Annotated in this window: 166 protein-coding genes, 3 pseudogenes, 3 riboswitches and 1 other annotated feature; of the genes and pseudogenes, 43 read left to right on the forward strand and 126 right to left on the reverse strand. The window is 41.8% G+C overall.

The genetic code is table 11. From position 1 onward, the window contains the following. Positions 1–144: 144 nt before the first annotated feature. The 9 genes from ACNAZ4_RS13955 to ACNAZ4_RS13995 all read right to left on the reverse strand — a co-directional run bounded on the left by ACNAZ4_RS13955 (position 145) and on the right by ACNAZ4_RS13995 (position 10,832). Positions 145–2,604, reverse strand: a complete 2,460-nt coding sequence (locus tag ACNAZ4_RS13955; RefSeq protein ID WP_415815158.1) for a S8 family serine peptidase — start codon at positions 2,602–2,604, stop codon at positions 145–147. Between the two features lie 505 nt (positions 2,605–3,109). Beyond that, positions 3,110–4,537 carry a S8 family serine peptidase gene (locus tag ACNAZ4_RS13960; protein WP_415815160.1) on the reverse strand — a complete coding sequence of 476 codons (1,428 nt, stop codon included), beginning with the start codon at positions 4,535–4,537 and terminating at the stop codon, positions 3,110–3,112. 159 nt (positions 4,538–4,696) lie between these two features. Beyond that, positions 4,697–5,353: a response regulator gene (locus tag ACNAZ4_RS13965; RefSeq protein ID WP_415815162.1), complete on the reverse strand. Its 657-nt coding sequence runs from the start codon at positions 5,351–5,353 to the stop codon at positions 4,697–4,699. Next, positions 5,328–7,175 (reverse strand): sensor histidine kinase, encoded by a 1,848-nt coding sequence (locus tag ACNAZ4_RS13970; RefSeq protein ID WP_415815164.1) that lies wholly within the window; start codon positions 7,173–7,175, stop codon positions 5,328–5,330. The genes ACNAZ4_RS13965 and ACNAZ4_RS13970 overlap by 26 nt, the downstream gene beginning before the upstream one ends. 213 nt (positions 7,176–7,388) lie before the next feature. Beyond that, the gene (locus ACNAZ4_RS13975; protein WP_415815166.1) at positions 7,389–8,318 is read right to left on the reverse strand and encodes a peptide ABC transporter permease; all 930 of its coding nucleotides are present in this window, start codon (positions 8,316–8,318) and stop codon (positions 7,389–7,391) included. After that, positions 8,315–9,163 carry an ABC transporter permease subunit gene (locus tag ACNAZ4_RS13980; RefSeq protein ID WP_415815168.1) on the reverse strand — a complete coding sequence of 283 codons (849 nt, stop codon included), beginning with the start codon at positions 9,161–9,163 and terminating at the stop codon, positions 8,315–8,317. Before ACNAZ4_RS13980 ends, ACNAZ4_RS13975 begins: the two co-directional genes overlap by 4 nt. 71 nt (positions 9,164–9,234) lie before the next feature. Further along, positions 9,235–9,726, reverse strand: a complete 492-nt coding sequence (locus ACNAZ4_RS13985) for a hypothetical protein (RefSeq protein WP_415815170.1) — start codon at positions 9,724–9,726, stop codon at positions 9,235–9,237. Next, on the reverse strand, positions 9,713–10,195 hold the full coding sequence (locus ACNAZ4_RS13990; RefSeq protein ID WP_415815172.1) for a hypothetical protein: 483 nt from the start codon (positions 10,193–10,195) through the stop codon (positions 9,713–9,715). Before ACNAZ4_RS13990 ends, ACNAZ4_RS13985 begins: the two co-directional genes overlap by 14 nt. Before the next feature lie 115 nt (positions 10,196–10,310). After that, positions 10,311–10,832, reverse strand: coding sequence for a hypothetical protein (locus ACNAZ4_RS13995; RefSeq protein ID WP_415815174.1), 522 nt, complete (start codon positions 10,830–10,832; stop codon positions 10,311–10,313). 167 nt (positions 10,833–10,999) lie between these two features. On the opposite strand from ACNAZ4_RS13995, the gene ACNAZ4_RS14000 reads away from it, so the two are divergent. Then, the gene (locus ACNAZ4_RS14000) at positions 11,000–11,308 is read left to right on the forward strand and encodes a PadR family transcriptional regulator (protein ID WP_415815176.1); all 309 of its coding nucleotides are present in this window, start codon (positions 11,000–11,002) and stop codon (positions 11,306–11,308) included. 45 nt (positions 11,309–11,353) lie between these two features. Next, positions 11,354–12,547, forward strand: a complete 1,194-nt coding sequence (gene chrA, locus ACNAZ4_RS14005) for a chromate efflux transporter (protein ID WP_415815178.1) — start codon at positions 11,354–11,356, stop codon at positions 12,545–12,547. 250 nt (positions 12,548–12,797) lie between these two features. Here the strand turns inward: chrA and iadA are convergent, their stop codons facing one another. Both iadA and yfcC read right to left on the reverse strand, forming a co-directional pair. Next, positions 12,798–13,967, reverse strand: coding sequence for a beta-aspartyl-peptidase (gene iadA / locus ACNAZ4_RS14010; protein ID WP_415815180.1), 1,170 nt, complete (start codon positions 13,965–13,967; stop codon positions 12,798–12,800). A 32-nt stretch (positions 13,968–13,999) separates the two neighbouring features. Beyond that, on the reverse strand, positions 14,000–15,499 hold the full coding sequence (gene yfcC, locus ACNAZ4_RS14015) for a putative basic amino acid antiporter YfcC (protein ID WP_415815182.1): 1,500 nt from the start codon (positions 15,497–15,499) through the stop codon (positions 14,000–14,002). A gap of 178 nt (positions 15,500–15,677) precedes the next feature. Between yfcC and ACNAZ4_RS14020 the strand changes: the two genes are divergently transcribed. The 5 genes from ACNAZ4_RS14020 (at position 15,678) to ACNAZ4_RS14040 (ending at position 23,375) form a co-directional block, all read left to right on the forward strand. Further along, a complete protein-coding gene (locus tag ACNAZ4_RS14020; RefSeq protein WP_415815184.1) occupies positions 15,678–17,699 on the forward strand; it encodes a sigma-54 interaction domain-containing protein in 2,022 nt (673 codons plus the stop codon). Positions 17,700–17,826: 127 nt separating this feature from the next. After that, positions 17,827–18,052: a binding site (T-box leader), on the forward strand. An 85-nt stretch (positions 18,053–18,137) separates the two neighbouring features. Then, complete coding sequence (locus tag ACNAZ4_RS14025; protein WP_415815186.1) at positions 18,138–19,475, forward strand: sodium-dependent transporter; 1,338 nt, start codon at positions 18,138–18,140, stop codon at positions 19,473–19,475. Between the two features lie 139 nt (positions 19,476–19,614). After that, positions 19,615–21,120 (forward strand): spore germination protein, encoded by a 1,506-nt coding sequence (locus ACNAZ4_RS14030; protein ID WP_415815188.1) that lies wholly within the window; start codon positions 19,615–19,617, stop codon positions 21,118–21,120. Positions 21,121–21,136: 16 nt separating this feature from the next. Continuing rightward, positions 21,137–22,267, forward strand: a complete 1,131-nt coding sequence (locus ACNAZ4_RS14035) for a GerAB/ArcD/ProY family transporter (RefSeq protein WP_415815190.1) — start codon at positions 21,137–21,139, stop codon at positions 22,265–22,267. Beyond that, positions 22,245–23,375, forward strand: a complete 1,131-nt coding sequence (locus ACNAZ4_RS14040; RefSeq protein WP_415815192.1) for a Ger(x)C family spore germination protein — start codon at positions 22,245–22,247, stop codon at positions 23,373–23,375. Before ACNAZ4_RS14035 ends, ACNAZ4_RS14040 begins: the two co-directional genes overlap by 23 nt. A gap of 152 nt (positions 23,376–23,527) precedes the next feature. Here the strand turns inward: ACNAZ4_RS14040 and ACNAZ4_RS14045 are convergent, their stop codons facing one another. The 9 genes from ACNAZ4_RS14045 to ACNAZ4_RS14085 form a co-directional block, all read right to left on the reverse strand. After that, positions 23,528–24,031: a hypothetical protein gene (locus tag ACNAZ4_RS14045; RefSeq protein ID WP_415815194.1), complete on the reverse strand. Its 504-nt coding sequence runs from the start codon at positions 24,029–24,031 to the stop codon at positions 23,528–23,530. A 796-nt stretch (positions 24,032–24,827) separates the two neighbouring features. Further along, positions 24,828–25,838 carry a DUF3231 family protein gene (locus ACNAZ4_RS14050; protein ID WP_415815196.1) on the reverse strand — a complete coding sequence of 337 codons (1,011 nt, stop codon included), beginning with the start codon at positions 25,836–25,838 and terminating at the stop codon, positions 24,828–24,830. A gap of 289 nt (positions 25,839–26,127) precedes the next feature. Then, positions 26,128–27,321, reverse strand: coding sequence for a PDZ domain-containing protein (locus ACNAZ4_RS14055; RefSeq protein ID WP_415815198.1), 1,194 nt, complete (start codon positions 27,319–27,321; stop codon positions 26,128–26,130). 353 nt (positions 27,322–27,674) lie between these two features. Next, entirely contained in the window at positions 27,675–29,126 is a 1,452-nt protein-coding gene (locus tag ACNAZ4_RS14060; protein ID WP_415815200.1) for a S41 family peptidase, read from the reverse strand. Positions 29,127–29,327: 201 nt separating this feature from the next. After that, entirely contained in the window at positions 29,328–30,656 is a 1,329-nt protein-coding gene (locus ACNAZ4_RS14065) for a murein hydrolase activator EnvC family protein (protein WP_415815202.1), read from the reverse strand. 100 nt (positions 30,657–30,756) lie between these two features. Continuing rightward, on the reverse strand, positions 30,757–31,650 hold the full coding sequence (gene ftsX, locus ACNAZ4_RS14070) for a permease-like cell division protein FtsX (RefSeq protein ID WP_415815204.1): 894 nt from the start codon (positions 31,648–31,650) through the stop codon (positions 30,757–30,759). Then, the gene (ftsE, locus tag ACNAZ4_RS14075) at positions 31,640–32,326 is read right to left on the reverse strand and encodes a cell division ATP-binding protein FtsE (protein ID WP_415815206.1); all 687 of its coding nucleotides are present in this window, start codon (positions 32,324–32,326) and stop codon (positions 31,640–31,642) included. Before ftsE ends, ftsX begins: the two co-directional genes overlap by 11 nt. A 448-nt stretch (positions 32,327–32,774) precedes the next feature. Further along, positions 32,775–33,089, reverse strand: a complete 315-nt coding sequence (gene cccB, locus ACNAZ4_RS14080; protein WP_415815208.1) for a cytochrome c551 — start codon at positions 33,087–33,089, stop codon at positions 32,775–32,777. 51 nt (positions 33,090–33,140) lie between these two features. After that, positions 33,141–34,025 carry a YitT family protein gene (locus tag ACNAZ4_RS14085; RefSeq protein WP_415815210.1) on the reverse strand — a complete coding sequence of 295 codons (885 nt, stop codon included), beginning with the start codon at positions 34,023–34,025 and terminating at the stop codon, positions 33,141–33,143. A 397-nt stretch (positions 34,026–34,422) separates the two neighbouring features. Here ACNAZ4_RS14085 and ACNAZ4_RS14090 point away from each other — a divergent pair, with 397 nt between their 5' ends. Beyond that, the gene (locus ACNAZ4_RS14090) at positions 34,423–36,990 is read left to right on the forward strand and encodes a CoA-disulfide reductase (protein WP_415815212.1); all 2,568 of its coding nucleotides are present in this window, start codon (positions 34,423–34,425) and stop codon (positions 36,988–36,990) included. A gap of 311 nt (positions 36,991–37,301) precedes the next feature. Beyond that, complete coding sequence (locus ACNAZ4_RS14095) at positions 37,302–38,258, forward strand: NERD domain-containing protein (RefSeq protein ID WP_415815214.1); 957 nt, start codon at positions 37,302–37,304, stop codon at positions 38,256–38,258. Positions 38,259–38,313: 55 nt separating this feature from the next. On the opposite strand, the gene prfB is transcribed toward ACNAZ4_RS14095, so the two are convergent. From prfB to ACNAZ4_RS14140, 9 genes are all read right to left on the reverse strand, one after another. Continuing rightward, a protein-coding gene (gene prfB, locus ACNAZ4_RS14100; RefSeq protein ID WP_415815216.1) for a peptide chain release factor 2 occupies positions 38,314–39,424 on the reverse strand; the annotation gives its coding sequence in 2 pieces (ribosomal slippage) (positions 38,314–39,351 and positions 39,353–39,424; 1,110 coding nt in all). A 101-nt stretch (positions 39,425–39,525) separates the two neighbouring features. Beyond that, entirely contained in the window at positions 39,526–42,039 is a 2,514-nt protein-coding gene (gene secA, locus ACNAZ4_RS14105; protein ID WP_415815218.1) for a preprotein translocase subunit SecA, read from the reverse strand. Between the two features lie 207 nt (positions 42,040–42,246). Continuing rightward, on the reverse strand, positions 42,247–43,089 hold the full coding sequence (locus ACNAZ4_RS14110; protein ID WP_415815220.1) for a DUF1028 domain-containing protein: 843 nt from the start codon (positions 43,087–43,089) through the stop codon (positions 42,247–42,249). Between the two features lie 108 nt (positions 43,090–43,197). Next, positions 43,198–43,743, reverse strand: a complete 546-nt coding sequence (hpf, locus tag ACNAZ4_RS14115) for a ribosome hibernation-promoting factor, HPF/YfiA family (protein WP_041963944.1) — start codon at positions 43,741–43,743, stop codon at positions 43,198–43,200. Positions 43,744–44,308: 565 nt separating this feature from the next. Continuing rightward, the gene (locus tag ACNAZ4_RS14120; RefSeq protein WP_415815222.1) at positions 44,309–44,653 is read right to left on the reverse strand and encodes a flagellar protein FliT; all 345 of its coding nucleotides are present in this window, start codon (positions 44,651–44,653) and stop codon (positions 44,309–44,311) included. Continuing rightward, the gene (gene fliS / locus ACNAZ4_RS14125) at positions 44,653–45,054 is read right to left on the reverse strand and encodes a flagellar export chaperone FliS (RefSeq protein ID WP_415815224.1); all 402 of its coding nucleotides are present in this window, start codon (positions 45,052–45,054) and stop codon (positions 44,653–44,655) included. The genes ACNAZ4_RS14120 and fliS overlap by 1 nt, the downstream gene beginning before the upstream one ends. Before the next feature lie 33 nt (positions 45,055–45,087). Next, the gene (locus ACNAZ4_RS14130; RefSeq protein WP_415815226.1) at positions 45,088–46,581 is read right to left on the reverse strand and encodes a flagellar hook-associated protein 2; all 1,494 of its coding nucleotides are present in this window, start codon (positions 46,579–46,581) and stop codon (positions 45,088–45,090) included. A gap of 11 nt (positions 46,582–46,592) precedes the next feature. Then, the gene (gene flaG, locus ACNAZ4_RS14135) at positions 46,593–46,958 is read right to left on the reverse strand and encodes a flagellar protein FlaG (RefSeq protein ID WP_415815469.1); all 366 of its coding nucleotides are present in this window, start codon (positions 46,956–46,958) and stop codon (positions 46,593–46,595) included. 126 nt (positions 46,959–47,084) lie between these two features. Further along, positions 47,085–51,923 carry an OmpL47-type beta-barrel domain-containing protein gene (locus ACNAZ4_RS14140; protein WP_415815228.1) on the reverse strand — a complete coding sequence of 1,613 codons (4,839 nt, stop codon included), beginning with the start codon at positions 51,921–51,923 and terminating at the stop codon, positions 47,085–47,087. Positions 51,924–51,998: 75 nt separating this feature from the next. Then, positions 51,999–52,095: riboswitch (cyclic di-GMP riboswitch) on the reverse strand. 202 nt (positions 52,096–52,297) lie between these two features. Here ACNAZ4_RS14140 and ACNAZ4_RS14145 point away from each other — a divergent pair. Together ACNAZ4_RS14145 and ACNAZ4_RS14150 are read left to right on the forward strand one after the other, a co-directional pair. Next, positions 52,298–52,690, forward strand: a complete 393-nt coding sequence (locus ACNAZ4_RS14145; RefSeq protein ID WP_415815230.1) for a hypothetical protein — start codon at positions 52,298–52,300, stop codon at positions 52,688–52,690. Beyond that, positions 52,690–53,166 carry a hypothetical protein gene (locus ACNAZ4_RS14150; RefSeq protein WP_415815231.1) on the forward strand — a complete coding sequence of 159 codons (477 nt, stop codon included), beginning with the start codon at positions 52,690–52,692 and terminating at the stop codon, positions 53,164–53,166. Before ACNAZ4_RS14145 ends, ACNAZ4_RS14150 begins: the two co-directional genes overlap by 1 nt. Before the next feature lie 8 nt (positions 53,167–53,174). Here ACNAZ4_RS14150 and ACNAZ4_RS14155 read toward each other — a convergent pair whose 3' ends face one another. The 16 genes from ACNAZ4_RS14155 to ACNAZ4_RS14230 form a co-directional block, all read right to left on the reverse strand. Continuing rightward, positions 53,175–53,411: a flagellin gene (locus ACNAZ4_RS14155; RefSeq protein WP_415815233.1), complete on the reverse strand. Its 237-nt coding sequence runs from the start codon at positions 53,409–53,411 to the stop codon at positions 53,175–53,177. Between the two features lie 224 nt (positions 53,412–53,635). Further along, positions 53,636–54,355, reverse strand: coding sequence for a flagellin N-terminal helical domain-containing protein (locus ACNAZ4_RS14160; RefSeq protein ID WP_415815235.1), 720 nt, complete (start codon positions 54,353–54,355; stop codon positions 53,636–53,638). A 137-nt stretch (positions 54,356–54,492) separates the two neighbouring features. Then, entirely contained in the window at positions 54,493–54,723 is a 231-nt protein-coding gene (gene csrA, locus ACNAZ4_RS14165) for a carbon storage regulator CsrA (protein WP_415815237.1), read from the reverse strand. 6 nt (positions 54,724–54,729) lie between these two features. Beyond that, positions 54,730–55,170, reverse strand: a complete 441-nt coding sequence (fliW, locus tag ACNAZ4_RS14170; protein WP_415815239.1) for a flagellar assembly protein FliW — start codon at positions 55,168–55,170, stop codon at positions 54,730–54,732. A gap of 28 nt (positions 55,171–55,198) precedes the next feature. Continuing rightward, positions 55,199–55,753, reverse strand: coding sequence for a DUF6470 family protein (locus tag ACNAZ4_RS14175; protein WP_415815241.1), 555 nt, complete (start codon positions 55,751–55,753; stop codon positions 55,199–55,201). A 49-nt stretch (positions 55,754–55,802) separates the two neighbouring features. Beyond that, positions 55,803–56,693, reverse strand: a complete 891-nt coding sequence (gene flgL / locus ACNAZ4_RS14180) for a flagellar hook-associated protein FlgL (protein WP_415815243.1) — start codon at positions 56,691–56,693, stop codon at positions 55,803–55,805. Between the two features lie 10 nt (positions 56,694–56,703). Then, positions 56,704–58,251, reverse strand: a complete 1,548-nt coding sequence (gene flgK / locus ACNAZ4_RS14185; protein ID WP_415815245.1) for a flagellar hook-associated protein FlgK — start codon at positions 58,249–58,251, stop codon at positions 56,704–56,706. A gap of 18 nt (positions 58,252–58,269) precedes the next feature. Then, positions 58,270–58,740, reverse strand: a complete 471-nt coding sequence (locus ACNAZ4_RS14190) for a flagellar protein FlgN (RefSeq protein WP_415815247.1) — start codon at positions 58,738–58,740, stop codon at positions 58,270–58,272. 57 nt (positions 58,741–58,797) lie between these two features. Beyond that, positions 58,798–59,067, reverse strand: coding sequence for a flagellar biosynthesis anti-sigma factor FlgM (gene flgM / locus ACNAZ4_RS14195; RefSeq protein ID WP_415815249.1), 270 nt, complete (start codon positions 59,065–59,067; stop codon positions 58,798–58,800). A gap of 78 nt (positions 59,068–59,145) precedes the next feature. Further along, on the reverse strand, positions 59,146–59,547 hold the full coding sequence (locus ACNAZ4_RS14200; RefSeq protein WP_415815251.1) for a TIGR03826 family flagellar region protein: 402 nt from the start codon (positions 59,545–59,547) through the stop codon (positions 59,146–59,148). A 28-nt stretch (positions 59,548–59,575) separates the two neighbouring features. Then, positions 59,576–60,277: a ComF family protein gene (locus ACNAZ4_RS14205; RefSeq protein ID WP_415815253.1), complete on the reverse strand. Its 702-nt coding sequence runs from the start codon at positions 60,275–60,277 to the stop codon at positions 59,576–59,578. Continuing rightward, the gene (locus ACNAZ4_RS14210) at positions 60,274–61,620 is read right to left on the reverse strand and encodes a DEAD/DEAH box helicase (RefSeq protein WP_415815471.1); all 1,347 of its coding nucleotides are present in this window, start codon (positions 61,618–61,620) and stop codon (positions 60,274–60,276) included. Before ACNAZ4_RS14210 ends, ACNAZ4_RS14205 begins: the two co-directional genes overlap by 4 nt. Before the next feature lie 392 nt (positions 61,621–62,012). Beyond that, the gene (locus ACNAZ4_RS14215) at positions 62,013–62,852 is read right to left on the reverse strand and encodes a DegV family protein (protein WP_415815255.1); all 840 of its coding nucleotides are present in this window, start codon (positions 62,850–62,852) and stop codon (positions 62,013–62,015) included. Between the two features lie 162 nt (positions 62,853–63,014). Continuing rightward, positions 63,015–63,290, reverse strand: coding sequence for a sporulation histidine kinase inhibitor Sda (gene sda / locus ACNAZ4_RS14220; RefSeq protein WP_415815257.1), 276 nt, complete (start codon positions 63,288–63,290; stop codon positions 63,015–63,017). A 26-nt stretch (positions 63,291–63,316) separates the two neighbouring features. Further along, positions 63,317–64,000 (reverse strand): response regulator, encoded by a 684-nt coding sequence (locus ACNAZ4_RS14225; protein WP_415815259.1) that lies wholly within the window; start codon positions 63,998–64,000, stop codon positions 63,317–63,319. Between the two features lie 70 nt (positions 64,001–64,070). Further along, complete coding sequence (locus ACNAZ4_RS14230; RefSeq protein ID WP_415815261.1) at positions 64,071–65,213, reverse strand: sensor histidine kinase; 1,143 nt, start codon at positions 65,211–65,213, stop codon at positions 64,071–64,073. A gap of 396 nt (positions 65,214–65,609) precedes the next feature. Here ACNAZ4_RS14230 and ACNAZ4_RS14235 point away from each other — a divergent pair, with 396 nt between their 5' ends. Further along, complete coding sequence (locus ACNAZ4_RS14235) at positions 65,610–66,242, forward strand: YigZ family protein (protein ID WP_415815263.1); 633 nt, start codon at positions 65,610–65,612, stop codon at positions 66,240–66,242. Between the two features lie 101 nt (positions 66,243–66,343). Beyond that, positions 66,344–67,405, forward strand: coding sequence for an LCP family protein (locus ACNAZ4_RS14240; protein WP_415815265.1), 1,062 nt, complete (start codon positions 66,344–66,346; stop codon positions 67,403–67,405). 70 nt (positions 67,406–67,475) lie between these two features. Here the strand turns inward: ACNAZ4_RS14240 and ACNAZ4_RS14245 are convergent, their stop codons facing one another. The 14 genes and pseudogenes from ACNAZ4_RS14245 to ACNAZ4_RS14310 all read right to left on the reverse strand — a co-directional run. Further along, positions 67,476–68,531 carry a glycosyltransferase family 4 protein gene (locus ACNAZ4_RS14245; protein ID WP_415815267.1) on the reverse strand — a complete coding sequence of 352 codons (1,056 nt, stop codon included), beginning with the start codon at positions 68,529–68,531 and terminating at the stop codon, positions 67,476–67,478. Between the two features lie 235 nt (positions 68,532–68,766). Next, positions 68,767–69,504: a WecB/TagA/CpsF family glycosyltransferase gene (locus tag ACNAZ4_RS14250; protein WP_415815269.1), complete on the reverse strand. Its 738-nt coding sequence runs from the start codon at positions 69,502–69,504 to the stop codon at positions 68,767–68,769. 86 nt (positions 69,505–69,590) lie between these two features. Beyond that, entirely contained in the window at positions 69,591–70,391 is an 801-nt protein-coding gene (tagH, locus tag ACNAZ4_RS14255) for a teichoic acids export ABC transporter ATP-binding subunit TagH (RefSeq protein ID WP_415815271.1), read from the reverse strand. 15 nt (positions 70,392–70,406) lie between these two features. Then, complete coding sequence (locus ACNAZ4_RS14260; RefSeq protein ID WP_415815273.1) at positions 70,407–71,237, reverse strand: ABC transporter permease; 831 nt, start codon at positions 71,235–71,237, stop codon at positions 70,407–70,409. Positions 71,238–71,349: 112 nt separating this feature from the next. Continuing rightward, a complete protein-coding gene (locus ACNAZ4_RS14265; RefSeq protein WP_415815275.1) occupies positions 71,350–72,486 on the reverse strand; it encodes a CDP-glycerol glycerophosphotransferase family protein in 1,137 nt (378 codons plus the stop codon). Positions 72,487–72,532: 46 nt separating this feature from the next. Beyond that, positions 72,533–72,934 (reverse strand): glycerol-3-phosphate cytidylyltransferase, encoded by a 402-nt coding sequence (gene tagD, locus ACNAZ4_RS14270; RefSeq protein WP_415815277.1) that lies wholly within the window; start codon positions 72,932–72,934, stop codon positions 72,533–72,535. Positions 72,935–73,189: 255 nt separating this feature from the next. Beyond that, a complete protein-coding gene (locus tag ACNAZ4_RS14275) occupies positions 73,190–75,124 on the reverse strand; it encodes an SH3 domain-containing protein (RefSeq protein ID WP_415815473.1) in 1,935 nt (644 codons plus the stop codon). 27 nt (positions 75,125–75,151) lie between these two features. After that, a pseudogene (locus tag ACNAZ4_RS14280) lies at positions 75,152–75,460 on the reverse strand (SH3 domain-containing protein); the annotation flags it as partial. A 155-nt stretch (positions 75,461–75,615) separates the two neighbouring features. Further along, positions 75,616–79,356 (reverse strand): SH3 domain-containing protein, encoded by a 3,741-nt coding sequence (locus ACNAZ4_RS14285; RefSeq protein ID WP_415815279.1) that lies wholly within the window; start codon positions 79,354–79,356, stop codon positions 75,616–75,618. Positions 79,357–79,607: 251 nt separating this feature from the next. After that, positions 79,608–81,500 carry a CDP-glycerol glycerophosphotransferase family protein gene (locus tag ACNAZ4_RS14290; protein WP_415815281.1) on the reverse strand — a complete coding sequence of 631 codons (1,893 nt, stop codon included), beginning with the start codon at positions 81,498–81,500 and terminating at the stop codon, positions 79,608–79,610. A 47-nt stretch (positions 81,501–81,547) separates the two neighbouring features. Then, the gene (locus ACNAZ4_RS14295; protein WP_415815283.1) at positions 81,548–82,708 is read right to left on the reverse strand and encodes a CDP-glycerol glycerophosphotransferase family protein; all 1,161 of its coding nucleotides are present in this window, start codon (positions 82,706–82,708) and stop codon (positions 81,548–81,550) included. Positions 82,709–82,731: 23 nt separating this feature from the next. After that, complete coding sequence (locus ACNAZ4_RS14300; RefSeq protein ID WP_415815285.1) at positions 82,732–83,763, reverse strand: ribitol-5-phosphate dehydrogenase; 1,032 nt, start codon at positions 83,761–83,763, stop codon at positions 82,732–82,734. Further along, complete coding sequence (locus ACNAZ4_RS14305) at positions 83,760–84,473, reverse strand: IspD/TarI family cytidylyltransferase (protein WP_415815287.1); 714 nt, start codon at positions 84,471–84,473, stop codon at positions 83,760–83,762. Before ACNAZ4_RS14305 ends, ACNAZ4_RS14300 begins: the two co-directional genes overlap by 4 nt. A 213-nt stretch (positions 84,474–84,686) precedes the next feature. Beyond that, a pseudogene (locus ACNAZ4_RS14310) lies at positions 84,687–85,874 on the reverse strand (CDP-glycerol glycerophosphotransferase family protein); the annotation flags it as partial. A 210-nt stretch (positions 85,875–86,084) separates the two neighbouring features. Here ACNAZ4_RS14310 and ACNAZ4_RS14315 point away from each other — a divergent pair. Then, the gene (locus ACNAZ4_RS14315) at positions 86,085–87,419 is read left to right on the forward strand and encodes a glycosyltransferase family 2 protein (RefSeq protein ID WP_415815289.1); all 1,335 of its coding nucleotides are present in this window, start codon (positions 86,085–86,087) and stop codon (positions 87,417–87,419) included. A gap of 65 nt (positions 87,420–87,484) precedes the next feature. On the opposite strand, the gene ACNAZ4_RS14320 is transcribed toward ACNAZ4_RS14315, so the two are convergent. From ACNAZ4_RS14320 to ACNAZ4_RS14360, 9 genes are all read right to left on the reverse strand, one after another. Continuing rightward, positions 87,485–87,913, reverse strand: a complete 429-nt coding sequence (locus ACNAZ4_RS14320) for an HIT family protein (RefSeq protein WP_415815291.1) — start codon at positions 87,911–87,913, stop codon at positions 87,485–87,487. A 267-nt stretch (positions 87,914–88,180) separates the two neighbouring features. Then, positions 88,181–88,696 carry a KdsC family phosphatase gene (locus tag ACNAZ4_RS14325; RefSeq protein WP_415815293.1) on the reverse strand — a complete coding sequence of 172 codons (516 nt, stop codon included), beginning with the start codon at positions 88,694–88,696 and terminating at the stop codon, positions 88,181–88,183. Positions 88,697–88,711: 15 nt separating this feature from the next. Continuing rightward, positions 88,712–89,695 (reverse strand): KpsF/GutQ family sugar-phosphate isomerase, encoded by a 984-nt coding sequence (locus ACNAZ4_RS14330; RefSeq protein WP_415815295.1) that lies wholly within the window; start codon positions 89,693–89,695, stop codon positions 88,712–88,714. A gap of 13 nt (positions 89,696–89,708) precedes the next feature. Next, positions 89,709–90,536 (reverse strand): 3-deoxy-8-phosphooctulonate synthase, encoded by an 828-nt coding sequence (gene kdsA, locus ACNAZ4_RS14335; protein ID WP_415815297.1) that lies wholly within the window; start codon positions 90,534–90,536, stop codon positions 89,709–89,711. Continuing rightward, positions 90,529–91,260 carry a 3-deoxy-manno-octulosonate cytidylyltransferase gene (gene kdsB / locus ACNAZ4_RS14340; protein ID WP_415815299.1) on the reverse strand — a complete coding sequence of 244 codons (732 nt, stop codon included), beginning with the start codon at positions 91,258–91,260 and terminating at the stop codon, positions 90,529–90,531. Before kdsB ends, kdsA begins: the two co-directional genes overlap by 8 nt. Before the next feature lie 132 nt (positions 91,261–91,392). Then, positions 91,393–92,724, reverse strand: a complete 1,332-nt coding sequence (locus ACNAZ4_RS14345; protein WP_415815301.1) for a capsular polysaccharide export protein, LipB/KpsS family — start codon at positions 92,722–92,724, stop codon at positions 91,393–91,395. Between the two features lie 99 nt (positions 92,725–92,823). Continuing rightward, entirely contained in the window at positions 92,824–94,158 is a 1,335-nt protein-coding gene (locus ACNAZ4_RS14350; RefSeq protein WP_415815303.1) for a capsular polysaccharide export protein, LipB/KpsS family, read from the reverse strand. Beyond that, entirely contained in the window at positions 94,155–96,125 is a 1,971-nt protein-coding gene (locus ACNAZ4_RS14355) for a glycosyltransferase family 2 protein (RefSeq protein ID WP_415815305.1), read from the reverse strand. The genes ACNAZ4_RS14350 and ACNAZ4_RS14355 overlap by 4 nt, the downstream gene beginning before the upstream one ends. A 314-nt stretch (positions 96,126–96,439) precedes the next feature. After that, positions 96,440–98,572, reverse strand: coding sequence for a bifunctional glycosyltransferase/CDP-glycerol:glycerophosphate glycerophosphotransferase (locus ACNAZ4_RS14360; RefSeq protein ID WP_415815307.1), 2,133 nt, complete (start codon positions 98,570–98,572; stop codon positions 96,440–96,442). A 155-nt stretch (positions 98,573–98,727) separates the two neighbouring features. Here ACNAZ4_RS14360 and ACNAZ4_RS14365 point away from each other — a divergent pair, with 155 nt between their 5' ends. Further along, entirely contained in the window at positions 98,728–100,416 is a 1,689-nt protein-coding gene (locus tag ACNAZ4_RS14365; protein WP_415815309.1) for a tetratricopeptide repeat protein, read from the forward strand. Positions 100,417–100,554: 138 nt separating this feature from the next. Here the strand turns inward: ACNAZ4_RS14365 and ACNAZ4_RS14370 are convergent, their stop codons facing one another. Then, positions 100,555–101,757, reverse strand: coding sequence for a right-handed parallel beta-helix repeat-containing protein (locus ACNAZ4_RS14370; protein ID WP_415815311.1), 1,203 nt, complete (start codon positions 101,755–101,757; stop codon positions 100,555–100,557). A 186-nt stretch (positions 101,758–101,943) separates the two neighbouring features. Between ACNAZ4_RS14370 and ACNAZ4_RS14375 the strand changes: the two genes are divergently transcribed. Continuing rightward, positions 101,944–102,855, forward strand: coding sequence for an LCP family glycopolymer transferase (locus tag ACNAZ4_RS14375; RefSeq protein WP_415815313.1), 912 nt, complete (start codon positions 101,944–101,946; stop codon positions 102,853–102,855). Between the two features lie 50 nt (positions 102,856–102,905). Here the strand turns inward: ACNAZ4_RS14375 and ACNAZ4_RS14380 are convergent, their stop codons facing one another. Next, entirely contained in the window at positions 102,906–104,558 is a 1,653-nt protein-coding gene (locus ACNAZ4_RS14380; protein WP_415815315.1) for a C39 family peptidase, read from the reverse strand. Between the two features lie 145 nt (positions 104,559–104,703). Here ACNAZ4_RS14380 and ACNAZ4_RS14385 point away from each other — a divergent pair, with 145 nt between their 5' ends. Together ACNAZ4_RS14385 and ACNAZ4_RS14390 are read left to right on the forward strand one after the other, a co-directional pair. Next, entirely contained in the window at positions 104,704–106,635 is a 1,932-nt protein-coding gene (locus ACNAZ4_RS14385) for a triple tyrosine motif-containing protein (RefSeq protein WP_415815316.1), read from the forward strand. A gap of 233 nt (positions 106,636–106,868) precedes the next feature. Next, the gene (locus ACNAZ4_RS14390; protein WP_415815318.1) at positions 106,869–108,626 is read left to right on the forward strand and encodes a M14 family zinc carboxypeptidase; all 1,758 of its coding nucleotides are present in this window, start codon (positions 106,869–106,871) and stop codon (positions 108,624–108,626) included. Between the two features lie 56 nt (positions 108,627–108,682). On the opposite strand, the gene ACNAZ4_RS14395 is transcribed toward ACNAZ4_RS14390, so the two are convergent. Next, a complete protein-coding gene (locus tag ACNAZ4_RS14395; RefSeq protein WP_415815320.1) occupies positions 108,683–109,423 on the reverse strand; it encodes a polysaccharide deacetylase family protein in 741 nt (246 codons plus the stop codon). Between the two features lie 89 nt (positions 109,424–109,512). Here ACNAZ4_RS14395 and ACNAZ4_RS14400 point away from each other — a divergent pair, with 89 nt between their 5' ends. Together ACNAZ4_RS14400 and ACNAZ4_RS14405 are read left to right on the forward strand one after the other, a co-directional pair. Continuing rightward, entirely contained in the window at positions 109,513–109,620 is a 108-nt protein-coding gene (locus ACNAZ4_RS14400) for an SH3 domain-containing protein (protein WP_415815475.1), read from the forward strand. A 172-nt stretch (positions 109,621–109,792) separates the two neighbouring features. After that, on the forward strand, positions 109,793–113,704 hold the full coding sequence (locus tag ACNAZ4_RS14405; RefSeq protein ID WP_415815322.1) for a S8 family serine peptidase: 3,912 nt from the start codon (positions 109,793–109,795) through the stop codon (positions 113,702–113,704). 47 nt (positions 113,705–113,751) lie between these two features. Here ACNAZ4_RS14405 and ACNAZ4_RS14410 read toward each other — a convergent pair whose 3' ends face one another. Continuing rightward, positions 113,752–115,068 carry a glycosyltransferase family 2 protein gene (locus ACNAZ4_RS14410; RefSeq protein ID WP_415815324.1) on the reverse strand — a complete coding sequence of 439 codons (1,317 nt, stop codon included), beginning with the start codon at positions 115,066–115,068 and terminating at the stop codon, positions 113,752–113,754. 278 nt (positions 115,069–115,346) lie between these two features. Continuing rightward, positions 115,347–116,360: a UDP-glucose 4-epimerase GalE gene (gene galE / locus ACNAZ4_RS14415; protein ID WP_415815326.1), complete on the reverse strand. Its 1,014-nt coding sequence runs from the start codon at positions 116,358–116,360 to the stop codon at positions 115,347–115,349. Between the two features lie 173 nt (positions 116,361–116,533). Here galE and ACNAZ4_RS14420 point away from each other — a divergent pair, with 173 nt between their 5' ends. After that, entirely contained in the window at positions 116,534–116,995 is a 462-nt protein-coding gene (locus ACNAZ4_RS14420) for a hypothetical protein (RefSeq protein ID WP_415815328.1), read from the forward strand. A 272-nt stretch (positions 116,996–117,267) separates the two neighbouring features. On the opposite strand, the gene ACNAZ4_RS14425 is transcribed toward ACNAZ4_RS14420, so the two are convergent. From ACNAZ4_RS14425 to ACNAZ4_RS14455, 7 genes and pseudogenes are all read right to left on the reverse strand, one after another. Beyond that, positions 117,268–117,432, reverse strand: a complete 165-nt coding sequence (locus ACNAZ4_RS14425; protein ID WP_415815330.1) for a hypothetical protein — start codon at positions 117,430–117,432, stop codon at positions 117,268–117,270. Positions 117,433–117,481: 49 nt separating this feature from the next. Further along, positions 117,482–117,571, reverse strand: a riboswitch (cyclic di-GMP riboswitch). 248 nt (positions 117,572–117,819) lie between these two features. After that, complete coding sequence (locus ACNAZ4_RS14430) at positions 117,820–120,285, reverse strand: S8 family serine peptidase (protein WP_415815332.1); 2,466 nt, start codon at positions 120,283–120,285, stop codon at positions 117,820–117,822. 158 nt (positions 120,286–120,443) lie between these two features. Continuing rightward, complete coding sequence (locus ACNAZ4_RS14435) at positions 120,444–122,126, reverse strand: serine hydrolase (protein ID WP_415815334.1); 1,683 nt, start codon at positions 122,124–122,126, stop codon at positions 120,444–120,446. Between the two features lie 147 nt (positions 122,127–122,273). Next, positions 122,274–123,452 carry a toxic anion resistance protein gene (locus ACNAZ4_RS14440; protein ID WP_415815336.1) on the reverse strand — a complete coding sequence of 393 codons (1,179 nt, stop codon included), beginning with the start codon at positions 123,450–123,452 and terminating at the stop codon, positions 122,274–122,276. Next, the gene (locus ACNAZ4_RS14445; protein ID WP_415815338.1) at positions 123,452–124,102 is read right to left on the reverse strand and encodes a 5-bromo-4-chloroindolyl phosphate hydrolysis family protein; all 651 of its coding nucleotides are present in this window, start codon (positions 124,100–124,102) and stop codon (positions 123,452–123,454) included. Before ACNAZ4_RS14445 ends, ACNAZ4_RS14440 begins: the two co-directional genes overlap by 1 nt. Before the next feature lie 719 nt (positions 124,103–124,821). Continuing rightward, a complete protein-coding gene (locus ACNAZ4_RS14450; protein ID WP_415815477.1) occupies positions 124,822–125,502 on the reverse strand; it encodes an LPXTG cell wall anchor domain-containing protein in 681 nt (226 codons plus the stop codon). 139 nt (positions 125,503–125,641) lie between these two features. Then, positions 125,642–130,929: pseudogene (locus ACNAZ4_RS14455) on the reverse strand (CehA/McbA family metallohydrolase); the annotation flags it as partial. A 207-nt stretch (positions 130,930–131,136) separates the two neighbouring features. Between ACNAZ4_RS14455 and ACNAZ4_RS14460 the strand changes: the two are divergent. The 5 genes from ACNAZ4_RS14460 to ACNAZ4_RS14480 all read left to right on the forward strand — a co-directional run bounded on the left by ACNAZ4_RS14460 (position 131,137) and on the right by ACNAZ4_RS14480 (position 136,470). Then, positions 131,137–132,315 carry a HupE/UreJ family protein gene (locus ACNAZ4_RS14460; RefSeq protein ID WP_415815340.1) on the forward strand — a complete coding sequence of 393 codons (1,179 nt, stop codon included), beginning with the start codon at positions 131,137–131,139 and terminating at the stop codon, positions 132,313–132,315. Positions 132,316–132,459: 144 nt separating this feature from the next. Then, positions 132,460–133,260 (forward strand): hypothetical protein, encoded by an 801-nt coding sequence (locus ACNAZ4_RS14465; RefSeq protein ID WP_415815342.1) that lies wholly within the window; start codon positions 132,460–132,462, stop codon positions 133,258–133,260. A 35-nt stretch (positions 133,261–133,295) separates the two neighbouring features. Continuing rightward, positions 133,296–135,089, forward strand: a complete 1,794-nt coding sequence (locus ACNAZ4_RS14470; protein ID WP_415815344.1) for an LTA synthase family protein — start codon at positions 133,296–133,298, stop codon at positions 135,087–135,089. A gap of 225 nt (positions 135,090–135,314) precedes the next feature. After that, entirely contained in the window at positions 135,315–135,998 is a 684-nt protein-coding gene (locus ACNAZ4_RS14475) for a C40 family peptidase (RefSeq protein WP_415815346.1), read from the forward strand. 228 nt (positions 135,999–136,226) lie between these two features. Continuing rightward, positions 136,227–136,311: riboswitch (cyclic di-GMP riboswitch) on the forward strand. A gap of 21 nt (positions 136,312–136,332) precedes the next feature. Further along, positions 136,333–136,470 (forward strand): hypothetical protein, encoded by a 138-nt coding sequence (locus ACNAZ4_RS14480; RefSeq protein WP_415815348.1) that lies wholly within the window; start codon positions 136,333–136,335, stop codon positions 136,468–136,470. A 211-nt stretch (positions 136,471–136,681) separates the two neighbouring features. Here ACNAZ4_RS14480 and glpK read toward each other — a convergent pair whose 3' ends face one another. The 3 genes from glpK to ACNAZ4_RS14495 all read right to left on the reverse strand — a co-directional run bounded on the left by glpK (position 136,682) and on the right by ACNAZ4_RS14495 (position 139,971). Continuing rightward, positions 136,682–138,172 carry a glycerol kinase GlpK gene (gene glpK / locus ACNAZ4_RS14485; protein WP_415815350.1) on the reverse strand — a complete coding sequence of 497 codons (1,491 nt, stop codon included), beginning with the start codon at positions 138,170–138,172 and terminating at the stop codon, positions 136,682–136,684. A gap of 240 nt (positions 138,173–138,412) precedes the next feature. Next, on the reverse strand, positions 138,413–139,099 hold the full coding sequence (locus ACNAZ4_RS14490; protein ID WP_415815352.1) for a L,D-transpeptidase family protein: 687 nt from the start codon (positions 139,097–139,099) through the stop codon (positions 138,413–138,415). 323 nt (positions 139,100–139,422) lie between these two features. Then, positions 139,423–139,971 carry a competence protein ComK gene (locus ACNAZ4_RS14495; protein WP_415815354.1) on the reverse strand — a complete coding sequence of 183 codons (549 nt, stop codon included), beginning with the start codon at positions 139,969–139,971 and terminating at the stop codon, positions 139,423–139,425. Between the two features lie 631 nt (positions 139,972–140,602). Here ACNAZ4_RS14495 and ACNAZ4_RS14500 point away from each other — a divergent pair. Further along, positions 140,603–141,094: a sigma-70 family RNA polymerase sigma factor gene (locus ACNAZ4_RS14500; protein WP_415815356.1), complete on the forward strand. Its 492-nt coding sequence runs from the start codon at positions 140,603–140,605 to the stop codon at positions 141,092–141,094. A gap of 349 nt (positions 141,095–141,443) precedes the next feature. On the opposite strand, the gene ACNAZ4_RS14505 is transcribed toward ACNAZ4_RS14500, so the two are convergent. The 3 genes from ACNAZ4_RS14505 to ACNAZ4_RS14515 all read right to left on the reverse strand — a co-directional run bounded on the left by ACNAZ4_RS14505 (position 141,444) and on the right by ACNAZ4_RS14515 (position 143,983). Then, positions 141,444–141,713, reverse strand: coding sequence for an IDEAL domain-containing protein (locus ACNAZ4_RS14505; RefSeq protein ID WP_415815358.1), 270 nt, complete (start codon positions 141,711–141,713; stop codon positions 141,444–141,446). A gap of 145 nt (positions 141,714–141,858) precedes the next feature. Beyond that, positions 141,859–143,082, reverse strand: coding sequence for an N-acetylmuramoyl-L-alanine amidase (locus ACNAZ4_RS14510; RefSeq protein WP_415815360.1), 1,224 nt, complete (start codon positions 143,080–143,082; stop codon positions 141,859–141,861). A 199-nt stretch (positions 143,083–143,281) separates the two neighbouring features. Beyond that, the gene (locus ACNAZ4_RS14515) at positions 143,282–143,983 is read right to left on the reverse strand and encodes an N-acetylmuramoyl-L-alanine amidase (RefSeq protein ID WP_415815362.1); all 702 of its coding nucleotides are present in this window, start codon (positions 143,981–143,983) and stop codon (positions 143,282–143,284) included. Between the two features lie 344 nt (positions 143,984–144,327). Between ACNAZ4_RS14515 and ACNAZ4_RS14520 the strand changes: the two genes are divergently transcribed. From ACNAZ4_RS14520 to ACNAZ4_RS14555, 8 genes are all read left to right on the forward strand, one after another. Then, the gene (locus tag ACNAZ4_RS14520) at positions 144,328–145,962 is read left to right on the forward strand and encodes a bifunctional metallophosphatase/5'-nucleotidase (RefSeq protein ID WP_415815364.1); all 1,635 of its coding nucleotides are present in this window, start codon (positions 144,328–144,330) and stop codon (positions 145,960–145,962) included. Positions 145,963–146,180: 218 nt separating this feature from the next. Further along, positions 146,181–147,419: a poly-beta-1,6-N-acetyl-D-glucosamine synthase gene (gene pgaC, locus ACNAZ4_RS14525; RefSeq protein ID WP_415815366.1), complete on the forward strand. Its 1,239-nt coding sequence runs from the start codon at positions 146,181–146,183 to the stop codon at positions 147,417–147,419. Positions 147,420–147,428: 9 nt separating this feature from the next. Then, positions 147,429–147,818 (forward strand): poly-beta-1,6-N-acetyl-D-glucosamine biosynthesis protein PgaD, encoded by a 390-nt coding sequence (gene pgaD / locus ACNAZ4_RS14530; protein ID WP_415815368.1) that lies wholly within the window; start codon positions 147,429–147,431, stop codon positions 147,816–147,818. A 141-nt stretch (positions 147,819–147,959) separates the two neighbouring features. Beyond that, on the forward strand, positions 147,960–148,688 hold the full coding sequence (locus ACNAZ4_RS14535; RefSeq protein WP_415815370.1) for an SGNH/GDSL hydrolase family protein: 729 nt from the start codon (positions 147,960–147,962) through the stop codon (positions 148,686–148,688). Between the two features lie 193 nt (positions 148,689–148,881). Then, on the forward strand, positions 148,882–150,072 hold the full coding sequence (locus tag ACNAZ4_RS14540) for a processed acidic surface protein (protein ID WP_415815372.1): 1,191 nt from the start codon (positions 148,882–148,884) through the stop codon (positions 150,070–150,072). 37 nt (positions 150,073–150,109) lie between these two features. Then, the gene (locus ACNAZ4_RS14545) at positions 150,110–150,706 is read left to right on the forward strand and encodes a class D sortase (RefSeq protein WP_415815374.1); all 597 of its coding nucleotides are present in this window, start codon (positions 150,110–150,112) and stop codon (positions 150,704–150,706) included. A 360-nt stretch (positions 150,707–151,066) separates the two neighbouring features. Further along, a complete protein-coding gene (locus ACNAZ4_RS14550) occupies positions 151,067–151,660 on the forward strand; it encodes a DUF5317 domain-containing protein (protein WP_415815376.1) in 594 nt (197 codons plus the stop codon). A gap of 654 nt (positions 151,661–152,314) precedes the next feature. Continuing rightward, positions 152,315–153,658 (forward strand): bifunctional diguanylate cyclase/phosphohydrolase, encoded by a 1,344-nt coding sequence (locus tag ACNAZ4_RS14555; protein WP_415815378.1) that lies wholly within the window; start codon positions 152,315–152,317, stop codon positions 153,656–153,658. Positions 153,659–153,723: 65 nt separating this feature from the next. Here the strand turns inward: ACNAZ4_RS14555 and ACNAZ4_RS14560 are convergent, their stop codons facing one another. The 6 genes from ACNAZ4_RS14560 to ACNAZ4_RS14585 form a co-directional block, all read right to left on the reverse strand. After that, positions 153,724–154,179, reverse strand: coding sequence for a VanZ family protein (locus ACNAZ4_RS14560; RefSeq protein WP_415815380.1), 456 nt, complete (start codon positions 154,177–154,179; stop codon positions 153,724–153,726). Between the two features lie 101 nt (positions 154,180–154,280). After that, positions 154,281–155,771, reverse strand: a complete 1,491-nt coding sequence (argH, locus tag ACNAZ4_RS14565; protein ID WP_415815382.1) for an argininosuccinate lyase — start codon at positions 155,769–155,771, stop codon at positions 154,281–154,283. Between the two features lie 41 nt (positions 155,772–155,812). Then, positions 155,813–157,504, reverse strand: a complete 1,692-nt coding sequence (locus ACNAZ4_RS14570; protein WP_415815384.1) for an ABC transporter permease — start codon at positions 157,502–157,504, stop codon at positions 155,813–155,815. Continuing rightward, positions 157,501–158,595 (reverse strand): ABC transporter ATP-binding protein, encoded by a 1,095-nt coding sequence (locus ACNAZ4_RS14575; RefSeq protein WP_415815386.1) that lies wholly within the window; start codon positions 158,593–158,595, stop codon positions 157,501–157,503. Before ACNAZ4_RS14575 ends, ACNAZ4_RS14570 begins: the two co-directional genes overlap by 4 nt. Positions 158,596–158,607: 12 nt before the next feature. Then, positions 158,608–159,696, reverse strand: a complete 1,089-nt coding sequence (locus ACNAZ4_RS14580) for an extracellular solute-binding protein (protein ID WP_415815388.1) — start codon at positions 159,694–159,696, stop codon at positions 158,608–158,610. A gap of 16 nt (positions 159,697–159,712) precedes the next feature. Continuing rightward, positions 159,713–160,924: an ROK family transcriptional regulator gene (locus ACNAZ4_RS14585; RefSeq protein WP_415815390.1), complete on the reverse strand. Its 1,212-nt coding sequence runs from the start codon at positions 160,922–160,924 to the stop codon at positions 159,713–159,715. Positions 160,925–161,324: 400 nt separating this feature from the next. On the opposite strand from ACNAZ4_RS14585, the gene ACNAZ4_RS14590 reads away from it, so the two are divergent. Further along, entirely contained in the window at positions 161,325–163,835 is a 2,511-nt protein-coding gene (locus ACNAZ4_RS14590) for an NEW3 domain-containing protein (protein WP_415815392.1), read from the forward strand. 114 nt (positions 163,836–163,949) lie between these two features. Here ACNAZ4_RS14590 and hxlA read toward each other — a convergent pair whose 3' ends face one another. The 12 genes from hxlA to ACNAZ4_RS14650 form a co-directional block, all read right to left on the reverse strand. Beyond that, positions 163,950–164,567 (reverse strand): 3-hexulose-6-phosphate synthase, encoded by a 618-nt coding sequence (gene hxlA, locus ACNAZ4_RS14595; RefSeq protein WP_415815394.1) that lies wholly within the window; start codon positions 164,565–164,567, stop codon positions 163,950–163,952. 60 nt (positions 164,568–164,627) lie between these two features. Continuing rightward, a complete protein-coding gene (locus tag ACNAZ4_RS14600; RefSeq protein WP_415815396.1) occupies positions 164,628–165,464 on the reverse strand; it encodes an SDR family oxidoreductase in 837 nt (278 codons plus the stop codon). 10 nt (positions 165,465–165,474) lie between these two features. After that, positions 165,475–166,536: a mannonate dehydratase gene (uxuA, locus tag ACNAZ4_RS14605; RefSeq protein ID WP_415815398.1), complete on the reverse strand. Its 1,062-nt coding sequence runs from the start codon at positions 166,534–166,536 to the stop codon at positions 165,475–165,477. Next, on the reverse strand, positions 166,536–167,168 hold the full coding sequence (locus tag ACNAZ4_RS14610) for a bifunctional 2-keto-4-hydroxyglutarate aldolase/2-keto-3-deoxy-6-phosphogluconate aldolase (protein WP_415815400.1): 633 nt from the start codon (positions 167,166–167,168) through the stop codon (positions 166,536–166,538). The genes uxuA and ACNAZ4_RS14610 overlap by 1 nt, the downstream gene beginning before the upstream one ends. Before the next feature lie 11 nt (positions 167,169–167,179). After that, entirely contained in the window at positions 167,180–168,199 is a 1,020-nt protein-coding gene (locus ACNAZ4_RS14615) for a zinc-binding alcohol dehydrogenase family protein (RefSeq protein ID WP_415815402.1), read from the reverse strand. A gap of 12 nt (positions 168,200–168,211) precedes the next feature. Then, a complete protein-coding gene (locus ACNAZ4_RS14620) occupies positions 168,212–169,486 on the reverse strand; it encodes a TRAP transporter large permease (protein ID WP_415815479.1) in 1,275 nt (424 codons plus the stop codon). Then, the gene (locus ACNAZ4_RS14625) at positions 169,483–169,974 is read right to left on the reverse strand and encodes a TRAP transporter small permease (protein WP_415815404.1); all 492 of its coding nucleotides are present in this window, start codon (positions 169,972–169,974) and stop codon (positions 169,483–169,485) included. Before ACNAZ4_RS14625 ends, ACNAZ4_RS14620 begins: the two co-directional genes overlap by 4 nt. Positions 169,975–170,041: 67 nt before the next feature. Beyond that, entirely contained in the window at positions 170,042–171,046 is a 1,005-nt protein-coding gene (locus tag ACNAZ4_RS14630) for a TRAP transporter substrate-binding protein (RefSeq protein WP_415815406.1), read from the reverse strand. 31 nt (positions 171,047–171,077) lie between these two features. After that, positions 171,078–172,088, reverse strand: a complete 1,011-nt coding sequence (gene allD / locus ACNAZ4_RS14635) for an ureidoglycolate dehydrogenase (RefSeq protein WP_415815408.1) — start codon at positions 172,086–172,088, stop codon at positions 171,078–171,080. 12 nt (positions 172,089–172,100) lie between these two features. After that, positions 172,101–172,646, reverse strand: a complete 546-nt coding sequence (hxlB, locus tag ACNAZ4_RS14640; protein WP_415815410.1) for a 6-phospho-3-hexuloisomerase — start codon at positions 172,644–172,646, stop codon at positions 172,101–172,103. 18 nt (positions 172,647–172,664) lie between these two features. Next, on the reverse strand, positions 172,665–173,621 hold the full coding sequence (locus ACNAZ4_RS14645; RefSeq protein ID WP_415815412.1) for a sugar kinase: 957 nt from the start codon (positions 173,619–173,621) through the stop codon (positions 172,665–172,667). Then, the gene (locus tag ACNAZ4_RS14650; RefSeq protein WP_415815414.1) at positions 173,605–174,645 is read right to left on the reverse strand and encodes a LacI family DNA-binding transcriptional regulator; all 1,041 of its coding nucleotides are present in this window, start codon (positions 174,643–174,645) and stop codon (positions 173,605–173,607) included. The genes ACNAZ4_RS14645 and ACNAZ4_RS14650 overlap by 17 nt, the downstream gene beginning before the upstream one ends. 520 nt (positions 174,646–175,165) lie before the next feature. On the opposite strand from ACNAZ4_RS14650, the gene ACNAZ4_RS14655 reads away from it, so the two are divergent. Continuing rightward, positions 175,166–176,377 (forward strand): M14 family zinc carboxypeptidase, encoded by a 1,212-nt coding sequence (locus ACNAZ4_RS14655; RefSeq protein ID WP_415815416.1) that lies wholly within the window; start codon positions 175,166–175,168, stop codon positions 176,375–176,377. 251 nt (positions 176,378–176,628) lie between these two features. Here ACNAZ4_RS14655 and ACNAZ4_RS14660 read toward each other — a convergent pair whose 3' ends face one another. The 6 genes from ACNAZ4_RS14660 to ACNAZ4_RS14685 all read right to left on the reverse strand — a co-directional run bounded on the left by ACNAZ4_RS14660 (position 176,629) and on the right by ACNAZ4_RS14685 (position 181,959). Continuing rightward, on the reverse strand, positions 176,629–177,069 hold the full coding sequence (locus ACNAZ4_RS14660) for a DUF5085 family protein (RefSeq protein WP_415815418.1): 441 nt from the start codon (positions 177,067–177,069) through the stop codon (positions 176,629–176,631). Continuing rightward, positions 177,062–177,523: a DUF5085 family protein gene (locus ACNAZ4_RS14665; RefSeq protein ID WP_415815419.1), complete on the reverse strand. Its 462-nt coding sequence runs from the start codon at positions 177,521–177,523 to the stop codon at positions 177,062–177,064. Before ACNAZ4_RS14665 ends, ACNAZ4_RS14660 begins: the two co-directional genes overlap by 8 nt. 14 nt (positions 177,524–177,537) lie before the next feature. Then, on the reverse strand, positions 177,538–178,275 hold the full coding sequence (locus tag ACNAZ4_RS14670; RefSeq protein WP_415815421.1) for a hypothetical protein: 738 nt from the start codon (positions 178,273–178,275) through the stop codon (positions 177,538–177,540). Between the two features lie 9 nt (positions 178,276–178,284). Beyond that, positions 178,285–179,481, reverse strand: a complete 1,197-nt coding sequence (locus ACNAZ4_RS14675; protein ID WP_415815423.1) for a hypothetical protein — start codon at positions 179,479–179,481, stop codon at positions 178,285–178,287. A 454-nt stretch (positions 179,482–179,935) separates the two neighbouring features. Then, a complete protein-coding gene (locus tag ACNAZ4_RS14680) occupies positions 179,936–180,697 on the reverse strand; it encodes a polysaccharide deacetylase family protein (RefSeq protein WP_415815425.1) in 762 nt (253 codons plus the stop codon). 107 nt (positions 180,698–180,804) lie between these two features. Continuing rightward, positions 180,805–181,959 carry an endo-1,4-beta-xylanase gene (locus tag ACNAZ4_RS14685; protein ID WP_415815427.1) on the reverse strand — a complete coding sequence of 385 codons (1,155 nt, stop codon included), beginning with the start codon at positions 181,957–181,959 and terminating at the stop codon, positions 180,805–180,807. 369 nt (positions 181,960–182,328) lie between these two features. Between ACNAZ4_RS14685 and ACNAZ4_RS14690 the strand changes: the two genes are divergently transcribed. The 5 genes from ACNAZ4_RS14690 to ACNAZ4_RS14710 all read left to right on the forward strand — a co-directional run bounded on the left by ACNAZ4_RS14690 (position 182,329) and on the right by ACNAZ4_RS14710 (position 188,127). Next, the gene (locus ACNAZ4_RS14690; RefSeq protein WP_415815429.1) at positions 182,329–184,077 is read left to right on the forward strand and encodes a sensor histidine kinase; all 1,749 of its coding nucleotides are present in this window, start codon (positions 182,329–182,331) and stop codon (positions 184,075–184,077) included. Next, positions 184,067–184,852: a response regulator transcription factor gene (locus tag ACNAZ4_RS14695; protein ID WP_415815431.1), complete on the forward strand. Its 786-nt coding sequence runs from the start codon at positions 184,067–184,069 to the stop codon at positions 184,850–184,852. Before ACNAZ4_RS14690 ends, ACNAZ4_RS14695 begins: the two co-directional genes overlap by 11 nt. 108 nt (positions 184,853–184,960) lie before the next feature. Further along, entirely contained in the window at positions 184,961–186,268 is a 1,308-nt protein-coding gene (locus ACNAZ4_RS14700; RefSeq protein WP_415815481.1) for an extracellular solute-binding protein, read from the forward strand. Between the two features lie 72 nt (positions 186,269–186,340). Continuing rightward, positions 186,341–187,219 (forward strand): carbohydrate ABC transporter permease, encoded by an 879-nt coding sequence (locus ACNAZ4_RS14705; RefSeq protein ID WP_415815433.1) that lies wholly within the window; start codon positions 186,341–186,343, stop codon positions 187,217–187,219. Positions 187,220–187,233: 14 nt separating this feature from the next. After that, complete coding sequence (locus ACNAZ4_RS14710; RefSeq protein ID WP_415815435.1) at positions 187,234–188,127, forward strand: carbohydrate ABC transporter permease; 894 nt, start codon at positions 187,234–187,236, stop codon at positions 188,125–188,127. 102 nt (positions 188,128–188,229) lie between these two features. Here ACNAZ4_RS14710 and ACNAZ4_RS14715 read toward each other — a convergent pair whose 3' ends face one another. The 5 genes from ACNAZ4_RS14715 to xylA all read right to left on the reverse strand — a co-directional run bounded on the left by ACNAZ4_RS14715 (position 188,230) and on the right by xylA (position 194,822). After that, entirely contained in the window at positions 188,230–188,853 is a 624-nt protein-coding gene (locus ACNAZ4_RS14715) for a YesL family protein (RefSeq protein ID WP_415815437.1), read from the reverse strand. A 759-nt stretch (positions 188,854–189,612) separates the two neighbouring features. Beyond that, positions 189,613–190,596: an aldo/keto reductase gene (locus ACNAZ4_RS14720; protein WP_415815439.1), complete on the reverse strand. Its 984-nt coding sequence runs from the start codon at positions 190,594–190,596 to the stop codon at positions 189,613–189,615. Between the two features lie 12 nt (positions 190,597–190,608). Beyond that, entirely contained in the window at positions 190,609–191,643 is a 1,035-nt protein-coding gene (locus tag ACNAZ4_RS14725; protein WP_415815441.1) for an aldose epimerase family protein, read from the reverse strand. Positions 191,644–191,885: 242 nt separating this feature from the next. Beyond that, a complete protein-coding gene (gene xylB, locus ACNAZ4_RS14730; RefSeq protein ID WP_415815443.1) occupies positions 191,886–193,385 on the reverse strand; it encodes a xylulokinase in 1,500 nt (499 codons plus the stop codon). A 105-nt stretch (positions 193,386–193,490) separates the two neighbouring features. Beyond that, positions 193,491–194,822, reverse strand: a complete 1,332-nt coding sequence (gene xylA, locus ACNAZ4_RS14735) for a xylose isomerase (RefSeq protein ID WP_415815445.1) — start codon at positions 194,820–194,822, stop codon at positions 193,491–193,493. A gap of 300 nt (positions 194,823–195,122) precedes the next feature. Here xylA and ACNAZ4_RS14740 point away from each other — a divergent pair, with 300 nt between their 5' ends. After that, positions 195,123–196,277, forward strand: a complete 1,155-nt coding sequence (locus ACNAZ4_RS14740; RefSeq protein WP_415815447.1) for an ROK family protein — start codon at positions 195,123–195,125, stop codon at positions 196,275–196,277. 53 nt (positions 196,278–196,330) lie between these two features. Here ACNAZ4_RS14740 and ACNAZ4_RS14745 read toward each other — a convergent pair whose 3' ends face one another. The 11 genes from ACNAZ4_RS14745 to ACNAZ4_RS14795 form a co-directional block, all read right to left on the reverse strand. Further along, positions 196,331–197,314, reverse strand: coding sequence for a glycoside hydrolase family 43 protein (locus tag ACNAZ4_RS14745; protein ID WP_415815449.1), 984 nt, complete (start codon positions 197,312–197,314; stop codon positions 196,331–196,333). 60 nt (positions 197,315–197,374) lie between these two features. Next, positions 197,375–198,364 (reverse strand): Gfo/Idh/MocA family protein, encoded by a 990-nt coding sequence (locus ACNAZ4_RS14750; protein ID WP_415815451.1) that lies wholly within the window; start codon positions 198,362–198,364, stop codon positions 197,375–197,377. Positions 198,365–198,406: 42 nt separating this feature from the next. Further along, positions 198,407–199,570 carry a sugar ABC transporter permease gene (locus ACNAZ4_RS14755; RefSeq protein WP_462937935.1) on the reverse strand — a complete coding sequence of 388 codons (1,164 nt, stop codon included), beginning with the start codon at positions 199,568–199,570 and terminating at the stop codon, positions 198,407–198,409. Then, entirely contained in the window at positions 199,548–201,086 is a 1,539-nt protein-coding gene (locus ACNAZ4_RS14760) for a xylose ABC transporter ATP-binding protein (RefSeq protein ID WP_415815453.1), read from the reverse strand. Before ACNAZ4_RS14760 ends, ACNAZ4_RS14755 begins: the two co-directional genes overlap by 23 nt. A gap of 139 nt (positions 201,087–201,225) precedes the next feature. Then, the gene (gene xylF / locus ACNAZ4_RS14765) at positions 201,226–202,311 is read right to left on the reverse strand and encodes a D-xylose ABC transporter substrate-binding protein (protein WP_415815455.1); all 1,086 of its coding nucleotides are present in this window, start codon (positions 202,309–202,311) and stop codon (positions 201,226–201,228) included. Between the two features lie 282 nt (positions 202,312–202,593). After that, complete coding sequence (locus ACNAZ4_RS14770; RefSeq protein WP_415815457.1) at positions 202,594–204,225, reverse strand: alpha,alpha-phosphotrehalase; 1,632 nt, start codon at positions 204,223–204,225, stop codon at positions 202,594–202,596. A gap of 47 nt (positions 204,226–204,272) precedes the next feature. Next, entirely contained in the window at positions 204,273–205,958 is a 1,686-nt protein-coding gene (locus tag ACNAZ4_RS14775) for a glycoside hydrolase family 13 protein (RefSeq protein WP_415815459.1), read from the reverse strand. 45 nt (positions 205,959–206,003) lie between these two features. Further along, entirely contained in the window at positions 206,004–206,825 is an 822-nt protein-coding gene (locus ACNAZ4_RS14780) for a carbohydrate ABC transporter permease (protein WP_415815461.1), read from the reverse strand. Continuing rightward, positions 206,825–207,688, reverse strand: a complete 864-nt coding sequence (locus tag ACNAZ4_RS14785) for a carbohydrate ABC transporter permease (protein WP_415815463.1) — start codon at positions 207,686–207,688, stop codon at positions 206,825–206,827. Before ACNAZ4_RS14785 ends, ACNAZ4_RS14780 begins: the two co-directional genes overlap by 1 nt. A 59-nt stretch (positions 207,689–207,747) precedes the next feature. Continuing rightward, positions 207,748–208,980: an ABC transporter substrate-binding protein gene (locus ACNAZ4_RS14790; protein ID WP_415815465.1), complete on the reverse strand. Its 1,233-nt coding sequence runs from the start codon at positions 208,978–208,980 to the stop codon at positions 207,748–207,750. A gap of 71 nt (positions 208,981–209,051) precedes the next feature. After that, positions 209,052–210,059 (reverse strand): LacI family DNA-binding transcriptional regulator, encoded by a 1,008-nt coding sequence (locus ACNAZ4_RS14795; protein WP_415815467.1) that lies wholly within the window; start codon positions 210,057–210,059, stop codon positions 209,052–209,054. Positions 210,060–210,389 lie beyond the last annotated feature (330 nt).

Below are 210,389 nucleotides of genomic sequence, written 5' to 3' on the forward strand. Positions count from 1 at the left end.
CAATGCCTTTATAATCTTAATTTTATCTTGGAGTGGAAAGGCCCTTTTTGACATAATAAAAACTCCCCATTAAGTAAACAGATTTTATTTTTAATCTGTCTACCTAAAGGGGAGCATATCAGATTGGCCTGCCCTTATTCTACCTTACTTTAAAAATGCATTATAGTAGCGTGTCATTGCAACGGCAAAATCACCGCGAGTGTTTTTTACATTTGGATTGAAGCTTGCTGTCACCTTTGGTTTCAGGTCATACGGTCCTTGTGTTACAGCGAATTTTGCATTGAGGATATTCATGTCTAGCGCCACCTGGACATAGCCTCTCAGATGTTCTGGTACTTCTGCTGCATCTGAAATCGAGATCCTTTCGTCGTTGTACTGGACTGTCAGCTTGCCGCTGAATTCTTCAGCTTCTTTTTGAAGTCCTATTGCCTGGACGAGTGAGTAAGCCAATTCTGCGCGAGTCACGCCATCCTTAGGGGCGAATTTGCCGTTTGCCTTTGGAAGGATGACTCCATTCTGTATATGCTGCTGATCGCGGAAGGAGGCTCCCTTAGCTGCGACTGCTTCTACAAATGATAGGTCTGAGCTCGAAACATCCGAGAAACTAGGCGCTGCAGGGAGTGATTGCTTGATTTCAGCACCCATTACCAGATATTTTGCCAGCTCAGCTCTGGTTAAAAGTGCATCAGGTTTGAAAGCCCCATTTGAAAATCCATCGAATAAACGCTCGCTAACTCCCATTTTGATCGCTTCAGCTGCTGGGTGTCCGGTGATATCGTTCAGCCCGGAGAAGCCGCTGACTTTCGTGAACGCCATTTCTCCTTTTACCGTTTCAGGCAAAGCAATGCCGAGCGGATTACCATCCGCGCCGCGAAGTCCGCGGATTTCAGCTTTCCAGGTGCCCGGTGCCGGTGAAGTTACCGATACTGTGCGATCATAGTAGAGCGGGAACAGCAGGCTGACGCCCGAACTGTATTCTTTGCCATCAGGTGCAATCAGCACAAGGTTGACCGGATTGCCCGTTTCTTCTATAAGACCCGCTCCATCCACTTTCGCCACAAGGCTGGACATTCCTTCCTTGACAGTGAATTCGTATTGATTCTTAGAAATAAAGGTTATTGGGTTATAATCTACCGAAAACTCCTTCCGTTCTGTAGATGATTCAACATTGCTGTAGAATGTCTGGGATGAATTTAGTGTAGCACCATAAGCTGTACCATTGAATGCCTGATCGATTGCTGCATAGGCATTCACATATCCTGCGCCCACTTCCCATGTTTCATAGCCTGGCATATTCGTAGCTGTCTGTTCAAGGATCGCTTTGATTTCATCTGGCGACAACTGCGGATTCGCTTCGAGCATTAAAGCGACAATCCCGGCAACATGTGGCGTCGCCATAGAGGTCCCGCTCATTGTCGTATAATATGGCAGGTAAGCAGTCTCGATAGTTTGCGCATCCTTGTCGATTCCCAGGGATGATACTGGCGCGAGAACACGGGTCGAGACGATATCTACCCCCGGAGCAGTCAAGGTCGGTTCATCCTTCCATGTCCATTCCTTGCCATCCATTGTAAAAGTACCGCCGACACCCTTCGTTCCCCTTGAAGAAAAATCAGCCAGCGTACCATCCTTTACTCCGGCTGCTACAGAAATGACCCATGGTGCTTTAGCGTATGGGTTATGAGTATTTTCCCCTGGTCCTTCATTCCCCGCCGCAAAAAGAACCGTGATGCCGCGGTCATGCGCTTTTTTGCTGGCAATATTGATTGGATCATTTGGATCGAAGTCCCCTGAAGAACCCCATGAATTCGTGATGACACGGATATTGTATTGAGATTGATGGGTGATCGCGTAGTCAAAACCGCCAATGCCATCAAGGACAAATAATGCTGCTCCTGAGCCATAGCCGATCAGGTCAGCACCCGGTGCGGCTCCTTCATATTTGCCGCCGGACATTGCACCGGTTCCGCCAACCGTTCCAGCAACATGTGTACCATGTCCGGAGCTCGTGTCCGTGTTAGGGACGTTTTCCTGGTAGCTGATTGGCAGCAGACCAGGCGCCAGTGCATTCAGATTCGTCTGGGCCATTACGTTCTGGACCAGATTTTTGCCGAACTGGTGATCTTTATGTGTGCCGTCCACACCGCTGTCATTCACGACAACGCCGACGCCCTTGCCTGTAACCGGCAGTCCGCCATTCGCCTTGCGAAAGCCGTCGTCGGTCCTCGCTTTATCGACGCCGGTGATCGCTGTGGCATCTGCGTTGAAGTAAGAGAGTTTTTTGTTCATGTAAATTGATTGGACTTCAGGATTCGCAGCCAGTTTTTCGATTTGTGCTTTTGTCGCAATGACTCCTGCAATCGGCAGGGACTTCATGCTTACTCCCGTTTCAATTCCGAGCGTTTTTAACAGCGATAACTGAGAGCTTGTCGGAGCGCTGTCTCCCTTGAAAGTGACGATGACTTGCAGAGAGTTAGCCGTGTCAAGCGCCTTGGTGACAAGCGGGTCAATCATCGCGAGACTGCTCGCCTTCCCCTGGGGTACGGCAAAAACCGGAATAAAAAGCAAGAATGCCAACAACAGATACATAAAGCGTTTCATCATATTCTCCTCTCATTCTATAAAATTTCGAATATTCCTAACTCGATTATCATGAAATCCCAGCTGAATAACTATTCTTCAAAGGTTATAAACTTCATTTCCAGAATGTCTATTTTTGCATCGTACAAAAGTTATAGATGGAGTAGTGCCGAAGCAGTTCCGGTTTACCAAAAATTAGGATAACGGTGCAATTATCCGGTTTATCCGCGCAATTATCGTCAAAGATGGTGCAATTAATGTCTTTGATCGCGCAATTCTGCTGATTTTTCGTGCAATTAGCATCTCTGAGTAAGAGAATAATTTTTCCAGTCAGTAAAGGAACTGGATAATCTCTTAAAATAGACATTTTACAGCGTCAGTTTCTGTTCTAAAGAGCACATTTTCCTAAGCTCGATTCGTTATTCCAGCAACTAAAGGGTTTTCAGATTAACTCAACGCGTAACTTGCTAGTTTTTCACTTCAGTGTTGCAAAAATCTCCCTTGCCGGGCAAGGGAGATCAACAAATCATCACTTTTTCATTTTAAAAGCTGCATCCACCGCTCTATAAGCGTTCACATAGCCTGCGCCAACTTCCCATACTTCGTAATCTGGCATGGCTGTGGCGGTTTTTTCAAGGATTGATTTTACCTCTAAAGGCGACAGCAGCGGATTTGCCTCCAGCATCAAGGCAATGATGCCGGCGACATGCGGTGCTGCCATCGATGTTCCGCTCATTGTTGTATAGTAAGGAAGATAGGCTGGCTCGATAAACTCCGCATCAGATGTGGCACCGAGCAACACAAGCGGGCTGATGACCCGTGTTGAAATAATGTCGACGCCTGGTGAAGTAACCGTAGGCTGGTCTGCCCATGTCCATGATTGGCCGTCGACAGTGACACTTCCTCCGCGGCCTGCTTCTCCTCGTGAAGAAAAGTCAGCAAGTTTTCCGGATTTATCCCCGGCAGCAACGGTCACTACCCATGGTGCCTTCTTATAATTGCCGGAAATGGTCTTAGCGTCCGGCCCGGAATTCCCTGCGGAGAATACGGTCACGATTCCGCGGTCGTACAGTTTCTTGGTTGCTATATTAATAGGATTGAATGGATCAAAGTCAGTGCCGGCGTCACCTGTGTCTCCCCATGAATTGGTGATGAGGCGAATATTGTATTGCTGCTGATGGGTCAGGGCATAATCAAAGCCGCCGATTGTATCAAGCATCGCCACCGCAGCTCCTGATCCGTAGCCAATCAGGTTCGCGCCCGGAGCAACACCTTCATATTTGCCCCCGGACATTTCGCCAGTTCCGCCGACAATCCCGGCAACATGTGTACCGTGTCCAGAGCTGGAATCGGTATTCGGTACATTCTCCACATAGGAGACGGGCAGGAGGGCGCTAAGCGCATTCAGATTAGTCGAACCCAGTACATTCTGTACGAGATGGCTGCCAAATTTAAGATCCCTATGGGTACCGTCCACACCGCTGTCATTTATCACGACACCAATTCCTTTGCCTGTTACCGGCAATCCGCCGTTCAGCTTTCTCATGCTGTCATCTGTCCGAACTTGGTCCACACCAGTTAGGTCGGTCGCTTCAGCATTCTCGTACGCAAGCTTCTTGTTCAGATAAATCGAAACAACCTGATCGCTCGCGGCCAGTCTGTCTATTTGCGTCTTTGTCGCCAAAACGCCTGCGATTGGCAGACTTTTCAATGTCAAACCCTTCGTGATGCCGATTTCTTCAAGAAGCTTTATTTGTCCTGGCAGCACCCCTTCGTCACTTTTAAACGTTACAATCGCTTCCACCGGACCCGCCGCTGATAAAAGTGACTTCGTCAACTTGGCATCTACCACTGCTTTTACAGGCTCAAGCGCCTTTGTTGCGGTTCCAGGGACAATCGTTGCGAAAAAGGTCGCGGCCATGAGAATACATGAAAAAAATGCAGCTTTCCATTTCATTCAGTTTTTCAGCTCCTTCGTTATTTTTCTTAATATTCCCACAATATTTACACGAAAACCATTCTGCATTGTGTTTAAAAAATAATAACCTCCGTACTAATCTTCAATACTACCAAAGTAGTATCCGAAAGAAAGAGAGCCCTCCTTATGAGGACTCTCTTATGCTCCGCTCGATGTCGGCGGGATTGGCACGAGCTGGTGCTGGACGGCATGGATGACGACTTGCGAGCGGCTTTTGACATTCAGCTTCTTGAAGATTTTGCTGACGTGGATTTTGACCGTTTTGTCGCTGATGAACAGGCGGTCGGCGATTTCCTTGTTGCTTAGCCCTTCCACGAGACAGAGCAACACCTCTTTTTCCCTTTCTGTCAGCGTATTGTCCTCCTGTTCGGTCTGTTTTTGCTGGTGGAAGGCGAGCAGCTTCCTGGTCATGGAAGGATGGATGACCGACTCCCCGCGGGCCACGGTCCGGATCGCTTCTACGACCTGGTCGGATGGTGCATCCTTCAATAAGTAGCCGTCTGCTCCTTCACGGATTGCGGACATGAAGTATTCCTCGTGGCTGTGCATCGTCAGCACAAGAATTTTGATTTGCGGGTATTTCTTTTTCAGGATCCCTGTCACTTCAACTCCATTTTTTGCCGGCATGTTGATATCCATCAGGATCATGTCCGGCTTGCATTTTTCCACCTGTAAAAGGGCTTCGTCTCCGGATACGGCTTCACCGACGACTTCGATATCTTCTTCAACGGACAGGATATTGCGCAGCCCGTCGCGCAGTACAGCATGGTCATCCACTAGCATGAGCCTGATCATGTTTGCTTTCCCCCTCGATTCCCATTCTAGGAACGGTGATGCTAACTTCCGTTCCTGAGCCTTCCTTGCTGTCAATCTGCAAGGAAGCGTTGATCTTTTCAGCAGCATCGTTCATTTGCAGGATGCCGAAGTGCGGCTGGTTCCTGGCCTTCAGCATGGCCTGGAACAACGAGAATCCTTTTCCATCATCCTTGATTTTTAGAAGGATATGCTCGGATTGATAGCTTAAGAGAACTTCTACCTTCGTTGCCTGTGAATGCTTGATGGCATTGTGCAGGCTTTCCTGGAAGGTATCGAATAGGACCTTTTCGACCATCGGGCTGAGCTCCTGCTCCTTCCCCCTGATTTCAAACTGAATTGTCTGCCCGTATTCCTTCTGAACCGCTTCGATTTTCCGCAGAATCGCTTCTGCCAGCGTCGCTTTCTGCGTCGGATATGGCCGCAATGCATAAATCGATTCGCGGACCTCCTTCAGGCTTTCCCTGAGGCCAAGTACACTCTCGTCAACCAGTTTCCTCGTTTCTTCCGGATTTTTACTGAACTTCTTCCCGGCGGTTTCCAGCTTCATCACTGCCCCGGCAAGCGTCTGGGCGACACCGTCATGAATATCACGGGCAATTCGGTTTCGTTCCTCGAGGACAATCCGCTTTTCCTTTTCAGTAAAAAGCATCCTTGTCTTTATAATGACCGCAAGCTGGTTGGAGAGCGTCGCAATCGATTGGACGTCATGGTCCTCAAAGCTTTTTGTCCGGCTGCGGGCAACAATGAACATTCCAATCGTTTCGTTCTCGATTACAAGCGGCGAGTAAACGAATGCCTTCACATCTTCTTCAAAGCAAGAAGCAGCAGCACCGCCATCCTTTCTTCGATCATTGTAAATCACCGGGCGGCGCATCCCCTCAAATTCAGCAAATGCGTCAGTCAGCAGGCCGCACTCTGATTGTGTCCTGCCATCCTTAAAGCTAAGCTCCCAATCCCCTTCCTTTTTGATCCATAATATACTCGCCTCTGCGCCAATCAGTTCATTGAAGCTTCCCTTCAAGGCTGAAAGCCAGTCCTGGGAAGGGAGCATCTGATTCAGTTCTGATGTGATCGAAAACAGCAGTTTCAGCCGGTTCTTCTCTCTTTTCAGCCTGGCAATCGTCGCACTTAACAGTGAGATCCCGACAAGCGGTGAAAAGAAAAAGAAATAGGCAAAGACATCAATCTCACCGCGGTTCTGGCTGCCGACAACATACAGGGTAATTCCGTAAACCAGGGAGATCGCGGCACTATTCAGTTCCGTAAGCGATTTTTGCTTCCAAAACTGAAAGGAGTAAGGCTGTGGCCTGATAAGCAATACAAGGTCGACAATCAGGTTATTGATGATGACATACATAGCAAGCAGGAAAAAGTAGCTAAGGATGCCCTGGAAAATCGGTTCCAGCGCCAGTTTTTCCAGAATGGATTCCACAAAAGGAAGCATGGCTGAAGCCCCATAAAAACTGAGCACAAGCTGGGCCGGATTGAACAATACCGTGCGCAGCGGCCTTCTATGCAGGAAGTTGACAATCAGGACGGCCCCTGCATAGGCGAGTGCTGTGTAGGAAAAGCCATACAGTAAAAACAGCACATAAACGACCGGGAAAGTGATGGCCGTATGCCCTCGCCACACCGGCATTGGGTAGTACTCGCTAACCAGCAAAAAAATAAATAAAAGTGCCAAAACAACAGGTTCGCCGGGATGCTCCAATTTTACAAAGGAAAAAAGGATGAGCATCCAGCCAATCAGCGTAACTGAATTCATGAACAGCTTTGCATACCTCTCCCTTTTTTGTTTCACGCTTTTCACTCCTCTCTATTTTAGAATTTTCAGTTAATTAATTTTATAACGGCAGATTCTATAATACAAATAAAACCCACTCACTGGCCGAATGGGGGTGCCACTAGCCAATGAATGGGCCAAACTCATGAAGAGTTTCGTTGAACACTATTATGTCAAAAGCTTTGGTTAATGACTATTCATCAAACGGGGTATTTTTATAGTACAAAAGTGTTATACCCCCTTGTTCTTCCTCACCATATCCTTATGGCTGAAAAAGTCGCTCAAGGCTTTGTTGATCATCGCAACACTGAGGGCGGTCAGGGCGAAAAACAGGATCGGCACATAGACGATCCATTCATAAGCAAGCATGAAGCGCTTGTTCAGGCCGATCAAACCTGACCACTCATGGGTGACCGATGAAGGCGGACCTTCGCCCATGATTGTCCCGCCGAAGAGGACAAGCATGACGCCAAGATGGACGAGCAGCGTAAGCACCTGCAGGAATTGCTGGCCAAACATCAGAATCCATTCTTCATAAAGCTGCGGAAGGATATGCTTGAAGTAAATATGGCGTTTGCTTCCGCCAAGCGTGATCGCCGATTCAATGAACTCTTCCTTCCAGACGAGGCGTTTTTGCTCGATCAGCTGGACGGTTAATGCCGGCAGCGCGATCAATACCAAAATGATGAACTCATAGACCACCCTTACCCATAAAGGGTGATGGAAGCCGTGGATGGTATACATGACGACAGTGGCCAGCAGAAAGTAGGCAATCAGCGTCTGAGGGAAAAACGACAAAGGTTCGGAAACTGCTTTTAACAGCTTGAAGATCCGCTCCGGCACCCGGAAGAGAAAATAACTGAGCACAATCGATATGAGCATCCTTAAAAAAGCGACAATAAGAACGATGCCGATTGAATACTTCGCTCCCTCAATGACCGTATGCAGCATGTCGTAACCATACATGTCCGAGCCAAAAAGAAACACATCGAACGGCGGATACGGCGGTGCCTTATCGAGACTCCCATCTTCATTGTAGACGAACTGCACCTGCCGAATTTTTCCGTCGTTCACAACGGTGTTCAAAATGCTCAGTACCAAAATGACCGTCAGAAAGGAGGCTCCGAATATGAATTTCTTCGTTTTCAGCAATTTGCTCATAGTGGTAACCTTCTTAGTTCTATTAGTCTGTAAATCAGGAAAAACGGCGTGAAAAATAGGATGCAGCTAAATACGAACAGTTCGACGGATATATGCTTGATATTGAACAGCATCAAGCCGTCCAGGTTGAAGATGTATTCGACCATGACAAGCGTCGAGAGCATCATCCAGACAATTGTCTTGAAGTGTCCCTGCAGGTCCTGGCTGATATTGCGGATCACGTGGACATTCAGCATATAAAAATAAGAGAGGCCTTTTGCTTTTGCCAGCAGTATGTACTGCTGATCCAGTTCTTCAAAGATTTTAAGGATGATAACCTGTGTCAAAAACAAAAAAATCGGCAGGCTCAAGCTGATCAGCGGCAGCAGGACAGCCTGGTGATCGCTTCCAAGCGAAGTCGTCTGGACAAATTTAACCCCGAAAGTTTTAAAAACCCAGATTACCCCTGCCTGCAGCAGAAACATCCATAGCACATCAGGAATGGACCTGATGATTTCTATGAAGCTTAAAATATAGTCTTTTTGCTTTTCAAAAAAGAGAACGAGCAAATAGGACAGCATAAACGCCGCAGCAGCAGCCGCGACAAGAGCCATGCCCAAAGTCGTCATCGAATAGAAAAAGCGGTCCATCACCGCCGGCAGCATCTCATGCTGGCCATCGTAAGTCAGGCCAGTCAATGTCAAAACCTTTAGGGTAAGGTCCTTTATGCCTTTAAAATAACCTCCCGTATCATAGCTCAAATCCCTCAGGAGGATTGGCAGACTGCCGATGAGGATAAAAATAAGCACACCTGATATGTATTGCACCAAGATTTGAAGAAGGCGCAACATCCCTTCTCTAACCATGTTCTCTACCCCCTCATTCCCAAACTTACCCATTAAATTATAATGGACCTCCCTACTGATTTCCAGTTTTTTCATGACCCCCTCTGTTTTACGCTCAAATTGTAAAAGATAATCATCAAGCTTTGTGAAAACAGATAAATCGGGAATGACCAGTGCATGTTATAGCCTTTATCAAAATGGAACAGGCCAACCTTCAGGCCAATCCATTCCATCAACAATGAAAGTGCTGACCAGACCAGGATATAAGGAATGATTTTCATGCGCCTGATATTCCACTTCTGATAAAAGTAAATAAAAAAGTAACTATATGGCCCATACATGATGTAACTGAGGAAGTCGATGAACTGATACGAAGACGTGTCATTCACATCATAGTAATCCCATGGTTTAATACTGATGGTATGGTCATAGAACAGGCCGATGTATATGCCGAAAATATAGTAACCAATCGCCTCCAGTTTACTGAAGGCTTTCGGGGCGAACCAAATTGCAGCATTCATGACAATGATGCTGATGACGACAAACCACTCATTTTCATTAAACGCCGTATCATAAACTTTCATTTTCGACATTCTCCGATACTTTAAAAACTGAAATAATCTTTAAAACGGCGATACCAGTAAGCAGGAAACCGGCATTCAACAAGATGGTATAGAAGAAATTCCACTTCAAATAGGTAATAAGGCCAAAATGGACCGCCAGCTTATGGAGGCCCAGCAAAACCATCAGTGAGATGAAAAAAGAGGCCGTTTTGGAAGTCCAACCATCAGCCCGGACATAATAATTGATGAAAATAACCGCCATCAACGGCGTCAATAAATCCCGGCATAATAATAAACAAATGAAAAGCCAGTAATCCTCTGTCATTCTGTACAGACTCCATTCCAGGGCCATCAGCGTCAGACATTGGCGCGTAATGATCGCAACCACCATGAAAATGATTCCATTCTCAAGGAATCCCAGCGGCTTTTTCAAATGGTAGGCATAATGCAAAATCAGAATGGAAATCGTCAAATAAATCGATAGAGCCATAATGACATCCTCTTTGAATTGAATTTACTTCTTAGCAGTGCCCAGGCTGTTTGGATTTTATGCTAATAGCAAAACGGGTTCAAAAAAAGACTCCGGACATTGCGCCGGAGTCTTATTACCCAAACAAAAGATGGATTCCTAATGCAAACCCAAAAACAATCGCGATTGCCTGATGAATTTTTTTAAATGTTAGATACTTCTTTCCCTTGGCCCGCTTGTCCAGGAACAAGCCAAAGGCTACGAGGATGCCAAAACCGATCAATGTCGCCAATCCGCTGTAGATGCTTTCCCATTCTTCAGTTGTCTGCAGAAAGAAATAGGATCCATGGGCGAGCGCAGCGGAAAAAGCAGCCCAGCCAATCAGTGTATGATGCTCCCTTAACAGCTTGAAAGCCAGCTGCACCCATTTCAAGAATCCAAATTTCCGTTTTTTCAATTGCATGAATAGCAATCTGACGATCCATAATGCGAATGCAGTGATTGCCCCTATTTCAGCGATCGTTCCACCGTTCTTGAATAGCTCGCTCATCAATTCTGTTTCCCCGGTCATAAAGCCGAGGACAAACATTCCTGCAAAGACTGCAATAACGATGTAACCACCCAGTCTGATCCATTTCGACAAAGCATTTTTGGACACTCCGCCCCACTCCTCTTCATCTCTTATAACCTCATTTTTACACCCTTTCTTAAAAATATGCTAGCTTTTGCCACCAGTTGGTCATGCTTGGATTTTCACTTTCTTTCAGGTAAAATGATATCGAGTTTCGTTATTGGATTTCGATATCAATGAAAGAAGGAATTATTATGGAGGATAAAGTCCTCAGGAAACTATTTCTCGGATTCATTCAAATCCATATTTTGTACCATGCAAAGGAACAGCCGATTTTCGGGATGTGGATGCTTGAGGAGCTTAAGGAACACGGCTACAGCATGAGCGCCGGGACTCTATATCCCATTCTCCACAGTATGGAGTCTGACGGCCTGCTTTTAAAAGAAGAACGAAATGTCGAAGGGAAAATTCGTAAATACTATGTGACAACAGAAAAAGGGAACAATGTTCTTGAGGAAGCCCGGAATAAGGCTTTTGAATTGTTCAAGGAAATCAAGGAATGAAGTTTTAGATGATCACTTACAATTCGTTATGGAGGAGAAAAAGAAATGACAGAGAGAAAACGCGTTACATTCCAGTCACTGCTGGAAATCCTGATGGTGTCCACCAGGCTCGGATTGACATCCTTCGGCGGGCCTGTTGCCCATCTAGGCTATTTCCATGAAGAATATGTCCGCCGCAGGAAGTGGATGGACGAAAAAAGCTATGCCGATCTGGTGGCGTTATGCCAATTCCTGCCCGGCCCTGCTAGCAGCCAGGTCGGAATCGGCGTTGGGCTGATGCGCGGAGGATTGCTTGGAGGATTGTTCGCATTCCTCGGGTTTACCCTGCCTTCAGTTTTCGCGCTCATTATTTTTGCGATCATTTTGCAGGGATTCTATATTGCGGATGCAGGCTGGATTCACGGGCTTAAGGTCGTCGCTGTCGCGGTTGTGGCCCATGCCATCCTCGGCATGGCGCAAAAACTGACGCCAGATCTGCCGCGGAAGACGATTGCTTTATTTGCGCTCGCTGCCACACTGCTTTGGCAGACTGCGTTCACTCAAATTGGCGTCATCATCATTGCTGGTATTTTAGGATACTTGCTGTTTAAATCACACAATGCCGCAGATGATGACAGGATGACCTTTTCCATTTCCAAAACCGTGGGCTATGTCAGTCTCGCTTTGTTTTTCGGCTTGCTGATTGTCCTGCCAATTTTACGGGAAGCGACTTCACTGAACTGGATTGCTATGTTCGATAGCTTTTATCGTTCAGGTTCACTCGTGTTCGGCGGCGGCCATGTCGTCCTGCCATTGCTTGAACGGGAATTCGTGCCGACCGGCTGGCTGAGTGAGGAAGCCTTCCTCGCTGGATACGGCGCTGCCCAGGCAGTTCCTGGTCCATTATTCACCTTCGCAGCTTACATCGGGGCGATCATCAGCGGCTGGAAGGGCGGCCTGCTCGCAACAGCGGCGATCTTTTTGCCGGCATTCCTGCTGATTTTAGGGACATTGCCATTCTGGGATGCGTTGAGACGGAACAGCAAGATCAGCAGGGCGCTTATGGGCGTGAATGCCGCTGTTGTCGGCATCCTGATTGCGGCGTTCTATCATCCGATCTGGACGAGTTCGATTCTCGCGCCTATTGATTTCGTGTTTGCCGCTGTTTTGTTCAGCATGCTTGTGTATTGGAAGCTCGCACCGTGGATTATCGTTGTTACCGGTGCAGTTGGCGGAATGATTTTGTCTTTGATATTTTAAAAGTGCGGGCTTTTGCCCGTTTTTTTTGCTGTTTGTCAGAGATTTCATTGATTTCGCACCCATATTCCCGCTCCGATTACAGGTAAAGGGGGGTTATTGGCGAAAATCTGATTTTATCGACCACATTTTTGATTATTTCGGCGGATTTTCAAATATATCGACCACTTTTTCGAATATATCGACCACATTTACAGATATATCGACCAAGTCAAAAAAACCTTGACCACTTACGGTCAAGGTTCTTCTATCTTCATTCAAATGTCCCTTTTACCAGCGGAACTCTATTTTCCACCATCACTTTTCCCATGGCGATGACCGTATCAATCTCCAAATCTTCATCCAGCAGCACTAGGTCTGCATCACGCCCAGTTTGGATCCGTCCTTTTTGCGAAAGCTTCAAAACGGCGGCGGGATTTGCGGTAATCACACGGATGGCCACCTCGAGCGGAATCCCCTCTGATAAAACGGCTTCCTTTACAGCTTCATATAAAGAGGAAACCTGGCCGATCTGCAGGCCGATCAGCTCGCCGTTTTCATCAAAATCAGGCAGACTCGCCTGGCCATCGGATGTGAAGGTAATCTGTCTGATATCCACGCCCGCTTCGAGCATCCGCTTCAGGCCGGCACTGCATTTGACCTCCCCTTCATCTAAAAACTTAGGGATGGTGCTGGTGGTGAAATCGACCCAGCCGCCTTTTTCCGCATATTCAATTCCCGCTTCAAATAAATGCGGGTTGCGGTTGATATGCGTCGGGTAAAATTGCCGAATCGGAATATCGGTATTCTCGACAACCTCCTCAATCAGCTTAAGATGGTCTAAGCTATCGCCAACATGAACATTGACAATCCCAGCTTTCCCAGCAAGCATCCCGCCGATCCTCGCAGCCGAAGCAATCTTGGCCAGCTCCTCGGCAGTCGGCTGGGATGAACGATGATCAGCAATCGCAATTTCACCCGCTCCAATGACCTTATCAATCAAAATGATGTCGTCCTCGATTTTGCCGGTAAGCGTTTTGACCGGGACCTGGTAGGAGCCGGTCTGCACATAGGTGGTAATCCCCTCTTCTTCCAACGAACGGGCCTTGGCAATCAGACTCGGCATTGTCCGTGTCGTCCCATCCGTGCCAAGAACGCCGACCAGAGTCGTGATTCCGGCAGTTGTCGCCTGGGTCAGTTGGATTTCAGGCGTTCGGGTGCGAAATCCGCCTTCCCCGCCGCCACCGATCAGGTGGACATGGGAATCGATGAAGCCAGGCACGACTTTTTTTCCGCTCGCATCAATGACCTTGACTTCAACGAAATTCTCTGGAACTTCGATTTCATCCTGGATGAAGCCAATTTTCCGTTCGACAATTAAAAGATCCTTTTTCCCAAGGTGATCAGGTGCGTATATATCGCCATTCTTGATTAATGTCAGCAAGTAGATCTCCCACCTTTACTTTTTTCCCTTAATTATAGACCAATCGATACAGCTATGATAATGAAGACAATCGATACCGCGATCATTAGCAGCATGAATTTGCCGATGAATTTCGCCCACACACCCCAATCAACCCTTGCAGCTCCGAGCGTCCCGATCAGGGCTGCCGAAGTCGGGACAATGATATTCGTCAAGCCGTCTCCAAGCTGGAAAGCAAGGACTGCAACCTGGCGGGAAACACCGGCAATATCCGAAAGCGGGGCCATTAAAGGCATGGTCAGGGCTGCCTGGCCTGAACCGGAAACGACGAAGAAATTAAAGACCGATTGAAAAAGGTACATGGAGATGGCAGAAACGGCTGCAGGCAGGTCGCCAATCGCCTGACCCGCTCCGTAAAGCATCGTATTCAGTACTGATGGCGCAACCGGGCTGTCACCGCCAAGAATGATGACAATTCCTTTTGCCATTCCTACGACTAGTGCTGCAGGCAATAAATCCTTCGCTCCATCAATAAACCCGTCGGCAATGTCATTGACTTTCATACCATTCAATTTAAATATAACTCCAATGATACCGGCAACAAGGCCGATGGTGAAAAATTGCGAGGCAATTTCCGGGATATAGTAGGCATGCTCCACCACTCCCCAGACAATCCAGACAATCCCGGCAACGATCGTTAATATAACCAGGCTGTGACCAAGGGTGAATTTCACGTTCAGGTCATGGTTTTTCATATCCTTGCGGAAATAATCATCGCTTCCATATGACAGTGACCTGACAGGATCCTTTTTGATATTAGCAGCGTAACGCCATGTATAGAAAATCCCTATGAGCGTGAAGACAGCCCACATCACCACCCTGAACGGAGCCTCAGACAAGACTGGGACGCCGGATATCCCCTGGGCAATAGCCACTCCGAACGGATTCATCCAGGATGTCGCAAAACCAATCTGTGTGGCCACATAAGTAATCATCACGCCCGTGATCGCATCATAACCGAGTGCAACCATCAGCGGGACAAGAATCATCGCAAAAGCAATTGCTTCTTCTCCCATACCAAAAACGGCCCCTCCGAGCGAGAACAAGAAGAACATGATTGGGATGATGAGGATTTCACGCCCCTTCGTCTTGTCGATGACATTCAGGATTCCCTCTTCAATCGCTCTTGTCCTCATGATGATGCCAAAGGCTCCGCCAATGATCAGGATAAAGGCGACGACCCCGACTGCAGATCCCCATTTATCTCCGGAAACAAGTCCTTCGAAGACGAAATTAAGAAAGCCTGCTCCACCGCCTGATTCAAATAGACCCGTCCCTTTATGGACAGGGTTTCCCTGATCATCTTTTACGATTTGAAAACTTGCCGGATCCAGCACGGTTTTCGTTATTTCTTCTCCACCCTCTTTGTAGGTGACATCCTTCGTATCGAACTGGCCGACAGGCACGAAGTATGTGACCACTGCCGCAAGCAAGACGACGAAGAATACGATGACAAACGTGTGCGGAACCTTCCATACTTTATTTTTCATCATGAAACCTCCTTGATTTTTATAAAAAATTAGTGCTGAATAAGTTTTTGCAATTTTCATGCCAATTAGAATTAATCTCTAATACACCTTTTTTACCGAGACATTCACTATTTAATTGGTTCTAATTGGTTTACAAAGATGTTATTATCGATAATAAATACACCCAAAAGGAACCATTTTCATGAAAAAACAACTTATTCTGCTTGCCGGAACAAAAGAAACAAGGCTCGCTCTCTTGGAGCAGCTTGAAAGCATTCTCGGAAATTATGTATCTGTCAGCAGTTATTCGTCAGACGAAGGCTTGCCGGATAAAATTTCAGGGAAAATTGTCATTTACTCTTCCTACTTGATCGAAGAAGAAGTACGGCATGTGATTGGCGAAAATTGCGAGGTGATTGTTGCTTCCAGGACCATCAACCACCAGTATATCGATAAACTGTTCAGCCTGCCAGCCGGCACACATGTCCTTTATGTAAATGATTTTCCCGAGAGCGTCAAAGACTCGATTCACACCCTGAAGGCTCTGGGAATCGACCATCTGCATTACCATCCCTATTTCCCTGGAGAAGAATATCGTGATTCAATCGAGGTTGCACTCACTCCCGGGGAAATCGAGCTGATTCCTGATCATATCCCTACAAAGATTAATATCGGTGTCAGGCTGATTGACATCCATACAATCATGAAAATCGTGGACCTCCTCAGCCTGCCTGAATCGCTCGGCATCCAGGTCGCGGACAAGTACACGCGCAGGATCATTGAATTAAGCCAGAAATTGTCCTTTTTAAAAGAAGAAGCGGTGAAACTGAACCAGTACCTTAAGCTCGTGGTTGACGGTGTCAATGACGGCATCATGGCTCTCGATGCAGCAGGACGCATAACCGTCTTCAATGATGTGCTCGAGAGAATCACCGGCGTCCCAAAGGAACGGGCGCTGAAAAGGAAGATCAATGAACTCTTCCTCCCCCCTGATCTCCTCGGTTTCCTGCTAAGAGAAACAGAGGATACGGTGCCGATGCCATTCCTTGTGAGGCAGACGAATGTAATGGTCCATCGCATGCCGATTGCCGGAGAAAATACGGTAGTAGCCACGTTTAAAAATATGGATGAAACGATTGAAATGGAAAAAGCGGTCAGGCTTGAGCTCCAGAAGAAAGGATATATCGCAAAACATACATTTGAACATATCCTTGGCATAAGCAAAGCAATCAAAGAAACGAAAAAGATTGCCCGCAAACTGGCAAGAACGCATTTGCCCATCCTCATCCAGGGCGAAAGCGGAACTGGGAAGGAATTATTCGCAAGTGCGATTCATATGGCCTCGAGCCGAAAAGATGCCCCTTATCTGGCAATCAACTGTAACGCCTTGCCGGAGGAGCTCCTTGAAAGCGAATTATTCGGCTACGAAGAAGGCTCCTTCACAGGCGCGAGAAAGGGCGGTAAAAAAGGCGTATTCGAGCAGGCTGATGGCGGAACCCTCTTTCTCGATGAAATTGGCGATATCAGCATGAAATTGCAGGCAAGGCTATTGCGCGTTCTGCAGGAACATGAGATTCGCAGGATTGGCGGCAACAGGAATATCCCCGTGAATGTCAGGATCATTGCCGCAACCAATAAGGACTTGAAGGGGATGATTGATGAAGGAGACTTCCGGGAAGATCTTTACCATCGTTTGAAGGTACTGTCGCTTAGCCTTCCGCCGCTAAGGAACAGGAAGGAAGACATCCCTCAGCTCGTACAGCACTTCATTTATGCTAGCGATCGGCCCCAGGCAAAAATCACCAGTGATACAATGGACAGGCTGACGGTCATGCCGTGGAAAGGCAATATCCGTGAACTGAAGAACACCTTGCTCTACATGCTGGCAGTCTCCGAGGGAGAATGCATTTCCAGCGAAGATTTGCCTGTTGACCAGCAGGAGAAACAGCATCAAACTGAAAAGCCTGCAACAGGATATTTTAAAGCCGAAGAATTAAAAAACCTGCTTCAATGCATCAGAGATTTGAATCTCTCCAGACAAAGCTCAGGCAGGCCCCAACTTTGTTCAAAACTTGCAGGCACCCGCCACCCGCTGACTCAACAGCAAATCCGGCTTCGCCTCAAAGACTTGCAGCAAGACGGACTCGTCGTTATCCGCCGCGGGAGGAGCGGCACAATGATCACCGAAAAAGGGATAGAGTGGCTCGAGCAGCATGATTCCTGACTTTCGCTGCTGCCCTTTCACTTGCTGCATATCGAACCTGGAAGATAAAAAAACATATTGACAGCATCTTAATATCATAATACAATCCAAGAAATACATTTCACGGCTCGTATAAGAGCCTCATAGTTTAAAAGCATTGAAGAGAGTCTATTAAGCCGGTCTCCCTGTTACTAGAGAATCAGTGGTTGGTGGGAACTGATACAAAGGCCTGGTGAATTTCGTTCTTGGAGCTTTTCCTTTGATACAAGCCTGTAAAAAAGGACGGTCTTGGCCGTTATCCAATTAACTTGAGCGGGAGGCGTTTTTTTTGCTTCCAAATAGGGTGGTACCGCGTGTTCAGCCACGTCCCTATCCAGATCGTTGGATAGTGGCGTGGCTTTTTATTTTGCCGTGACGTCCAGCGGATCAGCTGAAATAGAGAGAAAAGGGAGAATCAACATGGAGAAAGAACAGTGGTCATCAAAGATAGGATTTATCCTTGCCGCAGCCGGTTCGGCGATTGGAATCGGGGCTATTTGGAAGCTTCCATATGTGAAAGGGGTCAGCGGGGGCGGAGCGTTTTTCCTCATGTTCATTTTATTTTCGCTGTTCATCGGCCTGCCACTGCTGCTTGCAGAGTTCGTCATCGGCCGCAGCACCGGGAAGGAAGCAATCCGTGCTTATTTAGAAATCGCACCTAAAAGCAAATGGTATTTCATTGGGATACTCGGCGTTGTCACAAGCTTTGTGCTGCTCAGCTTTTACAGTGTGGTCGGCGGCTGGATCAGCCTTTATTTCATAAAGGGGCTTGCTGGCGGAGTGGTCAAGGAGGGCGCTGATTACGGCGAATTGTTCGGTAAGACAATCAGCGATTCCGGGAGCGTTCTTGCTGCGCAGGCAGCGTTCTTGCTCGTCACCATCGTCGTGGTCGCAAAAGGCATCCAGTCTGGGATTGAAAAAGCGAGCAAAATCCTGATGCCGGCGTTGTTCCTGCTTTTCATCATCCTGATCGTCCGTTCACTCACGCTCGACAATGCATTAGCTGGGGTAAAGTTCTTCCTCGCTCCCGATTTTTCAAGCATCACCTCCGAGAGCATTTTGTTCGCAATGGGACAGTCCTTTTTCTCGCTGAGCATCGGGGTATCAGTGATGGTGACTTACAGCTCGTATCTGCCGAAAAAGGGCAGCCTCGTCCAGCCGGCCTTGTCGGTTGTCGGGATGAACCTGTTCATCGCCCTGCTTGCCGGACTGGCAATCTTTCCAGCTGTATTCTCACTCGGATTCGAACCGGCTGAAGGTCCGGGACTGCTGTTCGTCGTCCTGCCAGCCGTTTTTGAAAAAATGGTTTTCGGCGAGCTGTTCCTGCTGCTGTTTTTAGCTTTATTCCTGTTCGCGACACTGACATCAGCCTTCTCGATGCTTGAAATTGTCGTCGCCACTCTTGCAAAAGGTGATCGCAATAAGCGTGCAAAATTCTCATGGATTGCCGGCGGATTGATCTTCCTGCTCGGCATTCCCTCCGCCCTGTCCTTTGGAACCCTGGCAGAGGCAACGATGTTCGGTAAAAACATCTTCGACACAGCCGATTTCCTGGTAAGCAACATCCTGATGCCGCTCGGAGTCCTGCTGATTTCGATATTCGTTCCGCTGAAAATCAGGAAAGAATTGTTAAGGCAGGAGCTGCTGCAACATTCGAAAGCCGGCAGCTGGCTATTCAATCTCTGGTACAATGTCATGAGATTCGTCGTTCCTGTCGTCATCATCATTGTCTTCCTTGATTCACTTGGGCTCATTTAAAGTGGAAGCCGGCTTTTGTCGGCTTCTTTTTTTCGCGAGATCAGGTTGCCTCCGTCTCCCACCCTACAATCAAAACAGTATAATTTTTCCCTTTAATGCAAAACCTCTCAAGTAGAGGAATGCATCGGAGGGATTTTTTATGTTCTTCAAGAAAAAGAAACCTGAAGCTCCTGACAGCGTGAATGAAAAAAATCTCGAAGACAAGGAATTGATTCCTGCCAATAAAGAGGACTTCATCCAAAGAATGAAGGACCTTTTTCACCACAGTGCCGATCTGAACATAAAGGAACTTCCCAATGGCTTTACACTGCTCTACCTTGACACCATGACAGATAACACGTTGATCAACGTGGATATCCTCCGTCAGCTTGAAGGGATCCAGGCTTCACCAGATGAAGCCTATAAAAAGATCACCGTAGGCTCCGTTTCAAAGATGAAGTATATCGAGGACAGCATCAAAAAGGCTCTTAAAGGATCCGTACTCGTCCACTCGCAGGGTTTCCCTGTACTTATCGAGGCTTCAGTCGGAACCCAGGAAAACCGATCCCTGACACGTCCGGAAAACGAATCACAGGTATTGGGGCCGCAAATCGCCTTCAATGAGAGCCTTGCAACGAATATCTCCCTGATACGGAGATATATTGCCAATCCAAATGTTTGCAATGAAAGTTTCACATTGGGTACACAGACAAACGCAGCGGTATCCCTTCTATATATAAAACATATTGCCGATGATGAAATGGTCGACCGCATGAGGGAACGGATCCAGAAAATCGAGATTGACAGTGTGATTGACAGCTCAATACTCGTTCAATTGGTAGAGGATAATTCTTTCGCTATCTTCCCGCAGCTTCTTATGACCGAAAGGCCGGATCGTGCCTGCTCCTGGCTGTTGAACGGGAAGGTGGCAGTCCTGGTGGATGGCAGCGTACAGGTCATTGGAGCACCATTAAGTTTTTTCGAATTTTTCCAGAGCATGGAGGATGAAAGTGTCAGATGGCAAATCGGCACCTTTTTACGTATTTTGAGAGTCTTTTCGATGGTTGTTTCAGTTTTTTTTACAGCCATCTATGTGGCAGCTTTGACCTTCCATTATGAAATCATTCCGCAGACACTCCTGATCCCGCTTGGTGAATCAAGGTCCCTGGTCCCCTTCCCTCCCATCATTGAGGCTTTGCTTTTGGAAGGTATGATCGAGCTGCTTCGGGAGGCAGGAGCCCGTTTGCCGACAAAGGTTGGCCAGACGATGGGTATCGTTGGCGGTATCGTGGTCGGGACTGCTGCGGTTGATGCCGGATTCACGAGCAATATCCTGATCATCATCATTGCCGTCAGCGCACTTGCCTCGTTCACGACACCAAACTATATGATGGGAAATGTCATCCGGATCCTGCGTTTTCCACTGATCATTTTAGCTGGCTTCTGGGGATTCTACGGACTGATGATCGGCTTTTGTTTCCTGCTGATCCACCTAATCAGGCAGACAAGCATGGGCGTCCCGTTCATGACACCATTTTATCCGCCGCGATTTGCGGATTGGCGTGATAGCATCTTCCGTCTGCCGATCGCCTGGACCAATAAAAGGCCTTATCAGACAAGGCCCGTGGATAGCAGGAAATTCCAGACTAAGAAAACCAAAGAGTAAAGTTGTGGTGTTATGAATGAAAGTGCTAATCCAGCCTAAACCCCAGCATATGGTCAACACATTCCTGCTTGTGTTTGTGGTCCATTCCATGCAGCTCGGAGTCGGAATCCAGGGTTTCCAGCGCATCATCTATCTTGATGCAAAACACGATGCCTGGGTCTCCGTGATTCTGAGCGGGGCAGCCATGGCTGTCGTCGGTTTCGTGATGGTGAAAACCCTCGCTGCCTATGAATCAACGGATTTATATGGCATTCAATATGATGTGCTTGGAAAATGGCTTGGAAACTTGCTGAATTTCATCTTCATCCTCTATTGCCTCGCCAGCTTCCATGTCATCGTCAGGAACTATATCGAGGTCATCCAGGCATGGATTTTTCCTGAGGTACCGAACTGGCTGCTCGCGCTCACACTTGTCTACCTTGTATATTACGCCTTGAACGGCGGAATGCGGACAATCGTCGGCGTCAGTTTTTTCAGCGTCGTGCTTTCCTTGTGGCTGGTCATCCTGCTAGCCTATCCCTTCCAGTTCGCTAAGTGGGAATACCTGTTCCCGATGTTTGAAGCGAGCATCCCGGACATGCTGAGAGGAGCGAAGCAGATGACCTTCACAGTCGTCGGTTTTGAGATCATCTATTTCATTTACCCATTTTTAAAAGAGAAGGATCGAGTGCACAGACATATGCAATATGGATTGTTGTTCACAACGGTCCTCTACCTTGCACTCATGATCATCTCCCTTGCCTATTTCAGCGGTGGCCAGCTGGAAAGGACCATCTGGGGCACCCTTTCACTGTTCAAAATTGTCCGCTTCCCGTTCATCGAGAGATTCGAATATGTGGCGATCGCGTTCTGGGTCCTGCTGATCCTGCCGAATCTGATGTTCTATATGTGGTCCGCCGCTCGCGGAATATCACGGATTTTCAATAAAAAAGAGCAGAAAATCAGCTGGTTGCTTTTAGCATTGATGTACTTGACCCTGCTGTATCCAATGAACAGGCTGCAAATCAACATGATGAATAACTATTTTTCCAGAGGGGCTTTTTATTTGATTTTCGGATATCCATTCGTCCTCTATGCTGCTGTCCTGATCAAGAAGAAACTTTTTTCGAAAAAGGGTGAGGGAAATGCTGCGAAAAATGCGGAATAAGCTGATGATCATATGGATCGCCGTCATCCTGACTGCCGGCTGCGCCGATCCCAAGACTCTCGAGCGGATGGGACTCATCACCACGATAGGCTATGACGTCACGGAGGATGGAGAACTCCTGACCACCTTCGTGCTGCTGCAAATCGATCCGAATGCACCACAAAATTCGGTTGTCCTTACGACCAAAGCCCTGACAAGTAAAGGGGCCCGTATAGAGGCCGATTTAAAAAGCCCGAAAAAATTGCAATCAGGCCAGCTTCGGGTTGCCCTTTTCAGCGAAGAAGTCGTCAAACTCGGACTGATCAATCTTGCTGATACCCTTTCCCGGGACCCGTCCATCAGCGATTTGACCTACCTCGCAGTCGTGGAAGGCAGCACAAAAAAACTGCTGGACCAGAAAAATTCAAAATTCGCCGATATCAACCAGATGGTTTATAAACAGCTCGACCAGAATATCAAGGGGGAGACAATCCCTTCTTCGACTCTGCAGGAGACAATGCACGACTATTATGCACCCGGTGTGGACCCAAGCATGCCGCTGATCAAGGATCAAGGAGGCGAAATCGTCATCACCGGGATGGCGCTGATCAGTGATGATAAAATGGTCGGCAAAATCAATCCCGAGGAATCGTTTTTCCTGAAACTGATTAATGACCGCTATACAGCAGGTTCAATCGAAGTGACCGTCCACCCTGAGGGCCTCCAATATACAAAGGATGTCGTGGGACCAGGCGAGCTGGCTGTTGTCCTTGATACCATCAACAGCAAAACGGATATCAGCCTGCTAGATCAAGACACCCCGAAATTCGAATTGAAGATTACCCTTAAGACCAGGCTGCTTGAAATCAACCAGGCGCTCGACCTGAAAAATCCTGATAGTCTCAAGCAGTTGGAAAATAAACTTTGCAATAAAATGAAATCCGATATTGAAGGCCTGATTGCCAAAGCACAGGAAGTCAATGCAGACCCATTCGGGTTCGGTGAAATCTACCGGAAAAGCGTCCGCCACTCCAACCTGACAACAAAGAAATGGCATGCAATGTACCCTGAAAGCAAAGTCGATGTGAAAATTAATTTTGAGATTTTGAGGACAGGAGTTGTGGAATAATTATACCCAAAAAGCGGGAGCCTGGTGTGATGGCTCCCGCTTTGGTTCATTTATTATTTATTGGAATCATCCCTTGAGGTATAAGGACTATATGTATTTCTTATTGATAGTTTAATGAAAAAAACCATTGGTATGATTTTGTATCAACAAGTTTATGTCCATTTGGAAGGATGTTTTTTTTCAGTGAAGTTTGTTAGCCAAATGTTAGCGGCAAATACAACTAAATAAACCAAAAAGGATAAGAACAAATTCCAGCCGGTATATGTAAAAACATGAAATTTAACAGATATCCATTCTATCGTTATGGCGACTCCTGACCAAAAAACAATATAAAAGAGATTCTTTAAACCTTTGGGTTTCTTATATTGATAAAAGTTAACTACAAAGTAAGGCAGTGTTGGGTACGTTACAAAGTGCAATAATACATCAAATAGTTCATGGGTTTTATGGTCGATCGTAAAGTATAATTCATAAGGTTTTACACTAAGAGTAATGTCAGCTAACAAAGCAAGAAAGATGTTAAATGTCCAAATGATAGTGATGGTTACAGCAGACAAGTGCCTAGGTAATTTAAACATCAGGGCAAAAGTAAGCACTGTGGAAGCGATAATAAAGATTTCATTTTCGTCAAAATTCTTAGGAAGAGGTAAAATCATAACGTTTTCACCTCTTTGCCTTTATAAATCAGTTTTTCTAAATAAAAGGAGTAGATTGCCAATAAAAAAATAATAAGACTATATCTCAAATATGAATAAAATACATTCCAATTTACCCATTCCAAATATTTAATATGGACGAAATATATTTCAATTGAAATTAGAGCTGTTAAAAAGATGAATGAATAGATTGATTTACTAAGGATAGTTCTATTAGAGAACAAAATATAAATTAACCATATAAGTAAGGCTGGCTTGAGTGTTAACTCAGGTATTTTTTGTGTCCAAAATATTAATTCACTTGATGGGTCTTGCTTTGTTAGCTTTAAATTTAAATTAATGATTAAACCTGTATTTGTAATAAGAATATTGGATAAAAAATAACAGCCCAGGATATTCGTGACGTTCATTTTCTTTATCAAGAAATACAAAGAAATAATTGATAATATCGCTAAAATCAAGAAAAGCCCAACCGTTTGCATATAGTCACCATCTTTAATTGTTTGTAATTAACTTATGCATAAATGACTTAAATACACGGTATTTAAAGAAAATACTCCTTAGGAAAAATATTTTTCCATTTCTTAAATCAATACAAGTCAAAAAGAAACAGACCTTTTATCCAAACTTGTTCCACTGCATCATTCGTAGAAAAAACTTATGAGTACGTAATCTTAATAAGTTTCAGAACATCCCATATAAAAAAATTCATCAGGAGTTGACGAGATTTTTTATGTTTTTTTACCAATGCATATAAATCATACTAACATCGAAAAACCTCTATTGTGACCCATACTTAAATTCTCTTTTTATTTCGAAGTAACTCTCTATCAATGGATTGGGGTGGCTTTTCAAACCAACCGTGTTCAATTAAAACTTTTGCACCTTCCTCAGCATAGGCACCAACCTTAAGGATATACTCCTCATATTTCACGGATAAATCTTTCCGAAGTGATGCAGCTATGGCAAGACCAAAGTCCCCTATACCGATGGCACTTTGAGCATTCGTGTGGAATAGCATTAATTTATCTGAGAATGGTGCATCAGTGCTATTTGTAATAGTAGAATCCCAAGTTGAAGGATAAGAATTATCGTCTTCTTTTAGTTTGATCATAAAATCCTCAACCATTTTCTTTCCTATATCATATCCAACTTTAAAGTAGTCACTAATTTTTTTGGACTGAGCGACTTGACTGAATCCCAAGAGAAAAGTTGTGGCTACATTTGCTACTTCAATATTAACCCCTAAATGGGCAATTTCTACCCCAAGGAGTGGTCTGCGATGTCCTATTAGCCCACCGAGGAACTTTCGGTCTGTAACAAACTCTACTTTATCCGGATAAGAAATATAAGGTGCCCGGATAAATACCCCTTTTTCTTGCATCAGTTCTGCATTCTGGTCATACAAAGTTTCTGCTTGATTTAAAAAACGCTTAAACAAGCTACGGACATCTTTACGAGCAGATATAGACTTAGCTAGACTAAATGAATTCAATCCCGTTCTCCCCATATGGTGCAAGTAACGCTGGTACGTTACATCAGAAAAAAGTTTCTTCGCTTGTAAATTAACATCTTGTTCTCCAAACCCTTTAGGTAAAGGGATCCCTTCTTTTGAAAATAAATCTGTTATTTGAGCAACATGATCGGTTGAATAGTCCAGTGCAAGCTGAATAATAGGTTTAATATCCTCATCCTCACAAGTATGTAAGAAATGTTTTAGCACACATACAGACATGGTGTCACCTATATAAGTACTCCACAACATCGAAATTTCAGCAGATGTTATTTTCGGTTTATGTTCTACCATACATTTTCATTCCCATCACATCTTTTCTTTAAGTATTACCTTGATTATGGGGAAAAATGTAAATTAAAATCATATATTCGATAAATTATCTATTAATGATTGGCCAGCTTTGCAAATTTCAGAACCTATGGCAGGAGTTTACCCTTTAAACCCCCCTCGTACGCATATGGGCGTGGAAAGTAAATAAAAAGTCCTTCGAGATAATTATCTCAAAGGACTAACCAGCTTTCCAAATAATCTCCAATTATTTTTGACAAAATTCTCATCAATTTCGCAAACCTACTACACATTATCCAACTTCACTGGCCCACTTTTTCTCATCCTGAACGAATAGGATGCCCAGCTCGTGGTGATCTCCTTCATATAAGGCCCGTTGCACAAAACGGATCTGTCCGTTCGTATCAAGAACTTCAAGCTTGCAATGCGCCCTGTTTCGCGACAGGGCCTCGTAAAATGTCTTTTCGTCATGGACATTCGTTCCATTTACCTTTGTGACAAGCTCCCCGACTTGCAGAGCCATTTTATCGGCCGGCGACTCTGGCAAAATACCGAGAATCATTACGCCATGATTCTTTTTTGAAAAATAGAACGGACGGCTCTCTTCGTGCATTCTCTGCAGGAATGTCAGAGCTTCGCGGCCGATGATCGCAATCGATACAGCTGCGATGGCGGCGATTGGGTACCAGTACCCGGCTGCAGCAATCAGCGTGGCAAGAATGCCAAGCCCGATTACCCGGCTGCCCTGTTGCTGAATGGCCTCTCTCGGCAGCAACCCCTGGATTTGCTGATGCATACCGATCGCGAATGGAACGAGAAGCAAGGAATATGTATTGTCGCCAAGTGTGAACACCGGCCACCACTCATACGGCATCGTCAGCATGTTTCCCGGAATGAGCATGAATGCCGGAACCAGCCACAGACGTTTCACCTCGTGGACACCGACCGTCTGGCCACGCTTGCTTTTTAATAATTTTGGAGAAGTTCCCTTTTTGCCATTCTTTAAAATCAACATTCCCTCGCCAATTGTCAGCAAAGCCAGCAAAATCGCGATGGATGGATAAATTTTTTCATCAAGACTGGAAAAAAGGTCGCCAGCCAGCGGAATCTCGATTTTTTTGCCAGACAGAAAAATTAAAGCAAAGAAAGCGGCGCCAACCGTATATGCAGGAGCCAGCAGCCTGACTCTCGTGGTAAAGCTCAATAACAATGTCGCCGCCGCAATCAGAGCAATCGCCGCGAACGGAATTGTAAGCCCCGCGCCTATTGTGATAATCGAAATCGACAGACCGATTAGCAATCCGATTGGAAACAGCTGCCTGAGCTCAAAGTAAGCATCCTCCGACCGGACCGTGAAGTTTTTGCGCTCCCGTTTCACGCGTGAAATCCCAAGAATCGCAGCTATAAATAAAGAATAATAGAACACAGGGTGAAGCAGAAGCCTGCCCGTCCCTTTCAAAAGCTCGATGAACCAATCCTGTGCCACCCCTATGTCACCATCCCCGTAAAATTACTTGATATTAAGCTTATTCTATCAAATCTGGGGGGTAAAACCTATTAATAGTTGCGGAATTGGGATGGGATTTTTTTCTTGTGGGGGTTTATTTCGGCCGAACGCAACTAATCTCTATGGAATCCGGGTTATTCTCTACGGTTTAGTCTGGAATCTCTACGGAATGTTACTTATTCTCTACGGAAGCGGCCATATTCTCTACGAAATGATGCATATTCTCTACATTTTCCATAAACTAACAAAAAGACGCTGCACCCATGTCTAAGGTACAGCGTCAAATTATATATCCAAAGTTATCTTCACCCTTAATATGCAGTTGGAGTTGATTACCTGGCAAGCAGTCTCAACGCAGTCTGCAGCTGCAAATCGTTCTCTTGCTGTTTCATCGCTTCCCTAGCTGCTTCCTCAAGTGCGGTGGCTGTTTTTGCATCGATCACGCCTGTTACGTTCATGCTCTTGTTCCTTTGGAATACCCTGACAGCGATTTCGGTTTGATTGCTGAAGTACCCGTCCGTGCGTCCAGGTTCGAATCCAAGGCCTGCAAGGATTTCCTGGGCATTTTTGATCTGCTCGTTATTCATATCCAGCCTCAGCGGTTTATCAACCTGGATTGGATGAGTATGATACAAAGCAGGCTGATTGACTTCGACTGTTGGCTCGATGCCCTTCTTATGGATCCAGTTGCCGTCCGGCGTCAGCCATTTGAACAGCGTCAGCTTGATGTTGCTTCCATCACCCATTGGCACAGCCTGCTGGACTGTTCCCTTTCCGAATGACTTTTCACCGATGACCGGATAGCCGCCCGCTTCCTTCAGGGCCCCGGCTAATATTTCCGCTGCCGATGCACTGCCATCATTTGTCAACACGCCAATCGGGTAAGCTTTGGCTTTATCCAAGTTGGAAAAATAACGTGTTTTATCACCGCTGCGTTCCTCGATTTGATAAAGCGGTTTATCTTTAGGAATCAGTTCTCGCAAAATCTCCTCGACGCTCGTTAGCAGCCCGCCAGGATTGCCGCGCACATCGATCAGCAGCGCATCCAGCCCCTCTTTTTCCAAAGCCTTCAATTCCTTTTTGAACTCCTTTGATGTATCCTCAGAAAATGAGGTAATCTCAAGGTAACCAACGTTTTCGCCATTCACCTTTTTCATATCACGATAAACGGTAATCTGAGGGATTTCATCACGGATCACTTTCACCTGAAGTGGATCTTTCAAGCCTTTCCGTCCAATCTCTAGCACGACAGGCGTTCCCTTTTTCCCGCGAATTTTCGTTGTCGCTTCAAACAGGTCAAGACCCTCGATACTTTCACCATCAACCTTCAGAATCTGATCATTTGGCTTCAAGCCCGCTTTTTCCGCAGGCGAATTTTTAAAAGGCGAAACAATCACGATCTTTCCATCGACCGTACTGACTTCAGCACCGATCCCTTCGAATGAAGACTCCAGCGTCTGATTGAATTCCCTGGCGGTTTCCTTGTCCATATACACCGAATACGGATCTTCCAAAGTCGACAACATGCCTTTGATCGCGCCTTCAACCAGCTTCTTGTCCTCTACTTTTTCCACATAACTATTAAAAATCAAACTGTAGGCCTGCTCAACTTTTTCAAGACTGTCCTGCTCACCGGATTCGGCCCTCGCATGATCCTTGAAAGGGACAATCTGGCGCTCCAGCACCCCAGCCTTGTTCTCATACCATTGCATGCCAGCGTATGTACTCCCCGCCCCAGTCAGCAGCGAGCCCGCCATCAAAACGGCAATCCACTTACGTTCCATTGCCAAACTCCTCCCTGTTTACCGCAAACTGCTCCTCTGCCGTAAAAATTTCTATGATTCCCATTATATGACGGAGATGGACAGGGTATGAAGGATTTAATTTTGCAGCAAGGGATGTTTTGGATATATTTTACAAGTTTCCAAGTCTAATAAATGGGAAAATAAAAAAGGAAGAGATTTGTGGTCTCTTCCTTTCAAGGATTATCTCAGATATGGAATTGGATTGACATAGTTTCTCTTGTCAGCAGTCCATGGTCCCTTATGCAATTCGAAGTGCAAATGCTGACCAGTAGATTGGCCTGTGCTTCCCATTGTACCAATTCTTTGGCCTTTTGATACTACTGCTCCATTTCCGACTTGTCTCGAACCGGATCTCATATGAGCATAAACAGTCGTATAGATTTGGCCATCAATAGAGTGAGTGATAAAGATAACTTCTCCATAGCTGCTGGATGTATAAGATTGGCTGACAACGCCATCTGCAGCGGCTACGATTGGAACAGTTCCTCCGCTCGCAATATCGATTCCAAAGTGGTAAGCTCCCCATCTTGAACCAGTGTTTGAAGAAACATAACCACGGGCAGGCCACATGAACATGCCATTCGACACTGGAGGCGCAGAAACTTCAGCAACTGTTGCAGTTGAAGTAGAAGCGGATGATCCACTGTTTTTCTGTTTTGCTGCTGCCGCTGCTCTTTCCCTAGCTAATTTAGCTTGTCTTTCACGCTCGGCTGCAATCTCAGCCTGGCGTTTCTTCTCAAGGGCAATCGCTTTTTCGATCGCTGCTGCCTGTGAAGCTAAGATTTTCTGTTGTTCGGCAATATCGTTGATTTCTCCGTGCATTTTGTGCTCTTCATGTTCAAGCTCTTTCATCAACTCTTTTTGTCTAGCAATTTTTCCTTTAAGCTGGACTTTTAAGTCTTCAAGGTCTCTTTTCATCGATTGAAGGTTGGCAAGCTTAGTTTTGACTTCCTCTTGCTTTTTCTCCAAGTCGTCTTTATCCTTTTGATGCTGCTCAAGAATACCTTTGTCAGCTTGTACAATCGTTGTCACCGCATTTACTCGGTCGATGAAATCACTGAAGCTTTGTGCGCCAAGAAGAACATCCATATAGCTGACCGTTCCTCCGCTTTCCTGCATAGAGCGGGCTTTTTCCTTCAATAATTCATTTCTTTTCTCAATACGCTCGATCAGTTCTGCAATTTCAACTTCCAGCTGCTTAATCTCAGCCGTTGTTTGATCGATCTGTGCATTTTTTTCTGCAATTCTATTTTCGGTATCTGTTACTGATTTATCAAGTGCACTGATTTCATTCCTTACTGTATCTTGCTTAGACTGAATCTCAGTTATTTGCGATTTTTTCTCTTCAATTTCACTGTTCAAACCGGAACGTTTATTCAAAGCTTCCTGTTTTTGCTTTTCCAGATTTGAAATTGATTCTGCATTCGCATGATTCGTATATATCGGGCTTGCAATGGCACCCAGGCTTAAAGTACTGACTATTGCTAGTGAGAGTATCTGCTTTTTCACTAGATCTTTTCCCCTCTCTTACTCATGATAGTTTCGTAACTTTGTCTTTATATCTATCGTCTATTATTTATGTAGTGTTAAGGAAGAATTTCAATCTTCCTTACACTTTCAAGAACTTGCGGACGGACATGAGACTTCCCCAGATGCCAATTGCAGCTCCCATCATGATCAGGATGGCTGATAACTGGTATACAAATGGGTTAAATTCAAGCAATCTTATGAAATGATCTTTCAGCTTTTCGTTCAGGAAGTCGTAAGCGTAATAATACGCTGCTGATACTACGGCGATTGGCACCACTGCGCCAAGAATACCCAGCCATAGTCCTTCGAGGAAGAATGGCCACCTGATGAAACCATTCGTGGCACCAACGAGTCTCATAATCTCAATCTCTCGTTTACGTGCCATGATCGTGATTTTAATCGTATTGGAAATCAGGAACATCGCTGTAAAAAGAAGCCCGACAATCAGGACGAGCCCGACATTACGGCTTACTTTTATAAAATTGAACAGTTTTTCAACCTTGCCCTGTCCATATTTTACAGCTGCCACATAATTCAGCTTCTCGATCTGCTTTGCGACTTTCATTGTGTCAGTAGGATTTTTCGTCTTTATGACGAACACATCGTTCAAAGGATTGTCCTGCTCAAACAGCTGGAAGGCTTCACCCTGGTCTCCAAGACTGTTGATCAGGTTCTCAAGTTCTTTTTCCTTAGGGGAAAAAGTGACATTCTTGATGCCGGAAACCTGATTGATTTGCTGTTCCAATACCTCTTTATCTTTGTCATTCGCTGCGGCATCCACATGGACTCGGATTTCTACATCCTCTTCGATTGTGGTTGCGACTTTATTTAAATTCATCATAATGACGAAAAAGACACCGACCAAAAGCAAGGTAACCGTTACGGCACTAACGGATGCGAACGTCATCCAGCCATTTCGGCCTAAGCTTTTGAAGCTTTCACGAATGTGGCGGCGGAATGTTCTAGCTTTCATATCCGTAGTCACCTTTCATTTCGTCACGGGCAATCCGGCCGTCCTCGATCGCGATGACGCGATGCTTGATTGTGTTGACGATTTCTTTGTTGTGGGTCGCCATGACGATTGTGGTTCCCCTCATATTAATCTCTTCGAAAATGTTCATGATTTCCCAGGAAGTGTCTGGGTCAAGGTTTCCTGTTGGTTCATCGGCAATCACCACTTTCGGTGCGTTCACTATTGAACGAGCGATGGCAACACGCTGCTGCTCCCCGCCTGAAAGCTCAGTTGGAAGCGATCTGGCCTTATGCTTCAACCCGACAAGTTCCAAAGTCTCCATTACCCGCTTTTTGATATATTGTGGCGATTCCTCGATCACTTCCATTGCAAACGCGACATTCTCATAGACTGAAAGAGTATTCAGCAATTTGAAGTCCTGGAAGACGACGCCAATATTTCGACGCAGCAATGGCACTTTGCTGTTCTTAAGCTTTGCGAGATTGACACCATTTATAATGATGGATCCCTTGGAAGGCTTAATTTCACGGTACATCATTTTTATAAAAGTAGATTTCCCGGCACCGCTGGGACCTACCACGTATAAAAATTCACCTGCATCTATATGAACATTTATTCCATTCGCGGCCATGATGCCGTTGGAATAAGTCTTGTAAACATCCTGCATATCGATCATTTTTGTATCACCTTAGATAGTTAGTCTTATCACACGGCTATTCTTCGACAATTTGTAACAAACCTATTATAGCATCTCACTCTATCAAAAAAACCCCTTATTATATTACAGTTTCTTTTCAATTCACTAAAAAACTACCACTTTATACCTATTGAGGGTAATTTATCTACTAGTTTACCATGCATAATGATTGCCAAGTTAGTTATTTATCTAGTAGAATCCTCATCTTTACAGTATTTGTATATTTGTCGAATTTTTAGTTTTATTACCGGTGTGTAACAACAGTTTATCAAAACTTGTATGTACAAATTGTGAAGCTTGCTGAATTGCTAAATAATTTGGCGATTTTCCAAAAATGCATAAGGACAGCATTTTAACTTTGATCGAGCTGCAAAAATCAGCACAAAAAAAACGCCCTGACGATGATCAGAACGTTTCCTTTTAAGTATTATTTCTTGTTTGCCAGCCATTCAGCCACTGCTGAAGCGTCGTCACCTTCAAGCAACTTCGGAGGCATTGCTCCTTTACCATTGGCGATTGTGCTTTCGATCTCATCCTGGGATAGACGGGAACCTACATCACTTAATTTCGGTCCTACGCCGCCTTCAAGATTGCCGCCATGGCAGCTTGAGCATTTTTGGTTAAAAAGCTTTTCCGGATCTGCACCCGCTTTGTCGCCGCCAGCTTCATCGCCGCCACCACCGCCGCAGGCTGCCAGTGCCAAGGAGGTTCCCATTAATAGAGCTAATAATTTCTTCTTCAAATATAACTCCCCCTAAGAAAATTTTGCATACACGACTATTTTATACCAATACTAAGCCCTTTTAAAACCCTCGCCCAATACCTCTGAAGCATCCATTACGATCACAAATGCAGCAGGATCAATGGATTGGACCAATTGTTTCAATTTTGTGAACTCCGTCTGGTCCACAACACACATGATGATTGGCCGTTCCTGGTCCGTATAGCCGCCGTATGCTGATAGTTTTGTCACTCCACGGTCAATTTTATTCAAGATTGCTTCGCGAACTTCATCCTGGCGGTTCGTGATGACCATCGCCATCTTCGAGCGCCCGATGCCGACCTGCACAAGGTCGATTGTTTTACTAGTGACATAAAGCCCGATTAAAGCATATAGACCGCGTTCAATATCGAAGACAATCGCTGCAGACAACACAATCAGTCCGTCAATCAGCGCCACGCAGGTACCAAGCGAAAACCCCGTGAACTTATGGATGATTTGCGCCGCCAAATCCGTGCCTCCTGTGGAAGCATTTCCTCTGAATACAATTCCTAGTCCCAAACCGACACCAATACCGCCGAACAATGACCCAAGTAAAGGATCGAGAGTCCAGGGCTTCACATCATTCGTCAGAAACACGACAAATGGAAGGAAGATGGTCCCTGCAAGAGTTTTATACCCATATTGTCTTCCAAGTAAAACAACCCCGGCAATAAACAACGGGATATTAAAGGCCCATTGCACATACGCCGGCTCCCAGCCAAGGGTCGCATCCAAAATCGTACTGATCCCGCTCACACCGCCTGAAGCAACACGGTTCGGAAGCAGGAACACATTAAATGATACAGCCACAATCCCAGAACCTATCAACACATATACATATTCAATCAGCTTTTCCAATGTTGGATTAACTGTATGATTTCGTCGTTTTTTCAATGTCCTATCCCCTTTTTCCATTAATGCCGTCAGTGAGTATAGCATGTGTCGAATTTTCTGTAAACGCTAGTAGTGCGCCGTGTTAAAGGGTGAAAGAAAGGCTTCTATTATATAGGATGAATTCTGTCGTCATGTAAACTGTTTGTTTTAGAGTTCCCAGTAAAATGCACTATATCAAACTGGATAATGCATTTTTTGCAAGTAAAAGTTTTTAGCTGGATGCCTGAGTTTGTGAAATTTTGAACAATTATTGACGTTTCGCCAAATACCCTTACCCCCAGCCGTACTTTGTGATATATTTCACGTATAAGGAGGCGGTCATATTGATTAGTCTTTCCTGTAATAGAAGGAAATTATTTTTTTACCAGAGGTTGCTCAACATTACACATTAAAATTCACGAGAAAGAGGGTAATATATATGGCTAAAAAAGTGGTAATCGTAGGTGGAGTTGCCGGCGGAGCTACAACAGCTGCACGTTTAAGAAGATTGGATGAACAAACAGAAATCGTGATGATCGAACGCGGTGAATATATATCTTTTGCCAACTGCGGGCTTCCTTATTATATCGGTGGCGCCATCCAGGAACGAGACGCGTTGCTTGTACAGACAGTTGAAGGCATGTCTAAAAAATTCAATATGGACATCCGTAACCTGAGCGAAGTGACTCGCATTGACCGCGAGCGCAAAGTGGTGGAAATTAATGATTTAAAAACTGGTAAAACATATGAAGAAAATTATGATGTACTGGTTCTTTCACCTGGAGCGAGCCCTATTAAGCCTCCGATTCCTGGTATTGATGAGGCTGGAGCATTGTTCACGCTTCGCAATATTCCTGACACTGATAAAATCAAGGCGTATGTCGATGAGCGGATGCCTAAAAAAGCGACCGTCATCGGAGGCGGCTTCATCGGTGTTGAAATGGCCGAAAACCTCTGGGAACGCGGAGTCGAAGTAACACTCGTCGAGATGGCTGACCAGATTATGGCGCCAATCGACTTTGAGATGGCTTCTATTTTACACCAACACCTTCGTGAAAAAGGCGTCAACCTTGTTCTTGAAGATGGCGTGAAATCTTTTGAAAACAACGGTAAGTTAATCAATTTGAACAGCGGCACGCAAATCGAGACTGATCTGGTCATCCTTGCAATTGGCGTTGCTCCTGAAAATAAATTGGCGAAGGAAGCTGGGCTGGAGCTGGGACTTCGCGGTGCAATTCGCGTCAATGAAAGATTGCAGACAGCTGATGAAAGTATCTACGCCATCGGTGACGCAATTGAAGTGAAAGACTATATCAACGGCCAGGCGACTCACATTCCGCTTGCATGGCCAGCTAACCGCCAGGGCCGCATTGTCGCGGACCATATCAACGGCATCGACTCCAAGTACCAGGGCACACTTGGCACATCCATTGCGAAGGTGTTCGACATGACCGTTGCGGCAACAGGAAATAACGAAAAAACATTGAAGCGACTTGGCATCTCTTATGATGTCGTGCACGTTCACCCAAGCTCTCACGCCGGATACTATCCTGGCGCATTCCCGATTGCGCTGAAATTAATTTTCGACCGGGAGACCGGAAAAATCTTTGGCGCCCAGGCTGTATCCTACGATGGCGCCGACAAGCGTATCGACGTTCTGGCAACTGCCATCAAAGGCGGCATGACGATTTTTGACCTGCCAGATCTTGAGCTGGCTTACGCACCGCCATATTCTTCTGCAAAGGACCCAGTCAACATGGCAGGATACGCAGCGAAGAATATTGCAGAAGGTCTTGTGGAAACGGTGCAATGGCATGAGATCAATGACATTCTTGCCAATGGCGGCTACCTGATCGACGTCCGCGAGCCGATCGAGCGCGATATGGGCTTGATCGAGGGTTCTGTGAATATTCCTTTAGGAGAGCTTCGCGACCGTCTTGGTGAAATCCCAACCAAAGAAGTTTACGTCTACTGCCAGGTCGGACTTCGCGGATACTTAGCATCTCGTATCCTGAAGCAAGCTGGATTCAAGGTTCGCAACCTGGACGGCGGATACAAAACCTACTCTTGCGTGTTCGAGCCAGATGCGAGCGAGAACTGCGGTACCCCAATCAGCGATAATGGCGTTGCCCAGCGTAATGCTGCGACGGAGGAAATTGCTGCTGCCGCTGCCCAGTCTAGTGTTTGCTTGGCTGTTGAGGCAGCTCCAGTTGCTGTGGCTGCTCCAGTTGCTCCGCCGACTGTGAAGACGACGCTTGACGCCTGCGGCTTATCTTGCCCGGGCCCGATCATGAAGGTGTACAAAGCGATCGGCGACATGCAGGATGGTGAAGTGCTTGAGATTCATGCAACAGACCCAGGCTTTGCGAAAGACATCAAGGCATGGTGCGAAAAGACAGGCAACAAGCTGATCAGCAACAAGTTTGAGGATAAGAAGTTCAAGGCGCAGATCATGAAAGGGAATGACGTCGTGCCTTTGAATACAATGGCAGCACCGGTCGAAATGCCGACTGGAGTGCCAACAGCTGCTCCTGCTAAAAACGGTGCAACGATGGTCGTGTTCAGCGGTGACCTCGACAAAGCCATCGCAACGTTCATCATCGCATCCGGCGCCGCGGCGATGGGTAAAGAGGTAACCTTGTTCTTCACCTTCTGGGGACTGAACATCCTAAAGCGCAACGACGCACCATCAACCGAGAAGGACATGATGGCGAAAATGTTCAGTATGATGATGCCAAAGGGTGCGAACGACCTGCCATTATCCAAGATGAACATGGGCGGCATGGGTGCGAAGATGATCAAGACTGTCATGGCCAACAAAAACGTCGACAGCCTCGAAACTCTGATGAAAAACGCCATGGACGCCGGCGTGAAACTCGTCGCCTGCGGCATGAGCATGGACATCATGGGTATTTCCAAGGAAGAGCTCATCGACGGAGTCGAAATCGGCGGAGTCGCAGCATATCTTGGAGATGCTGAGGATTCTGGATTGAATTTGTTTATCTAATTTGGGAGCGGCCTTCTGCGGAGGGCTGCTTTATTTTGGGAACAGCACGCACTCAGTTGGGTGGGGTTGCTGAAAAAAGGTAATTTGCCTTTGTTTTTCCTAGTTAATTGGTAAACGTAGAGATTATTGCAGTTTTCGTAGAGAATGTGGTTCATTTCGTAGAGATTATTCTTTTTTCGTAGAGAATAGTTGAGATTTCGTAGAGATTACCTTCGATATTAGTGAATATTTTTCATCTCCCCCTCTCCTAGCAGGAATTATAGTGTATTTTGTCGAAGAATTTAGGATCTCACACAAGGAGGGAACCAATTTTGATTGTTAAAAGAAGAAAAGTACCATTAAGACTCAAAATAAATGATGCTGTCTTAAGAAGATTGTCTGATCCACATCCCAAACGGGCAGAAGTCACACAGGACTCTATGAGATTCGGAGCTGGACACAAAGGCGAGGTAACTTTAGACTACTACACTAGCCTGCTCCATGAAGATGCCTTTCACATATTTCAGGGTTTGCGCTTAAAAACAGGTGAAACTCATTTCCAAATGGACTCCCTGCTCCTCTCCCCTTCACTCGCCATTATCATTGAATCCAAGAACATGGCAGGCACCCTCATTTTCAATTCCCAATTCAATCAAATGGACCGAAGCTTTAATGATAAGACAGATACGTTTGATGACCCACTTCTTCAGGTAAAAAGACACCGCATTCTTTTGCTAAAGTGGCTGAACCTCCATCATTACCCTAAGATTCCTATCGAATACCTAGTCTTTAGCAGTAACCCTTCAACCGCCTTGCGAAATCCCACTAATGGTCCAGAGGTATACCATCGCGTATGTCCTCCAGGAAGACTTATTTTTAAAATTGAAGAGTTTCTTTCAAGGTATAAAAAAGACGTGCTTACCTTAAAAGAACATAAGAAGCTAAGTAAGCTTTTACTAAAGAGTGACCAGCCTCCTGAATCCCACCTACCAAAATTTCAAATTAAACCATCCGAATACCTTACTGGAGTCCAATGTCCATCTTGCATTCGTTATGCTATGGAGAGATACAGCGGTACTTGGAATTGTCCCCACTGCGGAGCCACTGCTAAAGATGCCCACTTACAAACATTAGAAGACTATTTCCTCTTAATTAACCCAACCATCAATAACAAGCAGTTTCGGTCGTTCGTGCATTTACCATCAAAAAAACTAGCATCCAAGCTGCTGGCAAATTCAAATCTCATTGCAACTGGTGCAACAAAAAGCAGAAGGTACCAACCGAAATAAAAAAATCCCCCGCTCAACCCGGCGGGGGACTCCCTTAATTCATCCGCAGTTCGGTTTACTCACCCAAACTCAACTTAGATCTCAAATAAGCATCAATAAACATATCAATATCCCCGTCCATGACGGCCTGCACGTTGCCGGATTCAGCGCTGGTGCGGTGATCTTTGACCATGGAGTATGGATGGAAAACATAAGATCGGATCTGGCTGCCCCAGCCGATTTCTTTTTGCTCGCCGCGGATTTCGTCCAGTTCGGCTTGCTGCTGCTCGATTTCTCGCTGATAAAGCTTGGCTTTCAGCATCTTCATAGATGTTTCACGGTTCTTGATCTGCGAACGTTCCGCCTGGGATGATACAACGACACCAGTCGGCAAGTGGGTGATCCGGACGGCGGAGTCAGTGGTGTTGATGTGCTGACCGCCGGCGCCGCTTGCACGATACGTATCGATTTTTAGGTCTTCCGTACGAATCTCAATTTCGATTTCATTGTTGAACTCCGGCATAACTTCGCAGGATACGAATGAAGTATGGCGGCGGCCTGAAGAATCGAATGGAGATATACGAACCAATCGGTGTACGCCTTTTTCCGCCTTTAAATATCCGTATGCATTATGCCCTTTGATCGCTAACGTGACACTCTTGATACCCGCTTCGTCCCCTGGAAGGTAATCCAAAGTCTCAACCTTGAAGCCGCGCTTTTCCGCCCAGCGTGTGTACATACGCAGCAGCATCGAACCCCAGTCCTGGGACTCCGTTCCGCCGGCACCAGGGTGCAACTCAAGGATTGCGTTATTTTTATCATGCTCTTCACTCAACAACAATTGGAGTTCAAACTCACTCATGCGCTCTTTGAATTCAACGAGCTCCTTCTCCAGTTCCTCCCGAAGATCTGCGTCGTCTTCCTCTTTTACAAGCTCATAAGTCAAATCCAGATTTTCATATGCCTCGTTAAGCTCGTTAAAAACATTAACCTGTTCCTTAAGCGCATTTGCTTCGTTGATGACGACCTGGGCCTTCTGCTGGTCATCCCAGAAGTCTGGCGCAAGCATGCCATCTTCTAGTTCAGCAATCCGTGCTTCCTTATTTTCGAGGTCAAAGAGACCCCCTGAAGTCCGCTAATTTCTTAGCTGTTTTCTCAAGCTCATTCCTGATATCTGCTAATTCCATATCATTCACCTCATAGTATATTATAGCTTCTTGCTAAATGAATTTCACATCTGGTCTACAAAAAGAAACCAGCGGGTTGCCCGCCGGCCTCTTGTATCAGTTTATTCAGCTTTGCCGCAGCAGTTCTTGTATTTCTTGCCGCTGCCGCAAATACATGGATCATTACGGCCAACATCCATTGTCTTGACGACTGGCTTCTTTTTCACTTTTCCGCCTTCGTCTTCCTTCGGATTCACAGCCTGGCCTTTCGCTACTTCCTGACGCTCAAGGTTGCTGCGGATTTCGGCCTTCATGATGTATTTCGCAACATCGTCTTCGATGGAAAGGACCATGCTCTCGAACATTGCGAAGCCTTCATGCTGGTATTCGCGCAGCGGATCGATCTGGCCATATGCACGCAAGTGGATACCCTGGCGCAGCTGGTCCATCTGGTCGATGTGGTCCATCCACTTCGAGTCAACCGAGCGAAGCACGATGACTTTTTCAAACTCACGCATTTGTTCATCAGTCAACATTTCTTCTTTTTCATCATAGCGCACTTTCACCTTCGCCATGATGGCTTCGATGATTTCATTCTGCTCTTTGCCGCGAAGGTCTTCAACAGTGATGTCGCCTTCATGAAGCAGGTTGCCGTTCACGTAATCCATGATGCTGTTCAGATCCCATCTTTCCATATCCTCGCCGGCTGGCGTATGGGCGGAAACGTTGCGCTCCAATGAAGATCTGATCATGTTTTCAACGATGCCGCGAAGGTTTTCAGATTCAAGAACCTCGTCACGCTGCTTGTAGATGATCTCACGCTGCTGGCGCAAAACATCATCGTATTGAAGCAATTGCTTACGGGCATCGAAGTTGTTGCCCTCAACACGCTTTTGCGCGGATTCAACAGCTCTAGATACCATTTTACTCTGGATTGGCTGAGTATCATCCATGCCAAGTCGCTCCATCATCGTTTTCATATTGTCAGAACCGAAGCGGCGCATCAGTTCATCTTCCATGGAAAGGTAGAACTGCGTCACACCAGGGTCTCCCTGACGTCCGGAACGTCCGCGGAGCTGGTTATCGATACGGCGGCTCTCGTGGCGCTCAGTACCAATGACAGCAAGGCCGCCAACCTCTTTAACACCCTCGCCAAGCTTGATGTCCGTACCGCGGCCGGCCATGTTTGTTGCGATCGTAACCGATCCCTGCTGACCGGCTTCAGCAATGATTTCCGCTTCACGCTCATGGTTTTTCGCGTTCAGGACATTATGTTTGATGCCTTTTTTCGATAAAAACGCAGAAATGATTTCAGACGTTTCAATCGCAACCGTACCAACAAGAACAGGTTGTCCGGCCTGATGACGCTCAGCGATGTCATCAGCAACTGCTTTGAACTTGCCTTGCATCGATGCGTAAATTAAATCCGGACGGTCGTCACGGGCAATCGGACGGTTCGTCGGGATGACCACAACATTCATGTTATAAATATTGCGGAATTCCTCTTCCTCTGTCTTCGCTGTACCCGTCATACCGGACAGTTTTTCATACATACGGAAGTAGTTCTGGAATGTGATCGTCGCAAGCGTCATACTTTCGTTCTGGATATCAAGGCCTTCCTTCGCCTCGATCGCCTGGTGCAAGCCTTCGCTGTAGCGGCGGCCCTTCATCAGACGGCCAGTGAACTGGTCAACGATGACAATCTCGCCGTCCTGGACGACGTAATCGACATCCTTATGCATGCTCGCCTGGGCTTTCATCGCCTGATTGATATGGTGAAGCAATGTCACATGCTTGATGTCAAAAAGGTTATCGATGCCAAAAGCCTTCTCGGACTTCGTGATCCCTTCCTCCGTCAGCTGGACACCCTTCGTTTTTTCATCATAAGTGTAATCTTCTTCACGCTTCAATGTACGGACGAATGCATTCGCCTGGATGTAAAGCGCAGCCGATTTTTGCGCAGAGCCGGAAATGATCAAAGGCGTACGCGCTTCATCGATCAAGATGGAGTCAACTTCATCGATGACGCAGAAGTGCAGCGGGCGCTGAACCTTCTGGTCTGAGTAAAGCACCATATTGTCGCGCAGATAGTCAAAGCCAAACTCGTTGTTCGTACCATAAGTGATATCGGCACGGTATGCTTCCTGCTTCTCTTCCTTCGTCATACTGTTCAGGTTGAGGCCGACAGTCAGGCCAAGGAACTCATACAGCTGGCCCATCTCGACGGCGTCACGACTCGCAAGGTATTCGTTGACCGTGATGACGTGCACGCCGCGGCCAGTGATTGCGTTCAGGTAAACCGGCATTGTCGCTGTAAGGGTTTTACCTTCACCAGTCTTCATCTCAGAGATATTCCCCTCATGAAGAGCAATACCACCCATCAGCTGGACTTTATAAGGATACAGACCAAGAACACGCTTGGCGCCTTCACGGACAACCGCGAATGCTTCAACAAGAAGGTCATCAGTGGATTCGCCGTTTTGGTAGCGATTCTTGAACTCTTCCGTTTTTTCCCTGAGCTGGTCGTCAGACAGCTTTTCCATATCACCTGCAAGCGCATCGATTTGATCCGCCATTTTTGTCAATTTTTTAATATCGCGTTTATTCTGGTCGAAAATTTTCGTTAAAATCCCCATACAGACGCTCCTTTTATCTATTGAATCTCGATGAATTCGAATCGTAAAAATTAATCCCAAAGAAAAAAGATTCGACCTGAATGCACCGAATCCCTTTTAGAAAAATTCGATTTATTGCTTCTTACTATTTTACCACTTAGGACAAGGGGTGACAACCAATGGGGAAATGTGAAAAGTCCCCCATCGAGCTGACAGGGGACTCAAGGATTATTGTTTTTTCATGAACTCCAAAACTTCGAGATCGATTTTGCCCTTCTCCTGCTCTCGTTCTTCGAAGTTTTCGGTGTGGATATAGGCTGTGAGTGCTTTGTGGAGTTCTTCTCCGTCAGACGGATCAGCCTTCAGGTAATCAAGGCGCTTCAAATGCTTGACGACTGTTTCCCTGACCTCTCCCTCTATTGCCGCTACATTCTCCGGCTTCGCTTTTGCAAAATAAAGCTGCTGCAGGCCGTAGATGCGGATCAGCTCTGTGATTGGTTCAGGATGGTCATCGACACGCAGATCGATATAACGGTCGTTAAAACCGCCATAACCGCCCTGCTCCTTGACAACAAGAAGTGCTGCTGACTGCTGGCCCCTGCTGTCACCACCTGCTTGCTGGCCGGCATTGAGCGCCTGAAGCAAACGGTGTGCAAGGGAACCTTCCGTTGATTCAAAGGTTTCAGCCATGGCTTTAACAGTATTTTCGTCCACCAAAATATTCCCCTGCGCCGCAAAGTGCTTGCCAGTCACTCCGCCTGCCCAGTCATAACAGTATGTACCCGTAAAAGTAGCAGCATTGCCCTCGCTGTCAATCAAGCCGACCTGGCGCATTTCCTTGTCAGGATCGTCCTTTGTGATCAATTCCATGACCTCTTCAGCCGATTTTCCCTGCGCCATCAGTTCAAGCGCTTCTGGCCCATAGGCTGTATTTGCGTAAGACTGAGTAGCGACAGCTCCAACTCCCGCTTTCGCAAACGGAACAACAGCCCCGACGCCAAGAAATTTAGATTGCACGGCAATTCCCCATTCTTTTTCCTTGGGATCATAACCAACGATTGAAAATGTCATATAAATCGCCTCCTATAAAAATCATTTCGGCACTCGGCATAATTTTTCCTTCAAAGAACAAATGAAAACCCACAGCCAATTTCTGACTGTGGGTAGAGTGTTAGATTATTACTGAGCTTCAATCAAACCATAACGGCCGTCGTTACGCTTGTAAACAACGTTTGTTTGGTTTGTTTCAGCATTTGTGAACACGTAGAAGCTGTGGCCCAGCATGTTCATCTGCAGGATCGCCTCTTCGCTGTCCATTGGCTTCAAGTCGAAGCTCTTAGTACGGACAACTTCAAGATCCTCATCTTCTTCAACCTGCTCAACTTCTGTGAAAATCGGAACGAAATCCTTCAGGCTTTCCTTATCACGGAATTTGCGGTTAACCTTTGTCTTATGCTTGCGGATCTGACGCTCTAGCTTATCCGTGATCAGATCGATCGCAGCATACATATCTTCATGAAGCTCCTCTGCACGAAGCACAAGATCCTTCATCGGAATCGTAATTTCAACTTTTGATTTTTTATCCTGGTAGACTTTCAAGTTCACGTTCACATTAGCATTGGGTGACTCCGTAAAATAACGCTCAAGCTTAGCAACCTTCTTCTCAACATACTCTCTGATTGCTGGAGTTACCTCAATGTTTTCTCCACGAATGTTGTAGTTCATAGTGGACTCCTCCTTTGGGATATGACTATGTATTACTAATTCTATTTTACCCCAAAGAACTCCTGCAAAAACAGTCTGAAGATTTGACATTTTTATGTCTGTTTTTACTGTCGGAATAGTGGATAGTTTGTTGAGGGGTGTCCGAATATAGGAAAACCGCCCGGGAGTGGGCGGTTCAGTTAATGTAATAGGGCCTAAATTGTTGAGTGATTTGACCCGACCATACAAGGAAAGCAAGATATATCTTCTCCCTCAAAAATACCTCTATAAATCGATTGTCTGTGAACTGAACCAATTGTGCCTTCTCCAAAACCAAATCAAATTGTGAAAATTGTTGGATAAACCCTGGCTGGTCGGCAAAATGCTCAGCAAGGACCTTGTTTGATTCATCAATTTGCATAAAAGCCATGGTAACGTCTTCCCATAAATGCTCGGCATCCTGATGATTATTCCTTTAGAGACTGATAAGGATATGGCCAAAAGCTTCATCGATGGTATCAAGCAATCCGATATACTGGTTGACTAATAGGAACTTTTCCTCAATTAATGTGTTCAAACCAGCCACCTATTTCCTCTTGTCATAAAACATGCCGTCCGTTGCAAGGCTTTGGTATGGGTTGACATATTTGGTGTTAGATTCTTTTTTGTTTTGAAGATCCTTGATGTCTTTTTGGACAGCCGCTTTTTCCAGTTTTAAAAGCTGAGACAGCCTCCCATTCAACTGATTAAGCTTCTTCCCAATTTCCATTTCTTCAGGACTATAGGGGGGATGAATATCCCCGATTAGCGTTTCTCGCTTGACTAACAATTCTTCAACCCGGGTGATTTTATCATCCCGATCGATACCGCGATCCTCTAATAGCTGGATCAATTCAGTTGTTAGGTGATGAAATTGGATGACCACACTCACTACGCCATGCCGCCCTGGCTATGCTGCTTCTGGCGGTTCAATTGGATGACCTGCTTCCAGGTATCGCGGAAGTCAGTGACAAGCAATTCCACTTCCTCCAAAATTACGGTATCGTTTTTAATATTTGCATCGATCAGACGGCGATTCATATAGTCGTATAAAGACATCATATTTTCAGATACTTCGAGGTCCATATTAAGCGTGACCATCAACTCTTGAACTATCTTCTGCGCCTTTTGGATGTTGGTATTTTTAGCCTGAATATCCCTCGTCTCAATCGCGTGCTTTGCCAGATTAATAAACTTGAGACATCCATTGTATAGCATTAACGTCAACTCGCCTGGTGAGGCGGTATTGACAGAGTTTTGCTGGTAAGACTGGTATGGATTAGTTAGTGCCATGTTTTAATCTCCTTTTTGTAAAAGGGCATTTTATTAGCTAAACTGCTGCATTAAATATGCCGACTGACTATTCGCCTTCTGAATTGCTTTTTCCATTGCCGTGAATTGTCTCCAATAGCGGTCTTCGACTTTAATCAGCCGGTCCTCAAAACGGTTGATTTGGCTGTCAATACTCGTTAGATTCCTGCCCAAAGTAAATGCATTATTGGTACTGCTTGCTTTGCCTGCGCGCTTCTCAATGTTCAGCATTGTAGATTTTATTGTATCCCGTAAGCGGCGGCCGAGTCCCTTCTCCTCTGTAGTAGCTCCATCTTTGGCAAAAATGTCATACACAGCGTTCGGATTTTCGGATAACGCGGCTTTAAGTTTTGTTTGGTCAATGATCAGCTTTCCGCCATCCATATAGTTGCTTGAAGTCTTGATTCCAATTTCAGCGAGCTGATTTTTACCAACGAGGCCGGAAACCACTGAATAGAGGTCCAAACGCATCTTATTCATCGCTCCGGAAAGGACCGAATCACCCCTCAAAGTTCCGCTTCTTGCTTTTTCCTCCCAGCGTTCGATTTCCTTTTCGTCCATTGATTCCTTCTGTTCTTTCGTTAACGGCTGGAAGTCACGGTACCGTTTTTCTTCTAATTCACCTTTCATCTTCTCAATAAGCGAATTGTATTTATCTACGAATTTCACGATTGTCTCTATAATTGCATCCGTATTAGTCGCAGAAGAGAAGGACACTGGTTCAGTTGTCACAGCTTTCAGTGAGAATTCCACACCGTTTATCGTGAATGTATTTGTCGGCCTCTCAATTGGCATTCCGTTATACGTTAGCGAAGCGTTTACTCCGCCTTTACCCACATTATTGGCAATCGCAGCTTCACTGTTGGCATCCATATTCATTGCAGTCCAGAAGTTCCCGTCGCTATCAAGGCTGATTTCAGAGTTGCCGACAATATCACCAGTATTCTTGGAGATAATGGACAGTTTCCCTGTCGCTTTATCAAAATACGCAGATACATCACTCTGATTGTTGATTTTTGATATTACCATATCGATCGTATCGGTGGATTCGATTTTAATTTCCTTAGCCGCACCCAGGTTCCCATCCTTGCCAATAGCCTGGATTTTCAGGGTCTGAACATCTATTCCATTACCCTCCATCGTTTTTGAGGGATCGATTGCTGATTGTCCATTTGAGTACATGCTGGCTGCCGAGGCAAGCCGATTCACCTGAACAGTACCTGAGAAATCGGCTGTTGAATTGATATTCCTGATGGATAGTGCTCCAGGATTAGATAATGAAACAGTTTTTTGGACAAAGGATGCTTTTCTAAGAACCCCATCGAAAATCAGCTGATCCATTTCCAACAGAGATTTATTCATATCCCGATAATCATCACGCTGCCATTCAAGGTATTGCTTTTTTTGTGTCAATTTATCTAAAGGCATTCTTTCAGCCTTCATCAAATCACTGACAATCTGGTCTATATCCATTCCGCTGGCCAGTCCGCCAATTCGTATGCCTGCCATTTAAATCACCCTCAAATCTTTTTATCTACCATCAATCCAAGAAATTCCGTCATTGCCGCGTAAAAATCCAGCATTTTTTTAGGAGGAATTTCTCTGACAACTTCCTTCGTTTTGTCATCCACAATCTTCACATAATACTCATTCAGTTTTTCATGAAATTCGAACTTCAATGATGTAGGGGAAGACTCCATGAATTTATTCATATCAGCGACCATTTCCTGAACCTTTTCCTTAGGAAAGGAAATACTTTCACTCTTATCTTCAAAGGATGTCTCTGGTAAAAGCTCCACGAATTTTTCCTGCATCTCACTTGTTGTATTGCCTGCATCAGCCCTAAGCTGAGAGGTAAATTGATTTGATGATATCCGGTCAATCATCATTAGTTCCCCCTGAATTCAACATTCTTTTATTTTAATATCGGAACCTACTGCCGTTTATTTAGTTTTTGACACCCTAATTATTTTCTCGCAAAAAAAGACTCCTCAAAAAGAGGAGCCAATTGTTTATTTTACATCTACGCTGGCAGTACCTTTTATAAGGTATCCATTATCAAGATAAGCCAGCAGCTGAAGGGTTTCCTTTCCTGGTTTCCAGGCAAAGTTTTCGCGCTCGAATTTAAAATGGCCATTTTCAGCTTGTTTTTTCAAGCCACTGTTAGACAAAACTGGTGCAACGCCATTCAAAGTGACAGTGGAAATCACAAAGGAAAATCCAGAGAATTCTTCAGGTAAAATCGCTTTCACTGTAAAAATCCCTTTGTTTCCTTTGATGACTTTCGGTAACACTTCTAGGCTTATCGGGACATAAACAACGAATTGTTTTTCGACTGTTGTCGTCCAGCCTGCACGATCTGTCACTGTTACTTTAAAGGTGTAGGCACCCGGCTGGTCGAGGACGATAGAATCGCCGTTTTTGTACTTAACTCCATTGATGACTGCTTCTTCAACCGCCACCCCGGAGTGCTCGTCCTTAGCTCTATAAGTAACTGCGAATTCAGAACCAAGCTCATATTCTTCGTTTACTTCTGCATACACTTCTGGAGCTGTTTTATCAACCTTAACCGTGATTGTTTTTTGTGCTTCGCTATTTCCGGCAGCATCAACGCTGTAAAATGACACTTCATTCGTCCCTTCTTCTGAAACGGTGAAGCTTGTCCCCACTGTAAATTCAGAACCGTTGACCGCATACAATGTCTTTGCAATTCCGCTGAGGTTATCTTCTGCTTCCAGAACAACCTCTGCATTTTCCTGGTACCAATCGTCAGTAGTATTAGCAGCAGTCTCTGGCGCCTGGCTGTCGACTTTCACTGTTTGCGACTTGGCCGATTCGATGTTACCGGCCTTATCCACGCTGTAATAAGCTACTGTGTAGATTCCATCCTTCTCAAGCAGCAATTCTGTGCCTTCAAAAAAGCGGATGCCATCCAGGGAATAGAAGGTCGCTGCCACACCGCTAAGATTGTCGTTTGCAGACAACTCGACTTTAAAGGCATCCTGGTGCCATTTGTCTTCGATGTTCGAAGCCATTGCCGGAGCATGGGTATCAATTTTCACGGCCTCGGTTCGAACTTCTTCCGCATTACCGGCATGGTCGATACTGAAATACTTGATTTCATGAATTCCATCGCCAGTAACTGTGAATTCCGTTCCTTCTGCGTAATCATAACCATCTACGGAGTAGAATGTTTTTGCAATGCCGCTCAGATTGTCTTCTGCTGTTAGTTTTACAGCAACATTTTCATTGGACCACTCGCCTGTTAAATCCGATTCAGTTTGAGGCTTTGTCTGATCGATCTTCACTTCGACTGTTTGGACTTCTTCCTTATTGCCGACTTTATCGCTTGAATAGAAGGATATATGATGAACGCCTTCATTCTCGATCGAAAAAGTCGTGCCTTCAATGAAATCTTTGCCGTTCAGAGAATAGTACGTCGCCGCAACACCTGTTTCATTATCAGTCGCAGACAATTTTACCGTTGTTGTTTTATTTGTCCAACCCGTTTTTGCATCAGACGTTGTCACCGGCGCTTCCTCATCGATGATCAATTTGGCCAGCACTGTTTCCGAGGGAGCTGATTCCCCGAAGGAGTTGCTGTATGATGTCACATAATAAAGATGGTTCGCGTAAGTCAGATTTGAGAGTGTATAGGATAAGTTGTTCACCTTTTCCGCTACGAGAACCGGTTTGCCATTAATCAGTTCATAAATGTTATAGCCGTTGGCATATGTGACGAAATCCCACGAAATTCTGGCACTTGTTTCGCTGAGTAGCTTCAGAGTGGCTTTCGGCACTCCCATTTCAGGGTAGACAATTGTTTCAGTATATCTATTAGAAGCTGGCGACTCTCCGAATCGGTCGCTGTAAGCTACAACTTCAAATGAATGTTTTTCCTCTGTCAGGTTGTATACCTTATAAGATAGTGCAATACCCTTATAAAGCAATTCACGGTTATCACCATTAACTTTATAGACCTGGTAGCCATTTGCCCAGGTTACCTTTTGCCAGGAAAGGGTAATATTGTTGGCATTAAATACTGACCCTGTTAATACAGCAGGCTGCATTTTAGGCCATGTCAGCTGCAACTCAAGTTTAGCTGACTCTGGAGACTCACCAAAGCGGTCGCTAAATGAATGAACCTCATAGGTGTAGCCCCCTTCCGGCATGTTGGTGAAAGTCGAAGACGTAGATTTAATCGTCCTCACCAGCTCTTTTTTTCCATCAGTAACCTGATAAATATTATAAGAGTTTGCATAGACAGAGGCATTCCATCTCAGGGAGATGTCATTTCCGTTAGCAATGCTATACGTAAAGTTCGCTGGTAACTGCATGATTGGGAAAACAAGCTTGAACTCTACTAAACTTGACTCAGCTGATTCACCAAAACGATCGCTTACTGAAGTTACTTGCAGGATATAATCCCCTTCCGGCATATTCACTAACGTAGTTGATGTGCTGGTAACAGTCCTTAATAACTCTCTTTCTTCGTCCACGATTTTATAAACATTGTAGGATTTTGCAAAAGATGATGAATTCCACTTTAAAACAATGTCATTTCCATTTGCAATGCTGTATGTCAGGTTTTCCGGCTTTTGCATTTTAGGGAATACAACCGAAACTTCAACCTTCCCGCCTTCGTTTGATTCACCAAAGCGGCTGCTGACGGAACGGACGATGTATCGATGCTCACCTTCTGATGTATTTGCAAACGTCTTTTTTGGAGAAGATGATGACGAAACGGAGCCAATCAGCAGCTCCTTATTATCTATTAACTCATAAACATTATAACTATTAGCATAAGGAACTGAGGTCCATGCAAGTGCTACATCATTTCCATTTAGGATAGATGCTGTTACATTTTCCGGCTTTTCCATTATAGGATGAACAAGTGATAGCTTTATTGTTGAACCCTCAGGTGACTGGCTTGAGAAGTAGGAGTAAGAATGAATGACGAACTCATACTCACCAGCCGGTTGGTTAGTCAGCGCAGCAGATGTTCCTTTTGCAGTCGTCTTTAGAACCTTTTCGCCATCTATAATCTGATAGATCTTATAACTGGCAGCATACTCGACTGAATCCCATTCAAGCTTGATATCATTGCCATTGAGGATTGAGTATTTCAGGTTTCCAGGAGCCTGCATGACATAGCCATCAAGGGTGACTTTCACCCGGCCGCCTGCTGCTGATTCGCCAAACCTTGAAGAATAGGAATACACTTCATAGTCATATTCCCCAGCTTCCATATTGCTGTAGGAAATGCTCATACCGGTTACCGTCCTCTTTAGGACCTTTTTGCCATCAAGTATTTGATAAACATTATAATTCGTTGCGTATTCAGTCTTATCCCAGCTTAAGGAGAAGCTTGTCGGAGAGCTAGTAGAATATTCTACATTGCCCGGTGCCGCCATTTTCGGATGAACAATGTCAACACTGATTTTCAATCCGTCTTTAGATTCCCCAATTCTTGGATTCGACGAAAAGATTTCAAAATCATATGTTCCTTCAGCAAGGTTTGAATAGGTTTTAGTGGTGCCCGTCAAAGTATCCTTCAACACACGCTGGCCATCCACGTTCTGATAAATCTTATATTCGCTTGCATTTGCGACAGTATTCCAGGATATGTTCAAGTCGTTTCCGTTTAAAATCTTATGGCTTCCGTTTTCCGGTGCCGCAAGTTCATAGCTATCTACTGTAACAGTTAGTTTAGACCCGTTTTCAGACTCGCCAAAGCGATCGCTGTAAGAATTGATTTCAAATTGATATTCACCGGCAGGCTGTCTTGAAAAAGTCATTGAAGTTCCTGTAACAATATTTTTCAGAACCTTTTCCCCATTAATAACCTGATAGATCTTGTAGCTGTTCGCATAATCAACGCGCCCCCAGCTAAGGACGATATCATTAAAATTAATAACTCTTGCCGAGGCATCAGGAGTCTGCATGACAACCGTGCTGACCGCCAGCGAGATCCGGCTGCCCTCTTCAGATTCCCCAAAACGGTCACTGAATGAATGGACAATATACTCATAGTCGCCCTCTGGCTGGTTAGTGAATTTAACACTTGTTCCAGTGACGGTTTCTTTCAGAATTTTTTCCCCGTTTACCATTTGATAGATTTTATATTTATTTGCGAGATAAGAAGACTGCCACTTCAATGTGACATCCGTCCCGTTGGTAATCGTAAATATCAAATTTTCCGGCTTCTGCATAACAGGCTGGATCACTTCTGCAGTGATCGGACCTGTTGCTCCAGATTCGCCAAAGAATTTATTCGATGCAGTAACCACATATGTATAGCTGCCTGCTACAGCATTCGTTTTTGCATAACTATTGGAAGTTGTCTTTGTAATTATTTTTTTCTCTCCATCCTTCAGAATTTCATAAATGAAATACTCTTCAGCATACTGCGAAGCTGTCCAATTGAGGATTAAGTCGTTTCCATTTTGAATTTTGTATGTCAGGTTCGCAGGAGCTGCCATAGATGGATAGACAATGTCCACAGAAATGGGTGCAGAAGGACCAGATTCAGCATCACCGTTCAAAGTAGAAACTGTATATCTGTAATTTCCTTCAGGCAGGTCATTCACAGCATAGCTAGCTGTGTTGGAAGTACCAATCAGTGTCATTTGCCCTTCCTTGATCTCGTAAACGTTGTACCCTGTCGCTCCATAAACAGTATCCCAGCTGAGCCTTACATCTTCTGGGGATGGTTTTGAATGGGCCAGATTGCTTGGAGGAAGCATGCTACCAGCATCATTGGCTAGGGCTGTTCCTATAGGAAGGATTAATTGGGCCAACATAACCATTACCACGACTAAAGTTTGGATTTTAAAAAATTTTCCTATCATCTTTTTCTCCTTTTCCGAAAAAAGGGCAAACAAAAAGACCTTACCAAGGTCCATAGTAAATAAGTCTATGTATCCCGTGGTAACCGGCTGCCATCCACCTAAATAACTAGATAGGTAGAACAGGCCCTTGGCTTTGCGTCTCACAGTTTCCTATGATTTGCCTTTTTCACATGTATTTACCTTTTATTTTATTACAAAAGACTCGGTTGATTAATAGGTATATTTTACTATTATTTTTCAGATCAATAGATTACAATAAATCAAAAAGGAACATACGCTCTAAAAAATGAGGTGTGTAATGGATGATTTTAATTTTGTTTTGAAGAGTATACCTATTTATCAGTTGGGGTTGATTAATGGAAAATTACTAGGAGATGGGAATCGAACAAAATAAAAGCCCTCGTCTTCGATTTCAACATCGTTACAAAGATAAAGACTGGTGTCACCATTGTTATAAGAGTCTTAAAGATTTTGTTCCCCTTACGCAGCCAATATATAAAAGAGATAAAGATTCAAGAGTCAGCATGGGATTCTCGGAATCAGTGTATGTTCAATCGAAAACACCAGTTGTTTTTAATTATTTGAAAGAGAAATGGTATAAAGGACGGGTGAAGGTCATTCCGATAGACATACTCCAATTAACGTTGACTCCTGAAGCGTTAGCATGGTGGTATCAGGATGACGGCTATCTTTTGATAAAGGGAGGGATTGTTAAAAAAATCATCCTCTCAACAGATAACTTTTCCCCTTCTGAAAATAATTGTTAATGGAAATGATCAAGGATAAATTCAAATTACAATTCTCGCTTGATGGCCAAAATCGATTAAGCATATACGACAAACGGCAAATCATGTATTTTTTTCACCTTGTAAAGGATTACTTGCATCCTTCAATGATGAGAAAGCAGATACCTTCTTGTTCTGAAACAGGTTTAATTTTCCCACAGAAAAAACGGACATCAGTATATCTTCCCATTAAACTTCAGAAACCCACAAAGGAAATTAAAGAGCTGATCCACTCTATAACACCAGAAAGATTCATCAAAAAATGGTTCGAAGATTATCATCTTATTAGCCCTAATCATTTAGAATGGCAATTCGCACATCAAGTAACTTTAACTAATGAAGAACTATTAAAAGTTTATTCCATTCATAGAGAAACAGGAGTTACAATGAGTGAGATTTTGTCTATTTCAATCATTGAAGCAAGAAAAAAAGGCCTGTCCAGTGGACAAACCTCTTAAGGTAAAAATTAACGAAGAAGTTGAAGAACTCCTTGTGGCTGTTGGTTTGCTTGAGCCAACATAGCTTGTGCTGCTTGAGAAAGAATAGAATTCTTAGTTTGTTCCATCATTTCTTTCGCCATCGTGCGAACATTTGCTTTCACAAATGACCAGACTATATCTTCACCCTCTAATAAACTAGTAGGGGTCGGGCACTTCGGATTCGCAATGCTGATGGTCATTGCTTCACCTATGGATTTCATCATTCATAGCTTCCGCCTTAGATGGTTTATCCTAGTCGTTGAACCTTCTCCACTCTTTCGAGCCAGGAGCTTGGCTGCTGATTGCCCAATCTTTTCTTTTTTCAAGCCCTCACGCCTGCCGTTTCCAGCTGCGTTGTGGCAAGAAAAGCTCTAAGGGGTTCCCAGCAATTCACCCGATCATGATCTCTGGCCGTTACCAGCCAGGACGACTGTGCTTGTCACTGCTCTTAAGCAGCTAAAGCATAATCAACGTCACGCACACGTGATTCTGCAGCAGTTAGGTTTTCAGAAGAAGTGTTCAGATTGTTGATAGTATGTTCTAAACGGTTTTGAGTTGCACCTAATTTTGCACGCTCAGTTGATACTGTTTCGATTGCAGTATCGATTTTGGTAAGTTCAGCCTGAGCGTTAGTCTTAGTTGTTAAATCCACTGCTGCTGCTCCCATTAATGTAGCTGTATCTGCATTTGAGAAAGTATAAGAAATAACTTGACCAACGTTCGCTCCCACTTGGAAGTCAACATCTGTTGTTGTTCCATCCCATAGCTTTTGAGTATTGAACTCAGTTTCATCAGAAATACGATCAATCTCAGTCACTAATGCCTGGTATTCTTCATCGATTGCTGCTCTGTCTTCCGTTACATTTGTATCACTTGATGATTGAACTGCGAGTTCACGCATACGTTGAAGGATAGAGTGTGTTTCATTCAACGCACCTTCAGCTGTTTGTAACATTGAAATACCGTCTTGTGCGTTTCTTGAACCTTGATCTAAACCACGGATTTGTCCACGCATTTTTTCAGAGATTGCAAGACCAGCTGCGTCATCTCCAGCACGGTTAATGCGAAGACCTGAAGATAACTTTTCCATTGATTTTCCTTGTGCGCCGTTTGCAGTGTTCAATTGGCGGTAAGTGTTAAGAGCCGCGATATTGTGATTGATTCTCATTGTTTGTTTTCCTCCTTGAATTTGGTGTTCACATCCGTGTGAACAAGATTATAATTTGTCCGAGTGATAAGGTCGGCCGCCCTTATTATCTCTTACACTAGTTTTATCGTCTGGAGGAAATATTGTTTAATAGTTTTTTATAAATTTTTTTTATTGCTTTTCATAAAGTCGAGTACAGAGGAAATATCCTTTGCCGCTTCTTCATTTTCACTCTGGATTTGATCCAGTACTTCTTTTCGAAATATTTCAATATTCTTTGGTGCATTTATACCAATTTTGACTTGATCATTCTTCGAGGAAATCACTATGATTTCTATGTCATCGCCGATTTTTATTGTCTCTCCGTTTTTTCTTGTCAAGACTAACACTTTCCATCACCTTTCCGTTTTTGTTTCGCCAAAGATTGGGTGCTTTGTAGAATATTGCTCTTCATGCAAGATTACTTGTTTTGCTTTATAATTTTCAACATTAAGAATGATTGGAGCCTGAAGGTTCGCTGTTGTTTTCTCAAAAGGATCGTGGACAGTTAAGATCGAGTACACCTGAACGTCCTGTTCTAATTTTATACCGAGTTCCTCTACAACTGTATCCTCTAATTTAAAATCATAGTCTTTAAAGAAATTAAAAGGATTGGATAAAATAAACGCAAGAGCAGGAGTGGCCGCCGACTGCATCACATAAAAAATATTTTCTTCTGATAAAGGAAGCAGCACGAACTTCTTTTCATCCAAAAAGCCCGGTATTCCTTTATCAAATGCAAGCACTTCATTATTATGAATTTCTACTTCACCATGATACTTTGTTCCAATTTTCATATTTCACCATTCCTTTAGCTAAAATCCGTTACCCTTCAAAGTCAATTTTCAACGATGGATATTGTTTCATTGTAATTTCCGCTTTTCCAGGGGTATAGTTGATGATTGGTTTATTCGTCTGGCTGTTGATAACGGGCTTATTTACCTTCCAGTTAATATCTACTTTCCCGGGATCACAATTAATTTTCACTGAGCCAGCTGATGGAATCCAGCCAATATTAAAGTCAAGCATTGGAGACTCGCTGTTTCGCTTAGCCTGTGTAGCGATTGTATTCCCTCCGTTCTCAATCATCATGAGCTCGTCGCCATCCTGGGAGAAACGGGCAATACCCGCCAATAAATCCTGATACCCCTGTGCCGCAGCATCTTCAATTCTTTTTGATATACTCTTTAAATCCATATCCTCGCGGGCTTTTGATTGGTCGATTGTTAGCATGGAAGGGGTACTGTTGATTGTAAGTTCTGCTTTTGGCTGCTCAATGCTCAATTCCGCCTTTGGCTGCTCCATCTCTAAATTGGACTTAATCGTATTGATTTCAATTTTACCAGGTGTTGACTGGATACGAATTTGCGGTACTTGCATTTTCTCTTCCTCCCTTCTAGTAAAAAAAGCTATTCCCAGTGAGAATAGCTTATCTTAAAAAGTCTAAAAGTGTTGGCTGAAGAATTCGGGCACCAACTCCCAAAGCTGCTCGATGTACACTTTCCTGCGTTTTTAAATCTGTAATGACTCTTTCAATATCGGCATCTTCATTATCAGACAGAACCCTGTTTGCCATGACTTCCTGCTGTCCTAGTCGAGAGTCAATCACTTCCAGTCTGTTATAACGGGCTCCTAATTCTGCACGTTCGGAGGAAAGAGTATCCATTGTTTTATCTAACCGGCCTAACAAGCCTTCCAAATCTTCAGGCTTGTCATTCTCCAATGCAGTTTGAATTTCCTGAACCACATTGAACAATTCTTGATTAAATACATTGGCTGGGCTGATATTTGCTCTTAGGGATACCCCTGGGGAAACCTCGACTTTATAATTATTGAGCGAAGGATCTGATAAATTGACTGCTACTGTTGGTGGGTTTTCTACTGGAACAGGCGGATTATCTGTATCCGTACCATGGAATATATAACGGCCAGAAACCTGTGTATTCGCTACTTGCACTAAATCCGCTTTAATCTGTTCTACTTCCCTTGCAACAGCTTCCCGGTCACTTGGACTTAGTGCGCCGTTCTTCCCCTGAATGACCAACTCACGAACACGCTGCAGCCCATTATTCGCCTGTTCAATCCCCGCCTCAGAATTCTCCATCCACAAATATAGTTCAGAAAGGTTCCGCTTATACTGCTCCACTTCTGTCAATCCAGAACGATAAAACATACCTTTCATCGCCACAACCGGATCGTCGGAAGGCTTCGTGATTTTCTTCCCCGTCGCCAGCTGATCCTGGTACTGCCCCATTCGGCGATAGCTCTCGCTCAGGTTTCTTAATGAATTGGAAGAAAGCATTGATTGTGTTATCCGCATTTTACTTCACCTATCTTCCCACGGTTCCCATGCCGTTGATGATTTTATCGAGCATTTCATCCTGGAGGGTGATCATCCGGGCTGATGCGTTGTAGGCATGTTGGAACTGGATCATGTTTGTCATTTCTTCGTCTAATGATACAGAGCTGACTGACTTCCTGCGGTTTTCCACTGACTCTCTAAGGGAGCCGCTGTTTTGTGTGAGGCGAACTGCCTCTTGTGATTTTACCGCCATGCCGCCAATCACACCTTCGTAGTAATTACGGAAGTTTGCTTTTTGGTTGTTGCCGGCATAATCAAATTTATCATTAATGATATTCGCAAGTTTCAAGATGTTTGCAGAATTGCCAATCGTTGCGTTGGCGATATCTGATCCATCTGCTGTTGCAATGTTATCCAGACTTTGGTTAATCGCATCCGCTAATTGAATACGGCTTGCAAAACCTTTGTGTTGAAGATCCACATTCTCGGAATCTGAAAAGAATGCGTTACCTGCTTTTGTTTTGCTTGCGATATCATTCGGGCTCATCCCGTCTTTGTGAATATTATTGAACTCTGTTGCAAACGTGAATGCTAGGTTATCCAACTCTGCCAACATATTAGGATAGACACCATCGACTTTGCCGCTTTCCTCATATCCATATGAATCTACTAAAGCTTTAAGCTTTCCTGTTGACTTCAACTCTGTAAAATCGAATTTTGAATTCCCAATAGAAACCGATTTAACGGATTCATCAGCTCCATCAAAATTTACAGTCACATTATTATTACGGTCACCGCTGACTAGGATTCCGAGCTCTCTCCCACTGTCGCTGATCATTTTGATGACTGCCTGTCCATCTGCCATTTTAAGCGAACCGCCGCCTGAGTTTGTGTAATCAACTTTGATATTCACAAGTGATGACAACTGGTCAATGAGACGGTCACGTTCATCATATAAGTCGTTTGGCAAATATCCATGCGGCTCGACATCAGCAATCTGACCGTTAATCTTACTAATCTGGTAAGTTAACGAATTGATTTCTTTTTCCGTGACAGAAATCTCGTTCTTTAAATCCCGCTGAATGGAAGATAGGGAGTTGTGCAGATAGTTGAAGGTCTCCGCAACTGCAATTCCGCGCTGGCGAACGACGGAGCGAGCCCCAGGATTCGTCGGATTCACAGCAAGATCCTGAAGCGACTGCCAAAACTGATCCATTGTCTTTGCCAATCCGGAATCTGACGGTTCATTCAGAACTTCCTCAAGCTTATTGTAAGCCTCTGCTCTTGTCTCCCAGTAACCCAGCTTATTATTTTCGCCGCGGTACTGGACATCCAAAAAGCTTTCCCTCACACGCTGGATTGAACCAGCCTTAACACCTGTACCAACCTGCCCAGGAATCTGCGGGCGGTTGAGTGATGCGTTTGGATATGGTTCTGTCTGCTCAAAGTTAATGCGCTGACGTGTAAATCCTGGTGTATTAGCATTCGCTATATTATGTCCTGTTGTATGCAAAGCGCTCTGCTGCGTGAACATTCCGCGGCGCGCTGTTTCTAGTCCCATAAAGGTTGAACGCATGTTTCGTTCCTCCAAATATTATGCTTTTGAGTTGAATATTCCCGGCGATTGGCCGGGCTTTGCTTTTTTGCCGGCTGGTGGTCCGTAATTAATCTCTTTTTCCTGGGGCATCACAAGGCTCTTGGAAAAATTGATGAATTGCAGAGATTGATGAATCAGCTGCTGATTCAGTTCGTTTCGCGCCTTGATTTCTGTTATAACCTTTAATAAATCTTCTTTTATTTTTAAAAGTTGCTCTTTTCCTGCAGGATTTCCATCAGCTATTTCCTGTAAAGATGCACCAGGCAAAATCGCATTTGATACGGCAGCCCTTTCTTGCTCCAGCTTATTGATGGCCGCCATATGGGCCTGCTCATCCTTCAAAATCTGATCGAGGGCAGCAGTATCTCCTTTTTTCACGATTTCGGTCTTTTTTACGGTCAATTCGTAAAGGCTTTTATGCATTTTATGCAATTTATCCATGATGCTAATCAGTGATTCAACAGACATGTACTGCCCTCCTTATTAGGCATAAAGAAACACTCGTCTGTGAGACGAGTATATTCCTTATTTATTACGGTAAAAATTGATGATGCTTTTGGCTGTTTCTTTTGAATCCAGTTTATACGTACCGTTTTCCACCTGGATTTTCAATTCCTCTACCTTTTGCTTGCGTTCCACGGATACCTGGGAAAGCTGTTGCATTTCCTTGGCAGTTGTAGAAATCTCGACTTTATCAGCCTTTTTGTTTTGGGCAGCAGCTGCTGCATCCAGTTTGTTCATTTGGCGTTTATATGGATTGATCCCTGATGGGCCAAAATTATTGTTGATTTTCATCGTCTAAACCTCTCTTTCAGAACGATTTCTACTTTTATTATCGGCAATCGTCCACCGATATTTAATGATTCTTTTCACCTAATCTCGGTGCGTGAAAAAAGTCGCGCGTTTTGCCAGTTCTTTCTTCCGTTGTTCCTCATATTCAACAGTTTTCAAATCCGCCTTTAAACTGCTTGCGCAGCTAACACAGAGCCTGCCCTCACGTATAATACTTCCACATTTATCACAAGGGTAACCGAAATTTGGGAATTGGGTCAGCTGGAATTTGCCGGCTTTAATGAATTTTAAGATTAAATCTTCCGAAACGCCTGTTGCTTCTACAACTTGCAAGATCGTTGCTGCTCTATTTTCACGTTTTCTCATGAACTTGGAAACTAAATCATAAGCTTGTTCTTCTTCTTTCCAGCATTTTTCACATACATCACGAAATTTATTTTTTACATAGAGTGAATCGCATTTTGGGCAATTTTGAAGGTCCAATGTCCTTCCTCCTTCAATCATATCTCATCTAGCGCGCCAAAGTGAATGAATACACCTTCGCCGCCCCGTTGTCTTTTAATATTTTGGCTGCATGTCTCAGTGTTGAGCCTGTAGTATATATATCGTCAACCAGTAAGATTGTTTTACTGTTAAGATTTAGGTCTGTTTCCAATTTAAATACTTGCTCTATATGAATTCTTTCAGTACGTGATTTTTTTGACTGTTTTTCAGTATGTATTCTTGAGAGCAATTGGGTGAATTCAAATCCTGCGACATGGATTAGTGCCTCTGCCTGGTTGAAGGCTCTTTCGTACAGTCGTTCTTCACTAAGCGGGATGGGGACAATATAATCATATTGAAAGGCTTGCAAAGCCTGCTGAAGATCTTCAGCAAAAACACTGCCCAGAATATAGTCCCCACGAAATTTAAATTTAGCGATTACGTCTTTTGCAAAATCAGTATAGCGGTACAGTGACCGGTTCTGATCAAGGCAGCCACTCCAATACTCGTCTTCCTCCCAACGCCTGCAATCCAGGCACATATTCCCAACACGATATTCTGCTTCCATAAAGGCAAATGGCCTGCCGCATATGTGACAGATTTCACCTGTAATTGACGCAAAGTTCCCCTTGCATTCATCACAAATAATAGAGGATTCTTTTTTACCAAAAAGGGATTGCCAAGACAATACTGTTTTCAATTCTCCATGGCATAATAAACAATGATTCATACATCGATCAGCCCCTTCTTCATTCCTTCCTTGTTCATCATCACAATCTGCCTTTGCGCACTGAGCATCGCCTCTGTTTTGCCATAATGAAAAAAGGTCACTTCACCTGTCGGATATTCCGCACTCCTCCCTGCCCGGCCGGCAATCTGGACAAGGGCGCTCTCGGTAAAAACTCTGTCCTCCGAGCCGATTACCGCGACATCGATATTTGGGATGGTAACTCCTCGCTCGAGTATCGTTGTCGTCAGTAAAATGGGGATTTCTTTGTTGCGGAACTTCATGACCTTTTCTTTCCTGTCGGGGTCTTCAGCATGGACGGATTCAATATGAGGATTCAGTGCGCGAAGGTGGATGAGGATTTTGTCCATTACAGCTATTTTCGGGGTGAAGACCATAGCCTGTTTCCCGCTGGCCAGCCTGTATTCTATCCATTTTTCTATTGGAGTGGATAACTTTCCTTTTTTCAGCTTCTTCTCCCAATTTCCAGACCAGACAAACTCTGGTACCGGAAGCGGATGGCGATGAAAGCGGGCAGGAATCGTGACGCAGTCTCTTTTTCCCGATCGGCAGTCTGTTTGCCATTGTTTATTCGGTGTCGCCGTTAAATAAATCAATGCGGATTCAGGGTTCCTTGATTGCCGGACAGCATATTGGAGGGTTTCATCGACCAAATATGGAAAGGCATCGACTTCATCGACAATCATGACATCGAATGCTTTGTAAAAACGAAGCAGCTGGTGCGTGGTAGCGATTGTCAGCTCGGCATATTCATGGCGGTCTTCGCTGCCGCCATAGAGAGCCGCAACCTTAATATCCGGGAACACTTTTTGGAGCCGAGGTGCTAATTCCAGGACCACATCCGTCCTTGGCGTAGCCACGCAAACCCGCTTGCCTGTGGATAAAGCATTTGCTATGCCGGCGAATAATACTTCCGTTTTGCCAGCACCCGCTACTGCCCAGACAAGGAGCTCGGCTGAGTTTTCCACAGCCTCTGCAACTCGTTGTGAAGCAGCTTTCTGACCTTCTGATAGTTGTCCTTCCCAAAGAAGTGGTTTATCCACAATTTCATATTCCCGATTCGGTCCTACCCAGCTGATTAAAGGTGTACAATCACTAACCCTCCCCATCGTCAAGCACTTCCGGCAATACAGTTCCACTTTTCCGCATCGGGAACAAGGGAACTCCGCAAACCAGGATGGATCGTTTGTGCCGCACCTTGTACATGAAAGCGGCTTTCGGGTGATTCCGTTCCTGTAGGTTAGATATCCAAGTTCATGGTGATACTTGATTTCCTCCTTTGTAAAAGGCAGTTCATCAGGCAGTAACTGTTTACCTATGAGCATTTTTTGCAACTGTGGATTGTAATGGTTAGATTGTTCTGTGAATAAAGTAGAAATGTGGGTATCCGGAGGATTGAATGCCCATTCATCAACAGACTTTTTCGTGTTGGGGATTACTTTTTCTTCTTTCAGCAAAGTTAATCACAACCTTTTGTGGATTATTGTGTGGATAATAGTGTTTTTCTGTGGGTAATGTGGGTTATTTTGTTGGTAACTCTAATTCTTAGTGGATGTAAGCGTTTTTCTATGTGGATAAATGTAACTAAGGAGTTAGGAGGTTGTTAGTAAGTGGATCGTTTTGTTGATAACTACCATTATTATGTGGATAATGAATAAAAGCGCCAGCTCCTGATACGGAAATGGCGCTTCGACATTGTTGTAGTGACTTTCCGTGTTTATTTCTTATACCAGCCCATCCCCATCGCACCTTCACCAAGATGGGTTCCGATGACCGGACCGAAATAGCTTAACAGGAATTCGACATTCGGGAACTGAGCCTCGAGCTCGCTTTTCCATTCAACCGCTTCTTCCTCACGATTGGCATGGATGACAACCGCACGGTACTCGCCGCCGCTGTTGGCGTCTTCGGCTAGCATTTCAACAACACGGTTCATTGCCTTTTTACGCGTACGCACCTTTTCGAATGGAACGATCTTTTTATCTTCGAAATGCAGCAGTGGCTTAACCTGCAGCAGGCTCCCTATCAATGCCTGTGCACTGGACAACCGTCCGCCGCGCTGGAGATGGCTTAGGTCATCGACAATGAAGTAGGCACGGATCGACTCTTTCACCTCATTCAATCGCTCAATGATTTTCCCGGGTTCCACACCCTTTTCTGCCAGCTCTGCGGCTTCCAAGGCATAAAATCCCTGCACCATCGCACTGATTTCTGAATCAAAGGGATACACATCAATACCCTCAACCATCTCGCCAGCACTCACCGCGCCCTGATACGTCCCGCTGATCCCGCTGGACAAATGGATGCTGATGACCGAATCGTAGTCTTTGGCCAGTTTCTCAAAAAGCTCGACGAACTCGCCGATCGGCGGCATCGATGTCGTTGGAAGCTCACGCAGCTTGACTTCCTCATAAAACTCTTCTGCCTTGATATCTATTTCTTCTCTATATGTCTCATGATCAAATATCACGCTTAACGGAATCATGTGGATATCCCATTTCTCCCGCAACTCCTTCGGGATGTACGCAGTACTATCCGTAACAACGGCCGTTTTCATTAGTATATTACCATCCTTATGTTTTTCTCTACAGTATGTACAATCCCATTTTATATGAACTTCCAGTAAAATGCATTCTTTCGGGAAAACTATTTTAGAAACCTTCAGCATTAAGCTTAAATAAATAAAAACGCTGGCAATCGGTTGCACAGCGTTACAAAATTAAGAGATATATGATTGAATTGAATATGCTAATCCTCTGCTATCTATTTCTTCTATAAGCATTTCTATAAAACTATCATCCAAACTTAATAGAGTAGCCTTTTCATAAGCTTCTATTAATTTTTCGTCGTTGAGTTCCCATAGTCCAGAAATTGTGACCACCCCTTCTTTGATTGTTCTCTCATTATATCGGATTTTGTTAAGTTTTTGTAAATCCCTGGAGATATTTTTGTCGTATTTTTCCAACAAGAAACGACAAAAAACCACATCTGTCATGTCGACAAATGTGGTTTCACCTGATTCTATCGAACCTCTACCCAGCCATTCTTGATGGCAACTACCACTGCCTGGGTACGGTCATTTACATTCATTTTCTGCAGGATATTGCTTACATGGTTTTTAACAGTCTTCTCACTTATGAAGAGTGATTCACCAATCCCCCTGTTGCTCTTTCCATCTGCCAGCAATTGTAGGACTTCACATTCCCGGCGTGTCAGCAAGTGAAGCGGACGGCGGATTTCAACCTGAGATATGTACTTGTCTGTATCACCTTCATCCGCAGACAGTCGACGGTATTCTTTTACCAGATTGTGAGTAACTCTAGGGTGCAGATAAGAACCACCATCAGCGACGACTTTAACAGCCTCAACCAGGGCATCTGCGTCCATTTCTTTTAAAAGGTACCCCGTAGCACCTGTTTTAAGAGCATGTGTTACATAATTCTCATCATCATGAATCGATAAAATGATGACTTTAGAATCTGGATACTTCTCAATCAATCCAGCTGTTGCCTCAACACCATTCATATTAGGCATATTGATATCCATAATGACAACATCCGGCTGGTATTGCTCTACTAGCGTTGTTGCTTCACTGCCGTCGTCTCCTTCAGCAACGACTTCAAATGATGGTTCAAAGTCCAGGATCCGTTTTACCCCTTCTCTGAAAAGTTGATGGTCATCAATAATGACAATCTTTGTTGTCATAGCATTCGCCTCCCTTATGGCTTCTGTCTCTATTTTTCTCTTTATTGGCAGATCAGCTGCCTCTATCTTTTTATAAGTTCATTGGAACCTGGATTATGACCAGTGTCCCAGTGCCAATTTTTGAATGGATGGATAGCTCACCTTCCAACAGCTCGACTCTTTCCCTGATTCCAAGAAGACCAAATGACTCAGGTTTCTTTTCATTTATGTCAAAGCCTTTGCCTTCATCCTTTATGACTGCCATTACGTGCTCTCTCTTTATCTCCAGTTTCACCTGAATCTGGGTTGCTTGAGCATGCTTTAACGCATTCTGGACGGATTCCTGAATCATCCGGAATAACGCTACTTCATACTTAGATGGGAGCCTTTTATCCTCACCGATATTGGTGAATTGGATTCTGGTTGTCTTATGATACTCTTCGATTGTCTGAAGGTATTTTTTGAGGGTGGGTACGAGACCCAGATCGTCAAGAGCCATCGGCCTCAAGTCATAAATGATTCTTCTGACTTCATACAAAGCTGATCGGACCATTTTTTTCATACTTCGAATCTCACGGATTGCCTCATCCGCGCCACGCTCTTTATAAACCCTCTCAATCAGATCAGAACGCATCATCACATTCGCCATCATTTGAGCAGGACCATCATGAATTTCACGAGAAAGCCTCTTACGCTCATCCTCCTGGGCCTCAATAATCTTCAAGCCGAAATCCTGCTTTTCCTTGGCAGATTCAAGCGCTTGGCCCATTTGGCGAATATCGCTCATCATGTAGTTCATCACAACTGATATTTGGGATACAAGGTGCTCAGCTCGTTCAATCGTCTCATTAAGACCAACAAGCCTTCGTTCCAGATCATCTCGTTTTTCCCTCAGCTGCTTTTCCGATTGCCTGTTCATCGTCAGGTCCATTTGCAGTTTATGAGCCACTTCGTAAGCTTCGCGAACCTGAGATTCGGAATAGTCCTTAAAATGTTTGCTCACTTCCGAAAGTCGCAGCCTCGCCCTCCTTACCTGGGCATCCAACTTATCACCATCATTAATGATCTGCGCTACTTTCCTCTTAATCTCTTTTAATTCGTTGGTGATAGACTCATAATCCGTCCGGCACTGTTCAGCGATCCGGAAGATTTCGTCTTTGCTGTCCCCAACGGTTTCGATCATTTTTTCCAATATCAGATCGAGGGCTTTCGTGTCGAATTTTTTAATCGCCATGTAAATTCCCCCACGGGCGGCACTAATGATATTTTAACTTGAAAACAAACTAGATACTAATTTTCAACAAGAAAATCATGCCAATTCTGCTGAAAATCGATACAAAGACATAGATTTGATTTTTAATTCTAAGTCTTATATCCTATTATTTTAGGAGCGAAACTCCAAAATGAAAATTAAAACATTTTTCCAAAAACAATTGACGGCTTGTCAGACCACTAACTATTATACCATTCGTACCCATTTACAGTATTAAAGTTATATTACAATCATAAGACACCATTGTTCCTCGATTGCCGTCAACTTATAATGAATTGTAGCACTAAGTACCCGTGTCGAACATACAAACGGTGTCGAATATAGTGTTGGGAAATTTTTGAGAGAGGTGAGCCAAATTTGCTTGCTAGTTACTATACCGTAAAAGGTTACGGAGAACACGAAATCGAGATCCAAAGATCCCGATTCATCGCATATATACAAAGAGCCGAGACAGAGGAAGAAGCCCAGGAGTTTATCCAGAAAATCAAAAAACAAAATTGGAACGCGACGCATAATTGTTCTGCTTATATGATTGGTGAAAACGACCAGATACAAAAAGCGAATGATGATGGAGAGCCTAGTGGGACTGCTGGCGTGCCGATACTTGAAGTACTGAAAAAGAAGCATTTAAAAGACACCGTTGTGGTCATTACCCGTTATTTTGGCGGAATCAAGCTCGGTGCTGGCGGTCTGATCCGGGCTTACGGGAAGTCAACGTCCGAGGGACTTGCAGCAACAGGCATTGTGGAAAGAAAGCTTATGAGAATTATGCACACGACCATTGATTACACTTTGCTTGGAAAAGTGGAGAACGAACTTAGGTCCTCTGTTTATCAATTGAAGGAAATCCATTACCTGGATAAGGTGGAAATCGAAGCATATGCAGAAGATTCCCAGACCGAAGCTTTTAAAGAGTGGATGGTTGAGATGACGAATGGGCAAGGTCATATTCGACCTGGGGAAGTAATCTACATGGAACAGGATGTCTGACAAAAAATTCAATTTACGAATCAGCCGAAAAGTTGTAAAATGAAGGTTGGGCAATTTTAATCTTTACAATAAATTAACATTAGAATAAAGGAGATTAATATATGGCTTCATTTAGGAGCAATAATAATTTTCATAAAAAGCGTTTAAGAAGGAAAAGAGTCATTCGTTGGGTCTTACTGCCACTATTGCTTATTTCACTAAGTCTCGTAACATACGGTGCATTCTTATTTAATAAAGCTGAGTCCGTAATGGAAGAATCCTACAACCCAATTGACCGCGAAGGAAAAAGAGCCGTAAATCCGTTCGATGAAAACTTTTCTGTTTTGTTTATCGGGGTCGATGACAGCAACAAACGTCAATTTGAAGGAAACTCACGGACTGATGCTTTGATGCTTGCTACGTTTAATCAGGATGATAAGTCAATTAAACTTTTAAGTATTCCCAGAGATTCATACGTCCATATTCCCGAAAAAAATATTTATACAAAGATTAATCATGCACATGCATATGGCGGCGTAGAACTTACATTGGAAACTGTAGAAGAATTGCTTGACGTTCCAGTAGATTATTATGTGAAAATGAACTTTGATGCATTTATTGATGTAATTGATGCTCTTAATGGAATTGAAGTTAATGTGCCTTATACGTTTACAGAGCAAGATTCTCAAGATCGCAAAGGTGCCATTACATTAAATGAAGGTTTTCAAACTCTTGACGGCGAGGAAGCTCTTGCACTAGCAAGAACTAGAAAGCTCGACAACGATATAGAACGCGGAAAACGCCAACAGGAAATCATTAAAGCAATTATCAAAAAAGCGGTATCTGTAAAATCGATTGGAAATTACACTGATGTAATGGAAGCAGTCGGTAAAAATATGACGACAGACTTAAGGTTCGACCAGATGAAATCATTCATTGAATATGCTACTGCAGGAAGCAATCTAAATACAGAGACATTAAATCTTGCTGGATCAGATTCAAGAATTGATGGAATTTATTATTACCAGCTTGATGAATTAGCATTAGCGGAGACAATCGCAACATTGCAATTGCATCTCAATATTAGTCCTGATGATCCTGCTGCGACTACCACAGATACAAATAGTGACAGCATGACATCAGACCAAACTACAGCTAATGATGGCCAATCGATGACCCCTTAATAGGGGGTCATTTTTTTATGAAATTAAAAACTAAAAACCCTCGCCTTAAATAAGGACGAGGGGAAGTTTGTTATCGATTTTTCGCAAATTTAATCCCTTTCATCATATTTAGGAGAGGCTTATAATCTTTGCTGACCAGTCCCACGCTCTCCACGATTAATTCAATGGAAAGGATGATGATAGTAAGAATCAAGAGTGATCCCCACATAGTTGTAAAGGAAAAGATGAATCCAGTAAGTCCGAACATGGCACTTATTGCATATATCAATAACACTGTTTGACGGTGTGTGAATCCGAGGTTTAGCAAGCAGTGGTGCAAATGCGATTTATCAGGTGCTGCTAATGGTGCCTTCTTAACAAGGCGTCGGATAATCGCGAAAATCGTGTCTGTCATTGGTACTCCGAGCATGATGACGGGAATGATAAAGGAGATAAACGTTACATTTTTAAATCCTAGTAAGGAAAGTACGGCTATCATATATCCCAGGAACAATGCGCCCGTGTCGCCCATAAAAATCTTCGCTGGATGAAAATTAAAAATCAAGAAGCCTAAAGTACTTGCAAGAAGAAGGAAGCCGATCGTCATAACGTATACATCGCCCATCACAATGGCCATTCCTGAAATCGAGATTAGAGCAATGGAGGAAACTCCCGCTGCCAAACCATCCAGACCGTCAATTAGGTTGATTGCATTTGTAACCCCAACAATCCATAGTATGGTGATTGGTACACTAAATGCTCCAAATTCAAGCCTTCCTCCAAAAGGAAGGTTAATGAAATCAACATCAATCCCGCCCCATAACACGACAATCAGTGCGGCGGCAACCTGGTTCAAGAATTTATATCTTGCCTGAAGTTCAAAGATGTCATCCAAAACCCCGGTCAACACAATAATGATACTTCCGGCAACGATCGCCAGGTGATACGGGCTTTGTGGATTCATGATCAATACTCCAGCTGCAAAGCTAATATATATCGCTAGTCCGCCCATACGGGGCATGATTTTCTCATGAACTTTTCTTTGATTTGGCCGATCTGTTGCTCCAACTTTAAACGCCAATTTTTTGATGATTGGTGTAATAAGAATGGAGCATACAAAACATAATATCAAGGTCATATAGAACATATAGACCCTCCTCATGATTATGATGCCCCTAGAACCATTAAATATAAGGATTCTAAAACAGCTTCAAACGTTCCTATTATAGCATATAATAGCAAATGTTAGTGTAACAGATTCGTAGATTTGACTTAAAATAATGGAAATTATATATTTTATACCCTTATTAACTAAGGATGAACCTTTATCTTAAACTTTGCTGCCACATTATTGACGAGACAGAAAAGAAAAAGTTACACAACTAAGAAGATTTTTTCTTACCAGTTCGTAGTACTTCCAAAACAAAGATTGGCAGCACCAGCATCCTGCGCCAACGTGAAGGCTGTTTTAATAAGCGGTATAGCCATTCTAAATTCAATTTCCTCCAAATACCTGGCGCACGTTTGACCGTTCCCGAAAGTACATCAATACTGCCGCCAACCCCCATGAAAACTCCCTTTTGAAAAGAAGATAGATGGGAAGAAATCCACTGTTCCTGACGAGGAAACCCTAACGCAACAAGCACAAGATCTGGTTCCTTATTTTGAATCTCCTTCACGATTCCCTCTTCATTCCCAGAAAAATAACCATGGTGTCTTCCAACCAATTTTAAGCCTTTAAAATTTTTCTTGATGTTGTCAGCCGCAGCAGCATTAATCTCTTCTTTGCCGCCCAGTAAATACACACTCCAGGAATTTTGGGCACACATCTCTAAAAGCCTAATGGTTAAATCGTATCCTGTTACTCGTTCTTTAATCGGTGTCTTTTGTATGCTGGATGCAAGCAAAACACCAAATCCGTCAGGTACAATATCATCTGCACACTTAATTATTTTTTCATACTCCCTGTTTCTTTTAGCAAACATCACAATCTCAGGATTAGCCGTCACAACGAAGGTCTTTTCCTTGTTCAAAATCTTGACTGCAAGCTTGTCTGCCATATCATCAAATGTAATGTTGGTAAAAGGTATTCCTAGTATGCTGATTTTTGTATTTTCCATGACAAAATCCTTTGCAATTTTTAATGTCAATAAAACCAACTTTCACTTAAAAAGACCCCTTTATAAGGAAATGGGGTCTTTAATGGCTATTTCGCAATCATTTTACTTTGCTTACTTATAACTTCTTCACGGAATTTCTTTTGTTCTGCGGCAGTCATCGACTTATATTTCTTCAGAAACTTTTCATATTCAGGAATGACTTCAGATACTGGACCATATTGCTTGATCTCACCGTACTCAAGCCAAATCGCTTTTTCACAGAACTCTTTGATTTGTCCCATTGAATGACTGACAAAAAAGATCGTCTTCCCTTTTTCCTTGAATTCGAACATTTTATTTTTTGATTTCTGGGCAAAAGCCTGGTCACCTACAGATAATGCTTCGTCAATAACGAGTATATCCGGGTTGACTGTAACAGAGATCGCAAACCCAAGCCGAGATTTCATACCGCTGGAATACTTTTTCACCGGCTGGTCTATAAACTTTCCGATATCAGCAAAATCAATAATCTCAGGTTCCATCTCTTTGATTTCTTTCTTGCTGAATCCTAACATTAAGCATTTGAGCTCAATATTCTCACGTCCAGTCAGCTGATTATTCAAGCCAGAAGAAATCGCAATCAATGAAGTTTGGCCTATTGTCTCAATTGTTCCCATAGTAGGCGGAATGACTCCTGCAATAATGTTAGACAAAGTGGATTTCCCTGAACCATTTACTCCTACGAGCCCAATAACATCCCCTCGTTTAGCCGTAAAAGAGATATCCTGCAGCGCATAGAAATCCTCTCCATAGCCTCCGGGTAAAATGACATCAAGCAACTTTTCAGATGGTTTACTATGCATTTTATACTTTTTATAGACATCTTTAACAATAACTGTTTGACTCATTAATAGCCACTCCCATTACATATAATCAATAAAGTGGTTACGGAACTTCAAATGAAGAATAGATCCCAATGCGAACAACACTATAATTAATCCCCAAAAATATAAGGTATATAGAGAGTTCTGCAATGCATACCACTGTGTACCTATTAGAGCAGCTCTATAGCCTTCAACAAGATAGTATAAAGGATTAGCTTTTAATAATAATGTCAAATCCATTCCTTTAAACACAAGTTTATCTGTATGCCAAAGCAATGGAGTAAGATATAGCAGCATTTTTACGATGGATTGGACAATTTGCTGTACATCCCTAACGATCGTAGAAAGAGTAGAGGTAATTAACCCTAATGAAAAAAGAAAAATGATTGATGAAATCATAAAATAAGGAAGTTGCAGGTAATATATTGACATTTTATACTCTGTAAACTGTAGTAGAATCGTTACTATTCCAACAAGCATAATATGCTGATAAAATTTAGACATGATAACATATGAAGGGATAGCACTCATGGGAAAACTCATTTTGGAAATTAATTGGATTCTTGAATAGATAGATCTTGAGGTTTCAGTTATTCCCTGATTGGCAAAGAACCATAAAACCATGCCGGAAAGAAGCCAGATAAAGAAGGGAACCTGGATTCCGTTACCCATATCGATTTGAGCACCTTGACGAATCCCTACCCCAAAGACAAACCAATAAATAGAGAGTTGTATCATTGGATTTAAAATTTCCCAAAGGATACCAAGGTAGTTATTAGCATTAGCACTTTTCATTTCAAAAGCAGATAATCTTAAAATAAGATAAAAAGAGCTTATCTGTTCCTTTATTACAGTTAACATTGACTTCATAAAAATATCCTTTCCGAAAACGATTAATTATCCTGTACATTATAACCTATTTTCCCCGGTGCATGCTAAATAAAAACATAAGCTTCGAAAGACCAATCTTTCGAAGCCCAAATTATAATGCTTGCTGGTGTTTTACTTCTTTGAAATCCTCTTCGAACATATAATTGACCAGATTTCGGCTAGATGCTCCATTTGAATATTTATTCCATTTTTTCGAGAAATCTTCAACTATTTTTAAGTCAAATTGATTCTGAAGGATTAATTCAATAATGGTATCTGTTTCTTTTACAACCGGGCCAGGGAAACTTCCTTCGATGATTCCCCTTTCTCTGCTATACTTTTCCAAGTCATAGGTGAAGAAAAGCATTGGTTTTCCAAGCAAAGAAAATTCGTACGGAATAGATGAATAATCTGTAATTAAATAGTCAGCAATGACAAGCAGGTCATTAATATCGTAGTCACTGCCAGAGTAGTCAAATACAAAACCAGGATATAACTCAGAGTAATCCACGGATTTTTTTATCGCGGGATGAAGTCGAAGAATTAGAACATAATCTTCCCCTAGCTCCTGCTTCATTTTCCCTATATCAAGCTTAAGGCGAAACTCATCAAGTTCGTTGTCCCGATAAGTCGGAGCATAAAGGATAATTTTGTTATCGGCGAACTGCTTATTCTCTAGCTTCAATTTACTAATTACTTTTTTCCTTGCATCCTCATTAAAAAAGAAATCAGTTCTCGGTATACCGGTTTTCAATATATTTTCATTCTTCACATTAAACGCCTTCATAAAGATGTTTGCCATCACATCTGAACCAACGACCACTTTGTCAAACTTTTTATATACAGCTTTAAAACGCTTTAGTGCTCTATGACTTCTTCCTGTAATTGATCGATCCTCAAGACCGAATTTTTTAACAGCCCCTGTTGCATGCCATAACTGGATACATTCGACTTCTTCCCGGAAATTAGTTACAGCCAAGAAGCCGAAGTAATTATCAACAAAGATTTTCTTTGATGTTGCAAGATGGTATACAGACTTTAACCAGTTAACGACATTGAATGATTCAAATGGAACTGGGACAATATATTCATGATCCTTGAAATAAGACAAACCTTTTCCTTTACATAAAAAAACAACATCATCCTGGATATTTTGACGTCGCATTTCCTCGAAGACATATTTACTGTTATCGCCAAAGGTGACAACAAAGGTTGTCTTGTCCTTAAGCGGCATTAAGTTAAAAAACATAAACACCAGCCTAAAGACAAGAAGATAAAGAGAAATGGCCAGTTCCCTAGCCATTTTTCACCTTGCTATTTAAATCGTTTTTTATCTTTGATGTCGAAATGCCGATCGTACGCGGCAAGTAAATGACTTCACAGTAGTCTTTGAGGAAATCGAATTTGCCTTCCCAATCATCACCCATGACAAAAATATCAATGTTATTATCAATGACATCCTGAATCTTTTGGTCCCAAGTATTTTCAGGAATTACTTGGTCAACGTATCGAATGGATTCAAGAATCATTTTTCTGTTTTCGAAACTATGGTATGATTTTTTATTTTTCCCTGCATTGAACACATCTGTTGAAAGGCCAACCGTTAAGTGATCACCTAGTTCAGCAGCGCGTCGAAGCAAGTTAATGTGTCCAAAATGCAATAAATCAAAAGTACCGTAAGTTAAAACCTTTTTCATTATTTAGTTCCTCCTCGGATTATTCTGCTCTATGGTCAATTGTCGCAATATTTACAATAAACGAGTATTTTTTACAAAAAATTAATCTACGTCTCATTATAAAACTAGGAAACTGTAATTTCAATGCCATATTTTAACTTACGTTGTTAATATGAACGTAAAATATTTGTAATTCAAATACCCGTTAATTAGAATACTAATCATAAAAAGAAGGACAGGTAAAGAAAAAATGCCTTACCAGTCCTTACATTCCCATTAATAAAGTTCTTTAATGATGTAGGCTGCACTAACCCACCCTTTAGTACCGTCCGCCAGCACTACTTTATACCAGCCTTTTGAGCTATCTGTTACAATCTTGCCCTCTTGATCCAAAGCCAGATGGACATATTGATTTAGTTTAAGCACGGCAATGCGTTCCTGTTTAGTCGATGCACTTGGCCGAACGTTCAATGATACAGCCGTAACTCTCCCCAAGTTCTTGACTGATATATAATTCTTATAATCTACCAGTCTAATATCTTCTGTCCATAAAATTTCATCTTCTACCTTGACCTTCATCCAGTAATCATTGGTTTTTTCAAGCAACTGGAATTCCATTCCCTTTTTTAATGTTTTAACTATTTCATTGTTGCCTTTTTTACTGCTCAATCCAAGGCCTTTCTTAGCAACTGCCTTTATTCCTTCAGGGAACTTGTCGCTGCCAGCTGGTTTTGTAGGAAAAGCTGGAACGGTTAAATCAGGCTTAACTGAGTTGTAGTACTTCTTGTCATAAGGAAGCATTCTTTCCATATGGGCAGCAATCGCCTTGCCCCAATATGGGTCACTTGCATAATAAAAATTCATTCCTTCACTGCTCTCTTCTACCCTTGCATTCGACAACGTCTTTGTACTGAATCCCAGATATGCACCTTTATACTTCCAATTCCCCGGATTCAGATAAGTCGCTTTCATTTCTTGTGCAATATACTCAATGTTCTGTTCAACTGTTCCAAAGCGATAAGCAGCAACATATGGTGCAGCATCAAAAGCTCCGAAACCAAATAAATTTCGCTTTCCCAGTGAGATATTGGACAATCCATAGGCGCTTTCATGGATTGCATGCGCTGCCAGATACAATGCATTAACTCCATATTTGTCTCCTGCATCGATAAAAGCCTGTCCCTTTCCTTTAAGGACGCTGGTTTTTCCCGCTATAGACTTGTCAATATACTGATCAATTTGGGCTGCCTTTACTGGGGACTTGGTTCTCAAATCAATGAACTGGTAACCGCTGCGAGTGGTAAGAGGATCCCCCGTTCTCACCTTTTCGATATACTTACCAGAAACATACCCTGTTTTTCCACTATAGGTGACCTTGTACCAGCCATTAGAAACTTTATGTGTGGGAATAATAATTTCCCCTTTAGGAATGGTGGCAAGGATGGCTCCTTCCTCACCAGCTGTACTTCTTAAGTTAAGGGAAGCTGTTGTCGCATAAGTCTCCCTCACCAAAGCCTCTTCTTCTAACGAAACAGCTTCCTGCTTAATGGTGAAGTCATCGCCATAAAAATATCCTGTCTTTCCTCCGTATGAAGCTTTATACCAGTTTCCGACACGGTAGGAGGTGGTCAAGATCGTTCCTTTAGGTATGGCATTCACTTTAGCGTGCGAAACACCATAGTAGGAGTACAAAATTGAATCCTTTTGGGCAACGAAAGTCGATTTAGATATTTTTGCCTTCGTTTGTTTTTTTACATCTTTGCTATGTATATAAAACTTCTTGCCTTTATAACTTACTCGATACCATTTTTGGCCCTTACTGTTAATGATTTCTTGAGTAGAGAAAAAACCTGTATTTTTTTGTATAGCATAGACAGCATTTTTCTTGGTGTCAGGCTTGGAATATAGAGCGGATTTCTGGTCCGCTAAATAATAGGTTCCGCTTGTTTTTGTATATTTATAGTATTCTTTTAAGTATTTCCCACTTACCCAGCCTGTTTTTGTTACTTTCTTACCTTTACTTGAATAGGAGTAAGAAACCTTTTTCCATGTACCTTTACTCTCAGTTGATACCACCACCTTACTTTTAGGTACGGTGATGACTTTTTTGTAATTGGTGCCTGCCCCTGACCGAAGATTCAAGCTGGCAGTTGTTTTATAGTTCGTTTTTGCGTATTTAGCTTGACTAGTTGGAACAGACTTTTTTGTCATTACAGTGCTTTTCTTCTTTAAATAAGCTCCACTTACCCATCCAGTCTTTTCCACAGTCTTATCTTTACTTTTGAAAGAAAACGAAACTTTATACCAGTCACCCTTCCTTTGAAAAGACTTGACTGTTTCTCCTTTGGGTATTGTCAGAATTTTTTTACTCCTTGTTCCTGGCGCTTTACGTAAATTTAAATTAGAGATAGTTTGATACTCCACAATCTTTGTTTTAATTTGAGGTGCAGCTTTTGCACTTACATAAAAAGGAAGATAACTCGGAACCATTCCCCATAATAGTATCAAAACTAACGCAGCTATAATTATTCTTCTAATTTGCTTCATAACCCACCCTTTCCCTTCATATACTTTCAAAGTTCTCTATGTTCTTCTAGTACATTATAACTATCGGAAATAATATGGAATTTATAAGTTTTATTACCAAAAAAAAAACTGATAAGCCCACCAGATTATGGTTACTTATCAGTTCTTTTATCGTTTTATTTTAATTCTCTTATAATATACGCTGCACTAACCCAGCCTTTAGAACCATTTGGCAGTTTAACTTCATACCAGGACTTATCACTGTTCATAGAGAGAGTTCCATCGGACTTTAATACCAAGTGTACATACTCGCCAAAAGAAAATGTGCCAATAGTTAAATAAGATGTGGATGGTCCTGATCGGACATTTAAAGCATCAGCTGTGACTCTTCCCAAATTTTTGACGGAGAGATACTTCGTATATTCATGCAACTTAATCTCATTAGTCCAGAATGCACTATCGCTTCCTTTTACTCTTATCTGATAATCATTTCTCTTTTCAAGAAGTGTAAAATCTGATCCGGCTTTGATAGTACCAATATCCTGCTTCGCTGTTGCAATGATACCTACCGGGAAAACATCACTAAGAACAGGCGCACTAGGTCTACTTGGGATACTAGTATTTATAGCAGCACTGCTGTAATAAGCTTTATCATACGGTAGTATTTTTTCCATATGAGCCGCGATTGTTCTTCCCCAGTATGGATCGCTTGCATAATAGAAATTCATCCCTTCACTATTAGCATCAATTCTAGTATTACTCATATTCTTGGTACTAAATCCAAGGTATGCTCCCCTATACTTCCAGTTATTTGGATTTAAATAGGTTGATTTCATCTCTTGTGCAATAAAGTCAATATTTTGATCAACTGACGAGAAGATGTAAGACGAAAGGTATGGTGCTGCATCATATGAGCCAAACCCAAAAAGATTCATTTTCCCTAGTGCAATTGGGGATGTACCATAAGCACTTTCATGGATAGCATGAGCAACCAAGTACAAAGCATTCACTCCATATTTGGCTCCAGAATTTATGAAAGCCTGTCCTTTTCCTGTTAAAATACTGACCTTCTTATTTATATTTACATATTTCTCTATATAGCTATTGATTTGGGCAGCCGTTACAGGGCTTTGGGTACGCAAATCAATAAACTGGTAACTATCATAATTGGTTATTGGATCTCCTGTTAAAACTTCTTGTACATAAGAACCCGAAATATACCCTGTTTTATTTCCGTATGAGACTTTATACCAACCGTTTGAAGTTTTATGAGTTGGAGCTAAAATTTCTCCAGAAGGTATTTGGTCCATGACTTGAGTAAGTTCATTAGGATATTTCCGTAAATTCAAGTTTACATTAACAAGATACTTCTTGTTGTTCAGTAAATTCTCTGTGAATGACTCAAGGACTTCAAAGTCGCTTCCATTTACAAAACCTGTTTTACCACCATAGGAAACCTTATACCAGTCCCCTACGCTAAAATTAGAAGATAGGTCCGTCCCCTCTGGAATTTTAGATAATGTATCAAATATCGAGCCGTGGTAAGCAGATAATAGGACTTCTTTTTTTGCTATCAATTTTAGTGAAGGGAAACTTTTTGATAATTCCATTTTCAAATCGTTTCCATGCACATAAAGTGTCTTCCCGTTTACATATACCCGATACCAGGTTTCTCCTTGACCATTCGTGATTTGCTGGCTTGTATACAAAACATCTCCTGAAGAAATGCTACTATCTGGTTGATGTTTAGTATCTGGAGTTGTGTATAGATTTGTCGGTTTGATTATCGAAAAATAAGTACCATTGATTGTTTTAAATACATAAGGCTTTTCGATTACCTTACCATCTACCCAACCAGTCTTTGTAACATTGTTCCCATTTTCGATATGGCTAAAAGTAACCTTATACCAATTCCCGACACTTTGACTGACTAAAATTTCGGTATCCTTAGGCAAACTCCCAAGCTTATTGAAGATATATCCATGGTATTCATACATATCTGTGTCGGCTAATACAATATACTTATCATCCTTGAAGGACCTAGATACGGATTGAGTCAGGTCATCTCCTCGGACATAAAGTGTTTTTCCATTAACAAACACTCGATACCATAGCTCGTCAATTCCATTTACGACTTTTTGTGTCGTATAAAGTACATCCCCAGGCTGTACGCTGTTAACTGGTGTATTCTTATTATCAGGTGTGGTATATAGATTAGAAGACTTGTTAACGGAAAAATATATACCACTAATATTGGTATACTTAGATGCTTTTTCTAAACCACTTGTATGCATCCACCCTTCCGAAAGGGCCCCGCTTCCATTAATAGATGAAACTTTGTACCAATCTCCAACACGTAAATTAGAGGATACTTTTGTCCCTTGGGACACCTTTCCCAGACTATTGAATACCGTGCCATGATAATCATACATATTAGAATCAGCAATTACCTCATACTCGGCATCGGGCATACTTTTTGATTCAGTTACCGTTACATCACCTGAGTGAATATATAATGTTTTCCCGTTAACAAAGACTCTGAAGTACCTCTCCCCATAACTATTGGTAACTGCCTCAGTTGTATAAATAACATCTCCAGTTCCAACCGTTTTGACAGGAGTAGATTCTTTAACTGGGAAAGCGTAAAGATAAGAATTTTTGTTTACCGAATAATAAGAGCTACTTATATTGGAGTATTTATAGGACTCTTTAAATCTATCCTTTTTCACCCAACCTGTTTTATTGATTTCCTTCCCATTATTCATTACCTTGAAACTGACTTTAAACCAGTCACCAACCCTTACACTTGATATGACTTTAGCCCCTTTAGGCATGACTGCCATTTCACTGAAAATTTCCCCATGAAATTCATACAAACTTGAGTCATTTAGTATTTCATAACTAAGCGAAGGTAAATTCTGTACTGATATACCATTTAATGACTTACCAGGTATATAGAGCAATTCTCCATTAATATAAACTCTGAACCAAATTTCACCTGAGTTATTTGTAACCTGTTGAGTTGTATAAATAACGTCACCTTTACCAATCTTGTTTACAGATTGGAATTTAGTATCTGGTGTCTTATAAAGACCAGTTTCATCATTGACCAAAAAGTAAGTTCCACTTATAGCTTTATAACTATAGGATTTTTGGACATCACTACTCTTTACCCAGCCAGTTTTTGTCACCTGATTCCCATTAGCTTGATAAGTATAGCTTACTTTATTCCAATCGCCTATTCTAAGGTTAGTCGTTACTTTCTCACCCTTCGGAATACTTAGCAGTTTAGTATATATGGTTCCGTGATAGTCAAATAGATTTGTGTTATTGATAACATCATAATTTTCTTTAGCAAGATATTTAGGTTCAGAGTTTGTAACATCGCTGCTATTGATATAAAGTGTTTTTCCATTCACATACACTCTATACCATTTCTGTCCAATACTATTAATAACTTCTTGACTGGTGTAAAAAACATCACCAGAAGAAACAGAGCCGACAGCATCATTTTTTGTATTAGCATTCGAATAAAGGTTGGTGGCCTTATTCGCAAAATAATATGAACCAGAAATACTTGTGTATTTATAGTACTCCTGCAAGAAATTTCCGACTACCCATCCTGTTTTAGTAATGTTCTTATCATCACTTTTGTAAGTATAGGATACTTTATACCAATCCCCATCTTTCTCAGAAGAAGTCACTATCTTCCCACTAGGAATCGTCAATAATAGACTGAAATTAGTACCCGGACCTGATCTTAAATTCAAATTAGCTGTAGTTTGGTACGTGGTTTTAGTGAATGCAACTGTTTCAGATGCTTCCACTTTTATCGGTAGCACTGGCGATAATGATCCAGCTACTCCTCCAAAAACTAGACTAGTAGTTAGTATAGCAACCTTTCCTGCCTTCTTCATTTTCCCACTTCCTTTTTTTCTCTGTCCAAGACCCCTCTTCAACATCGTCATTAGAAAAGCAATATACTACAAAATCTGACAAAATATCTTAAAATTACTACTCTATTATTATCGGTATAATATAAATATAAGTAAAGGTTACTTTTAACCTATTTCAAAAATTAAACTATAAAAATAATGGTAATTATTGATTTATTTCCCAAAACAAAAACACCTAATTAACTGATTCCTGCTAATTAGGTGTTTTGATTTTAGTTAATATTACACTTTCCTAAAATAATTTGATCCACAACTCTCTCACTGGATTTCCCGTCCAAATCATCAAAAAAATAACGAACGAACGGCTCGATTTTCTCCATATTGAAATTGCGCAGCTGAATCTTCTGAACAATTTCCTCTGCAGTCCGGACAAGGGGTCCAGGAATAAAGGAGTGGAATTCATAATAAAAATCGCGCGTCCTCACATATTCCTCTACATCAAAAGCAAAGAAGAGCATAGGTTTATTCAGTAAGGCAAACTCGAAACAAACAGAGGAATAGTCTGTAATCAGGATATCGGTAATGAACAACAGGTCATTGATTTCCCGATAGGAAGAGAAGTCATAATAAAAATCACTATATTGATACGGAATACTAAAATCATTTTTAACAAAAGGATGGATTTTAAACAAGAATACATATTCCTCATGCAAATCTTGATATAGTCTGTTCAAATCGAGCACTTCCATCGGGTAGTGGGCCGATTGCTGCCCATTTCCCCTGAATGTTGGCGCAAACATAATGACCTTTTTCCCTTTTAAAAATGGGTATTCTCTGTACAATCTTTCTTTTACAGACTCTTGATAGGCTCGGTCAAAAAAAACATCCGTCCTTGGAATGCCCGTTGGAATAACCTTATCTTTTTCAATTCCAAAACCTTCGGCATAGTGCCGTGCTACATTCGTTGAACTGACGATCGCCTTCGAATAATTCCGGTGATTCCTGGATCTCGGGGAAGGGCCGCCCGGCCGCCCCAAACGGCTGAAACCAAATGTCTTAAATGCTCCAACCGCATGCCATAACTGGATTAACTCTGCTCCATTTCGGATTTTCAGCGAATAGACCATTGGATAAAAGTCATCCAATATCACAAATTTTGAGGTGGCAATTTGATAAGCCAGTTCCACTATTTCTTTATATGTTTTTTTCTCCGCAACACCCTTTTTCAGCATAGTATGGATTTCAAATTTATGATTTCGACGAATAAGCTCATCATAAACAAATTGGAAATTACCACTCATACCTGAACGGCTATCTGACGCGAAGATGATTTTGTTCTCGTTTAACGGAAGGAGGCAAAACACGCGGTAGAGAATGATGAATACTGTTTTCGTAAAAAAACTATAAAAAATGCCACGCTTATTTTGGTCAGCATCTAAGGACATTTCAGCGGGATTCATATCTTTCAATTTACTGGAATGAATTTTCAATGTCTTGCGAGGCAAATCGTACGTTGCCAGCAAATTAAATTTCATTTCCTTTTTCGAAGAATAGTACTCCATTTTCGAAGAATGGAAACCATTCTCAAGATATCCTTCTATATTACCCAGCGGGAATCTTTTCCGATAATGCTGATCCCCCAGAACATGTACTTCTATCTCAAGATATACACTGTACTCCCCATGAGGAAGAGGTGCGTTATGGTCAAGAGTGGCAAAATTGATCTTACCCTGGAAGCCTGCCCAGTAGTACTTTCCTTCTATATCCAGAGGCTGATCAAGCCCATCAATCCCAACATCTTTCAGAGGGATGGTGATCTTGATACCCGAAGAACTTATCAGCACAAGTCTTTTCTTTACCAGGTCATCCTCTTCCAAAGGAATTGCATCCAAATAAAAATATCCTTTAATATCGAGAATTGGACCATTCCATTGCATGAAGGTGATTTTCCTCCGAGGAATTAAATTCTCCTCGATTCCCGCCATTTCTGCAATCAAGGGTAAAGATTGACTCAGGTTTTCCTTGCTGACTATAAGTTTATCGTCCTCGTGTACGACAAGCTGGTCTGTATAGTTACCATACTCAATCTGCGTCGCTTCATTTCGTTGGGAAGGTTTGCTTTTTCCCATTAATCTTTTTATCTTTCTCTTCACTCTCGAAATCATGCCGGTGATCTCCAATCTTATGTATTTCCAGGAAACAAAAAGAACCCTTAACCACTGATTTCTTCTGACAAGATATGTTGGACAATGCGCTCGGAAGCCCTTCCATCTCTATAGTCGAAGAATCGTTCCTGGAATCTCTTGATCGTATCCATTGAGTATTCATTTCTTTTAATCCATTCAGCCAATGCCTCTGTCCGATCGAAAACCGGTCCTGGCACCATGTTCTTATAATCAAGATAAAAATCGCGTTCCCGTGCGTATTCATCAAGGTCATGGGCAAAGAATGCCATCGGTTTTTCCAATAAGCTAAAGTCAAAAATAACAGAAGAATAGTCTGTTACCAAAACATCAGCGAGGTACATCAGTTCCTGGATATCATAGTCATTTAGGAAATGGTAGACGAAATGATGGTCCGACATATCGGGCACCTTCATATAGGGGTGTAAATGTATAAGCACAGCATATTCGTTCCCAAGCTTCTCTTCAAGCATATTAAAATCGATTGGGCACTTGAACGCTCCCTGATAATGACTTCTCCCGCGGTAAGTTGGTGCATACAGAATCAACTTCTTCCCTTTGAGGTCAGGATAGTGACTGTAGAATCGATCAGCCAAAGTGCCTTGATAACTCCTGAAAAAGTAGTCCGTTCTCGGAAGACCGAGCGGGAATATTCGATTCTCATCCATCCCAAAGGCTTCTGAGTAGTATGGAATAACCTCAGATGAACTTACATAGAGACGGGAATAATTTGAATGAACACGAACATGCTTTAAATACTCAGGGCTTGGACCAAATGGTTTCCCTACTGTACTAAGGCCAAATTTTTTAAAGATCCCTGCAGCATGCCATAACTGGATCACTTCCGTACCTTTCCTGGGCTTTATGAAATAGACTGGAATATAAAAATCATCAATGATAAACTTCGCAGACGTCGCCAGGTGGTAGGTTGCTTTTATCAAATGGGTGAAGTATGCCAGCTTTCCCCAAATGCCACCCCTCAACCTCCTGAGCAGATAAACATACTTCTTATCAGGGTATGTCCTATTCATTTCTTCCGATAAATATAATAAATTACCAGACAAACGCTCGGACCGATAGGAAGCAAATGTCACTTTATTTTCATTTACCTTAAATAAAAGACAAGATGAGAAATATACAAATTGGAGGACCTTCTTCGTCATAATAGTAGATGCAAACTTGAACGGCATTCCTCTCCCCTGCCTTTCTATATCTAGATGTGCCACTCCATGACCGTTTTACCCCACGAGGAGGTTAAATCTTTTTCAAAAGCCTGGATGATATCCTGGACGGTCTTCACTTCGCACACCTGTCCCACCAGGATCCCAAAATACTCAAGGATGTCAGGAAACTGTTTCATCAATTCGACAGTCTGAACAAAATCCTCACGGCCGCTGCGACTGCTGCCAATGACAGTAATTCCTTTCTCCAGGACCATTCTGGTATTGATTTCAACAGGGTATTCCGAAACGCCCAATATAGAAATGGCGCCTTCAGGGTGAATATGGTCAATAATCTGGTTGATCGCCAGTTGACTCCCCTGCCCTCCTACACACTCAAACCCATGGTCGATGAGCAAATTCTCGGGAATCTTATCTATCTGGTAAACCCCATCCACAAAGGTGAAGTTATCCAGCTTATACTCTGTCTTCCCAAAGACAAACACCTTGCTGCCTGGGTATTTTTTCTTGAGAATAAGTGATGTGATAAACCCAAGATTCCCATCCCCCCATACTCCAAAATTGCTGCGCCGGGAATGCGACTTTCGTTCAAATCTGGCTATCGCATGTGTACTGATCGTGATGAGTTCGGTGAATGCAGCTACCCGCGGATTAACATTTTCCGGAAGAGGCACGATCCGATCACGTGAAAGGAAGACATAATCCTGCATAAATCCATCATAACCGCTGGAACGGAATTTACTGCTTCTAAGGTAGTTCTCTGCAATAACCTCGTCCTGCTCTGTTGGAGTATTTGGCACCATCACGACCTGGGTACCTGATGATAATTCACCTTTCGGGTCATAAACCACCTTACCGATTCCCTCATGGACGAGAGCCATTGGTAATTTTTTCGCCATCGCTTCCACCCCGCGGGTACCTGTATAATATCGCTGATCTGCAGCACAAATCGATAAATGGGTCGGCCTGATGACGACAAAATCCTCGTCATGTTTCAGAGAGCGATCCTTGTAGGTCACTTCAAACTGACGTGGAGATACTAATCGATAGACTTGATTGATCATTTGTGGACCCTCTCCTGGATGATGGCTTCAGCAACCTTCAGGTCATATGGAGTCGTGACTTTAATATTAAAAACCTCGCCTCTGACAAGCTTCACCCTTTCCTCCTTCAAGGTGAAGATTTTGCATGCGTCAGTCAAGATTTGTTTTTCTTCTTTTGAAAGTGATTGATAATGCTGGACTAGTTTTTTGATATTAAAGCTCTGTGGAGTTTGGCCCTGGTACATTGTATCGCGGACCGGGATATCTGATATCACTTCTCCATCATTTGATTGAATGATCGTATCAATCGCTTCAATAACAGTATCTACGGCACCATACTCGAGGACAGCATCGATATTCTCATCAATAATCCTGTGGGTCAAGAATGGGCGAACAGAATCATGGGTGACAATCACATCCTGATTACGGAGCCCATATTGTGCTTCAATAAACCCTATCCCTTTCATAATGGATTCATTGCGGTCACTGCCACCTTCAACAACCACAATTCTCTCATCAAACTGAATATATTTTTTGATCAGGTCCTTCGTGTGGAACATCCATTCTCTAGGAGAAACCACTATGATTTTTTCAAACCGGTCATTCAACAGGAATTTCTCCAGGGTGTGGATAATGATTGGTTTGCTGTTCAATGTCAAAAACTGTTTTGGCATATTCACATTACCCATCCGTGTACCTTTGCCGCCAGCGAGAATTTCTGCGTAGATCATATAAAACACTCCATATCTAATAAGTTAAAAGCTAATTTAGAGTACTTTTTGTCTGATCATGGAGTAGAAAGATTTTCTTTACACTTGCTTAACGATATTTACAATTCATTAATTATACAATTCAACCACAGAGGATCTTTCTCCTGTTAAAAATCTGTGTCTTTTTTCCAAAAAAAAAGCCATCAAACAACAATGTTCGACAGCAGTTCATTTTTAATTCAGTTTATCATTCAAAATTACATCAACAACTCTGGAGGTTGCATTACCATCCTCAAGGTAGCAAAACTTCTTGTAGAACTCTTCGTAATTCTCACTAAGCTTGTTTCCACTTTCTATTTCTTTTATCTTCTCTAATACCTGTTCCGTAGTTTTCACTATTGGGCCAGGAGCCTTTTCTTCAAAGTTAAAATAAAAGCCTCTTATATCATCCTTGTATTCCTCGAGATCATAGGCATAAAAAATAATAGGACGTTTTAGATTAGCATAGTCAAAAAACACAGATGAGTAATCAGTAATCAATAAATCACTGATTAAATAAAGTTCTCTAATATCCTCATGTTTAGAAAAATCATATGCGAACCCTTCGAAAGCAGATAAATCAAAGTTTTCGGCAACAAGATAATGCATCCGAAGAATGATAATATAATCTTCTCCTATCTCATTTCTAAGCTTCTTTAAATCAAGATGCAAGTCAAATTTATACTTTCCAACCTGATGATACTGGTTATCCCTCCAAGTTGGTGCATAAAGTATAACTTTTTTATCTTCAGGCAATTGATGTTGTTTTTTGAAAATGGCAACAGTCTCTTTTAGATCCTTTTTATAGAAGATATCATTTCTCGGATATCCAGATTCAATAATACGCTTATCAAACTTGAACGCACGTTTGAAAATATCAGTTGAGTATCTATTCGGGGATATAAGATAATCCCAGTTCCTTGATTCCTGGTAAAATTCCTCTTTATATTCCTCAGTGGTAGTGCCGGGCATTAACACTTCCCCCATATCATGAGCAAGCTTCTTTAGTGGCGTCCCATGCCAGGTTTGCAGATATATTGTTTTTCTCGGTTTTGGGATCCATAATGGCATACGGCTATTGGTGATCCAAAATTGTGCCCTCGCCATAAAAAAAAGCCATTTAATCGAGAACCTTTTAGAGTAGGGTATATTTTTTTCAATAAACTCTCGTTCATAACGAGGGTCCACACTCCAAATCAATTCAAGCTCTGGGTGAGTTTCTTTCAGATATTCATAGATAGCTCTTGGATTACAGCTATATTGCTTTCCTAAATAACTTTCAAACATGATTAGACCTTTTTTGGGGAAAAGTAGTGACACGAACTGGAAAAGTAACTTATACACCATTTGTGTAAATGGCATTTTTTTCAACTTAGAAAACAAACTGTTTCCCACCTTTTGTAAGTTTAAACATTTACATTCATCAAGCAGCTTTTGGGAGAAATTATTATTAACTTAACAGAAGATAAATATTTTGGTCGTTTTTCTATCTTATAATATAATACAAATGTTATCCATTACAATAAAAGGACCTTCTACGCTAGCGATTAACTAATCCATACATTACAACGACTAAGAGGGAATGAACTAAAAATGGTATTTTCAATAATTATCCCTGTTTATAATGCCGAAAAATATGTTAAAGAAGCAATTGAGAGTATACTCAAACAGACCCTGGACTTCTGTCAGAACACTGAAATCATACTTGTTGACGATGGAAGTACAGATGATTCACGAATTATATGTACAAATTATGTGCAGCAATTTCCTAACAATATTAAATACATCTATAGTGAAAATTCTGGTCCCGGAAGCGCTCGAAATAAAGGACTAGACTTAGTAAATCCAGAATCTCAATATATAGGCTTCCTGGATGCTGATGACTATTTTTCTGGCAACGCTTTGGAGAGTATCGATTTATTCTTCAAACAAAACCCAACCGTCCAGCTATCTGTGATACCTCTTTATCATTTCGAAAAAATCGACACCCCACATCGCCTGAATTACAGGTTTGAGAAAGGGGACCGAATTGTAGACATCACAAAAGATTATAAAGATATTCACTTCCATATAGGCGGATGTTTCTTCAGGGCAGGACACATTCTCAACAATGCAGAATTTCGCTTCCGTAGCGACTTAAAGTTTTGGGAAGACGCTTTATTCATTAATACATTTCTATTGGAACATCAAAATTATGGTCTTGTATCAACCCCGAAGTATTATTATCGGAAACGACATGAAGAAGATTCACTTGTCAATAACGCATGGTATGATGAATCAAGATACACGAATATGTTGAACCAATGTTATGGAAGCCTAGTTGAAGAAAGCATAAGAATGCATGACAAAGTCCTTCCTTATATCCAGTTTTTAATCGTATACCATATTAGATTGTATCTTCTGCCCAAAAACAATGAGGTTATTTATGAAGTACTAAGCGTAGAAGAGCAAAAAGTGTTTTTCAATGAACTGGTTCATTTACTTCAGCAATTTGAAAATAAGTATATTAAAGAGCAGGACATGCCTTTCTACTACAAGAGATATTTATTAAGTTTGAAAAAGCATGGCTGGCCATATAAACAGTCAAAGCCCAAGATTGCAAATCAGGATGTCTCTATAACGAAAATACGTTTCAGGGGCTTAAAATGGCATATTGAAGGTAACTTCATGAACAAAGAGTACTTCATGAAACCTGAGGACCAACTATTTATCAAATGCAACAATAAAATTATGATTTTACCTAAAAAATTATTACCCTCTAAGCGCAGAGTAATTTGGGGGAGTCTGGTAAGAGACTATGAACATGCAGGTTTTGATGCCCATATTCCTATTTACTGTAATAAGTTCCAATTTGGCATTATCACTGAAAATAAAAGAATCCTGCTAAATACAGTAAATTTATTAAAAGAAATGAGTAAAATAAAATAACCTTTTGAAAAAGCAGGTTGAAAGCTTCACATTAGAGCTTTCAACCTGCTTTCATCTTAACTAGATTAAGCCTTCATGTTGTTGAAAATTTCAGTTATCAGCGCATGAGAAAAATCAGTATTATTTTCTTCATTTTCCGGAGCAGGAGGTGCTTGAGTTGCATACTTGATTAAATCCACACCTTTTAAATTTCTGTCTTTGTACCTTGGAATTACATGAATGTGAAGATGCCTTACCTCTTCACTTATTGTGACGGTGTAAAGCCTTTCTAAAGCACTTTTTGAATTCAATGCTTTTTCAATTTCTCTAAGCAAGGAAGCAGCTTCCTGGTATTCCTCTACAGTGATTTCACTCCAGTTTTCTTTATGTTCGATAGGCGTCAAAATCACATACCCGCTTAGATCAGCAGGTTTTGGAGGAATGATCATTCTCCACCTTTTTATAACTTTATTTATGACAGCTCCTTGAAAATCACACATTTTACACGTATGCATTTTAGCCTCCCGTTCAACTTTCTTCATTAAATTATAATTAAATACTCTGTAAGACAGAATGTTCATTGATTGTAGCGGCAGGTACGTTGACCCCTTCTGCGAGGAAGCTCAGCAACTCCCCCAAAGAAGAATTTCTTTCAGTTGGTCTTTTTCTTATTCTTTCCAGCATAAAGCGGAGCGTTTGAAGACGGAAATCAACAGTACGATATAACAGGTCCAAATTAAAAACAAAGATGCTGATACTTAATGATCAACATCTTGTCCCTTTTATTGTATATTGTGAGTTCTTGTTTCAAAAAGACTCAATATATCTGATACCTCGTTCTTTTTCACCAAAATTTCCTCGATAAATTCTCTCACCGCACCCTCACCGCCGTTAAAATTAGAAATGAAGTGTACGGCTTCCTTTACTTGATTCACTCCATTATATGGAGTACCAGAAAAACCAACCTTTTTTATCACAGCTAAATCATTTAAATCGTCACCCATATATGCAACTTCTTTATAGTCAATATTTAACTGTTCAATTAAAAGGTCTAATGTTTCAATCTTATTATGAATACCCTGATGCAGATGATCAACTTTAAGTTCTTTAGCTCTTCTAGTGACAGGAGCTGATTCTCTCCCGGTAATAATTGCAATTTTCACATTCGCCTTCTTAGCAAGACCGATCCCTAAACCATCTTTTACATTAAAGGCCTTTAATTCGTTTCCATGACTGTCAAAGACGATATCACCTCTCGTCAAGACACCGTCAACATCAAGCACTAATAATTTTATCAAACTACATTATCTCCCTTACAGACCTGCGTTGATTAATTCATGAAGTCTAAGCATTCCAATGGGCTGCTTCTGATCATCAGCAACAATTAATGCACTAATTTTATTGTCATTCATTATAGACAATGTTTTGAAGGCAAGTTCAGTTTGCTTAACAATAAATGGATTCTTTGAGCTGAAATTTATCACTTCTTCACCCAGAACATTTCCTTTTGCAAATGCACGGCGAACGTCACCATCAGTTAATATCCCCGTCACGTTACCATTTTCATTTACAATAGCTGTTGCTCCTGCTCCGTGAGTAGTCATTTGAAAAAGCGCATCCTGGACAGAGTCTGTCTCTTTTACAATTGGGTTACAACCGGATTTTGAGATAATATCCCCAACTGTAAGGAGCAATTTTTTACCTAATGAGCCGCTTGGGTGATATAAAGCAAAATCCAGCGGTGTAAATTCTCTCGCTTCCAACAAAGCAATTGCAATCGCATCTCCTAAAGCCAATGTCAATGTGGTACTTGTAGTTGGAGCTAACCCAAGGGGACACGCTTCTTCGACGACTCCTATACTAAGGGTAACATCAGAAACCTGACCCATGGTTGAGTTTTCATTTCTAACAATCGAGATTAACTTTGGTCCAATCTTTTTAATGGATGGCAGCAAGTTTAGGACTTCTTCTGTTTCCCCGCTATTAGAAATCATAATTACCACATCATCTTTAGTGATCATTCCAAGATCACCATGAAGACCTTCTGAAGGATGCATAAATAGCGATGGTGTACCCGTACTTGCAAGTGTAGCATTAAATTTTCTTCCAATAATGCCCGACTTACCCATGCCTGTAATAACTACTCTGCCTTTGCAATCTAATATTAACTGGATAGCCTGTGTTAGCTTTTCAGCATCAATATTTGAAGAAAGTTCAGTAATCGCTTTAGCCTCAACCTCAAGTACACGTTTGACAGTTTCGAGATAATCTACTTTACCTAGCTCTGTATTCGCCATAATAATCGCACCTTTATAAGTTTTTAACCATTGCGTCTATTTCAATAATTGGCTTCAGGACTTCTTCAAGATTGTCTAGCTTTACCATGTTAGGTCCATCTGACTTTGCATTATCTGGATCTGGATGAGTCTCCATGAATAACGAATCAATACCAACTGCTGCTGCAGCTCTAGACAAGTAAGGTACGAATTCTCTTTTTCCACCTGTTGTAGTACCATTTCCTCCAGGAATCTGGACGCTGTGCGTAGCATCAAATACTACTAACGCTCCTAGTTCTCTTAACATTACTAAAGAACGCATATCAACAACTAAATTATTGTAACCAAATGTGCTTCCACGTTCAGTTAATAAAATTTTATCATTTCCTGCCTCTTCCAGCTTCGTAATGACATTTTTCATATCCTGAGGAGCAAGGAATTGCCCCTTTTTCACATTAACAATTTTATTGGTTTTAGCAGCTGCTACTAACAAATCTGTCTGTCTGCATAGGAAAGCAGGTATTTGAATAATATCAAGTACTTCTCCAGCAGCCTCAGCCTGATATTGGTCATGTATGTCTGAAACGACAGGTACATCGAACTGTTCTTTTACTTTCGCAAGAATCTCAAGGCCTTTTTCAAGTCCTGGACCTCTGAAAGAATGAATGGAAGAACGATTTGCTTTATCATAAGAAGATTTAAAAACAAATGGAATATTAAGTTTTGTTGTTATTTCTTTTAACTTCTCAGCTGTTGAAAGAACTAAGTCCTCATTTTCAATTACACATGGCCCTGCGAGTAAAACGAATGGATTGTTGCCGCCAAACACAATGTTCTTATTTAACTCAATTGTTTTATTCATTGTTTTGTGCCTCCAATAATTTTTCAACTTTTTGTATGTCGTCTGGATTATCAACACCGATTAGCTGCTGATTTGTTTCAACTAGATGAATCGGAATATTATTTTCCATAAGCCTGAGTTGTTCCAATACTTCTATGGTTTCCAAAGTTGAAGGTTTCCACTTAATAAACTGCAATAGAATTGATTTTGGATACCCATAAATGCCTATATGCTTGTAGTAATTCACTTTTGAACCTTGACGGTTATAGGGAATTGGAGATCTAGAAAAGTATAAAGCTTTCCCTTCCTCATTGCTGACAACCTTTACATTGTTTGGATCATCAATGGATGCCCTATCTTCTATCTTAGTCATAGCAGAGATTACAGATTGTGGGTGAGCTTGCGCCTTATTGATAATATCATCAATTAGTGTTGCATCAATTAAAGGCTCGTCTCCCTGAATATTGACAACAAAATCACAATCAAAGGCCTCAGCTACTTCTGCAATTCTATCTGATCCTGTTTCATGATCTTTTTGGGTCAGAAATGCTTTTCCTCCTGCTTCTTCGACTACTCGTTTAATTTCGATATGGTCAGTTGCTACAATAACTTCATCAAGAAGCGTACTTCTCTTCACTTGTTTATAAACTCTAACAATCATTGGTACGTGGTTAATTAAGGCTAACGGTTTCCCAGGAAACCGGGTGGAACCGTACCTTGCAGGTATTATACCTAGAGCTCTCAAAACTTCTCACCTTCTTGTTTTTAATCATAAAAAAGGCATTTCTAACAAAGTATATAAGAAATCTGCCATTTTTTGAAGTCTTTTGTCCTCTTCTGACAGAACCTTACAACTACCCTGATACTATATACCCTCCTACTCAATATTTATTAACTTGTTTGCCAAGCGTTTAATTGATTGTTTATCAGGGCTGCTTCGAAAAATTTCAACAAAATAATGAAACCTTAAGTAATATAAAAATTTATCAATTACTGTCGAATCTACAGGAACTGTTAATGCTTTTTCTAATGTTCCACTTAAATAATCTAGATTTTCAACAACATGAACCAGTCCGGATATATTGTAAAATGCTTGACCTAGGGTTATAACAGGCTTATGAGCAATTAATGCTTCCAAGCCCACAGTTGAATTAATTGTTATAACAGCTTTAGCATTACTTAGTAGTTCTTTATTGTTGCCATCTGTTAAAAAAATCAGATTAGGATCCTGCTTACAAATTTGCTGAATACCCTCTAGGTCCATAATTTTCAGTTCCGAGGTATAAAGAGGATGTGTTTTGTATATGATTTTCAAATTTTTATTGTTATCCCTGTTATATCTTTCTAAACTTTTACTGGTTACTTCAACCAGTTGGTTCATGGTTTTAACGTTTGGAGAATGTTTAATAATCTGGGAATCAGTCTCCAGTTGAAACGGAACATATATATATTCTTCAGGAAGTTCAAAAAAATCTTTATTCATTTTATTATTTATATTTGAGGTTCTTTTTTTGTCTTCTATATGGATTCCATAATAATTATAAAAAATTTTGCGATAATACAAAGTTTCTGCGGAGTTTGTTCCAGCATATTCTGGTTTCATTAAATATTCCGACAGCCGATTACTATCTAGCGAAAGATTTCGATAAAACTCAAATTCTCTAGGGATAGTACTATTATAGTTTACTCCCTTTGGGTCCACCATAAGGGTATAGGGCCTGAAATAACCGTTCTCCATATTATAATATTGTTTATTATTTTTTTTACAATAGGCTCTAATTATATTACTAATAATCGTATTACCAAAAAACACAAACAAATCAAAATTGTACTCTGAGTCAAATTTCTTAATGTTTTCTAAGCATTTTGTAACTGTAGTCAGAAGTTTCCGTTCACTGTCCATACCATTCTTTATTAATCCCACTTGGTGGTTAAACTCTATAACCTCGTACAGTTCCTCTTCTGTATAATTTACATATTCTTTAAAAGGATAATCTGTATATTGATTAATACATAATCTTTCTGCCTTTATACTGAAATCATTATAAAGATTCTCATCATGAAGACCTGTATCATTCTCTTTAAAAAAATAAAAAGATTTAACCCCTCTTTCAGATAGCTCATCAACAAGCATTTTTAGAAAAAAGGCTTCATTTATCTCTTCACCTTTATAATCCATTTTGGCAAAGCCAAAGAAACAAATTTTCAAATCATCACCTTCTATTAAAATTTAACCTAGATTGTAAAAAATACCCCCTCTTCTGATGGTACCATGTAAAATAATACACTTCATGAGAGGGGGTAATTCTTAAATTAGCAAAAATCGATCAACTAACCGTTTAATTGACTGTTTATCCGGATTACTTCTAAAAATTTCATGAAAATAATCAAACCGTAGATAGTAAATGAATTTATCTATCATTTCTTTATTCACACTTGTGGATAATGCCTTTTCAATTAGAAGAGGGAGATCATTTAAATCCTTGCATGGATACGATATTTCTTCGATTCCGTAAAAAGCTTCTCCTAATGTAATGACGGGTTTAGAAAATAGTAATGCTTCAAGACCTACTGTGGAGTTTATAGTAATTACTGCTTTAGCATTCTCTACTAACTTTTTGTTATCTCCTTCAGTAAGAAAAATCAAATTTTCACTGCTATTGCAAATTCTTTCAATACCATCTAAATCAATAATATTCAACTCTGATTTATATAAAGGATGGGTTTTATATATGATTTTCAGATCGGTGTTATTACTTTTATTAAATTCCCTTAAAGCATTAGATGTAACCTCAACAAGCTGCCTCATTGACTTTATAGTCTTAGAATGCTTAATGATTTGGGAATCAGTTTCTAATTGGAATGGGATATAAATGTAATCCTGCAAGTACAATTCTTCATGCACCGTTGAGAAGTCAGATTTCTTGACATCCTTTACCAACTCTTTATCCTCTATTGTTAAATCATAGTAATCATAAAACGTCTTTCTTAAAGGTAATGTGTCTGTCCTGTTTACCTTTGTAACCTCCGGTTGATGAAGGTATTTCGTCAGTCTTTCCTTATCAACTACAACACTTGAATAGAATTCTGTTTCTCTAGGTATAGTGCTGTCATAGTTAACTCCCTTTGGATCTACCATTAGAGTGAAAGGTCTAAAATATCCATTTTCCATATTAAAATAATTTTTATTATTTTTTATACAGTAAGAGCGAATGATATTGCTATACAAGGAGTTCCCAAAGAAAATAAATAAGTCAATATTATATTGAAGATCATATTCCTTTAGGCTTTCTAAGCACTTCAATACTGTGTAATTCAACTTTTGGCTAATATCTTTATTTGTATTTAAAAGTGCCAGCTGGTAATTGAACTCTATAATCGAAAAAAGTTCTTCATTACTATATTTTTCGAACTCTTTATAAGTGAAATTTGTATACTTATCTAAACAAAGACGCTTACTTTTTATTTCTAGTAGGTTATAAACATTTTCATCATTTATTCCGCTGCCACCATCATTAAATAAATAAAATGTTTGTATCCCTCTTTTTTCAAATTCATCCACCATTTCTTTTAAAAAAACTGGTTCATTTATTTCTTCACCTTTGAAATCCATTGCCGAAAAGCCAAAAAAGCATACATTCATTTCTTCAAACTCCCTTTGGTTTTTGAATACCAAATATACCAGCCGAACTCGCTCTTTTTATTTTTAAATAAAGAAGATCTTAAAGGACGGTATTTATTAAAGAGCTTATTCACATTAATTAATTTTTTTGTATCAATATAAGTTAAATAACCGTCCTGGTCTTTAATAAAAAGATTCCATTCAAGAATACTGAAATACTTTGCAATACCAAGACCTATAGTAACCGACCTTTTCTTTATTTCTTTCTCGAATATCTGTTTGCCCCTTTTGTAAATAATTAGGTTGCAATTATTATACTTTGGAGTATCAAAGGTAATTTTTACCTTACCATTTGATACAATTACATGTTTTTTTTCTACAACATAAGTATCGACCGCTCCCTCAACATTAACTAATGAAGATCTTTTATCAATATTGAGGATCATATTCCGTTTTTCTTTTTCCATTATTTGCTGAGGGGTTCTTTTCGTAAAGTTAGTCACATTATATAAAAGTTTTTCTGGAAACTCTTTTCGCAAGCTTTTAAAGAATTTTTGATTAAGGGCTAGTTTTTGCGTTTTCTCGACACCACCAATAATATATGTGATGTTTAACTCATATTTATTAGTCTTGATGTCTTTTAGATCGTTAAGGTTAAACGTCGCTTCAAACCCACATGCATCATAGTTGTAACGGTTCCCATATATGTATGAAATATCTGGTCTGGATACAGGGATAATTGAAAAAGACGCACGCTCTGATTTATTCTTTTTATGAGTATAAAAAATATCTATGATTTGTAAAGATTCATCTGAGATACTAACACCCTCTATATAGGCATGTCCTTTAAGTGTGATCACACTATTACGTATATTAACATGTTCTATCTCAGAAATAAGCGGCAATTTCTTTTCAATAAAGGTGACATTCTTCAAACTCTCCGGAACACCACTATCTAATTGTAAGTATAACTCCCCATTAATAGCTTCAAGATCCAATAAATTCTTCTTCTTATAATTTTTATATTCCTCGAATTTCCTCTCTTTTAATAGCAAATATTCTATAAATAATTTATTGCCTGACTTTCTAATTGTCTCATAACTAATGTCTTGTAATTGCTCTGATAAAGCTTTCATTGCTCTATCACTAAATTCATCTGTATATAGAGAATAAATTTTCCTCTCAAAAGGTACCAAAAACTTTTTAAGCTTATAAAGATCAATTAAATTTTTATATTCAAGCGCATTATGCTCATTCAAATATTTATCCAGTCGATTTAAAATTTCAATTCTATCTGTAAAGTAGAATTCTTCATTGATATTGCTAGTGATCGTTTGTTCTCCTGAAAATTTTCTGTACCAGTAAACTTCGTCTGGAATTACCTTGATCTTATTGGCAAAGAAAAAAGTGATCGGAGTAAATAATAAATCTTCATGGACCAAGTTTTCCGGGAATTTCAAATTGTTCTTAAAAATCAACGATGTTTTAAAAAGCTTGTTACATGCTGTCTGGGAACCAATGAGCGAGTGGGACTTTGAAATATCCTTCACTATATAAGGATACTTATGAATTGCATCAAATTCAGGCATCCTTACCAAACCTGTTTCATTATAAAGCACCATATTTCCTATAACGATATCTACACCAGGTTCCATTTTTGCATTTGTGTACAGCTTTTCCAAAGCATTCATAGGTAGTACATCATCAGAATCAATAAAACAGCAAAATTCACCATTTACATTTTCTAGCCCAGTATTCCTAGCTCCACCCAAACCTTGCCCTCGTCCAGTGACAAGCTTAAAATTACTATATTGTTTTGCATACTCCTCAGCAATACTTAAAGTATTATCAGCGGAAAGATCGTTAACTAAAATAACTTCAATATCTTTGAAAGTTTGTGTAACGATCGAATCTAGACATTCTTTTAAATATTTTTCAACATTGTACATAGGGACGACAACACTAATTTTCGGTTTTTCATTTTCCATAAGATGGATCATCCTTCCTTATTACTCCCAATATATAATTTGAGTATAGCCAGATGGCTTATTGAAGGTCTTAATTCAACCTAATTGTTTTACTAAAAAACTCATTATACACTAATTATTCCCCTTCTTTTAAAGATTATCTATATATTAACAATACCTTTACATTTATTAATTGCTTTACTAGTTTCGTTAAACCTATCCTTACTCTAATATCACTTGTTAAGTATGTAAAATATTTAGCATATTTAAAAGTCCCTACCAAGTATGGTAAGGACTCAGTATGTGGTTTTTGTCTGTAAAGATAACCATTAAAATTATGAAAAAACTCTTTTCACTACCCTCTCCGTACTCTTCCCATCATGCCAGCTGCAAAACTTCTCATAAAAGTCTTCATATCTTTGTGAATAGTCTTGTTTAATTTGCTCTAGATTCTCTATCGCGTCTATGACATCCTCACTTGTACGCAATAACGGTCCGGGGCCTTCGTTTTCAAAATCGATGTAGAACCCTCTGAGTTGGTCTCTGTATTTCTCCAGATCGTAAGTATAGAAGAGTATAGGTCTTTTCAGGTTTGCATAATCAAAGAAAACGGAAGAATAGTCTGTAATCAGGATATCGGAAATCAGATACAGATGGGCAATGTCATCATACTTGGAAAGGTTGAAAGCAAATCCTTCCATTCCTTCGATATTCAAATCATCCGCGATGAAGTAGTGCATTCGCAGTGCTACTACATATTCATCTCCGAGTTTTTCACGCATCTTTTGGAGATCTAACTTCAGGTCAAACTTATATTTTCCTGGTTCATAAAAATCATCATCTCTCCAGGTTGGAGCGTACAGGACGACCTTTTTACCTTTTGGAATGCCAATTGATTCTTTAATTTCTTCAGCTAACTGCTCGCGGTTTGGCGAATATAAGATATCATTGCGCGGATAACCGAATTCGAGCATCTCTTTATCGAATTTGAACGCACTCTTGAAAACCTCTGAAGAGTATCTATTTGGTGACAACAGGTAATCCCAGGCTCTGGATTGCAGATAGAAGTCTCTCTTATACCTCGGGTTGGCAGAATATACATCCTTCATATCAAACACAAGCTTCTTCAAAGGAGTACCGTGCCATGTCTCTAGGAATACATTCCCTTCTCTTTTCACAAGGTGGAGGGGCTGGCGCATATTATTTACCCAGTACTTTGAAACAGCAAAATAGTAGTAATAGGCTAGACTGAACCTTTTAACCACTTTAGCATTACCAGGAATTTTCCGATTTTTATCATTAAATACCCAGATACACTTATAATCTAGACTGTTTTCAATGATGTATTCATAGATATTTCGCGGGCTGTCCGAGTAATTCTTCCCCAGGAAGCTTTCAAAAACAATATAGTTATCCCGCATTGGTCTTTTTAGGAATACTTTTCGGTATATATACTTCTTTAGCGCCGTTCTTCCTCTAAGTGCATTTTTAAAGTCTCTTGCTTCCATATGCCAGTTTAAGCTTTTCCTGAACTTTTCCTGGTTTCCCTTTTTCAAGTGCTTCAATTCACTACGAATGTGGATTGCCTGGGCAGATAGCAGTCTTCTATCCATTAATTCCACTGCAGATGAAAACAAACCAAAGAACTCCTGGAAATTTTCAAGATCCTTAAAAATGGAAGTCACGTGCCTGCGATAATAGTTTAAAAATAAGCGATCCAAGAAAGACTTTGCATTCTCATCCTGTTGATACTCTACAGCCAGTTTCTTATAAACCTGCAAAAAATCTCTTGCCTTTTCTGCTGGAGTCCTTTGAACAAGGCTTGGGTTAGTAATTGGATCATTGCGCACTCTCTTATAGTAAGTTCGCAAATTGAGGATAGGCATTCCTTCTGTATTAATAACCAACGGAATAAGGCCAGAAATATCAGTTGAACCTTCCGTATCAGTATCAAATTTAAGATTCTGCTTCAATATAAAGTCTTTTTTCATTAACACATTTAAAATGGAACCTGTCTTAAATACAGATTTACTGTTCTTCAACTTAATATTTAGCTCAGGTAATTCGACGGGCGGTTCCAAGTCTGACGGTCGCAATAGCCTCTTTGTTCTCCCTGCTATGGCAGGATATTCAGCGATATGGTCAACAAGTAGTGCAATTGCATTCTCAGCTAGAAGATCATCACTGTCAAGGAAGAAGATATACTGTCCGGTTGCGGTCTCTATCCCCAGATTTCGCGAATTAGCAACTCCATGTCTTGATTCATTTAATAAGTATTTAATTCTTTTGTCTGTGAGCAAAGATTCGATGTAATCAGTATTCTCACGATTCGATCCATCATTTATTAAAACAATCTCTAGATTGGTGTAATTTTGTGCATATACAGAATTTAGGCAATCCTCAATGAATTCCATGTTATTGTGGTAGGGAATTACAATGGAAACCTTCCGTTCATCCTTTATATTCATTCTTTTTATGTCACTCTCCCTGAAATTTCGACAAATTCTCTTTATTGATTTTAACAATTATTCAGCTTTATGTATAGTTGGTGTAAAATAATTACAGTAGTATATTGTTTGTGATTATAGCAACAGATACTGACAAAAATATATGGAGAGATTTGATGGAAATTAATATTAATGTCTTGAAATCATCCGCTGATAAGGCCATGAAGAATAAAGAGTGGGATCAGGCAATAGAATTCTTGACCCAAATTATGGCTTACCAACAGAGTTTTAGGAATGAAGATGCATTTATCATGCAGGCTAGAAGTTTAGCCAAGCAAAGAAAGCTGACTGCTGCTATACGGCACCTTGAAAATGGGATGGGACTAATCCCCAGCAGTATAAAAATAAAACTCGAATTAGCTGCTTTATATTTATTAAAAAGAAAAGCAAGGCGTCTCTATCGTGTTTTGCGTTTGAAAGGCTCGCAACCGGCATTGAACATCTATCCAAAGCTGGCGAGGGCTCATAGACAATTAAAACAGCACGATACAGCTAATGAGGTTTTGCACTTTGGCAGCTCGTTATTTCCCAATAGCATTGGTATTAAGGTAGAATCTGCTGAATTAGAAATGGCTAAAAAGAATTGGGAAGCTGCACTTGAACTCTGGCAGGAAGTGTGTCGAACGAAAAAGAAGCTTCCTGCTAATTGGTATTTACGAATCGCTATTACTCATCAGAAAATAGATGATTTAGCAAAAGCAGAAAAAATAATAAGAGAGGGTTTGGACGTTCACCCATCTAAACAGAAACTCTTGCTTAAGCATGCTGAACTCGCAATGGAGCAAAGACATTGGCCAGAAGCAGAAAAACGGTGGAAAAGTGCTTTCAATCTCCATAAAGAAGATATACCGGAAAATACTTATGTGAAACGGGCAATTGTAAACCACTTATTAGGAAAACACCGTGAAGGAAAGGAACTGTTTGACCAATATTTTGATATGGAAAAGAAATCAGATAAGGAATATGAAAAAGTAATTTTATTTGATAACGGGGAAAGCAGAATTGAATACTACAAGCAAATGAAACCGACCAGTACGGTTTGCCTTTCTTTCGATTCAATCAATAATATTTGGACTGAGGATCCGTTCGCATTTAAGTTTTTATTAAAACAGGGTGTAGACATCATCGCTTTAAGGAGAAGAACGGCTGACAATTACCATCAGGACCTATCAATAGAGGAGTATGTAAACACTGTACGTGAGCTGGTTCAGCCCTATAACCGAAGATTGGCATACGGGTTTAGCCTGGGAGGTTATACTTCCTTATATTTCGCTTCCAGCTTAAACTGTGAAATTCTCTCCTTATCCCCAAGAAACTCTGCCCATCCAGTTTACGGCAGCAAAAAGAATATGGCATTTAATCATGACTTGTCTCATCCGATCAATTCTGCCATATCACCCGTCATTGTCTACGACCCAAAAGACAGGACAGATCAAAAATACATCGAGAGCGAGTTAAGAGTCTCTTATCCTAACGCTGTATTTTATGAGTGCAGATTTGCTGGACATAGGACAGCACCCTATTTGCAGCAGATCGGAAAACTCAAAATACTAGTTGGAGCTTTCATAATGGGAGACGAGCTTCCGACAATTGAAAAACACCTCCGATGGCAATCACACCAGTATGTTAGAGTGTTAGGCGAGCATTGTCTAAGCAGAAACAAGACGAAATGGGCTTTGCGACTTGCAGAACATGCTTTAAATGTTAGCCCAGATGACAAAAAAGCAGCTTCGTTAAAAAAGAAGGCACTTGTTAAGTTTACCGAATCAGCTGTGGCTACTCTTCAGGCTAACTCAGTTGATTAAACAATTCTGTTTTAATTATATGACTTCTGGCACAAAAAATAATCGAAAATAAATGAAGTAGAAAATACTATCTATTAATAAGATAACAACATCATAAATTAACAAAATGGCTGCCTTCATAACTGGCAGCCATTTCTTTTATTTCGTTAAGCTCAATTTTAATGTACTGTGATCAAATACATTATACTCATAATTGATTCTGATAAAATCTTCATTTACATCTTTTACAGAGTTTGTCTTTAAACTCTCTATGTTTTGATCACTGATTTGATTATAAGTTGTCTTATAAGAAGATCCTGTCCCTATATTTTTCCACGGCATAAAAACGATCGGCCTCGAAGCATTTTCAATTGTATTGTGGCGAAATTCAGGATTGATTGCGCCACTTGCGAAAATCCCTCTATATGTACCCGCACGCCCAGCGACATTCTTGATTACATTATGCTCAATGACCGCATTCGACCAATTCATCACTCGGATGGCATCTTGCCTGGTTTTTTCTATATTATTGTAACGAATGATTACCTTATCATGATATTTACCTTCTGAATACTTATGTGTCCCAATCGCTCGATCGAGGTTTTTGAAACTGTTTGTTTCTATAAAGATATCTCGGTTGGGTGTTTTGTCATATTTACTCCAGGCATGGCCCCATCCTTTTGTCACTTTATCTGGGGTATCAAGATTGACCGCTTCTTTATTCTTACCTGGCGATGGTTTGGAATTAAGAAACTTATTATTCTTGATTACCATTTTATCCGTTGCGTCCACCTCGATAAAATGGCCTGAATTCATGTTTTGAAATGTTATATTTTCCACTTTAACATTTTTATTATGGCCAGCAACAATCGCAATAGTATCTTTACTATATTTTAGATCGATTACTGCTTTTCCCTCCCCAATAAAGGTGATATTCTTTTCTCCTTTATATCCACCTTTGATCCCTTTTTTGGGAGCATGGGAAGGCCGGATCAACTGAAAAATCGTATTCGTCGTCTTGATTTTTCCGCTGCCAGTCTTGTTTCCCTTCACAATCTTTACACCATTTTTCAACACGATTGTGACATTGGAAGGAACATATAAGGTGGTAGGAATCGTATACGTTCCTTTCTTCAATACAAGCTTGCCGCCACCCGTTTTCTCTAGTCTTTCTAAATAAGACCTTATTAAGTAATATTGTTTCGTATACTTATTATACGTGCTGTAATTCATCATGTTCCCTTTATAAGGTTTGCTTTTAGCTGTAATGGTATATGTTTTGGAAGAGGCCTCCGCCACTTCCGGTGCAGTCAATGACAATAGTAATAGCAAAACGGATAACAATTTTATTACACTCTTCATCTATTTCTCTCCTTCTGAAAAAAAAACTCCATTCAACTCTCTTTATCGGCAACCACTGCTGAATATTTATTCAAAAAGAAGATTTTTGTAGAAATTGACAAATCCTTTAAGTTCCTATATCCAAAAGACCTATTTTTTGTTATTCTATTAACGATGAAAAATTTGTAAAACGATGGGGGAAACATAGTGAGAGCCGAAAAGAAAAAGAAAAAAAGAAAATGGCTTCGAGTCACCGGGATTATATTCCTTCTGCTATTCATTGGAATAGGGGCGTATATCTTTTCTATATATAATTCATTAACAAACGCTGTAGAAACAATGCACAAACCAATAGATCGAGAAAAGCGGGATATTACCTTCAAGAAGAAAGAACCCTTTACCGTTCTAATGCTTGGGGTAGATGAAAGAGCAGGAGATAAAGGACGTTCTGATACAGTGATTGTAATGACCGTCAACCCGAAACAGGATTCAGTTAAGATGCTAAGCATCCCTCGGGATACCCGGACTGAAATCGTAGGTCGTGGAACCGAAGACAAAATCAACCATGCCTATGCATTTGGCGGGGTGGAAATGTCAATGGACACAGTAGAAAAGTTCCTTGATATTCCTATTGATTATTATGTACAAATGAATATGGAAGGTTTCCAGGATATTGTCGATGCTGTCGGTGGAGTTAAGGTCAATAATCAATTGGCATTTACTGTAGGCAAGTTCAACTTTCCCCAGGGTGAAATTGAACTTGATGGCAGAGAAGCCCTTGCTTATGTAAGGATGAGAAAAAATGATCCACAAGGAGATTTTGGCCGCCAGACAAGGCAGCGCCAGATCATTCAGGGGATTGTCAACAAAGGTGCAAGTGTCGGTTCACTTACCAAATTTGATAATATCTTCGATGCTTTAGGGAAAAATGTTTCAACGAATATGACATTTGATGAAATGAAAGAGATACAGAGCAACTACAGATCTGCTGCAGGTAACATTGAACAGATGAAAATCGAAGGTAGCGGAACAAAAATAGGCGGCATCTACTACTGGATCATTAATCCTGAAGATCATCAGCGTATTAAATCGGAATTTAAAAATCACCTCGGTATATAGTAAAAAGAGTACTGCAAGTTTATGCTTGCAGTACTCTTTTTTTGCTTCCGTTAAAAATAACTGATTGCCTGCTTACCATATTGTGTCCAGCCTTCAATAAAATGTTTCTTTAGTCTTTTTTTATTTTTCATGCCATCCAGAGGGTCATTGAAATATACATATTTACTATCATAACCAGTAACCAAAACCGAATGTTCTTTCATCGTAATTCTTATTGGGCCCTGTGGCGTATACCAGGTTTGCCAGTACTTGCTTGGCACATGGCTGAACCAGCTTGTATTAATGATCCACACCGGTTTTCCAGCACCTACATAGTTTAAAACTGTATTAAATGACCCTCCTGATAAATTAACAATTCTGCCAGGCATATACTCATTTGCAAGTTTCTCAATCGGACCATTAAACACTCCGAACCCTGGCTTGCTGAATGTATACATATTCCCGACAAATCCATAGTTAGGATTTCCGAAACGCTTTTTCCCATTAACGTAGGTTAATGGTGTGAGATCCTTTTTCACTTGTTTTGCCAATACCATCTTATTAGCATTTACTCCAGCGTGATTCAGCATCATGGTGAGGCTTGTTACTTCACATCCTCTTGGCAATTCAGGCATTTGTCTGACTAGTGGAGCAGAAATGAGCTTTTTCTTGGGTCTTTTCTTATTGTAAACGATTTGCTTAGATTTTTTACTTTTATTCCCCGCTTTATCAATTGCATAAAACTCGAATTTTGTACTGGCTTTATGTAAAGGTTTGTTAAGGGTGAATTTCCCCTTTGAATTTGCCTTTACGGTCTTATACTTCTTCCCATTTTTCATTACATAGACAGTGGAATAAGCTTCGGTGCTCCCGCTGATTTTAAAAACCTTATTGCTTATTTTTCCAACTGCTGGCACCTTAGGGGGAACTTTATCCATCACTGTTACTTTTACAGTCGTACTCTGAGCATTCTTACGATCAGCCCGGACATAGACATATACTTTGGTGCCTGCTGCTACCTGATAGATTCCCGTTTTTTTAAATGTACCATTAGATGAAACTGGTGCTGTATATTTATGATCGCCAGCTGTTATGTATATCGTACTATTTGGCTCTGCACTTCCCGATATATAAGTACTTTTGTTCGAAATGGAATTCACCTTTGGTTTAGCAGGAGCCGGGGCAGCTGCAACCGAGCCCTTCACAACACTGACTAGCCCATTTACCTCCGACATTACATAAAAGGTTGTTCCGTATTTTAAAACACCAGAAGAATAAAATGTAAAATTGCCTTTGTTTTTATCATGGGACTTTAGCTTAAGAGACTGTGAGTTTACGGTTGCACTGACAACAGCACCTGGCTCAGCTACCCCGGCTACCGTTTTATCATGGTCATCCGTTTTTGAGATTTGCACCGGACTGTAAACTGTACTCGTTTTCACATCCCCTTCCTCATTCACTAAAGACAACTCTGTTCTCCCATTCAAAACTTGAGTTAATGTCACTTTGAATGTGTTATTGACCGCTTTCCCAGTTCCGATAACAGTATTACCCTTCAGGACAATGATTTTATCTTCCCCGCTATATGTACCTTGAATATAATCTGGTCCAATCTCCTGAATGACGATTGTTTCTGCCATTTCTTCCGCTGAAACTTGTAAACTGGACCAGCCAAGCAAATTAAAAAGAATCAGCAATGATAGGATTATGTAGTTTTTTGTCAAGTTATACCCCTCCCACCTATTAATCTATGTTAAAAACAACCCAAAAACAAGAGGATTTTGCTATAAAATACTTATAAGGGTGATTATTCCAATTTACAGGTAAATAAGATACAATACTAATAGACTATTATTAGGAGAGATGATCATGTTCAAACGGGCGTTTGCAACTATATTTACGTTGTTCCTCGTCCTGGTGTTTTCAGGCTCAGCCTTAGGAGCAGGTAATGCACAGGAAAAATTACTGAAGAAATTTAATCAACAAGGTTTTACATTAAAATCTGATGAACTTATATACGAAAGCGAACCTAACAATGATTTTCACGAGGCAAATCAGATCCTTGCGGGAGATTCAATACTGGGAACACTATCTGATGAAGACTATGATGTCTATCAATTCAGCATGGATATGAAGGGTACGTTTTCCGCTGCTACCTTTCTTGGAAATGACCCAGAAGATAGCTCATACTATATTTGGGATTATAACTTAGCCGTTTTTGATGGCAATGGGAATGAAGTAGCTAGCGGTAATTATGATTATTTCTATGATGAAGATTCCTATTCTTATATCTACCTGCGCTATCTTGATGTTGAACTGGAAAAAGGCACCTACTATGTTGCTGTCAAGGCAGATGATTACAGCAGCTTAGGCAGTCAGAAATATTTCTTATTAACTTACGCTGACTACAAGCCAGACTTCTCAGTGAGCTCGATAACGAGCAATGTAGCCTCACCTCAGGTTGAAGGAAAGACAATCACATTCACTGCGAAAAGCAGTACAATCGGGCTTGAGTACAAGTACTATGTAAATGGCAAACAAGTCAGAGATTTCAGTTCCGCCAATACATACAGCTGGAAAGCCTCCACCCCGGGAACTTTTAAAATCAAGGTTGAAGCGCGGAACCCAGATTATCCAAAAGTAATAGCGAGCCGGGAAATCACTTATGTGATTAGTAAGTATAAGCCTGATTTCAGTATCAGTTCAATATCAACAAGCCTGAAGTCGCCGCAAATCCTGGGCAAGACGATTACGTTTACGGCCAATACCAACAAAAGCGGCCTTCAGTACCAATACTACGTTGACAATAAAGTAGTCCAGAAGTTCGGGTCGAATAAGACATACAAGTGGAAACCTGGAAAGATAGGAAAATACAAAATTAAGGTTGGAGTCAGGAGAACGGAGTATCCAAACTCAATCGTTTTTAAGGAAATCAGTTATGAAGTAAAGGATCCAAATGTTAAAATCCAATCATTGAAGCCAAGCCTCTCTTCACCAAGTCCGACATCGAAATCGATTAAGTGGACTGCAAAGGCAACTGGTGTCGACTTACAATACAAGTTCAGTGTAAAACAGAACAATAAGTGGGTTACTTTGAAGAAGTATTCTTCCAGTAAAACATACACTTGGAAGCCAAAAACTGCAGGAAGTTATCAAATTAAAGTCGATATAAAAAGCAAGGCCTCAGGGAAATCAGCATCAAAAATTGTGAAATATACGATTTTCAAGCCTTCAGCATTTTCAATCACTTCCTTCAAGAGCAGCAAAAAGTCTCCTGTAATGGAAGGAACAAATATGAATTTCTCGGCAAAAGCTTCAGGGAAATACCTTGAATATCGTTTCCGGGTTTATTCGAATGGATATTGGGACACTTATAAAGATTACTCATCCAGCAAATCTTTTAACTTTACACCATACGGGTCTGGTAAATATAAAATAGTCGTTGATGTACGCCAAAAAGGAACTACTAAGAAGAAAACGAAAACAATCACCATTGATGTTAAAGAATCGCCGTCTTGGCAAATGAATATGAACTATAACATCTCAAGCAATTCGGGTTACTTTTTGGTTCAAAATAAAGGCTATAAAAACCTGACCGTAACGAAGTTTGAAATGATAAATAACGGCAAGGTGATTTATACGCACAAGCCAAAGAACTGGATAGTGATTGGAAAGCAATCTGAATACTTCTACTTTTATCCTAAGAACCCAGTTACAAAGTTCAATTATGATACTTATATCAAAGTAACCTTCCAATATGACGGCATAAGCCATACAGGGTACTTGTACAGAGGATATTAGTTTCAGCAAAGCTCCCATTTAGGGAGCTTTGTTTGTTTATTGACCCATAAATAAAATTGGCTGGAGTTTCGCATCGTGAGAATCTCTTGGGAGCTTCATCAATTTTGTTTATTTTCCTATTAAATGGTCGATGCTATGGAACTTTTTATTAAAAAAATTTCCAATATTACTAGTTTAATATTATATAATCAAATAATGGAAACTTTTCATCATACATAACAGGGGGAGCATGAATGCACAAATTGAAAGTTATTTTAATGACACTGGTACTATTATTATCTAGTTTGCCGTTCATCACGGAAGCAGAAGCAAAAGGCGGGATCGTGAATCCCAATAAAGTATATACATATAAACAGATGGTAAAAGACATCAATACACTGAAAAAGGCCTATCCTGACCAAATTCAGGTAAAGGTGATCGGAAAATCTGAATATGGCAGGAAAATTTATGCTGTAGGCCTTGGGAAAGGCCAGGCAAACCTTTTTATAAATGGATCCCACCATGCTAGAGAATGGATGACGACAAGCCTGAATATGTATATGATCGAGAATTATGCTGCAGCATATACGAAAAAGCAGAAGATTCAAGGTTATGATGCTAAGAAAATCTTAAATTCAACGACAATCTGGTTCGTCCCAATGGTGAATCCGGACGGCGTAACCCTTCAGCAATACGGATTAAAAGCGTTCCCTAAAAAGACGCATAAATCACTTATTAAAATGAATGAAGGCAGCAAGAATTTCAAACGGTGGAAAGCAAACGGAAAAGGCATTGACCTTAACCGACAATATAATGCTGGATGGAAAGAAATCAACAGTCCTGCTATACCAAAATATAAGAACTTCAAAGGATATGCTCCAGAAAGTGCTGCTGAAACAAAAGCGATCTTAAAATTTGTAGCAGATATCAATCCTGAAATGGCGATTTCCTATCATAGTACAGGAAAAATACTCTATTGGAACTGGAAACAACCAAAAGCAAATTATAAACGTGACTACCAGTACGCAAAGCAAATTGGGAAGATGACAGGCTATAGTCTTGTATTCGCTGGCAAGAATCCTTCTGGCGGCGGTTTTACAGATTGGTTCATCCATGCCAAACAACGTCCTGCCTTCACTCCTGAGATTTCCAAGGCATATTACGAAACAAGCCCGCCTCTTTCCGAATTCCCAGGCGCATGGAAAGAAAACCAGGCAGTCGGATTATATGCGGCCAATGAAAGCGCAAAGTTGAAACAGAAAAGAATCGAAACAGAGTCAGTGAAACTGGAGAAAAAGCTAAAGACCCTTCATACAAAAGCGAAAGGGCTAAAAACTTATTACTATGCCATCATTAAGCAAGAAAATGATGTAAAGCTAGATAAAAAACATAAAGCACTTTATAATTCGATCACAGCGGAATCCAATAACTTAGCTCGTGAAGTATCCCTGCTTCCAGCTAAGAATAGAAAGAAGCTGTCTGGTTATTTTAGTAAAATAAACTACTATACTAATAAGTCAACACTATTCATGGATAGTGTTAGCACAGGTGAAAACTTGATTACAGCAGCCAACAAGCTGGACCTTTCATTCACACAAGGAAAACTTGATGACGTTACACTTAACGAACAAAAGGTACTGAAGCAGTCCTATGCTAATAGTGAAAATAAAATCAACAAAATGTATGGAAAGCTGGTTCGAAAGCTGTCCAAATCGAAATATGTCCTGCCTGCAAAATTCACAGCTGACAACACTCAACTTGAAATCGACCGATACACCCTCTCCCTTTCCATTAATGACTTGATTAAAAATGGTAAAATAGAAGATGCGACTACAAGTTTAGTAAAACTAAATGAACTGGAGAAAAAGAGCAAGACCTTAAAACAAAACTCTCCTTCAAAATACAAGACGTATCCGAAGATTGAAGAAAAACTGATCCAAATGAAGCAATTCATTGAAGAAGAGCTAAAAAACGCGCAAGAGCCCCTCACTGAGCAACTGCCAGAAGAGTAATGGGTAGAAATTTAATCATAAAAAAGCTGGATGATCAAACATCCAGCTTTTTTTCTTTATAACCTCTTATCCTTCCAGTAATTCATCATAAAATGCTTCTCAGGCTGGTAAACTTCAATTTTATAACCATTTTCCAACAGGTAATCAATAATTCCCGGCAGCTGTTTGGCAGTCCCTTTCGAGTCATGAAAAAGAATGACGACTGGCCCCTTTTTTCCCTTTAGACCTGCTTTTACATTTTGGGTTATTTTCGCTGGATTTGACTTGTTATACTTCCAATCAAGAGTATCAATATTCCAATCCCACATTTTAAAGCCCTTTTTGACAAGGTGATCACGCAAAGGCTTCTTCATATACGGTTTGCTTCCATATGGTACCCTTACCAGGTTGCTATTAACTTTGGCTACTTTCTTCAAGGTCTTTCTCGTCTGGTCCATTTCCTTTGCCACATTATCCGGATGGCCTTTATATAACTTCTTTGCATCATGGGAGACGCTATGAAGTCCAGGATAATGTCCTTCCTTGATCATCCGCTTTACAATCTTGGGATTTCGTTTAATGTTTCCTTCGATCATGAAGAAGGTTGCTTTCACCTTTTTCTTTTTAAGCACATTAAGTATCTCAGGTGTATATTTATTGGGACCATCATCAAAGGTCAAATAAACAACGTTTTCGCTAGCGGCTTTCTTCTTTACATTATTCCCCTTCCCCTTTACAGCTGCCTGCCCAGATGCAAGGCCCATTCCGCACAGCAGCAATAATAGGACTGATAATATAGTTAAAACTTTTCTCCCCATTTATATTTCCCCTTCTCTCTCTATATACTATTATAGTAATATAACTAAAAGGTAAAATAAACCATTTTATAGGATGATTTTACTGTTTTATAAATTCAACCGTAACAATCCTAGAGCAAAAAGGTTCCTGGTACAAAATTATATATGACAAGACGACCGGCTATGCAGCTGCAAAATATATTTCAAAGGTGAAATAAAAGGAACCCGAAAAAGGCGATTGGTTGTTTTCGGGTTCTTTATTTTTATAATATTCTAGTTGGCAAATCCACGAGTTCTTTCGACATTTCTTGTCACATTTTATTTATATCTGAAAATAACAAAATGTTATATAATTCCATATGAAACTATTAAAAATCAAAGGGGTATTACATGAAAAAGACTAAATTCCTGTCTATGTCTCTCGTTTCTATGCTCACCATAACAAGTGTTTTTCAGGCATCAAGCAGCTTTGGTTCTGCCGCAGAGTTCAAGTCCCAGGAAAATGTTCGGAAAAGCCAACTGGAATCCAAAGTCAAGCTCAATAACTACAATGTTTCTTTACCTGAGGAAAATCCTCTAGCTCAAAAATTAAGGAATAAAAAGAGCAAGAACGATAAACAAAAAGTCGTACCCGGAGAGCTGATCATCAAGTATAAAGAGGGTGCCACTTCTCAAAGCATCCAATCTCTCTACAGTAAGTATTCGCTTAAGAAAGGTGAACAAATAAAATCTATCAAATCAGAGGTAGTGAAAATTCCAGCTGGAAAGAAACCGGAAGACTATATCAAGGAGCTTAAAAAAGACCCCGCTGTTGAAATCGTTCAGCCAAACTTCAGATATTATTCAACTGGTGAAGTTGCTGCTCCAAATTACTATGAACAACTATGGGGCCTGAACAACGAAGGTCAATCGATCAACGGGCTTCAAGGTGTACAGGATGTCGACATCAATGCCCCTGAGTCTTGGTCTAAATTCAAGAATCTCAAAGAAGTGGTAGTTGGAGTTATTGATTCTGGAGTAGATATTAACCATCCTGATCTTAAAGGGAAAATTTGGACAAATCCTGGTGAAATTCCTGGGGATGGAATCGATAATGATAAAAATGGTTACATTGACGATGTAAATGGTTGGGACTTCTACAATAATGATAACTCTGTATACGACCCGCTTGATGGGGACGAACATGGGACGCATGTGTCCGGAACGATCGCTGCAGCCATGGAAGGCTCCAACATCAGTCAAAATAAAGGGGTAGTTGGAGTAGCACCGAATGTCAAAATCATGCCAATCAAATTTCTCGGTCCATGGGGAGGAGACACGGCCGGTGCCATTGCAGCCATTGAATATGCCAAGAAAATGGGCGTGAAGCTTACGAACAACAGTTGGGGCGGCGGTGAATATGACCCATTGCTGGAAGAAGCGATTGCCAACTGTGACTGCCTTTTTGTTGCCGCTGCAGGAAATGATGGAATGAATAACGATGAAGGCGGTTTTTATCCGGCAGGCTTTGAAACTCCAAATATTTTATCTGTTGCTGCTTTAACTAACCAGGGACAGCTGGCTCCCTTTTCTAACTACGGAAAATACTCAGTAGATGTTGCAGCACCTGGAGCGGACATCATGAGCACGATTCCAAAGTTCCCTGTCGATGAATTGAAAAAGATGTTTGGTGATTTCGGTCCTCTTGTTCAAATAAACCATCCTCAATATAACTTTAAGGCGGTTGTAGACGGAATTGGATTTGAAAAGATTACAAGCGAAGGACGCCAGGACGCTTTTAATACTATTATGGATGATTTGATTTCCGACAAGCAAGCCGGCAAAGTTCTCCTTGTCCAGGATGACGAGCATGACATGGCAAACGAGTTCAAAAACGATCCATATTTACAGAAGTATTTCAAAGATTATCTTCCTGTATATGAAGAGTTATTAACGAATTATAATATTAAATATGACAAGATAACGGTTCATTCATCATCAACATTGCCAAAAAGCCTCGGCGACGTAAAACTAAGTGATTATCAAGGAATTATCTGGTTCACTGGACATGGACTGGGAATCAATTCCCCTGATTGGAAGACGCTCACTGATGAAGATGTCGCTTTACTGGATAGCTACTTGAAAACCGGCGGGAAGATGCTGCTTACTGGCCAGGATGCGTTATGGGGAATTGAAGACTCTCCTTTCGTGAAGTCACTGCTTAATTTAAAGGTCTACCCTGATATGGCTCCGCAAATGAATGTTAAGGGTCGTAATGGATCTATTTTCGAAGGAAAACAGTATACAGTGAAAGATGACGGGGCACTTTTCCCTTCTGCAGATTTACTGGTCGCGAATGGTTCAAATACAACACTTGCATTGGATTTTGTTTCAGATTATAGCCAGGCATATGCTTTCTACAGTGGTACTTCCATGGCAGCTCCGCATGCTGCTGGAGCAGCTGCTTTATTTATGGGATTGAATCCAGAGATGCCTCCTATTTACACTAAGTTATATTTGAGCTATCAAGGGAAGCAATTGCCACAGCTTCAGGGACTAGTGAAAAGCAGCAAAATGGTTAGATCCTCTAACATCGACTTATTCAATGAAGTGGATTTGCCAGGACTGCCTTTAAAGAAAAATATTGAGACAGGCTCATTGAATAGTGTTTCTGAAAAAGACAAGGTGTTTGCAGTTCTGCTAAAAGAAGGGCAAGCGCTGAATCTTTCTTTGACGGGGCAAGCCGGGACTGATTTCGATCTTTATGTTTTCAATGAAGAGGCAGAGACTGTTGGCAATGCCAATGGAATGGTCGCCTTTTCTGAAAACCCTGGTTCTTCATCAGAGGCTATTCAGTTTATCGCACCAATGACTGGTTTTTACTTCATTGATGTCTATGCATACAAAGGAAAAGGAGATTATAAGCTCGCCGTTGGCAACTTTGAAGGAACGTATGAAGATTTGTCACCAGTAATGGAATATAGCGGAATGTGGGATACCGCCTTTGAACCAGAGCATTCTGAGTTCTCTGCCAGCTATCTGAAATCACCCGGCGAACTGAATTTCTCTTTTGTTGGATTCAGCTTTGAGTGGCAAGGATTCAAGGACATTACACAAGGAATGGCGGACATTTATATTGATGGAGTCAAAGAAAAGTCAGTATCTCTTTACTCTTCAGAATTTATGCCGATCCAAAGTATTTATAAAAAAGAACTTCCATATGGCAAGCATACTGTAAAACTTGTTTGGACAGGCATCAGTGATCCAGCCGCAAGAAAAAGTGCATCTGGAATCAATGTGGACAGATTCATCGTAAAGAGCAACCCAGTCAAACCCGCTGTATCCTACAACACGAGCAAAAAGCTTCCTGTAGTAACCTGGTCTGCAGTAAACTGGCCAGGTAAAGTCTCCTATAATGTATATCGTAAGGAGGCTGCACAATCTGAATTTACCCAAGTTGGTACAGTTTCAACAGGATTTTATGAAGATAAAACAGCTGTGTCGGGTAAAACGTATCAATATGCCTTAGCTGTAGTTACAAATGGAGAAGAAACTCCGCTCTCGTCACGTTCTGAAAGCTACAAGTATGATGATGATATCAAGAGCAGCCTAGCTTGGAAAAACAGCAACCAAACTGGAGATTTAAATGTTAAGACCAAGGATACACATGATGTCTGGAAAAAACAGCTTAAAAAGGGGAAAACATATGAAGTGTTACTAACTGGTCCGTCGGACAGTGATTTCAACTTGAGTATATTTAACCCGGGCACAACCTCAATATATGGTGGCAAAGCTGTTGCTACTGCTGCTTCATCAAAGTCGAGCGAAAGAATCGTCTTCAAGGCTGGAAGCACCGGAGAATATTACTTTGTCCCAAGTGCAAAGAGCGGTTCCGGACAATATCGTTTAACATTGAATGTACAATCAATCAAAAAACTTGAAAGTACCTCTTCATCTATTAAGCGGTCTGGAAAATGGTCTGTTAAAAAGTATAAGAAAGCTTCCGGAGGAGCAATACTTTATGCTAATAAAGCGAAAAATTCGTTGAAATATACTTTTACAGGAACGGATGTCAAAGTATATGGCATTAAAGACCAGTATTCCGGATACGCGGATATTTACCTTGACGGCAAGAAAGTAAAAACTGTTGATCTTTACGCAAAGAAACGCCAATACAAACAATCTATTTACAGCGTTAAAAACCTTGCGAATAAGAAACACACAGTGACTATTGTTGTGAAAGAAAAGAAAAGGAAAGCTTCAAAAGGTAATTATGTAAAAGTTGATAACTTTGAAAGTGCAGGTTTCATTCCTGTAAAGTAATAGAAGATGAAATGAGAGGTCCCGTCATAAAAGGACCTCTCATTTTTTTAAGGGTTTTCCCGTGCCGTTTTATTATGATCCGTCTTGACCCATGTATGCTGCTCCCTCCATTTCATCAGTCCCCTGATTTGGGCATAAATGAAGGTATATGCATAATAAAATACTGAAAGGCTCATTCTGAAAAACCTGAACGGATGCTTCGTATCCACTTTTATAGCATAATACATGCAAATCAAGAGCTGATAAATGAATAACAGCAAGGTAATGATACCGGCACCAAAAATAAGGGCAATGAACCGTTCACCAGCAGCTGATAATAGCTCATGATTTTGCGTAACCAAACTATAAGTCCCAGCTACAATAATTCCCAGCACAACGATGGTCATTTGGACAGCCCGGGCCATTCCAAAAAGGTAGATAAGTTGATCCAAAATCTTTAGTTTTCCTCTCTCAGTCATCAGCTTCTTCATAAAAGGTTTAAAGTTGGTGAAAGCCACATACCAATGTCCCTGTGACCAACGAGTCCGTTGTTTGATGCTGATTTTGAAGTTTTCAGGCTTTTCGTCATAAACTCTCACAAAATGGTTCCACAAAATCCTGCCATTATCCTTTACAATTTCCATTTCCAATTCCAGATCTTCTGTCAATGAATGAAAACGGAAGCCCCCATGCTTCATTAAATAATCAAGCCTTACAATAAATCCCGTCCCTCCTATTGCATTCGGCAAGCCAAGTCTGTACTTTGCCAGCTGAAAGAAACGGTTTGTAATGTAATAGCTCATGGAATATCCAAGAGACAAGCTGTTTGCCGAGTTTTTGGAGTCTAAATAGGTCTGAATCGCCTCCGGCTTTCCCTTCCCGATAAACTGTGAGTTTAACTCTTGTAAAATTTCCGGATCAACATGGTTATCAGCATCCAAAATCATGAGACAATCATATTTTTCTGTCAGTTTCTCGAAGCCAAGGAATCTTAACGCATATTGCAGTCCTGCAGGTTTGCCCACTCCCTCTCGCGGAAAGAGCTTCTCACCTGTGCTGATATACTTCATCCCTTTTTCTTCACAGATTTCTCCGGTTCTGTCTGTACTATTATCATTGACGATATAGATATCATAAAGATCTTTTTGGTATTTAATTTTCCTGAGATTGTCGATGGTCGACCCAATCACTTTTTCTTCATTATGGGCAGCAACAAGAATTAAAAATTTTATTTGATCATCAATCAGGTCATAGTCCCGTTTTGCCTCACCAAAGCCAAAGAAAGTCAGAAAGACATAATATAAAGTGTTGAGGTTTACATAAATGGTGAGCAAGAAAAACAAAAACAATAATATGGTTACGAACTTTTCAGCAATTTCAGTCATTTCTGTTCCTCCAGCATTTTTTTTAGGATGGAAACTTAGGAGTGCGGTTCATACTGTAACACTTAATTTCAATTATCCACTAAAACCCAGAACAGTATTCATCCATCAGCTCCTTTCCTCCTCACTATAAATCATAGACCAGATTTCTTTATTAAAGGTTGTAAATACAGAAACCTAACAAAAAGGAAAATTTATTTACACTGCATTTGCAATCGACGGCGTCTAATAGCTGATTTTTTTCAAAAAAAAGAGCATCTTATAAGATGCCCTTTCTCAAATTAATCTTCATACCCTTTTGGATTTTTCTCCTGCCATCTCCAAGAGTCAATACACATGTCTTTAATTCCATGTAAAGCTTCCCACCCTAGCTCTTTCTTTGCTTTGCCAGGGTCTGCGTAGCATACTGCTACATCACCAGGACGCCTTTCAGTAATTTTATATGGAACCTTTCTATTCGTTGCTTCCTCAAACGCAGCCACTAGTTCTAATACACTGTAGCCTTTTCCTGTTCCTAAATTAAATGGTTCCACCCCTGTAAAATTATGAATTTTTTCAAGTGCTTTCAAATGTCCATTTGCTAAATCAACAACATGGATATAATCTCTGACACCTGTTCCATCCTCAGTAGGATAATCATTGCCGAATACCTGTAATTCCTCCAGCTTCCCAACGCCCACCTGAGTAATATAAGGCATTAAATTATTTGGGATCCCATTCGGGTCTTCACCAATACGGCCGCTTTCATGCGCTCCGATAGGGTTAAAATAACGAAGCAGAGCAATGCTCCAACTGTTATCAGCTATATAAAGGTCTTTAAGGATCTGCTCAATCATTAGTTTAGTTGAGCCATAAGGATTGGTTGTATGTAAAGGAAAATCCTCCGTAATAGGCATCTTTTCAGGCATGCCGTAAACTGTAGCAGAGGAACTGAACACGAGCTTCTTCACCCCAAACTCCTGCATCACCTGACAAAGGAGTAATGTCCCGGTAATATTATTATGATAATAATGCAGTGGCATTGAAACCGATTCTCCAACTGCCTTCAAACCCGCGAAGTGTATAACAGAGTCAATATCGTTTTCATGAAAAACCTTCTCAATCGCCTTCTTATCCAGCAAGTCCACTTGATAAAATTTAAATTCCTTACCAGTAATCTCCTTTATACGCTTTAAAGCCTCTGGTTTACTATTTGAGAAGTTATCAAGGACAATAATCTCATGGTCATTTTCCAATAATTCAACACATGTATGACTACCGATGTAACCTGCTCCTCCAGTAACTAATACTGCCATGTACCTATTTCCTCCTAAATAGTAATCTTATTTAAATTATATAAATACCCATTCTAATAGTAACAAATTAGAACGAAGGATTAAAGCTGCGGTAATGATGTCTTTTTTTATCTCGTATACCACGTCCATCTTCTTCATATGATTTATCAAGCAGCTATAAAAGGGGTTTGCGTATGCGAAGAAAAAATCATATGATGATTCAGCATTTACTATTGTTAGCACTTGCTATTCTTCTTATTTTGATCTTTAGCATGAGTTTTTTTCGTCCATCTAATCAAGCTACATCGGTTGTTGAAAGGTTCTATTCATATGAACAAGAAGGAAACTTCTCAGATTCCTGGGATCTCTTTCACCCTTATATGAAAGAGAAATTTCCAAAAGCGTCCTTTATTCAGGATCGTGCTCATGTTTTCATTGGGCATTTTGGAGCGGAATCTTTTACTTTTGAAGTTGGAAAATCAAAGAAACTAAAAAATTGGAAGGCAGCTGAAGATCAACCTGCTTTCAAAACGGTATATGAATTCACCGTCACCCAATCCTATACAGGTAAATATGGAAAGTTCAGTTTTAAACAATACGTTTATGTTGTAAAGCATAAAAATAAATGGACGATTGTATGGAATTATAACAAATAAATTCTGAAAATTTCGTCGTTTCTTATCGAGAACATTTTATTCAATTTTGTTTCCTATTAAGGTAAATAAAATTAACTATTTCTAGGAGGATTAAAGAATGCCATTATTGCAAATGAAAGAAGTTTTTACACCCCTAAGATTAGTTGGAATTAAAGTTTTTAAGGACAAGGAAGGCTACACGTATATCAAGTTTTGGAATAAACCAAGAAAGAAAATTTTTAACTAGCATTCGTTTTCACCATAAAAAAAAGCAGACAATAATGTCTGCAAAATCACATTTTTGATATTAATGAAAATGCTTGTTGCCTGTGGTAACTGGCTTTTTGTTTTAAATGGACTTTCAATTTATCACAGATTGCATCCTGCATTAAGGCTTCATTATAATTCCTTAAAAATAAGTGGACTTTATACTTTAAACTAATAAATACTTTAAACACATTTATTCCTCCTTATCTTCACATAAATATCGCAGGAAATGTAAATCGTTTCGGAAGCTGGCTGACATGTCCACTTGCAGTGGAGTTAGTCCCTTTAGCTTTGCGTCACCACTTTTCAATGGTTTTGCCATTATCGTACGAATTCATGTGTTCTAATACTAAGGTATCGAATTCTCAGAAAAATGTTAAGGGACTTTAGACCCATAATTATTATTTAAGTGTTGGGAAATAGATATTTACTCATTTCCCATTTTGATTTTTACCTAAACCTAATCAAACCAGATTAGCATTGTTTAAAATAAGCTTCGTTAAAAGTGGAAGATTTTCAAGGGTATCCATAAAAAAAGGGCTGTGTGATCACTTCAGATCATACAGCCCTTTTTGAGATTATTTCTTAGGTATGCTTGACGGATGTACAATATCCGCTCTGGTTAAAGCGATGTTTAAGGCGCTGGAAAATTCCGCTTTTTGTTTATAGGCATCCGTTATCGTGATTCTATATTGATACTTCCCATCTTTTAGCTGCCGATGCGATTTACTTTTGGCATCCCATTTGAATTGTTGTGACCCTGACTTTTTCCAAGTCTTTGGCTGAATCGTTCGGATTTGAGTTTGATCCTTAAAGACTTCTACCTTAACGTAACCTGGTTTATTCAGTTTGTAAGTAAACGTTGTTATTCCAGTGTTTCGGTATTCAGTTAGCGATTTCCCTTCAATGACTGGCTTCCTCCAGTCCTGCAAAGAAAAAATGGGGCTTTTCACCACACGTTTATTGCCTGCCTGATCACGAACTTCTACCCGGAATAAATATTTTCCTTCAGCAGCATAACGAGTTTTCGCATTTTTCCCATCCCATACCAAACTATGGCTGCCTGAATTATATTTCCTATTTGAAGCGATTTTTTTAACCTTTGTTCCTTTTTTCGTGGTGATATAAGCATCAATATACACGGTTTCTTTTACTTTAAGTTTTAACTTAGCCTTTGTTTTGCCATCCATTTTATAGAGGGAATTTGAAAGGGCTGCTGTAGCCTTTGGTTTGGAGGTATCCACTTTTATATCCAACCGTTTGACAGTGCTTTTTCGATTTTGTGAGTCTACAGCATAAATGACGAGCGTATATTTTCCGTCAGGAACGGTTTTGCTTTTTTTGTCTTTCCCTGTCCAGGAAATGCTTCTATTGCCATTTTTAATCGGCTTGCTTGTTGTGAGACTCTTTACTTTTTTATTACGGCTATTGTAAATCGCTGCCGTGACTTTTGCATCTTTATTAAGAGAGTAGGGAACCACTAATTTTTTTGAAATGGATGGTGAAAATACTTCAGATTTACGATCAAGCTTAATGACAGGATTGACGACATTTTTCACTTCAATCTCTGCCGACTTGCTCATCGTTTCTAATCCATTCGCAACCTTGATATGGATTTTATAGGAGCCGCTGTGAGCAAATTGACCATCATCTTGTTTCCCATTCCAAGATAAGGACAATTTCCCGCCGTTCCACTCCTTGTTTGACACCAGCCTTTTTACAACGTCGTTCTTCGAGTTCTTTATTTCAACAGAGACCCTGGTGCCTTTGTAGATTTCCGTTGAGACATTCATTTTATTGAAGCCATCAATTCTAAAAATGCTAGCTGGAACCTTAATCGGCGACATGGGCCCAGGAGTTTGCTGCAGAGCTCGGTAAGCATCAATGCGTCCGGCTCCGTAGTAATAATCCCGACCCTCTAATCCTAAATCAATTGCTGACCTAGTAAGAATCATTTCTACGTCGTCTGGTGATAAAAAAGGGTTTTTCGAGAGAATTAATGCAGAAACTCCCGAAACGATCGGAGCTGCCATGGAGGTTCCATCTGAATACTGATAGGAACTTCCATTAATCGTTGAGTAAATACCTTCTCCTGGTGCGGCTAGATCAATATAATCACCGTAATTGGAGAATCTAGTAATCTCATCATTGGAGTTTGTGGCACTGACTCCTATCACTCCTTGAAAAGCCGCAGGAAACGTACGTAAATACGTATTCTCATTACCGGCAGCAGCAATGACCACGACGCCTTTGGAGCGGGCGTAGTCTACAGCATTTGCAAGTGCCTGGCTATACGAACGGCTGCCAAGACTCAAATTAATGATATTCGCCTGATGGTCCGCCGCATAATAAATCCCTCTGACCACATCATAAACACTGGCTGAATCACCTTTAAAGACATTCACTGGCATGATTTTTATATTTGGAGCGATTCCGGCTACACCTATATTATTATGGCTAGCGGCAATGATGCCTGCTACATGTGTTCCATGAAAATCCCCATATATTACAGGGCTCCCTGTAACTATATCGAATGGATGAATAATTTTCCCTTTTAAGTCCGGATGATCAGTTTGAACTCCGCCATCAACTATCGCTACAGTGATTTCTGCAGAACCTCGTGTTACATCCCAAGCTTGAGGAAGTTCAACCTTACTAAGATGCCATTGAAATTCCACTCCCGGGTCCTTTGGTGCGAAGTTGGAGGAGAAATTATAGTTTGGTTCCGCGAAATCCACTTCACCTTTAGACAGCAGTTCTTCTGCTAAAGGCAAAAGGTCCTCTTCCCTAGAAACATATAATAGGGAAAAGTCGCCTTTATCCAAGGTGGATATTTCCTTCACTTTTAATCCCTGTAGAACGCTTGTTTTTTGCGAATCCGTAACTGATGGATTGAACTTCACAATGAGCTCGCGACTATTAAAATCCTTCTTTTCATCAAATAAGTACTCTGTACTGAATTTAGTCACTTGTTCTTCAGCAGAAGCTGTGACTGCTGTAAAAAAAGATAAGCATATGAACAAGATCGACGCGATTATCCTCATGACCTTCTCCTTTTCTCCATCATAAGCACTCATTCTAATGGAGACCTGATTTATACACTGTTAATATCGGCTGCAGATCAATTTTATTGAAAGCCAGAAACCTTCTTTTCACTGGAAATAACTAGTATACTTGCTTTTTCCGGCACATAGTTAATTGACTATTGTTCAATGGAAGAACTGTGGAGGTAAGCCTTTCGACCAAGGAAGTTAATCACGTACCACTCACCGTTTTTTTCCAGAAACGAGACCGTCGTATCTTTATTCAATTTTCCCAATGCTGGCGAATTGATAACTGCACTGCTTAATGCCAAAGCATCCTGAGTGAGTTTCACATTTCCTTTTGTTACATTTGCACTAATTGAATTGTGGACCTTTGCCGTTAATAACGGTGAAGTCTCCGCTTTTAGAACATATCCTTTTTCCGTTCCCAGAGATACCTCACTATACACGCCATACTCTCGAACCCTAGGGAACACCTGGCCTTTTTCCAATGATCCAACCTGAACATACTCCTTATCTTTCAAGATGAATAAGGCGACGTGATCTTGGTTGACTTGGAAATACTTAATTGATGAGCTGAATTCCAGCTTTACTGCATTTTTATGGATATACCCACTTCTCTTGCCAAGAAGGACTTTATAATAGTCACCACTGGTTTTATAGAATGATAAGGATGATCCTTTGTAAACAGTTGCGATTGGTTTTCCATTCGGTGCCGCCTTGGACCGGAAAGGAGTAGTGTTATTGACAGTTACTATTCCTTTTTCTTTAACCTCACTTAGTGTGAATCCGCCTGAGGGAGCCTGTGGATACACAGTTACAGAAGTTTTTTCCACATATGCCTTTTCACCGCCAAATTCAATTTGATACCATTTGGATGTAGTTGAAAGGATTTTAAAAGATTGGCCTTTTCCAAGACTGCCTAGCTTCTTCAGCTTTCCCGTAGTATTTTTATATATAATAGTCTTTTTCTTCGTTTTAAAAAACGTCGCCTTATTCTTCTTTTTATGATGCTTATGAACGATTGCAGCAAGATCGGCAATAACCTTCTGGGACTTTGCGTAACTAATGTTGTTGGTCATGATTGCCAAAGCGAATGGATTTTTATCGTAAACGATGGCTACATCATTATATATAAGTGACATCGGAATCATTCCAACCTTATGAGCTGTTTTTGCTCCTTTGATTCCTTTTGGAATGGTTGTATTATAATCTGTTTTCATTAAGTAACCGACCAATTCCTTGCCAAGCTCATTCTTTTCAGCAAAGTCATATAAACGATTCGCATAAACTACTAAATCTTTCGAGGAAGTTACATTCTGGCCCCCTGGATAGGCATATTTTCCGCCAACTTTTTTTAAAAAGGAATTAAAATTACTTCTTCCAACCTTCTCCTTTAGCATGATGAAAGCAATATTATCACTGTGGACCATCGCTTTTTTCACTAAATCACGGATGGTATATTTTGTACCTACCCTATCATATTGGATAACTCCGCTGCCTCCATAGTAGTGGTAACTTTTATAAGTCAACTTCTGATTCAAGTTTATTTTGTTCGCCGCAGCCAGTTCCATCACATACAGTGCAAGAGGAAGTTTTATGGTACTTGCTGCTTTTTTGGCTGACGTGCTATTAATCTTATATTCATCGCCATTTGTTAAATCCCGATAATGAAGGGTTACCGTTCCTCCAGATTTCTTTATGTATTGATTGAGCTCCTTCTTCATTGCCTTATCGAAAACCTGATAAGAATTGAGCATTGCTGCTTCTGCCTGATTGATTGGCATGAGCGTTGAAATGAATAATAAAATGATCATCAGTGCACTTACATATTTCTTCATAATATCCCCCAGTTTTTCTCTCTATCTTATAGCATTTATTTTAAGAGAATCGCATGAAGAAATATATATAAATATGTAAAATTATTCAATATTACTAGAATTGAACATCAAAAAGGCAATGGAACGCAGATTCCATTGCCTTTAGTATTATTTGTCTTTAATTTCGAGCAGCTTCACCCTCAACTCATTCTCCATCGTAGCCAGGTCAAGCTCTGCCTGACGCCTCTTCGTCCGTCCTTCTTCCTGGATTCTCAGAGTTTCTTCCAAGGTTGTGATCAGATTCTCCTGCGTTTTCTTCAATGTTTCAATATCAACGATACCGCGTTCATTTTCTTTAGCAGTTTCGATTGTGTTTGTTTTCAGCATTTCTGCATTTTTGAGCAGGAGTTCATTTGTTGTTTTTGAAACTTGCTTTTGAGCTTCCACTGCATGCCGCTGCCTGATCAGTGTTAGCGCGATCGCAACCTGATTCTTCCAGAGTGGAATAGCAGTAACAATTGATGACTGAATTTTTTCAACCAGTGCCTGATTGGTATTCTGGATCAGCCTAATTTGCGGTGCACTCTGAATCGTGATTTCCCTGCTTAATTTCAGGTCATACAAGCGCTTATCTAACCGGTCGGCAAACTGAATCATGTCATTGACTTCCTGGAACTTCATTTGGTCCTGGGAAGCTTCCGCGGCTTTTTTCAGTTCAGGAATTGTTTTTCCATGCAGTTCTTCAAGCTTTAGTTCGCCAGCAGCGATATAGATGTTCAGGGCGTTGAAATACTCTTTATTCGTTTCATATAGCTTCTCAAGCATTCCAATATCAGAAAGCAGCACATTTTTACTGCGATCGAGCTTTACGCTGATCCGGTCAATTTGGGCCCCTGTCTTTTGATACTTTGAGAGGATTTCCTGGACAGAACCCGAAATCTTGCCAAACATCCGGGCAAAGAATGATTGCTTTTCGGCACTAAGTTCCTCTGGGTTCATATCATTAAGATGCTTCATCAAATCATTGATGATCTCCCCTACTTCACCGACATCCTTTTTCTGGACATGCTCAAGCATCGCATGAGAAAAAGTCAGCAGCTTCCCTTGTGCCTGTGTACCATATTGAATCATCGCCTGGTGGTTTTTCGGATCGATTTGCTCGGCCAACTGGTAGGCTCGCTGGCGATTTTCCTCAGGGATGACATCAATCAGCTTAACAGGTTTGTTTTCATGCTGCTGCAGGCTGGGCTGCAGCTGCATTTCCGGTGTATCGCCAAACGGGTTTGTTAAAATATCGTCCATGATATTGCCGGTATTTTTTAAAAGGTCTGGGTTTTTTTCTGTCATTATTTTAACCTCCTGGTCTCGTCAGGAATTTCATTTAGTTTCTTGATCGAATGCTTGGCTACATCGATTTCAAAATTCAGATGGTCAATATCGTCAGCCAGCATATAGCTCAAATCTTTCTCAACGATTTTGGTAAGTTCCTTCAAAGTATCTTGAGTATCATATAATGAGCGCTCCAGCTCGCGGTTTTTACCAGGCTGGGAGGAAAGAAAAGCATATTTTTCGCTCAGTTCCATGATGGAATCAAGATGGGAAAAATAAAACTGTTCTGCCTTGAAAAACCTCCTTGGCTCACGCGTGTTTAGCCTTTGAATGTTCTTCACAAGCCTTAGCAGCTCCATTCTTTGTTTCAACGAACGAATATGGCGGATCGAAAAGAGCGATTTCTGGACCTTTTTAATCTTCACATTCGCTTCTCTAAGATTTCTCTGTATATATTTGTATTCCTTCTTGGTCAGTCGGTTTTTTTCAAGGACTCGTCTTTCAAGATAATACCCTACTCCAAAAAACATGACACCCCCGCCAATGACCCCATATAGCGAAGACATCCAGAACGTCTGGTCAAAACCGGCATACGCCAGCAGCCAGATGAATGCGGAAAAAGGGATTGCCGAACCTGTTTGCATGAATCGTAAAAGGAATTTATTCATTAGTCATCGACTCCTGTATTGAATCTTCCTATTTATACGAATAGGAGGCGCAGAATGTTTCAAATGCTGTTAAAAAATGTTTTCTCCCTTATACAATACTTCAAAACAACCTCTTTTTCTACAGACTTGGTTAGTAAAGTCATCTAGGTCCTGGGACTGAGTGGATATACTCGTAAAAGTAGCAGGGTCTCTTTGTCGCATGCGGATAATTGCAAGGTAAAACGAATTAATTGCACGTTCAGGTGTAGTAATTGCACCGTCCTTCATAATTATTGCACGTTTAAGAGTATTAATTGCACTGAAAAATAAGTTAATTGCACACTTATCCAAATTTCGGTACTATTCCCCCATGCTTTTCGCAATCCTGATCTCCTTCGACAAAAGAACCGGGACAAGCTTGTAGAAAAAACTGGTAATTTGTAGAAACTTTTGTTGTTTGATTTTTTCAAAAAGGCGGTATATAGGGATTAAAGAAGTAAAAGTAAAAATAATACAATTGAGAAGGAGTGTTTTGAATGAGAGTCAAAGCTGGCAGCTGGAGCATGTTGAGTTCGGAGGAGAAATTATTATTACTTACAGTGATCAGCAAACAAAATAAGAAAGGTCCTAAAAATGATTAAATGTTGTATTGGTATCTGATCCCTTTGATAATTTTATATATTTTAATAAAGGGATCAGATAAAAAAACCTTACCCTCGGCTGAGGATAAGGTCAAAAAGTTATGCTTTTCTGCGTTGGCGGATAAAGAGGTAAATGCCACCTATTAATAAAAGCAATCCGGCCAGCGTGTAATTGTAAACATTCGTTGCCGTATTAGGTAGTTTCTTACCTTTCTCATCCTTTGTTACCGGTGATCCTTTGGACTCATCAGTATCCTCAAAAACACCAAATGTACTGAAATGTGTAGTCGTTGCTGATACAATACCTGTCTTAGCATCATATACGCTATCTTTAAGAACTTCCCACTCTTTAGTATCTTCATTGTAGTAGAAGATTTTAATCTTGGCTGTGTCGATTCCTTTTACTTTTTTCGGATCAACTTTAAGGGCAATAGTAATTTTCTTGCCTCCAAAGTCATGGAGAGTTTGAGAACCTGCTGAAATAGTAAAGTTATAAACAGGACCAATTGCTCCAGGAGCATACATTTCTTTAAGCTCGATCGTAATCTCTTTTCCGTTTGCAAATGCAACCATCTCTTCAAGCATGGTTGGAGGAATTGTTAACTCAGCATCAACCTTGTTAATCTTCATGCCACTATTATTGGCAATCAAATCCTTAAGGACAGCAGTTGTAAGAGTAACTTTCAACACTTCTACAGTTTTTGCATCTTTTGGTTGAACTAAGACAACTTGACCTTTTTCTACATCCTCTAGATTGATTCCATCAATTACTACACTCATTGATTCCTTATCTTGAGAAATGTTCCCTACTGGTTCTACTACACCATTAACTGGCTTAATTACTTTTCCAGGCTTTTTAGATCCATCTCCTGGTTTCGTTCCACCGTCNCCNGGNTNNGTTCCGCCATCTCCTGGNTNNGTTCCGCCATCTCCTGGCTCAGTTCCGCCATCTCCTGGTTCAGGGCAGTCACTTCCTGGAAGTGTTGAGAGTCTTTCAAGTTCCTTTGTATCTCTTACCCTGATACGTTTTCCTTGAGCAAATTCCCCTGATAAACCGATAGCTTCAAGCGTATCACAAGGAGCCAGAATAGGGACAGGTCCGCTTTGATTCACAATATATCCATCTGTGAATACAAGTACTTCACCAGAGCCATCATTAATCACGTAAGAGTTATCATCAAATTTAGAGACAACCTTACCCTTCACTTTAACAAGCAGTCCCTGGTTAGCTTCTGATGTTGCTTCTCCAGTGGCCACTTCTTTCGGCTGAATAGGGTCTCCCTCACCGATTTTAATGACATCCTGTTCAAACTTCACAAATTCGATTTCTTTATTGTTATCGAATGTAATGATGTGTCCATAAATACGGACCTTATCACCAGGCTTAAGGGATCCTGCAGGCACTTCCTGGAATGCCATGATTCCGCCTGTTTCATCCTGTACATAGAATGCGTCAAAGAATACTCCTGCTCCAGTAGTGACTGTTCCTTCAATCACTGTATGAGTATCTTCAGCCAGCTTTCTTGCATCGCCAATTTTTGTGACAGTTGTTTCGCGATGAGCGAGCCAGTTGACTGCATTCAATGCAAATTCATCATTTCCTTTTGGCTCGTATGATTCATCCATTTGTTTATCATTGAAAATATTCATACCTGAAACTATGATACGGCCTTTATCACCAATTTCTTCTGAAGCGATTAATGGTATGGCACTTCCGCCAGTTTCATCGGAAACCGAATCATAGGTGAATCCGCCTTTAATATTTCCCTGATACGTGGTTTCATTTCCTTTGGCCAGAATCACAACTTTACCAGTTTCGGACAGCGCTGAATTATCTGGTCCTGACAAACTAGTACCGCTGTAATAATCAAGGAACGAAACTCGGTCTGTAATATAGTTGGAAACTAATCCAGGGAATACCCTTACAGCATAAGGGGCCACTTTTGGATCACTCCAGAAGTTTCCTGATTTACTATCATCAAACACACCATCATTACCCATTCTGATCGATGTTCCGATCTGGGCCATCATTTCGTTGTTAATAGTAGGAGTGGTGCTGTTATTGCTCTTACCTGCCATCAATAAAGATCCGCCAGCTTTCACGAATTTTGCAATCGCCGCACTTTCATCAGCTGTGTACGATGATTTTGGATGTGTTATGACTAGTACATTAACATTACTTAATACGTTATCTGTGATGGCAGAAGTGTTTTCAGTAACTTTATATCCTTCTTTTTGAAGCATCGTTGTAAAGGATTTTAAGTTATCCTTATACGTTCCGCCATCGCCGCTCGTGTTTTCATTGCCGTGCTTTGCATCAATTAACACATTGACCCCGAGAGGTTCCTTAATTTTCACCGGAAGGACAAATTTGGTGTCTCCAAGCTCCAGTCCATCAAGAGAGGATACAACAGCAATGATACTGTGATCGCCTTTTAACGGACTGTTCCAAACAGCCGTTGCAGTCGCTACTCCTTTAGAAGGTATGGAGGAAATCTGCTGGGATCCAAGCAGGTTATCTGTCTTGACCTCGTCAAAGTATAGGTCCACTTTCAGGTTTTTAACTTCCTGAGTACCATTGTTCGCTACACTTGCTTTCAGTGTTGCAGGGTTGCCTTCAACAATAACGTCACCGACAATATCAATTCCGTTTACTTTTACATCTACAGCTTCTTCTTTTGACCAAATTGGAGCCGAGTACATGCGCTCGCCATCAGCCTGGGTAACTCTTACTACGAACCATTGCTGTCCGCCTGTTACCTTATAAGTAGGCTCCCAAGAAAACTCCGTAGTCATTGGAGAATAGGAATCTACAACCTTACCGCCGTTCGAAACTAACTCGACCTTTTCTACTCTGTCATCAGACTTATAGTCTGCAGAAAGATAACTGTAATCAGCCATGGATTTATTTTCAGCTACAAGATCACTGCCTTGGATCTTAAAATTCAAAGTCTTGCTGTCAACAGTTGAACCCATGTAGAAGCCATTTGCTTTTACATCGAGCGTGAAGTTAGGGTCTTCTGCCATGTAAACGCGCATATTACGCATAGAATGTAACAGAGATTCCTGTGAAAGATCGTCAGACACAATGACAGTACGTGCATTCGTCTGTCCCCATGTACCTTCATGGTTGTCTTCACCGTAAGTAGGGGCAACATGCCAGCCTAAATCCAATGTGGAGAAGAACTTCTTCTCTGCATTTGCATATCCATAGTGACCGGATCCGTTTCCTACTTCAAGCATCGTGAAAAGCTTATCTAAGTCTTTGTTATAAGGCTTAAAGTTATTGAAAGCATCCTTTGACATATCAGGATGGTTAAACTGACCGACAATATCATCGTAGGTCATGACCCACGCGTAATATTTGTTCAAATCTTGATAGATTTTCCCGTTAATGTTACGGTCGATGAAGTTCTCTGAACCAAAGATGTTTGAGTGGCCCCATGTAGTAGAGGTCATTTCAAACGCCGGGAATACTACGTATTCGCCATTCTTTGTATATTGAGCTGACAGATTTTTTGTCAGCTGCCAGTCTTCGCCGCCGCTGCGTTCAAGCATTCCCTCACGTTCTACCGTATCTTGTCCAAGCTTAGTTGGATCGATATCGTGGGAGTGATCAGAGAAAGCGAACCAATCATAATTATACTTTTGTCCTGCCTTCAAGGCTGCTTCAGGCGCACCAGCCCCGTCATGTGATATGTTCGTATGGTTATGGGTAGTACCGCGATAGTGGTTTCCACCTTCGAAACGCGGAACCACAGTGAATTTCCATTCATATTCATTGGCGTTTCCTTTGGAATCCATAGCTGTGACCTTAACTGTATGATCTCCAACAGCTAAATCTTCCTCCGGAGTGAATTTCACTTGGCTTTGACTGATTTGAGCATTCGTGAGCTCCTCTCCATCAAGCCACACTTTCACACTTGCCTGATCCACACCGCTTGGGTCTTCAAGCAGAACCGAAATTTCCGGGCGAGGACTTTCCACCTTAGTGCCTCCAACTGGTGCTTCCCCGTATATTTTAGGTCCATCCTCATCCTCAATCAGGCTAACATGATGTGGTGCATCTTTCGTGCCTGAGCTTTGCACACTTTCCCCTGCACGAGCTTCAATATAGTAATCAAATCCATTAGCCGGCACTTTTTCAGCTTGAAGGACTGCCGTATAACGGGATTCACTTCCTGCAGTCAATGGCAAAGCGATATAATCTGCTGAACCTGCCGCACGGTAGTAAACCGTTACAGATTCCGCTCCGCTAGCTTTTGCCACAAATTCAACTGCCGTATCTTTGTAAACCTGTGTCAAAGGATCATGATCAATGCTCAATTGTGCAATAACATCCTGCATATCACGCGGGAAAACCTGATAGCCGTTGACATGTGTTGCGTTTGTAGTGTATTGGCCGACGATACCGGTTACAGCATAACTTTTTCCGGTTTCGAATACTTCATCAGCCTTGATGCCTGTAGGCTCCATAACGCGGACTGTTGTTGATTTATTGTTCTCATCAACTAAAGTTACATTCCAGTTGGCGCCTGAAGTAGCAACCGATGAAACTTTACCATTGGTTCTGACAAGACTGCCTTCCAAAGGCTCAGCTGCCGTGAAGGTATTCAAATCCAGGATTGTGGCAGATTTAGCTGCTGGAACTGCCTGGCCCTCAGCTACTCTTGTAATTGCTGTAGGTTCTAATTCCGTCAAACCATTATATTGAATGAGTTTACCTGTGATTTTAAGCTTGTCGCCGCGGACAATTTTCAGCTTGGAATCAAAGTTACCAAAGATATTGATTCCAGCCGTTTCATCCTGAATGTAGAAATTATTTTTCTGGTTACCCATCACGCCATTGTCGACTGTGACGACACCTTCAACAGTAAAGAATTGATTAAGGTTTGCAAGAATTCCTTTTGAGTCCGTTACTTTCACTTCATTCAAAGGAGTAACGACATCAGTTGCAGCTTTCTCAACTGACACTGGGACGCTTTCCAGCATGATTCCCTTGCTGTCACTTGATTGCTGTGTAACGTAAACCGTTGCGGGAGCATTGTTGAAAGTGATTGCATTAAATGCCCCAGTGTTAAGGACCTCGGTTCCATTACCGTTTAATCTCTCCCCTGTGTTTGCAGAAGAATTTGGATAAACGTAGATTGTCGACCTGACTACACCTGCACCGGCATTGCCGATCAATGTACCTTTGCCATTGTTATCCACGCTGTAGCTCAGTTTGTCAGCCACTACATTTTTGCTGTTCTGGGCTAGGTTAATTTGGATGGCATCGCTTTCCTCTTTGCCTTCCTGTGTAGCCGTAATATAAACCGAAGTTAATGCTTTCGCTGTTTCAAAATTCACTTCGAATGATCCATCAGCAGCTGCATTGGCACTGCCAAGCGTGGTACCTTTTGCTGATGTTTCATAGACTTTGATGACAGACTGCTCGATAGTTGCTTCAACAGATCCAGTCACTTTTGCCTTACCATCCTGCAAGGTAAATTGAATATTGTTTCCTAACGGCTGAAGGCTAGCATCTGATTCCATTGGCGGTTCAGCCGGGCTGGCACTGTTCTTTGGAACTGGTGCTGCTGCCACAAAGTCCATTGCGTTATCATCTGAATCCCAGGCATTTCCAAGACCAGGTTCAGGAAGAACGTTTGCGTAAGGACGACGCTGGGCACTCTTCGTTGCTGATGGCGCCGGTGTTGGACCACTACCTTCAAATACACTTGCAGTCGGTCCAAAACCCACATAGTCAATTTGATTTTTATTTTTGTCTAACAGCTTTACTTTACCTGCTCCTGCAGCCATCGCTATGGAGCCAGAAGCATCTGCATCCGGAAGCTCTTCTCCATTCGCGCCGCCTCCTTGAGTGATTAAATAAAATCCATATCCAGGTATCTCATCTGTTAAACTTGTTGACTGCCATGATGTTCCCCCTGCAGAGGCATACTCGACAGTCCATCCTTCAAGAGACACAGGTTCTGATGTTGGATTATATAATTCTATGAAGTCTTTATTTAATGAAGCACCGCTGTTTCCTCCAGCTCCATACACCTGGCTGATCACCACATGTTCAGAAATGGAAGCGTTTACTTTTAAAGCTAATCCACTTGGTAAAAACGTACTAATAAGCAATAAAATAGCCATGGACAAACTAGCCCATCTTCTGTAATCCCTCATTTTTCTTTTCATCCAGTACCTTCCTTTTATCATACTTTATATCTATCTAGTCCCCAGAAACTCCTTTCATTGATTAATAAACTACTATAATTCTACAAAATATTGTTTATGAAAGATACAGAGTTTTGTAAAAAATTATTAAAAATTCGACAAATTTCTATCATGTATGTACTTCTCTAGGAAAATATGTTTATATTTAGATGGGATTTTAGCAGATAATTTACAAACGGGGGTCAACATGTGAAGACTAAAAAATCTGGTAAGACAGCTTTATTTCAACTCTTTATCATCATCCTTATGTTCTACTCCTTTCCTGTTTCTACATCGGCGCATCAATACAGCGCAAGTTTTACAAATATTGAATTCAACCAAAACGAAACATTATTTACGTTTTCGTTTGATACTTTATCTATTCTTGAACTCCAGGAAGATCTCGATGAGAATAAAGATAACATTTTACAAGAGGAAGAAATTCAAGCGGATAAGGACCACCTGATCGAATTCCTTACTCACAGTGTAATTCTCGACAGAAATAACGAACAACAAGAACCTGAAGTGCAATCCATGATTTTAGAAACCAAGGAGAACAAAGAGTTTCTGACGCTCTCCCTGAAGTACCCAGCCTTTGCACCTGGTGATACCATTACCGTCAACGATGGACTTTATTACAAGGATTCAGAAACAAACTATGTGAATCTCTTGTCCGCTACCTATCCTGGCGGTTCAAGCCAGGCGGCGTTACAGGGTGAGAATCGTTCATGGACGATTCTGCTCACAGAAGACCAACAGGAGCAGCAAGCAGGCGGAAACGGGGAGCAGGCGAATACTCCTGACTCTCAGCCAGGTTCCAAACCTGAAGCTGAAGCAAAGACCACTTCTTCCTGGCTATCTTTTTTCAAACTGGGAATGGCTCATATTTTAACAGGGTATGACCATCTGCTATTCCTGTTCGCACTATTGCTGCGGAAACAAACGTTCAAGCAATATGCGTTGATCGTTACATCCTTTACGGTTGCTCACAGCATCACCTTAAGTTTGGCGGTATTAGGAATCATGGATTTGCCATCAAGGTTTGTTGAATCTGCCATTGCACTGAGCATTATTTATGTGGCAGTGGAAAACATCTTTAAGAAGGAAGTAAACCACCGTTGGGGATTGACCTTTGTCTTTGGATTGATTCACGGACTTGGATTTGCAAATATTCTTCAGGAGATGAATCTCTCAAAGGGAAGCCTGGTATCCGCACTTTTCAGTTTTAATATTGGGATTGAAGTGGTGCAGATCGCGCTTGTGCTGCTATTGCTTCCTTTGCTGACCTACTTGCATCGTTTAAAGAATTCAGCCAAATATATCAAACTTGGATCAATCGTGATTATTTTGTTTGGAGCATTCTGGCTTGTGGAACGCTTATTTTCATAAGCTTGTGTTTTGGAAAATAAAACCTCTGCCTGTATACGTGGCAGAGGTTTTTCTATTTTCTGGCTTATTTCAGTATAAGAAATGAAGACCTGAAAAAAATAAGCAAAATAACAAAAATGTCTCATGCAAATAGGAGTGATTGTTATGAGGAACTTTTCTATGTATGTATTCGCAACAGTGATGACCTTCTTTTTATTTTTCCATCCCGATGAAACCAAGGCCTCCCCTCGTTTAAATGTGCTGAGTGGAGAGAAACTATTTGATATCCCGACAGAAGACAATCTCCAGGGAGTCGCCTATTGGGATAACCATTTTTATGTCGGATACGATGTCGGAAAGGGTTATGGTGTGATCAGAAAGTACAATTCAGGAGGAAAGCTGGTAAAAGAAACAGAGCCTCTATCTATAGGGCATGCAGCCGAACTGGACTTTAGAGAATCGAATAAGAGGCTATATGTGTCTAACGGAGGAGGAAAGAATCCTACTTTTATATATGAAATAGATATATTGTCAAGTAAGCCATCCATTACAAGAAAAATCGATTTCCATTCACTAGGAAATGCCGGTCTAGTGGCAATTGATCATCATAGTGATACTTTGGTCATCCACACAGCAGAAAGTGATACAACTCCCCCAAAGCTCAGTATTGCAGACTTTAATGGCAACATTATTAAACAATTTCCCATTAAGTATCAAGGAATTCCTCAGGGACTGGAGGTATTCAATGGCATCATATATTTTCAAACGAATAACCTTCTCACAATGCTGAATTTCAATGGACAGATCATTGGACAGACAGCCATAAAAGAACCTGGTGAAAGTGAAGGAATCACCATTCTTACAAAGGGAGGTAAGGACTATTACATTTATGCCTATCGTCATGGAAACCGCATATACAGAGCTGATTTATATACCATTCATAAACTCGCTTTACTAAAGGAATAATAGGAAAAAATGAATTTCAGGAGGGAAATCTTGAATTGAGAAGATTATCAGCATTAGCGTTAACGAACCTGATTTCCCTCTGCCTAAAATCACTTTTTACCCGGTACGAGATCATTGGCAGTCTGGATATTGGCGGCGCTTTGGTCGAAACTTCCTTTTTAGTTTTGCTGGTGTTACTATTTTCACTGCTATGGGAAAAGAATTCACAATATGTTTATCTACTTTTAAATATAACAGGTTCACTTTTATTGTTAACTGCCATCATGTACTTTGATTATTACAATTCTATTGTGACTTATAAATCACTCGCACAGGCTGGCCAGGTTGGCGAAGTTAAAGCCAGCATTTTTGCTTTATTCAAATTTAAATATTTACTGTTTTTTGCAGATTTGCCTGTCCTAGTTCTGCTGAAGAAGAATTGGCCGCTCCTTGAAATTCAAAAAAAAACCTATCTGCCAATTTTGGCAGTTACCATTCTTCTTATCATCTGGGGCTTTTATCGATCTTCCAATATCATCAGTGAAATTAGCCAATATGAAACAGTAGGGTTCTTCGCCTATCAATTCCTGGAGGCATCTTCTGAAGCTGGTTTGTTATTAAAGGACAGTGAAAAAATTAATCCAGCTTTGATTAACAAAATCAAACCATCCCAACAAAATGAGGACCGGCAATTGTATGGAATTGCCAAGAACAAGAATGTAATCATCGTTCAGCTGGAATCTGTCCAAAGTTTATTACTCAATAAGCAGATCGATAATAGAGAAATAACACCTAACCTGAACAAATTCATCAATGAGGCCTTTTTCTTCCCTTATTTTTATACCCAGGTTGGCAAAGGCAACACTTCAGATGCTGAGTTCCTTGTCAATACCTCTATCTATGCCCTTGGGAGCGAACCAATGTCGACAGCCGCCGCCGGTAAGTCTGTTCCGAGCTTCCCAAAGCTCCTGAGTCGATCTGGTTATTATTCAGCCACCTTTCACGCGAATGAAGTATCATTTTGGAGTCGGAAAGATATGTATGATTCCTTGGGCTTCAATCAATATTTTGACCAGGATTATTTTGGAACCGAGGACTTTATTGCATATGGAGTATCGGATGAGATTTTATATAAAAAAACAGTCGAACAACTAAGAAAGCGAAACAAACAAAAATTTTACGCACATATCATAGCCCTATCAAGTCATTATCCATACGACCTTCCTGAAACAAAACTTACTCATGCGATTACACTGCCCGAATCCTATAATGATTCAATCGTTGGGTCTTATATAAAATCGGTCAGTTATGCTGATTTTGCTTTTGGAGTGCTGATTGATGAATTAAAGGCATCTGGCTTGTATGATGACACGGTAATTGTTGTATATGGCGACCACCAGGGACTACAAACCCAGAATGAAAGGGATATATCTATTGTTAATGAATTGGTCGGACATGAGTACCATTCTGTCCTTGACCATTTAAACGTACCGCTCATCATTAAAGTACCATCGGCAACCGGTGGGAAAATAAACACCATCGGGGGATTGATAGATGTGTACCCTACCATCGCAAATCTCTTAGGGCTTGATATAGGAAACGAAATCATCTTTGGAACTGACCTGTTCAATACGACAAAAAATACGATTGGAATACGCTTTTATGCTCCAACAGGAACCTTTGTGACGGATGGATATTCATTTTCTCCAGGAAAAACGAAGGATAGCGGACAGGTTACCCTAATAGATAGCAGAAATGAAGGCCCTGCTGCAGCAGACTCAATAAAAGAACTAAACAAAATATTACATTTTATGAGAATCTCGGATGCGTATATTCACTCACTAAAATAAGCCAGATTATGTCTCATTCTGGCTTATTTGGGGTTTAATATTTTGGGATATACTGTCTCTCCAACCAAAAAGCACTTAATTCGATACATTTTTTCATATAGAGTTTTTATTTTACATGGAAGACTTGTCGTAAATTGTAATATAAATGTAATTTACCCGTTATTTGTTTGTAACCCCTTTCGTTTTATACTATGTTTAACTTCAACCAAACGGGGGTAAACAACTTTGTTTAAGAGAATTATCACTTCACTTTTGTTCTTAGCACTAGTTGCAACTGTCGCACCGTCAATAGATCAAGCATCGGCTTCTGGAAAAACTTATGTAGTTAATGTGAATTCCGGTAAATTGAATGTTCGTAAAAAGCCATCGGCATCCGGCGCTATAGTTACTAAACTATCAAAAGGACAAGCAGTGACTGTTTCTTCTCAAACAAAAGGTTGGGCAAAGATTTCAGTTAAAGGCAAAAAAGGATATGTAAGTTCAAAATATATTGCACCTAAATCTTCCAAAAAGACAACATTTAAGAAAGCTTCTGTAACTCCTGTTGGTGATTATAAAACAAAAGCAATCTCAGTTGCTAAAAGCAATATGGGCGTGAAATATAAATGGGCAGGAAACAATCCAAACGGGTTTGACTGCTCTGGTCTAGTAAGCTATTCATTCACTAAAGCTGGAGTAGATTTGCCACGTACAGCTGGAGAAATGTATAATGTAGGTACTAAAGTAACCTCTTACCAGCCTGGTGATCTATTATTCTTTGCAACAAGCGGTGGAAGAAAAGTAACTCATGTAGCTATCTACATTGGAAACGGCCAAATGATCCACTCAGCAACCTCGAATGGCGTATCAATTGCAAGCATTAACAATCCATACTGGAAGCCAAGATTCATTGGCGCTAAAAGAATATAAGCGAAACCGTGGCTGAATCAGCCACGGTTTTTTTGTTCTATGAATCTGACATCTATCCTCTTCGGCCCCTATGATCGGATAACTACAATCGCAAACCCGAAGCAGTATGCGCCAGTCTATTACCCAATGCATCTAAATGAATTTAGCGGAAAGCTATATTTACTTTTGACATTGTTCAACAAATTGCGACAAAATACCTATTGACATTTTCCATTTAATTGAGATATTTATACATAGAGGCAAAATCATTGAAAAGTGATGACGCAAAGCTATAGGGACTTTTTCCAATCAGGAATGTCAGCCAGCTATCATCAATCATAAAGGGTGAAAATTGATGTCAAACTATCACTGGCTTACGCCAGAGGAAAAGCAAAGAAAAAAAGCGAAGCAGAAAAAATTAATATATGCAGGATTATTTTTGGCTACTGTTTTACTCAGTGCAGCTATAACTGTGCTTGCTAATCAAATCTAGTCTTTGAACAAAGCTCCGATATTGTGGAGCTTTAGCTTTGTTTATTTTTCACATCAAATGGGATGCTAAATGAGAGTATATCAACAATAGGGTTATAGAAAAGGCATGCAATAAGCATGCCTTTAGTTTTGTTAAGTTTATCAGCCTGCTGCTCTTCTTAACCCCAATATACAGCGTATCCATCACTTTCTTCCAATAATCTCCCAAATCATTATTTAAAAGCCATCGCAGCGTTAACAGCTTTCTTCCAGCCGCTGTACAGCTGATTTCGTTCCTCTTCAGACATCTTTGTTTCAAACTTCCGGTCAATCGCCCACTGGGAAGCAATTTCCTGCTGATCTTTCCAATACCCAACCGCAAGTCCAGCCAGATAAGCAGCACCAAGGGCGGTCGTCTCGTTGACTACTGGCCTTTCGACAGGCACATTGAGGATATCACTCTGGAAGTTCATCAGGAAGTTGTTTTTCACGGCACCGCCATCAACGCGCAGTGTTTTTAGCTCGATACCTGAGTCTGCCTCCATTGCGGATAGTACATCCTTCGTCTGGTAAGCCAGTGACTCAAGGGTGGCACGGATGAAGTGTTCCTTGCTCGTTCCGCGGGTCAAGCCGAATACCGCTCCTCTGACGTCGCTGTCCCAGTATGGGGTTCCAAGCCCAACGAATGCCGGTACTACATAAACACCATCCGTGGATCCCACCTTTTCGGCATATGACTCGCTATCACTGGCGTTTTTAAGCATCCTCAATCCATCACGCAGCCATTGGAGAGCTGACCCGGCGACAAAAATACTGCCTTCCAGCGCATATTCCACTTTGCCGTTCAAGCCCCAGGCGATGGTCGTCAGTAACCCGTGTTCCGATTTCACTGCTTTCTCGCCGGTATTCAGCAGCATGAAGCAGCCGGTACCGTACGTATTTTTGCCCATGCCTTCCTCGAAGCAGGCTTGCCCGAAAAGTGCCGCCTGCTGATCACCCGCTGCACCGGCAATCGGGATTTCCTGGCCAAAGAAATGATGTTTTGCCGTTCTCGCATAAACCTCGGATGATGGCCGGGATTCCGGCAGCATCGCAGCGGGAACACCGAGGATTTCGAGAAGCTCTTCATCCCACTTCAGTTCATGGATATTGAACATAAGCGTACGGGACGCATTGCTGTAGTCTGTCACATGGGCATTCCCGCCCGAAAGCTTCCAGATCAGCCATGTATCTATTGTTCCGAACAGCAGCTTCCCTTCTTCCGCTTTCTCTCGCGCACCTTCCACATGATCAAGGATCCACTTCACCTTCGTCCCGGAAAAATAAGCGTCAATCAGCAGACCCGTTTTTTCACGAAAAAGGTCATTATGTCCCGCAGCCTTCAACTCATCACAAATCTGGCTCGTCTGCCGGGATTGCCAGACTATCGCGTTATGAACAGGAACTCCGGTTTCTTTATCCCAGACGACCGTCGTTTCCCGCTGGTTGGTGATTCCGATACCGGCAATTTGTTCAGGTTTAACATTCGATTCCGATAACACACTAGCAATCACAGACAAGATAGAACCCCATATTTCATTCGCGTTGTGCTCGACCCAGCCCGGCTTCGGAAAATGCTGCGTGAACTCCTTTTGCGCAACGTGGGCGATACTTCCCGCCTTATCAAAAAGAATGGCCCTCGAGCTCGTCGTCCCTTGGTCTAAAGATAAAATATACTGTTCCATCCCAAATCCTCCCTTTTATCGCAAAAAGGAGAACCCCTACAGAAATCTCCCTATAAATAGGATTTGTCTGTGTGATTCTCCCCGACTCCATCACGATGATTAACTTAATTGCAGTATACATGACACAGAAATCGCTTTCAATCTTTTTGGCATTTATGCAGACATATGATCTGATAGAAAGTTTTAATCAAACGTTTGATTAACTCTCATTCGATAAAAATCGGTAAACACCCAATCACGCTAAGATTTAATCACGATGATCGGTTTCTTCTTAGCATCTAGCCATTTAAGCGTTTTGATGAGATTTTTTTCGCTTGTCGCCACGCACCCGAGAGTATACTTGGTTTTACTTGTTTTCACATGCAGGAAGATTGCACTTCCAGCTCCTTTGACGATCGGTTTCTCATTATAACGAATGACGACCCCATATTTATATAATGGATGATTCAGTCGTTCAAAAGACTTCCACTTTTTCTGTGGATTCCCTTGATAACGGACCCATTTATTATAATCCTTTGACTCTGCATCATCGATCCAGTAGTCGTACTTTGTTGCTTTCTTAAAAGGATACTTTGTTTTTGTTGGCTTAGTTTCCCAACCAAATGCTGTGCCAAGGCGGAATGTCCCCACAGGCGTCCTGGCATCGCCCTCTTTCATTTTCCCCGTCCCTTTCTTCCCTATAACCACATTCATTGGAGGGGAGACCTTTTTCCATTTCCCATTCTTTTTTTCATAACGCTGCATGGTACCTGTTGTTTTGGATTTCTTCGATGGAGTAACAACAATCATTTGTGAAGCCTCTTGTTTCAATTTCTTCGCCTTTTCTGCACTTGTCGGAATCCCGCTGGCTTCAGAGGAATAAGCTGGAATGAGCAGCAGCGGAATGAAAAGAGCAACCATCAAAAACTTTATGAATTTACTCTTCATACAACACTTCCTTTTTCTTTTCTTCAAAAACCTATACGACTGCCTTTTACGTAACTATATGTTTGTACCGATTCAGCAATTACAGCAGGAATCATTTCCAGCATTTCCACCCACCAAAATAAGATAATTAATAATTAATTATTAATATCCTATATTCATCATGATCTCGTCAATCGATACCCTTCTATATTTCTGGTATTTTTCTTTGCCTGTTTCCATTCAACAGAGCATGAATACCCGTTTTATGTGTGAACCATTCTTTTATATGAAAAACACTAAAAGGACACCCATTACCGGATGCCCTCTCATGTACTACGTAAAATCTATTTAAGCGTATACCGCTTTACCCCTTCACCCTCGATCAACTTGATACCTTTCTTTGATTCTACGAAAAAGGTAAGAGATCCTTTTGAATTTTTAGTCATTTTTTCTCTCAACTCTTCTGCTTTTTTCCGTTTTTGATTAAAGGAGGATTCTTTCATCTGAATGACGACCTTATGACCATAACTCAATTCAACTTCAGTTCTGCGAATTCCGAGTGCTTTTGTATTTTTCACATGCATTAGAGAGAACCATATGCAGAAGTCATCATTGTATGACTTGGTTGGGAATAACCAGATTCCCAGATGACAGTTAACCTTAATCGGGCACATACTGACATTACCCAGCAGCCTTCTTGCACTTTTACGACCTGTTTTAAAATTCGAGCCAAGACCAATCATTGTTTCATTTATGATATTTAACGGCTTCATATCAACCAGGAATGTATCTTCACCCTGGATCACCCTGGCGTATAGCTTTCCATTCATATTGTATTCCCCGGTCAATAACACCGTTTCTTCGTTGAGTATGTAATCCGTTCGTACTTCCATCCTTTTCCCTCCTCATAAAATCTATTGATTATTTGATTGGAAAGGGTATACTAACATAGTTGGTATACCCAACCCTTGTCCTCGGGAGTCGACCAAGACATTTTCCCCGAGGGCTTTTTATTTTTCCTATGTGACCTCTCTCCTTCACCTCCCAGTAACCCCTGCTGGTATTATTATATAAATTTTTCCTTTTATAAGTAAATCGTCTTTGCTTTAATCTTAATAACAATGAATCTTATGGAATATTGCCAAAAAAATGTTTTTCTCGTATAATATATGTTATTTTTCAGAAATTTCCCCAATTTAACCTCCATTTCTTTCAATCACTCCCATTAACCTTTCATTTCATATATAAAAATAGTGCTAACATATCCATACAACCGGATAAAAATTTTTTCTTCTTCAGACAAACAATATTCACAATTTGATTGAAATCTCATTTTTTTGCTCTTTTTATATGAAATTGTCTGATAACTTCTAATAATTTATTTTTGCATCCAAAAAAGTCTCTTCATTGTGCTTTTTTGCATTCAAAATTAAAATTTCTAAATTGGCTCTGCTTCTGGGGTCATAGGTATCCTAAAGCTACCCGGGAATACCATGGAAAGCGCGCGCCCAAAAGGATTGTAAAATGGAAGGCTTTGAGCAACTGGCAAAACAATATGAACCAATGATCCATAAAATTATCCGCTCGCTGAATATTTATAAAAATCAAGAAGACTACTTTCATATTGGCCTTGTCGGTCTCTGGGAAGCAGCAGAAGCCTTTGATCCTGAAAAAGGCGAGTTCACCAATTATGCTTATTCGTATGTAAAAGGTCAAATCTTGAATGAAATGAATCGAGACAACCGATTTGAAGAACGGAGCATTCATCCAAAAGAGGAATACTGGGATTCAGTCGAAGAAACGCAGCCAAACCAGCCGCTTGAACTTGAGTTTTTGCTCAGCTACTGCCAGGAACTCACTGAAAAAGAAACAAAGTGGGTCATCTACACCTGCGTGGATTTCCTATCTATCAGAGAAATCGCTGAAAAGGAAAATGTATCTATATCAGCGGTCAAACAGTGGCGAAGCGGTGCTAAAAAGAAGCTTAAGGAGCAATTGTTGGAGGTTTTTAATTAATCAGAGCTAGTAACCTAGTTGAAAAAGCCAATTTACTACATAACACGCTTGCCATTCTAGCTTATTGGCGAAGTTCACAATTTTATTGGCGAAAATAAACTTTTATTGGCGATTTTTCGATTATATTGGCGATTTCCACTTACTTATTGGCGAAAATCAATTTTTATTGGCGAACTGGAAATTCGGGGCACTTTTTTCCAGTTGATTATTCCAGTAAAACAACATGTTCAGCTCAATCGAACTGGTCCATTATTGCAAACACCCTTCTAAATTTCCAAAAAGCCTGAAACCATTGATATTCCTTAGGTTTCAGGCTTTCTATATAATCCAAATACTATTCCATTTCACCTTACAAAGCATCCTTCCAATTTTCAGAAGTCAATTCCATGAATCTCTTTTTATCCTTGTTTGCTAGAGCTTGGTCGATTTCCACTTCTCTTCTTTTCTTCAGAAACTCATTCTGAACCTTTTGAATGATTCTGTTTGCTCCATCGGTATATCTCGTCTTTTCCCGAAGCAGGATCAGTTCAGTATTGTCGGTATCATGAACGGCATCCATATACATATTCAAGTTCATTTCCTGTTTATAAGAGTTCGAATTCTTGTCATTGTTCATCATCAATCCCTGCTTTCTGTTTGGGTTTGGTTGTTACATACTATTTACCCAAATTTCAAAAAAGTTAACTTATAAAATTCTTTTATGCAAAACATAACGAAAAAAAAAGAAGGGAGTAACCGATGATTGGTCACTCCCCCACATACTATTATCTCGTCAAAAAGTAATGAAACAATCCATTATAAATCCCATTCGCAGCCTTCTTCTGATACGTTGTTGTCGCGATTAATTTTTCTTCGTTTGGATTCGAAAGAAACCCCAGTTCTACCAGTGCGGCTGGCTGCCTGTTTTCACGCAGGACATGGTAGTTGCCATATCTGGAGCCCATATTGCGCAATTGCGTAGTAGCAACTAAATTACTTTGGATTAAACCAGCCAATGCTGCATCCTTTGAGCTGTTGTAATAAAATGTCATGACCCCGGTGCTCGTTGAGGAGTATGCATTATAATGAAGGCTTATGAATGCCTGTGCTTTATTATTGTTGCTTACGTTCACTCGCTGGGCCAAGCTTATATAGCTGTCAGAGCTTCTTGTTAAGATCACTTTGGCACCAGCTCTTTCAAGCAGAGGCTTCAGCTCCAAAGCCGTTCTCAGTGTCAATGTTTTTTCCAGATAGGTAACCCCTCTGGTTCCGCTGTCATATCCGCCATGACCCGGATCAAGCACGATGACCTTTCCTTTTAAAACAGAATTCGGATCACGGACAAGTGTTCCTGACACCCAGCCAATTATACCAGTAGGACTCTTCACTTTTACCCAGCCATTGCTCTCGCCAAGTTTGTCCATGAATGTTCCTGCCTTCTCTGTATACAGGATGGCATATGATGTGCCTGGACCCTTTCGAATATTGCTATTCGCTTTTAAAACTACCTTTGACACTGTGGTAGTGGTTGCAGGCTTTTGCTTAGATACATAGGATCCAGATACCCATCCAGTTTTACCAAGAGTCGTTGCATATACCTTCAACCATGTCCCGTCATTGCCATGAACGGTGACGGCAGTACCTTTAGGCAATGTTCCTAAAACACTTCCGCCTGGTGCACTTCGAAAGTTAAGATTCGTTGCCGTAACATATCCTGTCCAGGTCGTTGCAGAAATATATTGCGTTGCAACCCAACCCTTAACTGTGCCATAAACAATCCTTGACCAGCCGTTCTTCTGTTCATATACAGTCACAACCTGACTTTCCTTCAGCTTTCCCACTATAGAATAGGAGGTTCCTGGCTGTGAACGGACATTGAGCACATCTGCGTTCACTTTTGCTTGAAAGCTGTAGGCTGCCTGTGTACGATCAGCTTGAAAAGAGAATAAAAATGCTAAAAAGACCATAATACTGAGAAGCAATTTACCAAAAGAAGCGACTTTCAACATTTCCCCACCTTTTGTCTAATTTTGTCTTATTTGAAAGGTCAATCCAAATATAAACCAATTACTGTGAGTTAAAGAGGGAGAAAAGGCCTATTTTTTGCGAATGGAATAAATTAACACCAATATTTTCCTGGAATAATATTATGAAAAATATGAAACAAAACGGGTAAATAACTGCAATCAAAAAGAGCAGCCATAAAGGCTACTCTTCATTCATAATTAGTTTTTCCCATTCAAACAAACTGCCAGGATCTGTTTTCCGTTCGGGCGCGTATTCGTCATGGCCGATGATATGGGTTCTGTCTCTTTTTATCATTGAGTTTCTTTCAAGAATATCATCTATTAAAAGATTAAGAGCCTGATATTGTGCTTCTGTGTAGCCGATATGTTCGGCCGGTATTTGCCTGTAATGCTCCGGGGATATGATCTGCTGCATTTCTTCTTCCGTCCCAATGGCCATTAATTCAATACCAATTGAGTATTTATTTAAAAGATCTTCGTATTCTGTGTATCCCTCAATGCTCCCCTTGCCGGCATGACGGGCAGCCCGAGTTTCCGGCAACAGGAAATATATTTTCCCTTCACGGTCGATCATATAATGAGGAGATACATCGTAGTCATTAAAAATTTTTCGGATATCTTCATATATATAAGGTTGCTCAGGATTTAAAGCGGCATTGCTGATGAAATGCAAAACGATATGGGTTGGCACATTGCTCCGCTGCACAAAATTCATATTCGGCATAAGGTCTTTAGTGACTGCAAGTCTTGTTTCGCTTAGAATTGCCAGTGGCTCTTTCTCCTCTGCCTTGGCCACCGTTTCTTCTTGAATCCCATGAGAACATCCGCTCAGGATCAGTGACAGCAGCATCCCTAACTTTACTAGTTTCCCCTTCTTTTTCATCGATTTCCCCCAATAATCTCTATCTATATTTCAAAATAATTCGCCATAATATTTGAATCACCTTTATCTAATCTTTCATTTTTTTATCGGTGTAATCTATAACAAGGTTAACTCCAATTTGAGTTAACATTGACAATGCTTAACTATTACCAATGTAGAGTTATAAATTTCCTTTTGATATAACTTCTTTAATCAATCCTTTTTCCGGTAGGTCTTTAGTACTAAATTTATGAATTTTCACTTAATTCGTTCTATAATAAAATAAATTTGGTAGAATTAAGGTGTTTGGCATGGTAACTAGTTTAGTAGCAAGATTACTTTTGTTTACAAGGAGGAAACTGTTGATGAATTATCGTAACAAGTTCTACCGCAAACTTTTATCAGTAGCTGCTTCTGCTGCTCTTTTGACATCCATTGCTGTTCCTGCAGCGTCTGCGAACATGAAGGGCGTGAAGCCTGGCAAGCCTTACGAGTTAACAGTAATGCATACAAATGATACGCATGCGCATTTGGACTCAATTGCCAAAAGAATTACAGCGATTAATCAAGTTCGTGAAGAGCACGCGAATACATTATTATTAGATGCTGGGGATGTTTTCTCAGGTACGCTCTATTTTAACGAGTTTCAGGGACTGGCAGATTTGGAATTCATGAATCTAGCAGGCTATGATGCCATGACATTTGGAAATCATGAATTTGATCAAGGAACCGCCACTCTGGCTAACTTTGTAAAAGGAGCGGAATTCCCATTAATCAGCGCGAACGTTAACTTTGAAAACGATGAGAATATGAGTAAGCTGGGACATAATGAATTCTCTTCTAAAGCAAACGACGGTGAAGTCTATAAAGGCATCGTAAAAGAGGTTAATGGAGAGAAAATCGGCATCTTTGGACTCACGACTGCTGAAACAGTAGATATCTCAAGTCCTGGAGAGGGTGTCGTGTTCTCCGATTACATCAAAGAAGCAAAAGCTGCAGTTGAATCATTTGAAAAGCAAGGAGTCAATAAAATCATTGCGCTGACTCATATCGGTCTGAATGATGGCGGCGGAGACAATGACCTGACACTTGCTGAAGAAGTCGAAGGAATCGATGTTATTGTTGGTGGTCATACTCACGTTAAGTTGACCGAGCCAATTTTAGTGGAATCCGGCAAAGAACCAACTGTCATCGTCCAGGCAAATGAGTATGGAAATTTCCTTGGTACCTTGGATGTTAAATTCAATAAAAATGGACGGGTAATCGAATATGCCGGTGAATTGTTGGATGTGAAAAACTTTAAAGATGATCAGGCAGCACTACAAATCCTAAACGAAAAATACAAACCTGCCGTTGATGAAATGAAAAACACAGTCATCGGGACAACAACGGTAGATTTAATTGGTGGAAATCCTGCGGCAAGAACAGTTGAGACGAATCTTGGAAACTTGATTACAGATGGAATGCTCGCAAAGGCTAAAACCATCAACCCTAGTACAGTCATTGCAGTCCAAAACGGCGGCGGGATTCGTACTTCCGTCAAAGCAGGAGATATTACGATGGCAAAGGTACTTGAAGTCATGCCATTCGGAAACTCACTGGGAATCATGCAGCTGACAGGTGCTGAAATCAAAGAAGCATTGGAGCATAGCGTCAAGGATGCCCCGACAGCATTCGGTGGATTCCTGCAGGTGTCAGGCTTGAAATTCACTTACGACAGCTCCCTTCCAGTTGGCCAGCGTGTACAATCAGTTGAGGTGAAAGAAGACGGTGTCAACTACGTAAGTCTGGACCTTACTAAAACATATGGAGTAGCAACAAACACTTTCACCGCTAAAGGCGGAGACGGATATGATGTATTCGGAAAAGCTTATAGTGAGGGACGTGTAAGCGAACCTGGTTTCGTTGACTGGGAAATCTTCACTGAATATGTGAACAAGCAAGAAAACAAGACAGTTAGCCCTGCTATTGAAGGCCGTATTATCGATGTAGCAAACTAATCAAGCAGTGCCCAGCAAACCGTGATGGTTGCTGGGCATTTTTTTATATTAACATCCTACTAATTGAATACATCATATTCTACAAGATTACACCAGCCCCAACTAACACTCCATAATTTGGCAACACACTCACCATCAAAAATAGATTGCTATTTTTATAATCCACAAAGTAATATCTTCTTATTACAACACACTTTTTTAATAGGACGGGTGCAAACTTGATCAATTTCTTAGTATTGTTTCTATTTTATTATCCTCTGGTCATGGGAATTGTTTGGGTTACTGGGAGTTTAATTTATTACGTAAAAAAAGAGAAACAGGATATCCCCATCCAACACAAGATGGAGGACCTCCCCTTTGTTTCCCTGCTGATTCCGGCCTTCAATGAGGAACAGACAATTGAGGAGACAGTGAAATTTGCATCGGAGCTCAATTATCCAAATTATGAAGTAATTGTCATAAATGATGGCAGCAAAGACCGAACGATGGACATACTCAAGTCATTGCTGGTTTTGTATCCGAAATTGCGTGTCGTCAATGTCGTGAACAATAAAGGCAAAGCGAATGCCTTGAAGCAGGGTGTCCTCGCTTCTAGAGGCGAACTCATCGCAACAATTGACAGTGACGCCATCCTCGACAAGGACGCGTTAACCTACATTATTCCTCATTTCATTACGCCCAATAACGGGGAGAGAGTCGGAGCGGTGACAGGCAATCCAAGGATCCGTAATCGGACAAGCCTGTTGGCGAAAATCCAGCTGGTAGAATACGCGAGCATAATCGGCCTGATAAAAAGGACACAAAGAGTGCTTGGAAAAGTGATGACGGTCTCCGGAGTGTTTGTTGTTTTTCGTAAAAAAGCCCTGCTGGACGCGGGGATGTGGGATACCGACCTGATCACCGACGATATCGGAATCACTTGGAAGCTGCAAAGAAGGTTCTGGGATGTCCGCTATGAACCGAAGGCGCTTTGCTGGATGCTCGTTCCGGAAACTTTGAGGGGAATCTGGAAGCAGCGATTGCGCTGGACACAGGGCGGCATCGAAGTCATCCTGCGCCACATGGATATCTTTCTAGACTGGCGCCAGCGCAGATTATACCCGGTCTATATCGAACAGGTGCTAAGCGTCGTCTGGTCGATCACCTGGTTTATCTCTCTGCTGATTATGCTGTACAACTATATTTTCCATCAGGAATTCATCCTGCCGACACTGTGGATTGGAAACTATCTATCGATTATCTGTCTGCTGCAATTCCTGGTCGCCCTTTATATTGAGAGGAGATATGAAAAAGGAATCCTGAAATACATGCTATGGGGAATCTGGTACCCAATCCTTTACTGGCATATCAATGCCCTGCTTGTCATCAGGGCGCTCCCTAAAGGGTTAAAGATCCTCAGGAAAAATAAAAACCAATTCGCAACCTGGGAGAGTCCCGATCGTGGGCTCCACCTATAAGGAGAAACCATGATCATCATCAGCAAACAGTCAAAGCCGCGAAAAATCATCGACCTGCTTCTCACCTTTTTCGGCTGGCTCTTTCTCATCGTGTTCTTGTATAACTTCAGCTCTCATTTTGAACGAAACCTTGATTTCACCTTTCTTGAATTGAACTTGGCCAATGCAAACTCCATCCTGCTCATCACGATCGGTGTGGTCATCACAAGTGCTGCTGCCCTGAGCTGGTGGAGTTCCTATAACAAGCGAAAATTTGGCCATCTGAAAAGAAGGACATTTCCGCCTCAGACAAATCCAAAAGAAATTGCACAGTACTTTCAGCTGAAAGAGGATGAACTTAAGAGAATCCAAAATGAAAAATATATTGAACAAAGTAACTCTGAGGCATCTTCACTTTAAGGAGATGCCTTTCATCTTTCCTCTCATTTAACTACTGAATTTGTCGAACGGTTAATCGCTCTTTCTTACAGATAATTACAAACTCCACACCCATCCGTCTCTAGAATGGTAAAAAAGAGATTCTACTAGAGGGGGCATAAAATGAAATATTGGTTGATAGGAGTTTTATTTTTAATGACCGTGGGAATTCTGGTCGTTGGAAAGCTCGAATGGGATGAGAAAATAAGTGGAATTGAGTTAGAGGCTAAGAGAGTTTCAGCCGTAGCAGAGGCAAAAAGTAAGTCTGCCACAAGCCTTCCATCTCCATCAAAAATAAAGCCAGTTAAGCTAGCAATCCTTGGTTCAGCCTCTACACCAGAAGACCAAGGTGCCTGGCCAGCCTTATTGGCTCAAAAATTAAAAAACAAAGCTGGTGCATCGCTCATTGAAGTAGCAGTAAAAGAAATCAAGGATAAAACATCAGACGAAGTAGTGAAGAACAAATTATATAAAGACTTAATAGATTCAAAACCTGATATCTTACTGATTGAACCCTTCCTTCTATACGATAACAGCAAAATAAAAATGGACAGACGCCTGGAAAACCTTTCACATATCATTAGAGATTTCAAAAAAGCCAACAGCAAAATTGAAGTGATCATCCAGCCTTCCAACCCGATATACGGAACTCGTTACTATCAAAAGGAAGAAGCCGAATTGCAAAAGTATGCAAAAAATGAAGGGTATACCTACATAGACCACTGGGAAGCATGGCCTTCAGCAGACTCAAAAAAGTTACAATCTTACCTAACAAATAATTATACCCCTAATCAAAAGGGAAACGAGCTATGGGCAGAGTATTTAGCAGAACACCTTTTAACAGAGAGCTAATATTTATCTAATTTGTTCAATTCTTAGGCTTATGTCATCGTTTCAGGTGATATAAGCCTTTTTTCATTTTTGTCGAAAAATATTTAGTAGACTGCAGCTTTATTGGTGTTCCATTTTATTCCACTATCAACAATAATAGAAAGTGATTAAACTATTTTTATATTCTATTTGAAATGTAGGAGGAAGCATCACTTTGAAAAGAGTCTTATCTATCATGCTGGCTATCGCATTGTCACTGGGTACCTTGCCATTCGCTGCTTTTGCAGCTGTCGATCCAAAAAGTTCAGAGTTCCAAAACTATCTTAATGAAATTGGGATGACAGAGTCACAGTTTACCGATTACCTAAACAATTTCCACCAAGGTTCAGCAATTAAAGATTTCGATACACTTGAAGATTTAAAGACTTACTTAGGGCCATTAGTAGATGAAAAAAATCTGCAAGAGTTGCTCGATGAAATGGAAATTACCAAAAAAGAATTAGACGCACTGCTTGTGGAAAATGGAAAGACTTTAGAGCAGTATATATTTATCGGTGACCTTTACTATGATGTCACAAACTGGCTTTTCCCTGATGAACAGACACCGATTACCGACGATAACCTTCAGACCCTCCTTGAAGAATTTGAATTCAGCTCAGTCGAAGAGCTTGAAGCATTCTTAAATGAGTATGATGATTCCCTTGAAAATTATGAATACATCGAAGACCTTGAGTCGGCAATTGCAATGTACTACCTTTCTGATTCTGAGGATCAGCTTCTAGCAGTAATGAATTCCATCGGATTAACGGAGAAAGAAGCCGAAAAATTAACCAACTACTTCATCTCCTTAATGGAAGATCCAAATTTCAATGAAGAACAATTTATGGCATCTTTGGAAGACATCAGCAACCGCTTGTTGGCGTTCCCAGAGTTTGAAAGTGCTTCAGAGTTAACCGCTGAGCAAATCTCTGAGTTCATAGATATTTGGGATGATTTACTGGATCTCCTGAATATAAAGGTTGAATATTACCTGACAAAAGACGGGAAAACCTCCCCTATCTCCTTTGCAAGCTTGATAAAGATGGATGAAATCAAGGGTGCTGATCTGTTAATAAAAATTTATTCTAAGTCGGGCGAGTTTTTAGCTGACATGATTATAACGAAAGAGATGTTTGGCTCAGACTTTATCGAAGAAACAGGCAAAGACCTCAAGGATACAAAAGAGGCTGTTAAAGAGGTAAAGAAAGCAATTGATAAGGTACCTGCGAAGGTGCCAGTCAAAACTGTGAATGGCGGAAAACTGCCAAACACGGCTTCTGACTACCTCCAAAATTCACTGGCTGGCCTTGGTGTAATTTTGCTCGGAGCAATCGTATTCAGGAAAGTGAAGACGTACCGTGTCTAATGTAAGGAAAAGACAGAGAAAGAGAAGAACCAATCGTTTGGTTCTTCTTTCCTTATCTGTTGTCATCATCGTTAGTGGCGTTTGGTTCAGCGGAACGAATGCCTACAAGTTTATGAAAGGCTACCTTCTGTTTAAAACAGGAGAAATTAGTAGCGCCACGGCTTCAACAACTAGCCCTCCTTTGAAGGAAGCGAAGAAGAAAAAAGCCGATTTATATCCTGAACGACCTAAAATAGGCGAAATGATGGGAAGCCTCTCGATTCCGAAGATAGACGCTAATTTGCCAATCTATCATGGAACGGATGAGGACGAGCTGGAAAAAGGAGTAGGACATTTTGCAGGCAGCGTGCTTCCTGGCGAAAGAGACAATTCCGTTCTCTCCGGGCATCGAGACACTGTCTTCCGAAAACTCGGTGATGTAGGAAAAGGCGATTTACTTGAAGTCACGACAGAGGCTGGGACATTTATCTATAAGGTGCGTAAAGTACGGATTGTGGATGCGGACGACAGGACGGTCATCGTCCCGACACCAAGACCCACCCTCACTGTCAGTACATGTTACCCCTTTAATTACATTGGAGATGCCCCAGAACGTTATATTCTTATTGCCGATTTAATAGAGAGTAAACAGTAATCCGCTGCTGACAATTCCATTATCTTCATTACGAGAGTAAGTCATCGGGGCTTACTCTTTTTCCTAGTAAGTTAGGATTGTAATATCAGTAAGATACCTGTAGACCTTCACTACCTAGTGGTTTCGAAAGCGCTTGCTCTTGGGGCGCATTATTTTCAATCTAACTATAGTTAAAGAAGAACCTAGAACTTTATTCCTGATTTAGTATTTTAACTCTATGACTTTAGACTATAGTTCCCTGAATAGAGAGAATTTTACAGAAAAATACGTCGAAAATGGTTGAATTTTCTAAGTATGAGGGTCTATTATAATAAGGTGGTTAAAATTTATATTCGATAATAAAAAGATGGGAAGTATATTATGGTATTTGACGGAATTATCATATCGTTTGTCATTGCCTTGTTCCGCAAGGGGAATTTAAGAGGATTGTCAGACCTTAAATTGAAGGCTGGATGGATTTTCCCTTTACTCTTAATAATTCAGTTTGTAGTTTACTATTTTCAAAATGACTTTCAATTTTTAGCACGCTTTAGCGGAGCCATCTTCATGGCTGTCTACATACTAGGTATGTTTTTCTTGTTTCTTAATAGGCAATATAAGGGCTTTAATATTATTTTAATAGGAGTATTCCTAAACTTTCTGGTAATGATGCTTAATGGCGGAAGAATGCCTGTATCCGCCGAAGCGGCTGCAATACTTGACCAGAATTTTATACAGGCTCTCAAGGATGGCTTATATGCAAAACACGCTCTTCTTGACTCATCCACTCACCTGGGGATGCTGGGGGATATCATCCCATTGACAGACCCTTATCCACGTACACAAGTCATTTCGATTGGCGATGTTGTCATGAATATCGGAATCTTCCTCTTTATTCAGTGTTTGATGGTAGAAATGCCTAAAAATAAAGAGGTTCAAGATATCAATATGTCGGCAGAGGGAGGTGGATTGTGATGAAAAAAGAAAGACAAGGTATTAAGGTTACTGCTGTTATATATAATGCAATTATTATTGCATCAGTCATTGTCGCACTAACATCAGGATTTAAAGTAGTTTAAAATTTTCAAGGGAGAAGTTAGTAACTAACTTCTCCTTACCCTTTTATTGAGAGTGATGATTATGAAGCTTTTTAAGACTCCATTTAACATGTATATATTTATACTATCATTCACCGGTGTTCTCACCACTGTTTATTTTATGGACCAGCTCACTTACTCAACTAGTGAGTGGGTAAGAATTTTATCACTAACAGGGTCAATATTACTATTGAGTCACTACCATATCCTTTTACCTCCAAAAGGGAATTCACTTTCAATGGATTCCTCTATTTATCTAGCGAGTCTCTTTTTATTTGGTTTGGACTTTACTCTATTTATATTAGTTCTGTCTGCATCCATCTTTGCTCTCTCTCAAAGGAAAGTTGTCTGGTGGAAGCATCTGTTTAATTTCTCCATTTATTCCCTTATGTTGGTTAGTGCTAATTATATTTTTATTTTTACTGGAGGTACTATAGGAAATGTCCATCTCACAAACTTAGTACCTTACATTTCTTCATTAAGTATATACTTCCTAGCTAATGTTATATTAATTGGAATATACTTTTTATTAATGGCTACAGAAAGTCTTACAAGTGTCTTGCATGGAATTATAAAAGAAACAATTGCAACGTATGTCAGTACACTTCTATTATCTTTAGTTCTAGTAATTTTGATTAGCTCACAAAAGAACTTCGGTCTGTTCCTGTTCATTACCATTTCATTCTTATTATCACAAGCCTTCAAACAGCATTTTGAGCTATATAAAGAGATGTCTGAAAAGGCCAACAAAGATTACCTAACAGGATTGAATAATCACGGCTATTTCAAAGAGCTTTTTGAAAAAGAAATCTCGATCGCCAGGGAATCCGGACAGCCATTGAGCATAGCCCTGCTGGATCTGGACGATTTTAAAAAATACAATGATTTATATGGACATATTCAGGGAGACCAGCTTCTCAGGGACTTTGGACTGGTTTTATTAAATGAATCCGGAGTGAAGGATTATACTGTCGCCAGATATGGCGGGGAGGAATTTTCAATCCTGATGCCAAATACAGATGAGACTGAGGCCTATCAATTTTTAAACGATGTAAGGAAAAAAGTGAATGACACATATATCAAAGGTGTAGAAGCCCTTCCTTATGGCTGCTTATCTTTTTCAGCGGGTGTAGCCCAGTGGCAAAATGACACTTATAACATCTCAGAACTCTTGAACAAAGCGGACGAGGCAATGTATTTCGCAAAGGCTCAAGGGAAAAACCTTGTACAAATCTATCAAACTCAATTAAAGAGCCTTGATGATTCTCAATCTTTTGAAAAACAGCTTGAAGAAGCGGAACAGCAATTGAAAATCTTCCTTTCCAAGGATATTTATACGTACAGGCATAGCAAGCGGGTTTTCCAATATGCAGTTGACTTTGCCAGAAAGCTTGAGCTTGCTGACCATGAACGGAAATTGTTCACCCTTGGAGCCCTTGTGCATGATATCGGAAAACTTGAAATTCCACGTGATGTCATCAACAAGAAGGGCAAGCTGGATCCACATGAATGGGAAATGGTTAAGAAGCATGTCATATGGGGCAAGGAGATCATTTCTACGAATAAGGAACTTGAGGAACTTATTCCCCTTGTGGAACTACATCATGAACGCTATGATGGCAAAGGCTACCCTTATGGTCTCCAGGGAGAGAACATCCCTAAACTGGCCCGACTCCTATGCATTGTTGATTCTTTTGATGCCATGACAACAGAGAGGCCCTACCAGAAAACAAAGTCATTTGAGGAAGCAATCCAGGAACTGCGGGTTTGTGCAGGCAACCAGTTTGATGCAATGTATGTGGAACCGTTCATCGAAATGATCGAGGAGCGATATTTTTTAAAAATAGATAAAGAACTGGCCGCGCAGCAAAACTAGCCAGACTGTTAAAAAGCGGAGGAATGGATCCTCCGCTTTTTTTGTGATAGATTTATGATTCCCTTTTAGAAGCCAATCAATGCAGCAAGGCCTCTGATACGTTCCTGAACAGACACATCCATTCTTAAAAATGGTCTCTCATTTATATAGAGCAAACCTAATAAAAGCATCATAAGCAATATCGGATATACACGGAATATATTTGAAAGAACCCTTTGTTTATTAATAATAAGAAAAGATATCCCCAGTATAATGCCAACACCTATACTAACACCTGCGATATTAGCCATCGCGTCCAAAAATTCCGCACTTCTGCCAGGATCCCAGTATTGTCGATACTCCTCAATAATCCCAATCGTCACTAGTGTAAACCACACAACTTTCAGGTGGCCCTTAACATCTTGAGGACCGGTGAATATCAGAATGAGTACTCCTATTGATATCGAAACCCCTGTAAAAGCAATAAAATGCATGAGCTTGTCCAAACCAAATATAAGTTTAAAATCCAGCAAGTTGATCACCCTTTATACCTTCAGCCTAGCCAAAGCAAAGAGGTGATATACTGTGGTCGTATTTGATAACAAAAAAGAAGCAGGAATATTCCCCTGCTTTCCATTCGAGCCTAAAACCTAAATTCAACCAACTCTTCCCTCTTCTGATCTAACACACGTACTGTTTCGGTGTATTCTTCCTGGGCTCTCTCCAGTTTCGCTTTTCTCTCTCCAATCATCCGCTTTACCTCTTTCGGGCTTGGTCCGCCCTGCAAGTCGCGGATTTCTATGAAGTATTCTGGCGAGATGATTTTCTGCCATTCTTCTTCTGTCAGTGACACGTCGACGAATTGCTGAATCACCGCGTTAATTGCTTCGACGTTCCATTCGTATAGTTCTTTACTTTCCTTAATTGTCTCTTTGGAAATGAAGCTGGCAATCGAGTGGGCTTTCCTGAATGGGACTCCGTATTCGCGGGCTAGTGTGTCAGCGAGTTCAGTAATTGTGATACTCGACTTTTTCGCCATTTCCTTCGTGTGCTCTCCGTTCACCTTCAATGTCGCAATCACCGCGTACATCAGCTTCCACACGCGGTTGGCGTTATTGAAAGCGCGGTACAGATGCGGCTGCAGGTCGTCTTCTGTATCGACGATATCGCCGAACGGTGTATTGTGGACCATATTGAAAGCGGCGAGCGCGTCGCCATATGCACTGCTGGCAATCGAGCGTGAATGTTCAATCGACACCGGGTTGCGCTTTTGCGGCATGATGCTGCTGCATTGAACATAAGGATCGGCGACGTAAAAAGAACCGAATTCCCTGGTGACATGCTGAAGGAAGTCCTGGATCCAGCGGCCGGTGTTGACCATGCTCGTCATCAACGCGGACGCCGTCTCCAGCAAGTAATCCCCTCCGCCAATCGAGTCATAGGAGTTCTCGACAATCCGGTCAAACCCAAGCAATTCCCGAGTACGTTCCCGGCTGATCGGAAATCCTGTTGTAGTCAGAGCAGCCGCTCCAAGCGAGGACTGGTTGACCGTCCGGTAAGCTGCCCACAGCCTCTGAATATCACGTCCCAAAACATCATAGATGGCCAGGAAATAATGCCCCAACGTCGTCGGCTGGGCCGGCTGCGTATGGGTATAACCGGTAATGATCGTGTCCGTATGGCTCTCAGCCTGCTCGAGCAACGCATCACTCAATTGATAGGCAGTTCCAAGCAGGTTGACGAGATGCTCCCTGAGCACCAGGCGGTACATCGCGACCCCCATATCATTGCGGCTGCGGCCGATATGGATTTTGCCGGCAAGCTCGGCGCCGATTTCCTCGCCGATCTTCGCTTCCATCATGAAAAATAAATCCTCGAACTGCGGCTCATAACTCAGCTGCCCGACATCCGTCACGGCAACCTTGTTAATTCCCTCAAGCATCACTTTCGCTTCATCTTTTTCGATAATCCCCTGTTCAGCAAGCATAATCACATGCGCCCGGTGGATATCAAACATGACATGGAACAAGTAATCCCGCTGGTCGTTGAAGACCGGCTTCAGCAGCGCCTCAACATACGTCTTCCCGGGAAAAGCCGCCCCTTCATTCTTGATAAACTCTTCTAGCTTGTTCATATTTTCATCTCCGATTCTATGATTATGCTATTATTCCAGCCTTAAGATAACGACTGTTCGGCCTTGACTCCGAAGAACTTGTTCGAAATAAGCAGGACGACAGCGATCAAGACAATCTGGATCATCCCATATGCAGCAGCCTGGCCCATATTGAACATCCGCAGCTGGTTCATGATCTCAATCGAAATCGGCCTGTTCGAAATCGTATACAGTAAAACCGATGTCGGGAACTCCCCGACTGATTCAACAAACGCCAGCAAAGTCCCAGACAGCACTCCCGGCATGATGATTGGCAAAATAACCTTCCGGAATGTGTAGAACCATTTTGCTCCAAGGCTCCTTGAAGCTTCCTCGATCGAATCATCCAGCTGCTCCAACACAGCATTCGTCGACCGGACGACAAGCGGGATATGCCTGATAAAATAGGCGAGCGGCAAGATCCAGAACGTGCCGACAAGGATATTCCCGAACGAGAAGATGTTCGGTTCGTTAAAAGCGATGATCAAGTTCATCCCGATGACCGTCGCCGGCAATGCCCACGGAATCATCACGAGGATATCAACAAAGCTTTTGCCGACAAACTTCCGCTTAACCAGCACATACGATGCGAGCACACCGAACACAAGGTTCCCCGCCGTCGCGATCACTGACAACAGCAAGCTGTTTTTCAAAGGCTTGAAGATATTCGGATCCTCCAGCAGCAATCGATAGTTTTCAAAGTTAAACACCGAAGGATACGTCTGCCATGTCCAAGTCCCATCCGGAACGAGCGACAGCAGCAAAATCGTGAAGTGCGGCAGCAGCAGGATGAAGACACCGATCACGCCAATGAACACCATCGTCCACTTCAGCACCGGATTGTTCACTTCACTGCGGTGCGCACCAATTCCTTTCGACGCCATCCGGTAGTCCTTTCGGTTCTGATACCAGCGCATGAATAATAAGAAGGAAATCGACACAATCGACAGGATGACAGATTGAGTCGCAGCAACCTCCATGTCTCCATTTATCTTGGAAAAATAAATCTGCAGACTCAGCACCCGGAATCCGCCCGCCAACAAGAACGGTGCACTGAAGGAGGCCATCGAAATCATGAACACCAGCAGCGAAGCGGCAACGATGGCCGGCGTCAACAATGGGAACGTCACCTTCCAGAACACCTGGAAACGGCTCGCGCCAAGATTGTATGCCGACTCTTCCAGCGACGGGTCAATTTTATGGATAGCTGATGACACCGTCATGTAAAAATAAACATACATCGTATAAGCATGGACAATCAGGATACCTGAGATCCCTCCAATTTTAAAAGGAACCTCATCCAGACCGAACAAATCCTTGATCGCATTCGGCACAAGCCCCGTCTCTCCATAAAGGAACATGAATGCCATAACTCCTACCAATGACGGCAGGACGATTGGCATGATCGCAGCCGTTGCGAAAAATCCCCTGCCAGGGAAGTCATACCGGTTAAAAATAAACGCAAGGGGAATTCCGATTACCGCACTCACCAAAACACTGAGCACGGAAATGTAGACAGAATTCCATAAAGCTTCCAGATTCGTCTTTGATTCCTGTGTGAAAAAGTCCTCATAATTGCCAAAAGTAAATCCGCCCTCTTTTTGCAGACTTTCAAGAATCGTCCTTAACGAGGGATACAGGACATATGCAATCAAGACGAGCAGCACCGGAAGCAGCAAATATAATGTCAGCCGGTTATCGCGATTTTTCATCATGATACATCACCGCTCAACATTGGGATCAGCCTGATTTGATCGGCAGGAAGCTCAACCCAGACATTCGCTCCCGGCGTCAGGTTTGCCGAGACATGATTCAGCACATTCACCTCAAGCAGCAAGTCATTGACCCTTACCGCCAGATTGATGATCGTCCCGAAGAACTGCACTGTCTCAACTTTCCCTTTAAAAACATTATGCCTATCAACCTTTTCATCATGAATCTTTACGGACTCAGGGCGAACCGAAAGGGACAATTCACGATTCTCATATTCCCTGTTAAAATGAAAAGGCGTATTATGTACAACAAATTGATTTTCACCAGCCGATACCGTGACAAGAGCGTCGTCAACCTGCTCCACTTTTACCGGAAGAAGATTGATCTCCCCTATGAAACTGGCAACAAAGTCATTGGCCGGTTCATTATAAATCTGCGAAGGCGTTCCCACCTGGTGGCACACCCCGAAGTTGAAGACAGCGATCCTGTCACTCATCGACAGTGCTTCAGCCTGGTCATGGGTAACATAAATCGTCGTGATCTTGTATTCCTTTTGCAGCCTGAGGATTTCCGCCCGCATCTCATCCCGCAGCTTCGCATCCAGGTTGCTTAACGGCTCATCCAGCAACAAAATTTCAGGTTCGATCACCAATGCCCTCGCTAGCGCTACACGCTGCTGCTGACCTCCACTCAATTGACTCACCTGACGATCGGCGTATTGCTCGAGCCTGACCTTGCGAAGCACATCGTGCACCCTGGTTTTCACTTCGCTGGAGGCCATCTTCCTTACCTTCAATCCAAACGCGACATTTTCAAAGACCGTCATATGAGGAAAAAGGGCATAGTTTTGGAAAACCATGCCCGTATTTCTTTTTTCAGGAGGTACACGCGTCATATCTTTTTCGCCAAATCGCACTACACCCTTGGTAGGATAATAGAATCCGGCAATCATCCGCAGCGTCGTCGTCTTGCCGCAGCCGCTTGGCCCAAGGAAGGTGAAGAATTCTCCATCATTGATTTCCAGATTCAAATGATCGACTGCCACTACCTTTCCGAAGGCTTTTTGGACATTTTCTATTTTTATCGACGCCATACCGTACACATCCTATTCTTTGATTTCTTTATCTCCGCTCTTAATGTTTTCATCCCAATACTTCATCCATGCATCACTATTGTCCTGGAAGACCTTCCAGTCGATATCCATCGCCTTAATTTCAGTATCCGTGATCCACTTCGGCAGATCCTTCACATCATCACGAGTAGGGATTCGGTAGTATTTTTCTGCTAGTAGCTTTGCTGCTTCAGGGGTGTTGACGAATTCATAGAATGCTTCTGCTGCTTTCTGGTGCGGCGCATCCTTCACGACCGCGATTCCTTCAGTCAAAACCGGTGTTCCGCTTTCAGGAACGATGAATTCAAACGGATAGTTCTTGTTTTCCTTCAGCATGACAACATCAGGCATTGCCCAGACGGAAACGGAGCCTTCTCCCTTGGCAACCTTGTTGTACATCATTTCCGGGTTAGCAGAGTATTCTTTTGTATTCGCATCAAGCTTTTCAAGCCACTCGTAACCCTTTGCTGTGTCCTGGGAATCCTTGAAATCACGATAAATCATCGCGGAGAAGATCGTTCTCATCGTACCGGAAGCAAGCGGATAACGGATGATGATCTCATCCTTCCATTTCGGGTCAAGCAGGTCATCCCAATCCTTCGGCGCTTCATCCTTTGTCAGCTCTTTGCTGTTGTACATGATCACCTCAGGTGTCTGGCTTGTTCCTGACCAGTTCCATTCTGCTTCGCGGAAGTTATCAGCCAGTGCCCCGGAGTAGGATGGTTCGTATGGCTGTAAAAGTCCTTCGTCCTTAGCCTGGTCGAACATAACAGATGGAGCTCCCCACCAGACGTCTGCCTGAGGGTTGTTCTTTTCAGAACGGACGCGGTCAAGGACTTCCTGCGAACCCATGTCCAGCCATTCGACATCGACGTCATACTTAGCTTCGAACTGCTTCTCGAATTCTGATAAAATATCTTTTCCGTGCGGAGAATAAATGACTACTTTATCCTCAAGCTTGTCACCAGAACCGCTGTCTCCTGATGGTTTGCTAGATCCCTCTTCAGAGCTGCATGCCGCTAAAAATAATGATGCAGACAAAGTCAAAGCCGTGATAATCGAAACCTTTTTCTTGTGTTTCACAAAAAATTCCCCCTCATTAATTGTATTTAATCAAACTTTCATGCTCCCTCATGAACAGTGACACGGCACCAAGAACCCCGGCATTGTCACCCAATTGGGACGTCTTCAGCTGGACTGAACTAGGAAGGTATTGATTCACAATCTCCTGCAGCTTCGGCAGAATGAATTCGGATGATTTAAGAACACCACCTCCTAAAATGACAATCTCTGGATTTAGCAAACTGGCAGCATTCACAATCCCATATGCCAGATGCTCAATGGCTTCATCAATGACTTTAAGCGCAATCTGATCACCACTTTTCGCCAGCTTGAACGCCACCTCCCCCGAAAGCTCAGATGCAAGTGCCTGTAGGTGCAAAGGATGCTCCGGCTCCTTCTGGATGCACCTAGTCAGCCTGTCTCCTATCGATTTTCCGCCAGCCACGCTTTCAAGATAGCCATAGCGGTGAAAAATCGGCTTGAATTCATTTTTCATATCATTCTTGTCTGTCACCATATAGCCAATTTCACCAGCCGCGCTGGATGAGCCGCGGTATAACTGATTGTTGATGATAATTCCGCTGCCGATTCCCGTGCCGACTGCGATGAACAGCACACTCTGCTTATCGCGCGCGTTTCCAAGCCACTGCTCGCCAAGCGCTGCCACATTCACATCATTATCCACATGCACCGGGTACGGAATATGACGCTTCGCTTCCGTTAAAAAAGGATACCGGACCCAATTCAGACTCGGGGCCTCCACGACAATCCCGGTTGTCGTCTCGGTGATTCCCGGGACACCTGCGCCCATTCCAAGGATCTTCTCTTCTTCGATCCTTTCCTTGTTCACCATAAACTCTATTTCTCTGGCAATCTGCTTCAGCAGCCCTGAGTCAAGATACTGGCAAGTATTAAAACTGCTGCTCGCGACGATGTTCCCATTCAAATCGCAAATAACCGTCTTCACTTTCGTCCCGCCAATATCCGTTCCGATTATGTATGCTGCCTTTTCATTGAAGTACAGCTGGATTGGCCTTCTGCCTCCCTGTGACGTCGACTCACCAATCCCCTTCTCAAAAATCCACTTTTCCTGCATCAATTCATCGACCAATAATGATACTGTTGGCTTGCTGATATTGATTTTTGCGGCAATTTCCGCCCTGGAGATCGGTGAATTTTCCTGAATGCACTGAAGCACCCTTTTCTTGTTGAGTGATTTCAGCTGTACCGGTGTTCCACTTAGATTCATAACATCACGGCCTTAAAATTCTTTTTGGTTAGTAAGATTTACTAATTAACTAAAAATATACAGCACTTTGAAATCGTTTACAACCACAAAGTTCTGAAAATTTAAAATCGTGTCTATGATATATATATTTTTTCTTATTAAAAGATATTCTTGATATTCAGCTTCCTTTTTTTATAAAATATCCAATTGGTTCCATTTACCTACCAGTAAAATGGATATAAATAACCATTTTTAATATTCTAATAATTAATCATTTTACAATATTATCTAACTATGATTATCTTGAATTAGGAGTTATATCTGTTGTTAGTTAGGCAGATTAACTAACCTACAATTACATACAAAGGAAGGAGTGTTCAATATTTCTCAGCAAAACGCAAAAATGAAAGGGGTTACAAAAATGAGGAAGTACTTTATTGGTTTACTCTCTTTATTGCTAGTCGTTTCCATGCTGCCATTTAGCAGTTCAGCTGCCCAGACCCAGGAGCCTGACGTTGATCTCTGGAATGCAGTGAAACCTCTCGACACGACCGTGACCTTCTTGAATACCGGCGCCCATCCCGATGATGAGAGAAGCGACTTTTTAGCGTATTTATCACGAGGACTCGGCGTAAAAACAGCCAGCATGATCGCCAACCGCGGTGAAGGCGGCCAGAATGAAATCGGCAACGAGCTTGGAAATGGCCTTGGCATCATCCGTTCCCGCGAAATGATTGAAGCCGCTAAAATCACTGGTGTTACCGCTTATCACTTAAGCGAAACCACAAACGATGCGATCTACGACTTCGGTTTTTCAAAAAGCCCTGATGAAACACTTGAAAAATGGGATAAGGATATTGCTTATGAACGCCTGATCCGTTTCATCCGGACATACCAGCCGGATATAGTCATGCCTTCATTCAGGAACTCCCCGACACAGCACGGCCACCACCGCGCAATGGAAATCCTGAGTGAAAAAGCATTTGAAGATGCAGCAGACCCTTCAGTTTATCCAGAACAGTTAAAAGAAGGATTATCAATATGGCAGATTAAGAAGCTCTTCCTCCCTGCTGAATCAAAAGATACAGCCACCACTTCAATTGAAATTGGAATGTACGATCCAATTTATCAGATGTCCTATCCGCAGCTGGGAGAAGCATCCCGCTATATGCATAAAAGCCAGGGAATGGGCAGTGACGTCCCTGTCGCACCACGCCAGACTCACCTGGAATTGCTCTACAGCGCTGTTGACACAAACAACAGCAATGAACTTTTTGCAGGCGTTCCCTATGACTTTGCAGCATGGGCAAAAACTCTTCCAAAGAACGAGAACTCTCTATCAGTACAGTACACCAAACTCCAGGACCAGCTTGAATCTATCATTGATTCCTATCCTGACAGAGATGCAGTATTCACACAATCACAGAAAGCTTTGAAAGATGTCCTCCGCCTGCAAACGAAGACGGAAAGCGCAAAGCTTGATGATGAACTGAAAGCTGATTTGCTTCACAAGTTAAGCCTGAAAGAAGAGCAGCTTAAAACGGCAAGCTTCGTTTCATCCAGCCTGGATGTCAAAGCCGAAGCAGAATCCACAGTCCTGACAAAAGGCCAGGATACTACGGTTACCGTAACACTAAAGAACAATGGCTCGCAGAAATTGGAGCATCTGAATGTTGAATTATTGGCACCTGAAGGCTGGACCATTACATCAAAAGCAAAGGACGCTGATTTAGCACCAGGCAAAACCGCATCCCTCACCTTCAATGTGGCTGTCCCTGAAGATGCCGAATTCTATCACGCGTACAAAGAACCAGTTTTACAGGCAAAAGTTTCTTATAAAAATAAAGGCGCTTCCGTTGAACAAGTAAAACAAATCGAAGGCACCATCGCAGTCCTGCCAGACGCTGCCGTTACCTTGAATCCAGAGGATATCATCGTCAACACGGCCAATGTCCAGGATGAAATCCCGGTTAAGGCAAAAGTGAAGAACTATTTTAACGGTGCAACCCAGGCCATTGTGTCTCTTAAAGCTCCAGAAGGCTGGGAAGTAGCACCGAAATCCGTAACCGTTGATTTCAGTGCCCAGTTCGAGGAAAAAGAAGTCGCCTTCACCCTTTCACCACCTAAAGGCATTCAATCAGGAGACTTCAAAATCGATGCTGAAGTGGCAGTGAATGGCAAGACATTCAATTCAACGATCCAGGAAATCAGCTATGACCATATCGGAACATTCTATTATCAGTACCCTGCCCAGGTGAATGGCGTAGCATTCGAACTCCTGACAAATGATAACCTGAAAGTCGGCTATATCGACAGCGGCTTCGACCTTGTTGCTGACTATTTATCAAATGCCGGCATGAATATCACAAAACTGACTGAAGCCGACCTGGCGACCGCAGACCTTAGCCAGTATGACACCATCGTAGTCGGCATCCGCGCCTACCTGTCAAGAGCAGATCTGATCGCCAACAATGCCCGCCTGCTGAAATACGTTGAAGACGGCGGACACCTTGTCGTCCAGTATCACAAGCCAAACGATGGCTGGAATAAAGACACCACAGCACCATATCCATTAACAATCGGAAATGTTTCGATTAAATGGCGCGTAACCGATGAAGATGCAAAAGTAAACGTCCTGCAGCCGGAATCACCGTTATTCAACTATCCAAACAAAATCACAGACAGCGATTGGGATAACTGGATTCAGGAAAGAGGACTCTACTACCCAATGGCCTGGGCTCCGGAGTACCAGACATTCGTCAGCATGGCTGACCCAGGAGAAGACGCCTTCGACGGCGGCATCCTGATGGCAAACTATGGCAAAGGAACCTACCTATATACAAACCTAGTATTCTACCGCCAGATTCAGGGGCAAGTGCCTGGCGGATATAGGATTTTCACGAATTTGATTAGTTACGGATCAGAAGAGTAATATTATCAGAGCAAAACACCCATCCCCCTTTTTGGTGGATGCGTGTTTTTTTTTTGCGGGAAATGGGCGGGCAAAAGGGACGGCTCTCTTGTCCCATACATCAGGACTTCCTGACTATCCCGCTAAGCTTTTCATCGTCTTACCTGCCTCTTGTGGGTTGCTGCTGCCTGTTATTGAACTTCCAACAATGGCGATATCTATTCCTTTCAGAGCTCCAATAGTCTTCTCTGAAATGCCTCCAGCAATTGCGACCTCTAGACTTTCAAGGCCCACCACTAATTCATTAAGTGATGAATCCGCCAATGCGCCTTCCTGCTGCATGTCTTTGCCAACATGAAGGCAAAACAGAGCAACACCTAGTCTGTGCAATTCCTCAACACGATCCCTTGTTTGAACACCCAGTAAATCCACCATTACCCTTTTTTCAAACTGTCGGGCAACATCCAGTGTTTCTTCGATTGTTTTATTATGTGAAAAAGCCATCACTGTAATGATATCCGCGCCTGCTTCAAAGGCCTGCTTTGCCTCGTGTCTCCCTGCATCACAAGTTTTCATGTCAGCTACTATCGTTTTATTCGGATAAGCTGCGCTAATCTCCCGAACAATTGCCATTCCATATTCTTTAAGCACACCTGTGCCAATTTCAATCCAGTCAATATAGTCTGCTGTCTCTTCTAAAATAGAAAAACACTGTTCCCTTGTTAATCTGTCTAGTGCAAGCTGAATCTTCATAGCTGCCTCCTAAAATAGCAAACATCCACAGGAACGTGTCCCGTGGATGTCACTAAATAATTAAACTCCTGAATACGCCATAAATCCGCCATCTACCGGCACAGTCACACCAGTGACAAAACCGGAGTATTCTTCATCTGTAAGCCAGAGGAGCGCACCTAGCAAGTCCTTTGGCTGGCCGAATCGCTTCATTGGCGTATGGGCGATGATTTTCTTGGAACGATCGGTATGCGTGCCGTCTTCTTTCAGTAAAAGATTACGGTTTTGTGATGTAAGGAAGAACCCTGGAGCAATCGCGTTCACGCGCATGCCTGTTTCTGCAAAATGGACCGCCATCCACATCGTGAAGTTGTTGATCGCCGATTTGGCTGCACTGTAGGCAGGCACCTTCGTCATTGGTGAATAGGCGCTCATCGAAGACACATTGATAATGACTGGCGAATCCTGCTTGAGCAGTTCCTTGCCAAACACCTGGCATGTTAAAAACGTCCCGATAAAATTCGTGTCAAACACCTTGGAGAATCCAGATGCATCCATATCGAAAAAGGATTTTTCGGTTGAGTCCTCTTCATATGTCTCCACTGCTGTAATCGCATCTGGATGATTTCCACCCGCTCCATTAATCAAAATATCGACGCCTCCAAAGGCCTCGACAACAGTAGCTTTGGCTGTTTCAAGAGAACTTTGGTCCAGTACATCTGCGGCTACAGCAATAGCTGAGCCGCCAGACGAATTGATCTCCCCTGCGATCGCTTCGCCTTTTTCCGCTGTACGGTTCAAAATCGCTACATTGACACCATGCCTTGAAAGCTCACGGGCCATTTCCGAGCAAAGCACCCCACTTCCTCCGGTGATAACCGCTGTTTTCCCCTTTAAGTTTTCATGGATTGGAAACATCGTATCCCTCCTATTTTGAAGCCTGGTATGCATCCCACAACCCAAGAAGATACATGATGCCAAGCGCTCTGTCGTATAATCCGTATCCTGGCCTGCAAACCTCTCCCCAAAGGTGACGGCCATGGTCCGGACGGACATATCCCTCGTACTGGATATCAGATAACTCTTTTACAACGCCTTTAATATTGATTGAACCATCTGTTGTTAAATGCGATGTCTCGATAAAATCGCCATTTTCGAAGATTTTCACATTACGGATGTGCGCAAATGGTGACCTATGCGCGAATTCGGCTGCAAGTGCCACCATATCATTTTTCGGGCTTGCCCCTAGGGAACCAGTACAGAAGGTAATCCCGTTTGACGGAGAATCAGAGATTGATAGTAGCTTCTCAAGGCTCTTCCTTCCAGTCATGATGCGCGGCAATCCGAAAATCGTCCACGGCGGATCATCCGGGTGGATGGCCATTTTGATTCCAGCCTCTTCTGCAACCGGGAGAATCTCATTCAGGAAGTAACCCAGGTTTTCCCACAGGTCTTCCTTTGTTACACTTTCATACGCAGCGAACAATTCCTTGATTCGAGCCATTTTTTCCGGCTCCCAGCCTGGCAGTGTTAAATCGGATGCTGAGGCAACCGTATCGATTAACTCCTGCGGATCGCGATTTTCCACTTTTGCTTTTTCGAAAAATAAAGCAGTTGATCCATCAGGCAGTTCTTTGAACATCTCTGTGCGTGTCCAGTCAAAGATCGGCATAAAATTGTAGCAAATGACCTTTACGCCAACTTCTCCCAGATTCTTGATTGTCTGCTTGTAATTCTCGATGTAGCGGTCACGGTCTTCATTCCCCAACTTGATTGCTTCATGAATGTTGACACTTTCAACGACATCGCCGTGAAAGCCAAAGGATTGAATATACTCCATTTCTGCCTTGACTTCTTCTTTTTCCCAAACCTCACCGACCGGCTTTTGGTGCAAGGCCCAGACAATACCCTTTACACCTGGAATCTGCCTTATATGATCGAGGGTCACTGTATCATTATCACGCCCATACCAGCGAAACGTAATATTCATTATGCTTTCCCTCCTGTTACTGCATTGATGTAATTGCCGCACAGCTCCCTGACTCCATCTTTGCCGGAAGCACGATAAGCTTTGTTCAAATCGCTGCCAATTCCGGCTGCGACCGCCCCTGCACTGAGCCAGTTCATGACATTGTCCAGGTTGACACCACCGGTTGGCATCACACGAACCTGAGGCAGAGGGCCATTGACCGCACCAATGAAGGATGGATCAAATCGGTTTGCAGGGAACAGCTTCACGATATCACAGCCGCTTTCTACCGCTGTCACGATTTCCGTGATGGTCATGCACCCTGGCAGATAGGCAATGGAGTAACGATTGCATAAAGTGGCGATTTCCTTATTAAAATTCGGGCTGACGACAAATTTGGCGCCACTTAAAATCGCATGGCGGGCTGTTTCAGGGTCCAGGACCGTACCTGCCCCTAAAATAGCCTCTGTTCCTGCCAGTGCTTCGAACGCCTTTTCCACACCTGGAGTCGTATAGGTAAGTTCAATTGCCCTGAAGCCGCCTTCGATTGCGGCTTCGGAAATCTGAATCGCCTCTTCAGCCGAGCTCCCGCGGACAACAGCGACGACTTTGGACTCAGCCAATTGCTTCAAAGTTTCTATTTTCAAATTCATCCAATCGCTCCTTATTCAAAAACAATAACTGCTTTTCGTACTTCACCCGGATTCTTTTCGACGAATGAGAACACTTCTTTTACCTGTTCTAACGGGAACTGGTGGGTGATAAAACCATTTCCCTTTACTTTTCGCTCATTAAGCAGTGAGACAACTTTTCCAAACTGGTCCGTCTGCAGACGGGAACCAACGATCGTTACTTCCTTTTTCGTAATCGGCAGCTGAGAAATCTGGGATGGACGCTCATCAAATCCCAGCACCACGACAGTGCCTGCCGGAGAAACAACATTCACGCCCATTTCAAAAGTAGAAGGAAGACAAACTGCGTCAATCACAACATTCGGCCCTTCTCCATCTGTTAGCTCCTTGACCTTCTCTTCGACGGATATTTCACGTGCATTGATGACTTCATCCGCACCATTTTCCCTGGCGAATGCCAATCTTTCTTCTTCAAGGTCTGTCATGATGACTTTTGCACCTTGGAGCTTTGCCATTTTCAAGATGCAAATCCCGATTGGACCTGAGCCCTGAATCAATACAGTATCCGATTCCTGGACGTCTCCGCGCCAGACTGCCTGGGCGCCAATCGTCAATGGCTCTGCTAAAACCGCCTCATTCCAATCAAGTTCTGCATCTACAACATGCAGCTGTCTTTCCGGCAATACAAAGAATTCGCGCATACCGCCGTCTTCATGGACACCAAAAACAGAAAGAGATTGACAGACGTTCGGACGTCCTTTGCGGCATGCATAGCACTCGCCGCAATATTGGATCGGTTCCACCACGACATGGTCTCCCGGCTTCACACCTTTTACACCAGAACCAACTTCAACCACTTCCCCGGCAACTTCATGGCCAGGGATTCGCGGATAAGTGGCGAGCGGATTAGTGCCATGATAGATATGCATATCAGAACCGCAAATACCAACACGTTTGACTCTTACAAGAACATCCTCTGGATTCTTAATCACAGGCTTTTCTAAATCCTGGATTACTAGTTCCATAGCTTCTGGAATTTGGACTGCTTTCATTTTTAAAACCACCTATTCAAATAGACTTGGTAGATAAAGAGATACTTGAGGCACAAACGCTACAAGCAGCAATACCGCCAGGCTGACGCCAATGAACGGAATAAGTTCCTTCGCAGCCTTCCCGATTGAAACCTTACCAATTTGAGAAGCAACGAACAGACACACACCCACTGGAGGTGTAACAAGACCGATGACCAGGTTAAGGACCATCATGACTCCGAACTGGACAGGGTCCATTCCAACCTGTGCCGCGACAGGCATCAGTACTGGGAACAGGATGACAAGCGCAGCGATTGTCTCCATGAATGTTCCAACGAATAACAGCAAAAGGTTGATCAACAAGATGACGACAATAGGATTTTCAGAGATTCCCAGGATGGCATCTGCGACTAATTGTGGGATCTGCTCACTGACCATGATCCAGCCAAACAGGTTTGCGAATCCTACTAAAAGCATGATGGATGCTGTCGTTGTCATAGAGGACAGCATGATGCCAGGAATCTTTTTCAGCGGCAGTTCTTTATAAACAAAAATCCCGATAACAAGTGCGTAGATCACAGCGATAATGGATGCTTCTGTCGGCGTGAAATAACCGCCAAGGATACCCCAGAGAATTATAATCGTCATGAAAAGCGCCCAGAAAGAGCCCATGAAGCTTTCCAATATCACTTTCAGGGATTTTCTTTCCCCCTTCGGATAATTCCGCTTGACGGAAATGATATAAGTAGGAATCATCAATCCGATTCCAAGCATCAATCCCGGAAGCGCTCCAGCTAAAAATAAATCACCAATCGAAACAGATGCGAGAGTACCAACAATGATCATCGGAAGTGAAGGAGGAATAATCGGGCCGACAGTCGAAGATGAAGCCGTGACTGCAGCGGAGAAACCAGCCCCGTAGCCTTCCTTTTTCATCGCTGGAATCAGGATGGCACCGATACTTGCTGTGTCCGCAAGCGCAGTTCCGGAGATTCCGGCAAATCCCATGGAAGAACCAACATTCGCCAAGCCCAACCCACCTCGGATATGCCCGAAAAGGTTATTCGCAAATTTGATGATCCTGTCTGTGATTCCTCCAGCGTTCATCAGGTTTCCGGCAAGGATAAAACCAGGAATACAAAGCAGTACAAAGGAATTCAGTCCGGCAAACATTTTTTGAGGAATGATTGTTAGAGGAATATCCGCCAGGAACAAATAAAACAAGGAAGACAAACCGAGGCTAAATGCAACCGGCACGCCTAAAAAGATCAGGATGATAAAAGATATGAACAGTATGGCCGCCATTATATTCCGCCTCCATCGATGTCTGACTTAAAATCTTCTTCGTTACGAATCAACTTAATAATTTTTACAATTGAATAAAACGCTAATAGTACTGACATAATCAGGATTGCCGCATGGACTACAGACATTGTGAACGGCATTGTTGCTGAGGTTTGTGTACCGACCAGCGTGAAGTCGTAGCCTGTCTTGATCATTACTCCGAATAGCACGATTAACACAACATAAATCACGATTTCATAAAAACGTCTGAAATTATGTGACATCTTCGCCAGGATCATATCAACATTTATATACTCTCCACGGAGCAATGCCAGCGGAGCACCAAAGCAAATGGCATATATGAATAAGTACCTAGTCAATTCTTCAGTCCAGATGGCTGTGTAAGGCAGATAGCGGGACATGATTTGAATCATCACGACTACGATAACACCAGCAAAGCTGATCACAGTCAAAAAAGCCAACAGAGTATCCAGCCATTTACGTATTTTCATGTTTTCATCCCTTCCTTAAAGGAAAGGCACGGCCGGCTATGACAGCCGGGCAGTGCCTTCATCAAAATTACTTCGTTTCAAGGATCTTTTCGTATAGTTCATATTGCTCTGGCTTCAGGGATGCCTTGATTGCCGGGATCATTGCTTCACGGAATGCATCCTGGTCCACATCGACAAACTTCATGCCTTCGCCTTCAAGGTCTTTTTCAATTTGAGCGATTTCTTTGTCGTACAATTCTTCACCATATTTTTGGGCTTCAGCAGCTGCTTCTTTTACAGCTTTCTTCTGGTCGTCATTCAGGGAATCGAACTGCTTGTTGCCAACAAGGATGTAGATCCAAGAGTAAACATGTTCCGTACGGTTCACATAGTCTTGAACTTCATATAAAGCGCCGCTCTTGATCAAATCAACAGGGTTTTCCTGGCCATCGATTACACCTTGCTGAAGTCCAGTGAACACTTCATTGAAGTCCATTACCTGCGGCTTGGCGCCAGCAGCTTCCCAAACCTTCAGGAACAATGGCACGTTTGGTACACGCATGCTGAAGCCTTTTAGATCTTCTGGTGATTTGATTTCTTTGTTGGATGTCAGGTTACGCGGTGCGCGTGTATGATAGTACAAAGGTGTTAAACCAGCTTTTTCAGTGATTTCTGCTTCGATTTCCTTACCAATTTCGCCTTCGACAACTGTCTTAACATGGTCAAGATCGCGGAATGCGTACGGTACAGCCATCAATGCAGCTTTTGGAGCCCAGTTTTGCAAAGTCTCTCCGGAAATAACCATGTCAGCTGTTCCAGACTGGATTGCGTTGATTGTGTCTGTCTCTCCGCCAAGTGAATTGTTAGGATAGATGCTGATATCAATGCTGCCATCAGTCTTCTCTTCAACAAGTTCTTCAAACTTCAATGCTGTTTTGTGCCAGATGTGATTTTCGTCAGCAAGATGGCCAAACTTCCACTTGATGACATCCCCTTTGCTTTCTCCGCCTGCTTTTTCAGAATCACCGGAACCGCAAGCTGTCAATAAAAGTGATGCTGCCAAAATACCTGATAAGAACTTTGCTTTTTTCATGAACTATTTCCTCCCCTTTGTTTACAATGATTTATTTTTTTAAAAATTGATGCACAGTAGAAGCAATGGTAATCCCATTTTGAAGATTTTTTTCTTCGTTCATCTGCTCAATCTCACCAGGTACGAATACTTGTGAGAATCCAGGAGCAGGCGGTGCCTGCCGAATTTCTGCCATCATCTGGTCCATGTTTTCCAGGAATGAATCAGCATCGGTAAAGAATGCCGGATTGATGGCACAGAAGTAATGGCCTAGCTTGCGCTTTTTGTCCAGATCGCCGTACATCTTGGAGATATGAGGTCCGAATGCCGCGCCTGCAAGCAATCCGGAGAAGATGTCTACAATCATGGACAGCCCATAACCCTTAGGGCCGCCGAATGTCTGAAGTGCGACTACTTTGGCTGGATCTGTAACGGTTTCCCCGTTCTCGTTTACTCCCCAGCCAGGAGGAATTTCCTTGCCTTCTTCCTTGTATTGAAGAATTTTGCCAAGTGCTACATTCGATGTTGCCATATCGAGAATGAACGGCTTGCTTGTTTTGGCCGGAACTCCATATGCGATGGGGTTCGTACCAAGGAACGCTTCCCTGCCGCCGAATGGCACGACGATTTTATCCGTATGGGTCATCGCGATACCAATCAGGTTCTGTTCTGCTGCTTCCTGGACAAAATAGCTCAGGGCGCCGCAGTGGCTGCTGTTGGTGGCGGTTACCATCCCGATGCCATTTTCCTTCGCCATTGCGATTGCCTGTTTCATTGCAACATCTGCGATGACATGGCCAAAACCATCATCCCCGTCGACCACTCCTGTAACAGGTCCTGTCTGGTTAAATTTGATGTCTGCGTTTGGATTGATGCCGCCAGCATTCAGGCGGTTCACATAATGTTCAGTACGCAAGACACCATGTGAGTTAACATTTCTAAGGTCGGCATGGACAAGGATTTCAGCTACTTTTTCTGCGTGTTCCTTGTTCAGTCCCGCTTCGCTAAGCTTTTTTACAGCTAGTTCTTGTGCTTCTTGATGTGGAATGGTTACTGTTGACATTCCTTTCCCCCCCTATTCCAGATTGGAATGTTTCTTTACTAATTCTTCGTTCGTCTTTCCTTCTGCCAGGCTGTCGATAATCGCCGCATCCAAAATGAGATGTGCTGCCTGGTCGAACTGGTTTCCAAGCGGCTGGATCGTTTCCGGCTCATCCGTATGACGATATTTCGTTGCGGCCGGGATTCTCACCCCGCCTGATATGAATGGAAGCTGGAGTGCTTCTTCATTTGTCGTGATCATGAATACTGTAGCACCGGCACGATTGGCGCTTTCAGAAATGTTCAGTGCCTGTGCGGTTTTTCCAGAACCTGAAAGCACTACTAAAATATCAGTCTCCTGAATCGCTGGAGTTGTCGTTTCGCCGACAACATATACCGTCTTGCCGCTGTGCATCAGCCTCATGGCAATGGCTTTAGCTACAAATCCTGACCGGCCTTCTCCTGTAAAAAAGAAACGGCGATCTTCTTTTAAAAGCTGGACGAAGGATGAATACTCTTCTGCATGTACGTTCAAGCAAACTTTCTGCATTTCTTCTAATACAGCTGCGATGGTTTCCATGACCTGCACCCCTCCTGGTTAGCGTTCAATGATTGATTCATTATTGATAAAAGCGCTTACTTCCTCGAGGTATGGAAGGCCTTCATTATCGCCCGATACTGTGGTGACCAGGGCGCCGACTCCATTGGCAAAACGGAGAAGATGCTCGGGAGTGAATCCATTTAGCCAGCCGTAAATATAACCGGAGTCGAATCCATCTCCTGCGCCTACCGTATCGATCGGAGTGATCTTAAAGCCTGGTGCTTCAGTCCATTTGCCGTCGCGGTAAAGTCTCGACCCTTTCTCTCCATCTTTGATGACCAGGTCGCTGATTCCATATTGATCGGCAAATCTGGAAAGCTCTCCTTCTGAATCCTTGCCAATGATCAAACGGATTTCATCAAGTCCAGTCAGCAGAATATCTATATCCGGAAAAATTTCTTCATACGCTTTGCGTGCTTCTTCAATTGTCCAAAGCTTCAGCCTGATGTTCGGATCGAATGAAACCGGAATGCCTTTCTCTTTGGCAATCTCGATCATTCTCTTAGCAACCTTAAGGTTATTCGAATCAACCGCCAGGAAAACACCTGTGAGATGAAGCAGGTTCACATTTTCAAACCATTCGGCTTTCACCTTTTCAGGAGTCAGGGTCGTAATCGGTGAATGGTAACGATAGTAGAAGGTTTTGCCTGATCCATCTCCATTGATCTCCTTGAAGTTCAAGGAAGTCGGATAACCTTCAACCAACTCAACTTCGGAGACATCCACTCCCTCACCGCGAGTGAAGTTATAGATGACCTTGCCGAATTCATCCTTGCCTAACCTGCTTACCCACTTGCTTCCTAGTCCCAGTCGGGCACAGCCAATCGCAAAATTCAGCTCCGCACCTCCGACCTTCCGGTTAAAACTTTCTACAAAGCGGAGGGGACCTTGAACGGATGGATTGAAGGTAATCATTGCATCTCCAATCGTCATGACTTTATATCTTTCTGGCATTGTTCTTCTCTCCCAACACTTGTACTGATGCCCGCTCGATTAAAACAGGGTCGTACCTTCTAACTTCATATGAATCTTCCAATTTCCCTTCAGCGATCAGATGGAACAGCTCTTCTGCTGCTTCCCTGCCAATCTGGAAAGTTGGCTGTTTGATAGCTGAAATTGGTGTGGCGGCGATTTCCAGGAAATCAGAATCATCCACCGCGATAACGCTTACATCCTCGCCAACTTTAAGATTCTGTTTTCTTAGGAACTTAAGCAATTCAATCAAGGAAAGATCATTGGTAGCAAAAAATGCTTCCGGTCTGTCTTCCTGCTTCCATAGTTTTTCAAGCGCAGGGCCGATATCTTTCCGGTCAGCTGCTGTAATCCAATCCTCGTTTGGAGTGATTCCGTTTTCCTCAAGCGTTCGCTTGAATCCGGTAATACGCTCGACCCTTGGAGAAACCTTCTGGGTAATGGACATGGATACAGCACCAATTTTATTGTGGCCTTTTTTGAGGAGCTCCCTTACCGCGATTTCTGCCGCTCTTTCATTGTTCAGCATCAATGTTGGATAAATCGGCTGCTCTATTTTTCTATCAACGAATACAACAGGGAAATTTGATTGTTTGAGCTCTTCGTATAAACACTTATTGTCAGCAGTCGGGAAGATGATCAAGCCGTCAACCTGCTTTGCAAGAAGCATGTTGATATACTCCCGTTCCTTTTCCGGATTGTCATCTGCATTGCAGACAAACATATGAAAATGGCTCAACTCGCAAGCATCTTCGATAGCACGGATGATTTCCGTCGAAAACGTATGAAGGATATTCGCAACAATCACCCCAATGGTAGACGACCTTTTCTGCTTCAAGCTCTTCGCTACGAAATTCGGTATATAGCCAAGCTCCCGAATCGCCTCTTGAATGCGCTTTCTCGTAGGCTCTGCCATAAACTCGTATCGATTATTTATGTATTGTGAAACAGTGCTTTTCGAAACACCCGCTTTTTCAGCAACATCCAGCATAGTTACTTTTTTCATAGAAATCCCTTCTTCTACACCACTAAACCGATTTAGTAAAACGGTTTAGTAAACCGGTTTAGTGACAGTATAAATGAAACCCCTTTCAAAATCAATCTATTTTTTCAAAAAATTTAAAATTAATCTTTCACTTAGATACTTTGAGGTATTGATAACCCGAATGTGGCTGGCACGCCTTATAATCAGTGAAAACTTTCCCTTGGATGAAGAGGGTTAAGGCAACTGAGTTTTATTTTTTACCGACTTGCTTCGTAAAAGGATTGAAACCTCTACTTGTTAGCAGTGATTAATATCCGGACTGAAAGGAAGTTTGATTTATATCTCCCAGAACTAGGGATAAAGAAATAAACTCCTACTCTCTTTTTCCCTACCAAAATACCAAAACTAAGTAATCCATTTAGTTCCTTCCTCTCATTTATTTCGCAAATCGAAATATTCGACAAATTACAGCAACATCTTTCTATTAAACTTATTAAGATAGCAATGAGACAGTTTATTAGTTTAAAGGAGTGATAGATTAATGAAAAACAACAAAGTAATGACTGGACTAAGTGTATTGGCATTGTGTACGGCTCTCACCTCACCGGCACTAGCAACTAATTCGCCAAACGGAAATCTTTACAATGAAAACCAGGTTTATTCAGTAAATGGCTATACTGATTATGCTGAAATGGTCAAACGCCTCCAGCAAATCGAAGCAAATAGCCAGGGGAAAGTTGCATTGGAGGTTGTCGGCCAATCAAACCAGGGGCGTGATATTTACCAGGCTAGAGTCGGAACTGGTGATAAAGTTGTCCTGATTGAAAGTGAAATCCATGGAAATGAGAACACTGGAACCGAAGCGCTGCTCAGCATGCTTCAATACCTTGGATCCAGCAATTCACCAGAGGCACAAAAAATTCGTGAGGAAATCACTCTGGTCACTCTGCCAAAGATGAACCCTGATGCCTCCGAACTTGATCGCCGGGGCAATGATATGTCATGGGAAGATGTTATCGAAGACTTCCCTCAACTTGCTGATGCAGCAGGCCCTTCATGGAATTATTATAATAACCGGATACTTCAGGACAGAGATTACAATGGCAGACCTGGATTCGATGTAAACCGGGATTTCAATCCTGACCTTAATTATGTTCCAAAAGCAGAAGATATCCCAGGAACCTCAAGTGATCCAGGCTGGTACATCACCCCAGAGTCACAAACCGTCCGAGATGTTTATAAAAAACTTCAATCCGAGTTCGGGAAAGTAGATGTGTTCATCGACCTCCACCATCAGGGTCAATATTATGTGGAAGGAACAGACAATCTTGTTACCATGTCCCTTTCTGCAGACTTCGTTCCGGACCCTGGCACTACAGAAGGGGCCAAGTACGCCGAGTATAAGGATAATTACAATTTCGAGTATTCCAAACAGCTTAACCTAGCTGCCTACAATGCGCTCCAGGCACTCGGGGAAAACTCACCGTTCAATAATATCTCCCTATACCAGCAAGACCTGGACCTGCCTGGTACCGCACTTGGTAGCTTCGCATTGAATGGAAGCGGCACAGTCCTCTTTGAAGTAAGAGGCCAATCGCACTCGTTGGGCCAAAAGAAAAAAGGACAGCTGGTTAAGGCTGTCGAGACAGGATTGTATGGAATCATTAATGGAGTCGTAGATGGCTCGGTAGAGGAGCTCGACGCGGCTGAATATGATAACATTCCAGCCACTGCTTATTCACCAGGTTTATAAGAGGAATGCGAGAAAAGCGGAGAGGTGAATTCTCCGCTTTTTTATGAGATGGATTTGTGTTCTTCCTCTAGACGCAAATAAACCTCTCTGGATTCTGAATAAAACTCATGTCTGTATGAGCACCTTTGTTAAATTAGAAACTACCTTTGATTTAGCCGAAACGAAAAGAATGCTCAGCAGTCAAATTGGGTTGCTATGAACACTTTGCTATGAACACTTAATTCGTACATTCAATTTCCATTATTGAAATCTTATTGTTTATATCCAACCTTGATATGCATATATTGCAATGTTTCATCTCCTGAAATCACATGAAAGAATGGCGTCACCTGTTCCTTTTTATTTTGTTCCAGGAATTCCAGCAATAAGGCGTATGCCACCTGCGTATTCTCCTCGAACCGATTATGTATGGTTATAGAGGCCGTATTTTCAATACTGAAGTAACTATGAAAGAATTGGTCTTCCAGAAGATCAATGAAATCCTCTCTAATAGGAATAAAGAATTCGCCATTTATCACTTCATCAAAAGGAACATAATTTATTGAGTAAAATAACGGTCCCCTTATAGATGCTTTTTGCTGTGCTACATCATTGATAAAATCTTTCATTACCTCGTCCATTTCCTGATAATGAAAACGGTATTTTCTGGAGATGACATTTTTGTACCTAATATGGTCCTGAGGATTAATCACGCCAAACCCCCTCTTTTTTAATCGGAGCATAAATATCTATGATTCCTTCTCCATAGACGTCCAAATAAATATTGTAGAATGGGTCAGTGAGTTCTAACTGATTGTCTTTCGCAGCCATACGCAGCAATTCGTAAGCATCCTCTATGTTTTCATCCAGATCCGCGTGCCTAAAGGTCAATCCATCTTCAATCCTGAAAGTATCATAGTATGTATATTTATCATCCTCCGACATTTGTATCGGTTCATTAACCGGTAAATAAAATGTATACTCTGCCTCACCAATGGTATCAGTCACCTTTTTTACTTGATATATGATAGGTCCTGTACCATATAAGCCGTTCATTATTACAGCATTTCTTAATTCTTTAGCAATTGAAGGCCACTCATTTTCCTTACAGATGCTCTTCGTACTAATGACATTGTTAAATATAATGGGACATCGCTTTATTCTCATATCTACCCACCCCCTTACTTCCTTCGTTTACGCCTGGGAACAATGAAAGACTCAAATTTAAATTTACCGTAGGTTAAAAGTAAAAATTCTGGCCAGGCAATCGCTATTCCATATTGCAACACTACACAAAGAAGAAGAATGAGAAACATGCCAAAGCTGCCAGCTGCATCTGAAAAAGATCGGACAAATGCCCCGACAATCATTGTTGCCGCAAAAATAATTGGAAGACTGACATAGCCCTTTGATGCTTGAAAATTATAAAGGCCTTTTCCTTCTTTTTTTAGTTCTCCCTGTTTAACCCTTTTGATCGCCCGAATAGTAGATAATACTAAGAAAACAAAGCCACCAGCCATCAAAATTAAACCTGTATTGGTTAAGTAGTCTGGTGTGCCAAAGGTTGTCTCTGTAACAGTAAAATAAAACAGATACATATCAAGAGATACTTTGATCACTACAATACTCACAATAATAGATTGCAGTTTTTGAAGACTATAAGCTATTGGTTCAAGTGTAAAGAAGAGAGCAAGCCCTAATTGAATGAATAAAAGAATCTTTGCAATATCCACAGCCATAGTTAAGAACGGACTTCCATCGAATCCGCTTTTTGTAAGAACGTAATTCGGGATCAATGTCATAATTGCACTTACTACCAAGCTTGCCCAAAACCAAACTGAAATACCGTCTGGACGCAAGCGATCATACGCAGCGACTTTAATTTTAAAAAAATCTGCTTCATTACTATTTTTCTCCATAATGATCCCCTATCCAAAAATTTCTCCTAATGTATTGCCTATTTTATTTAAAGAGTCTTTAACAGTACCCTCTATTTTATCGACAGAATCGCTAACAAATTCTTTGCTAGCATCTGTTACGCTCTTGCCTCCTAAAATGTCGAATTTCCAGTTCATGGCCAGATTGATGCCTGCCCCTGCCGCTGCGCCGACTACTGTACCTACTGGCGGTATAAACAACGACCCGAATGCTGCTCCCGCTGCAACTGATCCAATTCCAAGCGTCGCATCGACACCTGTATCAACCACAAACTTCTTTAAACTTTTTTCCTCATAAGCATCCTTCATATTTTCTCCAACCATGATTAGGGTCCCTGCAACTCCTAAAGCCTTACTTAGTTTCACATTACCGGCAGCCTCCCGGAATCCTTTAAAATTAAAATCTTCCCAGAGTGCTTTTGTATTATCGACAAATGATTCACCAAAAGTTTTGCCCCACACCTTTACTTTATTCTGGCCTAACCTCTCAATATACTTGTTGAGATCGCTGAAGCTCGTATTGGAATACTTATGGCGAGCCTGCCTGAATGCAGCATTATTATTTATATCATCGTTGAAGCTGTCATATAAGGCTATGCCACTATTGACCAACCTATTTATATATCCCTTTTTCCAGTCTCCCGCCTGTCCGCCTAACTTCTCCATCAGCAGGTTTCTAATGGCCATATAACTGCTGGGTTGATACCCTTCATTAACTAGCTTAACAAATACCCTTCCGTTATCCTTGAACAATTTAAATTCCACATTATCAGCTAATTTAAGGAGATTTTTCATCGCAGCATAAAATGCATAACCACCCATCGAAGCTTTTGTTGCCTCCCAGAAGTTTTCTTTAAAATACTGCCACGACTCATTATGTTGTCTCTTACTTTTAACTTTCAGAGTCTCTTTGCTTTTTCTTAATACATATTTTTCAGCATTCCAATAGCTATCCATCGATTGATTAACGAATACTTCCAAACCTCTTATTTTTTGCTCCAACGAGTCAAATTTAGCGCCTGCTTTATTGAATTTACCGTTGAGGTTTGTTCTGGATAAAATTTTATGATCAATACTCGCCCTAACTGATAGTATAGAACTTTCCAGATTAGTTACTCGGGAAAATACACTTTTAACTTGTGGGTTAAGATTCATAATGTCATCAACATCAATTTTTATTTTTGACATGAAGGCACCCCTCTGAAAGCTTGTTATTAAATGCAATGATATGTATCTATATAACTACTCGATTTAGTAAATTAAGGTAATTACTTATTAATATCATACAGGATAAGTCTCATAGTCAATTTAAAAACCTTGAAAACTGCATATGAATAGTTAAATTATGTAATTAGACCTACAACATAGATTATCCTGATTTTTGAAATTAGTCCCACAGTTTCGTTTTTGAAGATTGAGTTGGCTTTTCAGCAAAAAAGGGGGTACCTAAAAGGAAAAGTAACTACTTAAGCTAGATGAATGGAGAGACATAATATCATTAATCTTTTCAATAAAAATTAAAAGCAATTCTACTTCTGATCAATCAGTATCACATGGAATGGATTTCATACAATATCAAATTGCCGGTGACCAGCTGTGGCGAATAAAAAGGAAGCAAGGGACATCCCCTGCTTCCTTCTCCCTAATACCCCGTCTCCACCATCCGAACAAAATCATCCAATGTATGTTCTTGCAGGATCATAATCCGCGGCAATTCATAGCGGTTACTTTGATCCGTGCTGATCCCTCCGCCTACTTTGAATGCGCCTTTGAATCCTAATTCTTCTAAAACGGAGATTGTATCGGCATTATAGCTTCCATATGGATAGGCAAAGGTATTTGTGGTTTTTCCTGTTAGGTTTTTAAGGAATTTTGTTGCTTCATTGATTTCTGTGTATTGCTGCTCCCTGCTTAGGTCCGCGAGGGCTGGGTGGGTAACTGAATGGTTCTGGATGTCTATTCCGTTTTCCATGACGGTCAGAAGCTCGTTTGAAGTCATGTTCCAGCTTCCGTCCACCCAGGTCGAGACTGTGAATTGAGTCGCCTTCATCCCGTATTTCTGCAGGACTGGATAGACATACGGATAGAAATCATTCGAATTGTCATCAAAGGTAAGCAGAATCGGCTTCTTTGGCATAGCGGCTTTCTTATCCAGAATGTTGAAATATTGCTTCATTGTTAAAGTGCGATAGCCATTTTCATGAAGGTAGGCCATATGCTTTTCAAATTCTTCCAGGCTGAATTGATAGGGATTATTTGGGTCTGGATCAGGCTTTACCACATGATAGAGCAGGACTGGAATTTCTACCTGTTTCGTTTGTTTAGCATTGACTGGCAGCTGGTGTTGGGTACTTGCGATTAGTAATAGAATCAAAGCCATAAACAGTCCTTTAAGTTTTTTCATCTGCATTCCCTCTTATTTTTGGCTGTCCACACTTTGTTGTTTAAAACAACAAAGTGTGGGCAGGAAATCCTAAGGAAATCAAAACTGCAACCTATTCATTTTGCTTTCTAGTCAATAATAGCCCAAAATGCAGGCTTAACATTGTATTCATTATCAAACACAAATGGTGCGTCCACTCCAACACCGTCATTGTATTCTTCTGCACGGTCATTCAACCACGTATGATTATCGGCCACACCCCAGAATGTCACGCTGCTGATCTTGTCTCCCAGTTTTTCATATAGCTGGAATAACTGGTCATAGCGTTCTGCCTGGCGTTCGAATTCACTTGCAGGAATTTCATCATATGAAGGATATGCAGGTCTTGGCGGCCAGCCATAAAGGCTAACATCCAGCTCTGTAATTTGGTTATCAAGGCCTAACCCGGCAAACATATTAATGGAATCCTCGATTTCCTTAAGAGATGGCCAGCCGATTTGGATATGTGCCTGGTGGCCGACTCCATCGATTGGAACACCCTCTTCAACCAATTCCTTCACCAGATTGTACAAGTGAGTTCTCTTCGGTTCCACCTCAGTGTTATAATCATTGATGTAAAGCTTGGCATCCTTTGCGGCAAATCGATTCGCTGTTTCAAAAGCTACTTTAATATAATCTGTTCCAGTGATTTGATACCATGGTGATTCACGCAAGCCTTCTTTATTAGGAGCGTACTCATCAATGACTTCATTGACTACATCCCACGAGCTAACATCATTTTTATAACGCTTGACAATGGTTTTGATATGAGTCTCCAATCGTTTTAGCAATAGCTTTTTATTTTTTTCTCGCTGTTTAGGATCTGTTTCATCGACCATCTTGTTTCCTTCTTTATCAAGGAAGAACCATTCAGGGACTTGACTGTGCCACACAAGATTGTGGAACCTCAGCTCCATGCCGTTCTCTTTTGCAAACTTGACGATTTTATCTGCTTCCTCGAAGGTGAACTTCCCTTCTTCCGGCTGGATATTAATTGGTTTCATGACATTCTCGGCAACAATGCTGTTAAAATGGCGTTTTAGAATGGCAGCGTCCTTCCCTTCAAGCATGGACGGCTCAACAGCTGCCCCAATATCGAATGAATCTGCATACCTTTCATGTAGTTCAACATCGACATCCAGTGCACTGACCGGTTCAGCTGCTGCTGCACTGGATAGTCCAGCAGGTAAAAATAGGGCTAAAGCCAATCCAGTAAGAAATGGTTTACGCAATACTTTTAACATGTTAGGAATTCCCCTCTTTCTAAAATTGTTTTTGCATTTTTTACAGGCCTGACGAATTCTCCCCCCTCATTAGTTTGCTTTGCCAGGATCAAAAGAAAGGGCTTTCATAGAGGTGTAAAAAATTTTTTTAGCAGCCGTTACCTGACGTATGTAAGATTATAACAGCACAAAACTTAGTTTATCCACTTAATAAACTAATAATTTAAATTTTTTTATGAAAATGATAAAATAGAACTAGATAGATTCTGATTTTTATATAAACTCACCTAAATTTTATATAAACTCACCTAAAATAGACATCTCACCAGTTAACACGATAGAAGATATAATAGTAAAACAACTACTAATAGCAAAGAAAGGCGAAACGCCGTGCTGAATCAACTAAAAAAATGGAACACCTTACGCAACCAGATTCTATTTATCTTTTTGATTGTCATGATCATCGTGTTATTGATTGTAAGCCTTCTAACATTAGGACAAGTCTCGGCATTGCTGCAGAACAATGCGGAAAAGCAAATACAACAGGTAGCGATTGAAGCCAACGGGCGAATTGAATCTCTATATGAGCAGATCAATATGAACTCAAAGCTTGTGATAACAGATGAAGAGGTTCAAAGAATCCTAACGGATGTCCATGACGGCAGAAAAGTATCTTTCGAAGACAGGCAGCGTTTAATGGGACATATCAACAGGATCATCGGGAACACGGATGGCATTTTTTCCTTTCAGCTGTTTTCTGATAAAAGGCAGAGGGTCCTCCCCCTTGATGAGGACGAGTTAAGAAATCGAATCGGCAAAAAGTGGATTGAGAAAGCGAACAAGGCAAAAGGCCGAATTGTTTGGATAGGTGAAGATCCAAATGACAAGAACTATTTCCTTGCCATTCGAAGAGTCAATCTAATGGAAAGACAATATAAAAGCGGCGGTTATCTTTTAATCAGCATTAACCGGGACCATTTCCATTTTGCGAATGAAAAATATGACAACGACCAATACTCGATTCTATTGGATCAATATCAAAATCCGATCATCCAAAATTATTCTGGTGATATCAAAAGCATTATTGAAAGCAATGAAAACAACGTAAAGCTAAATGAGCGGGACTATATCGTAACAAAACAATTATCCAAAATTACGGGCTGGACTGTCTATATTTTAACCCCTGTCAGTGAACTGACCGAAGGAATGTCCTGGATCCGGAATGGCATCATTTTATCTGGGGTTGTGGGCCTGATCATTTTTTCCATCAGTTCCTTCTTCCTATCAACCCTTATTACAAGTCCAATATTGAGATTGACCAAAACCATGCGGCGTGCCGGAGATGGTTCATTAACACTGAATCCTGAAGTGTACTCTGTAAATGAAATCAATGAATTAAACAGTACCTATAACCAGCTGGTGAAAGAAACGAACCATTTGATGCAGATGGTTTATCAGAAGGAGATTCTAAGAAGCCAAAGTGAATTGAAAGCGCTCCAGGCGCAAATCAACCCGCATTTCCTCTTCAACACGCTGGATGCGCTTCATTGGTCACTTGATGAAAAGGATGAAGAAGAGCTTGCTGAACTGGTTGTCGCGATGTCGGATTTATTCCGTTATACCATTACAAAAGAAACCGATGATGACTGGGTGTACCTGAAGGACGAAATCAAACACATCAGCGACTATATGGAAATCATGAAAATGCGCTTTGGCAACCGGCTGAAATGGCATGTTTCAGTCCCGGAAAAATATGAGCATATCAGGATCCCTAAGCTGATCATTCAGCCATTGGTGGAAAACGCAGCCCTCCATGGAGCTGGAAATAAAACAGGAAACTGCCAGATTTCTGTCATCGTTGAACCCGTCGAAAACAAAGAACGGGTTCGTATCATCGTAAAAGATGATGGATCCGGGATGGACAAGGAGCGGCTATCACAGATTGTCCAGTCAATCGAATCCGGCGGGACATCCTCTGCGAGCGGAAAAGGAATGGCCCTTTCAAATGTCTATAAGCGCTTAAAGCTATATTACCAGGGCATTTCACATACAGACCTTTTGATAGAGAGTGAGTTAGACAAGGGAACTCAGATTTCATTCGAACTACCGATTGAGGGAGGCGAGAAGGATGGTATCTAAAAATATTTTGATTGTGGATGACGAGCCAAGAACGAGACAAGGCTTGCAAAGAACACTGGAAAGCTGGAACAACGGTGAATACACCATCCTCACTGCAGAAAGCGGTGAGGATGTCCTGCGGGTCGCCGCGGAAAGAAAGATTCATATTTTACTATCCGATATCCGGATGCCGGAAATGACTGGACTTCAGTTATTGAAAAAACTGAAAGAAAACGGGATGGCCCCAGTCGTGATCGTCATAAGCGCCTACTCTGAATTCGAGTATGCACAGCAAGCTTTAAAGCTCGGTGTCGTCAATTATCTTTTAAAGCCCATCGGGAAAAAGAAACTGATTGAAGCAGTCGAGGATGCTGTGAAGATCATGGAGAAACAAGAAAGGGCCGGGCTGATCGAAAAAGTGGTCGATAAAAAAATAGTCGATGCCAGCACCAAGATGGATTCAACCAAAGATACCATCCGCAAGGCCATGATCTATATTGAACGGAACCTTAAGGAAGAATTCACGTTGAAGGATGTTGCTGCACATGTCCATCTGAATCCTAGCTATTTCAGTGTACTTTTCAAGGAGCAGGTCGACCTAAATTTCAGTGAATATGTGACCAGACGAAGGATTCAGCGCTCAAAGGAATTAGTCCTTTCCACTACCCTCCCTATTAATGAAATAGCAGAGGAAGTCGGCTATAAAACCGCAAAGTACTTTATTAAAATCTTCAAAGAAATAGAGGGTATGACACCAAGTGCGTATCGAAAAACAGAAAATGAAAGGGCTTTCTAAAAATAGTAGTATTTTTCCTAATCATAGTTGCCTATTTTGATTTTCTCCCTGGTGTTAGACTTTAACTGTAGCGAATAGACACACATACATTAAGGGGGTTTTGGATTGATGAAAAAGAAAGCGTTTTCCTCTGTGATGACCTTGGCACTGGCAGGCGGGCTAATTTTGGGAGGCTGTTCTTCCTCTACTGGTTCCACAGGTGACTCGAAGGCATCCAGCGGAGATAAAACTGTCGTGAAAATGATGCATCTATGGCCAGAAGGAAGTTCAAATGCACAATACACAATTGTCGATGACATTATCAATGCTTATGAAAAAGAACATCCAGATGTAGACATCCAGACCGAAATTCTAGGCAATGAGCAGTACAAAGAGAAAATCAAAGTATTATCTGCTTCAAATGAACTGCCGGACGTTGGCATCACCTGGGCGGCTGGATATATGAAGCCTTTCGTTGATGGTAAAATGTTCGCTCCATTAGATGACATTGCTAAAGAAGACAATTTCGTTGCCGGTACGCTTGATGCTTTCTCAGTTGACGAAAAGCCATACGCTGTACCTCTTGAATTGAACATCACCCCTGTTTATTACAACAAAGAAATTTTCAAGAAATATAACCTGGAAGCTCCAAAGACATATGACGAGTTCCTGAAGGTTGTCAAAACACTTGCTGATAACAAAGTAACTCCGATCACTTTAGGAAATAAAGACCGCTGGACTGGCTCCATGTGGTATATGTACCTTGCTGACCGCATTGGCGGACCAGAAGCTCTGAACAATGCAATCAACCGTTCTGGAAGCTTTGAAGATCCAGCTCTTGTCAAAGCAGCGAAAGAAATCGAAAAGCTTGTCAAGATGGGCGCATTCGTCAAAGGCTACAACGGCCTGTCCAATGATGAAGCAAAAGGATACTTTATGAATGAACAAGCTGCTATGTACTTGATGGCAACATGGGAGCTTCCAAACTATACAACAACTCCTGATGTTTCTAAGGAATTCAAGGACAAAATCGGTTACTTCAAGTTCCCAACCTATGAAGGCGGAAAAGGCGATATCGACAGCTATGTAGGCGGACCTGGTGTAGGACTTTTCGTATCTGAACAATCAAAGGTGAAAGACGAAGCGAAAGAATTTGTCTCCTACCTGGTGGAAGAATGGGGCAAGCGTTCTGTAGTTGATGCTGGTGTCATCCCTGCTACAGTCGTTGATACATCAAATGGCGAGCTTCACCCAATGTACATTGACATCCTCAATGACCTAGGAAATGCGACGAACCTTACTCTATATGCAGATGTTCAAATGTCTGCCGGCGTAGCAGACGTTCATTTGAACCAGATTCAAGCATTATTCGGCGGACAAACAACTCCTGAAAAGTTCGCAAAAACGCAAGAAGAAGCACTTGCTGCGGAGAAATAATACTTGCTTAGAAAGAGGGCATATTGCTGATGAATATGCCCTCTTCTTTATAGAAAGGAAGGCGGCTGCAACATGAAAAATGTTATGTCGAATAAATACGTGATCGCCCTTTATACGCTCCCAGCATTACTGCTGATCCTCGCCCTTATCTATATTCCAATTGTTTTATCAGGCTACTATGGCTTCATGGACTGGGACGGAATCGGCGAGAAGACATTTGTTGGGCTGGATAACTATATCACCCTTATCCAGGATAAAATGTTCTGGACAAGTACCTATCACTCTTTTCTTTTAGCTATATTCTCTACAGCAAGCTTGCTGCTGTACCTGGCGATTTCGCTGGTTTTAGCCAGTAAAATCAAAGGTTCGGATTTATTAAGGAAAATTTATCTGATTCCGATGCTATTATCCTCAGTCGCCATCGCCCAGCTTTGGATGAAGATTTTCGATCCAACGAACGGGATGGCCAATAAATTACTTGAAATGTTCGGTGTCGAAAACACTCCAATTTGGCTGGCAGACCCTGAAATCGCGCTATATGCGATTTTCATTCCGATTATCTGGCAGTTTGCAGGATTTTATATTCTGATCTATTATGCTGCATTAAAGAATGTGCCAGATGAAATCATTGAAGCAGCGAAAATTGATGGCGCCAGCTCATGGCAGATTGCTTATAAAATCAAACTGCCCCTGATCTCCGGAGTCTTTAAAGTGACCATCATGCTGGCAGTAGTCGGATCATTGAAATATTTTGATTTGATTTATGTTATGACCGGCGGAGGCCCTAACGGAGCCAGTGAAGTAATGGCCTCCTACATGTATAAAGAAGCATTTAAATTGAATAATTTCGGTTATGGAAGTGCCATTGGCTTTGGACTATTGGTGATCGCACTCTTCATGACCTGGTTAATTTCGAAATTAACGAAATCTAAAGACGATGTTCAATTTTAAGGGAGTGATATAGAATGAGTCAGGTTAGTACACAACCAGCAGCAACAACCTTTCCCGCCCCTCAAAAAATAAAGAAGTCTTACTTGAACAAAATCGGATTTGGATTTCTTTATCTGATATTAGGGTTATTTGCTGTCATTCAAATTTACCCATTGGTATGGCTGTTGTTCTTTTCTTTAAAAACTAATCAGGAAGTATTCGGGATGTCACCTTTCTCGCTGCCTCAAGATCCGCAATGGGGCAACTATACAAAGGCCTGGACTTCCGGAAACATTGGGGTCTACTTCTTCAACAGTGTGTGGATCACCGTTTTATCCGTTTCTCTTACGATCATCCTGGCCAGTCTCGTGACATTTGCCGTTACACGGATGAGCTGGAAGCTTAGCGGCCTTGTTCTGGGACTGTTCCTGGTGGCTTATATGATTCCACTGCATTCGACCTTGATTCCTTTGTTCAATATGTATAATAGTGCTGGTCTAATTAATAGCCCTGTATCGATTGTCTTATCGTATACAGCATTCAACCTGCCTTTAACGATTATGATTTTGCTCGGCTTTTACAGGACATTCCCGCGTGAGATCGAAGAAGCGGCGGTCATGGACGGATGCTCGGTCCACCGGATTTTCTTCCAGATCACCCTGCCGATGACGGTACCTGTCCTGTCAACAACTGCAATCATCAATATGATCTACAACTGGAATGAATTCGTGTTTGTGAACACCTTCATCAGTTCAGACAACTGGAAGACGCTGACGGTTGGGATCAATAACTTCGTAGGCCAATACTTAACAGATTGGGGAGCAATTGGAGCCACTCTAGTAATCAGTATTGTACCAATTCTTTTAGCTTTCTTGTTCTTGAGTGACAAGATTGTTGAGGGGATGGCTGCTGGATCTGTGAAGGGTTGATATGGGAGAAGACAGATACAAAAGGATTCTTTTGTATCTGTTTTTTTATGCAAAAAAAGTGAACCCAATGGCATCATTGGGTCCTTTTAACGACTAATATTTTTACTCGGCTACTCTTCTTTTCCTGTCCATCTTCCCGAAGACGAGATAGGCTGCGGACATGATAATCGCTGCTATGAGGCTGCCTCCAAAGAAGAAACCTAATGCGGGGATGAATTTCACCACAAATAACACGGCAGCGATTCCTGCGATCATCACGATATTTTCAATCGGGCTGATCAGCATCATCAGGAATGAATTTTTGATCATCTGGAACCATTTCAGTTCAAAATGGACGTACACCGGGAATAGATACAATACGGTCATGATGGCGGCAAACATGAACAAATAGATGGGTATTTGAATCACACTTGAAAGTCCAGTCACTGACTTTTCCACGAAAACCAGGTTGAAGACAATCAGCCCAACTACCGCAGCCACGAGCAATCCTAATCCATTGCTGCGGAAAAACTCTGATTTCCAGGTTGTCCAAAAGGTCCGGAATATCGGGATCTCCGTCTCCCCTTTCAGCCATTTGCGAATGATCGTAAACATCGCAACCGTCGCCGGGAAGAATCCCAGGACCATGAGCCCCGCCAGCGAAAATCCAATCCATAAAAGATTTATGTAGGCAAATTTCGTAATCCATTCCGTAGCGACAAAAGCCCGGTTTGACAACGTATTCATCGAATCCCTCCAACCACAGTCCAATCATATTTCCTCATAGCACACTCATTAGCTTGTAAGGGGCTTAAACCAGAAAACTTATCTGGAATAACCCCTTGATAATATTATAAAACAGTTGGACTAAGCATCTACCGTTTAAAATCAAAAAAGAAAGCACAAAATTTACATTTGTGCCCCGATTGCTTTTTGATTTAGTTAGAAAATATACCATTTCTAGCTCTAAGATTCCCTTATGCGGCTCTTTCCTTCTTTATAAGGGTATCTTTATCGGCTAATGGTACCCTTATGTAGCTCTTTTCTCTCCCATAAGGGTATCTTTCCGGGCTAATGATACCNTTATGTGGCCCTTTCCTTCNTTATAAGGGTATCTTTATCGGCTAATGATACCCTTATGTGGCTCTTTTCTCTCCCATAAGGGTATCTTTCCGGGCTAATGATACCCTTATGTAGCTCTTTTCTCTCCCATAAGGGTATCTTTTTCGGCTAATGGTACCCTTATGTGGCCCTATCCTTCCTTATAAGGGTATCTTTATCGGCTAATGGTACCCTTATGTGGCTCTTTTCTCTCCCATAAGGGGATCTTTCCGGGCTAATGATACCCTTATGTGGCCCTTTCCTTCCTTATAAGGGTATCTTTATCGGCTAATGGTACCCTTATGTGGCCCTTTCCTTCCTTATAAGGGTATCTTTATCGGCTAATGGTACCCTTTTGTGGCTCTTTTCTCTCCCATAAGGGTATCTTTCCGGGCTATAAAAGTATCAATAAGGCCCCCTGATAAAATCCTTAACATTCTCCTGATAAAAACGCTGGATTGTCTGCAGTTCTTCTTCTGTGAATGGCTTTGTTTCCAATGTTCCGAGATTATCCTTTACTTGATCTATGTTTTTAAATCCAGGTATGATGCAGGTAATTTCTTTTTGGTCGAGAATCCAGCGCAATGCTGCACTTGCCATCGATTGGCGGTCTTCGGCAATCCATTTCAGCTGGTCGGCCAGCTCAACGCCTTTTTTAAATCCAAGACCGGCAAAGGTTTCTCCGACATTAAAGGCTTCTCCATTTTCATTGAAGCTGCGGTGGTCATCTTCTTCAAATACATGCCCAGCCGTAAATTTACCTGTCAGCAGTCCGCTTGCAAGCGGCAATCTCACCAGCAATCCTACCCCTTTTTGATAGGCCTGAGGGATCAGTGTTTCCAGCGGCTTCTGGCGGAACATGTTAAAAATGATCTGCAGACTTTTAACGTTCGGGTTTTCGAGGCTGATCAGCCCTTCTTCCACCGTTTCGACACTGACTCCATAGTGACGGATTTTCCCCTCTTCCTGGAGACGGTCAAGCACCTCAAAAACACTGCCATCCCGCAATATCTCTGTGGCCGGGCAATGAATCTGATACAAATCAATCGCTTCCCTGTTCAAGCGGCGAAGGCTATCCTCACAATAAGCCCTCACTGTTTCATATCTGTAGTTTTCCGGATCGAATATATCACCCTGGCGGCAGAACTTTGTCGCGATATGAATCTGGTCTTCCTTGCCTTTGGTGGCCTTCGCTAACAACTCTTCACTATGGCCGTCACCGTAAACATCGGCTGTATCGAAGAAATTGACACCCTGGTCAATTGCGTACTCCAGGGACCTTAACGCTTCTGCATCATTGGTCTTTCCCCATGAACCGCCGATTGCCCATGTTCCAAAGCTCACTTCACTGATCTTGATTCCGGTATTTCCTAACTCGCGATAATTCATTACATCATCTCCTTATTCCAATCCAAATTTATATCTTGTGATTGATGAATACATTTCTCCTTTTTCCAGAATCATCGATGGAAAATGAGGGTGATGGATGCTATCAGGGTAATTCTGTGTTTCCAGACAGATTCCCAAATGCTTTCGGGAAGGTACACCCCTGAAGTCCCCCTCCGCTTTTAAAGAGTTCCCTGAGTACACGACAACAGCAGGTTCATCCGTTTCAACCGTCAGTGTACGACCGCTATCAGAATCCTTCAATACAATCTCATGATCATGATTTGCATCCAATAGAAAAGGATGGTCATATCCGCGGCCCACGAGAACATTTTGGGGGTGATCCGATTCAGCTCCCCTTTTTATCGTACCACCTTTTGTAAAATCAAATGGCGTTCCTTCGACATCCAACATACTGCCGGTTGGCAGGAATTCCTCATCCAGTTCAAGAAAACGCGAACTTTTCAGATACAAGGAATGATCTAAAACATCCCGTTTCAAATTGCCGCTCAGGTTAAAATAAGCGTGGTTCGTTACAGTAAGCAGCGTTTTTTGATCTGTTTGCGCCCGATACTGGATAGATAATTCATTGTCGTTATTCAGTCTGTAAGTTACTTCTATGTACAAATTCCCCGGATGGCCTTCCTCGCCATCCCTGCTTAAATAAGAGAAAAGAACTCCACCGTCAAGAATCTTTGCATCCCAGACGACCTTGTCGAAACCCTTTAATCCACCATGAAGATGGTTGCTGTTATCATTTTGGGCCAGTGTAAAATTCCTGCCATCCAGTTCAAAACTGCTGCCTTTAAGGCGACCTGCAACACGTCCTACAACGGCTCCAAGAAAATAAGGATCTTTCAGATACTCATCAAGTGTGTCATGGCCGAGAACAATGTTTTCAAGTTGCCCATCTCGATCAGGGACATTCATTTTCGTGATGATGCAGCCATAATTAATGGCCGTCACTTCCATCCCATGATCATTTTTAAAAGTGAATGAATGCACAGGCTGGCTGCCAATCTGGCCGAACTTCTCTTTTAAAACTTCCATGCAGATCCTCCTCTCTTTTTAAAAGGCTCTTTTCTCAAACTTTGTTGCTATTGCCTACAAAATAGGATTGAATTACCTAAGATTAGTCACACAATTAACGCTTATTATGAGAAAAGAGCTTGCAAACTTAGTACCGACATACAAAATGACTATTAACACGTAAAAATCGGCTTTAGGATTTTAACAACAATCCTTACGAAAAAAGCCTTTGTAAAAGAAAGCCCCACATTAAGTGGGGAATGTTATCTCCTGAATTCTCTTAACTGCTCATTAAGCGTCTTTGTCTGTGTGTATACATTCTGATAGATTGAAAAGAGCTTTTTATATTGTTCAACATTTTCCGGGATTGGCTCATATGTTTTCGAGACTTGGATGAATGCTTTTGCGCAATCCTTCAGAGATGAAAACCAGCCAGATCCATATGCAGCAAGCATCGCCGCTCCCATTCCAGGTCCCTGTTCACTTGCTAGCTTTTCGATTTTCGCATTGAAGATGTCTGCCTGCATTTGCAGCCACGTTTCGTTTTTCGCTCCGCCGCCGATGGAGATGATGGAATCAATCATCTTTCCGCTGCTTCTGAAGATCTCAATCGATTCATTCAAGGAGAAAGTGATTCCTTCAAGCACGGCGCGTGCAAAGTGCTTGCGCTCGTGTGAAGCATCGATGCCAATAAAGCTCCCGCGAATGGCTGAGTCTGCATGTGGCGTTCTCTCCCCGACGATATAAGGAGTAAATAACAGCCCATTACTGCCGGCTGGCACCTCATCTACTCCAGCTAAAAACTGGTCAAACTCTTCCTGTTTTGCAAAGGTATCCTTGAACCAGCTTAGACTGTAACCGGCTGCCAGCGTCACGCCCATCGTGTAATATGCATTCTCTTCCCCATGATTAAAATAATGAACCTTTCCTGCAAAATCGAGGTCATTTCTTTCTTCATAAGATAGAACAACACCAGAAGTGCCGATGCTGCACAAGCTTTTCCCTTCTGATAAAATCCCGGAGCCAATCGCGCCGCAAGCATTATCAGCACCGCCTGCAAACACTTTTGTTCCTTCTGCTAACCCTGTTGCCTTCTTTAATTCAGGTGAAATATTGCCAACGAATTGATGTGATTCCACCAATGGAGGACAAAATTCAGGAGAAAGTCCAAATGCATCGAGGATTTCATGACTCCATTGACGCTCAGCCACGTTCAACATTAAAGTCCCGGCAGCATCCGAGTAATCCATCTGGATTTCCCCAGTAATGCGATAACGCAAATAATCCTTAGGAAGCACAAAAGTGCTGGCACGTTCAAATACCTGCGGTTCATTTTCTTTTACCCAGAGGATCTTTGGCAAAGTAAAACCTTCCAATGCAGGATTCTTTGTTACCTCCAGCAGCCTCTCTTTGCCAACAACACTGTAAATTTCCTCACATTGCTTCGTCGTTCTCGTATCATTCCATAAAATCGCATTCCTTAAGACCTGATGATTTTCATCCAATAAGACAAGTCCGTGCATTTGCCCGGAGAAGCTGATGCCTTCGATTTCACTGGCATCCCCATCAAATTGCCCTAATAGTTCAGCAAGACCCTCAGTGGTTTTTTCAACCCATTCTTCAGGGTTCTGTTCACTGTAACCAGATTTTTCAATGATCAGCGGATAAGATTTGGAAACTTCCTTGCACACTTCTCCATTTTGATTGACCAGCAGTATTTTAACGGCACTTGTGCCAAGGTCCACACCGATGACATATTTCATTGTGATCCTCCCATTCTATAGAAAGGGGGCTGTCTAACAGGGCTGGTCCTCATAGTAAGGACTTAGCTCTTCACTTTTTAGACAACCCCAATGCTTATTTAAAAATTATACTGTTACGCTTGAAAGAGTTTCCAGCAGGTATTGATTGATGACTGCTTTTAAGCGTTCTGTTCTTCCAGACAGGTTTTTGATTTCCGTTAATTGATAAGCATATTCTTCAAGTTCACGGAAGTTAGTCTTGCCCTCTGCAATCTTCAAGCCGATTCCAGTAGTATAGCTGCTGTAGCGTTCTTCAATGAAGCTATCAAGCACTTTATCTTCTATTAATTTGTTTGCAACTTTCAGGCCTACTGCAAATGCATCCATGCCTGCAATATGTGCGTGAAACAGATCTTCCGGCTCAAAAGAACCTCTTCTTACTTTTGCGTCGAAGTTCAAGCCGCCGCTTCCCAGGCCGCCATTTTTCAGGATTTCATACATTGCCAGTGTGTTAGTATACAAATCTGTCGGGAATTCATCTGTGTCCCAGCCAAGCAGAGTATCACCCTGGTTCGCATCCACTGAACCCAGCATTCCGTTAATGCGTGCTGTTCTAAGTTCATGCTCAAAAGTATGGCCGGCTAGTGTAGCGTGGTTTGCTTCAATATTGAACTTGAAGTAGTCTGTCAGGTCGTATTTTTGCAAGAAAGCAAGACCAGTAGCAACGTCAAAGTCATATTGGTGTTTAGTTGGTTCTTTTGGTTTTGGCTCAATCAGGAATGGAACAGCCAGACCGATTTCTTTTGAATAATCAACCGCCATATGGAAGAAGCGGGCCAGGTTGTCCTGCTCAAGCTTCATATCTGTATTAAGCAGTGTTTCATAGCCTTCACGGCCGCCCCAGAATACATAGTTTTCGGCACCAAGTTCTTTTGCCACTTCAAGACCCTTTTTCACCTTCGCCGCAGAATATGCAAATACATCAGCATTTGGAGAAGTCGCAGCTCCGTGAGTATATCGTGGATTCGTGAACATATTCGCCGTGTTCCAGAGTAACTTTGTCTTGCTTGTTTTCATGTAGTCTTTGATCATGGAAACAATTGCGTCCTGGTTTTCGTTCGTTTCCTTTAAAGTGCTGCCTTCTGGAGCGATGTCCACATCATGGAAAGCAAAGAAAGGAACATTCAGTTTTTCAAAAAGTTCAAACGCAGCCTCAACACGTGCTTTTGCCAGATCCATGCCCTGGTAACGGTCCCATGAACGGATCGCAGTCCCAACACCAAATGGATCAGTTCCATCAGCAGTAAAGGTATGCCAGTAAGCTACAGAGAAACGAAGAATTTCCTCCATTGTTTTTCCATTGATTTTTTCTTCCGGATTATAATATTTAAATGCAAAAGGATTGTTGGAGCGTGGACCTTCAAATTGGATTTTGTTCACTGATTCAAAATAAGCCATGCCGTAATTCCTCCCTGGTTTTTAATGTAAATGCTTACAAAAAAATTGTTTATACAACTTTGCTACAAACAAATTATAGCATCCGACACTTAGTTTGTCTATCTGATAAACTAAGATAACCCAAAGAAATTTTGAAGCTTTATCAATAGATTCACAACAAAACCCATCATCATCACTACACACCTATCTTATTGTCCATGCTAGTGTGAAAAGTTATTTAATGAATGATCGAAAGTTTGTATGTTTGAACAACTAAGTTTGTGTTAAAATAAAGATATTATCGTATAAGGGGTTAAAAAAGTGGGAACTTTGACGTGGAATCAGCATGTTGTAAAGAAAAACAATAAAGCACTTGTCCTGAGTTTGATCATTGAAAAAGAGACGATTTCCCGGGCAGATATCGCCGGTGTAACAGGATTGAATAAGACGACTGTTTCTTCTTTAGTCAATGAATTATTAGAAGAAGATCTTATTTATGAATCTGGCCCTGGGGTATCAAGCGGCGGCAGGAGGCCAGTCATCCTCCATTTCAATAAAAAGGCTGGATATGCGATTGGCATCGACATTGGCGTCAATTATATCTTAGCGGTTTTAACTGATTTAAAAGGACAGATCATCGTTGAAAAAAGCCAGAACTTAACTCGGACTTCTTATTCTGCCATTATGAATAACGTTCAAACGATGATTCAATCCCTTATGGAAAATATGCCTGAAAGCAGATACGGGATTGTCGGTATTGGTGTGGGTGTCCCGGGAATCGTTAATAAAGAAGGATCCGTCCTGCTTGCTCCCAATTTAGGGTGGACGAACATTCAACTGAAAGAGGACCTGGAAAAGATGTTCAATGTCCCAATCATCATTGAAAATGAAGCAAATGCCGGAGCTGTTGGCGAGCAGCAGTTTGGCGCAGGTCAGGATTATGAAAATATCCTTTATGTCAGTGCAGGAATTGGAATCGGTGTCGGTATTATTTTAAACAATGAGCTCTACCAGGGGAAAAGTGGATTTTCAGGTGAAATGGGCCACATGATTATTGAATTGAACGGGAAACACTGTAACTGTGGCAGCAGAGGATGCTGGGAAGCTTATGCCTCTGAAAACGCCCTGCTGGAAATGGCCGGAGAAAATATTGATTCACTGGAATCCTTGATTGAGCTTGCTCAAAACGGCGAGAAATCAGCAATCGACCTTTTTGAAAAGATTGGCCAATACTTAGGCTTCGGAATCAATAACATCATTAATACCTTCAATCCTGACCAGGTGATCATCGGGAACCGTTTAGCCATGGTGAGGGAATGGATTGAGCAGCCTATCCTTACAACGATCGAGAACCATACACTTGCGTTCCACCAAAAAGAGACGCACCTGGAGTTTTCAAAGCTTGGAAAATATTCAACTGCTCTGGGAGTATCCGCTTTTGTCGTAGACAATTTTATTAAGACAGAAGAAGCATAAATCATAAACAAAACCCGATTCAGCCACTGAATCGGGTTTTTCTCTGTTGAATTTTAACGATCACCATAAGGATTAATCGTTTGGATCGTGCCATCTTCGTTATATTTTAGTTCCGTGAACTTCACCGAACGTTTATGGTTCACGCCGCCGGACATTGAGCAATCATGGTAGAATAAATACCATTTATCCTTGAACTCAACAATCGAATGGTGGGTTGTCCAGCCGCTGACAGGTGTAAGAATCGTGCCTTTGAACACAAATGGCCCCTGTGGATTCTCGCTGACAGCATAAACAATTTTATGAGTGGTGCCTGTAGAATAAGAAAGGTAGTAAAGTCCATTGTACTTATGGACCCATGGACCTTCAAAATATCTGCGGTCCTCATCACCTGCTAGAATCGGGTTGCCATCTTCATCGACAATGGAGATCTCCTTTGGTTCCCCTTTGAAGTTCAGCATATCATCGGTTAATTCAGCAACGATTGGACCTAAAGCAGGTGCCGTCGGTGCTGGGCCTTCAGCATCAGGAATGAACGTACCTGTCTGCCATTTCTCAAGCTGACCTCCCCAGAGGCCGCCAAAATAGACATACGCTTTATCATCTTCATCCACTAATACTGCTGGGTCAATGCTGAAGCTGCCAGGAATATAATTCGGCTCAGGCTTGAAAGGCCCCGCAGGATTCTGGCTTGTCGCCACGCCGATCCTGAAGATTCCCTCTTGATCTCGCGCCGGGAAAAATAAATAATATGTATTGTTTTTATAAGCAGCATCAGGAGCCCACAGTTGCTTGCTTGCCCACGGGATGTCCCTCAAATGAAGCGCTTCCCCATGGTCAATACATGGAGCATCGGCATCTTCCATGGAAAGGACATGATAATCCTCCATCTTATACTGATCACCATTATCATTTGAAGGCTCATCATGATCAAGATCATGCGAAGGATAAATATAAAGCTTCCCTTCAAAAACATGTGCGGAAGGATCTGCCGTAAAAATATGCGTAACTAAAGGTTCATTCTGCTTGGAATTTTTCACACTGATAACCTCCATGTTCATATTGATGGGACACACATGCCCCTAGTTATTATCGTATTTTTATACTGTAACCTCTTCATTCTTCTCAAAAGAGGAATAGCAGGCATCAATGACACGCATATTTGCGATCGTCTTTTCTGCTGGATAAATCAAAGGTTTGTTTTCAAGAATCGCTTCTGAAAAATGATCTACTTCAGCTAAATAAATGTCGCCTTCAACCTGCTCGGTTCTTTGCTGGCGATCAGATTCAACCCTTATCGAACCAACACCGTTACTGACATCCGGTCGGAAAGCATTAGGTACCAGGACTCTTCCCTTAGTTCCGACTACCTCATATTCATTTCTGAATGATGCTTCGAAGCTGCAATCAAAAACACCTTGAATACCTTGATCGAATTCCAAGTAGACAACAGCTGAAACATTTACGCCAGTATTGGAGTCAAGCTTACCATGTACATGGATATTCGCAGGCTCAGCCTCTAAAATCGTCCGCATCGCATGGATGCAATAACAGCCAACATCATAAATACTGCCCCCGCCCAGACTTCGATCCATGCGGATGTTTGTCTCACGGTCCTCCATGTAAAAGGAGAAACTGCTTCGCATCAGCTTTACTTCCCCAATCTCTCCAGAGGCGATGATTTCCTTCACACGCTCATGCTGAGGATGGAATTGATACATAAAGGCTTCCATGAATAATACATTCTGTTCCTTGCAATACCTGTCCATCTCGATTATTTCCTCTGCAGTTAGAGCTGCCGGCTTTTCACAAAGAACATGCTTACCATACCTGGCCGCCTCGAGAACCCATTTCCGGTGAAGGCTGTTAGGCAGCGGAATATAGACAGCATCAATATTCGGGTCTTGCAGCAGTTCTTCATACGTTTCATATGCTCTTGGAATATTCAGTTCCGCAGCTGCCGCTTCAGCTTTGCCATTCGAACTGGCAATCGCTTCAACCTCTGCAATTGCAGATCTTTGAATGGCAGGAATGACTTGCGTCTGCGCTATGTTAGCGGTACTGAGGATTCCCCATTTAATTTTCCGCATGAAACATTCCTCCTTAATTATACGTCCTTAAGAATGGACTGACTATTTCTTGCTTGAAATATCAATCCAAACCGCGACAATCAATATCAAGCCTTTCACAATATACTGCCAGAAGGTCTCGATGTTCATCATGCTCATTCCATTATCAATACTTGCCATGATCAATGCACCGATCAGCGCACCAACAATTTTTCCTTTGCCGCCAATCAAGCTTGTTCCGCCGATGACACAGGCTGCAATCGCATCGAGCTCATACATATTACCTGCGCTTACGGTTGCGGCGTTCAATCTGCTTGTCAATAAAACACCTGAAACCCCGGCAAGGGCCCCCATGGAGATGAAAACCCACAGTGTATTCTTTTTAATATTAATGCCGGAAAGCGCAGCAGCTTCCTGATTGCCGCCAATCGCATATACATATCTTCCAAATGCTGTTTTATTGGAGAGAAAAATAAAGATTCCGGCCAATACAACTACAATCAAAATAGGAAGCGGGATTCCCAGATAGCGGTTTAACATATAAGTAATCAATAGGATGAAGAATGAATAGGCGGAAATTTTGCCATAATCCAGTTTAGCAGACGGCAGAATCAGACCCATGCTTTCTCTCTTTTTTCGGTTTCTGGCAGTCCAAAAGAATAACAAGACAATGCTGATGACTGCAAGAATGTACCCCGGAATGTAAGGGAAATAGCTATTCCCGATTTCTTTAAAGCTGGCATTCATCGGGGCAACAGTCTGCCCTTTGCTGAGGCCAATCAAAATCCCGCGGAAGATCAACATTCCGCCAAGGGTAACGATGAAGGCTGGTACGGCCCGGTAAGCGACCCACCATCCCTGCCATAATCCAAAGACGGCTCCGACTACGACTGCAGCAAGCACGGCCATCAAAGTGTTCCAGTCATACCATACCTGCAAAATTGCAGCGATGCCGCCTGTCAAACCGACTAATGAACCGACAGATAAATCAATATGGCCGGCGACAATAATTAAAGTCATCCCAATTGCAAGAACCGCAATCACGGACATTTGCGTAAATAAGTTTGATATATTGCGCGAAGATAAGAACTCTCCGCCTGTAAAAAAGCCAAAAATAATCGCTATCAAAACCAATGCAATGATAAGAGTGTATGCCTGCATGTCAAACTTAAAGCTGAGTCCCCTATTCACCTTTGCTGAATTCTCAACTGTTTGCAATTGATTCACGTTTCTTCCCTCCTGTTGCGAATGTCATGATTTTTTCCTGTGTCGCTTCGTCTCTTGAGAGTTCTCCTGTAATGGTCCCTTCTGACATGACCAGAATCCTGTCTGACATCCCCAGGACTTCCGGCAGCTCGGAAGAAATCATGACAATCCCTACTCCTTGCTGGACAAGCTCATTGATGATCTTGTAAATTTCATACTTCGCCCCAACGTCAATCCCTCTCGTCGGCTCATCCAGGATCAATACCTTAGGTTCATTCAGGATCCATTTACTTAAAACGACTTTCTGCTGGTTCCCTCCACTTAATTGCCCCACCTTCGTTTCCAGGTTTGGAGCTTTCAGCTTCATCCTATTGTTGATTTCAGAAGCACTTTTCACTTCAAGAGCCTGGTCAATCACCTTCAGTTTCATGACCTTGTTTAAAGCAGTCAATGTTGTATTCTTGGCTATGTCCATTCCAAGCACGAGGCCATATCGCTTTCGGTCCTCAGATACGTAGGCAAGTCCTGCTTTTATGGCATCTGCAGGCTTTTTTATATTCATTACCTTATTATCAATAGAAACAGTGCCCTGCTTCTTTCCTTTCAGGCCGCCAAAAAGACTGATGAATAATTCCGATCTTCCTGCGCCCATTAACCCCGCAATCCCTAATATTTCGCCTTTCTTCACGGAAAAAGACACATTATCAATAACCGCTTTTCCGCTTTCATCGAACGCTGAGTAATTTTGAACATCAAGGATCTTTTCACTGCTGATAGGGTGCGCTTCATATGGAAACAGCTCCTTCAACTCACGGCCCACCATCTTTGTTACGATTTTATCCTCTGATAGCTCATGAATTGGATCAGTGCTGACTGTCTGACCATCTCTTAAAATCGTGACTGAATCCGCCAGTGCCATTACTTCGCCCAGCTTGTGGGATATATAGATACAAGTAACGCCTTTAGCCCGAAGATCATTGAGCAGCTTCATCAAGATTTCTACATCACTTTCAGTCAATGCTGCAGTCGGCTCATCAAGAATCAATATATCGGTCTTTTTCGTTAGAGCCTTTGCTATTTCAATCAACTGCTGCTTTCCGACTGTCAAATCTCCCACTCTGGTCTGCGGATCAATATCCAAACCAATTTGGTCCAGCCACTTTTGCGCTTCCGAATAAATCCTGTTCCAATTGATGATTTTCGCTCTCATATAGTCGTGACTTAAAAATAAATTCTCGGCCACAGACATTTCCTCAACTAGTGCCAGCTCTTGATAGATGATTGCTACACCGGCATCCTGTGATTCTTTGATCGATTTAAACTGAACTTCCTGGCCATTTATTAAAATCTGTCCCTCATATGTACCATATGGGTAGACCCCACTTAAAACTTTCATCAAGGTTGACTTGCCAGCCCCGTTTTCTCCACAAAGTGCATGTATTTCACCTTTACGGACTGAAAAAGTAACATTGTCCAAAGCTTTAACACCAGGAAACTCCTTCGTAATCCCCTTCATTTCGAGTGCATACGGTTTCATTCCTGATTCACCACCTTAAGCTTAAATGTCTTATTTGATATACTTCCAAAAGAAAAACTCCTGGCATACAAATTTAAAGCCAGACTGACTGCCTATCATTTGATTTGCCAGGAGCGTTAATTAATCTTGATTCCTTTTATTAAGGGCGTGCTGGACGCTCACCTTCAGGAACATTTTTATAAACATCATCATAAGAGTGGAATCCATCCTTGATGACTGTATCAACAATGTTTTCTTTTCCTACCTTGATTGGATCAAGCTTGATGAAAGGCACATCCAGTTTTCCATTATTCACTGTTGAATCAGCTTCAGGTTTTTCCCCCTTAGCCAGTTGTACGGCAACCTCAGCACTTTTCTCGGCAATCACTTTAATAGGTTTATAGACTGTCATAGTTTGAAGCCCTTCAGCAATACGCTGAACACCTGCCAAGTCAGCATCCTGGCCCGAAATGGCAACCTTACCTGCAAGGCCCTGAGCCTCTAGTGCCTGGATTGCTCCGCCAGCCGTACTATCATTCGAGGCAACCACTACATCAATATCATTTTTATTGGCAGTCAAAGCATTCTCCATGATCTTAAGCGCTTCGTTAGCGTCCCAGCCTTTTGCCCACTGATCACCAACAACTTCAATATCGCCTTTATCAACAAGCGGCTGAATGATATTCATTTGGCCCTCTCTGAACATTTTTGCGTTATTGTCAGTCGGGGAACCGCCCATCAAGAAGTACTTTCCTGTTGGCACTTTTTCTACTAAATATTCAGCCTGCATTTCTCCAACTCTTACATTATCAAAGGAAACATAAGCATCAATATCAGTACCATTTACCAAGCGGTCATAAGCAAGTACTGGTATCCCTTCAGCCTTCGCCTGGTCCACTACCGTTGTAAGAGCATCAGAGTTGATTGCGATAATGACCAGTGCATCGATGTCTTGAGAAATCATGTTCTGAATCTGTGAAACTTGTTTCGCCTCATCACCATTTGCCGATTGAACCAATACATCTGCACCTAATTCCTCTGCTTTATCAACAAAGAAATCCCTGTCATGCTGCCAGCGCTCCAAGGTTAAGTCAGAAACCGATAGACCGATTCTCAACTTGCCATTCCCCTCATCTTTGGCGTCACTGCTGGCCACTTTGCCGCCAGCATCCTGTCCGCAGCCAGAAACAACAAGCACTAAAAGAAAGACAAGTAGACCCGATAGAAAACCCTTACATTTTTTCATGAACCATTTCCCCCTCTTATTTTTTAATTGTTTAATTAATTTCATTTTAACAACGGAATCTTAGTTTGTCTATAAGATAAACTAAGTTTATTTTACTCTAAGTTGGAGAAGTGATTGTGCGTTTATAACATTTAATTCCAGCTCATTTTTGCTAAATTTTCTAAAGGGGGATTAAATATGGAATGATGTCTTGGAGTTCCAAGATAGCAAAAAGGAGAGTGTGTCGTGTACTCTCCTTTTACCTACTAGTTTACTTGGTTGATAAAAAACAAAAAGAAATCCCTAATCCTCTATCTGATAAACCCTCGCCTCATGCGGATCAAGCAGGTTTTCCCCATTACCTGTCCCTGGTTTGTAATTGCTGATAATCAGCTGTTTTCCCTTTTGCTGCAGTTCTCCAGGGAAAGTAAAGGTTTGCTGTTCATCTGAATGGTTCAGGACAATTAGCCATGTTGTTCCGTTGTATGAACGTGTGTAAACGTACAGATTTTGATCATCAGGCAATAGATCCTGATAATCTCCGTATACCACAACCTCATTTTCTTTTCTCAGGCTGATCAACTTTTTGTAGTAATAATAGACGGAGTCCTGGTCTTTTAATGCGGCCTCCACATTGATGTGTTTATAGTTCGGATTGACTTTGATCCATGGCTCGCCGTTTGTAAAGCCAGCCTGTGGAGCATCATTCCAATGCATCGGTGTTCTGGAATTATCCCGGCTCAGTAGCAGCAGGCTTTCAAAAACCTCCTTAGGATCACGTCCTTTTGCTACTTCTTCATGATATTTGTTTCTCATGGCAATATCGTTATATTCCTCGATCGAGTCAAACCTGGCTCCGGTCATCCCGATTTCTTCGCCCTGATAAATATAAGGAGTTCCAGGCAGTGTATGAACCATTGTCGCCAGCAGCTTGGCAGACTGCTCACGGTATTGCCCGTCATTTCCATAACGAGTCACTTGCCTTGTATGGTCATGATTGTTCAGGAATTGAGAGTTCCAGCCTTTTCCCTTTAAGCCATCGTACCAGCTTGATTGGATTCTCTTAAAACGGCTCATATCCCATGTTGGCATTTCGTCGGCCACCTGAAAATGGAATAAGGTATTCAGCTCGTTTCGGTCTTCATCGACATAGAGAAGCCCCTCTGCTGGCGTAACAAAAGGAATTTCGCCTACTGTCATGGCATCATAATGTTGGAGTACCTCGCGATTCATTTCCTGCAGGTAATCATGAATTCCTGGGTTGTTGGCAAGGTAACTGATATCATATGGATTTTCGGCGTCTGAAAAATCCTCTCTTTTAGCAAGAAGATTGATCACATCCATACGGAAACCATCAATTCCTCTATCGAGCCAGAACCTCATCATTTTGTAGATTTCGTTCCGGAGGTCAGGATTTTTCCAGTTAAGGTCCGGCTGCTCCACCGCGAAAGAGTGATAATAATATTGCCCTGTTGCAGGATCAAGCTCCCAGCATGAGGGTGCAAAATAGGAACGCCAGTTATTCGGCTCCTTGCCTTCCTTTGGATCCTCCCAAATATACCAGTCCCTCTTCGGGTTATCTTTAGAGGAGCGGGATTCAAGAAACCATGGATGCTGATCAGATGTATGGTTTACGACTAAATCCATGATCACCTTCATGCCCACGTTATGGATTTCCCGGACCAATTCCTGAAAAACAGCCATGTCTCCAGCCTTCTCCATTACACGATAATAATCAGAGATATCGTAGCCATTATCACGGTCTGGAGATTCATAGAAAGGATTCAGCCAGATCACGTCGATCCCAAGGCTTTTAATGTAATCGAGCTTTTCGATTACTCCCTTCAAATCACCATATCCGTCACCATCGGAATCATAAAAGCTCCGCCAGTAAACCTGGTAAACAACAGCCTCTTTCCACCATCTTTTCTTCATGCCAGCACCTCAGTTCCATGAAAAAGGGCCCATAATAGGTCCCTTCATTATTTTGTTAATCGATACACCCTTGCTTCATAAGGCTGAAGCGTCAATTCATCGATGGAATCATTTTCGTCAACTTCAAGATTTGAGATCAGCAATTCCTTTGATGAGTAACGTACACTTTCAGGAAGCGTGAAGACAGGATTCTGGTCGCTGAAATTACAGATCACCAATAATTGATCATCCCCAAGTGTCCGGGTATAAGCAAATATCTGCTCATCCTCTTCCATTACTGCATCATATGTGCCGTATACGACTACTTCGTTTTGCTTTCTTAGTTCGATGAGCTTCTTATAGTAATAGAAAATAGATTCCTCATCTTTTAAAACTGCTTGGGCATTGATCGTCTCGTAATTAGGATTCACATTGATCCATGGTGTCCCAGTTGTAAAGCCGGCATTGGCGCTGCTGTCCCACTGAACAGGAGTCCTTGCATTATCACGGCCGCGCTCATGGATTCCCTTGAAAATTTCTTCATGTGTCAATGAATCCGGAGTTAAATCACGATAAGCATTCAATGTTTCGATATCCCGGTAATCATTGATATCATCGAATTTCACATTCGTCATGCCGATCTCTTCGCCCTGATAAATATATGGCGTACCTTGCATCATATGGAGGCAGGTGGCAATCATCTTGCCAGATAAAACCCTGTATTTATCAGAATCATTGCCCCAGCGTGAAATAGCCCGCGGCTGGTCATGGTTGCTCCAGTAAAGACTGTTCCAGCCGTCCTTTTCCAGTCCCTTCTGCCATTTAGTGAAGATTTCCTTCAGCTGTGTCAGCTTCCATTCACGCGGATCCCATTTGCCGAATTGGCCATCGCCAAGGCCAACATGTTCAAAATGGAACACCATATTCAATTCCTTGCGATCGGTACCTGTGTATAGCTTGCCTTCCTCAACCGTAACACCTGGCATCTCACCAACTGTTATCGTGTCATAGCTACTTAGTGCTTCTTTGTTCATTTCCTGGAGAAAATCATGGATTTTCGGGCCATTCATATAATACTTGCTTCCATGCCCATATTTATGCCCTTCCCGGACTTCTCCCTGAGGATAGCTTGTATCTTTTGAGATGAAGTTGATGACATCCATCCTGAATCCGTCAATGCCTTTATCCAGCCAAAAACGCATCATCTCATATACTTCATTCCTCAAGACAGGATTTTCCCAGTTAAGGTCCGGCTGCTTTTTGCTGAAAAGGTGGAGATAGTACTCGCCTGTCTCTTCATCGTATTCCCAGACACTCCCGCCAAAAGCAGCGCCCCAATTCGTCGGCGGCTCGCCATTCTCCGGCTTTTTCCAGATATAATAGTCTCTGTAAGGATTGTCTTTTGACTTCCGGGATTCCTGGAACCATGCGTGCTCATCGCTTGAATGGTTGACCACCAGGTCCATCATGATTTTGATTCCATGACGGTGAGCTTCTGCCAGCATATTATCAAAGTCCTGCATGGTGCCAAACTCGTCCATGATATTCCGATAATCGGAAATATCATAGCCATTATCATCATTGGGTGATTGATAAACTGGAGATAGCCAGATAACATCAACGCCAAGCTCGCTCAAATAAGGAATCTTTTCCGTAATTCCGTTGATGTCACCTACTCCGTCTCCATTTGAATCATTAAAGCTCCTCGGATAAATTTGATAAATAACACTTTCTTTCCACCAGGTCTTGTTCACATCAATACACTCCGATCCATTTAAAAATCTATTTTATTGCTAAAGCTATTTTATCGAACCTTTCATTACACCGCTAATGATCCATTTCTGGGCAAAAATGTACACGATAATCATCGGTGCTAGAGCCATCAAATATGAGGCAAATGCCAGATTATAATCCGTGCTGAATTGCGACTGGAAAATATACTGAACAAGTGGCAATGTCGCCATATCCCTGTCACTCAGCAAGACGAGCGGCAGCATGAAGTCATTCCATGCTCCAAGACTCGTGATGATTGCGACTGTAGCGTTCATTGGCGCAAGCAGCGGGAAGATGACCTTCCAGAAAACACCCCAGGTACTTGCTCCATCCATGATCGCCGCCTCTTCCAGTTCCACAGGGATGGACTTGATATATCCAATGTAAATGAATACGTTGAAAGATAGATTGAACACGATATACAGGATGATCAGACCTACCAGATTATCCATTCCCCATGCGCTTGTCTGTTTTACGAGCGGCAGCATGATAATCGGAAAAGGTATGAACATCGCACTTAAAAAATAGAAGTATAAAAACTTATAAAACTTCTTATGCATGTTCCTTGCAATCGCGTAAGAAACAAGTGAATTGGTCATTACCGTAAAGATGACCACAAAAACCGTCACAAACGCACTGTTTTTAAAGGCGCTAAAGAAATTTGTCATTTCAATCGCATTGGCAAAGTTATCAAAAGACCATGTTTTCGGCAGCGCCAATAAATTGCCGGCCATTTCAGGCGGAGTTTTAAAGGCGATCGTAACCGTTAAATATAGTGGAAATAGAATCAATAATGAACCTAAAATCAAGAGAGTGGTAATGAGCCAGCTATGCTTTTTGCGATTCATCAGTTTTCCACCTCTCTTTTATTTAAGAATTTTAATTGAACAACAGAGAAGATGATGATGACGATAAAGTAAATGACGGCATTGGCAGATTGATAGGCAAACTGCCCGCCTTCAAAACCTCCGCGGTATATCAGCAAGGAAATCGATTCCGTTGATTTACCTGGTCCGCCGCCTGTCAATGCAACGATCTGGTCGAACACCATCAAGAAGTTCTTAAGAGATAGAACCATATTAATCGTAAAGAACGGCGCGATTAGCGGGAAAGTGATCCTCCAGAACTTCGTCCAAACACCAGCTCCGTCAATGCTCGCAGCTTCATATAAATCCTCGGAAATCGTCACCAGTCCAGCAAGGTAAAGAATCGTATTAAAGGATACAGCCTGCCATACCGCGACAATGACAATCCCAATCCAGGCAAGATCAGGGTTACCAAGGATATTCATGCTAAGGAATTCCCAGCCCATGGCATCGCCGACTCTAGGCAGAACATGGGCAAAAATGAAGTTAAAAATAAAACCAACAATCAATATGCTAAGAATATAAGGCAAGAAGTAGATTGCCCGAAGTGTTTTATGGAATTTAATTTTCGAGTTAAGCCCAATCGCAACGGCAAGGCTTATGATATTTACCAGAATGGTAGAAACAATCGCGAATTTAAATGTGAACAGGTATGCATCACCAGCACGTCCGTCCTTGAATACATTCAAGTAATTTTTTAATCCTACAAAGTTCCAGTCCCCATAACCCTTCCAATCTGTGAAGCTGTAAAAAATCCCCTGCAATGCAGGATAGCTATGAAAAATGAAAAAAAGGATGAAGGCAGGTATGGCAATGACCAGGAAAACATTATTTTTCTTTTTCATGATGACAACTCCTTTTTAGGAAAGCCAGGGATCAAAGGACACCCTGGCTTGTTTGCGGATTAGCGATTTTGAACTTTTTCCCACTCGCTGTCCATTTTTTTCAAGAATTTCTCCTTGTCTTTCTTGATCAAGAATTCTTGTACCAGGTTTTCAGCTCCCATTCCTGCTGGATAATAGTGATCCGGGAAGCTAGTGATCGCACCAGTTTCAAAGTTGCCTTTGATTCCTTCAAATACAGGGTTTTCCTGGTAAACACCTTCGATTGCAGAGAAGGCCTTTTGCTCGTCAATATACTTTTTAGCCGTTTCCTGATTCATCATGAATTCTACAAATTTCATTGCTTCTCCTTTATGCTTTGTATCTTTGCTAACAGTAAGGAGTACGTCCACACCTGATACCAATTTATTTTTTGCCGGGTCGTTTGTGACAGGCATTGGGAATACGCCCAATTCCATGTCAGGATTTGCTTTAAGGATTTCTGGAATTGCCCAGTTACCTTGAAGATAGAATACAGACTTTCCGTTGGCAAAAGCATTGTTACCATCACCGTAGGCTACACCCATATTATCCTTGTGTCCGTATTTCACCAATGTTGCCATCTTATCAGCGACTTCATCATAGCTTTTTACAAATGAAGTTTCTCCTGCATTCTTCTTTTCAGCGAAATCTTCGCCTGCGACATTAGCACCAAGTGAGTTCCAGGCAATCATGCCAGTCCATGCGTCCTTCAATGTAAAGTAAATCGGTGTGTCTCCCGCCGCCTTCACTTTATCAAGGCTTGCGATGAACTCGTCCCAGGTAGTCGGAACTGTTAGTCCATGTTCTTCAAACTTCGCCTTGTTATATATAACAGCATTTGCGTTCGTTGCATATGGCAGACCTAATGTGCCTTTTTCTTCTGGGCCGACAAGACGGTTAATCATATCAATATAAGATGGCTGGACTGACTTTTCCAGTTCTGAACCAGAGAAATCTTCCAATACTCCCGCACGCCCTAATTCACCGTAAGTTGCATTCCCTGCGATGGACATAATATCCGGAAGATCATTTTTAGTAAGGCGTGTCTTCAGGACTGTTTCCGCTTCAGGCGGAGCATCCAGTTTGATCTTGATATCCGGATTTTGCTTTTCGAATTCTTTAATTAATCCCTTATAAGTCTGAATGCTTTCGGATTTATTGGAAAACAGTTCTAATGTTACTTTTCCATCATCTGCTTTGTCTGAAGAGCAGCCTGCCAATAAGGAAGCTCCCATTGCTACTGCCATTATACCTGCTGTCATTTTCTTGAACATGTCTATTCCTCCTAAGTTTTCACGCTATTAACGTAAACGTTTACTTAAATCTCCTGAGAAAAAGAGAGTCATTAAGCTCTCTCTTTTACACTTAATCTTTCAACTACTTTATGAGGCATAATCCGACTTTCCGGAATTTCACCTGATTCTAATATTTTGAATAACATTTGTGCTGATGCTTCTCCCATTTTAACCAGCGGCTGGCCGATTGTTGTAAGCGGCGGGATCGTCATTTCAGCAAGGTTCAGATTATCGAAACCTATCACGGACAGTTCTTCCGGGACTTTTATTCCCAGCTGGTATGCCGCAGATAAAACACCAATGGCAATTTCATCACTGGCCGCAAAAATCGCTGTGACCTCAGGAAATTGTTCTTTCATTTTCCTTAAACCTTCAAGCCCATCATGGAAGCCAAAGCCCTTGCTATTGACGATATTTCTCTCACCGCAAGCAATCCCATGGTCTGCCAAAGCCTTTTGAAAACCATCGATCCTCGGTTTCCCGGCAACGATATCTTCTTTATTCCCGCTGATCATACCGATATCAGTATGTCCTTTATCAATTAAATACTTCGCAGCTGCATAGGCAGCATGAAAGTCATTGACCTTAACATAAGGAACCGGGAATGCATAAGATTCTGTCGATAGGAGAACGATGGGCATTTTTGATTTCATGACATACTGATAATATTCATCCTTCAGTATTTCACTCGCAAAAATGATTCCATCAACCCTTTTTTCGATCAACAGCTGAAGATAGTTCATTGTTTTTTCGCCATTTGATTCAGTATGGCAAACAATGACACTGGAGCCGTTTTCATTCGCCGCCTTCTCGATTCCATCCAGCAAGTCTGTCACCAGCGAGCTGGACAGCTTTGGAAAAAGGACGCCGATCGTATGGGTTCTTTTATTGATTAATCCTCTGGCTACAGCATTGGGCGAGTATCCAAGCTCTTCAATGACCTTCAATACTTTTAGTTTGGTCTTTTCCGAGTAACCAGCCTGGCCATTCAGAATCCTTGAAACTGTTGCTATCGAGACATTGGCCTTCTTGGCAACGTCTTTAATCGTATAAGACATATCCCACCTGCTTTGAACCAAAGATTAATAAAAAAAACGAAAACGTTTACGTAAAGATAATAGCATGTTATGCAAGCCCTTTCAATAGTTATTAAAATAAATATTGAATTTGGTATTTATTTTAATCGGGGGATATTAGTTGCCCGTCTTTAATCTAACATTAGCCATTTCCCTGCATGCTTACTTGCATATAAAAAAAAGCAAAGGATATAGTGATATGCTCCCCTTTAGGTAGACAGATTAAAAATAAAATCTGTTTACTTAATGGGGAGTTTTTATTATGTCAAAAAGGGCCTTTCCACTCCAAGATAAAATTAAGATTATAAAGGC

Source organism: Mesobacillus thioparans (assembly GCF_965138835.1).
Classification (GTDB): domain Bacteria; phylum Bacillota; class Bacilli; order Bacillales; family Cytobacillaceae; genus Mesobacillus; species Mesobacillus thioparans.

Excerpts from the sequence above, each read along its gene's own strand:
- ACNAZ4_RS13955 (WP_415815158.1), bottom strand. The coding sequence starts at position 2,604 with ATGATGAAACGCTTTATGTATCTGTTGTTGGCATTCTTGCTTTTTATT.
- ACNAZ4_RS13960 (WP_415815160.1), bottom strand. The coding sequence starts at position 4,537 with ATGAAATGGAAAGCTGCATTTTTTTCATGTATTCTCATGGCCGCGACC.
- ACNAZ4_RS13965 (WP_415815162.1), bottom strand. The coding sequence starts at position 5,353 with ATGATCAGGCTCATGCTAGTGGATGACCATGCTGTACTGCGCGACGGG.
- ACNAZ4_RS13975 (WP_415815166.1), bottom strand. The coding sequence starts at position 8,318 with ATGAGCAAATTGCTGAAAACGAAGAAATTCATATTCGGAGCCTCCTTT.
- ACNAZ4_RS13980 (WP_415815168.1), bottom strand. The coding sequence starts at position 9,163 with ATGGTTAGAGAAGGGATGTTGCGCCTTCTTCAAATCTTGGTGCAATAC.
- ACNAZ4_RS13985 (WP_415815170.1), bottom strand. The coding sequence starts at position 9,726 with ATGAAAGTTTATGATACGGCGTTTAATGAAAATGAGTGGTTTGTCGTC.
- ACNAZ4_RS13990 (WP_415815172.1), bottom strand. The coding sequence starts at position 10,195 with ATGGCTCTATCGATTTATTTGACGATTTCCATTCTGATTTTGCATTAT.
- ACNAZ4_RS14000 (WP_415815176.1), top strand. The coding sequence starts at position 11,000 with ATGGAGGATAAAGTCCTCAGGAAACTATTTCTCGGATTCATTCAAATC.
- chrA (WP_415815178.1), top strand. The coding sequence starts at position 11,354 with ATGACAGAGAGAAAACGCGTTACATTCCAGTCACTGCTGGAAATCCTG.
- yfcC (WP_415815182.1), bottom strand. The coding sequence starts at position 15,499 with ATGATGAAAAATAAAGTATGGAAGGTTCCGCACACGTTTGTCATCGTA.
- ACNAZ4_RS14020 (WP_415815184.1), top strand. The coding sequence starts at position 15,678 with ATGAAAAAACAACTTATTCTGCTTGCCGGAACAAAAGAAACAAGGCTC.
- ACNAZ4_RS14025 (WP_415815186.1), top strand. The coding sequence starts at position 18,138 with ATGGAGAAAGAACAGTGGTCATCAAAGATAGGATTTATCCTTGCCGCA.
- ACNAZ4_RS14030 (WP_415815188.1), top strand. The coding sequence starts at position 19,615 with ATGTTCTTCAAGAAAAAGAAACCTGAAGCTCCTGACAGCGTGAATGAA.
- ACNAZ4_RS14035 (WP_415815190.1), top strand. The coding sequence starts at position 21,137 with ATGAAAGTGCTAATCCAGCCTAAACCCCAGCATATGGTCAACACATTC.
- ACNAZ4_RS14040 (WP_415815192.1), top strand. The coding sequence starts at position 22,245 with ATGCTGCGAAAAATGCGGAATAAGCTGATGATCATATGGATCGCCGTC.
- ACNAZ4_RS14045 (WP_415815194.1), bottom strand. The coding sequence starts at position 24,031 with ATGATTTTACCTCTTCCTAAGAATTTTGACGAAAATGAAATCTTTATT.
- ACNAZ4_RS14050 (WP_415815196.1), bottom strand. The coding sequence starts at position 25,838 with ATGGTAGAACATAAACCGAAAATAACATCTGCTGAAATTTCGATGTTG.
- ACNAZ4_RS14060 (WP_415815200.1), bottom strand. The coding sequence starts at position 29,126 with ATGGAACGTAAGTGGATTGCCGTTTTGATGGCGGGCTCGCTGCTGACT.
- ftsX (WP_415815204.1), bottom strand. The coding sequence starts at position 31,650 with ATGAAAGCTAGAACATTCCGCCGCCACATTCGTGAAAGCTTCAAAAGC.
- ftsE (WP_415815206.1), bottom strand. The coding sequence starts at position 32,326 with ATGATCGATATGCAGGATGTTTACAAGACTTATTCCAACGGCATCATG.
- ACNAZ4_RS14085 (WP_415815210.1), bottom strand. The coding sequence starts at position 34,025 with ATGGAAAAAGGGGATAGGACATTGAAAAAACGACGAAATCATACAGTT.
- ACNAZ4_RS14090 (WP_415815212.1), top strand. The coding sequence starts at position 34,423 with ATGGCTAAAAAAGTGGTAATCGTAGGTGGAGTTGCCGGCGGAGCTACA.
- secA (WP_415815218.1), bottom strand. The coding sequence starts at position 42,039 with ATGGGGATTTTAACGAAAATTTTCGACCAGAATAAACGCGATATTAAA.
- ACNAZ4_RS14110 (WP_415815220.1), bottom strand. The coding sequence starts at position 43,089 with ATGACATTTTCAATCGTTGGTTATGATCCCAAGGAAAAAGAATGGGGA.
- hpf (WP_041963944.1), bottom strand. The coding sequence starts at position 43,743 with ATGAACTACAACATTCGTGGAGAAAACATTGAGGTAACTCCAGCAATC.
- fliS (WP_415815224.1), bottom strand. The coding sequence starts at position 45,054 with ATGGCACTAACTAATCCATACCAGTCTTACCAGCAAAACTCTGTCAAT.
- ACNAZ4_RS14130 (WP_415815226.1), bottom strand. The coding sequence starts at position 46,581 with ATGGCAGGCATACGAATTGGCGGACTGGCCAGCGGAATGGATATAGAC.
- flaG (WP_415815469.1), bottom strand. The coding sequence starts at position 46,958 with ATGATTGACCGGATATCATCAAATCAATTTACCTCTCAGCTTAGGGCT.
- ACNAZ4_RS14140 (WP_415815228.1), bottom strand. The coding sequence starts at position 51,923 with ATGATAGGAAAATTTTTTAAAATCCAAACTTTAGTCGTGGTAATGGTT.
- ACNAZ4_RS14145 (WP_415815230.1), top strand. The coding sequence starts at position 52,298 with ATGGGAATCGAACAAAATAAAAGCCCTCGTCTTCGATTTCAACATCGT.
- ACNAZ4_RS14150 (WP_415815231.1), top strand. The coding sequence starts at position 52,690 with ATGGAAATGATCAAGGATAAATTCAAATTACAATTCTCGCTTGATGGC.
- ACNAZ4_RS14155 (WP_415815233.1), bottom strand. The coding sequence starts at position 53,411 with ATGATGAAATCCATAGGTGAAGCAATGACCATCAGCATTGCGAATCCG.
- ACNAZ4_RS14160 (WP_415815235.1), bottom strand. The coding sequence starts at position 54,355 with ATGAGAATCAATCACAATATCGCGGCTCTTAACACTTACCGCCAATTG.
- fliW (WP_415815239.1), bottom strand. The coding sequence starts at position 55,170 with ATGAAAATTGGAACAAAGTATCATGGTGAAGTAGAAATTCATAATAAT.
- ACNAZ4_RS14175 (WP_415815241.1), bottom strand. The coding sequence starts at position 55,753 with ATGCAAGTACCGCAAATTCGTATCCAGTCAACACCTGGTAAAATTGAA.
- flgL (WP_415815243.1), bottom strand. The coding sequence starts at position 56,693 with ATGCGGATAACACAATCAATGCTTTCTTCCAATTCATTAAGAAACCTG.
- flgK (WP_415815245.1), bottom strand. The coding sequence starts at position 58,251 with ATGCGTTCAACCTTTATGGGACTAGAAACAGCGCGCCGCGGAATGTTC.
- ACNAZ4_RS14190 (WP_415815247.1), bottom strand. The coding sequence starts at position 58,740 with ATGTCTGTTGAATCACTGATTAGCATCATGGATAAATTGCATAAAATG.
- flgM (WP_415815249.1), bottom strand. The coding sequence starts at position 59,067 with ATGAAAATCAACAATAATTTTGGCCCATCAGGGATCAATCCATATAAA.
- ACNAZ4_RS14205 (WP_415815253.1), bottom strand. The coding sequence starts at position 60,277 with ATGAATCATTGTTTATTATGCCATGGAGAATTGAAAACAGTATTGTCT.
- ACNAZ4_RS14210 (WP_415815471.1), bottom strand. The coding sequence starts at position 61,620 with ATGCTCATAGGTAAACAGTTACTGCCTGATGAACTGCCTTTTACAAAG.
- ACNAZ4_RS14215 (WP_415815255.1), bottom strand. The coding sequence starts at position 62,852 with ATGAAAACGGCCGTTGTTACGGATAGTACTGCGTACATCCCGAAGGAG.
- sda (WP_415815257.1), bottom strand. The coding sequence starts at position 63,290 with ATGACAGATGTGGTTTTTTGTCGTTTCTTGTTGGAAAAATACGACAAA.
- ACNAZ4_RS14225 (WP_415815259.1), bottom strand. The coding sequence starts at position 64,000 with ATGACAACAAAGATTGTCATTATTGATGACCATCAACTTTTCAGAGAA.
- ACNAZ4_RS14230 (WP_415815261.1), bottom strand. The coding sequence starts at position 65,213 with ATGGCGATTAAAAAATTCGACACGAAAGCCCTCGATCTGATATTGGAA.
- ACNAZ4_RS14240 (WP_415815265.1), top strand. The coding sequence starts at position 66,344 with ATGGCTTCATTTAGGAGCAATAATAATTTTCATAAAAAGCGTTTAAGA.
- ACNAZ4_RS14245 (WP_415815267.1), bottom strand. The coding sequence starts at position 68,531 with ATGTTCTATATGACCTTGATATTATGTTTTGTATGCTCCATTCTTATT.
- ACNAZ4_RS14250 (WP_415815269.1), bottom strand. The coding sequence starts at position 69,504 with ATGGAAAATACAAAAATCAGCATACTAGGAATACCTTTTACCAACATT.
- tagH (WP_415815271.1), bottom strand. The coding sequence starts at position 70,391 with ATGAGTCAAACAGTTATTGTTAAAGATGTCTATAAAAAGTATAAAATG.
- ACNAZ4_RS14260 (WP_415815273.1), bottom strand. The coding sequence starts at position 71,237 with ATGAAGTCAATGTTAACTGTAATAAAGGAACAGATAAGCTCTTTTTAT.
- ACNAZ4_RS14265 (WP_415815275.1), bottom strand. The coding sequence starts at position 72,486 with ATGTTTTTTAACTTAATGCCGCTTAAGGACAAGACAACCTTTGTTGTC.
- tagD (WP_415815277.1), bottom strand. The coding sequence starts at position 72,934 with ATGAAAAAGGTTTTAACTTACGGTACTTTTGATTTATTGCATTTTGGA.
- ACNAZ4_RS14275 (WP_415815473.1), bottom strand. The coding sequence starts at position 75,124 with ATGACAAAAAAGTCTGTTCCAACTAGTCAAGCTAAATACGCAAAAACG.
- ACNAZ4_RS14285 (WP_415815279.1), bottom strand. The coding sequence starts at position 79,356 with ATGAAGAAGGCAGGAAAGGTTGCTATACTAACTACTAGTCTAGTTTTT.
- ACNAZ4_RS14290 (WP_415815281.1), bottom strand. The coding sequence starts at position 81,500 with ATGATTTCGAGAGTGAAGAGAAAGATAAAAAGATTAATGGGAAAAAGC.
- ACNAZ4_RS14295 (WP_415815283.1), bottom strand. The coding sequence starts at position 82,708 with ATGCCGTTCAAGTTTGCATCTACTATTATGACGAAGAAGGTCCTCCAA.
- ACNAZ4_RS14300 (WP_415815285.1), bottom strand. The coding sequence starts at position 83,763 with ATGATCAATCAAGTCTATCGATTAGTATCTCCACGTCAGTTTGAAGTG.
- ACNAZ4_RS14305 (WP_415815287.1), bottom strand. The coding sequence starts at position 84,473 with ATGATCTACGCAGAAATTCTCGCTGGCGGCAAAGGTACACGGATGGGT.
- ACNAZ4_RS14315 (WP_415815289.1), top strand. The coding sequence starts at position 86,085 with ATGGTATTTTCAATAATTATCCCTGTTTATAATGCCGAAAAATATGTT.
- ACNAZ4_RS14320 (WP_415815291.1), bottom strand. The coding sequence starts at position 87,913 with ATGCATACGTGTAAAATGTGTGATTTTCAAGGAGCTGTCATAAATAAA.
- ACNAZ4_RS14330 (WP_415815295.1), bottom strand. The coding sequence starts at position 89,695 with ATGGCGAATACAGAGCTAGGTAAAGTAGATTATCTCGAAACTGTCAAA.
- kdsA (WP_415815297.1), bottom strand. The coding sequence starts at position 90,536 with ATGAATAAAACAATTGAGTTAAATAAGAACATTGTGTTTGGCGGCAAC.
- ACNAZ4_RS14350 (WP_415815303.1), bottom strand. The coding sequence starts at position 94,158 with ATGAATGTATGCTTTTTTGGCTTTTCGGCAATGGATTTCAAAGGTGAA.
- ACNAZ4_RS14355 (WP_415815305.1), bottom strand. The coding sequence starts at position 96,125 with ATGGAAAATGAAAAACCGAAAATTAGTGTTGTCGTCCCTATGTACAAT.
- ACNAZ4_RS14360 (WP_415815307.1), bottom strand. The coding sequence starts at position 98,572 with ATGAATATAAAGGATGAACGGAAGGTTTCCATTGTAATTCCCTACCAC.
- ACNAZ4_RS14365 (WP_415815309.1), top strand. The coding sequence starts at position 98,728 with ATGGAAATTAATATTAATGTCTTGAAATCATCCGCTGATAAGGCCATG.
- ACNAZ4_RS14370 (WP_415815311.1), bottom strand. The coding sequence starts at position 101,757 with ATGAAGAGTGTAATAAAATTGTTATCCGTTTTGCTATTACTATTGTCA.
- ACNAZ4_RS14385 (WP_415815316.1), top strand. The coding sequence starts at position 104,704 with ATGTTCAAACGGGCGTTTGCAACTATATTTACGTTGTTCCTCGTCCTG.
- ACNAZ4_RS14390 (WP_415815318.1), top strand. The coding sequence starts at position 106,869 with ATGCACAAATTGAAAGTTATTTTAATGACACTGGTACTATTATTATCT.
- ACNAZ4_RS14395 (WP_415815320.1), bottom strand. The coding sequence starts at position 109,423 with ATGGGGAGAAAAGTTTTAACTATATTATCAGTCCTATTATTGCTGCTG.
- ACNAZ4_RS14405 (WP_415815322.1), top strand. The coding sequence starts at position 109,793 with ATGAAAAAGACTAAATTCCTGTCTATGTCTCTCGTTTCTATGCTCACC.
- ACNAZ4_RS14410 (WP_415815324.1), bottom strand. The coding sequence starts at position 115,068 with ATGACTGAAATTGCTGAAAAGTTCGTAACCATATTATTGTTTTTGTTT.
- galE (WP_415815326.1), bottom strand. The coding sequence starts at position 116,360 with ATGGCAGTATTAGTTACTGGAGGAGCAGGTTACATCGGTAGTCATACA.
- ACNAZ4_RS14420 (WP_415815328.1), top strand. The coding sequence starts at position 116,534 with ATGCGAAGAAAAAATCATATGATGATTCAGCATTTACTATTGTTAGCA.
- ACNAZ4_RS14430 (WP_415815332.1), bottom strand. The coding sequence starts at position 120,285 with ATGAGGATAATCGCGTCGATCTTGTTCATATGCTTATCTTTTTTTACA.
- ACNAZ4_RS14435 (WP_415815334.1), bottom strand. The coding sequence starts at position 122,126 with ATGAAGAAATATGTAAGTGCACTGATGATCATTTTATTATTCATTTCA.
- ACNAZ4_RS14440 (WP_415815336.1), bottom strand. The coding sequence starts at position 123,452 with ATGACAGAAAAAAACCCAGACCTTTTAAAAAATACCGGCAATATCATG.
- ACNAZ4_RS14445 (WP_415815338.1), bottom strand. The coding sequence starts at position 124,102 with ATGAATAAATTCCTTTTACGATTCATGCAAACAGGTTCGGCAATCCCT.
- ACNAZ4_RS14450 (WP_415815477.1), bottom strand. The coding sequence starts at position 125,502 with ATGAGTGTAGTAATTGATGGAATCAATCTAGAGGATGTAGAAAAAGGT.
- ACNAZ4_RS14465 (WP_415815342.1), top strand. The coding sequence starts at position 132,460 with ATGAGGAACTTTTCTATGTATGTATTCGCAACAGTGATGACCTTCTTT.
- ACNAZ4_RS14480 (WP_415815348.1), top strand. The coding sequence starts at position 136,333 with ATGTCAAACTATCACTGGCTTACGCCAGAGGAAAAGCAAAGAAAAAAA.
- glpK (WP_415815350.1), bottom strand. The coding sequence starts at position 138,172 with ATGGAACAGTATATTTTATCTTTAGACCAAGGGACGACGAGCTCGAGG.
- ACNAZ4_RS14490 (WP_415815352.1), bottom strand. The coding sequence starts at position 139,099 with ATGAAGAGTAAATTCATAAAGTTTTTGATGGTTGCTCTTTTCATTCCG.
- ACNAZ4_RS14495 (WP_415815354.1), bottom strand. The coding sequence starts at position 139,971 with ATGGAAGTACGAACGGATTACATACTCAACGAAGAAACGGTGTTATTG.
- ACNAZ4_RS14500 (WP_415815356.1), top strand. The coding sequence starts at position 140,603 with ATGGAAGGCTTTGAGCAACTGGCAAAACAATATGAACCAATGATCCAT.
- ACNAZ4_RS14505 (WP_415815358.1), bottom strand. The coding sequence starts at position 141,713 with ATGATGAACAATGACAAGAATTCGAACTCTTATAAACAGGAAATGAAC.
- ACNAZ4_RS14510 (WP_415815360.1), bottom strand. The coding sequence starts at position 143,082 with ATGTTGAAAGTCGCTTCTTTTGGTAAATTGCTTCTCAGTATTATGGTC.
- ACNAZ4_RS14515 (WP_415815362.1), bottom strand. The coding sequence starts at position 143,983 with ATGAAAAAGAAGGGGAAACTAGTAAAGTTAGGGATGCTGCTGTCACTG.
- ACNAZ4_RS14520 (WP_415815364.1), top strand. The coding sequence starts at position 144,328 with ATGAATTATCGTAACAAGTTCTACCGCAAACTTTTATCAGTAGCTGCT.
- pgaD (WP_415815368.1), top strand. The coding sequence starts at position 147,429 with ATGATCATCATCAGCAAACAGTCAAAGCCGCGAAAAATCATCGACCTG.
- ACNAZ4_RS14535 (WP_415815370.1), top strand. The coding sequence starts at position 147,960 with ATGAAATATTGGTTGATAGGAGTTTTATTTTTAATGACCGTGGGAATT.
- ACNAZ4_RS14550 (WP_415815376.1), top strand. The coding sequence starts at position 151,067 with ATGGTATTTGACGGAATTATCATATCGTTTGTCATTGCCTTGTTCCGC.
- ACNAZ4_RS14555 (WP_415815378.1), top strand. The coding sequence starts at position 152,315 with ATGGCTACAGAAAGTCTTACAAGTGTCTTGCATGGAATTATAAAAGAA.
- argH (WP_415815382.1), bottom strand. The coding sequence starts at position 155,771 with ATGAACAAGCTAGAAGAGTTTATCAAGAATGAAGGGGCGGCTTTTCCC.
- ACNAZ4_RS14570 (WP_415815384.1), bottom strand. The coding sequence starts at position 157,504 with ATGATGAAAAATCGCGATAACCGGCTGACATTATATTTGCTGCTTCCG.
- ACNAZ4_RS14575 (WP_415815386.1), bottom strand. The coding sequence starts at position 158,595 with ATGGCGTCGATAAAAATAGAAAATGTCCAAAAAGCCTTCGGAAAGGTA.
- ACNAZ4_RS14585 (WP_415815390.1), bottom strand. The coding sequence starts at position 160,924 with ATGAATCTAAGTGGAACACCGGTACAGCTGAAATCACTCAACAAGAAA.
- ACNAZ4_RS14590 (WP_415815392.1), top strand. The coding sequence starts at position 161,325 with ATGAGGAAGTACTTTATTGGTTTACTCTCTTTATTGCTAGTCGTTTCC.
- hxlA (WP_415815394.1), bottom strand. The coding sequence starts at position 164,567 with ATGAAGATTCAGCTTGCACTAGACAGATTAACAAGGGAACAGTGTTTT.
- ACNAZ4_RS14600 (WP_415815396.1), bottom strand. The coding sequence starts at position 165,464 with ATGTTTCCAATCCATGAAAACTTAAAGGGGAAAACAGCGGTTATCACC.
- uxuA (WP_415815398.1), bottom strand. The coding sequence starts at position 166,536 with ATGAATATTACGTTTCGCTGGTATGGGCGTGATAATGATACAGTGACC.
- ACNAZ4_RS14610 (WP_415815400.1), bottom strand. The coding sequence starts at position 167,168 with ATGAATTTGAAAATAGAAACTTTGAAGCAATTGGCTGAGTCCAAAGTC.
- ACNAZ4_RS14615 (WP_415815402.1), bottom strand. The coding sequence starts at position 168,199 with ATGAAAGCAGTCCAAATTCCAGAAGCTATGGAACTAGTAATCCAGGAT.
- ACNAZ4_RS14625 (WP_415815404.1), bottom strand. The coding sequence starts at position 169,974 with ATGAAAATACGTAAATGGCTGGATACTCTGTTGGCTTTTTTGACTGTG.
- ACNAZ4_RS14630 (WP_415815406.1), bottom strand. The coding sequence starts at position 171,046 with ATGAAAAAAGCAAAGTTCTTATCAGGTATTTTGGCAGCATCACTTTTA.
- allD (WP_415815408.1), bottom strand. The coding sequence starts at position 172,088 with ATGTCAACAGTAACCATTCCACATCAAGAAGCACAAGAACTAGCTGTA.
- hxlB (WP_415815410.1), bottom strand. The coding sequence starts at position 172,646 with ATGGAAACCATCGCAGCTGTATTAGAAGAAATGCAGAAAGTTTGCTTG.
- ACNAZ4_RS14645 (WP_415815412.1), bottom strand. The coding sequence starts at position 173,621 with ATGCCAGAAAGATATAAAGTCATGACGATTGGAGATGCAATGATTACC.
- ACNAZ4_RS14650 (WP_415815414.1), bottom strand. The coding sequence starts at position 174,645 with ATGAAAAAAGTAACTATGCTGGATGTTGCTGAAAAAGCGGGTGTTTCG.
- ACNAZ4_RS14655 (WP_415815416.1), top strand. The coding sequence starts at position 175,166 with ATGAAAAACAACAAAGTAATGACTGGACTAAGTGTATTGGCATTGTGT.
- ACNAZ4_RS14665 (WP_415815419.1), bottom strand. The coding sequence starts at position 177,523 with ATGAGAATAAAGCGATGTCCCATTATATTTAACAATGTCATTAGTACG.
- ACNAZ4_RS14670 (WP_415815421.1), bottom strand. The coding sequence starts at position 178,275 with ATGGAGAAAAATAGTAATGAAGCAGATTTTTTTAAAATTAAAGTCGCT.
- ACNAZ4_RS14675 (WP_415815423.1), bottom strand. The coding sequence starts at position 179,481 with ATGTCAAAAATAAAAATTGATGTTGATGACATTATGAATCTTAACCCA.
- ACNAZ4_RS14680 (WP_415815425.1), bottom strand. The coding sequence starts at position 180,697 with ATGAAAAAACTTAAAGGACTGTTTATGGCTTTGATTCTATTACTAATC.
- ACNAZ4_RS14685 (WP_415815427.1), bottom strand. The coding sequence starts at position 181,959 with ATGTTAAAAGTATTGCGTAAACCATTTCTTACTGGATTGGCTTTAGCC.
- ACNAZ4_RS14695 (WP_415815431.1), top strand. The coding sequence starts at position 184,067 with ATGGTATCTAAAAATATTTTGATTGTGGATGACGAGCCAAGAACGAGA.
- ACNAZ4_RS14700 (WP_415815481.1), top strand. The coding sequence starts at position 184,961 with ATGAAAAAGAAAGCGTTTTCCTCTGTGATGACCTTGGCACTGGCAGGC.
- ACNAZ4_RS14705 (WP_415815433.1), top strand. The coding sequence starts at position 186,341 with ATGAAAAATGTTATGTCGAATAAATACGTGATCGCCCTTTATACGCTC.
- ACNAZ4_RS14710 (WP_415815435.1), top strand. The coding sequence starts at position 187,234 with ATGAGTCAGGTTAGTACACAACCAGCAGCAACAACCTTTCCCGCCCCT.
- ACNAZ4_RS14715 (WP_415815437.1), bottom strand. The coding sequence starts at position 188,853 with ATGAATACGTTGTCAAACCGGGCTTTTGTCGCTACGGAATGGATTACG.
- ACNAZ4_RS14720 (WP_415815439.1), bottom strand. The coding sequence starts at position 190,596 with ATGAATTATCGCGAGTTAGGAAATACCGGAATCAAGATCAGTGAAGTG.
- ACNAZ4_RS14725 (WP_415815441.1), bottom strand. The coding sequence starts at position 191,643 with ATGGAAGTTTTAAAAGAGAAGTTCGGCCAGATTGGCAGCCAGCCTGTG.
- xylB (WP_415815443.1), bottom strand. The coding sequence starts at position 193,385 with ATGAAATATGTCATCGGTGTGGACCTTGGCACAAGTGCCGTTAAAATA.
- xylA (WP_415815445.1), bottom strand. The coding sequence starts at position 194,822 with ATGGCTTATTTTGAATCAGTGAACAAAATCCAATTTGAAGGTCCACGC.
- ACNAZ4_RS14750 (WP_415815451.1), bottom strand. The coding sequence starts at position 198,364 with ATGCGGAAAATTAAATGGGGAATCCTCAGTACCGCTAACATAGCGCAG.
- ACNAZ4_RS14760 (WP_415815453.1), bottom strand. The coding sequence starts at position 201,086 with ATGAAACCGTATGCACTCGAAATGAAGGGGATTACGAAGGAGTTTCCT.
- xylF (WP_415815455.1), bottom strand. The coding sequence starts at position 202,311 with ATGAAAAAATGTAAGGGTTTTCTATCGGGTCTACTTGTCTTTCTTTTA.
- ACNAZ4_RS14770 (WP_415815457.1), bottom strand. The coding sequence starts at position 204,225 with ATGAAGAAAAGATGGTGGAAAGAGGCTGTTGTTTACCAGGTTTACTGG.
- ACNAZ4_RS14780 (WP_415815461.1), bottom strand. The coding sequence starts at position 206,825 with ATGAATCGCAAAAAGCATAGCTGGCTCATTACCACTCTCTTGATTTTA.
- ACNAZ4_RS14785 (WP_415815463.1), bottom strand. The coding sequence starts at position 207,688 with ATGAAAAAGAAAAATAATGTTTTCCTGGTCATTGCCATACCTGCCTTC.
- ACNAZ4_RS14790 (WP_415815465.1), bottom strand. The coding sequence starts at position 208,980 with ATGTTCAAGAAAATGACAGCAGGTATAATGGCAGTAGCAATGGGAGCT.
- ACNAZ4_RS14795 (WP_415815467.1), bottom strand. The coding sequence starts at position 210,059 with ATGTCTTATACGATTAAAGACGTTGCCAAGAAGGCCAATGTCTCGATA.